Annotated in this window: 216 protein-coding genes, 4 tRNA genes, 1 pseudogene and 3 riboswitches (1 of these 224 only partly in view); of the genes and pseudogenes, 123 read left to right on the forward strand and 98 right to left on the reverse strand. The window is 65.7% G+C overall.

What is annotated here, in order from left to right; all coding sequences use genetic code 11:
- Positions 1-62, forward strand: partial view of a haloacid dehalogenase type II gene (locus WKW77_RS09000; RefSeq protein WP_340356512.1) — the final stretch only. 664 nt of this gene lie to the left of the window's left edge; 62 of the gene's 726 nt are visible here — the last part of the coding sequence; its start codon lies beyond the left edge, outside the window; the stop codon is at positions 60-62.
- A 15-nt stretch (positions 63-77) separates the two neighbouring features.
- On the opposite strand, the gene gloA is transcribed toward WKW77_RS09000, so the two are convergent.
- Positions 78-488, reverse strand: a complete 411-nt coding sequence (gloA, locus tag WKW77_RS09005; protein WP_093161368.1) for a lactoylglutathione lyase — start codon at positions 486-488, stop codon at positions 78-80.
- A 98-nt stretch (positions 489-586) separates the two neighbouring features.
- Positions 587-1,123 (reverse strand): PaaI family thioesterase, encoded by a 537-nt coding sequence (locus tag WKW77_RS09010; protein ID WP_340356712.1) that lies wholly within the window; start codon positions 1,121-1,123, stop codon positions 587-589.
- Between the two features lie 52 nt (positions 1,124-1,175).
- On the opposite strand from WKW77_RS09010, the gene WKW77_RS09015 reads away from it, so the two are divergent.
- The 4 genes from WKW77_RS09015 to WKW77_RS09030 all read left to right on the forward strand — a co-directional run bounded on the left by WKW77_RS09015 (position 1,176) and on the right by WKW77_RS09030 (position 5,090).
- The gene (locus WKW77_RS09015) at positions 1,176-1,640 is read left to right on the forward strand and encodes a MarR family winged helix-turn-helix transcriptional regulator (protein WP_340356513.1); all 465 of its coding nucleotides are present in this window, start codon (positions 1,176-1,178) and stop codon (positions 1,638-1,640) included.
- Entirely contained in the window at positions 1,633-2,880 is a 1,248-nt protein-coding gene (locus tag WKW77_RS09020) for an MFS transporter (protein WP_340356514.1), read from the forward strand. The genes WKW77_RS09015 and WKW77_RS09020 overlap by 8 nt, the downstream gene beginning before the upstream one ends.
- 61 nt (positions 2,881-2,941) lie before the next feature.
- A complete protein-coding gene (locus WKW77_RS09025) occupies positions 2,942-4,345 on the forward strand; it encodes an MATE family efflux transporter (protein WP_340356515.1) in 1,404 nt (467 codons plus the stop codon).
- A gap of 34 nt (positions 4,346-4,379) precedes the next feature.
- Entirely contained in the window at positions 4,380-5,090 is a 711-nt protein-coding gene (locus tag WKW77_RS09030) for an SDR family oxidoreductase (protein WP_340356516.1), read from the forward strand.
- A 23-nt stretch (positions 5,091-5,113) separates the two neighbouring features.
- On the opposite strand, the gene WKW77_RS09035 is transcribed toward WKW77_RS09030, so the two are convergent.
- The 3 genes from WKW77_RS09035 to WKW77_RS09045 form a co-directional block, all read right to left on the reverse strand.
- Entirely contained in the window at positions 5,114-5,755 is a 642-nt protein-coding gene (locus WKW77_RS09035; RefSeq protein ID WP_340356517.1) for a 2-dehydro-3-deoxy-6-phosphogalactonate aldolase, read from the reverse strand.
- The gene (locus WKW77_RS09040; RefSeq protein ID WP_340356518.1) at positions 5,752-6,654 is read right to left on the reverse strand and encodes a 2-dehydro-3-deoxygalactonokinase; all 903 of its coding nucleotides are present in this window, start codon (positions 6,652-6,654) and stop codon (positions 5,752-5,754) included. Before WKW77_RS09040 ends, WKW77_RS09035 begins: the two co-directional genes overlap by 4 nt.
- Before the next feature lie 157 nt (positions 6,655-6,811).
- The gene (locus WKW77_RS09045) at positions 6,812-7,204 is read right to left on the reverse strand and encodes a RidA family protein (RefSeq protein ID WP_340356519.1); all 393 of its coding nucleotides are present in this window, start codon (positions 7,202-7,204) and stop codon (positions 6,812-6,814) included.
- 115 nt (positions 7,205-7,319) lie between these two features.
- On the opposite strand from WKW77_RS09045, the gene WKW77_RS09050 reads away from it, so the two are divergent.
- From WKW77_RS09050 to WKW77_RS09115, 14 genes are all read left to right on the forward strand, one after another.
- Positions 7,320-8,921, forward strand: a complete 1,602-nt coding sequence (locus WKW77_RS09050; RefSeq protein WP_340356520.1) for an ABC transporter substrate-binding protein — start codon at positions 7,320-7,322, stop codon at positions 8,919-8,921.
- Between the two features lie 17 nt (positions 8,922-8,938).
- The gene (locus WKW77_RS09055; RefSeq protein WP_340356521.1) at positions 8,939-9,889 is read left to right on the forward strand and encodes an ABC transporter permease; all 951 of its coding nucleotides are present in this window, start codon (positions 8,939-8,941) and stop codon (positions 9,887-9,889) included.
- Entirely contained in the window at positions 9,886-10,752 is an 867-nt protein-coding gene (locus WKW77_RS09060; protein ID WP_340356522.1) for an ABC transporter permease, read from the forward strand. The genes WKW77_RS09055 and WKW77_RS09060 overlap by 4 nt, the downstream gene beginning before the upstream one ends.
- Positions 10,749-11,801 carry an ABC transporter ATP-binding protein gene (locus WKW77_RS09065; protein ID WP_340356523.1) on the forward strand — a complete coding sequence of 351 codons (1,053 nt, stop codon included), beginning with the start codon at positions 10,749-10,751 and terminating at the stop codon, positions 11,799-11,801. The genes WKW77_RS09060 and WKW77_RS09065 overlap by 4 nt, the downstream gene beginning before the upstream one ends.
- Positions 11,798-12,787, forward strand: a complete 990-nt coding sequence (locus WKW77_RS09070) for an ABC transporter ATP-binding protein (protein ID WP_340356524.1) — start codon at positions 11,798-11,800, stop codon at positions 12,785-12,787. The genes WKW77_RS09065 and WKW77_RS09070 overlap by 4 nt, the downstream gene beginning before the upstream one ends.
- Positions 12,788-12,800: 13 nt before the next feature.
- Positions 12,801-14,072 carry an amino acid deaminase gene (locus WKW77_RS09075; protein ID WP_340356525.1) on the forward strand — a complete coding sequence of 424 codons (1,272 nt, stop codon included), beginning with the start codon at positions 12,801-12,803 and terminating at the stop codon, positions 14,070-14,072.
- Positions 14,073-14,080: 8 nt separating this feature from the next.
- Entirely contained in the window at positions 14,081-14,974 is an 894-nt protein-coding gene (locus WKW77_RS09080; RefSeq protein ID WP_340356526.1) for a MurR/RpiR family transcriptional regulator, read from the forward strand.
- A 2-nt stretch (positions 14,975-14,976) separates the two neighbouring features.
- Complete coding sequence (locus WKW77_RS09085) at positions 14,977-16,470, forward strand: N-acyl-D-amino-acid deacylase family protein (protein ID WP_340356713.1); 1,494 nt, start codon at positions 14,977-14,979, stop codon at positions 16,468-16,470.
- A gap of 133 nt (positions 16,471-16,603) precedes the next feature.
- Entirely contained in the window at positions 16,604-17,572 is a 969-nt protein-coding gene (locus WKW77_RS09090; protein WP_340356527.1) for a 2-hydroxyacid dehydrogenase, read from the forward strand.
- Between the two features lie 9 nt (positions 17,573-17,581).
- Positions 17,582-18,328, forward strand: coding sequence for a FadR/GntR family transcriptional regulator (locus WKW77_RS09095; protein WP_340356528.1), 747 nt, complete (start codon positions 17,582-17,584; stop codon positions 18,326-18,328).
- 57 nt (positions 18,329-18,385) lie between these two features.
- Positions 18,386-19,771, forward strand: coding sequence for an ABC transporter substrate-binding protein (locus WKW77_RS09100; protein WP_340356529.1), 1,386 nt, complete (start codon positions 18,386-18,388; stop codon positions 19,769-19,771).
- Positions 19,772-19,789: 18 nt separating this feature from the next.
- Complete coding sequence (locus tag WKW77_RS09105) at positions 19,790-20,665, forward strand: carbohydrate ABC transporter permease (protein ID WP_340356530.1); 876 nt, start codon at positions 19,790-19,792, stop codon at positions 20,663-20,665.
- Positions 20,662-21,510: a carbohydrate ABC transporter permease gene (locus WKW77_RS09110; protein ID WP_340356531.1), complete on the forward strand. Its 849-nt coding sequence runs from the start codon at positions 20,662-20,664 to the stop codon at positions 21,508-21,510. The genes WKW77_RS09105 and WKW77_RS09110 overlap by 4 nt, the downstream gene beginning before the upstream one ends.
- A gap of 116 nt (positions 21,511-21,626) precedes the next feature.
- Positions 21,627-22,697 carry an ABC transporter ATP-binding protein gene (locus WKW77_RS09115; protein WP_340356532.1) on the forward strand — a complete coding sequence of 357 codons (1,071 nt, stop codon included), beginning with the start codon at positions 21,627-21,629 and terminating at the stop codon, positions 22,695-22,697.
- 65 nt (positions 22,698-22,762) lie between these two features.
- On the opposite strand, the gene WKW77_RS09120 is transcribed toward WKW77_RS09115, so the two are convergent.
- A complete protein-coding gene (locus WKW77_RS09120; RefSeq protein WP_340356533.1) occupies positions 22,763-24,523 on the reverse strand; it encodes a DEAD/DEAH box helicase in 1,761 nt (586 codons plus the stop codon).
- Positions 24,524-24,754: 231 nt separating this feature from the next.
- Positions 24,755-25,987 carry a tetratricopeptide repeat protein gene (locus tag WKW77_RS09125; RefSeq protein WP_340356534.1) on the reverse strand — a complete coding sequence of 411 codons (1,233 nt, stop codon included), beginning with the start codon at positions 25,985-25,987 and terminating at the stop codon, positions 24,755-24,757.
- A 222-nt stretch (positions 25,988-26,209) separates the two neighbouring features.
- Between WKW77_RS09125 and ettA the strand changes: the two genes are divergently transcribed.
- Together ettA and WKW77_RS09135 are read left to right on the forward strand one after the other, a co-directional pair.
- Positions 26,210-27,871: an energy-dependent translational throttle protein EttA gene (gene ettA / locus WKW77_RS09130; protein ID WP_340356535.1), complete on the forward strand. Its 1,662-nt coding sequence runs from the start codon at positions 26,210-26,212 to the stop codon at positions 27,869-27,871.
- A gap of 92 nt (positions 27,872-27,963) precedes the next feature.
- Positions 27,964-29,241: a PQQ-dependent sugar dehydrogenase gene (locus WKW77_RS09135; protein WP_340356536.1), complete on the forward strand. Its 1,278-nt coding sequence runs from the start codon at positions 27,964-27,966 to the stop codon at positions 29,239-29,241.
- Here WKW77_RS09135 and WKW77_RS09140 read toward each other — a convergent pair.
- Entirely contained in the window at positions 29,238-30,575 is a 1,338-nt protein-coding gene (locus WKW77_RS09140; RefSeq protein WP_422823161.1) for a TAXI family TRAP transporter solute-binding subunit, read from the reverse strand. The two genes, WKW77_RS09135 and WKW77_RS09140, sit on opposite strands and share 4 nt — an antisense overlap.
- A 194-nt stretch (positions 30,576-30,769) precedes the next feature.
- Here WKW77_RS09140 and WKW77_RS09145 point away from each other — a divergent pair, with 194 nt between their 5' ends.
- Positions 30,770-31,027 carry a hypothetical protein gene (locus tag WKW77_RS09145; protein ID WP_340356538.1) on the forward strand — a complete coding sequence of 86 codons (258 nt, stop codon included), beginning with the start codon at positions 30,770-30,772 and terminating at the stop codon, positions 31,025-31,027.
- Here WKW77_RS09145 and WKW77_RS09150 read toward each other — a convergent pair.
- The gene (locus WKW77_RS09150; protein WP_340356539.1) at positions 30,997-32,034 is read right to left on the reverse strand and encodes a P1 family peptidase; all 1,038 of its coding nucleotides are present in this window, start codon (positions 32,032-32,034) and stop codon (positions 30,997-30,999) included. The two genes, WKW77_RS09145 and WKW77_RS09150, sit on opposite strands and share 31 nt — an antisense overlap.
- A gap of 166 nt (positions 32,035-32,200) precedes the next feature.
- Between WKW77_RS09150 and WKW77_RS09155 the strand changes: the two genes are divergently transcribed.
- Positions 32,201-32,695 carry a Cd(II)/Pb(II)-responsive transcriptional regulator gene (locus WKW77_RS09155; protein ID WP_340356540.1) on the forward strand — a complete coding sequence of 165 codons (495 nt, stop codon included), beginning with the start codon at positions 32,201-32,203 and terminating at the stop codon, positions 32,693-32,695.
- 4 nt (positions 32,696-32,699) lie between these two features.
- On the opposite strand, the gene WKW77_RS09160 is transcribed toward WKW77_RS09155, so the two are convergent.
- From WKW77_RS09160 to WKW77_RS09190, 7 genes are all read right to left on the reverse strand, one after another.
- Positions 32,700-33,677 (reverse strand): glycerophosphodiester phosphodiesterase, encoded by a 978-nt coding sequence (locus WKW77_RS09160; protein ID WP_340356541.1) that lies wholly within the window; start codon positions 33,675-33,677, stop codon positions 32,700-32,702.
- Complete coding sequence (locus tag WKW77_RS09165) at positions 33,674-34,252, reverse strand: YceB family lipoprotein (RefSeq protein ID WP_340356542.1); 579 nt, start codon at positions 34,250-34,252, stop codon at positions 33,674-33,676. Before WKW77_RS09165 ends, WKW77_RS09160 begins: the two co-directional genes overlap by 4 nt.
- Positions 34,253-34,306: 54 nt before the next feature.
- On the reverse strand, positions 34,307-35,089 hold the full coding sequence (locus tag WKW77_RS09170) for an amino acid ABC transporter ATP-binding protein (RefSeq protein ID WP_340356543.1): 783 nt from the start codon (positions 35,087-35,089) through the stop codon (positions 34,307-34,309).
- Entirely contained in the window at positions 35,073-35,726 is a 654-nt protein-coding gene (locus WKW77_RS09175; protein ID WP_340356544.1) for an amino acid ABC transporter permease, read from the reverse strand. Before WKW77_RS09175 ends, WKW77_RS09170 begins: the two co-directional genes overlap by 17 nt.
- Before the next feature lie 7 nt (positions 35,727-35,733).
- Positions 35,734-36,396 (reverse strand): amino acid ABC transporter permease, encoded by a 663-nt coding sequence (locus tag WKW77_RS09180; protein WP_340356545.1) that lies wholly within the window; start codon positions 36,394-36,396, stop codon positions 35,734-35,736.
- A gap of 12 nt (positions 36,397-36,408) precedes the next feature.
- Complete coding sequence (locus WKW77_RS09185) at positions 36,409-37,200, reverse strand: transporter substrate-binding domain-containing protein (protein ID WP_340356546.1); 792 nt, start codon at positions 37,198-37,200, stop codon at positions 36,409-36,411.
- A gap of 73 nt (positions 37,201-37,273) precedes the next feature.
- Positions 37,274-38,239 (reverse strand): Bug family tripartite tricarboxylate transporter substrate binding protein, encoded by a 966-nt coding sequence (locus WKW77_RS09190; protein ID WP_340356547.1) that lies wholly within the window; start codon positions 38,237-38,239, stop codon positions 37,274-37,276.
- Positions 38,240-38,621: 382 nt separating this feature from the next.
- Here WKW77_RS09190 and WKW77_RS09195 point away from each other — a divergent pair, with 382 nt between their 5' ends.
- From WKW77_RS09195 to WKW77_RS09205, 3 genes are all read left to right on the forward strand, one after another.
- Positions 38,622-39,398: an enoyl-CoA hydratase/isomerase family protein gene (locus tag WKW77_RS09195; RefSeq protein ID WP_340356548.1), complete on the forward strand. Its 777-nt coding sequence runs from the start codon at positions 38,622-38,624 to the stop codon at positions 39,396-39,398.
- Between the two features lie 3 nt (positions 39,399-39,401).
- Positions 39,402-40,421, forward strand: coding sequence for a Bug family tripartite tricarboxylate transporter substrate binding protein (locus tag WKW77_RS09200; RefSeq protein WP_340356549.1), 1,020 nt, complete (start codon positions 39,402-39,404; stop codon positions 40,419-40,421).
- Positions 40,422-40,538: 117 nt separating this feature from the next.
- Positions 40,539-41,765 (forward strand): acyl-CoA dehydrogenase family protein, encoded by a 1,227-nt coding sequence (locus tag WKW77_RS09205; protein WP_340356550.1) that lies wholly within the window; start codon positions 40,539-40,541, stop codon positions 41,763-41,765.
- A gap of 82 nt (positions 41,766-41,847) precedes the next feature.
- Here the strand turns inward: WKW77_RS09205 and WKW77_RS09210 are convergent, their stop codons facing one another.
- Positions 41,848-42,816, reverse strand: coding sequence for a Bug family tripartite tricarboxylate transporter substrate binding protein (locus tag WKW77_RS09210; protein ID WP_340356551.1), 969 nt, complete (start codon positions 42,814-42,816; stop codon positions 41,848-41,850).
- Between the two features lie 202 nt (positions 42,817-43,018).
- Here WKW77_RS09210 and WKW77_RS09215 point away from each other — a divergent pair, with 202 nt between their 5' ends.
- Entirely contained in the window at positions 43,019-44,248 is a 1,230-nt protein-coding gene (locus WKW77_RS09215) for a CaiB/BaiF CoA transferase family protein (RefSeq protein ID WP_340356552.1), read from the forward strand.
- A complete protein-coding gene (locus WKW77_RS09220; RefSeq protein WP_340356553.1) occupies positions 44,248-44,865 on the forward strand; it encodes a glutathione S-transferase family protein in 618 nt (205 codons plus the stop codon). The genes WKW77_RS09215 and WKW77_RS09220 overlap by 1 nt, the downstream gene beginning before the upstream one ends.
- 41 nt (positions 44,866-44,906) lie before the next feature.
- On the opposite strand, the gene WKW77_RS09225 is transcribed toward WKW77_RS09220, so the two are convergent.
- The 4 genes from WKW77_RS09225 to WKW77_RS09240 all read right to left on the reverse strand — a co-directional run bounded on the left by WKW77_RS09225 (position 44,907) and on the right by WKW77_RS09240 (position 47,973).
- Positions 44,907-45,740, reverse strand: a complete 834-nt coding sequence (locus WKW77_RS09225; protein WP_340356554.1) for an amidohydrolase family protein — start codon at positions 45,738-45,740, stop codon at positions 44,907-44,909.
- Positions 45,737-46,372, reverse strand: a complete 636-nt coding sequence (locus WKW77_RS09230) for a carboxymuconolactone decarboxylase family protein (RefSeq protein ID WP_340356555.1) — start codon at positions 46,370-46,372, stop codon at positions 45,737-45,739. Before WKW77_RS09230 ends, WKW77_RS09225 begins: the two co-directional genes overlap by 4 nt.
- A 46-nt stretch (positions 46,373-46,418) precedes the next feature.
- Positions 46,419-47,387 (reverse strand): LysR substrate-binding domain-containing protein, encoded by a 969-nt coding sequence (locus WKW77_RS09235; RefSeq protein WP_340356556.1) that lies wholly within the window; start codon positions 47,385-47,387, stop codon positions 46,419-46,421.
- 145 nt (positions 47,388-47,532) lie between these two features.
- The gene (locus WKW77_RS09240; protein ID WP_340356557.1) at positions 47,533-47,973 is read right to left on the reverse strand and encodes an OsmC family protein; all 441 of its coding nucleotides are present in this window, start codon (positions 47,971-47,973) and stop codon (positions 47,533-47,535) included.
- A gap of 195 nt (positions 47,974-48,168) precedes the next feature.
- Here WKW77_RS09240 and WKW77_RS09245 point away from each other — a divergent pair, with 195 nt between their 5' ends.
- Complete coding sequence (locus WKW77_RS09245; RefSeq protein WP_340356558.1) at positions 48,169-49,863, forward strand: long-chain fatty acid--CoA ligase; 1,695 nt, start codon at positions 48,169-48,171, stop codon at positions 49,861-49,863.
- Here WKW77_RS09245 and WKW77_RS09250 read toward each other — a convergent pair.
- On the reverse strand, positions 49,860-50,057 hold the full coding sequence (locus tag WKW77_RS09250) for a hypothetical protein (protein ID WP_340356559.1): 198 nt from the start codon (positions 50,055-50,057) through the stop codon (positions 49,860-49,862). The two genes, WKW77_RS09245 and WKW77_RS09250, sit on opposite strands and share 4 nt — an antisense overlap.
- Before the next feature lie 137 nt (positions 50,058-50,194).
- On the opposite strand from WKW77_RS09250, the gene WKW77_RS09255 reads away from it, so the two are divergent.
- The 3 genes from WKW77_RS09255 to WKW77_RS09270 all read left to right on the forward strand — a co-directional run bounded on the left by WKW77_RS09255 (position 50,195) and on the right by WKW77_RS09270 (position 51,370).
- Positions 50,195-50,626, forward strand: a complete 432-nt coding sequence (locus tag WKW77_RS09255) for a hypothetical protein (protein WP_340356560.1) — start codon at positions 50,195-50,197, stop codon at positions 50,624-50,626.
- An 88-nt stretch (positions 50,627-50,714) separates the two neighbouring features.
- Complete coding sequence (locus tag WKW77_RS09265) at positions 50,715-50,921, forward strand: hypothetical protein (protein WP_340356726.1); 207 nt, start codon at positions 50,715-50,717, stop codon at positions 50,919-50,921.
- Complete coding sequence (locus WKW77_RS09270) at positions 50,918-51,370, forward strand: hypothetical protein (protein ID WP_340356561.1); 453 nt, start codon at positions 50,918-50,920, stop codon at positions 51,368-51,370. Before WKW77_RS09265 ends, WKW77_RS09270 begins: the two co-directional genes overlap by 4 nt.
- Positions 51,371-51,417: 47 nt before the next feature.
- Here WKW77_RS09270 and WKW77_RS09275 read toward each other — a convergent pair whose 3' ends face one another.
- Positions 51,418-52,284 carry a LysR family transcriptional regulator gene (locus WKW77_RS09275; RefSeq protein ID WP_340356562.1) on the reverse strand — a complete coding sequence of 289 codons (867 nt, stop codon included), beginning with the start codon at positions 52,282-52,284 and terminating at the stop codon, positions 51,418-51,420.
- A gap of 66 nt (positions 52,285-52,350) precedes the next feature.
- Between WKW77_RS09275 and WKW77_RS09280 the strand changes: the two genes are divergently transcribed.
- The 4 genes from WKW77_RS09280 to WKW77_RS09295 all read left to right on the forward strand — a co-directional run bounded on the left by WKW77_RS09280 (position 52,351) and on the right by WKW77_RS09295 (position 57,303).
- Complete coding sequence (locus tag WKW77_RS09280; protein ID WP_340356563.1) at positions 52,351-53,535, forward strand: YbfB/YjiJ family MFS transporter; 1,185 nt, start codon at positions 52,351-52,353, stop codon at positions 53,533-53,535.
- 17 nt (positions 53,536-53,552) lie between these two features.
- Entirely contained in the window at positions 53,553-54,146 is a 594-nt protein-coding gene (locus WKW77_RS09285) for a carboxymuconolactone decarboxylase family protein (protein WP_340356564.1), read from the forward strand.
- Between the two features lie 89 nt (positions 54,147-54,235).
- Positions 54,236-55,957, forward strand: a complete 1,722-nt coding sequence (locus tag WKW77_RS09290; protein WP_340356565.1) for an ABC transporter permease — start codon at positions 54,236-54,238, stop codon at positions 55,955-55,957.
- Between the two features lie 17 nt (positions 55,958-55,974).
- Complete coding sequence (locus tag WKW77_RS09295; protein WP_340356566.1) at positions 55,975-57,303, forward strand: ABC transporter ATP-binding protein; 1,329 nt, start codon at positions 55,975-55,977, stop codon at positions 57,301-57,303.
- Positions 57,304-57,310: 7 nt separating this feature from the next.
- Here the strand turns inward: WKW77_RS09295 and mnmH are convergent, their stop codons facing one another.
- Complete coding sequence (gene mnmH, locus WKW77_RS09300) at positions 57,311-58,378, reverse strand: tRNA 2-selenouridine(34) synthase MnmH (RefSeq protein ID WP_340356567.1); 1,068 nt, start codon at positions 58,376-58,378, stop codon at positions 57,311-57,313.
- Between the two features lie 244 nt (positions 58,379-58,622).
- Between mnmH and WKW77_RS09305 the strand changes: the two genes are divergently transcribed.
- Positions 58,623-59,225, forward strand: coding sequence for an ABC transporter ATP-binding protein (locus WKW77_RS09305; protein ID WP_340356568.1), 603 nt, complete (start codon positions 58,623-58,625; stop codon positions 59,223-59,225).
- A 93-nt stretch (positions 59,226-59,318) separates the two neighbouring features.
- Positions 59,319-59,394: transfer RNA gene (locus WKW77_RS09310), tRNA-Gly, on the forward strand.
- A gap of 44 nt (positions 59,395-59,438) precedes the next feature.
- Here the strand turns inward: WKW77_RS09310 and WKW77_RS09315 are convergent.
- From WKW77_RS09315 to WKW77_RS09325, 3 genes are all read right to left on the reverse strand, one after another.
- Positions 59,439-60,887, reverse strand: coding sequence for a flavin-containing monooxygenase (locus tag WKW77_RS09315; RefSeq protein ID WP_340356569.1), 1,449 nt, complete (start codon positions 60,885-60,887; stop codon positions 59,439-59,441).
- Between the two features lie 8 nt (positions 60,888-60,895).
- The gene (locus WKW77_RS09320) at positions 60,896-61,162 is read right to left on the reverse strand and encodes a hypothetical protein (protein WP_340356570.1); all 267 of its coding nucleotides are present in this window, start codon (positions 61,160-61,162) and stop codon (positions 60,896-60,898) included.
- A gap of 145 nt (positions 61,163-61,307) precedes the next feature.
- A complete protein-coding gene (locus tag WKW77_RS09325) occupies positions 61,308-61,937 on the reverse strand; it encodes a flavin reductase family protein (RefSeq protein WP_340356571.1) in 630 nt (209 codons plus the stop codon).
- A gap of 36 nt (positions 61,938-61,973) precedes the next feature.
- Here WKW77_RS09325 and WKW77_RS09330 point away from each other — a divergent pair, with 36 nt between their 5' ends.
- The 6 genes from WKW77_RS09330 (at position 61,974) to WKW77_RS09355 (ending at position 67,641) form a co-directional block, all read left to right on the forward strand.
- A complete protein-coding gene (locus WKW77_RS09330) occupies positions 61,974-62,867 on the forward strand; it encodes a DUF3014 domain-containing protein (protein WP_340356572.1) in 894 nt (297 codons plus the stop codon).
- A 147-nt stretch (positions 62,868-63,014) separates the two neighbouring features.
- Positions 63,015-63,881, forward strand: a complete 867-nt coding sequence (locus WKW77_RS09335) for a branched-chain amino acid ABC transporter permease (RefSeq protein ID WP_340356573.1) — start codon at positions 63,015-63,017, stop codon at positions 63,879-63,881.
- Positions 63,881-64,882, forward strand: coding sequence for a branched-chain amino acid ABC transporter permease (locus tag WKW77_RS09340; protein WP_340356574.1), 1,002 nt, complete (start codon positions 63,881-63,883; stop codon positions 64,880-64,882). The genes WKW77_RS09335 and WKW77_RS09340 overlap by 1 nt, the downstream gene beginning before the upstream one ends.
- Positions 64,875-65,639: an ABC transporter ATP-binding protein gene (locus WKW77_RS09345; protein ID WP_340356575.1), complete on the forward strand. Its 765-nt coding sequence runs from the start codon at positions 64,875-64,877 to the stop codon at positions 65,637-65,639. The genes WKW77_RS09340 and WKW77_RS09345 overlap by 8 nt, the downstream gene beginning before the upstream one ends.
- Complete coding sequence (locus WKW77_RS09350) at positions 65,626-66,330, forward strand: ABC transporter ATP-binding protein (RefSeq protein WP_340356576.1); 705 nt, start codon at positions 65,626-65,628, stop codon at positions 66,328-66,330. The genes WKW77_RS09345 and WKW77_RS09350 overlap by 14 nt, the downstream gene beginning before the upstream one ends.
- Before the next feature lie 129 nt (positions 66,331-66,459).
- Positions 66,460-67,641, forward strand: a complete 1,182-nt coding sequence (locus WKW77_RS09355) for an ABC transporter substrate-binding protein (protein WP_422823169.1) — start codon at positions 66,460-66,462, stop codon at positions 67,639-67,641.
- A gap of 74 nt (positions 67,642-67,715) precedes the next feature.
- Here WKW77_RS09355 and WKW77_RS09360 read toward each other — a convergent pair whose 3' ends face one another.
- Complete coding sequence (locus WKW77_RS09360; protein ID WP_340356578.1) at positions 67,716-68,276, reverse strand: DUF4124 domain-containing protein; 561 nt, start codon at positions 68,274-68,276, stop codon at positions 67,716-67,718.
- A 125-nt stretch (positions 68,277-68,401) separates the two neighbouring features.
- On the opposite strand from WKW77_RS09360, the gene WKW77_RS09365 reads away from it, so the two are divergent.
- Positions 68,402-68,782 (forward strand): hypothetical protein, encoded by a 381-nt coding sequence (locus WKW77_RS09365; protein ID WP_340356579.1) that lies wholly within the window; start codon positions 68,402-68,404, stop codon positions 68,780-68,782.
- Between the two features lie 14 nt (positions 68,783-68,796).
- Positions 68,797-69,030 carry a glycine zipper domain-containing protein gene (locus tag WKW77_RS09370; protein WP_340356580.1) on the forward strand — a complete coding sequence of 78 codons (234 nt, stop codon included), beginning with the start codon at positions 68,797-68,799 and terminating at the stop codon, positions 69,028-69,030.
- A gap of 27 nt (positions 69,031-69,057) precedes the next feature.
- Here WKW77_RS09370 and gcvP read toward each other — a convergent pair whose 3' ends face one another.
- The 4 genes from gcvP to WKW77_RS09390 form a co-directional block, all read right to left on the reverse strand.
- Positions 69,058-71,979 carry an aminomethyl-transferring glycine dehydrogenase gene (gene gcvP / locus WKW77_RS09375; RefSeq protein WP_340356581.1) on the reverse strand — a complete coding sequence of 974 codons (2,922 nt, stop codon included), beginning with the start codon at positions 71,977-71,979 and terminating at the stop codon, positions 69,058-69,060.
- A gap of 55 nt (positions 71,980-72,034) precedes the next feature.
- Positions 72,035-72,412, reverse strand: coding sequence for a glycine cleavage system protein GcvH (gene gcvH / locus WKW77_RS09380; RefSeq protein WP_093161462.1), 378 nt, complete (start codon positions 72,410-72,412; stop codon positions 72,035-72,037).
- A 42-nt stretch (positions 72,413-72,454) separates the two neighbouring features.
- On the reverse strand, positions 72,455-73,654 hold the full coding sequence (gene gcvT / locus WKW77_RS09385) for a glycine cleavage system aminomethyltransferase GcvT (RefSeq protein ID WP_340356582.1): 1,200 nt from the start codon (positions 73,652-73,654) through the stop codon (positions 72,455-72,457).
- Between the two features lie 14 nt (positions 73,655-73,668).
- A riboswitch (glycine riboswitch) is annotated at positions 73,669-73,788 on the reverse strand.
- A gap of 12 nt (positions 73,789-73,800) precedes the next feature.
- A riboswitch (glycine riboswitch) is annotated at positions 73,801-73,899 on the reverse strand.
- Between the two features lie 21 nt (positions 73,900-73,920).
- On the reverse strand, positions 73,921-75,453 hold the full coding sequence (locus WKW77_RS09390; protein WP_422823162.1) for an ABC transporter permease/substrate-binding protein: 1,533 nt from the start codon (positions 75,451-75,453) through the stop codon (positions 73,921-73,923).
- A 138-nt stretch (positions 75,454-75,591) separates the two neighbouring features.
- Between WKW77_RS09390 and WKW77_RS09395 the strand changes: the two genes are divergently transcribed.
- Positions 75,592-76,380 carry an alpha/beta fold hydrolase gene (locus WKW77_RS09395; protein WP_340356583.1) on the forward strand — a complete coding sequence of 263 codons (789 nt, stop codon included), beginning with the start codon at positions 75,592-75,594 and terminating at the stop codon, positions 76,378-76,380.
- Positions 76,381-76,401: 21 nt separating this feature from the next.
- Entirely contained in the window at positions 76,402-77,487 is a 1,086-nt protein-coding gene (locus tag WKW77_RS09400; protein WP_340356584.1) for an ROK family protein, read from the forward strand.
- A 1-nt stretch (position 77,488) separates the two neighbouring features.
- Here WKW77_RS09400 and WKW77_RS09405 read toward each other — a convergent pair whose 3' ends face one another.
- The 4 genes from WKW77_RS09405 to WKW77_RS09420 all read right to left on the reverse strand — a co-directional run bounded on the left by WKW77_RS09405 (position 77,489) and on the right by WKW77_RS09420 (position 81,471).
- Positions 77,489-78,178 (reverse strand): dienelactone hydrolase family protein, encoded by a 690-nt coding sequence (locus WKW77_RS09405; protein WP_340356585.1) that lies wholly within the window; start codon positions 78,176-78,178, stop codon positions 77,489-77,491.
- Between the two features lie 65 nt (positions 78,179-78,243).
- Positions 78,244-79,623, reverse strand: a complete 1,380-nt coding sequence (locus WKW77_RS09410) for a phospholipase D-like domain-containing protein (RefSeq protein ID WP_340356586.1) — start codon at positions 79,621-79,623, stop codon at positions 78,244-78,246.
- Positions 79,620-80,288: a glutathione S-transferase family protein gene (locus tag WKW77_RS09415; protein WP_340356587.1), complete on the reverse strand. Its 669-nt coding sequence runs from the start codon at positions 80,286-80,288 to the stop codon at positions 79,620-79,622. The genes WKW77_RS09410 and WKW77_RS09415 overlap by 4 nt, the downstream gene beginning before the upstream one ends.
- A 64-nt stretch (positions 80,289-80,352) precedes the next feature.
- Positions 80,353-81,471: a 5-methyltetrahydropteroyltriglutamate--homocysteine S-methyltransferase gene (locus WKW77_RS09420; protein WP_340356588.1), complete on the reverse strand. Its 1,119-nt coding sequence runs from the start codon at positions 81,469-81,471 to the stop codon at positions 80,353-80,355.
- A gap of 147 nt (positions 81,472-81,618) precedes the next feature.
- Here WKW77_RS09420 and WKW77_RS09425 point away from each other — a divergent pair, with 147 nt between their 5' ends.
- The 7 genes from WKW77_RS09425 (at position 81,619) to WKW77_RS09455 (ending at position 87,652) form a co-directional block, all read left to right on the forward strand.
- Complete coding sequence (locus WKW77_RS09425) at positions 81,619-82,383, forward strand: GntR family transcriptional regulator (protein ID WP_340356715.1); 765 nt, start codon at positions 81,619-81,621, stop codon at positions 82,381-82,383.
- Between the two features lie 180 nt (positions 82,384-82,563).
- The gene (locus tag WKW77_RS09430) at positions 82,564-83,733 is read left to right on the forward strand and encodes an ABC transporter substrate-binding protein (RefSeq protein WP_340356589.1); all 1,170 of its coding nucleotides are present in this window, start codon (positions 82,564-82,566) and stop codon (positions 83,731-83,733) included.
- A gap of 135 nt (positions 83,734-83,868) precedes the next feature.
- Entirely contained in the window at positions 83,869-84,741 is an 873-nt protein-coding gene (locus WKW77_RS09435) for a branched-chain amino acid ABC transporter permease (RefSeq protein WP_340356590.1), read from the forward strand.
- On the forward strand, positions 84,741-85,721 hold the full coding sequence (locus tag WKW77_RS09440) for a branched-chain amino acid ABC transporter permease (protein ID WP_340356591.1): 981 nt from the start codon (positions 84,741-84,743) through the stop codon (positions 85,719-85,721). Before WKW77_RS09435 ends, WKW77_RS09440 begins: the two co-directional genes overlap by 1 nt.
- A gap of 14 nt (positions 85,722-85,735) precedes the next feature.
- On the forward strand, positions 85,736-86,494 hold the full coding sequence (locus WKW77_RS09445) for an ABC transporter ATP-binding protein (RefSeq protein WP_340356716.1): 759 nt from the start codon (positions 85,736-85,738) through the stop codon (positions 86,492-86,494).
- The gene (locus WKW77_RS09450) at positions 86,487-87,191 is read left to right on the forward strand and encodes an ABC transporter ATP-binding protein (protein WP_340356592.1); all 705 of its coding nucleotides are present in this window, start codon (positions 86,487-86,489) and stop codon (positions 87,189-87,191) included. The genes WKW77_RS09445 and WKW77_RS09450 overlap by 8 nt, the downstream gene beginning before the upstream one ends.
- A gap of 62 nt (positions 87,192-87,253) precedes the next feature.
- Positions 87,254-87,652, forward strand: coding sequence for an SRPBCC family protein (locus tag WKW77_RS09455; protein ID WP_340356593.1), 399 nt, complete (start codon positions 87,254-87,256; stop codon positions 87,650-87,652).
- 8 nt (positions 87,653-87,660) lie between these two features.
- On the opposite strand, the gene WKW77_RS09460 is transcribed toward WKW77_RS09455, so the two are convergent.
- Positions 87,661-88,275, reverse strand: coding sequence for an NAD(P)-dependent oxidoreductase (locus WKW77_RS09460; RefSeq protein WP_340356594.1), 615 nt, complete (start codon positions 88,273-88,275; stop codon positions 87,661-87,663).
- Positions 88,276-88,320: 45 nt separating this feature from the next.
- The gene (locus WKW77_RS09465) at positions 88,321-88,992 is read right to left on the reverse strand and encodes a DsbA family protein (RefSeq protein WP_340356595.1); all 672 of its coding nucleotides are present in this window, start codon (positions 88,990-88,992) and stop codon (positions 88,321-88,323) included.
- Positions 88,993-89,070: 78 nt separating this feature from the next.
- Between WKW77_RS09465 and WKW77_RS09470 the strand changes: the two genes are divergently transcribed.
- A complete protein-coding gene (locus WKW77_RS09470) occupies positions 89,071-90,021 on the forward strand; it encodes a LysR family transcriptional regulator (RefSeq protein ID WP_340356596.1) in 951 nt (316 codons plus the stop codon).
- On the opposite strand, the gene WKW77_RS09475 is transcribed toward WKW77_RS09470, so the two are convergent.
- The 4 genes from WKW77_RS09475 to dnaG form a co-directional block, all read right to left on the reverse strand.
- Positions 89,966-91,099, reverse strand: a complete 1,134-nt coding sequence (locus WKW77_RS09475) for an HPP family protein (RefSeq protein WP_340356597.1) — start codon at positions 91,097-91,099, stop codon at positions 89,966-89,968. The two genes, WKW77_RS09470 and WKW77_RS09475, sit on opposite strands and share 56 nt — an antisense overlap.
- Positions 91,100-91,108: 9 nt before the next feature.
- Positions 91,109-92,344 carry a multidrug effflux MFS transporter gene (locus WKW77_RS09480; RefSeq protein WP_340356598.1) on the reverse strand — a complete coding sequence of 412 codons (1,236 nt, stop codon included), beginning with the start codon at positions 92,342-92,344 and terminating at the stop codon, positions 91,109-91,111.
- Positions 92,345-92,542: 198 nt separating this feature from the next.
- Positions 92,543-94,858: an RNA polymerase sigma factor RpoD gene (rpoD, locus tag WKW77_RS09485; protein ID WP_340356599.1), complete on the reverse strand. Its 2,316-nt coding sequence runs from the start codon at positions 94,856-94,858 to the stop codon at positions 92,543-92,545.
- A gap of 301 nt (positions 94,859-95,159) precedes the next feature.
- Positions 95,160-97,097, reverse strand: coding sequence for a DNA primase (gene dnaG / locus WKW77_RS09490; RefSeq protein WP_340356600.1), 1,938 nt, complete (start codon positions 97,095-97,097; stop codon positions 95,160-95,162).
- An 81-nt stretch (positions 97,098-97,178) separates the two neighbouring features.
- On the opposite strand from dnaG, the gene WKW77_RS09495 reads away from it, so the two are divergent.
- Positions 97,179-98,141: a YihY/virulence factor BrkB family protein gene (locus tag WKW77_RS09495; RefSeq protein ID WP_340356601.1), complete on the forward strand. Its 963-nt coding sequence runs from the start codon at positions 97,179-97,181 to the stop codon at positions 98,139-98,141.
- Here the strand turns inward: WKW77_RS09495 and WKW77_RS09500 are convergent.
- Both WKW77_RS09500 and WKW77_RS09505 read right to left on the reverse strand, forming a co-directional pair.
- Positions 98,089-98,847, reverse strand: a complete 759-nt coding sequence (locus tag WKW77_RS09500; protein ID WP_340356602.1) for a 3-hydroxyacyl-CoA dehydrogenase — start codon at positions 98,845-98,847, stop codon at positions 98,089-98,091. The genes WKW77_RS09495 and WKW77_RS09500 overlap by 53 nt on opposite strands.
- A gap of 281 nt (positions 98,848-99,128) precedes the next feature.
- Positions 99,129-99,686: a phasin family protein gene (locus WKW77_RS09505; protein ID WP_340356717.1), complete on the reverse strand. Its 558-nt coding sequence runs from the start codon at positions 99,684-99,686 to the stop codon at positions 99,129-99,131.
- Between the two features lie 165 nt (positions 99,687-99,851).
- On the opposite strand from WKW77_RS09505, the gene WKW77_RS09510 reads away from it, so the two are divergent.
- Entirely contained in the window at positions 99,852-100,781 is a 930-nt protein-coding gene (locus tag WKW77_RS09510) for a histone deacetylase family protein (protein ID WP_340356603.1), read from the forward strand.
- On the forward strand, positions 100,778-101,215 hold the full coding sequence (locus tag WKW77_RS09515; RefSeq protein WP_340356604.1) for an acyl-CoA thioesterase: 438 nt from the start codon (positions 100,778-100,780) through the stop codon (positions 101,213-101,215). Before WKW77_RS09510 ends, WKW77_RS09515 begins: the two co-directional genes overlap by 4 nt.
- Before the next feature lie 104 nt (positions 101,216-101,319).
- On the opposite strand, the gene WKW77_RS09520 is transcribed toward WKW77_RS09515, so the two are convergent.
- Both WKW77_RS09520 and WKW77_RS09525 read right to left on the reverse strand, forming a co-directional pair.
- The gene (locus tag WKW77_RS09520) at positions 101,320-101,718 is read right to left on the reverse strand and encodes a hypothetical protein (RefSeq protein ID WP_340356605.1); all 399 of its coding nucleotides are present in this window, start codon (positions 101,716-101,718) and stop codon (positions 101,320-101,322) included.
- Positions 101,719-101,781: 63 nt separating this feature from the next.
- Positions 101,782-102,015 carry a CsbD family protein gene (locus WKW77_RS09525; protein ID WP_340356606.1) on the reverse strand — a complete coding sequence of 78 codons (234 nt, stop codon included), beginning with the start codon at positions 102,013-102,015 and terminating at the stop codon, positions 101,782-101,784.
- 190 nt (positions 102,016-102,205) lie between these two features.
- On the opposite strand from WKW77_RS09525, the gene pncB reads away from it, so the two are divergent.
- From pncB to WKW77_RS09550, 5 genes are read left to right on the forward strand one after another with little or no spacing between them, the layout of a single operon-like run.
- On the forward strand, positions 102,206-103,420 hold the full coding sequence (gene pncB, locus WKW77_RS09530; protein WP_340356607.1) for a nicotinate phosphoribosyltransferase: 1,215 nt from the start codon (positions 102,206-102,208) through the stop codon (positions 103,418-103,420).
- A complete protein-coding gene (locus WKW77_RS09535) occupies positions 103,417-104,841 on the forward strand; it encodes a sodium:proton antiporter (protein WP_340356608.1) in 1,425 nt (474 codons plus the stop codon). Before pncB ends, WKW77_RS09535 begins: the two co-directional genes overlap by 4 nt.
- A 2-nt stretch (positions 104,842-104,843) precedes the next feature.
- A complete protein-coding gene (locus WKW77_RS09540; protein WP_340356609.1) occupies positions 104,844-105,830 on the forward strand; it encodes a 2-hydroxyacid dehydrogenase in 987 nt (328 codons plus the stop codon).
- 18 nt (positions 105,831-105,848) lie between these two features.
- A complete protein-coding gene (locus WKW77_RS09545) occupies positions 105,849-107,192 on the forward strand; it encodes a DNA recombination protein RmuC (RefSeq protein ID WP_340356718.1) in 1,344 nt (447 codons plus the stop codon).
- A complete protein-coding gene (locus WKW77_RS09550; RefSeq protein ID WP_340356610.1) occupies positions 107,189-108,376 on the forward strand; it encodes an MFS transporter in 1,188 nt (395 codons plus the stop codon). Before WKW77_RS09545 ends, WKW77_RS09550 begins: the two co-directional genes overlap by 4 nt.
- A 120-nt stretch (positions 108,377-108,496) precedes the next feature.
- Here WKW77_RS09550 and WKW77_RS09555 read toward each other — a convergent pair whose 3' ends face one another.
- The 3 genes from WKW77_RS09555 to earP all read right to left on the reverse strand — a co-directional run bounded on the left by WKW77_RS09555 (position 108,497) and on the right by earP (position 111,224).
- Positions 108,497-109,363, reverse strand: a complete 867-nt coding sequence (locus tag WKW77_RS09555) for an LOG family protein (protein ID WP_340356611.1) — start codon at positions 109,361-109,363, stop codon at positions 108,497-108,499.
- Between the two features lie 117 nt (positions 109,364-109,480).
- Positions 109,481-110,035, reverse strand: a complete 555-nt coding sequence (efp, locus tag WKW77_RS09560) for an elongation factor P (protein WP_340356612.1) — start codon at positions 110,033-110,035, stop codon at positions 109,481-109,483.
- Positions 110,036-110,153: 118 nt separating this feature from the next.
- A complete protein-coding gene (earP, locus tag WKW77_RS09565) occupies positions 110,154-111,224 on the reverse strand; it encodes an elongation factor P maturation arginine rhamnosyltransferase EarP (protein WP_340356613.1) in 1,071 nt (356 codons plus the stop codon).
- A gap of 47 nt (positions 111,225-111,271) precedes the next feature.
- On the opposite strand from earP, the gene WKW77_RS09570 reads away from it, so the two are divergent.
- From WKW77_RS09570 to WKW77_RS09585, 4 genes are all read left to right on the forward strand, one after another.
- Positions 111,272-111,754, forward strand: coding sequence for an OsmC family protein (locus WKW77_RS09570; RefSeq protein WP_340356614.1), 483 nt, complete (start codon positions 111,272-111,274; stop codon positions 111,752-111,754).
- Between the two features lie 4 nt (positions 111,755-111,758).
- Positions 111,759-113,717 carry an excinuclease ABC subunit UvrC gene (gene uvrC / locus WKW77_RS09575; RefSeq protein WP_340356615.1) on the forward strand — a complete coding sequence of 653 codons (1,959 nt, stop codon included), beginning with the start codon at positions 111,759-111,761 and terminating at the stop codon, positions 113,715-113,717.
- A gap of 147 nt (positions 113,718-113,864) precedes the next feature.
- Positions 113,865-114,431, forward strand: coding sequence for a CDP-diacylglycerol--glycerol-3-phosphate 3-phosphatidyltransferase (gene pgsA, locus WKW77_RS09580; protein WP_340356719.1), 567 nt, complete (start codon positions 113,865-113,867; stop codon positions 114,429-114,431).
- Entirely contained in the window at positions 114,428-115,309 is an 882-nt protein-coding gene (locus WKW77_RS09585) for a DMT family transporter (RefSeq protein WP_340356616.1), read from the forward strand. Before pgsA ends, WKW77_RS09585 begins: the two co-directional genes overlap by 4 nt.
- Positions 115,310-115,315: 6 nt before the next feature.
- Here the strand turns inward: WKW77_RS09585 and WKW77_RS09590 are convergent, their stop codons facing one another.
- Complete coding sequence (locus WKW77_RS09590) at positions 115,316-116,260, reverse strand: LysR family transcriptional regulator (protein WP_340356617.1); 945 nt, start codon at positions 116,258-116,260, stop codon at positions 115,316-115,318.
- A gap of 75 nt (positions 116,261-116,335) precedes the next feature.
- On the opposite strand from WKW77_RS09590, the gene WKW77_RS09595 reads away from it, so the two are divergent.
- The 7 genes from WKW77_RS09595 to WKW77_RS09625 all read left to right on the forward strand — a co-directional run bounded on the left by WKW77_RS09595 (position 116,336) and on the right by WKW77_RS09625 (position 121,452).
- On the forward strand, positions 116,336-117,226 hold the full coding sequence (locus WKW77_RS09595) for an alpha/beta fold hydrolase (protein WP_340356618.1): 891 nt from the start codon (positions 116,336-116,338) through the stop codon (positions 117,224-117,226).
- Between the two features lie 3 nt (positions 117,227-117,229).
- Positions 117,230-118,315 carry a tartrate dehydrogenase gene (locus tag WKW77_RS09600; RefSeq protein ID WP_340356619.1) on the forward strand — a complete coding sequence of 362 codons (1,086 nt, stop codon included), beginning with the start codon at positions 117,230-117,232 and terminating at the stop codon, positions 118,313-118,315.
- A 220-nt stretch (positions 118,316-118,535) separates the two neighbouring features.
- Entirely contained in the window at positions 118,536-118,808 is a 273-nt protein-coding gene (locus WKW77_RS09605) for an HU family DNA-binding protein (protein ID WP_007830705.1), read from the forward strand.
- A 17-nt stretch (positions 118,809-118,825) separates the two neighbouring features.
- Positions 118,826-118,901, forward strand: a tRNA-Val gene (locus tag WKW77_RS09610).
- A gap of 75 nt (positions 118,902-118,976) precedes the next feature.
- Complete coding sequence (locus WKW77_RS09615) at positions 118,977-120,890, forward strand: SurA N-terminal domain-containing protein (RefSeq protein ID WP_340356620.1); 1,914 nt, start codon at positions 118,977-118,979, stop codon at positions 120,888-120,890.
- 29 nt (positions 120,891-120,919) lie between these two features.
- Positions 120,920-120,995, forward strand: a tRNA-His gene (locus tag WKW77_RS09620).
- Positions 120,996-121,113: 118 nt separating this feature from the next.
- A complete protein-coding gene (locus WKW77_RS09625) occupies positions 121,114-121,452 on the forward strand; it encodes an H-NS histone family protein (protein WP_340356621.1) in 339 nt (112 codons plus the stop codon).
- A gap of 63 nt (positions 121,453-121,515) precedes the next feature.
- Here WKW77_RS09625 and WKW77_RS09630 read toward each other — a convergent pair whose 3' ends face one another.
- The gene (locus tag WKW77_RS09630; protein WP_340356622.1) at positions 121,516-122,502 is read right to left on the reverse strand and encodes an NADPH:quinone oxidoreductase family protein; all 987 of its coding nucleotides are present in this window, start codon (positions 122,500-122,502) and stop codon (positions 121,516-121,518) included.
- Positions 122,503-122,631: 129 nt separating this feature from the next.
- Between WKW77_RS09630 and surE the strand changes: the two genes are divergently transcribed.
- Genes surE through rlmD form a run of 5 tightly spaced genes read left to right on the forward strand, consistent with a single transcriptional unit; the run spans position 122,632 to position 127,652 of the window.
- Positions 122,632-123,396 (forward strand): 5'/3'-nucleotidase SurE, encoded by a 765-nt coding sequence (gene surE, locus WKW77_RS09635; RefSeq protein ID WP_340356623.1) that lies wholly within the window; start codon positions 122,632-122,634, stop codon positions 123,394-123,396.
- A 1-nt stretch (position 123,397) separates the two neighbouring features.
- Positions 123,398-124,171: a protein-L-isoaspartate(D-aspartate) O-methyltransferase gene (locus tag WKW77_RS09640; RefSeq protein WP_340356624.1), complete on the forward strand. Its 774-nt coding sequence runs from the start codon at positions 123,398-123,400 to the stop codon at positions 124,169-124,171.
- Between the two features lie 11 nt (positions 124,172-124,182).
- Positions 124,183-125,142, forward strand: a complete 960-nt coding sequence (locus WKW77_RS09645) for a peptidoglycan DD-metalloendopeptidase family protein (RefSeq protein WP_340356625.1) — start codon at positions 124,183-124,185, stop codon at positions 125,140-125,142.
- Between the two features lie 6 nt (positions 125,143-125,148).
- On the forward strand, positions 125,149-126,180 hold the full coding sequence (locus WKW77_RS09650) for a sigma-70 family RNA polymerase sigma factor (protein WP_340356626.1): 1,032 nt from the start codon (positions 125,149-125,151) through the stop codon (positions 126,178-126,180).
- Positions 126,181-126,218: 38 nt separating this feature from the next.
- Positions 126,219-127,652, forward strand: a complete 1,434-nt coding sequence (rlmD, locus tag WKW77_RS09655; protein WP_340356627.1) for a 23S rRNA (uracil(1939)-C(5))-methyltransferase RlmD — start codon at positions 126,219-126,221, stop codon at positions 127,650-127,652.
- A 47-nt stretch (positions 127,653-127,699) separates the two neighbouring features.
- Here the strand turns inward: rlmD and WKW77_RS09660 are convergent, their stop codons facing one another.
- Positions 127,700-128,401 carry a Bax inhibitor-1/YccA family protein gene (locus tag WKW77_RS09660; RefSeq protein WP_340356628.1) on the reverse strand — a complete coding sequence of 234 codons (702 nt, stop codon included), beginning with the start codon at positions 128,399-128,401 and terminating at the stop codon, positions 127,700-127,702.
- 166 nt (positions 128,402-128,567) lie between these two features.
- Between WKW77_RS09660 and WKW77_RS09665 the strand changes: the two genes are divergently transcribed.
- Entirely contained in the window at positions 128,568-128,975 is a 408-nt protein-coding gene (locus WKW77_RS09665; RefSeq protein ID WP_093161537.1) for a GlcG/HbpS family heme-binding protein, read from the forward strand.
- A 175-nt stretch (positions 128,976-129,150) separates the two neighbouring features.
- Here WKW77_RS09665 and hemP read toward each other — a convergent pair whose 3' ends face one another.
- From hemP to bfr, 6 genes are all read right to left on the reverse strand, one after another.
- On the reverse strand, positions 129,151-129,366 hold the full coding sequence (gene hemP, locus WKW77_RS09670) for a hemin uptake protein HemP (protein WP_340356720.1): 216 nt from the start codon (positions 129,364-129,366) through the stop codon (positions 129,151-129,153).
- Between the two features lie 100 nt (positions 129,367-129,466).
- The gene (locus tag WKW77_RS09675) at positions 129,467-129,880 is read right to left on the reverse strand and encodes an ExbD/TolR family protein (protein WP_340356629.1); all 414 of its coding nucleotides are present in this window, start codon (positions 129,878-129,880) and stop codon (positions 129,467-129,469) included.
- Between the two features lie 5 nt (positions 129,881-129,885).
- A complete protein-coding gene (locus tag WKW77_RS09680) occupies positions 129,886-130,599 on the reverse strand; it encodes a MotA/TolQ/ExbB proton channel family protein (protein WP_340356630.1) in 714 nt (237 codons plus the stop codon).
- Between the two features lie 19 nt (positions 130,600-130,618).
- Complete coding sequence (locus WKW77_RS09685) at positions 130,619-131,305, reverse strand: energy transducer TonB (RefSeq protein WP_340356721.1); 687 nt, start codon at positions 131,303-131,305, stop codon at positions 130,619-130,621.
- 98 nt (positions 131,306-131,403) lie between these two features.
- Complete coding sequence (locus WKW77_RS09690; protein ID WP_340356631.1) at positions 131,404-131,676, reverse strand: (2Fe-2S)-binding protein; 273 nt, start codon at positions 131,674-131,676, stop codon at positions 131,404-131,406.
- 217 nt (positions 131,677-131,893) lie between these two features.
- Positions 131,894-132,370, reverse strand: coding sequence for a bacterioferritin (gene bfr / locus WKW77_RS09695; RefSeq protein WP_340356632.1), 477 nt, complete (start codon positions 132,368-132,370; stop codon positions 131,894-131,896).
- A 239-nt stretch (positions 132,371-132,609) separates the two neighbouring features.
- Here bfr and ahpC point away from each other — a divergent pair, with 239 nt between their 5' ends.
- Both ahpC and ahpF read left to right on the forward strand, forming a co-directional pair.
- On the forward strand, positions 132,610-133,182 hold the full coding sequence (gene ahpC, locus WKW77_RS09700) for an alkyl hydroperoxide reductase subunit C (RefSeq protein WP_340356633.1): 573 nt from the start codon (positions 132,610-132,612) through the stop codon (positions 133,180-133,182).
- 80 nt (positions 133,183-133,262) lie between these two features.
- Entirely contained in the window at positions 133,263-134,843 is a 1,581-nt protein-coding gene (gene ahpF / locus WKW77_RS09705) for an alkyl hydroperoxide reductase subunit F (RefSeq protein ID WP_340356634.1), read from the forward strand.
- Positions 134,844-134,859: 16 nt separating this feature from the next.
- Here ahpF and ppsR read toward each other — a convergent pair whose 3' ends face one another.
- Entirely contained in the window at positions 134,860-135,681 is an 822-nt protein-coding gene (ppsR, locus tag WKW77_RS09710; protein WP_340356635.1) for a posphoenolpyruvate synthetase regulatory kinase/phosphorylase PpsR, read from the reverse strand.
- A gap of 191 nt (positions 135,682-135,872) precedes the next feature.
- On the opposite strand from ppsR, the gene ppsA reads away from it, so the two are divergent.
- The 7 genes from ppsA to dnaB all read left to right on the forward strand — a co-directional run bounded on the left by ppsA (position 135,873) and on the right by dnaB (position 142,093).
- On the forward strand, positions 135,873-138,266 hold the full coding sequence (gene ppsA / locus WKW77_RS09715; protein ID WP_340356636.1) for a phosphoenolpyruvate synthase: 2,394 nt from the start codon (positions 135,873-135,875) through the stop codon (positions 138,264-138,266).
- 213 nt (positions 138,267-138,479) lie between these two features.
- Positions 138,480-138,959, forward strand: coding sequence for a hypothetical protein (locus WKW77_RS09720; protein WP_340356637.1), 480 nt, complete (start codon positions 138,480-138,482; stop codon positions 138,957-138,959).
- A gap of 91 nt (positions 138,960-139,050) precedes the next feature.
- Entirely contained in the window at positions 139,051-139,425 is a 375-nt protein-coding gene (gene rpsF / locus WKW77_RS09725; protein WP_340356638.1) for a 30S ribosomal protein S6, read from the forward strand.
- 4 nt (positions 139,426-139,429) lie between these two features.
- Positions 139,430-139,732 carry a primosomal replication protein N gene (gene priB, locus WKW77_RS09730; RefSeq protein WP_340356639.1) on the forward strand — a complete coding sequence of 101 codons (303 nt, stop codon included), beginning with the start codon at positions 139,430-139,432 and terminating at the stop codon, positions 139,730-139,732.
- 20 nt (positions 139,733-139,752) lie between these two features.
- Positions 139,753-140,034 carry a 30S ribosomal protein S18 gene (rpsR, locus tag WKW77_RS09735; RefSeq protein WP_019655919.1) on the forward strand — a complete coding sequence of 94 codons (282 nt, stop codon included), beginning with the start codon at positions 139,753-139,755 and terminating at the stop codon, positions 140,032-140,034.
- A 13-nt stretch (positions 140,035-140,047) separates the two neighbouring features.
- Positions 140,048-140,500: a 50S ribosomal protein L9 gene (rplI, locus tag WKW77_RS09740; RefSeq protein WP_184528074.1), complete on the forward strand. Its 453-nt coding sequence runs from the start codon at positions 140,048-140,050 to the stop codon at positions 140,498-140,500.
- A 189-nt stretch (positions 140,501-140,689) separates the two neighbouring features.
- Complete coding sequence (gene dnaB / locus WKW77_RS09745; protein ID WP_340356640.1) at positions 140,690-142,093, forward strand: replicative DNA helicase; 1,404 nt, start codon at positions 140,690-140,692, stop codon at positions 142,091-142,093.
- Here dnaB and WKW77_RS09750 read toward each other — a convergent pair.
- From WKW77_RS09750 to WKW77_RS09775, 6 genes are all read right to left on the reverse strand, one after another.
- Complete coding sequence (locus tag WKW77_RS09750) at positions 142,090-142,800, reverse strand: helix-turn-helix transcriptional regulator (RefSeq protein ID WP_340356641.1); 711 nt, start codon at positions 142,798-142,800, stop codon at positions 142,090-142,092. The two genes, dnaB and WKW77_RS09750, sit on opposite strands and share 4 nt — an antisense overlap.
- A gap of 77 nt (positions 142,801-142,877) precedes the next feature.
- Positions 142,878-143,333: a GyrI-like domain-containing protein gene (locus WKW77_RS09755; RefSeq protein WP_340356642.1), complete on the reverse strand. Its 456-nt coding sequence runs from the start codon at positions 143,331-143,333 to the stop codon at positions 142,878-142,880.
- An 87-nt stretch (positions 143,334-143,420) separates the two neighbouring features.
- Positions 143,421-143,792, reverse strand: a complete 372-nt coding sequence (locus WKW77_RS09760) for a VOC family protein (protein ID WP_340356643.1) — start codon at positions 143,790-143,792, stop codon at positions 143,421-143,423.
- A gap of 119 nt (positions 143,793-143,911) precedes the next feature.
- Positions 143,912-145,654: a PhoH family protein gene (locus tag WKW77_RS09765; RefSeq protein WP_340356644.1), complete on the reverse strand. Its 1,743-nt coding sequence runs from the start codon at positions 145,652-145,654 to the stop codon at positions 143,912-143,914.
- Positions 145,655-145,843: 189 nt separating this feature from the next.
- Entirely contained in the window at positions 145,844-146,320 is a 477-nt protein-coding gene (locus tag WKW77_RS09770; RefSeq protein ID WP_088957623.1) for a peroxiredoxin, read from the reverse strand.
- A gap of 123 nt (positions 146,321-146,443) precedes the next feature.
- Positions 146,444-146,830: an Mth938-like domain-containing protein gene (locus WKW77_RS09775; protein ID WP_340356645.1), complete on the reverse strand. Its 387-nt coding sequence runs from the start codon at positions 146,828-146,830 to the stop codon at positions 146,444-146,446.
- Positions 146,831-146,896: 66 nt separating this feature from the next.
- On the opposite strand from WKW77_RS09775, the gene WKW77_RS09780 reads away from it, so the two are divergent.
- The 6 genes from WKW77_RS09780 to moaD all read left to right on the forward strand — a co-directional run bounded on the left by WKW77_RS09780 (position 146,897) and on the right by moaD (position 153,234).
- Positions 146,897-148,120, forward strand: a complete 1,224-nt coding sequence (locus tag WKW77_RS09780) for a pyridoxal phosphate-dependent aminotransferase (RefSeq protein WP_340356646.1) — start codon at positions 146,897-146,899, stop codon at positions 148,118-148,120.
- 44 nt (positions 148,121-148,164) lie between these two features.
- Complete coding sequence (locus tag WKW77_RS09785) at positions 148,165-149,487, forward strand: homoserine dehydrogenase (RefSeq protein WP_340356647.1); 1,323 nt, start codon at positions 148,165-148,167, stop codon at positions 149,485-149,487.
- Entirely contained in the window at positions 149,487-150,902 is a 1,416-nt protein-coding gene (gene thrC / locus WKW77_RS09790) for a threonine synthase (protein WP_340356648.1), read from the forward strand. The genes WKW77_RS09785 and thrC overlap by 1 nt, the downstream gene beginning before the upstream one ends.
- A gap of 123 nt (positions 150,903-151,025) precedes the next feature.
- On the forward strand, positions 151,026-151,571 hold the full coding sequence (gene mobB / locus WKW77_RS09795; RefSeq protein WP_340356649.1) for a molybdopterin-guanine dinucleotide biosynthesis protein B: 546 nt from the start codon (positions 151,026-151,028) through the stop codon (positions 151,569-151,571).
- 161 nt (positions 151,572-151,732) lie between these two features.
- Positions 151,733-152,980: a molybdopterin molybdotransferase MoeA gene (locus WKW77_RS09800; RefSeq protein ID WP_340356650.1), complete on the forward strand. Its 1,248-nt coding sequence runs from the start codon at positions 151,733-151,735 to the stop codon at positions 152,978-152,980.
- 2 nt (positions 152,981-152,982) lie between these two features.
- Positions 152,983-153,234, forward strand: a complete 252-nt coding sequence (gene moaD / locus WKW77_RS09805) for a molybdopterin converting factor subunit 1 (protein ID WP_340356651.1) — start codon at positions 152,983-152,985, stop codon at positions 153,232-153,234.
- Here the strand turns inward: moaD and WKW77_RS09810 are convergent.
- Positions 153,221-153,811 (reverse strand): annotated as a pseudogene (locus WKW77_RS09810) (dihydrodipicolinate synthase family protein); the annotation flags it as partial. The gene moaD and the pseudogene WKW77_RS09810 sit on opposite strands and share 14 nt — an antisense overlap.
- 207 nt (positions 153,812-154,018) lie before the next feature.
- Between WKW77_RS09810 and WKW77_RS09815 the strand changes: the two are divergent.
- Positions 154,019-154,495, forward strand: coding sequence for a molybdenum cofactor biosynthesis protein MoaE (locus WKW77_RS09815; RefSeq protein WP_340356722.1), 477 nt, complete (start codon positions 154,019-154,021; stop codon positions 154,493-154,495).
- 137 nt (positions 154,496-154,632) lie between these two features.
- Here WKW77_RS09815 and WKW77_RS09820 read toward each other — a convergent pair whose 3' ends face one another.
- Positions 154,633-155,625, reverse strand: coding sequence for a Bug family tripartite tricarboxylate transporter substrate binding protein (locus WKW77_RS09820; RefSeq protein ID WP_422823163.1), 993 nt, complete (start codon positions 155,623-155,625; stop codon positions 154,633-154,635).
- Between the two features lie 89 nt (positions 155,626-155,714).
- Here WKW77_RS09820 and clpB point away from each other — a divergent pair, with 89 nt between their 5' ends.
- Genes clpB through arfB form a run of 3 tightly spaced genes read left to right on the forward strand, consistent with a single transcriptional unit; the run spans position 155,715 to position 159,091 of the window.
- A complete protein-coding gene (gene clpB / locus WKW77_RS09825) occupies positions 155,715-158,336 on the forward strand; it encodes an ATP-dependent chaperone ClpB (RefSeq protein WP_340356652.1) in 2,622 nt (873 codons plus the stop codon).
- A 5-nt stretch (positions 158,337-158,341) separates the two neighbouring features.
- The gene (locus WKW77_RS09830) at positions 158,342-158,671 is read left to right on the forward strand and encodes a hypothetical protein (RefSeq protein WP_340356653.1); all 330 of its coding nucleotides are present in this window, start codon (positions 158,342-158,344) and stop codon (positions 158,669-158,671) included.
- 12 nt (positions 158,672-158,683) lie between these two features.
- On the forward strand, positions 158,684-159,091 hold the full coding sequence (gene arfB, locus WKW77_RS09835) for an alternative ribosome rescue aminoacyl-tRNA hydrolase ArfB (protein ID WP_340356654.1): 408 nt from the start codon (positions 158,684-158,686) through the stop codon (positions 159,089-159,091).
- Here the strand turns inward: arfB and WKW77_RS09840 are convergent.
- Entirely contained in the window at positions 159,060-160,781 is a 1,722-nt protein-coding gene (locus WKW77_RS09840; RefSeq protein ID WP_340356655.1) for a SulP family inorganic anion transporter, read from the reverse strand. The genes arfB and WKW77_RS09840 overlap by 32 nt on opposite strands.
- A gap of 103 nt (positions 160,782-160,884) precedes the next feature.
- On the opposite strand from WKW77_RS09840, the gene WKW77_RS09845 reads away from it, so the two are divergent.
- Positions 160,885-162,279 carry a coniferyl aldehyde dehydrogenase gene (locus WKW77_RS09845; RefSeq protein ID WP_340356656.1) on the forward strand — a complete coding sequence of 465 codons (1,395 nt, stop codon included), beginning with the start codon at positions 160,885-160,887 and terminating at the stop codon, positions 162,277-162,279.
- On the opposite strand, the gene WKW77_RS09850 is transcribed toward WKW77_RS09845, so the two are convergent.
- Positions 162,254-163,141, reverse strand: coding sequence for an AraC family transcriptional regulator (locus tag WKW77_RS09850; RefSeq protein WP_340356657.1), 888 nt, complete (start codon positions 163,139-163,141; stop codon positions 162,254-162,256). The genes WKW77_RS09845 and WKW77_RS09850 overlap by 26 nt on opposite strands.
- Before the next feature lie 113 nt (positions 163,142-163,254).
- Here WKW77_RS09850 and WKW77_RS09855 point away from each other — a divergent pair, with 113 nt between their 5' ends.
- Complete coding sequence (locus WKW77_RS09855; protein WP_340356658.1) at positions 163,255-164,496, forward strand: MFS transporter; 1,242 nt, start codon at positions 163,255-163,257, stop codon at positions 164,494-164,496.
- Positions 164,497-164,503: 7 nt separating this feature from the next.
- On the forward strand, positions 164,504-165,256 hold the full coding sequence (locus WKW77_RS09860; protein WP_340356659.1) for a sulfite exporter TauE/SafE family protein: 753 nt from the start codon (positions 164,504-164,506) through the stop codon (positions 165,254-165,256).
- Here the strand turns inward: WKW77_RS09860 and arsC are convergent.
- The 4 genes from arsC to WKW77_RS09880 form a co-directional block, all read right to left on the reverse strand.
- Entirely contained in the window at positions 165,148-165,630 is a 483-nt protein-coding gene (gene arsC, locus WKW77_RS09865; RefSeq protein ID WP_340356660.1) for an arsenate reductase (glutaredoxin), read from the reverse strand. The genes WKW77_RS09860 and arsC overlap by 109 nt on opposite strands.
- 20 nt (positions 165,631-165,650) lie before the next feature.
- Positions 165,651-166,328 carry a glutathione S-transferase family protein gene (locus tag WKW77_RS09870; protein ID WP_340356661.1) on the reverse strand — a complete coding sequence of 226 codons (678 nt, stop codon included), beginning with the start codon at positions 166,326-166,328 and terminating at the stop codon, positions 165,651-165,653.
- Positions 166,329-166,369: 41 nt separating this feature from the next.
- Positions 166,370-166,882 (reverse strand): 6,7-dimethyl-8-ribityllumazine synthase, encoded by a 513-nt coding sequence (locus tag WKW77_RS09875; protein ID WP_340356662.1) that lies wholly within the window; start codon positions 166,880-166,882, stop codon positions 166,370-166,372.
- A gap of 84 nt (positions 166,883-166,966) precedes the next feature.
- Positions 166,967-167,124: riboswitch (FMN riboswitch) on the reverse strand.
- 100 nt (positions 167,125-167,224) lie between these two features.
- Positions 167,225-168,316: a DNA glycosylase AlkZ-like family protein gene (locus WKW77_RS09880; protein ID WP_340356663.1), complete on the reverse strand. Its 1,092-nt coding sequence runs from the start codon at positions 168,314-168,316 to the stop codon at positions 167,225-167,227.
- Positions 168,317-168,388: 72 nt separating this feature from the next.
- Here WKW77_RS09880 and WKW77_RS09885 point away from each other — a divergent pair, with 72 nt between their 5' ends.
- Positions 168,389-168,970: a hypothetical protein gene (locus WKW77_RS09885; RefSeq protein WP_340356664.1), complete on the forward strand. Its 582-nt coding sequence runs from the start codon at positions 168,389-168,391 to the stop codon at positions 168,968-168,970.
- A 6-nt stretch (positions 168,971-168,976) separates the two neighbouring features.
- Here WKW77_RS09885 and WKW77_RS09890 read toward each other — a convergent pair whose 3' ends face one another.
- The 9 genes from WKW77_RS09890 to WKW77_RS09930 all read right to left on the reverse strand — a co-directional run bounded on the left by WKW77_RS09890 (position 168,977) and on the right by WKW77_RS09930 (position 178,310).
- The gene (locus WKW77_RS09890) at positions 168,977-169,855 is read right to left on the reverse strand and encodes a sugar phosphate isomerase/epimerase family protein (RefSeq protein ID WP_340356665.1); all 879 of its coding nucleotides are present in this window, start codon (positions 169,853-169,855) and stop codon (positions 168,977-168,979) included.
- Between the two features lie 90 nt (positions 169,856-169,945).
- The gene (locus WKW77_RS09895) at positions 169,946-171,133 is read right to left on the reverse strand and encodes a dihydrodipicolinate synthase family protein (RefSeq protein ID WP_340356666.1); all 1,188 of its coding nucleotides are present in this window, start codon (positions 171,131-171,133) and stop codon (positions 169,946-169,948) included.
- Between the two features lie 11 nt (positions 171,134-171,144).
- Complete coding sequence (locus tag WKW77_RS09900) at positions 171,145-172,308, reverse strand: Gfo/Idh/MocA family protein (RefSeq protein WP_340356667.1); 1,164 nt, start codon at positions 172,306-172,308, stop codon at positions 171,145-171,147.
- A gap of 13 nt (positions 172,309-172,321) precedes the next feature.
- Complete coding sequence (locus WKW77_RS09905; protein ID WP_340356668.1) at positions 172,322-173,296, reverse strand: tripartite tricarboxylate transporter substrate binding protein; 975 nt, start codon at positions 173,294-173,296, stop codon at positions 172,322-172,324.
- A 42-nt stretch (positions 173,297-173,338) separates the two neighbouring features.
- Positions 173,339-174,781, reverse strand: coding sequence for an enolase C-terminal domain-like protein (locus WKW77_RS09910; RefSeq protein ID WP_340356669.1), 1,443 nt, complete (start codon positions 174,779-174,781; stop codon positions 173,339-173,341).
- 10 nt (positions 174,782-174,791) lie between these two features.
- Positions 174,792-175,574 (reverse strand): ABC transporter ATP-binding protein, encoded by a 783-nt coding sequence (locus WKW77_RS09915; protein WP_340356670.1) that lies wholly within the window; start codon positions 175,572-175,574, stop codon positions 174,792-174,794.
- A gap of 126 nt (positions 175,575-175,700) precedes the next feature.
- Positions 175,701-176,702 (reverse strand): ABC transporter substrate-binding protein, encoded by a 1,002-nt coding sequence (locus WKW77_RS09920; RefSeq protein WP_340356671.1) that lies wholly within the window; start codon positions 176,700-176,702, stop codon positions 175,701-175,703.
- 43 nt (positions 176,703-176,745) lie between these two features.
- Positions 176,746-177,519 carry an ABC transporter permease gene (locus WKW77_RS09925; protein WP_340356672.1) on the reverse strand — a complete coding sequence of 258 codons (774 nt, stop codon included), beginning with the start codon at positions 177,517-177,519 and terminating at the stop codon, positions 176,746-176,748.
- A gap of 143 nt (positions 177,520-177,662) precedes the next feature.
- Positions 177,663-178,310, reverse strand: coding sequence for a TetR/AcrR family transcriptional regulator (locus WKW77_RS09930; protein ID WP_340356673.1), 648 nt, complete (start codon positions 178,308-178,310; stop codon positions 177,663-177,665).
- A gap of 102 nt (positions 178,311-178,412) precedes the next feature.
- Here WKW77_RS09930 and WKW77_RS09935 point away from each other — a divergent pair, with 102 nt between their 5' ends.
- Positions 178,413-180,128, forward strand: coding sequence for a thiamine pyrophosphate-binding protein (locus WKW77_RS09935; protein ID WP_340356674.1), 1,716 nt, complete (start codon positions 178,413-178,415; stop codon positions 180,126-180,128).
- Positions 180,129-180,199: 71 nt separating this feature from the next.
- Here the strand turns inward: WKW77_RS09935 and WKW77_RS09940 are convergent, their stop codons facing one another.
- Both WKW77_RS09940 and WKW77_RS09945 read right to left on the reverse strand, forming a co-directional pair.
- Positions 180,200-180,622, reverse strand: a complete 423-nt coding sequence (locus WKW77_RS09940; protein ID WP_309971673.1) for an SWIB/MDM2 domain-containing protein — start codon at positions 180,620-180,622, stop codon at positions 180,200-180,202.
- A gap of 184 nt (positions 180,623-180,806) precedes the next feature.
- Positions 180,807-181,733, reverse strand: coding sequence for a DMT family transporter (locus tag WKW77_RS09945; protein ID WP_340356675.1), 927 nt, complete (start codon positions 181,731-181,733; stop codon positions 180,807-180,809).
- A gap of 34 nt (positions 181,734-181,767) precedes the next feature.
- Between WKW77_RS09945 and WKW77_RS09950 the strand changes: the two genes are divergently transcribed.
- Positions 181,768-182,163 carry a gamma-glutamylcyclotransferase family protein gene (locus tag WKW77_RS09950; protein ID WP_340356724.1) on the forward strand — a complete coding sequence of 132 codons (396 nt, stop codon included), beginning with the start codon at positions 181,768-181,770 and terminating at the stop codon, positions 182,161-182,163.
- A 243-nt stretch (positions 182,164-182,406) separates the two neighbouring features.
- Positions 182,407-183,738 (forward strand): isocitrate lyase, encoded by a 1,332-nt coding sequence (aceA, locus tag WKW77_RS09955; protein ID WP_340356676.1) that lies wholly within the window; start codon positions 182,407-182,409, stop codon positions 183,736-183,738.
- 72 nt (positions 183,739-183,810) lie between these two features.
- On the opposite strand, the gene WKW77_RS09960 is transcribed toward aceA, so the two are convergent.
- A complete protein-coding gene (locus tag WKW77_RS09960) occupies positions 183,811-184,773 on the reverse strand; it encodes a GlxA family transcriptional regulator (RefSeq protein ID WP_340356677.1) in 963 nt (320 codons plus the stop codon).
- Between the two features lie 112 nt (positions 184,774-184,885).
- Here WKW77_RS09960 and WKW77_RS09965 point away from each other — a divergent pair, with 112 nt between their 5' ends.
- From WKW77_RS09965 to WKW77_RS10020, 12 genes are all read left to right on the forward strand, one after another.
- The gene (locus WKW77_RS09965; RefSeq protein WP_340356678.1) at positions 184,886-185,197 is read left to right on the forward strand and encodes a putative quinol monooxygenase; all 312 of its coding nucleotides are present in this window, start codon (positions 184,886-184,888) and stop codon (positions 185,195-185,197) included.
- A gap of 215 nt (positions 185,198-185,412) precedes the next feature.
- Positions 185,413-187,320 carry a threonine--tRNA ligase gene (gene thrS, locus WKW77_RS09970; RefSeq protein WP_340356679.1) on the forward strand — a complete coding sequence of 636 codons (1,908 nt, stop codon included), beginning with the start codon at positions 185,413-185,415 and terminating at the stop codon, positions 187,318-187,320.
- 99 nt (positions 187,321-187,419) lie between these two features.
- The gene (gene infC, locus WKW77_RS09975) at positions 187,420-188,028 is read left to right on the forward strand and encodes a translation initiation factor IF-3 (RefSeq protein ID WP_340356725.1); all 609 of its coding nucleotides are present in this window, start codon (positions 187,420-187,422) and stop codon (positions 188,026-188,028) included.
- A gap of 145 nt (positions 188,029-188,173) precedes the next feature.
- Positions 188,174-188,377 (forward strand): 50S ribosomal protein L35, encoded by a 204-nt coding sequence (rpmI, locus tag WKW77_RS09980; protein WP_028253491.1) that lies wholly within the window; start codon positions 188,174-188,176, stop codon positions 188,375-188,377.
- A gap of 24 nt (positions 188,378-188,401) precedes the next feature.
- Entirely contained in the window at positions 188,402-188,761 is a 360-nt protein-coding gene (gene rplT / locus WKW77_RS09985; RefSeq protein WP_088957598.1) for a 50S ribosomal protein L20, read from the forward strand.
- A 131-nt stretch (positions 188,762-188,892) separates the two neighbouring features.
- On the forward strand, positions 188,893-189,969 hold the full coding sequence (gene pheS, locus WKW77_RS09990; protein WP_340356680.1) for a phenylalanine--tRNA ligase subunit alpha: 1,077 nt from the start codon (positions 188,893-188,895) through the stop codon (positions 189,967-189,969).
- Between the two features lie 158 nt (positions 189,970-190,127).
- Entirely contained in the window at positions 190,128-192,566 is a 2,439-nt protein-coding gene (gene pheT, locus WKW77_RS09995) for a phenylalanine--tRNA ligase subunit beta (protein ID WP_340356681.1), read from the forward strand.
- On the forward strand, positions 192,563-192,934 hold the full coding sequence (locus WKW77_RS10000) for an integration host factor subunit alpha (protein WP_340356682.1): 372 nt from the start codon (positions 192,563-192,565) through the stop codon (positions 192,932-192,934). Before pheT ends, WKW77_RS10000 begins: the two co-directional genes overlap by 4 nt.
- A 66-nt stretch (positions 192,935-193,000) precedes the next feature.
- Entirely contained in the window at positions 193,001-193,468 is a 468-nt protein-coding gene (locus WKW77_RS10005; RefSeq protein WP_340356683.1) for a MerR family transcriptional regulator, read from the forward strand.
- Between the two features lie 26 nt (positions 193,469-193,494).
- Positions 193,495-193,571: transfer RNA gene (locus WKW77_RS10010), tRNA-Pro, on the forward strand.
- 92 nt (positions 193,572-193,663) lie between these two features.
- Positions 193,664-194,116 (forward strand): hypothetical protein, encoded by a 453-nt coding sequence (locus WKW77_RS10015; protein ID WP_340356684.1) that lies wholly within the window; start codon positions 193,664-193,666, stop codon positions 194,114-194,116.
- 2 nt (positions 194,117-194,118) lie between these two features.
- Positions 194,119-194,883, forward strand: a complete 765-nt coding sequence (locus WKW77_RS10020; RefSeq protein ID WP_340356685.1) for a DUF1828 domain-containing protein — start codon at positions 194,119-194,121, stop codon at positions 194,881-194,883.
- On the opposite strand, the gene WKW77_RS10025 is transcribed toward WKW77_RS10020, so the two are convergent.
- On the reverse strand, positions 194,880-195,062 hold the full coding sequence (locus WKW77_RS10025) for a hypothetical protein (protein ID WP_340356686.1): 183 nt from the start codon (positions 195,060-195,062) through the stop codon (positions 194,880-194,882). The two genes, WKW77_RS10020 and WKW77_RS10025, sit on opposite strands and share 4 nt — an antisense overlap.
- A gap of 67 nt (positions 195,063-195,129) precedes the next feature.
- On the opposite strand from WKW77_RS10025, the gene WKW77_RS10030 reads away from it, so the two are divergent.
- A complete protein-coding gene (locus tag WKW77_RS10030; RefSeq protein WP_340356687.1) occupies positions 195,130-195,435 on the forward strand; it encodes a hypothetical protein in 306 nt (101 codons plus the stop codon).
- On the opposite strand, the gene WKW77_RS10035 is transcribed toward WKW77_RS10030, so the two are convergent.
- From WKW77_RS10035 to ligD, 10 genes are all read right to left on the reverse strand, one after another.
- Complete coding sequence (locus tag WKW77_RS10035) at positions 195,413-195,709, reverse strand: HNH endonuclease (protein WP_340356688.1); 297 nt, start codon at positions 195,707-195,709, stop codon at positions 195,413-195,415. The two genes, WKW77_RS10030 and WKW77_RS10035, sit on opposite strands and share 23 nt — an antisense overlap.
- A gap of 190 nt (positions 195,710-195,899) precedes the next feature.
- Positions 195,900-198,953, reverse strand: coding sequence for a tape measure protein (locus WKW77_RS10040; RefSeq protein ID WP_340356689.1), 3,054 nt, complete (start codon positions 198,951-198,953; stop codon positions 195,900-195,902).
- Positions 198,937-199,191, reverse strand: a complete 255-nt coding sequence (locus tag WKW77_RS10045) for a hypothetical protein (RefSeq protein ID WP_340356690.1) — start codon at positions 199,189-199,191, stop codon at positions 198,937-198,939. The genes WKW77_RS10040 and WKW77_RS10045 overlap by 17 nt, the downstream gene beginning before the upstream one ends.
- A gap of 178 nt (positions 199,192-199,369) precedes the next feature.
- Positions 199,370-199,618, reverse strand: coding sequence for a hypothetical protein (locus WKW77_RS10050; protein WP_340356691.1), 249 nt, complete (start codon positions 199,616-199,618; stop codon positions 199,370-199,372).
- Complete coding sequence (locus WKW77_RS10055; RefSeq protein ID WP_340356692.1) at positions 199,615-200,115, reverse strand: hypothetical protein; 501 nt, start codon at positions 200,113-200,115, stop codon at positions 199,615-199,617. The genes WKW77_RS10050 and WKW77_RS10055 overlap by 4 nt, the downstream gene beginning before the upstream one ends.
- The gene (locus WKW77_RS10060) at positions 200,112-200,453 is read right to left on the reverse strand and encodes a hypothetical protein (protein ID WP_340356693.1); all 342 of its coding nucleotides are present in this window, start codon (positions 200,451-200,453) and stop codon (positions 200,112-200,114) included. The genes WKW77_RS10055 and WKW77_RS10060 overlap by 4 nt, the downstream gene beginning before the upstream one ends.
- The gene (locus WKW77_RS10065) at positions 200,454-201,113 is read right to left on the reverse strand and encodes a head maturation protease, ClpP-related (RefSeq protein WP_340356694.1); all 660 of its coding nucleotides are present in this window, start codon (positions 201,111-201,113) and stop codon (positions 200,454-200,456) included.
- A gap of 2 nt (positions 201,114-201,115) precedes the next feature.
- Positions 201,116-201,355 (reverse strand): hypothetical protein, encoded by a 240-nt coding sequence (locus WKW77_RS10070; protein ID WP_340356695.1) that lies wholly within the window; start codon positions 201,353-201,355, stop codon positions 201,116-201,118.
- Between the two features lie 307 nt (positions 201,356-201,662).
- On the reverse strand, positions 201,663-201,968 hold the full coding sequence (locus tag WKW77_RS10075; protein ID WP_340356696.1) for a hypothetical protein: 306 nt from the start codon (positions 201,966-201,968) through the stop codon (positions 201,663-201,665).
- 270 nt (positions 201,969-202,238) lie between these two features.
- Positions 202,239-204,416 (reverse strand): non-homologous end-joining DNA ligase LigD, encoded by a 2,178-nt coding sequence (gene ligD / locus WKW77_RS10080; protein WP_340356697.1) that lies wholly within the window; start codon positions 204,414-204,416, stop codon positions 202,239-202,241.
- A 341-nt stretch (positions 204,417-204,757) separates the two neighbouring features.
- Here ligD and WKW77_RS10085 point away from each other — a divergent pair, with 341 nt between their 5' ends.
- Positions 204,758-205,123, forward strand: coding sequence for a hypothetical protein (locus WKW77_RS10085; RefSeq protein ID WP_340356698.1), 366 nt, complete (start codon positions 204,758-204,760; stop codon positions 205,121-205,123).
- A gap of 429 nt (positions 205,124-205,552) precedes the next feature.
- Here WKW77_RS10085 and WKW77_RS10090 read toward each other — a convergent pair whose 3' ends face one another.
- The gene (locus WKW77_RS10090) at positions 205,553-206,959 is read right to left on the reverse strand and encodes a tyrosine-type recombinase/integrase (RefSeq protein WP_340356699.1); all 1,407 of its coding nucleotides are present in this window, start codon (positions 206,957-206,959) and stop codon (positions 205,553-205,555) included.
- A gap of 316 nt (positions 206,960-207,275) precedes the next feature.
- On the opposite strand from WKW77_RS10090, the gene WKW77_RS10095 reads away from it, so the two are divergent.
- The gene (locus WKW77_RS10095; RefSeq protein ID WP_340356700.1) at positions 207,276-208,037 is read left to right on the forward strand and encodes a bestrophin-like domain; all 762 of its coding nucleotides are present in this window, start codon (positions 207,276-207,278) and stop codon (positions 208,035-208,037) included.
- Positions 208,038-208,074: 37 nt separating this feature from the next.
- Here the strand turns inward: WKW77_RS10095 and WKW77_RS10100 are convergent, their stop codons facing one another.
- A complete protein-coding gene (locus WKW77_RS10100; protein WP_340356701.1) occupies positions 208,075-208,362 on the reverse strand; it encodes a hypothetical protein in 288 nt (95 codons plus the stop codon).
- A gap of 109 nt (positions 208,363-208,471) precedes the next feature.
- Between WKW77_RS10100 and WKW77_RS10105 the strand changes: the two genes are divergently transcribed.
- Positions 208,472-208,909: a DUF1810 domain-containing protein gene (locus tag WKW77_RS10105; protein WP_340356702.1), complete on the forward strand. Its 438-nt coding sequence runs from the start codon at positions 208,472-208,474 to the stop codon at positions 208,907-208,909.
- Positions 208,910-209,018: the final 109 nt, after the last annotated feature.

Raw genomic sequence — 209,018 nt, forward strand, 5'->3', positions numbered from 1 at the left:
AGCTGGACAACAACCTGCACGCGCGCAGCATCGAGCATCTCGCGGATCTGCTCGGCTGCTGAGCGTGTGGCGCGATATCAGCGCAGTCCTGCGCCCTGGGCCCCTTCGGCGCGCTGGATGAGCTCGATCTTGTAGCCGTCCGGATCGGTCACGAAAGCGATGACGGTCGTGCCGCCCTTCACCGGCCCGGCTTCGCGCGTGACGTTGCCGCCCGCGGCCTTGATCTTCTCGCAGGCCGCATACGCATCGGGCACGCCGAGCGCGATGTGGCCGTAGGCGGTGCCCAGCTCGTAGCTTTCGGTGCCCCAGTTGTAGGTCAGCTCGATCTCGGCCTGCGCCGGATTGCCCTCGTAGCCGACGAAGGCAAGGCTGTACTTGTATTCGGGGTTCTCCGAGGTGCGCAGCAGTTGCATGCCGAGGACCTTCGTGTAGAAGTCGATCGAGCGCTGGAGGTTGCCGACGCGCAGCATGGTGTGGAGGAGTCGCATTTCGTGGGTCGCCATCGATGTTGTCGATCGGCGATTGTCGCGTCCCCTCGGCATGCACGCCGGCGCGATGGCTATTCGTGCGTCGGCGCCGCTGCGCGTCAGCGCATCTCGAACACGAGGCAAGTGGTGGTCGCGTGCGCGTAGATCGTGCCGTCCGGGCCGATCAGGCGCGCCTCGGCGGTTGCGAGCTGGCGGCCGCAATGAATCACCTTGCCTTCGGCGCGTACGCGCTCGACCTTGGGCGTCAAGGCCTTGACCAGGTTCACGCCCAGCTCGGCCGTGGTGTAGGCGCGGCCGGCCGGCATCATGGTGTGGACCGCACAGCCGAGCGCCGAATCGAGCAGCGTGGCGAACCAGCCGCCATGGATGGTGCCGAGTGGGTTCAGGTGCTCCGGTAGCGGTTTGCCCTGGAATACCGCGCGACCGGGGCTGACTTCGATGATCTGGAAATTCAGCGTCTTCGCGATCGCGGCGTAGGGGATTTCCGCGCGGAGTATCGCCTGCATCATTTCGAGGCCGGTCTTGCCGACGATCTGGTCCGGGCGGGCAAGCCCGGGACCGGGGCCGGCGTCGAGGCGCTGTGCGACGGATTTTTCTTCCGCGATCCAGGCGGCAAGTTGTTCTGCTGGGGTCATCGGCAATTCCCTTAAAGTTGCATATGCAATGATTGTAGCTACAATCATCCGCATGAATGCAATCGCAAAGCCCCAGGGCTGCACCAACTTCAAGCTGCGTCACCTGATGCGGCAGGTCGGGCGGCTGTATGACGCGGAGGTCGCCAGGAGCGGCCTCAAGACCACGCAGTACTCGCTGCTGTCGCACGTGCTGCATCTGGGCCCGATCCGTCCGGTGGATCTGGCGCATGCCATGGGCGTCGATGCGTCGACGCTCACGCGCAATCTCAAGCCTTTGATGGCCGAAGGGTGGCTTGTGCAGGGGGAGGGCCCCGACGCGCGCAGCCGGCTCATCGAGATCACCGACGAGGGCCGCAAGAAGCGCAGCGAAGCCCAGCGCCACTGGCGCACCGCGCAGGAAAAGCTCAACGAACTGCTCGGCGTGAAGCGCGTGCTCGCGCTTCATGCCTTGATCGACGAAAGCATCGCGGTGCTGCAGGCCGCGGACGAGATCACCGAAGGAGAACGCGATGACTGACCGCGCCGCCGCTGGCACGACATCTTCCACGGGCCATGCCGTCTGGCTGGTGCTTCTTGCCGCTGCCGGCACCTTCGCACTCACGATGGGTGTGCGGCAGACGATGGGCCTTTTCCTTTCGTCGCTCAACACCTCGACCGGGCTGGGCCTCGGCAGCATCAGCCTGGCGTTCGCCTTCGGTCAGCTCTGGTGGGGCCTCACGCAGCCTTTCGCAGGCGCGGTCGCGGATCGGGTCGGCACCGGGCGCGTGATCTTCTTCGGCGTGCTGCTGGTGGCACTCGGCACCTTCATCACGCCGCTGATGACGACGACCGCCGGGCTGATCTTCGCGATCGGCGTGCTGGCGGCGGGTGGTGCGGGCATGGCCGGCCCCTCGGTGCTGATGGCGGCGACCACGCGGCTGGTGCCGGTGCACAAGCGCGGCCTCGCGACCGGCATCGTCAATGCGGGCGGCTCGTTCGGGCAGTTCGCGATGGCGCCGATCGCCATCGGCCTGATGGCGGCCGTCGGCTGGGCCAGCGCGATGCAGTGGCTCGCGGTGCTGATCCTCGTCGCGCTGCCCGCGGTGCTCGTACTGAAGGGCAATTCAAAGGCGCTTGCTGCGCAGACCGCGACCCAGGGTGCGAGCCCGCTCACCGCGCGCCAGGCGATCAGCCAGGCGATCGGTACGCCGAGCTATCGCTACCTGAGCCTCGGCTTTCTCGTCTGCGGCTTCCACGTCGCGTTCCTTGCGACGCACCTTCCCGGCGTGGTCGCGGCATGCGGACTGCCGCCCGAGATCGGTGGCTGGGCGCTGGCGATGATCGGCCTCTTCAACATCGTGGGCAGCCTGTTGATGGGCTGGGCGGTCGGCCGCTGGCGCATGAAGTCGCTGCTGGCACTGGTATATGCCGCGCGCGGGCTCGCGGTGCTGGTGTTCCTCTTCGCTCCGAAGACCCCAGCCGTGATGCTGGTCTTCGCCGCGGTGATGGGCGTGACCTTTCTCTCCACCGTTCCGCCGACCGCGGGCCTGGTGGCGAAGATGTTCGGCCCCGCCAACATGGCGATGCTGTTCGGCATCGTGATGCTGGCGCACCAGATCGGCGGCTTCCTCGGTGCATTCCTGGGCGGCTATGTATTCCAGGCCACGGGCAGCTACGACATCGTCTGGTACATCGACATCGCGCTGGCTGCAGGCGCTGCATTGGTCAACCTGCCGATCCGCGAATCGCGGCCGGCGCTGATGGTGAAGCCGGCATGAGCGCCCGCCCGGCCGCTCCGAAGGGGGCACGCGCCGCAGTGCGAAGCACGGAGGTTTCCCAATGAGCGCCCTCGATCACCGCACGCGGCTGCTGCTCGAAGCGCCGATCGTGCCCACGTTGCTGCGCCTCGCGTTCCCGAACGTGCTGGTGATGGTCGCGCAGGCGGCCGTCGGTCTCATCGAGACCTACTTCGTCGGCAAGCTCGGCACCGACGCGCTCGCAGGGATGGCCCTGGTGTTCCCGGTGGTGATGCTGATGCAGATGACGTCGGCCGGCGCGATGGGCGGCGGCATTGCATCGTCCATCGCACGAGCGCTCGGTGCACGGCGGCGCGATTCGGCCGATGCGCTGGTGGTGCACGCGATCGCCATCGCGATCGGCTTCGGCGTCGTCTTCATGCTGGCGTTGCTGCTCGGCGGGCGCTGGCTCTTCACGCTGATGGGTGGCTCGGGCGCTTCGCTCGAAGCGGCGCTGCTCTATTCCAATGTGGTGTTCGCTGGCGCGGTGCTGGTGTGGATCTTCAATTCGCTTGCCGCGGTGCTGCGCGGGACCGGCAACATGGCGGTGCCGGCGAACGTGACCGTGGTGGGCGTCGTCCTGCTGGTTCCGCTGTCGCCGCTGCTGATCTTCGGCTGGGGCCCGATCCCGGGATTGGGCATCGCGGGCGGGGCGGTCGCGCTGCTCGTCTACTACCTCGGCGGATCGATCGCACTGTGGCTCTACCTGCGTTCCGATCGCAGCCTGCTGAAACCGTCGTGGGCGCATGCGCGCTTCCAGTGGCCGCTGTTCCGCGACATCCTGCGCGTGGGCCTCGTGGGCGCGGTGTCGACGGTCGCGACCAACCTGTCGATCGGTATCGCGACCGCGCTGACCAGTCACTTCGGGCCTGGCGCGATCGCGGGCTACGGCACTGCATCGCGGCTCGAGTACCTGCTGGTGCCGCTGGTCTTCGGACTCGGCGCGCCGCTGCTCGCGATGATCGGCACCTGCATCGGCGCGGGCCAGCGCGAGCGTGCATTGCGCGCGGCTTGGACCGGTGCGGCGATCGCGTTCGTGCTCGCGGGCTCCGTGGGGCTCGCGGCCGCGCTGTTCCCGCGCCAGTGGCTGATGCTGTTCGGGAGTGATCCCGCGATGCTCGACGCGGGCTCGCAATACCTGCGGGCGGTCGGGCCATTCTATGGCTTCTTCGGCGTCGGGCTGGTGCTCTATTTCGCCTCGCAAGGCGCGGGCCGGCTGTTGTGGCCGGTCCTGGGCAACATCGCGCGGCTCGTCGTCGCGGCGCTCGGCGGCTGGCTGGCGCTGCGCTGGGGCGGCGAACTGGTCGATGTGTTCATCGCACAGGGCGTGGCGCTGGTCGTGTACGGCGTGGTCATCGCTTCGGCCATTGCCGGAGGGGCGTGGTTCGGCCGCGTGGGCTGGCCGCGAACCACGGCGGGGCTGCTGCGCCGCATCCAGCCTTCCTGATTCGACAGACCATATTTTTCGAAAGGGCTACACCATGCAGATCAAGGATTCGGTCGTCTTCATCACCGGTGCCAATCGCGGGCTCGGTCTTGCGTTCGCGCGCGCCGCGCTGGCGGCCGGTGCGAAGAAGGTCTATGCAGCCGCGCGCGACCCGAACGGCGTCACGCTGCCCGGCGTCGTTCCGATCGCGCTCGACGTCACGCGGCCCGAGCAGGCGGAGGCGGCCGCGCGCGAATGCGGCGATGTCAACTTGCTGGTCAACAACGCCGGCATCTCGCGCGGCGTGAGCCTGTTCGGCACCGACGATGCGTTCGAGAAGACGCGCGCCGAGTTCGAAACCAACTTCTTCGGCCCGTGGGCGCTGAGCCGGGCCTTCGCCCCCGTGCTGGCGGCCAATGGCGGCGGCGCGATCATCAACGTACTGTCGATCCTGAGCTGGCTGACCTTGCCCGGGGCCGCCGGCTACAGCGCCTCGAAGTCCGCCACATGGTCGCTCAGCAACGCGCTGCGCTCCGCGCTGCGTGCGCAGGGCACCCAGGTGCTGAGCCTGCACGTCGCTTTCATGGACACCGACATGACGAGCGGAATTCCGGGCCCGAAGGCGTCGCCCGACGACGTGGTGAAGAAGACATTCGAAGCGCTCGAAGCCGGGAAGTTCGAGGTACTGGCCGATCCGCTCACGCAGCAGGTCAAGGCGGGGCTTTCGGCCGAGCTGCCGCCCTACGCCGTAGAACGCGGGGGGTGATTCGCGAGCGGCACCGCGCGCCTTCAGGCGCGCAGCGTGCCGGCGAAGGCGGCGACGAAGCGCTGCGCATCCTCACGCACGGACGCCGCGCTCTTGCCCGGCTTGTAGAGCGCCGAGCCGATGCCGAAGCCCGCCGAACCGGCGGCTCGCCAGGCGTCCATGTTGTCGGGCGTTATGCCGCCAACCGGCATCAGCGGCGTGCCTTTGGGCAGCACCGCCAGCAGCGCCTTGACGACCGCCGGCGACGCGAGTTCGGCCGGGAAGAGCTTGAGCCCGGTGGCCCCCGCCGCGAGCGCGCCGAAGGCCTCGGTGGGCGTCATCACGCCCGGCAGGCTCACGAGGCCGAGGCGCTTCGCTTCGGCGACTACTTCGGCATTGAAGTTCGGTGCCACGATCAGCTCGCCCCCTGCGGCGTGCACGTCGCGCACTTCCTGCGCGGTCAGCACCGTTCCAGCGCCGACCAGCGCTTGCGGAAAACGCCGGCTCAGCAGCGCGATGCTGTCGAGCGGACGCGGCGAGTTGAGCGGCACTTCGAGCAGCCGGAAGCCCGATTCGACGATGGCGTCGCCGACCGCGGGTGCCTCATCCGGCGTCAGGCCGCGAAGGATCGCCACCAGGGGGAGCTGCCGCATGGCGGCGTTGAATTTGTCGTGCGGAGCGGTCATTGCTTGCGTTGGGTTGGATTGGGTGCGTGGAGTGCGTGCAGGCCCGCCCAGGTGGCTTCGGAGCCCAGCGTCCGCGCCCTGACGCCCGAGGCCTGCAGCGCAAGCCGGTAGCGCTGCGTGAGCGCGGGGGTGCCGATCAGCACCACCTCGCCCGCCGCGTGCAGCGACTGGGTGCGCAACTCCTCGCCGATGAGGATGCCCGACAGGTAGCTCGTCAGCTCGCGCGCCGGCATGCGGTCGAAGAGCGACAGCGTGCGCGCGCCGAAGGCGTTGTGCAGCAGGCCCTGTCCGTTGTCGGACTGCGTCACGCCTTGGAGGAACGCCGCTTCGTCGAGCCCGGCCGAGGTGTCGAGCGTGCGCGACAGGATCGAGTGCTGGCTCAGCAGCGCGTAGAACTCGCCGGTCATGAAGGTGCGAAAGCCCGTGACCATGCCGTTCTTCACGCGCGCCCACTTGTTGTGCGTGCCGGGGAGCACGAAGAGGCCGTCGCGCAGATTGGTGAGCACCATCGCGCCGAGGATCTGCACCTCTTCGCCACGCATCACGTCGGGCACGCCGTCGTGCGTGTCGCAGAGGCCCGGCACGATGGAGATACGGCCGGGCTCGATCTCCATGATCCTGCTGCGCACTTCGGCAAGGCCCGCAGGGCAGGCGCAGTAGGGCGCCTCGACCCATCCCTGCTTGCTGCCCGCCATGCCCGAGATGAGGCAGCGCGTTCCCTGTGGCCGCATCCAGTCGGCGAAGAGCGTCTCGAACACGTCGGTGAAGCCGCCGTGCTTGACGGTGAGGATGCCGCGCGGATGGCTCTGTTCCTCGACGATGCGCCCGTCGGGTTCGAGCAGCGCGCCCCGGAGGGAACTCGTTCCCCAGTCGACGGCGACAAGGCGGGTGTGGCTCATGTCGGCGGCCCCCGGTGCCCGGCACCTTTCGACGACGCCTCAGACCAACGCAGCCCAGGCCAAAAACCCCGCGGAACCGGCTTTGCCGGGCCGCAGGGGTTGCCCCCTGGAAGGGGGTGTCCGAGCCACACGAAGTGGGCGAGGCTGGGGGTGAGTTTCATGTTCGAGGTTTGTAGGCGGTGACGTCGATTTCGACCTTGGCGTCGATCATCAGCCGCGATTCGACGGTCGAGCGTGCCGGACGGTGGTCGCCGAGGCACTCCATGTAGACGCGGTTGAAGCTGCCGAAATCGCGCGCGTCGTTCAGCCACACGCTGACCTTGGCGATGTCCGACAGCGTGCAGTCCGCGAGCGCGAGCGCCTCCTCGATGCGCTTGAAGACCTGGCGCGTCTGCGCCTCGATGCCGCCGACGATCACCTGGCCCTGGTCGTCCGTGGGCACCTGGCCCGAGACGAAGACGAAATCGCCCGCACGGGTGGCGGGCGAGAGGGGGCGTGCCTGGCGATCGGAGGCGATCGGCGACTGACCGAGCATTTCAACGTGGGACATGATGTGTGTGTAAAGAAATTACATGAATAACTAGGGTAAACCCCGTTTTGACGTCTTCAGGTTCGCAAAATAGGATCACCGATGTAATGTTATTACTCATGAGGCCACGATGCAAATGACCGCCACCACTGTACCGACATCTGGTTTTTCGTCTTCCAGCACGGTGCGCGCGCCGCGTTGGCGGGCATTCGCGGGCGCTGCCGCCGCCGTGCTCGCGCTGGGCCTCGTGCCTTGCGCCGCCTTCGCCGCCGAACCTCCGAAGGGCGGCGCCGCCAACCTGGCGATGGTCGGCGAGCCGCAGGGACTGGATCCGATGATCAGCACCGCCGATCTCGTCGGCACGATCATGCAGCACGTCTACGAGCCACTCTATACCTTCGATGCGAACTGGAACATCGCGCCGATGCTGGCCGAAGGCATGCCAGTGGTATCGAAGGACGGCCTGACCTACACCATCGCGCTGCGTAAGGGCGTGAAGTTCCACAACGGACGCGAATTGACCGCCGACGACGTGGTCGCGTCGCTGCAGCGCTGGATGGAGCTGTCGCCTCGCGGCAAGTCGGTGGGCAAGGAGGTCGCATCGCTCACGGCCAAGGGGCCGCAGGCGCTGGAGATCAAGCTCAATGCCCCGTACGCCCCGCTGCTCGCGCAACTGGCATTGCCGAGCGGCATGGCGGCGATCATGGCCAAGGAAAGCATCGCGCCGCAGTTGAAGGACTTCATCGGCACCGGCCCCTACAAGTTCAAGGAGCGCCGGCCCGACCAGTTCACGGTGCTGGTGCGGTATGACGGCTATTCGCCACGCAAGGAAGCGCCGAGCGGCTATGCCGGCCGCCGCGAAGCCCTGCTGGACGAACTGCGCTTCGTGCCCGTGCCCAATGCCAACACGCGCGTCGAAGGCGCGCTGTCGGGCCAGTTCCAGTACGCGGACCTGCTGCCCGTCGAGTCCGCCGGCCGCATCGAGAAGGGAGCGCCGGCGGTGGTGCCGATCGTGACGAAGAACTTCGGCTTTCCCTACATCGTGTTCAACACCAAGGAAGGGGTGCTGGCCTCGCAGCCGCTGCGCCGCGCGGTGCAGACCGCGGTCGGGCAGGGTGAGCTGATGGCCGCCGGCTTCGGCGACAACCGCTTCTTCGTGGTCGAGCCCAACTTCTTCCCGAAGGGCACGCCCTACTACTCGGCGGCCGGCAGCAATGCCTACAACACGCGCAATCCGCAGTCGGCTAAGGAAGCCGCAGCCAAGGCCGGCTACAACGGCCAGCCCATCCGCATCATGGCGAGCCGCCAGTACGAGTTCCACTACAACATGGCGCTCGTGATGTCCGAGCAGCTCAAGAAGGCAGGATTCAAGACCGACCTGCAGGTGGTGGACTGGGCCACGCTGGTCCAGCGCCGCAACGATGCCAAGCTGTGGGACGTGTACTTCACGCATTCGGGCCTGTTCCCGGAGCCGATGCTTTCGCCGCCGCAACTCGGCGATGGCGCGCCGGGCTGGTGGGAAACGCCGGCCAAGAAGTCGACGCTGGCCGCCTTCAACCAGGAGACCGATGTCGCCAAGCGCGGCGCGCTGTGGGGACAAGTGCAGCAGACGGTGTATGACGAAGTGCCGTTCATCGAGGTCGGCAAGTTCAACAGCCTGTCCGCGCGCTCGGCCAAGCTCGACGGCTACACGCCCGCGATCTGGCCGTTCTTCTGGAACACCGGCCTCGCCAAGTAAGGCCACGGACCCTCGTCATGCTGCGCTTCCTGCTCACCCGCCTGGCCGGGGCTGTGGCGGTGCTCGCGATCGTCGCGGTGCTCGTCTTCGCGCTGACGCGCCTCGCGTCCGGCGATCCCGTCGCGCTGCTGCTCGGCGACCAGGCCACTGCCGCCGACATCGCCGCGGCCCGCGTGCAATACGGGCTCGACAAGCCGCTGCCGACGCAGTTCGTGCTGTGGGTCGGCGAGCTGCTGCAGGGCAACCTGGGCCAGTCGCTGTTCCTGCAGCGCCCGGTGGCGCAGGCGCTGCTGGAGCGCGCCGAGCCGACGCTGTTCCTCGCATTGTTCGCCGTGGCCATCGCGGCCCTCATCGGCATCCCGGCCGGCATGGCGGCAGCGGTCTGGCGCGGCAGCGCGGCCGACCAGGCCGTCAGCAGCGTCGCGATGCTCGGCGCGAGCGTGCCGAGCTTCTGGCTGGGCCTGATCCTGATCCAGTTCTTCGCCGTCAAGCTGGGATGGTTCCCGGCCTCGGGCTACGGCGATCCGACCTCGCCGCTGCACGAGCGGCTGCATCACCTGCTGCTGCCCGCGCTGGTGCTGGGGCTGCTCAACTCGGCGCTGATCATCCGCTTCACGCGTGCCTCGGTGCTCGACATCCTCGGCGAGGACTACGTGCGCACCGCACGTGCCAAGGGGCTGCCCGAGCGCGTGATCATGGTCCACCACGTGCTGCGCAATGCGCTGGTGCCGATCGTCACGGTGCTCGGCCTCACGCTCGCGCTGATGATCGGCGGCACCGTCGTCACCGAGACGGTGTTCAACCTGCCCGGCGTCGGCAACCTCGTGGTGCGCGCGGTGCTGCGGCGCGACTATCCGGTGATCCAGGGCACGCTGCTCGTGATCGCGGCCATCTACGTGTTCATCAACCTCGGCATCGACTTCATCTACACGCTGGTCGATCCGCGCATCCGGCTGGAGTCCAAATGAAGGCGGCCCTGTCATCCTTTGCCGGCAGCCTGCTGCCGATGGCGCGCCGCCTGTTCCTGCGCCGGATCGTGCTGGCGTCGGCGCTGGTGCTGCTGCTGGTGGTGTGCGTGGCGGTGATTCTTCCGCTGGTGTCGGACGCCGACCCCGGCGCGATCGAGATCAGCCAGCGCCTGCATGCACCTTCGCTCGAACACTGGGCAGGCACCGACGAGCTTGGCCGCGACGTGATGCTGCGCATCGTGCACGGCGCGCGCTATTCGCTGCTGATCGGCTTCATCACCGCGGCCGGCGCCGTGCTCTGCGGCACGCTGCTGGGGATGCTGGCCGGCTTCTTCCGGCGCCTGGACGCGCCGCTGATGCGCGTGGTCGACGCGATGATGTCCTTCCCCGACATCCTGCTGGGCATCGCGCTCGTGTCGATCCTCGGCGTGTCGCTGTGGAACGTGATGCTGGCGCTGGTCATCGTCTACACGCCGCGCGTGGCGCGGGTGGTGCGCGCCACCACGCTGGTGTTGCGCGAACTGCTGTTCGTCGATGCGGCGCGGGCGCTCGGCGTGCGCACGCCGCGCATCCTGCGCAAGCACATCCTGCCGAACCTGATGTCGCCGATCCTCGTGCAGGTGACCTTCATCTTTGCCTACGCGATCCTGGCCGAGGCGGGGCTTTCGTTCCTCGGCGTCGGCGTGCCGCCGGACATTCCAACCTGGGGCACCATGATCGCCGGCAGCCTCGAGTACGCCGACAAGGCCTTCTGGACCATCTTCTGCCCGGGCCTTGCGATCGTGCTGACCGCGCTGTCGCTGCAGATCCTGGGCGACGGTGTGCGCGACATGCTCGACCCCAAGCTGAGGAAAGCCGCATGAACCAAGCCAGTGATTCGAATGCATCGCCGCGGCTCGAAGTGCGCGGGCTCTCCACCTCCTTCGCGACCGAGGCCGGGCGCGTGCAGAGCGTGGCCGATGTGTCCTTCACGATCCGCCCCGGCGAGACGCTCGCGCTGGTCGGCGAATCGGGCTCGGGCAAGTCCGTGACCAGCCTCACGCTGATGGGCCTGCACGCCCGCACCTCGCAAGCGCAAGTGCAGGGCGAGGCGTGGTTCGTCCAGCGCGACGGCCGCCGTGTCGACCTGCTCGCCATCCCCGAAGCCGACAAGCGCAGGCTGCGCGGCAACGAGCTGGGGATGATCTTCCAGGAGCCGATGACCAGCCTCAACCCGGTGCTGACCATCGGCGAGCAGATCGCCGAATCGGCGCGGCTGCATCTGGCGCTCGACCGCAAGGCCGCGTTGGCGCATGCGCGCCGCATGCTCGAACTGGTCGAGATCCCCGCGGCCGGACAGCGCGTCAACGAATACCCGCACCAGCTCTCCGGCGGCATGCGCCAGCGCGTGATGATCGCGCTCGCGATGGCATGCAACCCGACGCTGCTGATCGCCGACGAACCGACCACGGCGCTCGACGTGACCATCCAGGCGCAGATCCTCGCGCTCATGGGCCGGCTGCAGAAGGAGACCGGCATGAGCATGCTCTTCGTCACGCACAACCTGGGTGTCGTCGCGCAATACGCCGACGCGGTGGCGGTGATGTATGCGGGGCGGATCGTCGAGTCCGCACCGGTGCACGACTTGTTCGCGCGACCGGCGCATCCCTACACGCGCGGGCTGCTGGCGTGCTTGCCGGGCGTCGCGCGGCGTCGCGGTGCGCACGCGTTATCGGGACGTCGTCCGCAACTCGTCGCGATTCCCGGGCAAGTGTCGAGTCCCTTCGCACCGCCGCCGGGCTGCGCCTTCGCGCCGCGCTGCGTGTACCGCCGCGAGGCCTGCGAGGTGTGCGTGCCGAAGCTGGAACCGGCCGGTGGCGGGCGCATGGTGCGCTGCATCGGCTTCGTCGAGAACGTGGAGAAAGCCGCATGACGACAGCAACTCTCGCTCATGACAACCTGCTCGAAGTCCGCAACCTGCGCAAGTACTTCGGCAAGGGGAGCCACCCCGTGCGTGCGGTGGACGATGTGAGCTTCAGCATCCGCAAAGGCGAGACGCTGGGACTGGTCGGCGAATCGGGCTCGGGCAAGAGCACCATCGGCCGGCTGCTCACGCGCCTGGTCGATCCGACCGACGGCGAGATGCTCTATCAGCCTGCCGCATCGGAGGCGACGCCGCGCGATCTGGCGGACCTGTCGCAGGCGCAGTTCCGGCCGCTGCGCTCGAAGATCCAGATCATCTTCCAGGACCCGTACGCGAGCCTCAACCCGCGCATGCGCATCCGCGACGTGCTGGGTGAGGCCCTCGACACGCACGGTCTCGCCAAGGGCAGCGCGCGCAAGCCGCGCATCGAGCAACTGCTGCAACAGGTGGGCTTGCGCCCCGAGCATGCCGACCGCTACCCGCACGAGTTCTCCGGCGGCCAGCGGCAGCGCATCGGCATCGCGCGTGCGCTCGCGGTGGAGCCGCAGTTCATCGTCGCGGACGAACCGCTATCGGCGCTCGACGTGTCGATCCAGGCGCAGGTGGTCAACCTCTTGGGCGAATTGAAGGAGCAATTGGGCCTCACGCTGCTCTTCATCTCGCACGATCTGGACGTGGTCGAATACCTTTGCGACCGCGTCGTCGTGCTGTACCTGGGTCGCGTGATGGAGATCGCGCCGACCGAGTCGCTCTATGCGAATCCCCGGCACCCGTACACGCGTGCGCTGTTGGCGGCGGCGCCGATCCCCGATCCGGCGCAGCGCCGCGTGGTGCCGCTGTTGCAGGGCGATCTGCCGAGTCCGGCCAACCCGCCGTCGGGCTGCGTCTTCCGCACGCGCTGCCCGATGGCCGAGGAACGCTGCGCGAGCGCCGACATGCAACTGCGCGAGGTGCAGTCCGGGCACTGGCACGCCTGCTGGCGCGATGATCTCTGACAAGGAACGAAAAATGAACGAAGAGTTGATCCTCGACCACCGCAGCAAGAGCTTCCCGCTGGAAGCCGCGCCGTGCCGTGCGGCCGACATCGGCAGCAAGGGATGGAACGTGCTCGCAGATGATCTGGCCTATCCGCTGGCCGTCATTCACCGTTCTGCACTCGCGCACAACATCGCCTGGATGCAGGACTATGCGAAGCGCAAGGGCGTGCTGCTCGCACCGCACGGCAAGACCACCATGTCGCCCGAGCTGTTCGAGCTGCAGCTCGCCGGCGGGGCCTGGGGCATGACGTTTGCCACGATCTACCAGCTCGCGGTGGGCGTCGAGGCCGGTGCGCGCCGCGCCATCATCGCCAACCAGGTGCTGTGCGATGCCGACCTCGATGGGCTGGACATGCTGCTCGCCGGGCACAGCGACCTGCGCGTGTGGTTCCTGGTCGATTCGATCGCGCAACTCTCGCTCATCGAGGACTGGGCCGCCCGCCGGCAGTCCCATCGCACCTTCGACGTGCTGCTGGAGATCGGCATTCCCGGCCAGCGCACAGGTTGTCGCACGCTGGGCGAGGCGCTCGAGCTTGCGCGGGCCATTTCGCAATCGCCCGTGGTGCGTCTCGGCGGCATCGAATGCTATGAAGGCGGACTGGCGCGCTGCGACAGCGAGCATGACGCGCGCGAAGTCACGGCGCTGGTGGAGCGGGTCCTCGAAGTCACGCGGCGCTGCGATGAGGAACGCCTCTTCGGCGAAGACACGCCGATGCTCACCGCCGGGGGCTCCGCAGTGTTCGATCTCGTGATCCCGCTGCTGCGTGCACAGGGGCTGTCGCGGCCCATGCAGGGCGTGCTGCGCTCGGGCTGCTACATCACGCACGACAACGGCAACTACGCCCGCTTCCTCAAGCAGGTCGAGCAGCGTGAAGGCCTGGACAGCTCCCTGCGCGCGGCGCTCGAAGTCTGGTCGATCGTGCAATCGGTGCCCGAGCCGGGGCTCGCGCTGCTGACCTGCGGCCGCCGCGACATCTCGTACGACATCGAAATGCCGATACCGGTGCGGCACGCGCCCCGCGGTGCGCGCGCCCCGGCGGCAACGCCGGCCGACTGGAAGATCAGCGCGCTCAACGACCAGCATGCCTACCTGCGCTTCGATCCGGCGGGCACCGTGCCGAAGGTCGGCGATCGCGTGGCGCTGGGCATCTCGCACCCGTGCACCACCTTCGACAAATGGCGCTGGCTCGCGCTGGTGGACGACGACCTGGCCGTGACCGGCGCCATCGGCACGCGCTTCTGATGACCGCGATGAACAGTTCCCTGCTGCAGCGCCTGCGCGAAAGCATGGCTGCACTGCCCGCGGCGCAGCGCAGCGTGGTGCAGGTCGTGCTGGACGAGCCGCGCGCCGCGGTGGCCGCGACCGTGGAGCAGCTCGCGCAGCAGGCCGGCGTGTCGATGCCCACCATCGTGCGCACCTGCCGCGCCTTCGGCTTCGATTCGGTGCGCGAGTTCATGCTCGCGCTGGCGCAGGACCTCGCGGTGACCGGCTCCTACCTGCACCGCAGCGTGCTGGCGGAGGACAGCGCGAGCGACGTCACCAGCAAGATCATCCATGCGGCCGTGTCCTCTCTGACCGAGCTCGGCCGGCGCATCGACGTCGACCTGCTCGATCGGGTGGCGACGCGGCTCGCGGCAGCGAAGCGCATCGACTGCTACTCGGTGGGCGCCGCTTCCACCTTCATGGCGAGCGAGCTGCAGAGCCGGCTGTTCCGCCTGGGTTGCACGTCCAACGCGATCTTCGATGCGCACCAGCAGCTCGTGTCGGCCAGCACGCTCGGACCCGAGGGCGTGGCCTTCGTGATCTCGCACGTGGGCCGCATGCCCTACACGCTGGAGGCGGCCCGCTTCGCGCGATCCCAGGGCGCCACGGTGATCGCGTTGACGCAACCCGATACGCAGCTGGCCGAGATCGCGGACCTCGTGATCGGCGTCTCCGTGCCGCAGGACGCGGTGATGCGCGTCGGCACCGAGGCCTACCTCGCGCATCTGGTGGTCATCGAGATCCTGATGGTGCGCCTCGCGCAGAAGCTCGGGCCGTCCGTCACGCGCGGGCTCCAGCAGTTCAAGCAGTTGCTGCACAAGCATGGCTTCGACAGCGCCGAATACTCCGGCGCCACCGAGGCCACCGACGAAGAAACATGACCATGAAAGACAAGGCCACTGCCACGCTCCTCAAGAGCGGCCAGATCGTCGACGGCGGCGGCACGCCCGGATGGGCGGGCGACGTGCTGCTCGTGGGCGAGCGCATCGCGTCGGTCGCCCCCCCGGGGCAGACGTCGCCGCAGCTGCTCGCCGACCTGCGTGCCGCCGGCGGAGTGGAGGAGATCGATTGCACCGGCATGGTCGTCGCGCCCGGCTTCATCGATGTGCACACGCACGATGACGCCGCCGCGATCGAGAAGCCCGACATGCTGCCCAAGCTCTCGCAGGGCGTGACCACGGTGATCGTCGGCAACTGCGGCATCTCGCTGGCGCCGGTGGTGACGAATGCACCGCCGGCACCCCTGTCGCTGCTGGGGCGCGGGCAGTTTCTCCATGCCACGATGCGTAGCTATGCCGATGCGGTGAATGCGGCGCGTCCCGGCGTGAATGTCGCTGCGCTGATCGGACACACGGCCCTGCGCATGCGTCACCTCGCATCGATCGACCGTGCGGCCAACGAGCGCGAGCGCGAGGCGATGGCCGCCGACATGCAGGAGGCCATGGATGCGGGCGCGCTGGGGCTCTCGTCGGGCGTGTTCTACGAGGAAGCGTATGCCGCGGATCTCGACGAGCTCGTGGCCGTGGCCAGCGTGGCCGCGCGCAACGGTGGCGTCTATGCCACGCACATCCGCGACGAACTCGCTGGCATTCTTCCGGCGCTGCAGGAGGCGGCGCTGACCGCGCGCCGGTCCGGACTGCCGCTTGTCATCTCGCACCACAAATGCGCCGGGCCCGACAACTGGGGGCGCACGCGCGAGACCCTGCCGCTCATCGAGGAATTGGCCCGCGGGCAGGAGATCGGCATGGACGTCTATCCCTACACCGCGGGCTCCACCGTGCTGCGCGAGGACCTCGTCGACGGGATCATCGATGTCCTCGTCACCGGCAGCGAGCCGCACCCGGAGATGGGCGGCCGCTACCTGGCGGACATCGCGACGACATGGGGCGTGTCGCAGCAGGAAGCCGCCGTGCGCCTGAAGCCCGGCAATGCCTGTTACTTCCAGATGCGCGAGGACGATGTGCAGCGCGTGATCACGCACCCGCTGTCGATGATCGGCTCGGACGGCCTGCCGCATGACGAGCGCCCGCATCCGCGGCTGTGGGGTGCATTCCCGCGCGTGCTGGCCAGCTACTGGCGCGAGAAAGGTCTGCTGCGTCTGGAAGAAGCGATCCACAAGATGACCGGCATGTCGGCCGCGCGCTTCCGCATCGGCGAACGCGGGCTGATCAAGGCGGGTTTCATGGCGGACGTGGTGGTGTTCGATCCGCTGCGCGTGAAGGACGCCGCGACCTTCGAGCAGCCGCGGCAGTTCAGCGAAGGCATCGAGCGCGTCTGGGTCAACGGCGCGTTGAGCTACACGGCCGCCGGCCGTGCGACGGGCGCGCGTGCGGGGCGCTTCGTCGTGCGCGCGCCATCGGCGGGCGCGTCTGGCTGAACTGTTTCTTTGAACCCTGGAGCGCGAGATAGCGCTTCGCGTCGGTCGCCGGCCATCAGGGTTTGTCCTGCCGGGTGTCGAATTCAATCATCATATGATTCGATCGACATCGGAAGGCCGGAGGGACAAACGCATGACAGGGACCAGTGCTTCGAACGCGACCGCTCGCCCCGAGCTGCTGGCCGTCGCGCCCTTGATGCCTTTTCTCATGGAGGCCCTGCGGCGCGAGTACACGGTTCACGACCGCATCCACGTCAACGATCCGGCGGCCTTCGCCGCGGTGGCGCCGCGCATTCGCGGCGTGGTCGCGAACGGCGAAGCCAAGGTCCCGCGCGAACTGATCGCCCAGCTTCCCGCGCTCGAAGTGATCTCCGTGTTCGGCGTCGGCTACGACGGCATCGATGTCGCCGCCGCGCACGAACGCGGGGTGCCGGTTACCAACACGCCTGATGTATTGAACGACGACGTGGCCGATCTCGCGATCGGCCTGATGCTCGCCGTCGCGCGCCGCATTCCGCAGGCAGATCGATTCGTCCGCAGCAACGAATGGGCGAACGGCCCGATCGCGTTGAGCCGCAAGGTCACCGGCAGCCGCGTCGGCATCGTCGGCATGGGTCGTATCGGGCAGGCCATCGCGCAGCGCGCGAGCGCCTTCAAGATGGACATTGCCTACACCGCGCGTTCGCCACGCGCGAGCGTCAACTACACCTACTACCCGGATGCCGCCGCGCTCGCGGCGGCGGTGGATTTCCTCATCGTCATCACGCCGGGCGGCGCCGCCACCCGCGGGATGATCGATGCGCGCGTGCTCAAGGCACTTGGGCCGCAGGGCTACCTGATCAACGTCGCGCGCGGCAGCGTGGTCGACGAGCCGGCCTTGATCGAAGCGCTGCGCGATGGCGTGATCGCAGGTGCCGGGCTCGACGTGTTCGCGAACGAGCCGCACGTGCCCGAAGCATTGCGCTCGATGCCCAACGTTGTGCTCACGCCGCACATCGGCAGTGGCACGAAGCAGACGCGCGAAGCGATGGGCCAGCTCACCTTCGACAACCTGCATGCGCATTTCACCGGTGCGCCGCTGCTGACCCCGGTCGACGCCTGAACAGCGCACATGAGCAAGAGCACCCACGGTCGACGAACGCTGGATCTGCTGGGTGAGGCGATCGTTTCGCGCCGCTATGCGATCGGCGCGCCGATGCCGTCCGAGCCGCTGCTGTGCGAGGAATTCGGCGTGAGCCGCACGGTGGTGCGCGAGGCCGTGAAATCGCTCGTCGCCAAGGGGCTCATCGTGACCGGGCCCAAGGTCGGCACGCACGTGCTGCCGGACGACCAGTGGAACTGGTTCGACCCGGACGTCATCACCTGGCAGGCGCGCGCGGGACTCACGCCGGAGTTTCTGCGCGACCTGCAGGACCTGCGCCGCGCGGTGGAGCCCGCGGCGGTACGCCTTGCGGCGGAGCGTGCGACTGCCGAGGACATCGAGGAGATCGAGGCCGCATTCGCCGGCATGAAGCACGCGGTCGAATTCGGCGGCGACTACGTCACCTTCGACCTGCGCTTTCATCACGGCCTGCTGCGTGCCGCCCAGAACCGGATGCTCGCGCAGATGAGCAAGGCCCTGCACGCGCTGCTGCGCACCAGCTTCGAGATTTCCACCGTCAAGAAGGATGGCCCCGCCATGTCGCTGCCGATGCACCGCGCGGTGCTCGACGCGGTGATCGCGCACAACCCGGCAAAGGCGGAGCGGGCCATCATCAAGCTGATCGACGGCGCTCGCGAGGACATCGAGGAGGTCCTCGGCTCGCGCCGCCGCCTTCCGCGCCTGGGCCGGCCGCCGCCGCGCCTCAAGGCGGCGTGAGGCCGTGAGACGGCCCGATTCGTTTTTCTATCCTATTCATAACCAGGAGACAGCGACATGAAACTGAAGGCATTGATGGTCCCCGTGCTGATGGCGATGGGCCTTACCGTCGCCGGCCAGGCGGCCGCGCAGGAGAAGCTCACCGTCTGGTGGGTGAAGGGCTTCTACAAGGCCGAGGACGACGCGCTCTTCGCCGCCATCAAGAAGTTCGAGGAGAAGCACAAGGGCGTCAAGGTCGAGCTGTCCCAGTACCCGGTGCAGGACATGATCCCGAAGACGGTGTCTGCCCTCGACTCGGGCAGCCCGCCGGACGTGGCCTACGCCGACGTGTACGACTTCCAGGTCACCGGCAAGTGGGCCTTCGACGGCAAGCTGGAGGACATCAGCAACGTGATCGCGCCGATGGTCGGCCGCTTCGCACCCAACACGGTCGAGACCACCTTCCTCTACAACGACCAGACGAAGTCGAAGGCCTACTACGCCTTCCCGATCAAGCAGCAGACGATGCACATCAACTACTGGATCGACATGCTGGCCGATGCGGGCTTGAAGGAGTCGGACATCCCGACGACCTGGAAGGACTACTGGTCGTTCTGGTGCGAGAAGGTGCAGCCCGCCAGCCGCCAGAAGACCGGCAAGCGCACCTTCGGGACCGGCATGCCGATGGGCGTGGACTCGAGCGATTCGTTCTATTCGTTCCTGACCTTCGCCGATGCCTACAACGTGAAGATGGTGAACGACAGCGGCAAGTTGCTGGTCGACGACCCCTCGGTGCGCGCGGGCCTGATCGCCGCGATGACCGACTACGTCGCGCCCTACCAGAAGGGCTGCACGCCGCCGTCTTCCACGAGCTGGAAGGACCCGGACAACAACGTCGCCTTCCACAACAAGACGATCGTGATGACCCACAACGCGACCATCTCGCTGCCGGCCAAGTGGCTCGACGACTCGAACAACGCGTCGCTCACGCCCGAGCAGCGCGAGGAGGCCAAGAAGAACTACTTCGAACGCATCCGTACTGCGGGCTTCCCGTCCAAGCCGGACGGCAGCAAGATGGTCTACCGCACCGCGGTGAAGACCGGCGTCGTGTTCAAGGACGGCAAGAACAAGCAGCGCGCGAAGGAGTTCGTCACCTTCCTGATGCAGGAGGAGAACCTCACGCCGTACGTCGAGGGTTCGCTGGGCCGCTGGTTCCCGGTGACCAAGGCGGGGCAGGCGAGCCCGTTCTGGCAGGCTGATTCGCACCGCAAGTCGGTCTACAACCAGTACGCGGCCGGCACGGTGACCTTCGAATTCACGAAGAACTACCGCTTCACGATCCTCAACAACGAGAACGTGTGGGCCAAGGCGATGAACCGCATCGTGAGCGACAAGGTGCCGGTGGACAAGGCGGTCGACGAGATGATCGAGCGCATCAAGACGGTCGCGCGCTCCGGCGCCTAGTTTCGGAGGCAGCCAGCCATGAGTTCCACCGCAAGCGTCGTCGCGGCGCCCGGCACCGCCGAGGTGCCGGTCTCGAAGACCGGACGCTGGCAGTTCTGGGGGCGGCTGATGGTCGTTCCCTACCTGCTGGTGTTCCTGGTCTTCGTGCTCTACCCGGTGTGCTACGGGCTCTGGCTGGCGCGCCATCCGCAGAGCTACGAGCACCTGGTCGCCGATCCGATCTTCTTCAGGTCGGTGATCAACACGATCATCTTCCTGGTCGTCGCGATCAACGTGAAGATGCTGGTGGCGTTGGTGCTGTCGGGTTTCTTCGTGCAGTCGCGGTGGTGGATCAAGATCCTCTCGGGCATCTTCATCCTGCCGTGGGCGGTGCCGTCGATCCCGACGATCCTGTCGGTGCGCTTCATGCTCAACCCCGAGTGGGGCGTGATCAACAGCACCATCTTCCGGCTGACCGGGCTCGACGGGCCGAACTGGCTGAACGATCCGACGCTGGCGCTCGCCTTCGCGATGCTGATGCACATCTGGAAGTCGCTGCCGTTCTGGACGCTGATCCTGGTGGCGGGGCGTCTGGCAATCCCTACTGAACAGTACGAGGCCGCATCGGTCGACGGCGCGAGTTCGTGGCAGAAGTTCAAGTTCATCAGCTGGCCGGCGCTGCGCACGCTCTATGTCACCTCGCTGATCCTCTCGATGATCTGGACGCTGGGTGATTTCAACAGCGTCTACCTGCTGACCGGCGGCGGCCCCGCCGACCTGACGCACGTGCTGGCGACGCTCGGCATCCGCTACCTGCGGCTCGATCAGGTCGATCTCTCGATGGCCTCCATCGTGGTCGCATTGCCGCTGGTGCTGCCACTCGTCTATCTCATGATGAAGAGGCTATCGAAATGAAATGGACAGCCAAGTCCGTCGGCAACGAGGCCAAGCTGCTGCTGATCGGCATTCCCGTGCTGCTGTGGACCTTGATCCCGGTCTATCACATGGTGCTGTTCGCGATCTCGCCGCGCGGCGAGGCCACGACCGGCAAGCTGTGGCCGGATTCGCCGACCTTCGACAACTTCGCGACCGTCTTCCATCAGAAGCACTTCTACCTCGATCACTTCTGGGTGCAACTCGGGAACTCGGTGCTGATCGCGGTGGCGGTCGGCGTGATCACGCTGTTCGTCGCGACCACCGCGGCCTTCGCGATCAGCCGGCTGCGCGTGCGGGGTGGGCGAACGGTGATGAACATGGCACTCTTCACCTACTTCATTCCCGCGGCATTCCTCGCGGTGCCGATGTACAAGACCATGGGCAACTACGGGCTGCTGAACAGCCAGTGGTCGCTGATCCTTGCAATGGTGACGATTGCGTCGCCGTACTGCATCTGGGTGCTGAAGCAGGCGTCCGACAAGCTGCCCTACGAGCTCGACGAGGCCGCGCGGATGGATGGCGCATCGCCGCTGCAGCTCTTCCGGCTGGTGTACCTGCCCCTGATGGTGCCGTCTCTCGTCGCAGTCGGCACCTATGCGTTGCTGCTCGCGTGGAATGAATACCTCTACGCCTTCCTGCTGCTGTCGAATGACCGCAGCGTCACGCTCGCGGTGGCGCTCGGCAACTTCCTCGCGGCCGATGACTCGCCCTGGGAACTGCTGATGGCGACGGGCCTGATCTACGCGCTGCCGCCGGCGGCCATCTACTACGCATTCAAACGCTACATGGTCGGCGGCATCACCGCCGGAGCGGTAAAGAGCTAACCCCCAGGCTTTGCGCACTTCGTGTCGCTGCGCCAACCCCCTTTCAGGGGGCAACACCAGCGGCCCGGCGAAGCCGGTTCCGCGGTGTTTCCCGCTGAGTCAGAAAGAGAAGCAACATGGCATCAGTCACCTTTCGCGACATCCAGAAGTTCTACGGCAAGACGCGCGTCATCGAGCGCCTCGGCTTCGAGATCGAGGACGGCGAATTCGTCGTGCTGGTCGGCCCCTCGGGCTGCGGCAAGTCCACGCTGCTGCGAATGCTCGCGGGCCTGGAAGACATCACCGGCGGCGAGATCCTGATCGATGGGCGCGTGGTCAACGAGCTTGAATCGAAGGATCGCGACATCGCGATGGTCTTCCAGAGCTATGCGCTCTATCCGCACATGACCGTCGGCGAGAACATGGGCTTCAGCCTGCGCCTTCGCAACGCGGACAAGGGCGTGACCCAGCAGCGCGTGGCGTCGGCCGCGAAGATCCTCAACCTCGATCATCTGCTGGAGCGGTATCCGCGCGAGCTGTCCGGCGGGCAGCGCCAGCGCGTGGCGATGGGGCGCGCGATCGTGCGCGACCCCAAGGTGTTCCTGTTCGACGAGCCCTTGTCCAACCTCGACGCCAAGCTGCGCGTCGCGATGCGCGCCGAGATCAAGGCGCTGCACCAGCGGCTCAAGACCACCACGGTGTACGTCACGCACGACCAGATCGAGGCGATGACCATGGCGGACCGCATCGTGGTGATGCACGACGGCATGGTCGAGCAGATCGGCACGCCGCTCGAGCTCTACGACAGGCCGGACAACCTCTTCGTCGCGCAGTTCATCGGCTCGCCGGCGATGAACGTGATCGAGGGCACCGTGCGGCGCAGCGACGGCATCGGCTATGTGGAGGCGCAAGGGGAGCGTTGGCCAATGCCGGCGGGGTCCGTGGCGGTGGATGGGCAAGCAGTCCATTACGGCATCCGTCCTGGCGACATCACGCTGTCGGCGCCGGAGAACGGCGTGCCGGCCCGCGTGGTGGTGGTCGAGCCGACAGGCGCGGAAACCGAGTTGCTGGTGCAGGTCGGGGAGGTGGGCCTCACGCTGGCGGTCCATGGCCGGGTCGACGCGCAGCCGGACCAGATCGTCGGATTGGTCATCTCCGGCGGGAGCGTGCACCTCTTTGATCGACAGACGGGCAAGCGCCTGGGCTGACCGCACGGGCAGTCAAGACAAAAGGGCGCCCGAAGGCGCCCTTTCTGGTTTGCGGAGTGGTTCGCTCAGCGACCGAACGAGCGGCCACCGCCGAAGCCACCACCCGAACGGTTGCCGCCGCCACCGCCGCTACCACCGTTGCCGCCACGGCGACCCCGGTTGCGATTGCCGCGGCCGCCCAGGCTGTCGACGCTGGTGCGCAGCGGATCGGGCTGGCCAGCAGCGCCGCTCGAAATCGACTCGGCGCGCATGTGCGCCAGCGCGTCGGCTTGCGTGGGGCTGTGGCTGTTGCCGTGATGGCGCGGCTGGCGCTCCTCGTGGTGATCGTGTGCGTGATGGTGATGCACCGGTGCGTGATGGGGGCTGCGCGCCGGACCTTGCGGACCGCGCGGACTCTGTCCGCGTCCGCCCTGGCCCTGGCCACGACCGCCGCCCTGGCCGCCGTTGGCGCTGCGGTTCGCCTGCGCACCCTGGCCCGGCTGCTGCCCATTGCCGCCGCCGTTGCGCCGCTGGCCGTTGCCGCCGCGCTCGCCTTGCGTCGCCTTGTTGTCGCGGATGCGCTGCATCATTTCCTGGCGCGCGGCCTTGGCGGCGGCCTGCATCACTTCGCGGCTCGGCGGACGGCCGGCGCCGCCCCAGATGGTCTGGCGGCCCATGGCGATGGGTTCGGCGCGTTCGCCTTCTTCAGGGCCGAAGCCGTCGATGACCTTCACCGGGATCTGCTGCTTGGTGAAGCGCTCGATCTCCTGCATGAAGCCTTCTTCGTCGAGGCAGACCAGGCTCACCGCCTCGCCGCTTGCGCCGGCGCGGCCGGTGCGGCCGATGCGATGGACGTAGTCCTCGCTGACGTTCGGGATCTCGTAGTTGACGACATGCGGCAGCTCGTCGATGTCGATGCCGCGCGCGGCGATGTCGGTCGCGACCAGCGCGCGGATTTCGCCGCTCTTGAAGCCGGCCAGCGCCTGCGTGCGTGCGCTCTGGCTCTTGTTGCCGTGCAGCGCCATCGCCTCGATGCCGTTCTTGGTGAGGAATTCGGCCACGTTGTTGGCGCCGAACTTGGTGCGGGTGAAGACCAGCACCTGGCTCCAGTTGTGCTCGTTGATGATGTGGGCGAGCAGGGCCTTCTTCTTGGTGCGGCCGACCGGATGAATCACCTGCGTGATGCGCTGCACCGTCGTGTTGCGCGGCGTGACCTGGATGTGCTGTGGATCGCGCAGGAGGCCCGCGGCGAGTTCGCGGATCTCGTCGCTGAATGTGGCGGAGAACAGCAGGCTCTGCTTTTCCTTCGGCACCAGCGCGAGCACCTTGCGCACGTCGTGGATGAAGCCCATGTCGAGCATGCGGTCGGCTTCGTCGAGCACCAGCATCTGCACGGTCGAAAGGTCGAGCATGCCCTGCTGCTGCAGGTCCAGCAGGCGGCCCGGCGTGGCCACGAGGATGTCGACGCCGCGCTTGAGGCGGTCGATCTGCGGGTTCATGCCGACACCGCCGAAGATCACGGTCGAGCTCAGCTGCAGGTATTTGCCGTAGGTGCGCACGGATTCCTCGACCTGCGCCGCGAGTTCGCGCGTGGGCGTGAGGACGAGCGCGCGAACGCCGGTGCCGCCGAACTTGTTGTTGGCGCTGCGGCTCATCGTGAGCTTGTGCAGCAGCGGGAGGGTGAAGGCGGCGGTCTTGCCGGTGCCGGTCTGGGCGCCGCCGAGGAGGTCGTGGCCTTCGAGGACGGCCGGGATGGCCTGGGCCTGGATGGGAGTGGGCGTTTCGTAGCCCTGCTCACGCACGGCTTTCAAGATGGCCGGGGCCAGCTTCAGTTCGTCAAAGTTCATTGAATTCAACAAGCGCTCTACACGGCGCAGTGGTATCCACCCGCAGGGGCGTCTCGTTGACGCCCTGCCAGTAAGGGTGGATGAAGGTCAGGGGTGGGAGCCTGAAGACCTGCTTCTTCGAAAGGAGATGGGTCTTCTTCGTCCCCGGCGGAGAGCCGGCGTTGCGGGCAACTGGACCCGACAACAGCCGCTATTGTCGCATGAGTCGCGCCGGCTCGCCGGAAGCCCCGCTCAGCAGGCGTCTTCCGGACGCCGGAGATAGACGAACATGCCAGCGATCGCTTCGCGCTGGTCATCGCGGATCGGCGCACGCACCAGCCGCGCGACGTCGAGGCCGTGGCGCGCCGCGAGGCCGCGCAGGTAGCGCTCCGAATGGGCATAGCGCAGGCTCGGCAGCAGCTCGAAATCCATGCTTTCGTCCGCCGTCGTCTCGGCGGAAAAGCAGAAGATGCCGCCGGGCACCAGCACCCTGTCCAGCGCGGCGAAGACCGGCGCGAGATCGCCCACGTAGATGAAGACGTCGGCGGCCGTCACGAGGTCGTACCGCTCGTCGGTCTGTGACAGATACGCCGTGATGTCGGCATGCACCAGCCGCTCGTACAGGCCGAGCGCATGCGCCTTCTGCAGCATCTGGCGCGACAGGTCGACGCCGACGAGCTTGTCGGCGAGCGGCTTCAGATACGGCGCGCACAGACCGGTGCCGCAGCCGAGGTCGAGCGCCGAGTGGAAGCCGCGCCCCAGCTCCGCGAGATGCGTCGCGAGGGTCCGGTGCGCCTGGTAGCCGAGCTGGCCGACCAGATGCGCATCGAAGTCACGCGCGTAATCGTCGAACAGCGTTTCGACATAGTGGCCGGGCGCGGTGGGCGGCGCTGCCTGAGTGCCGGAGACCGAGGCGAGGTAGTACCGGTGCAGTTCGGGATCGGCGCCAAGCGCCAGCGCCTGCCTGAACGCGGCGGCGGCCTCGTCGCCACGGTTCATGTCGCGCAGGATGCTGCCGCGGTTGGTCCATGCCTGTGCGATGCCGGGGTCGGCGGCGAGCGCGCGCTCGTATGAATCGAGCGCCTGCTCAGGCCGTCCGAGTGCCTGCAGCGTCTGGCCGTGGCGCAGCCAGGTTTCTCCGGGCGGCAGGGTGTCCAGTTGCAGCACCTTTTCGAAACTCTGGAGCGCTTCGGGATGCCGGTTCAGTTGCGCGAGCGCGTTGGCCTGGTGGAACCACGCCTCCGCGTTGCCGGCCTCGATGGCGAGGACCTGTGCGCTCGCGTCGAGCGCTTGCTGCGGGCGCCCGAGCCCGAGCCGGGCCGCAGCGAGGTTGATCAGCGTGGAGACCCGTCCCGGAACCAGCGCGAGCGAAGCGAGATACGCCTGCTCCGCATCGGCGAATCGTCCGGCCTTGAAGGCTTCGAGGCCCTCGAAAAAGCGCTGTCGGGCTTGTTCGAACGCCTCGGGTGCGGGTGTGGTGCTCATGGATGGGGCAGGAGAATAGCAGTGCCGCCGTGGTGTTCCGGCCCTGGATTCCACGGGGAGAGGGTCCCTGCGGTAGACTTCACCCCCAAATCCCGGTCGGAAATCGCGCTGCAGCAGCAAGCGCCTGCCACGAAGGCAGATCCGCAATCGATCCCCGCGCAAGGCTCGTTGCTGGTTTCCCGATCACCCCGTGCAGTACCCCATCATCGAGCAGAGATAGACATGGCCCAGTACGTCTACACCATGAACAAGGTCAGCAAGACCGTTCCGCCCAAGCGGCAGATCTTGAAGGACATTTCGCTTTCGTTCTTCCCCGGCGCCAAGATCGGCGTGCTGGGCCTCAACGGCTCCGGCAAGTCCTCGCTGCTGAAGATCATGGCGGGCGTCGACAAGGAAATCGAGGGCGAGGCCATCCCGATGCCCGGCCTGTCCATCGGCTATCTGGAACAGGAACCCAAGCTCAATTCCGAGCACACCGTGCGCGAATCCGTCGAGGAAGCCATGGGTGAGGTCAATGCGGCCAAGGCCCGCCTCGAGGAAATCTACGCCGCCTACGCCGAACCCGATGCGGATTTCGACACGCTCGCCGCAGAGCAGGGCCAGCTCGAAGCCGTGATCGCGGCCGCCGGCACCGACTCGGAGCACCAGCTCGAAATCGCTGCCGATGCGCTGCGCCTGCCGCCATGGGACGCCAAGATCGGCCTGCTCTCGGGCGGTGAAAAGCGCCGCGTCGCGCTGTGCAAGCTGCTGCTGTCCAAGCCGGACATGCTGCTGCTCGACGAACCCACCAACCACCTGGACGCCGAATCGGTCGAGTGGCTCGAAGTCTTCCTGAAGCGCTTCTCCGGCACCGTGGTCGCGATCACCCACGATCGCTACTTCCTCGACAACGCCGCCGAGTGGATTCTCGAACTCGACCGCGGCCGCGGCATTCCATGGAAGGGCAACTACAGCACCTGGCTGGAGCAGAAGGAAGCCCGCCTGGAGGCCGAGCAGAAGGGCGAGGAAGCCCATGCCAAGGCCATGAAGAAGGAACTCGAATGGGTGCGCCAGAACGCCAAGGGCCGCCAGGCCAAGAGCAAGGCCCGTATCCAGCGCTTCGAGGAACTGTCCGACTACGAATACCAGAAGCGCAACGAGACGCAGGAAATCTTCATTCCCGTGGCGGACCGTCTCGGCAGTCAGGTCATCGAGTTCAAGAACGTCAGCAAGAGCTTCGGCGACCGCGTGCTCATCGACAACCTGAGCTTCAACATTCCCGCGGGCGCGATCGTGGGCATCATCGGCCCGAACGGCGCCGGCAAGTCGACGCTGTTCAAGCTCATCGCCGGCAAGGAGAAGCCGGACAGCGGCGAAGTGGTGATCGGCCAGACCGTCAAGATGGCTTTCGTCGACCAGACGCGCGATGTCCTTTCCAACGAGAAGACGGTCTGGGAAGACATCTCCGGCGGCCTCGACATCCTCAACGTCGGCAAGTTCCAGATGGCGAGCCGCGCCTACGCGGGCCGCTTCAACTTCAACGGCAGCGACCAGCAGAAGAAGGTCGGCTCGCTGTCGGGCGGTGAACGCGGCCGCCTGCACCTGGCCAAGACGCTGATCGCCGGCGGCAACGTGCTGCTGCTGGACGAACCCTCGAACGACCTCGACGTCGAAACGCTGCGTGCGCTCGAAGACGCGCTGCTCGAATTCGCCGGCAGCGTGCTCGTCATCAGCCACGACCGCTGGTTCCTCGACCGCATCGCGACGCACATCCTCGCGGCCGAAGGCGACAGCCAGTGGACCTTCTTCGACGGCAACTACCAGGAATACGAAGCCGACAAGAAGAAGCGCCTCGGCGAAGAGGGCGCCAAGCCCCATCGCGTGCGCTTCAAGGCCCTGAAGTAAACAGGGCCGGCCCGGCCGAGGCGTCGGGCGCGCCGCATCGGCGCAAACTTTCGCCATTTTCCGGTTCGGCGCACGCCGTCAAAGGAGCCGACATGGTGAACTGGGGTCGATGCTTCGCTGCAACGCTTCTGCTCCTGTCGGCCTGCGGGGGCGGCGGGGGCGGCACCAACGTGGCCCTGTCGACGGGCGGCGTCGGCCTCACGCCGGGCCCGGCGCCGGGGACTCCGTCCATGGGGCCTGCCGCACAGCCCGGGCCGCCGACGGCCGGCGCGTTCAAGGTCGTCGAAGTGGCGACAGGTCTCGACACGCCGTGGGGCCTCGCCTTCCTGCCGGACGGCCGCATGCTCATCACGCAGCGCGGTGGCCAGATGCGATTGCGAAACGCCGATGGCAGCCCGGCCAACGGAGGCGCCGACCAGCTCAGCGGTGTTCCGGCCGTGGCTGTGGTGGGACAGGGCGGGCTGCTCGACGTGGCGCTGGACCCCAACTTTGCCGGCAACCGGCGGATCTATTTCAGCTTCTCCGAAAGCGACGCGGCCAACGCCAACCTCAATGGCACCGCCGTCGCGCGTGCCGAGCTCGATGCGGCCGGCATGAGCCTGCGCAATCTGGCGGTCATCTACCGGCAGTCGCCCAAGGTCGAAAGCACGGCGCACTTCGGCTCGCGCCTCGTGTTCGATCGCAGCGGCTATCTCTTCGTCACGCTGGGCGAGCGGCAGATCGATACGCAGCGCGGCTTCGCGCAGGATCTCTCGCGCGGCAACGGCAAGGTGGTGCGGATCACCACCGACGGCGCCCCGGCGCCGGGCAATCCGTTCGTGGGCACGGCGGGCGCCCAGCCGCACATCTGGAGCTACGGTCATCGCAACCCGCAGGGCGCGGCATTGCATCCCTCGACGGGCGAACTCTGGATCGACGAGCACGGCCCGCAAGGCGGCGACGAGGTCAACCTCGTACTGGCCGGCCGCAACTATGGCTGGCCGGTCATCAGCTATGGGCAGGAATACGGCACGCTGACGCAGGTCGGCGAAGGCACCGCCAAGGCTGGCATGGAACAGCCGGTGACCTACTGGGAGACGATCGACGGCTCGCCGTGGTCGCCAGGGACCGCCAAATCGTCGATCGCCCCGAGCGGCATGGCCTTCTACACCGGTGACGGCCTGCCCGAATGGAGGGGCAATCTCTTCGTCGGAGCCCTCGCCGGCACGGCGCTATGGCGACTCACGCTGAACGGCAACGCCGTGGTGTCGCGCGAGCGCCTGCTGGCAGACCGCAATGAGCGCATCCGCGACGTGCGGCAGGGCCCCGATGGCGCGCTCTACCTGCTGACGGACAGCCCCAACGGCAAGCTGTTGCGCCTGCAGCACTAGGCTTGCGGCGAAGCTGCCAACACCCGCTTGCGGACCGCATAGATGTTGTTGCGCAGCGCGTAGAGCTCATCCGCGTACGACAGCGGCACCGCTACCTTGTTGACCACGCGGTCCAGCTCGTCGAGTTCCTTCAGGAGCGCATCGCGCTCGCCCTTGTGCGCATCGAGCTTGTGCTCGACGTCCCGCAGCCGCGCATACCAGCGGAACACCCGCCGCCGCACGCGGAACTGGTAGAGCGGCGGCACCACGCGTGTCAGCGGAAGCATCAGCACCAGCAACCCGCCGAGCACCAGCCACATCCGTTCCACCAGGTTGCTCGCCCAGAACGGCAGATAGCGCTGCCAGAACGGCGGCGTGCCGTTGATGGCGCGATCGCCCTCGGGGCTCACCGGCAGTTCGCTGGTGCGGGTGTTCGGGAAATCGCGCGCACGATGGAACCAGCCCGCGCCGCCGTGCAGCGTTTGCGCGTTCTGCGCGAAGAGCTGCCGGATCGCCGGATGGGTTTCCTCGCGCGACAGCAGGGATGTCGTCGCGGCGAGCAGCGACAGGTCGTGCGATGGCAGGTCGGCCGCAAGGTCGACCACGCCGCGCGGCAGCGTCACCGGTTGCAGGAAGGAGAAGCGGCGCGAATACGCATCGCTCTGGGCGAAATCCATGAGCTGGATGTCCGGCGCGCGCAGCAGCCGCTGCACCAGCGGCGACTGCGGCGCCGAAGCCAGCACGATCACGTCCAGCAGCCCGGCCTGGAGCGCCTCGGTGGCCGGCGTCTGCTCCAGGTTCGACAGGTTCAGCGTGGCCGGGTCCATGTGGTTGGCGCGAAACATCCGGTCCATGATGTCCGGCACGCCGCTGCCGGGCTTGTCGACGTTGATGCGCAGGCCCTGCAGCTGCGTGAGCGTGGTGAGCTGCGCGGTCTTGCGGTCGACCTTGCGCGCGGCCTCGGTGCGGTAGAAGAACCAGAGCGGCTCGAAGAACAGGCTGCCCAGCGACGTCAGGCCCGCTTCCTCGTCCTTCACCGGATCGGCGCTGCCGCCGCGGACGAAGCCCACGTCCGCCTCCTGCTTGCGCAGCAGCTGCAGGTTGTCGAGCGATCCGTCGGTGGGCTTGAGGATGACCTCGATCCCGTTGGTCTTCAGTGCCGCCGCATAGCGCTTGCCGAATTCCGCATAGGCACTGCCGGCCGGGCCGGTCGCGAGGGTGACCTGCTTGGGCGGTTGCGGCTGGAGCCACCAGTACGCCGCAACGAGCAAGCCGATGACGAGAAAGACGATGGGTCCGGCGGAGGCGATGAGATCGCGGATCGAGAGAAGAAAGAGTCGGATGGCTTGGGGCATGGGCACGGCATTTTCTGTGGGTTTGGCGCTGCCTTCGTTACAAAGCGCTCGGATGTGGCGCACACGGCATAGGGCGTTCAGCCAGAAAGACTAGGCCTTCGACACTGACGCACGGTGTATTGATGCAGTGCAACGTGCAAGGCCCAATAGAGGCACCGGGCAGCAGGCCAGGCGGACCGCGGGGAATCGCCTGGATGCTGTTCGGACTTCCATCTCGCCGCACCATGACGAACCTCACGACCCCTCTGCTCCTCCTGGGCAAGATGCTTGTGGCCTTGCTTGCGATCTCGACGCTGCTGCTGATCGCGGGTCAGGACCTGTTCTCGCTCATGTCGCCGGTCGATCTGCTGCTGAGCGCCGGTTCCGGCGTGATCCTGCTCGTCGCCGTGGTGTACCTGCCCGCTGTGGCGTGCAAGGTCCTTCAGTCGAGATCCGCCGCACAGGGAAAGTAGGCGTCTTCGGTGCGCACGCTGCGCGCCGCGTGCACCGCGCGCAGGGTCGCGCGCGCCACCACTTCGGCGGCCAGTGCGCCCAACACCGTCATCCCCGGCGCGTCGCCCTGGAGCGGCACTCGGCCGGTGGCGAGCGCGAACAGGGTGTCGCCGTCGCTCATCGTGTGCACCGGGTTGATCGCGCGTGCGAGCCCGTCGTGTGCGGCGGTCGCGAGCCGGTTCGCCTGCACCTTGGTGAGCGCCGCGTCGGTCGCGACCACGCCCAGCGTGGTGTTGGTGCCCGCGAGCAGCGGCGTCGGCAGATGCCCGCTCAGAAGCGCACGGCGCGTGTCGAGAAGGGTCTTGCCGTCCTCCGTGCGCGCACCTGCAACGACGCGGCCGGTATCGGGATCGACCACGTCGCCGAGCGCATTGCAGGCGATCAGCGCCCCCACCGTCACGCCGTTGACCGTGACCGACGCGGTGCCGACGCCGCCCTTCATCGCGCGATGCACGCCGAACAGCTTGCCCACCAGCGCGCCGCTGCCGGCACCGACATTGCCTTCGGCGGGCGCCGTCGACGAAGCGGCCTCGCAGGCCGCATAGCCGGCCCCGGCATCGGGCCGGATGCGCGCATCGCCGACGGGCAGATCGAACAGCACGGCCGACGGAACCAGCGGCAGCGTGCCGTAGCGCACGTCGAGCCCGACGCCGCGCTCCTCCAGCCACCGCGTCACGCCGTCGGCGGCGGCCAGTCCCCAGGCGCTGCCGCCGGCCAGCATCACCGCATGAATCTGCTGCACGAAGTTGCCGGGCGCGAGCAGATCGGTCTCGCGGGTCCCGGGTGCGGCGCCGCGAACGTCCACACCGGCCACCGCGCCCTCGCGGGCGAGGATCACGGTGCATCCGGTGGGGCGGCGCGAATCGGTGAAATGGCCGACCTCGATGCCGGCGACGTCGGTGATGGCGCCCCCGTAGGGGGCCGCAGGAGAGGGGTGACGGGACATCCGAAGATTATGGTTGTTCATGTGCCTCATTTGCAGGCAACTCAGCCGCAACCCGCATGGATTGGGCCTGCGGCACCTGCTGTCCTCGCGCAACCCACAACGTTATCCACAGAAGTCCGGTGCAACTCGGGGCAAGCCGGGCGCCGGGTTGCCGAGCGCGCCGCGTGCTGCGACGATCGACGGCACCATGTCAAGCCCCAGATTCACCATGCCGGATGAAAGCCATGCCGCGGCGGCGGCCTACCGCATCGGCGATGCCGCCGCGCGAAGCGGCGTGAGCGCCGCGAATATCCGTTACTACGAAAAAGAAGGGCTTATCACGCCGCAGGGGCGCGCCGACAACAGCTACCGCGTCTACGGCGATGGCGACGTGCACCGCCTGCGCTTCATTCGCCTGTGCCGCGCGATGGACATGTCGCTCGACGAAGTGCGCACGCTGCTCGCGCTCGACCTGCGCAGCAAGGCCGACTGCGACGCGGCCTGCGTGACGCTCGATGCGCATCTCGGCCACGTGCGCGAGCGGCTTCGCGAACTGCGCTCGCTCGAGAAGGACCTGATCGCGCTGCGCGACTGCTGCGACGGCACCGATGCCGAATGCCACATCATCGGAACCCTGCATGCGCGCGCGGATCGCGAATCGCCGCCCGAACCGCCGCGCGCGCGGGCCACGCGCCACGTGTGAGTCTTCAGCGGCCGCGCACCGGCAACGCCATCTTCTTCTCACCCATCACGTCGCGAAGAATCGCCGGATCGTCGGTGATGATGCCGTCCACCCCCCAGTCGATCAGCCGGATCATGTCCGCGCGCTCGTTCACGGTCCACGGCAACACCTGCAGGCCGAGCGCATGCGCTTCCTTGAGCAGCTCGGGCGTGAGTTCCTTGAACGCCGGCGACCAGATGACCTTGCCCGGGCCGTCGCCCGCCGCAGCCTTCACGAGGCGCGGCGCGGAGCCGAAGTCCTCCAGGCGCAGCCCCGCCGTCCAGCGGCTGTCCCCCAGCGTGCGGGCGGTCGTGAGGTAGGCGCGCGCGATCTGCGGCGCCTGGTCGCGCACCATCGCGAGCGTGCGCCAGTCGAAGCTCTGGATGGTCACGCGCTGCGCCATGGCGGCCTTGTCGATCTCTGCCAGCAGCGCACGCACCATCCGCTCGGGCGAGGCGGTTTCATCGGGCTGCAAGGGGTCGACCTTGGTCTCGATGTTGAACCGCACCTGGTCCGCGCCCGCCACGCGGACACGCTCGAACAACGAGGCCAGCGTGGGGATGCGCTCGCCGTCTCGGACCAATTGCTTCGAGAACTGCTTGCCGTAGTTGCTGCCCGGGTCGAGGCGCCCCACGTCATAGGCCTGCAACTGCGCGAGCGTCAGCGCGCGGATCGCCGGTCCCTTCGACGGCAGGAAGTTGCCTTGCGCATTGCGTGTGTGATCGGGGTTCAGCGCCGTGTCGTGCGAAATCACCACCACATCGTCGGCGGTGAGGCCGATGTCCAGCTCGAGGGTGTTCACGCCCATGCCGATGGCATTCGAGAACGCGGCCAGTGTGTTCTCCGGCATCAGCGCGCGGCCGCCGCGATGCGCCTGCAGATCGATGGCTTGCCGCGAAGCGGGCGTCGGCGCCGCGCATCCTGCAACGAGCACCGCGGCTGCGAAGAGTGCGGCGAGCTTCATTTGAGCTCTACGGTAATGGCGTCGTTCTGCACTGTGATCGCTCCGATCTCGTACGTCTTGCGCCCTACGGTCAGTTCCTCGGCCGTGAAGGTGCGCAGCGGCTGGTCGCGAAGGAGTTCCTGCGCGACGACGGCGCCGATCTGCTGGAGCCGCTCCGCATCGCGGCCGGTCACGCCCTGCAATTCCAGTCGTTCCGCCTGCGGCTGATCGAGCCGCAGCGCGCGCGCGGGCGCATCGTACTTGAGCGCGCTGCTGACCGAGACAATGCCCTGCACGGTCGAGGGTCGCAGCAAGGGGCTGCTGATGGTCAGCGCCGCCGTGATCGCGGCGCGGTTCCTTTCGCCGTCCAGCCCGAGCTGCGGATTGCTCAGGCTCACGGTGAAGATGTCCGCATAGCGCTTCTGCACCGGAAAGTGCTTCGCGATCTGCGCTTCGAGCTCCTGGCGGCTCGCGGTGTATTCGCTGGTGAAGAAGTTGAAGCCCGCCATCGCCGCGAACGGCGCGGGCAGAGCCGCGGCGCCCAGCAGCGCGCGCAGCATCAGACGGCGGGACGAGGAGGGTGAGCGGTTGCGCATACCGCTCCGAGCTTGCCACAGACGGCCGGGTTCCCCCGCCCGGCGATCCGGGCCTCAGTCGTGCAGGGACGAAAGGAACTGTTTCAATTCGGCGGTCTGTGGATTGCCGAACAATTCCGCGGGCGGCCCCATCTCGTGCACCCGACCCTGGTGCATGAAGATCACCCGGTCGCTCACCTTGCGGGCGAAGTTCATCTCGTGCGTCACCATCAGCAGTGTCATGCCTTCCTCGGCGAGCGATTCGACCACCCGCAGCACCTCGCCCACCAGCTCGGGGTCGAGCGCCGAGGTGATCTCGTCGCACAGCAGCACCGCCGGTTCCATCGCCAGCGCACGGGCGATGGCCACGCGCTGCTGCTGGCCGCCCGAAAGCTGATCGGGCATCGCATCGAACTTCTCCGCAAGCCCGACGCGCGCGAGGAGCTTGCGCGCCTGCGATGCGGCTTCCATGCTGCTGCGCTTCTTCACCAGCGTCGGCGCGAGCATCACGTTGCGCCCGACCGAAAGGTGAGGGAACAGGTTGAAGCTCTGGAAGATCATGCCCACGTGCTGCCGCAGCTCGCGCATCGCCATCGCGCTTTCATGCAGGAGCGGCTTGCCGTCGACGGTGAGCGAGCCTTCCTGGAACACCTCCAGCCCGTTGATGCAACGCAGGAGCGTGCTCTTGCCCGAACCGCTCTTGCCGATGATCGCGATCACCTCGCCGCGCTTCACGTCGAGGTCGATGCCCTTGAGCACCTCGTTGCTGCCATAGGACTTGCGCAGCGCGGTGATGCGCACGATGGGCGCGGCCGCCGATGCGACGGCCGGCCGGGAAGCTTCAGCGACGAGCGCCATGGAATTTCCTCTCCAGATTCTTGGCGTACAGGCTCACGGGAAAGCACAGCACGAAATAGAGCAGGGCGACGCAGCTGAACACGACGAAGGGCTTGAAGGTCGCGTTCGAGATCATGCTGCCGGCCTTGGTGAGTTCGACGAAGCCGATCACCGATGCGAGCGCCGTTCCCTTGATCACCTGCACCAGAAAGCCCACCGTCGGCGCGACCGCGATGCGCACCGCCTGGGGCAGGATCACATGGCGCATCTGCTCGCCGAAGCCGAGCGCGAGGCTGCTGCCGGCCTCCCACTGGCCCTTCGGGATCGACGCCACGCAGCCGCGCCAGATCTCGGTGAGAAAGGCGCTGGTGTAGAGCGTCAATGCCACCGATGCCGCTGTCCAAGCCGACACATCGACGCCGAACAGCGCGATGCCGAAGTAGGCGAGAAAAAGCTGCATCAGGAGCGGCGTGCCCTGGAAGATCTGCACGTAGAAGCCGATCAGCCGCTCTGCCGCGCGCCCGCCCGAAAGCCGCAAAAAGAGTAGAAGCGCGCCCACCGCACCGCCGCCCACGAACGCGATCAGCGACAGCACGACCGTCCAGCGCAGCGCCATCAGCAGGTTGCGCAGGATGTCCCAGATGGAGAAGTCGCTCATGCGCGCCTCACCGTCCGAAGAACCAGCGCGGGCCGGCCCAGTTGAGCAGCCGGCGCGCGCCCATCGACAGCGCGAGGTAGATCACCGTCGCGATGATGAACGCCTCGAAAGCGCGGAAGTTGCGGCTCTGGATCAGGTTGGCGGCATAGCTCAGTTCCTCGGTCGAGATCTGGCTGCACACCGCCGAGCCGAGCATCACGATGATGATCTGGCTCACCATCGCGGGCCACACCTTCTTCATCGCCGGCGGCAACACCACTCGCGTGAACACCTGCATCCGGTTGAGCGCCAGGCTCACCGCCGCCTCGACCTGCCCGCGGGGCGTGGCCTCGATGCCGGCGCGGATGATCTCGGTCGCATAGGCGCCGAGGTTCATCACCATCGCGATCACCGACGCCACTTCCGGCGAGAGCTTGAAGCCCGCCGCCGGCAGCCCGAAGAAGATGAAGAAGAGCTGCACGATGAACGGCGTGTTTCGGATCAGCTCCACGTAGGCCCCGACGATCCAGCGCAGCCACGCCGCACCGCGCGCGCGCGCCCATGCGCATGCAATGCCGACCACCATGCCGATCACCGTCGCGATGGCGGTCAGGCCCAGCGTCCACAGCACGCCCTTGACCAGCAGGGGCCATTGGCCGAGAACGGCGCCGAAGTCGAATTCGATGCCCATGCGGCAGGCCGATCAGACCGGCAGATCGCCCGCCGGGCGGCCGAGCCACTTCTTCGCCATCGCGTCGAGCGTGCCGTCCTTCTTCGCGTTGGCGATGATCTCGTTCACCTTGGTCTTCAGCGCGTCCTCGCCCTTGGCGATGCCGATGAAACACGGGCTGTCCTTCAGCAGCAGCTTGTATTCGGCGCCGAGCTGCGGGTTCTTCTGCATCATGTCGCCCGCCACCGCCGCGCTCGTGGCGAGGGTCTGCGTCTGCCCGGCGACGAAGGCGGCGATGGTGGCGTTGTTGTCCTCGAAGCGCTTGAAGTCGACGTTCGCGGGCGCGACCTTGGCGAGCTCCTGGTCTTCCATCGCGCCGCGCGTCACGGCCACGCTCTTGCCGCCCATGTCGGCAAAGCTCTTGATGTCGAGCTTCTTCGACGCGTACACCGCCTGGAAGAAGGGCGCGTAAGCGGCCGAGAAATCGATGACCTTCTCGCGCTCCGCGTTCTTGCCGAGCGTGGAGATCACGAGGTCCGCCTTGCGTGTCTGCAGGTAAGGGATGCGATTGGCGCTGGTCACCGGCACCAGATCGACCTTGGTGCCCAGCTTGCTTGCGATGAGCTGCGCCATCTCGATGTCGAGGCCCTGCGGCGTCATGGTCTTGTCGACCGAACCATAGGGCGGGTAGTCGGTCGGCACCGCGATCTTGATGACCTTGGCCTTCAGGATGTGGTCGAGCGCGTTCTGTGCTTGCGCTGCGCCGGTGGCGAACAGCGCGGCGGCGACGAGGATCGCCGCGAACTGGCGCTTGGAATACTTCATGGCATGGCTCCTGAATGGGTCGGTGGAATTCGTCCGCCGACCGCACGCAAGAGCTGTGCCCAAGCGTCGGTACTCAGTCCATCCGTGCGCCCGAGGCCTTCACCGCCTTCTCCCAGCGCGGCGTTTCGGTGACGAGGAACTTCGCGAATTCCTCGCTGCCCATGAACGCCGGGTCGGCGCCCTGGCTCACCATGCGGTCGCGTATCTCGGGGTTGGTCAGCACCTGCCGGAAGGCGTCGCTGAGCTTGGCGACCACGTCCTTGGGCGTGCCGGCCGGTGCGAGGAAGCCGTAGAACCCGACCACTTCGAAGCCCTTCACGCCGGATTCGATGACGGTCGGCACCTCCGGCAGCGCGGGGTTGCGCCTGGCGCTCGTCACGGCGATCGCGCGGACCTTGCCCTGCTTGTGATAGTTGGCCGCCTGCGGAATCGACTCCGCCATGAACTGCACCTGCCCGCCCATCAGGTCGGTGAAGGCCGGCGCGCTGCCGCGATAAGGGATATGGACCATGTAGATGCCGGTCGCGCTCTTGAACATCTCGGGCACGAGATGGCTGATGCCGCCGTTGCCCGCCGAGCCGTAGTTGATCTGCCCCGGCCGCGCGCGGGCGTAGTCGATGAACTGATGCAGGTTGGTCACCGGCAGCGAGGGCGTGACCAGCAGCGCCAGCGGCTGCATCGCGGTGCGCGCGATCGGGGTGAAGTCCTTGAGCGTGTTGTAGGGCAGCTTGCTGTAGAGCGCGCCGTTGATCACCGCGACGCCGGTGTTGGCGAGCATCAGCGTGTAGCCGTCGGCCGGGCTCTTGGCGACGGCCTCGGCGCCGACCGAGCCGCCCGCGCCGGGCTTGTAGTCGATGATGATCGGCTGGCCCAGCACCGTCTGCAGCTTGTCGGCGAGCAGGCGGGCGTGCTGGTCGAGCGGCCCGCCGGCCGGGAAGCCGATGATGACCTTGATGGGCTTTTCCGGATAGGCCGCAAAGGCCGCGGCCGATGCCGCGATGCACAGTGCGGCCGCGATGGCCTGGCGGGCGATGTTCATGCTGCTTGTCTCCTCGTTGTGCGAGAGATCATAAACAGCGTGCGATGCTGCCCTGACGGCGAGCAGCGCAAACTCTGGGAGCCGAAGCCGAAGCCGAAGCCGAAGCCGAAGCCGAAGCCGAAGCCGAAGCCGCACCGCCTCGAGCCGTGGCTCCGCCCATCGATCGCTCCGGGGTGCTGGCTGCAGACGAGTGCCTTCGCTGCAGGCCTCCTTCAGGTGGCTGAGCGAGGTTCGAGCGGTGAGTTCTCTCCGTTTCCACTGACGCGACTTGCCGAAAACCGCATACCAGCTCTGTGGGAGTGATGGCTTCGTCGAGGTGATCCCATCACTAGACTGGGAACACCGAACAAGACGAGCGCGCTTCGCGCCGGAAAAGGAGACCATGGACGACCTGACCCAACTCAACTACGAACTGAACAACTTCGTAGCCACCCTCACGCTCAACAGCCCGCCAGTGAACGCGCTCACGCGCACGCTCAACGACGAACTCACGATGGCCCTCGATCGCATCTCGGAGATGGACGAAGTGCGCGTCGTCGTGCTGACCGGCGCGGGCAAGGTGTTCTGTGCCGGCGCCGACCTCAAGGGCCGCGCCTCGGTCATCAAAGGCCCTGGCGATCTGCCGGCGCATTCGAGGCGAACACGCGAATGCTTCCATGCGATCCGGGAATGCGCCAAGCCGGTGATCTGTGCGATCAACGGCGCTGCGCTCGGTTCCGGTGTCGCGATGGCCGCCTCCAGCGACATCCTGATCGCATCGGAAAAAGCGTCGCTCGGCCTGCCCGAAGTCGACGTGGGGCTGCTCGGCGGCTGCCGCCACGCGATGCGGCTCTTCAGCCACTCCCGCCTGCGTCGGATGATGTTGACAGGCATGCGCGTGCCAGGCGCCGAGCTCTATCGCCTTGGCATCGTCGAAGAGTGCACGACACCGGAGGACCTGATGCCCAAGGCGCTGGAGATCGCAGCCACCATCGCGTCCAAGAGCCCGGTGTCGACGCGCATGGGCAAGCACACGCTGAACGTGATCGAGGACATGAGCCTGCGCGACGGCTATCGCTACGAACAGGACATGACGGCGCTGATCGGAAAGACCGATGACGCGAAGGAAGCGCAGCGCGCGTTCGCGGAAAAGCGCGCGCCGGTCTTCACGGGGCACTGAGCCATGGCGCCTGCCGACTCACGCCCACGTCCGGGCAACCTGCACCTGACCCGCCGCGGAATGCTGCTGGCCTGCGGGTCGCTCGGGCTCTCGGCGCTGGGCAAGACTGTGCATGCGGCCGGGTATCCGGACAAGCCGATACGCCTCGTCGTGCCGTTCCCCGCAGGTGGCGCGACCGACGTGATGGCACGAGCCATGGGTCAGAAGTTGGCAGAACGGCTCGGCCAGGCCGTGATCATCGACAACCGTGCCGGTGCCGGAGGCGGCATCGGCGCCGAAGCGGTGGCGACTGCTGCACCGGATGGCTACACACTGCTGTTCGCCACCATGGGTTCGCTCACCATCAACCCGAGCCTGTACAAGAACCTGCGCTATGACCCGGTCAAGAGCTTCGAGCCCATCACGCTGACGCACAACACGTCGAACCTGCTCGTGGTCAATCCGGACGTGCCCGCCAAGTCGGTGGCCGACCTCATCGAGCTTGCGCGCAAGAAACCCGGAGAGCTGACCTTTGCATCGGCGGGGAACGGCACGACCAGCCACCTGTCCGGCGAACTCTTCAAGAGCCTGGCCAAGGTCGACCTGACGCACGTCCCGTACAAGGGGAGCGCCCCCGCGATGACCGACTTCCTCGGCGGCCGCACTTCGATGATGTTCGACACCGCGTCGAACTTCGTCGAATACGTCAAGACCGGGAGGGTGCGCCCGCTCGGGCTCACCGGACGCAAGCGCCTTCCGACCCTGCCGAACGTGCCAACCATCTCCGAAACACCTGGCATGGCGGGCTACGAAATGTCGCTCTGGCTCGGCGTGCTCGCGCCGGCCGGCACGCCCGCCAACATCGTCGCCAAGTTGCATGACGACATCGGCGCGGCCATGTCGTCGCCTGACATCGTCCGGCAGATGGCCGATGCCGGCATTGAAGTTCGTCTCAGCACGTCGCAGGAATTCGCGGCACTGATTCGCGCGGACGCCGCGAAGTGGTCGGAGGTGGTAAAGCGCACCGGCGTGCACCTCGACTGATTTCCGATCGCCAGCCGTCTCGTCGCACGCGAGACGGCTTCTTTCCATCGGCAGCGTTCTAATCTTGAACAGCAAGCGTCAGGACCGGACGCGGCCCCCAAGACTGAAGGACACACCATGTTTGCCGAACACTCCCCCAAGACACTGGACCTGCTGCAGCGTATGCGGCAGTTCTTCGACCAGCACATCTATCCCAACGAGGGACGCTACTACGAGGAGATGGATGCATTCCGTCGCTCGGGCAATGCCTGGCAGGTGTCGCCGCTGATCGAGGAGCTCAAGCCGCTCGCGCGGGCCGCCGGCCTCTGGAACATGTTCCTGCCGCACGAGCATCGCGGCGTGCCGGGCATTTCGAACCTGGACTACGCACCGCTGTGCGAAGTGATGGGCCGTGTCTCCTGGTCCGGCGAGGTGTTCAACTGCTCGGCGCCCGACACGGGCAACATGGAAACCATCGAGCGCTACGGCAGCGAGGCGCAGAAGGACCAATGGCTCGAGCCGCTTCTCGCTGGCCAGATCCGGTCCGGCTTCCTGATGACGGAACCGGCCGTTGCCTCTTCGGACGCCACCAACATCCAGTGCACCATCACGCGCGAGGGCGACGAGTACGTCATCAACGGTCGCAAGTGGTTCTCGTCCGGCGCGGGCAGTCCGCGCTGCAAGATCTTCATCGTGATGGGGAAGACCGACCCGGACGCGCCGCGCCATGCGCAACAGTCGATGGTGCTGGTGCCGCGCGACACGCCGGGCGTGAGCGTGTTGCGCCACCTGTCCGTGTTCGGCTATGACGATGCACCGCACGGCCACATGGAAGTTCTGCTGGAAAACGTCCGCGTGCCGGTCGGCAACATCCTCCTGGGCGAAGGCCGCGGCTTCGAGATCGCCCAGGGCCGCCTTGGCCCTGGACGCATCCACCACTGCATGCGTTCCATCGGCGCCGCCGAGCGAGCGCTGGAGATGATGTGCGACCGGCTTCGTTCTCGCATCGCCTTCGGCAAGCCGCTGGCCGAGCAATCCGTCTGGCATGAACGCATCGCCGAGTCGCGCTGCCTGATCGACCAGGCGCGATTGCTGACACTGAATGCCGCCTACAAGATGGACACGGTCGGCAACAAGGAAGCGCGTGCGGAGATCGCCATGATCAAGGTGGTCGCGCCGAACATGTCGTGCAAGGTGGTCGACTGGGCGATCCAGGCGCATGGCGCGGCCGGCGTCAGCCAGGACTTCTGGCTGGCCGAGGCCTATGCGCACCAGCGCACTGTGCGCATTGTCGACGGCCCGGATGAAGTGCACCGCAATGCCATCGCCAAGCTGGAGTTGTCCAAGAGGCCGGCTGCAGCGTAAAGAAATAGGACTTCAGCGCCCGAAGGGACGCTGAAGTCCGGGGTTCGACCGGCCTACCCGGCCGATGCATTCGGCCGCCGCGCTATTCCAGCTTGGCGCCCACCGCCTTGGCCAGCGCGCCCCAGCGCTCCGACTCCGCGGAGATGAATGCTCCGAATTCCTCCGGCTTGCTGCCGACGACTTCCACGCCTTGCTGATCGAACTGCTGCTTCAGTTCTGGCGAGCGCAATGCGGCACCGACGGAGCTGTACAGTTTGTTGATGATCTCGGGCGGTGTGCGAGCCGGGGCGAGCATTCCGTACCAGTTGTAGGCCTCGGCCTTGGGCAAGCCCAGCTCGCCGACGGTGGGCACATCCTTGAGCAAGGGAATTCGCGTGGCGTTGGTCACCGCCAGGGCGCGCAGCTTGCCCGACTGGATGAAGGGCAACACCACCGGGATGTCGACCATCATCATGTCCACCTGCCCGCCGATGAGGTCCGTCAGCGCGGGTGCCGCGCCGCGATAGGGGATGTGGTTCATGTTGAGCTTCGCTTCGCGCTTGAGCAGCTCGGCTTGCAGGTGCGGGGTGGTGCCGCTGCCGGCCGAAGCGTAGTTGATCTTGCTGGGCTCGCCCGTGGCAGAGGCCTTCAGGTCGGCAAATGTCTTGAATTTCGAGTTGGCTGCCACGACCAGCACCGCAGGCACCTTGAGTGCCTGGGTGACGGCCACCAGGTCCTTCTTCGGGTCGTAGGGCATCGATGGCACGATGTGCGGAACGATGGCCAGTGCGCCGGCAGAGGAGAACAGCAGCGTGTAGCCATCCGCCGCCGACTTGGCAACGGCATCAGCGCCGAGCAGGCCCCCCGCACCACCCTTGTTGTCGATGATGACGGTCTGGCCCAGGGAGGTGCTCAGCTTGGCGCCGAGCGCACGCGCTGTCTGGTCGACAGGGCCGCCGGCGGGAAAGGGCACGATCACGCGGATCGGCTTGGTCGGGTAGGCCTGCGCCCATCCTGAAGTTGCGGCCAATGCGAAGGCAAGTGTCGCGGCGGATTTGAAAAGTCGATTCATGGTCATTGTCTCCGGTTCGTGATGAATGGACTTTAGGAACATGGCCGTCGCGTGGCACCGGTCTTCCGCGCAAACCTGCTATGCGGACTGGTGCAGTGCAGGCCGCCGGTATGCGCCGCGGCGCATCACAGCGTTGCCGCCGAGGGCGTAGCCCGGAACGCATCGCAATTCCAGAATTGTCTCCATCCAAAGGAGACTTCACATGACCACCGCCAAGGGCCCCCTCTCGCACGTCAAAGTGCTTGACCTGAGCCGCATCCTCGCCGCACCCTGGGCCAGCCAGATCCTCGCCGACCTTGGCGCCGACGTCATCAAGGTCGAACGGCCGGGCGCCGGCGACGACACCCGCACCTGGGGCCCGCCGTTCCTGAAGGACGCCGAGGGCAAGGACACCAAGGAAGCCGGCTACTACCTCGCCGTCAATCGCGGCAAGCGCTCGATCACCGTGAGCCTCGAAAAGCCCGAGGGCCAGAAGATCGTCAAGGCGTTGGCCGCCAAGGCGGACATCGTGCTGGAGAACTACAAGGCTGGCACCCTCAAGCGCTACGGCCTGGATGAGGCTTCGCTGCGCGAGATCAATCCGCGTCTCATCTACTGCTCGGTCACCGGCTTCGGCCAGACGGGGCCGCGGCGCGACCAGCCCGCGTACGACTTCCTCATCCAGGCCATGGGCGGCCTGATGAGCGTGACCGGCGAGAAGGATGGTCGCCCGGGCGGCGGACCGCAGAAGGTCGGCATCCCGATGGTCGACCTGATGACCGGCATGTACACCGCCGTTTCCGTGCTAGCCGCATTGGCACGGCGCAACGAAACGGGCGTCGGCGACAACATCGACATCGCGATGCTCGACGTGCAGGTCGCCACCCTGTCCAATCAGGCCATGAACTATCTCGTCTCAGGAAAGGTGCCGTGCCGCAACGGCAACGCCCATCCCAATATCCAGCCGCAGGACGTGTACGGCTGTGCGGACGGCGATGTGATCCTGGTGGTGGGCAACGACGGCCAGTTCGCGAAGCTGTGCGAGGTGTTGGGGCGGCCCGACTGGATCGTCGACGAACGGTTCGCCACGAACGCACAGCGGGTGCGCAACATCGGCGAACTCTCGGGCATGCTGCGCGACCTCTTCGCCGAGTGGGAACGCGAGCGCCTGATCGCAGCCCTCGACAAGGCGGGCGTGCCTTGCGGCCCCATCAACACCGTGGCGGATGTCTTCAAGGAACCGCAAGTCCAGGCGCGCGAGATGCTGCGCTATGTGCCGCACCCGAGCGGGGTCGACGTGCCACAGGTGGTCAGCCCGATGCGCTTTGCCGAGTCGCCGCTGCAGACGCAGTCCGCACCGCCACTGCTCGGCCAGCACAGCGATGACATCCTGGCCGAACTGGGCTACAGCAGGGGCTGCATCGATTCCTTGCGCGCTGCGGGAGCGATCTGATGACAGGAAAGATGAAGCTGCACTGGTCGCCCAAGTCGCCCTATGTGCGAAAGGTGATGATCTGCGCGCACGAACTCGACGTCGTGCCCGAACTCGAGCTCGTGCGCTCGGTGGCGGCCATGCTCAAGCCCAACGCGGCTCTCATGGTGGACAACCCGTTGTCGAAGATCCCGACGCTGGTGCGCGAAGATGGCTCGACGCTTTTCGATTCGGTCGTAATCTGCGAATACTTGAACGATCGGGCCGGCGGTTCGCTGTTCCCGGTGCGGGGCGAGCCACGATGGCAGGCGTTGCGCTGGCATGCGCTGGGGGATGGCCTGCTCGATGTGCTGATCCTGTGGCGCAACGAGCGCGAACGCGAGCATCCGTTGCAGGCGCTGACGGATGCCTTCGAGCTCAAGACCCGCGCTGCGTTGAAATTGCTTGACGCAGAGGCCGACCCGATCGGCGGCGCGCCGTTCTCGATCGGTCACGTGACCCTTGGCTGCGCCCTCGGGTATCTCGACTACCGCTTCGAAGCCCTGGGCTGGCGTGCGCTGGCGCCCCGTCTCGCGGCCTGGTTTGCAGCTTTGCAGGCTCGCCCGTCCTTTCAAAGCACTGAGCCTGTCGACGGCTGATCAGCAATGGCCCGGAAGATGTTTCGCCACCGCGGGCGTTCTCATCGGTAGAGGCCTTCTGGGTTGATGCGAAGTACCCTGTCCACGAGAACTTCGCTCCCGGCCCACTCCTCGAGCATCGAAAGCAATTGCGCGGTATCGGGAACAGGCGTCACGCGCAGGTGGGGCCAGTCGCTGCCCCACACCAGACGCTCAGGGTTGGCTTCGATCATCCTTTGCTGGAATGGCCGCCCCGCCTGCCAATCGGGTGCACCGAGCAGGTTGCGGTAGGCGCAGAGCTTGACCCAGACCTTGCCGGTTGCCAGCAGGTCGAGCAGTGCGCGAAACCCTGGATCGTCGACGCCAGCGTTCACGTCGAAGCCTCCCATATGGTCGATCACGATCGGGACGGGCAATCCCAGCAACTTCGGTGCAATGGCCGGCAAGGCGTTGCAGTCTGTCCAGAGTTCCGCGTGCAGGCCGGCATCCGCCAACGCAGAGGCCAACTCGCACAGGTCGTCGAATGACGCGCTGCCGGCGAAGTTCGTGCCAGGGCCGCTGCGATGGCTGAAGCGTGCGCCACGCACGCCGCGCTCACGCAAGCCGCCAAGCGCCAGTGGATCACCAGGTTGCACCACGACCACGCCGCGCAGGGCGGGTTGCGCGGCCAGCGCATGCAACAGCAGCGAATGGTCCTTGCCATACGCACTTGGATGCACCAGCACGCCATGGTCAAGGCCGAGTCGTGCGAGCAGGTCCAGATAGGCCGACTCGACGGCTTCAGGTGGCGTATAGCTTCGCTCGGCCGCCAACGGAAAGCGATCGTACGGACCGAACACGTGGGCGTGGCAATCCCACCCTTCGGCAGCACGCCAAGCGCTTGCCGCGTCGCTCATTGCAGCGCTGCTTTCTGAGGCAACGGGAACGCTGGCACCACGCCTTCCGGCAGCGGAATCTCGTGGCAATTGAGCGTCATGGCGACCATCGTGTAGTAGCCGATCAGCGCCGTCAGTTCAACGACGGTCCGCTCGCCGAAACGCGCAAGGGCGACCGCGTAGGTGGCATCGGAAACCGAGTTGTGACGGTTGAGTTCGACCGCGTAGTGGTAGACGGCGGCGTCGTCTGCCGACATGCCCGGCGGTTCGGTCTGCGCGAGAAGCGCTTCGATGATCGGGGGCTCGATGCCGGCCCTTTCTGCCTCGGCGCGGTGGGCGTACCACTCGAAAGGCGAATTGCACGCCCGCCCGGTGACGAGGATCGCGATCTCGGACAGCCGCGGCGGCAGGGTCGTGCCGTAGCGCAGCAGGGCGCCGATCGCCTGCCATTTGTCCGCGAGCTCCGGGTTGTGGAGTGCGGCGCGAAGTGGACCCTGAATGCGCCCGCGCGGGCCGGAAATAATCCTGTCGTAGACGGCGCGCTGCTCGGCATTCATCGTTTCAGGCGCGGGCAGGGAAATTCTTGGCATGCTGTTGTCTCCAGTGATTCGATCGTTGCCGACGAGCTTAGGGGACAGGCGCAGGCTGCGCATCTGCAACCGCCGCAATGCAGCTATGCGCGCGCGTGCAAGGCGGCGACTACGCGGGACCGCCGAAATGCCACATGCCGGTGCGTGCGCTGTCTTCCACGATGCCGACGATCTCCGCGGCAACAGCCGACACGGCCCGGCCGGGCCCCTTCGCGCGCGCCAATGCCATGGATACGATCCGTTGCAGCGGCGGCGAAACGATCCTCGCGGCTTGCAGTCGGCCTTCCTGCACCTCCGTCCATACGGCGTGAATCGGCAAGACGGTGTAGAGCCTGGCTTCGGCAACTGTCGATCGCATGAGCGGAAGCGAATCGGCCTCCAGAACCGGCGCGAGCGTGATGTGCTCCTGGCGCGCCATGGCGTCGAGCGCCGTCCGGAGTCCGTTGGGCGCGCTCGGCAGGATGAACGGCAACTCGTGCAGCGATGAGAAGGGGATTTCGGGCGCCTTCGTGAGCCGGTCGCCTGGCGGACCGATCAGGTAGCTGTCGACAGTAGCCAGCGCTTGCTCCAGCTCGTGCAGCGCGTTGCCGTAACGATAGAGGATGGCGATGTCGACGCGCGCATCGGCCAGCCATTCCTCGACCTGTCCACTGGAGCCCTCGAGGATCTTGAGCTGGATCCCGGGATGACGATCCCGCAACTGCTTGAACAGGCGGCCGACGATTGGATTGGTGATCGAGGGCAGCGATGCGATGGTGACCCGGCCGGAGGGCTCGCGCGCCTCACCGTGGATTTCCAACTCGAGTTGCTCCGCATCCGAAAGCAGTGCCCTCACCAGCGGGAAGATGCGCTGACCCACATCCGACAGCGCCACGCCGCGGCCGGTTCGGTTGAAGAGGCGAGCTTTGCATTCGCGTTCCAGCGCATTCAGATGACGACTCAGTAGCGACTGGTTGCTGTCCAGGAAAAGTGCGGCGCGCGTCAGGCTGCCGAGTTCGGCGATGGCGAGAAACGCTCGCCACTTCTGAAGATCGGATGTGATGTCGAGCTGGATCTGGGTGGCTTTGCCGGGTTGCATGGGACTTTGCTCGCAGCGTGGGATGCGAGCGATTGTCCTGCCCTTGAGCAGGGGGCGAATGCCGGCTTTCCCTCAGCGCGCCGTGATTCGAAGAGACCCCAGAGCGGCTAGCCTTGCCTGGTCAGCCCCGCGGCTCCCCGCTCGCTCAACTCCTGAGCGTTGCCTTCAGCGTGATCTCCGGAACGCTCGCAAGCGCTTTCGACAGCGGGCACCCCGCCTTCGCACCGGCCGCGAGTTCCTGGAACTTCGCCTCGTCGATGCCCGGAATCACGGCTTCCAGTTCGAGCTGGATGCGATCGATCTTGAAGCCGGGGCCATCCTGCGTGAGCCGCACCGCGGCCTTCGTATCGATCGACTTCGCGGTGAAGCCCGCGCCTTCGAGCGCGAACGCAAACGCCATCGTGAGGCAGCCCGCATGGGCGGCGCCGAGGATTTCCTCGGGATTGGTGCCGCGCTTGTCGTCCTCGAAGCGGCTGGCGAATCCGTAGGGGTAGTCCTTGAGTGCGCCGGTCTCGGTGCTGATCTGTCCCTTGCCGGTCTTGCCGGCGCCTTCCCAGTGAACGGTCGCGCGCTTGTCTGCTGGCATGTGAACTCCTTCGAGGTGGGTGGGTGGAACGGAGCCTGCGTTGTACGGCAGATCGGCCGCGCCGTCTGTCAGCCGGCGGCCTTCGATCGACAGAAGATTGCAACTTTCGGAGTCGCCCATGTGACGGATTTCGGGGCTTCCCCCATGCTGCACTGCCGCGCGGCGTCGTAGGCTTCCGGGCTGTCTGGAGACCGTATGGAACGACCGCACTACAAGTTCTGGCCGCAGCGCCTGCCTCGCTCGATCGCCGTCCCCGCCACTTCGCTGTGGCACAACCTGAAGACCAACGCCGAGCGTTTCCCCGACAAGCTCGCGATGGTGTTCTTCGGCAGCGAGATCACCTACCGTGAACTCGCGTCGCAGGTCGAGCGCCTGGCCGGCACGCTGCACGCCCTGGGCGTGAAGCGCGGCGACCGCGTGGTCCTCGACATGCAGAACTGTCCGCAGCTCGTGATCGCGCACTTCGCGATCCTGCGCGCGAACGCCGTCGTGGTGCCGGTCAACCCGATGAACCGGGCGGAAGAGCTCAAGCACTACATCACCGACCCGGACGCCAAGGTCGCGATCACGACCGGCGACCTCGCCGCCGAGCTGGCCAAGGCCAGCAATGCGCTGGCGCCGAAGGACCGGCTCGCGCACATGATCGTCACCCAGTTCACGGACACCTTCGACCCGGCCATGACCGGCGACGAGGCGCCGCCGCCGGCATGGCGCGACTGGCTGCTGACTCGCCACCCGCTGCCCGAGCTACAGGACGGCAAGGCGATGACCTGGACCGATGCGATGAACGCCGGTCACGCGGCGCCCGAGCACGTGGTCGGCGCCAACGACATGGCGCTCCTGCCCTACACCAGCGGGACTACTGGGCTGCCCAAGGGCTGCATCCACAACCATTCGAGCCTGAACCACAACGCCTTCGCGGGGCAGATCTGGGGGCTGGGCTCGTCGGAGGTGGTGGTGCTCGCGGTGGTGCCGATGTTCCACATCACCGGCGTGGTGAGTGTGATGCACACCACCATCCTTATTGCCGGCACTCTGGTCATCATGCCGCGGTGGGACCGGGACATGGCGGGGCGCCTGATCTCTCGCCGCAAGGTCACGAGTTGGACCAACATTCCGACCATGGTGATCGACCTGATGGCGAGTCCCAGCTTCGCGAACTACGACCTGAGCAGCCTGAGCTACATCGGCGGTGGTGGCGCAGCGATGCCGCAGGCGATCGCGCAGCGGCTGCTGGAGCAGTTCGGCCTGAAGTACCAGGAAGGCTACGGGCTGACCGAAACGGCCGCGCCGTCGCACGCGAACCCGTTCGAGAACCCGAAGCAGCAATGCCTGGGGATTCCCTACATGAGCACCGACTCCCGGGTGGTTGATCCCGATACGTTGCAGGAGATGCCCATCGGTGAATCGGGCGAGATCATCACGCACGGGCCCGAGGTGTTCCAGGGCTACTGGAAGCGGCCGGATGCGACCGCGGCCGCCTTCGTCGAGTTCGAAGGCAAGCGCTTCTTCCGCTCGGGCGACATGGGCCGCATGGACGAGGACGGCTACTTCTTCATGACCGACCGCCTCAAGCGCATGATCAACGCGAGCGGCTTCAAGGTCTGGCCGGCCGAGGTCGAGCTGCTGATGTTCAAGCACCCGGCCATTCAAGAGGCCTGCGTGATCGCGATGAAGGACGCCTATCGCGGCGAATCGGTCAAGGCGGTGGTGGTGCTGCGCCCGACGCACAAGGACACCACCGAGCAGCAGATCATCGACTGGTGCCGCGAGAACATGGCGGTCTACAAGATCCCGCGCGCGGTGCAATTTGTCGATGCGCTGCCCAAGAGCGGCAGCGGCAAGGTGATGTGGCGGCTGCTGCAGGAAGCGGAGAGCAAGGGCGCCTAGAACCAGAGTTCGACGTCACGCCCCTTTGCCAGATGATTGCGCTGCGGCCAGCTGGGCACGAGGCGGGTGGCCTCCGCGCGGCTCAGTTCGTTTCGGCGGCCGAGACACAGCAAAACAACCCTTGGAGCGCGCGCGTGTGATTTGGCGATCGTGAAGCGGCCCAGCACCGGCGCGATCCGTGCGCTGTGCGCCAATTCAGAATCTTCTCGTCGCCGACAAACGGTGATGTCCCTATCGTGAGCCTCGGCTGGCCGATCAGGCATGTGCCGACCTCAGTGGGTCTCTTTCCGACTGGGGTTTCGAAATCCGAAACTCGAGGGAGGCCACAACGATGGCGACACATAGCGGAACAAGGCATCGAACTCCGTATGAGTCATGGCAGGAAGGCGTAGACCTCGCCGATTCAAGGTGGCATGCCTACGACGGCATCATTCGATCCACGGTCGATCGATACAACGCGCCTCTGGTGCGCACCAGCGCTGGGTATTTCCGGCTGGACTGGAAGCTGGTCAAGGCGATGGCTTGGACGGAGACCGGTGCTGCTCGTCCCGAATGGGCCACACGACCGCTTCAAATTGGAAACAGTGGTGACCCTGGACTTCGAGTCATGCTGCGTGGCGAAGAAGGCAGCGATCTGATCGTGCCTCCCATGATGAATCTATCTTTCATTTCAGCCTCCAGGAACCCTCGTGCAAACATCGAAGCCGGCGTCGGCTACCTGTTGACAAAAATTGGCGAACACGGCTATTCGCAGCGTCCCTGAGCCTGGCTCGCAGGCCTACCGCGTCACGGTGAAAGCAGGTGACAGCCTCAGCAAGATCGCCGGCGCTGAGGGCAGCACCGAAGAACTGATGAAGCAACTCAACCCGGGTGTGCACCGGCTCACGGTCGGTCAGGTGCTCAAGTGCCAGAAGGCGTCGGTGCGACGGGTCATCACGGGCTGGAAGTTGATCAACACATCGAGCATCGCGCGCTACACCAACGGTGGCGGGGACGCCAGATATGCCGAAAAGCTGGAATACGCACTCCGGGCGATGGAGCGCCGAAGGGGGCCATGATGGGTTTGCGTACATTGCGCCCGGCAGTGTGGGTCGCGGTCATGTTGTTCTTGCGTGCCGCATCCGCGATGACCGTCAAAGATACGCCATTCACCGGGAGCTTTGGCGGCTCTTCCGGGAGGGTTTGCAGCGGGGGCATCCACATCAGGGCGAAAACGCTGGAGTGGATTTCCACATACCGCATCTGCAAGCCGAGTCCTTACGAGGTGCTGGAAAGGGACGCGTCGGGCCGGTTCCCCCGAATCGTGTTCCGCATCAGGAATCGGAGCCGCCAATGCGACCTGGAAGTTTTCGAGCTGGCGCAGGCCGACCCCCGCATCGGTCAATGGGAGGCTTCCGCGTATCCGTCTATGGAGGCTTACGTGAAGCGCGATCAACCCGGGTGGATTGATTCGCAGGCGCCGGAGCGACAAGCCCTTTCCTGCATGATGTTCGATATGAATCGTTGAGCAGGCATTGGCTCTAGGGTGGGCGTTGTGCCGCAGCGTGGATGGAATCAGCGTGGCATTCGCAGCATCTCGACCAACCTTGTCAATGCCACCGAGGGCGTCCCCTTCCACACCAGGTGCGTGCGGTTGTGCCGCATCTTTTCTGGCAAGGGGTGCTGCCGGACATCCGCCGTGGCGCGCAGCGCCTTGAGCACCGACACCGGCACGATCGCGAAGCCGGTGCCGGCGGCCACGCAGGCGATCATCGCCTGGTAGGAAGAGAACTCCAGCGAACGCGAGGGCGACACGCCGCCCTTGCCGAGCCACTGTTCGAGCAGGCGGCGGTACGAGCAGCCTTGCGCGAACGCGATCAGCGTCGAGTTCGCGAGGTCCCCCGGCCGCGTCACCGAGGTGACGCTGTGTGCCGTGACCAGCACCAGTTCTTCCTCGAACACCGGGATTGATTCCAGCCCGGCTGCCGAGAAGGGTTCCGACACGAACGCCGCCTCGATCTCGAAGCCGTTCACGCGCTTGATCAGCGCGCCCGTGGTGCCGCTCACCAGTTCCACCACCACCCCCGGGTAGAGCTTGTGAAAGCGCGACAGCACCGGCGCGAGCCGGCTGCCCGCCGTGCTTTCGAGCGAACCCAGCCGGAACGTGCCGAGCGGCAGGTCGCTGCGCAGCTCGGATTCCGCCTCGTCCGCGAGGCGCAGCAGCCGGTCGGCGTAGGGCAGCAGCTTGTGGCCCGCCGGCGCCAGCGCGAGCGTGCGGCCCTGCCGATGGAAGAGCTTGTGCCCGAGCCGCTCCTCGAGCTGCTGGATGCGCGTGGTGACGTTCGACTGCACGCGGTTGAGCTTGTCCGCCGCGCGGATCACGCCGCCTTCCGCGACGACGGCGCGGAAGATCTCGAGGGAGTCCAGGTCGATGGTTCTCATAAGAAGAATGATCGTTCTGAATAATTCATTTGTGGGCGAGCTGCATTCTGCGTCTAATGACATGCCATGTCGAATCCCACCCTCACCATGTCGCGGCCTTCCTATCTGTCGGTCTGCGTCGCCGGCTTGCTGGCGCTGGCGATCGCGATGGGCATCGGCCGATTCGCCTTCACCCCGATGCTGCCGCTGATGATCCGCACCGGCAGCCTCGACGTGGCCGCCGGGGGCTGGCTGGCGGCGGCCAACTACGCGGGCTATCTGTTGGGTGCGCTGACGACGGTGCGCCTGCCGCTCACGCCGCAGCGCGTGGGACTGGTGTCGCTCGCGATCATCGTGATTTCCACCGCGGCGATGGGCTGGTCGGGTTCGGTCGCCTTCTGGCTGGTGCTGCGCTTCGTCGCGGGCGCGGCGAGTGCGTGGGCCCTGGTGAGCACCAGCGTCTGGTGCCTCGCATGGCTGGCGCGGCTGGACCGGCCCTCGGGCGCCGGCATCCTCTACGCGGGCGTCGGCGTGGGCATCGCGCTCGCGGGGCTCTATTGCTGGCGCGCCGGTGCGGCAGGCGCGGCGCCTGACAACCTCTGGGTGCAGCTCGGCATCCTCGCACTGGTGGGGCTGCTGGTCGTCGCGGTGCTGATGCCGCGCGACGGCGTCGCGACCGCCGCTGCGCCGCGTACGGGCGAGAGCGCGGCTGCTTCGGGCACCGTCTCGTGGGGGCTGGTGCTCAGCTACGGCATTCTCGGCTTCGGCTACATCCTGCCCGCGACCTTCCTGCCGGTGCTGGCGCGCGCGGTGGTCGACGATCCTTCTGTCTTCGGTGCGGCCTGGCCGATCTTCGGCGCGGCGGCGGCGGGTTCGACGCTGCTCGCGGCGGCGGTGCTCGGCCACGTCTCGCGGCGGCGAGTGCTCGCTGGAAGCCACGCGCTGATGGCGCTGGGCTGCCTGCTGCCGGTGGTCCATCTATCCGCGCTCACGGTGCTCGCCGCGGCGCTGCTGGTTGGCGGCACCTTCATGGTCGCGACCATGGCCGGCATGCAGGAGGCGAGGGCGAGCGCCATCGGCGATCCGACACGCGCGCTCGGCAGAATGACCGCCGCGTTCGCCATCGGCCAGATGGCAGGCCCGATCCTGTCGTCCGCCCTGAGCGGCTCGTCGCGGGGCTTCGGCGGGCTTTTCATCGCGCTGACGGTCGGCGCGGTGGCTCTGCTGGGCAGCGCCGTATGGCTCGCGCGCGAACCGCGACCGATTGCTTGAACGAAAGGGACCCCAACGTGCTTCAACAAGGCCACACCCAACCCTGGGCCGAGCGCCTGCCGATGCCTTCGGCCGAATCGATGACGGATGCGCAGCGCGTGGCCGCGCAGGCGCTGATCGACGGACCCCGCAAAGCGGTGTTCGGTCCCTTCGTCCCGCTGCTGCAAAGCCCGGTGCTGATGGAGCGCATCGGCAGCCTCGGCGAATACCTGCGCTTCGACAGCCCGCTCGACGCGCGCGTGCGCGAACTCGTGACCTGCGCGGTGGCGAGGCATGTCGGCAACCAGTTCGAATGGGTCGTGCACGCCACGGCCGCGGTCAAGGCCGGCGTCAGCGCCGACGCGATCGAGGCTTTGCGCCTCGGCCGCCGGGCCGCGCCGCTGGCGGACGACGAGCAGCTCGCACTCGACTTCGCGCAGGAGTTGCTGCGCAACCACGGCGTGAGCGAGCCCACCTACGCCGCGGCGGAATCGCGCTTCGGCAAGCCGGTCGTGGTCGATCTCGCTGCCCTCGTCGGCTACTTCACGATGGTCTGCTGGGTGATGAACATGGCCCACACGCCAGTGAAGCCGGCCGAAGGCCAGCCGGGGCTGGAGGCTTTCCCGCTGTAGGAAATCAGTCACACGTCAGCTTTTCGCCCGCTTCGGCGACACAATCCGCGCTGCGCGGACAGGGTCCGTGACCGACCCTCGATCCGCACATGTTCGAAAAAGGCTTCTTCCCCCGTCAGGCGGTCGCGTCCAGCGGCAACCGCTGGGACTGGGCGCTCCTGCCCCTGGTGCTCGCGACGCTGTTCGCGCTGGCCTACGGCGGCGCGCAGATGGCGCGCCCCTACGAGCTCGGCCAGCCGCTGCCGATCAGCCTCGATCCGTGGATGCTGCCGTACTACCTGCTGCGCACCACGCTGCGGATGTTCCTCGCGCTCGGCGCCTCGCTGGTGTTCGCCTGCGTGTTCGCGGTGCTTGCAACGCGCTATCGGATCGCCGAGAAGATCCTGGTGCCGATGCTGGACATCCTCCAGTCGATTCCGATCCTCGGCTTCCTGTCGATCACCGTCACCGGCTTCATCGCGCTGTTCCCGGGGAACCTGCTCGGCGTGGAGTGCGCGGCGATCTTCGCGATCTTCACTTCGCAGGCGTGGAACATGGCGTTCAGCCTGTACCAATCGCTGCGCACGGTTCCGCCGGAACTGCGCGAGGCGTCGTCGGTGTTCCAGCTTTCGGCGTGGCATCGCTTCTGGCGGCTCGAACTGCCCTTTGCGGCACCGGGGCTGCTGTGGAACATGATGATGTCGATGTCCGGCGGCTGGTTCTTCGTGGTCGCTTCGGAAGCGATCTCGGTGTCGAACCAGAACATCAAGCTGCCGGGCGTCGGCTCCTACATCGCGATGGCGATCGAGGCGCGCGACCTCGGCGCGATCGGCTGGGCCATCGGCGGGATGCTGATCGGCATCACGCTGTACGACCAGCTCTTCTTCCGACCGCTGATCGCATGGGCCGACAAGTTCCGCTTCGAGGAAGGCAGCACGGAGGAGGCGCCGCGCTCGTGGCTTTTGACCTGGCTGCGTCGCACGGACCGCATCAAGCGCATCATCATTGGCGCGATGCAGCCCTTCGAACGCGCGCTGGTGCTGTTCCGGCGCGACTTCGACGGCACCTCGATCAAGGCCCGTCCGCGTCCGCCCGATCCGGCCGTGGCGCGCGTCTGGGACGCCACGATCGCGGCGGCGGTGCTCCTGGCCGTGGTGTGGCTCGTGCGCTTCATTCACACCGAAGTCGGCTGGGCGGAGGTGGTGCATGTCTTCGTGCTCGGCTTGTACACGCTGCTGCGCGTGCTGGTGCTGATCGCACTGGCGGCGCTGGTGTGGGTGCCGATCGGTGTCTGGATCGGCATGAATCCGCGCTGGGCCGGACGGCTGCAGGGTGTCGCGCAGTTCCTGGCGGCCTTTCCGGCCAACCTGATGTTCCCGGTCGCGGTGCTGTTCATCGTGCGCTGGCATCTCAACCCGAACATCTGGCTCGCACCGCTGATGGTGCTGGGCACGCAGTGGTATCTGCTCTTCAACGTGATCGCCGGCGCATCGACCATCCCGACGGAACTGCGCTACGCGGCGGAGAACCTCGGGCTCACCGGCTGGCTCAAGTGGCGGCGCTATCTGCTGCCGGCGGTGTTCCCGAGTTTCGTCACCGGTGCGATCACCGCGAGCGGCGGATCATGGAACGCGAGCATCGTCGCCGAGTACGTGACCTGGGGCGACACCACGCTGCAGGCCGCGGGCCTCGGCAGCTACATCGCGCACATGACCGCGATCGGCGACTTTCCGCGCATCGCGCTCGGCATCGGGGTGATGTGCGTGTTCGTCATGGGCATGAACCATTTCGTCTGGCGCAAGCTCTATGAGCGGGCCGAGACCAGGGTCTGAATTCGAGAGGAAAGCGCATGGCCGAAGCCATCATCGAACTCAAGGGCGTGGGCAAGTCCTTCCGCTCGGCCGACGGCGCGCCGCGCGCGGTGCTCGAAGGCGTGGATTTCCGGCTGGCCGAAGGCGAGATCGTGGCGCTGCTCGGCCAGTCCGGCTCGGGCAAGTCGACGCTGCTGCGTATCCTGGCGGGCTTGATCGGCGCGGACGGGGGCAGCGTGACGTATCGCGGCCAGCCCCTCTATGCACCCGCACGCGGGATCGCGATGGTGTTCCAGTCCTTTGCGTTGTTCCCGTGGCTCACAGTGCAGCAGAACGTCGAACTCGGCCTGGAGGCGCGCGGCATCGCGGCAGACGAGCGCGCACGTCGCGCGAGCGCGGCAATCGACCTCATCGGCCTCGCGGGCTTCGAGGGCGCCTTGCCGCGCGAACTCTCGGGCGGCATGCGGCAGCGCGTGGGCATCGCGCGTGCGCTGGTGATCGAGCCCGAGGTGCTGCTGATGGACGAGGCCTTTTCCGCCCTCGACGTGCTCACCGGCGAGCGTCTGCGCGACGACATCCTGCAGCTCTGGGGCACCGGCGCGATGCCGACCAAGGCGATGCTCATCGTCTCGCACAACATCGAGGAAGCGGTGCTGATGGCCGACCGCATCCTCATCTTCGCGGCCGATCCGGGGCGGGTGCGCGCCGAGTTGCCGATCCATCTGCCGCGGCCGCGGGATCCCGACAGCCTGGAGGTGCGCGCACTGATCGACGAGGCCTATGCGCTCATGACCGAGCGCGCACCTGCCGCCGGCCGTGCCGCCGAGGAGCCGGCGCGCATGCACCTGGGCGACCGGCTGCCCGAAGCGGACATCGGCCGCATGGAGGCGCTCCTGGAAATGCTGATCGACGACGACCGCGATGGACGCGCCGACCTGCCGCAGCTCGCCGAGGAAACCGAACTCACCGACCATGATCTGTTGCCGCTCGCACAGGCGCTCGCGCTGCTCGGCTTCGCGAAGCTGGCGGATGCGGACCTGCACCTCACCGAACTGGGCAGGCGCTACGTCGCGGGCACGCATACGCTCCGGCAGCAGTTGCTGGGGCAGCAACTGCTGGCGCACGTGCCGCTGGCCGCGCATATCCGCCACAGCCTGGAGCAGGCGCCTTCGGGCGAGCTGCCGCAGGAGCCTTTCCTCGAACTGCTGATGGAAAGCCTGGACGAACCCACCGCGGAGCGGGTGCTGCGCACCGCCATCGAATGGGGCCGCTACGGCGAAGTGTTCGAGTACGACCTGCGCACCGGCCTCATCCACTTGCCGGTGGGCGAGGAGGAGGAGTCCGAGCCCACGACAGGCCCGGACTGAAGCTCGCTCAGCCCTTGTTGCCGCCTGTCGCTTCCAACGCCAGGATCGCGTCTGCGAGCCTCTCGATGCCTTGCTCGGAGAGATCGTCGGATTCGATGCGCTGCCGATCGGCCCACGACGCGAAGTGCTGCGCCTGCGAGCGCGCGTAGTGCGGGTCATAGTGCAGGGTCATGAGTTCGGCGAACAGCGGTGAGAGTTCGCGGCCGCGCGCCCAGCCCTGCCAGCGCTGCACGGTGTCCTTGCCTTGCAACTCCTTGAGGAACCCTAGTTGCGTGGCCAGGGCCTCGCCGTCGTCACCGAGGTAGGCGTAGTCGCGCAAGAGGTACGCCAGACGCGCCTCGGGCGTGGCGGCGATCTCGATGCAGGGGCTCGCGCGCATGCGCGCCACCAGCGGGATCGGCACCGCGATGCGGCCGATGCGCGGGCTTTCGCCTTCCACGTAGAGCGGCCGGTCGAGATCGATGCCATCGAGCACCTGCGCGATGTGCGTTTCGAAAGCCTTCTGCGAAGGTTGGGGCGTGCCCGGCAGGGCGCCGAGCAGCGAGCCCTTGTGCCGGGCGAATCCTTCGAGATCGAGAGTCTGCGCCCCGCGTGCGGCGAGCGCCTGCAGGACACGGGTCTTCGCGCTCCCCGTCGCGCCGCACAGCACGCGCAGCGGGAGGCGAGGGGAGAGCGCTTCGATCTGCTCGATCACGTGATGGCGAAAGCGCTTGTAGCCGCCTGAAAGCTGTTGCGCATCCCATCCGACGAGCCGCAGCCACGTGACCATCGAGCCGCTGCGCATGCCGCCGCGCCAGCAGTACACGAGCGGCTTCCAGTTCGAAGGCCGGTCGGCGAACTGCTCGCGCAAATGCTTCGCGAGATTGGCCGCGACCATCGCGCCGCCGACGCGCCGCGCCTCGAACGCGCCCTGCTGTTTGTAGAGCGTGCCGACGATGCGGCGCTCCTCGTCGTCGAGGACCGGGCAGTTGATGGCGCCTGGAATGTGGTCCAGCGCGAATTCGGCCGGCGAGCGTGCGTCGATGAGGGTGTCGAACGCGGGCAGGTCGGCCACGCGGACGGGGGAGCGGTTCATGGTCTGTTCAGGCGGTGGCGGATGGCGCGCAAAACTCACGGACTTGGCACAATGCCGGGCAGTTCCGAAGACCTCTAATAATCATCCAGATGAAACGGATCGTCCTGATGGAGTCTTGTCACGATGGCGGTGGCAGTTGCGCAAGCCTGCACCGGGTCTTGAACGGGGGATTCTGGCACGCGCGCCGAACGCGCGGTCTGGCGCGGCACGGGGCCGGACCGGCACTTCAAGAGAGGGAGCATTCATGATTCATCGTGCCGGTGCAGGCCTTGCGTGCCTGCTGATCGCACTGTCTTCGAACGTCGCGGTGGCGCAGGAAGCGCAGCCGCAGCCAGCCCAGGAGGCCCCGCAGGCCCCACAGGTCCAGCAGGTCCAGCAGGTCCAGCAGCCGCAGGAATCACCCGCAGTGCGCTTCGACAGCAAGCCCTTCTGGGAACTGGTGATCGGCCCGTTCGCCGTGCACTGGAGCAACGAGAGCGAGCACAAGCACGTCTACCTGCTGGGCATCGAGGGCAGCCTGCCCGGAGCGCCCAAGTGGTCGGCCGCCGATGCCACCATCTGGGGTTTCTCGGCATTCAACAACTCGTTCGGCCAAGCCTCGGCCTATGCGTACTACGGCTACCGCTGGGACAACCTGTTCGGCTACCCGTCCCTTTACGCCAAGCTGACCGGCGGCATCCTGTACGGCTACAAGGGCGAGTACGAGAACAAGGTGCCTTTCAATCACGATGGCTTCGGGCTGGCGATCATTCCCGGCATCGGCTATCGGATCACGCAGTTCGACGCAGTGCAGGTCAACATGCTCGGCGCGGCCGGGCTGATCTTCACGTACAACCGCCGCTTCTGACGTGCGCGTGCGGCGGACGAAATTCTTTTCGCGCGGTTCTGAACCCGCGAGATTTCAAGCTATACTGCGAGGCTTCGCAAAACGCGAAACAACGCGGGAATAGCTCAGTTGGTAGAGCGCAACCTTGCCAAGGTTGAGGTCGCGAGTTCGAGTCTCGTTTCCCGCTCCATTCAAAAAGAAGAGGCTTCGGCCTCTTTTTTTCGTCTCCGCGTTTCAGGAAAAGCGCATCACCCCATCGTCCACCGCGCCGAACCTCAGCGTCACGAGGTCGGCGAGGTAGTTCTGGTTCAGCTTCCACGGCTTCCTGGTGCCTTGCTTCGGCAACTGGTTCATCGCGCGCTGGAAGTAGCCCGACGAGAAGTCGACCCACGGCTGCAGCGTCAGGGCCTCGTCGTCCGCGCGAGGCACGCATTGCCGCGCGCCGGTCTGCCGCATGTGATTGAGCAGCCGGCAGACGTAGGTGGCGGCGAGGTCCGCCTTCAGCGTCCACGAGGCGTTCGCGTAGCCGAAAACCGTGGCGAAGTTCGGCACGCCAGCGAACAGCACCCCCTTGTAGTTGACCAGTTCGGCCGGCACGAGCTTGCGTCCATCCACGCGCAGATCGATGCCGCCGACCAGTTTCAGCTTCAGGCCGGTCGCAGTCACGACGAGGTCCGCGGGCAGCTCCGCGCCGCTCGCAAGCCGCAGGCCGGTCTCCGTGAAGGATTCGATCGTGTCGGTCACGACGCTGGCGCGTCCGTTTCGGATGGCCTTGAAGAGATCGCCGTCAGGCACGAAGCACAGGCGCTGTTCCCACGGGTTGTAGTTCGGCGTGAAGTGCTTGTCGACGTCGTAGTCGGGGCCGAGTTGACGGCGCACCAGCTTCAGCAGCGTCGCCTTCGCGAATGCCGGCCTGCGCCTGCACAGCTTGAAGATGCCGACGGAAAGCAGCACGTTCTTCCAGCGGGTCAGCGCATGCGAAGTGCCTTGCCCGACGTGGCGCCGCAGCCATCGGGCGACGGGGTCCACTGTCGGAAGGCTCAGCACATAGGAGGGCGAGCGCTGCAGCATCGTCACGTGTGCAGCGGTCCTGGCGAGTTCCGGCACCAGCGTGACCGCGGTCGCGCCGCTGCCGATCACGACGATGCGCTTGCCGGCATGCTCGATGTCGTCCGTCCAGTGCTGGGGATGCACGACGCGGCCGCCGAAGCGTTCGAGTCCGGGAAAGGCAGGCGTGTAGCCTTCCGCGTAGTCGTAGTAACCGGCGCACACCAGCAGAAAGCCACATCGCAGGGCGATGCGTTCGCCGCAATCGCGCTCGGCCTCCACCGTCCACTCTGCGTCGGCCGATGACCAGCTCGCCGAATGCACGCGGTGGCGATAACGGATGAGGCGATCGACGCCGCTCTCGCGCGCGGTCGCCCGCAGGTAGTCGAGGATGGAGCGACCGTCGGCGATGGCACGCGCATCCGTCCACGGACGGAACGAATAGCCGAGGGTGTGCATGTCGGAGTCCGAGCGCACGCCCGGATAGCGGAAGAGGTCCCAGGTGCCGCCCAGCGCGTCGCGCGCTTCGAGAATGGCAATGCTGCGTTCGGGGCAGTGCCGCTGCAGGTGGGCGGCCGCACCGATGCCGGACAACCCGGCGCCGACGATCAATACGTCGACGAAGTTACCGGCCATGACTCCCGTCAGGCTTTGGACTTGCCGCCCAGCGCATAGACGACCGGCTTGTCGTCCGCAAGCTTCGGTGTGCCTGCACCTTCACCCAGGGGCACGTGCGACGTCCCGTAGACCTCGCGCTCCAGTCGCTTGGCGCGTTCCGCATACATGCGTGCGAGGGCGCCGTGGTGCTCCGCGGCGGCCTGGTGCTCGATGCGGGCCAGGTTGGCCTCTTCGAGCAAGGTCATGATGCGACGAAGATGGCCGTTGCGATGGGGCTGGAAGATGTTGAACATCGGTTCCTCCGAGTACTTGAGCCTGCAAGGAACCGTTTGTAACGTGATTCGGCGATTTCGTGCTTGTCAGCCAAGCTCCACGATGGACGTAGGCCGCCCGGCCAATGACTCAGCCGTGGACAACGCAGTAGAGTGGAAGGATTGCCTATATCTCGTCGATCTGGGTGCTGCGCGCGCCGCCCTGCGCCGCCAGGGAGTAGCGCTCGCGCGTCTTCACATAGAAGCTCGCCCCGAAGCGTCCCACCGGGAAGTAGTGCTGCAGCCGCACGCGCCAGGTCTCGGTGTCGATCAGTTCGTCGCGCGCATGCATCCATCGGACCTGGCCGATGAAGATCTGCCGGCTCGCGGTTTCCAGCGTTTCCCACAGCGTGCATTCGAAGGCCACCGGCGCCTCGGCGATGCGCGGCGGCTTCACGGCGCGGCTCGGCAGCGCGGTGAAGCCGACCACGTCGAGTTCGCTCACATGCGGCGGATGCCGGTCGCCGCAGCGATGCATCTGCTCTGCAATGTCCTCGTCCGCGAGATGGACGACGAACTCGCCGGTACGCACGATGTTGGCCGCCGTATCCTTGAGAGCGTTGTCCTGGAGGCGGTTCACGCTGATCATCACGATGGGCGGCTCTTCGCCGAGCATGTTGAACATGCTGAAGGGCGCCGCGTTGACCACGCCGTCTGCGCCGATCGTCGTGACAAGCGCGATCGGGCGCGGCACGATCAGGCTTGCCATCAACTTGTAGCGCTGGTACTCGGTGAGCTGCGAGAAATCAACGTCCATGATGATTTTTGAAAAGTGAGAGAGGAGCATTCCACCATGCCCCAGTACGACGACCCAGCAGAATTCAGGCCAGCACGCGAATCCTCGATGTGGGTCCCGGTGATCGTCATCGTGGCCGTTCTCGTCGCCGCGTTCGGCTGGTGGCGCTGGTCGCAGCACAGGGAGGCACCGCCCGAGGCCCAGTCCACTGCCACCGCGCCCCAACCGCAGACGCCGCCCGCCGACGTCCCGCCGCAGCCGCCGGTCGCGACGGGCCCGCTGAACCCGATGGACAACCTCGCGGAGCCCGAGAAGTCGCTGCCCGCGCTCAACGACGCCGACTCGCACGTGACCAGTGCGCTCAACGACCTGCTCGGCCGCAAGAACGTCACTTCCTACCTGCAGCTGGACGGCTTCGTGCGCCGCGCTGTCGCGACCGTCGACAACCTGCCGCGCGAGCATGCGACCGCGCGCGTGTGGCCGGTGCTGCCGACGCCGCAGCGCTTCACGGTGCAGGGCAATGGCGATGTGAAGACGATCAGCCCCGACAACGGTGCGCGCTACACGCCCTTCGTGCTCTTCGTCGAATCGATCGACCCTGCGCGCGCCGTGGCGCTTTATGCGCGGCTCTATCCGCTGTTCCAAGAGGCCTTCGAAGAACTCGGCTATCCGAATCGCTACTTCAACGACCGGTTGGTGGCGGTGCTCGATCATCTGCTGAAGACGCCAGAGCCCAGCGGGCCGGTGCAGGTGAAGATCACCGAAGTGAAGGGCGAGAGGCCGCTGGAGAACCCCTGGACGCGCTACGAGTTCGTCGACCCGCAACTCGAGGCGCTCTCTGCAGGACAGAAGCTCCTGATCCGCATGGGGCCGGTGAACGAGCGGCGCATGAAGGCCCGCCTCTCCGAACTGCGGCGGCTTGTCGCGACGGGGACGATGGCGAAGAAGTGACCTACCGGGCGGTAGGAACGCGAGTCTCCTAGGCGACGCGATCTCAGGAGAAACCTTAGTCGGCGTGCCGCAGCACGCTTCCACAATGGGCCGCTTCGATACAGCCCATGCGCCGCCTTGGCGCGCGCGGGGTAGCCGAGGAACCCAGTGGAACTGTTTTTTCAGCAACTTCTCAACGGCCTCACCATCGGCGGCGTCTACAGCCTCGTGGCTCTGGGGCTGACGCTCGTCTACGGCATCCTGCACGTGCCGAACTTCGCACACGGCGCGTTCTACATGTCGGGCGCGTTCGCCGGCTACTACCTGATGGCCAAGCTTGGCCTGAACTACTGGCTCGCAATGGCCGGCGCGGCGGTCGTGGTCGCGGTGATCTCGATGCTCGCGCAGCGGCTGGTGTTCCATCCGCTGCGCAATGCGCCGGAGTTGCACGACATGATTGCGGCGATCGGCATCCTGCTGTTCCTCGAAGCCGGCGCGCAGGCGCTGTTCGGTGCCGACTTCCACCGCATGCCGACGCCCTATGGCCAGGTGGTCGAGATCTTCGGGCTCACCGCGCCATTGCAGCGCCTCTTGATCATCGCGGGCGCGTTCGGGCTGATGGTGCTTCTCCATCTGTTCCTCAACCACACCGTGATCGGCTCGACCATCATCGCGATGGCGCAGAACCGCGATGGCGCAGCGCTGGTCGGCATCGATGCATCGCGCGTCACGCTGCTGGTGTTCGCGATCTCCGGCGCACTCGCGGCGATCGCGGCGGTGCTCTACGCGCCGATCAACCTGGTCTATCCGGCGATGGGCAATCTGGTCATCACCAAGGCCTTCGTGATCATCATCCTCGGCGGCATGGGCAGCTTTCCGGGCGCGATCGTCGGCGGGCTGATCATCGGCATGGCCGAGAGCTTCGGCGGCTTCTACGTGTCGACCGACTACAAGGACATCATCGCGTTCGTGCTGCTGGTGGTGATTCTTTCCTTCCGCCCGCAAGGGCTGTTCACCATGAAGGGGGCTCGCTGATGCGCCTGATCGAAGGAAAGGCCGGCTGGGCATTGCTCGCCGCGCTGGCGCTGGCGTTCCCGCTCGTCGCGCCGAACAACTACCTGATCTCGGTGGCGACGCTGGCCTTCATCATGGCCATCGCGGCGCTGGGGCTGAACCTCATCACCGGCTACACCGGGCAGTTCAACCTCGCGCACGGGGCCTTCATGGCGATCGGCGCGTACACGGTCGGCATCCTGACGGTCGATCACCAGGTGCCGTTCTGGATCGCCTTCGCGCTCGCGGGCGTGGTGACCGGCGTGCTGGGCTACTTCATCGGCCTGCTGTCGCTGCGGCTGCGCGGCCACTACTTCTCGATCTTCACGCTGTGCGTGAGCTACATCCTCTTCCTGCTCATCGAGAAGTGGGAGAGCCTCACGCACGGGCCGGTCGGCATCATGGGCATTCCCGCGCCCAGCGGCATGGGGCCGCTGCGATTCGACACGCCGCTCGCGCAGTACTACCTGGTGCTGGCCTTTCTCGCGCTGGGGATCTGGGTGATGGCGCGCATCGTGCGCTCGCTGCTCGGCCGCAGCTTCATGGCGGTGCGCAACAGCGACGATCTCGCGGAGGCGCTGGGCATCGACCTGATGCGCACCAAGACGCTGTCCTTCGTGCTGTCGGTGATCTACGCGGGCTTCGCCGGCGCGCTCTACGCGGGGCAGGTGCGTTTTCTCGGGCCCGATCTCGCGAGCGAAGCCGTGACCTTCGACCTCATCATGTTCGTGCTCGTCGGGGGCGTCGGCACGCTGCTGGGGCCGCTGGTCGGGACCTTCCTCGTGACGTGGCTCACGCAAAGCCTTCAATTCCTGCAGGACTACCGCATGGTCGTCTTCGGCCCGCTGCTGGTGGCGCTGATCATCTTCCTGCCCGACGGCATCGTCGGCACCTGGCTCAAGCGCCGTGCGCGTCGCGCGGATGCCGTTCAGGCCGACACCCGGTCGCATGTCGCCGTGACGGAGGCGAAGTCCAATGCTTGAAATCGACCAACTGACGAAGCAGTTCTTCGGGCTCACGGCAGTCGATGCCGTCACCACGCGTTTCGAGCGCGGACAGGTCAGCGCCATCATCGGCCCGAACGGCGCGGGCAAGACCACCTTCTTCAATCTCGTGGCCGGCACGCACAAGCCGACCTCGGGCCGCATCACCTTCAAGGGCCAGGACGTCACCGGCATGCGGCCCGACCATGTGGCGCGGCTCGGCATCGCGCGCACTTTCCAGACCACGCACCTGTTCGACAACGCGAGCGTGCTCGACAACCTGATCGTCGGCCACCGTCTGCGCACCCGCTCGGGCCTGTGGGATGTGCTCGCCAACTCGAAGCGGCTGCAGGAGGAAGAACGCCTGTGCCGCGAGAAGGCGCGCGAGGCGCTCGATTTCGTCGGTGCCTCGCACATCGCCAACCGCATCGCGGCCGACATCTCGCAGGAGGAGCGCAAGCGCGTGGCCTTCGCGCTCGCGCTCGCGACCGATCCGGAACTGCTGCTGCTCGACGAACCCGCGGGCGGCGTGAATCCTGAAGAGACAGTCGGCCTCGCGGCGCTGATCCGCAAGCTGGTGGACCACGGCAAGACCGTGTGCCTGATCGAACACAAGATGGACATGATCATGCGACTGGCCGACAAGATCGTCGTGCTCAACAACGGCGCGAAGATCGCCGAAGGCACGCCGGCGGAGATCCGCCGCGATCCGCACGTGATCGAGGCCTACCTGGGGACGGACCATGTTGCGGTTTGAGAACGTCGACCTGCACTACGGCAGCTTTCGCGCGCTGAGCGGCGTGTCGCTGCGCGCGGCGCCCGGCGAGCTGGTGGTGCTGCTCGGGGCGAACGGCGCGGGCAAGACATCGATCTTCATGGCGGCCAGCGGCATCAACAAGCCGAGCGCGGGCAGCATCCGCTTCGGCGACCGGGAACTCATCGGCCAGCGTCCGGCGCAGATCGTCGAATCGGGCCTCGTGCATTGCCCCGAAGGGCGCAAGCTCTTCCCGATGATGTCGGTGCGCAAGAACCTCACGCTCGGGGCGTATGTGCATCGCCGCGACAAGGCGGGCATCCAGCGTTCGATCGACGAGGTCTTCGGCCTCTTTCCGATTCTCGAGAAGAAGCAGGACCATCCGGCCGGTTCGCTCTCCGGCGGCCAGCAGCAGATGGTCGCCATCGGCCGCGCGCTGCTCGGGCGCCCCAAGCTGCTGTTGCTCGACGAGCCTTCGCTCGGCCTTGCGCCGCTGATCGTCAAGCAGGTGTTCGAAGTGATCCAGCGCATCAACCAGGCCGGCACCACGGTGCTGCTGGCCGAACAGAATGCGTACTCGGCACTGGCGATCGCGCATCGCGCCTACGTCATCGAGCGCGGCCACATCACGCTCGAAGGCGATCGCGAATCGCTGCTCAACAACGAGGCCGTGCGCGCCGCCTACATCGGATGAAGTGATGTTCACCCCCATGCGCCTTCGGCGCTCCCCTTCGCCGGGGGTTCACCCGGCGGCCCGGCCAAGCCGGTTCCGCGGGTGCCCTGGCCTTCGGTTACCCAATCAACCACAAGGAGATATCTGATGCTGAGACACTCTTCCGCCCGCCGCCGCTTCGCATTGCTGCCCACTGCGCTGGCGCTGCTGGGTGCGTTCGGAGCCGGTTCGGCCTTCGCGCAGGACACCGTGAAGATCGGCTTCACCGGCCCGCTGAGTGGTGGTGCTGCGCTCTACGGCAAGAACGTGGTCAACGGGATCGAGATGGCGATCAAGGAGATCAACGCTGCCGGCCTGGAAGTCGGCGGCAAGAAGGTCAAGCTCGAACTGGTGGCGCTGGACGACAAGTATTCGCCGGCCGATGCCGCGATCAACGCGCGCCGCCTCGCGCAGCAGCACCAGGCGCCGGTGGTGTTCGTGCCGCACTCGGGCGGCATCTACGCGATGCAGGCCTTCAACGAGCAGGAGAAGTTCATCGTGATGGCGTACTCCAGCACGCCGAAGATCACCGAGACGGGTAACAAGCTCACCATCCGCATTCCGCCCACTTTCAATTCCTACATCGAGCCCTTTACGCGCTACGAGATGAAGAAGTTCGGCAAGAAGGTCGGCATGCTGCCGGGCGACCACGAATACGCGAAGAACTGGACGCAGCTCTTCGGCCCCGCCTGGGAGAAGGCCGGCGGCACGATCGCATCGAACAACCCGATGTCCTACAACCGCTCGGCGGACTTCTACAGCGGGGTGAGCCGTGTGCTCGCCGAGAAGCCCGATGTGCTCTTCGTCGGCGGGCCGTCGGAGCCGACCGCGCTGGTGGTCAAGCAGGCGCGCGAGCTGGGCTTCAAGGGCGGCTTCCTGATCATGGACCAGGCCAAGCTCGACGAGATGGCGAAGGTCACCGACGGATTGGGCCCGCTCGAAGGCTCGATCGGCGTGCTGCCGGTGTCCTATGACGAGCGCGTCGGCCCCAAGACCTTCGCGGCCGCCTATCGCAAGGCCTATGGCGCCGACAAGGACCCGACCACCGAGTCTTCGTACAACTATGCGATGACGCATGCCGTGGCCGCCGCGATGAAGCTGGCCGGCACCACCACGGACGCGTCAGCCATCCGCGCCAAGATGGGCGAGGCGATCGGCAAACTGCCGAAGGAGACGAACGCCGGCGAGTTCAAGGGCGTCGATGCGGTCGGCGGCACGGTGGTCGATCCCCTGGTCGCCACGGTCGAGGGCGGCAAGATCAGGCCGGTGAACCTCAGCGACCTGATGAAGTAGACGCTGCAGGCGCGGGCGTGGCGGGCCGAACAGGCCGGCGCCCGCTGTCGCGAAGTCTCGCGGCGTCGCGGTGCTCAGTTGCAGACCGTCGTGGTGCCGACCGGACGGCAGGTCCTGCCGTCGATGCTGCGATAGCGGTCGAGCTGACCGGTGTTGCGGTCCCAATGGTTGCCCTGCACGTCCTTGCAGGTGCGGTCGCCGCATTTGGTGATCCGCGGGCGCATGTCGCGCGGGCGGTTGGGAGGGCGGTTGACGCCGGGGCTGTAGTAGCCGTCATCGATCCACATCGGGTCCTCGCCGCGATCGCTCCAGCGCGATGCGTCGGACCGGCCGGGTTCGTTGCCGGTGCGGCGGCCGTCGATGATGATCGGGCCCGCGGGTGCCTGCGGCGGTGCCGCGGCGACGCTCGAATCGTGTTCCGGCGAGTTGCTGCGGACGGGGGCGGGCTGCCGATCCCCGCCCACGACCGAGATGGGGTCCGTCGTGGTCACGCTCGCCACCCTGTGCGCGCCGCGCGGGCACGACCCGTCCGTGTAGCTCACGTTGCCGGCCGCATCGGCGCAGCGGATCACCTCGGCGCCGGCGGGGAGGCCGAAGGTCGCAAAAGCAGCCGCAAGGATCAGCGATGGGCGCATGAAGGACATTGTCCTCCTCGATCAAGAGAGCGCGCACTCGCAGTGGTTGTTTGCGACTTCGACGCGCTTGACATGCCTCGACGGCACAGCGCAGGATCGCCCGCGCATCAACAGCGGAGAACGCAATGTCACCCAAACTGCAAATGCGAACGGCGCTGTCGGCGGCCTGCATGGCGCTTGCGCTGGCCTGCGCCCCGGCCAAGGCGGCCGAGGTCCCGATCGTCACCGGCGAGCAGTGGACCAAGTCGAGCGAGGCCGTGAAGAAGGCCTACCTCGTCGGACTCGCGAACATGGTTCAGGTGGAGATGGCCTTCTACGGAAGAAACATGCCGACCGACGCGCAGAGCTTCGTGCCGCGCCTGTCCAAAGGCATGCAGGGCCAGTCGCTGGACAGCGTGCGTCAGGGCGTCGATGGCTGGTACGCTGCGAATCCCAGCGGCCTGAAGCGCCCCGTGCTGGACATCATCTGGTTCGAAATGGCCATGCCCGGCCTGCAGAAGAAGTGAAGGGAAAACAGATCATGATGCGAATGAACTGGCTTCTCGCGGTCGCGGCGCTGGCGTTCGCCGCTGGCTGCACGGACATGACGCCTCAGCAGCAGGGCACGATGAGCGGCGCAGCGATGGGCGCCGCTGCCGGTGCCGGAATTGCCGCCATTGCGGGGGGCGACGCCTGGACCGGTGCGGCGATCGGCGGCGTGGCCGGCGGTGTCGCCGGCAACATCCACGGCGGACGCCAGCAGCAGCGCTGGTAGTTCCGCCGCCGGGTCGCCCGGGGAGACCTATTCGGCCGACGCTGCGCTTGCCGCCAGCTCGGCGACGGGCACGCAGCTGCAGAACAGGTTGCGGTCGCCGTAGACGTTGTCGACCCGGCCGATCGGCGGCCAGTACTTGGCGGTCTTCAGCGTCGCGAGCGGGAAGGCCGCCAGCTCGCGCGAATAGGGCCGCGTCCATTCCGTCCCGAGCAGGCTCGCGGCGGTGTGCGGCGCGTTCTTCAGCGGGTTGTCCTCCTTCGGCCAGACGCCTTCCTCGATGCGGCGGATCTCGCCGCGGATCGCGATCATCGCGTCGATGAAACGGTCGAGCTCGGCGAGCGGCTCGCTCTCGGTCGGCTCGACCATCAGCGTGCCCGGCACCGGGAAGCTGAGCGTTGGCGCGTGGAAGCCGTAGTCGATGAGTCGCTTGGCGACGTCTTCGGCGGTCACGCCGCTGGCATCCTTCAGCGGGCGCAGATCCAGGATGCACTCGTGCGCCACATGGCCGTTGGGGCTCGAATACAGCGTCGGGTAGTGGTCCTTGAGGCGCGCGCTGATGTAGTTGGCGCTGAGGATCGCGGTTTCGGTCGCGGCCTTGAGGCCGGCCGCGCCCATCATGCGGCAGTACATCCAGCTGATCGGCAGCACTGCCGCGTTGCCGAGCGGCGCAGCCGACACCGCGCCGACGCCGTTCGCGGCGATGCCACCGGTCGCGTGCCCCGGCAGATACGGCACGAGATCCTCGACCACGCACACCGGGCCCACGCCCGGCCCGCCGCCACCGTGCGGAATGCAGAAGGTCTTGTGCAGGTTCAGGTGACTCACGTCGCCGCCGAATTCGCCCGGTGCCGCGATGCCGACCAGCGCGTTCATGTTGGCGCCGTCGACGTACACGCGGCCGCCGTGCGCATGGACGATCTCGCAGAGTTCCTTCACGCGGGTTTCGAACACGCCGTGGGTGCTGGGGTAGGTGATCATCACGGCGGCCAGCTTGTCGCTGTGCGCCTCGCAGGCGCGCTTGAGGTCGTCGATGTCCACGTTGCCTTCCGCATCGCAGGCGGTGACCACCACCTTCATGCCGACCATGTGCGCGCTCGCCGGATTGGTGCCGTGCGCGGAGAACGGGATCAGGCACACGTTGCGATGGCCTTGCCCCTTGGCTTCATGGAAGGCCTTGATCGCGAGCAGGCCCGCGTACTCGCCCTGCGAGCCGGCATTGGGCTGCAGGCTGATGCCGGCGTAGCCGGTGGCTTCGCACAGCCACGCGCGCAACTGCTTGTCGAGCTGGTCGTAGCCGAGGCGCTGGCTGGCCGGCGCGAAGGGATGGATGTTCGCGAACTCGGGCCAGGTGATCGGGATCATCTCGCTGGTCGCGTTGAGCTTCATCGTGCAGCTGCCGAGCGGGATCATGCTGCGGTCCAGCGCGAGGTCCTTGTCGCCGAGGCTGCGGATGTAGCGCAGCATCGCGGTTTCGCTCTTGTGCGTGTTGAAGACCGGGTGCGTGAGGAACGCCGAGGTGCGGCGCAGGTCCTCGGGGATGCGCGAGGTCACGCGGGCGGAGAGTTCCTCGAAGCGCGGCATCGGCGTGCCTGTCGGCACGAAGAGCGCCCACAAGGTCTCGATGTCGGCGCGCGTGGTGGTCTCGTCCAGCGAGATGCCGAGGTGGTTCTGCACACGCTGGCCGAGGTTGACGCCGCCCGCTTCGGCACGTTCCACGATCTTCGCGGTGTCTTCGCCGGTCTTGACCGTGAGCGTGTCGAAGGCCGTTGCGTTGACCAGCTCGCGGCCCATCTGTTCGAGGCCTTGCGCAAGCACGGCCGTCAGTGCCGCCACGCGCTGCGCGATGCGCTTGAGGCCTTCGGGGCCGTGGTAGACGGCGTACATGCTGGCGATCACCGCGGGCAGCACCTGCGCCGTGCAGATGTTGGACGTCGCCTTTTCGCGGCGGATGTGCTGCTCGCGCGTCTGCAGCGCGAGCCGGTAGGCCGGCTCGCCATGCGCGTCGACGCTGACACCGACGATTCGCCCCGGCAACGAGCGCTTGAAATCGTCGCGGCAGGCGAGGTAGGCCGCGTGCGGTCCGCCGTTCCCCATCGGCATGCCGAAGCGCTGCGTGGTGCCGCAGACGATGTCGGCGTCCCACTCGCCGGGCGGCGTCAGCATGGTGAGCGCCAGCAGGTCGGCCGCGACGCAGAAGGCGGCGTCGAACTGGTGCGCATGGCCCGCGAGGGGCCGCAGGTCGTGCACATGGCCTGTCGTGGCGGGGTACTGCGCGAGCACGCCGAAGAACTCGCAGCTCGCCATCAGGTGCGGCAGGGTTTCGGAGATGGTGCTCACCCGCACCTCGATGCCGAGCGGCGCGGCGCGGGTCTTGATGACCTCGATGGTCTGCGGGTGGCAGTCGCCCGAGACCAGGAAGACGTTGCTCTTGCTCTTCACGCTGCGGCGCGCGAGCGTCATCGCCTCGGCCGCGGCCGTCGCTTCGTCGAGCATCGACGCGTTGGCGATCGCCATGCCCGTGAGGTCGCACACCATGGTCTGGAAGTTGACCAGCGCTTCCATGCGGCCCTGCGAAATCTCGGCCTGATAGGGCGTGTAGGCGGTGTACCAGGCCGGGTTCTCCAGCACGTTGCGCAGGATCACGCCGGGCGTGTGCGTGCCGTAGTAGCCCTGGCCGATGTAGCTCTTCGCGACCTTGTTCTTGCCGGCGATGGCCTTGAGTTCGGCCAGCGCTTCGGCTTCCGTCACTGCCGGCGGCAGGCGCATGGGCCTGGCGCGGCGGATGGCCGGCGGCACGATGCCGTCGATCAGCTCTGCGCGCGTGGCGGAGCCGATGGCCGGCAGCATGCGCGCTTCGTCCTGGGGTTCGATTCCGACGTGGCGTGCGATGAATTCATCGGCGTTCTCGAGATCGCCGAGCGAGGGGGTGAGGGGCAGGACGGTCGACATGTCAGCGGTTCGCAAAGAGGGCAGGCAGGGCAAGGAGAGGGGCTTCCTCGGTGACTCAGCTTTCAGCCGAGAACTTCTCGTAGGCGGTTTCGTCCAGGAGTGCATCGAGCTGTGCAGGATCGCTCACGCGCACCTTGAAGAACCAGCCCCCTTCCATCGGCGCGCTGTTGGCCAGCGACGGATCGGCGCGCAGCGCTTCGTTGACTTCCGTGATCTCGCCGGAAACGGGCATGAACACATCCGCCGCCGCCTTGACCGACTCGACCACACCGGCCACCTCGCCCTGGGCGAAGGACTTTCCCACCTCCGGCAGGTCGACGAAGACCACATCGCCGAGCGCGTCCTGCGCGTGGACGGTGATGCCGACGGTGACGAGCGCCGCATCCGATTCGGTGCGGACCCACTCGTGATCCTTGGTGAACTTGGTGGTCATGAAAAATGCTCCTTGATGAAAAAACGGTGAAAGCGTGTGACTTCAGCCGCGGTAGTAGCGGGCGGGAACGAAAGGCATGGTGCTGACTTCCATCGGTACCGGCTTGCCGCGCACGATCGCCTGGATGCGCGTGCCGGGCTCGGCATAGGCGAGCGCGACGTAGCCCATGGCGATCGGCCGGTCGACCGTCGGACCGAGCAGCCCGCTGGTGACATGGCCAATGGCCGCGCCTTCGAAGGATTCGAGCGGGGTGCCGTCGCGCACCGGGATACGCTCCAGCGCGACGAGGCCCACGCGCTTGCGCTTGAGGGTGTCGTGGTCGAGATGGCCGGCCGTGCCGGTCGATGCGGTGAACTGCGCCAGGATCTTCGCGGCGCCCGGGAAGCCGCCTTCGCGCGCGCCGCCCGCGCGGCGAACCTTTTGCATCGCCCAGCCGAGCGAAGCCTCGACGGGCGTGGTGGTTTCGTCGATGTCGTTGCCGTAGAGGCACAGCCCCGCTTCGAGCCGCAGCGAATTGCGCGCGCCGAGGCCGATCGGCTTGACTTCGGGTTGCGCCAGCAGCAGCCGGGCGAGCGCTTCGGCATCGGCGGCAGCAACGGAAATCTCGAAGCCGTCCTCGCCGGTATAGCCGCTGCGGGTGACGAAGGCCGGGATATTGCCGATGCGCACTGCACCGCCGGTCATGAAGACGAACTGCTCGATGCCGGGCGAAAGCCGCGCGAGCGTCGATGCGGCCTGCGGACCCTGAAGCGCGAGCAAGGCGTGGTCGGGCATCGGCAGGACCTGGCAGCGGTGGCCGATCTTCGCGTTGATGTGCGCGATGTCGGCGGCCTTGCACGCGCCGTTGACCACGACGAACCACGAATCGTGGCCTTCGTTGAAGAACATGAGGTCGTCGAGGATGCCGCCCTCGTCATTGAGCAGCAGCCCGTATCGCTGCTTGCCCGGCGCGAGCCCGGCAACGTCGACCGGCATGAGAGTCTCGAATGCGGCCGCGGCGTCGGGACCGACCAGTCGAAGCTGGCCCATGTGCGAGATGTCGAACAGGCCGGCGGCCTCGCGTGTGTGTTTGTGCTCGGCCATCAGGCCGGCGGGGTATTGCACGGGCATCGCGTAACCCGCGAAAGGCACCATGCGCGCGCCGAGTTCCACGTGCAGGGCGTGGAGCGGCGTCTTCAGAAGGTCGTCGGTCGATGCGGAAGCCAAGGCATTCTCCAAAGGCAAAGGGGTAGTCCGATCCATGACCGGAGCCATGGGCCACCCCTGCTGTCCGCTTTACCTGAGAGATTCACCCCACGATCGAGGCTTGCTCCTTCGGTGGACGATTCCGCCATCCGTCATTGCGGGGCGGGTCGCCTCTCTCCAGCAAGGAAACGCCCGCTGGGGCGCTTCGTCAGTCCTTTTGCCTGAGCGTTCGGGCCCCTGCAATGCGGGGCCCTGCGCCTTCGGCGGCCCCGTCGCGCGAGGCTCTCTCCTGACTGGGCGAGTGTAAGGGATCGACAGTCTCCTCAGCGCCCGCGACGCATCAGGTACTCGAGGATTTCGAAGACCGCTTCGCTCAGCAGCGCCAACGCCGCGGCCGGAATCGCGCCGGCCGCGAGCAACTGGCGGTCATTGAGCGCGAGGCCGGTCACGATCCGCTCGCCGAAGCCGCCCGCGCCGATGAAGGCGGCGATGGTCGCGGTGCCGATCGCGATGGTGGTCGCCGTCCGCACGCCGGCCAGGATGGTGGGCAGCGCCAGCGGCAACTGCACCAGGCGCAGGCTTTGGCCGTGGGTCATGCCCAGCGCCGTGCCGGCCATCCGCAGCCCGGACGGCACTTCCGTCAGCCCGGTCACCGTGTTGCGCATGATGGGCAGCAGCGAATACAGGGTGAGTGCGATCAACGCAGGCAAGGTGCCGATCACGCCGACGAGCGAGATCAGGATCGCCAGCAGCGCAAGCGATGGGATGGTCTGCAGCAGCCCCGTCAGCCCGAGCACCAGCGCGCGGGCGCGCAGGCGGGGAAACACGAGGATGCCCAGGGGCACCGCGATCAGGATCGCGAGCCCGACGGAGATCGCGACCAGCAGCAGGTGCTGGCGGGCGAGGCGGCCGAAGTCCGGACCGAACAGCTTGGCGGTGAAGCCGCGCGCGGCGGTGTCGCGGGATCCTGCTGCGCCGGCCGGCGCCTGCGCCTTGGCGGGCGCGAGGAAGTCCCGCGCGATGGAGTCGAAGGCCGCGCCGTTGAGCTCGGCGCGCGCATTCATCGCGATCATGGTCCGCTCGTCGATGCGGCCTTCGAGCTTCTGCAAGGCAGCCCATGCGGCCGGCCAGCGCGTGGGCAGGTCGAGGCGGTAGAGCACGACGGCGTCGTAGCGCGGGAAGTACTGCCGGTCGTCCTCCAGCACGCGCAGGCCGAGATGGTCGATCTTCGCGTCGGTGGTGTAGATGTCCATCACGTCGATCTGCTTCGCGGCGATGGCGTCGTAGGCCAGGCCGTGGTCGAGACCGGTCGGCCCCTGCTTGAACCCGTAGCGATCGGCGAGCCCCTGCCAGCCGTCGGCGCGGCCGATGAATTCGTTCGACAGGCCCAGCTTCAGCCCGGTGTGCTTGGCAAGATCGCTCAGGGTGCGGATGCCGAGCCGGTCCGCGTCCGCCGCGCGCATCGCGAGCGCGTAGCCGTCGTTGAAGCCCAGCGGAATCGCGGCGCCCAGGCCGAGGGGGCGCAGCGCGGCGTTCATCTGCTCGAGCGTCATCGATCCGTTGCTCTTGAGGATCTCCAGCGCGATGGTCCCGGTGTATTCGGCATAGAGGTCGATGCCGCCGGAGTTCAGCGCCTCGTAGACGATGGCGGTGTTGCCGAGCCCTTGCCGCACCACGGGCTGGGACGGCAGATGCGAAGCGGCCGTCTGCGCCAGCACCTCGGCGAGGATGTACGACTCCGTGAAGCGCTTGGAACCGACGCGCATCGTTTCTTGCTGAGCGTGCGACGGCATCGCGCCCCAAAGGAGCCCCACGCAGGCAAGGGCGGCGAACCAGATGCGGCGCAGCGGCGTCATCGATCCAGTGTATCGGCCCGACCGCCTTGTGGAACAGGGGAGGGAGCGGCATAGCGTGATCGGCGCCGAGGTGTTGTCCTACAGCGGGCGGTGCGTCGGGCCGATGCTGGGTTGACAAATCTGAACGCAAACTGAAGCGTGCTCATCAATTACGTCCGCCGCGGCGAAGGCAAGCCGTTGCTGCTCGTTCACGGGCTCGGCAGCAATTGGCGATCATGGCGGACGGTGCTGAAGCCGCTGGCCGCCGAGCGCAGCGTGACAGCGATCGACTTGCCGGGTTTCGGCAAGAGTCCGTCCCTGCCCGGCGAGGTCTCGATCCGTACGATGTCCGATGCCGTCTCGCAGTTTCTGCGGGAACACGAACTGCTCGGCACCGATGCGGTGGGCAGTTCGCTCGGCGCCCAGCTGGTGCTCGAACTGGCGCGACGGGGGGGCGTGGTCGGCGCCGTGGTGTCGCTGGGCCCGTTGGGCTTCTGGGCCGGCTGGGAACGGCAGGCCTACTGGGCATCGGCGTGCTTCTGGTGGCGTATGGCGCGGCTGATGCGGCATTCGATGCCGGCGATCGCCACGCACGAATGGTCGCGCGGGCTGCTCCTCGCGCAGCTTTCGGCGCGGCCGGAGCTGCTTTCTGCTTCGCATCTGGTGGAGGAGATGCGCAGTTGCGCTGCTTCGGCATCGTTCGGCGCGATGCTCGGCGGACTTGTGCGAGCCGCGCCCATGGAAGGCATCGCCGCCGGCCGTCCGGGCAAGAGGCTCGTGATCGGGTGGGGCCGTTCCGACCGGATCTGCCTTCCCCGGCAGGCCGAGCGCGCGCAGCGATTGTTCCCGGACGCGCGGCTGCACTGGTTCGAGCGTTGCGGCCACTATCCGCACTGGGATGCGCCGGAGGAAACCGCGCGCCTCATTTTGAAGACGACCGCCGATTGAACGGCGAAGGAGCGGCAAGGCATGGCCAGGCACAAGCACCGCAAGCGCACCGGCGACCACCATCCGCTGCCCGACGTGCATGGCGCGCGCGAGCTGCCCTCGGTGGTGGTCGAGGGCTACAGCCTCCAGTTGCGCGACAAGGACGGTTTCGTCGGCGACCAGGCGAGCCAGACTGCGTTCCGCGAACTGCTCGAACGCTGGCGCCGACGGCGTCGCAAGAAGGGCAACGATCCGCTGGGCGGCCTGCATTCCAGGGAACTGACGAAGAAGGCGCTCGATCAGGCACTCGGCAAGAAGGCGTCGGAGGCCGCGGACGTGGTCCACGGGGTCATCGAGGAATTCGCCGAGGAACTGGCCTGGGTGACCGAGCGCTTCATGCACCATCCGTCATGGAAGGGGGTGGAGCGAATCGTGATCGGCGGTGGCTTTCCGGAGAGCGATGTGGGGGAACGGGCGATCCTGCAGACCTCGGCCCTGCTGGAGGACATGGGGATCTCCGTGCAACTGGGCCGCATCAGCCACGAGACCGACGACGGCGGCCTGCTCGGATGGGTGCATCTGGTGCCGCCGCCGCTGCTCAAGGGGCACGACGCGATCCTCGCGCTCGACATCGGCGGCACCAACGTGCGCTGCGGCATCGTCAAGACGCGCAGGCGGCGTGCACGCGACCTGTCGAAGGCCAAGGTGATCCACCGCGAGAAGTGGCGCCACGCCGACGACGGGCCCAGCCGCAAGGTGCTGGTCGACCGCCTGGTGGAGATGCTCGAAGAGCAGATGCGCTACTGCGGCAGGAAGGGCATCCGCCTCGCCCCTTTCATCGGCATCGGCTGCCCGGGTCTGATCCGCAAGGACGGATCGATCGCGCGCGGCGCGCAGAACCTGCCCGGCGACTGGGAGAGCGAGAACTTCCACCTGCCGAGCCGGCTGTGCAAGCGGATCCCGACGATCGGCGGGGAGCCGACCGTCGTGCTCATGCACAACGACGCGGTCGTGCAGGGCCTGAGCGAGCTGCCCTTCATGCGCGACGTGAAGCGCTGGGCCGTGCTGACCATCGGCACGGGCCTCGGCAACGCGAGCTACTGCAACAAGGCGGCGAAGGCCTCCTGAATCAGCCCGCCAGCTCCTTGCCGAAGAAGCGCAGTGTCCGGTCCCACGCGAGTTGCGCCCAGACCGCGTCGTACTGCGTGATCGGGATGCGTCCCGGCCCTTGCGCGGTTTCGTTGGCGAAGGCGTGATGCGCCAGGTAGCGGTGGCCTTCGTAGCGCACGCCCGCGCCGCGGAGCTTTTCTTCGAGCGCATCGACGCCGGCGATCGCGAAGGCCTCGTCCTGCGTTGCCCAGTGCGCCATCACCGGTGCCTTGATCTTCGAGGCGTCGACGTATTCGAGCGGGGGGTAGCCGTACCAGACCACGCCGGCATCGGCTTCGGGCGCCATGGTCAAGCCCAGCACCGTGAGTGCACCGCCCATGCAGTAGCCGGTGACGCCCACCTTGCCGCCGCGCGCCTTCAGGTATTGGACGGCGCCGCGAACGTCCTGCGATGCGGCGTCGCCGAAGTTCAGGCCCGTCATCAGGTGATGGGCTTCCTCGGCCTCGACGGTGGACTTGCCGCGATAGAGGTCGGGCACCAGCGCCGTGAAGCCCGCATTGGCGAAGCGGTCCGCCACGCCGCGGATCTGGTCGTTGATGCCCCACCATTCCTGGATCACCACCACCGAGCCGACCGCCTTGTCGGCCTCGGCCAGATAGCCGTTGACGCTGCCGCCGTCGGGGCGCTTGAACTGCACGACATTTCCCATGGAGATCTCCTGAGGTTGATTGGTGTTTCGGTCGACGAGGGGCGAGAAGTATCGGCCATGAAGGCTCAGAGCTGGAAGGCGATGGTCAGCAACAACCCTTCGGCCACGTCACGAATCAGGCCCGGCTGGCGCGCCCGGTAGGTGTCGCCGGCCGAAGCCGTGGTTTCGATCCATTGCGCGAGCCAGTCGACCTGCGAGTGGCCGTAGAACACCACCGCCGCCTCGTGATTGATGAGCAGGCTGCGCATGTCGAGGTTGATCGAGCCGCACAGTGCGAGGTCATCGTCCACCACGACCGCCTTGGCGTGGGCCATGAAAGGCAGCATGCGGAAGATGACGCCGGCGCGCGTGAGATCGCGCATGGCTCTTGCGCGAACGAAGTCGGCGAGCCGGTGGTTCGATTGCGCGGGGATGGCGATCGTGACCTGCACGCCGCGCCGGGCGGCGAGGCGCAGTGCATCGCGCAGGCCGTCACCCGGCACGAAGTAGGGCGTGATCGCGAGCACGCGGTGTTCGGCGCGGAAACAGGCATCGATGAGCAGCGCCTGCGCGGTGTCTTCGGTCTGGTCCGGCCCGCTTGGCAGAAGCTGCGCGAATTCGCCTTCCACGTGAACGTCGCCGGCGGCCACTTCGCGCGGCTTGCGGCCGCGCACCGAGGACCAGTCATGGTCGAACTGCCGCGCCGCCGCCGCTGCGACGCTGCCTTGCAGGTCGAATGAAAGATCCCGCCAGGGCACCGGATGGTCGTCGTTGCCGGTGAAGTATTCGCCCGCGAGGTTGCGGCCGCCGGACCACAGCCATTGGTCGTCCGCGATGGTGAACTTGCGATGGTTTCGCAGGTTTCGCGGCCCCGTCCGGCGCAGACTGAAGATGGGGCGGAACACCGCGATCTCGGCGCCCGCGTCGCGCAGCGTGTCGAAGTGCGATCGCGGCAGCGACAGCGCGCCGAAGCCGTCGAGCAGCACGCGGACCTTCACGCCGTCGCGGGCGCGCCGCGCCAGCCGGTTGATGACGTCATGGCCGAGCGCGTCGTCGCCGATGATGAAGGTGCAGATGTCCAGACGAACCCGCGCGCCTTCGACCACCTCGAAGAGCGCATCGCGCGCCGCCGCGCCGTCGGAGTGGAAGCGCACTGCGCACGGCCCCGGCGGGGCGAGGCCGAAGCTCTCGACCAGGTCGGCCGCCCAGTGGCCGGCCGGATTCGCCCGCGGCGGCCGCGGCGAACCGGCCGGGCGCAGCTTGCGCTGGCCGAACAGCAGGTACATCGGGAGGATGACGTACGGCATCAGCGCGAGCCCCATCACCCAGGCGATGGCGGTGGAAGGCGCGCGCTGCTCGCGCTTGGCGCGGCTGGTCAGCACGTAAACCAGCAATGCGAAGGTGACGACCAGCAGATGCTGCGACGGTGAGGGCAGCCAGTCGAGCCAGTCGTCGATGCGGTTCACGTGCGAAGAAGCTTTTGCAGGAAGACCGGCACCGCGTGTTGGTTGTCCACGAGGAACTTCATCATCGTGCCCACGACCTCCTGCACCGGCGCCCGTGCGCCGACGCGGTCGCGCCAGGCGACCAGCCGCGGCGTGGCGTGCGTCATACCTGCGCCCTTGCGGTCGGCAAACACATGGGCCATGTAGAAGGCGATATCGGCGTAGGAGTAGGGGCCCGCGAGGTAGTCACGGTCGGCCAGCAGGGCTTCCATCTCTTCGTGGAAGCGGGCGCAGGCCGCACAGGCCGCGACGGCTGGAGGGCTCTGCATGTCGTGCTGGAGACCGAATAGCTTCACCACGTGCGGGAAGAAGACCTCGTCGGACTTGAGTTCGATCTGGCGGGCCCAGGCGCGGTCGGCGAGGGCAGCGGGCCAGAGCGGCGGGACGGGAAAGCGGTCTTCGAGGTACTCGAAGATCTGGGTCGAATCGAACAGCTCGACGCCGCCGTCGATCAGCACCGGCACCTGCCGCTTGGGGTTGACGCGCAGGACCTCCGGGTGCTTCGGCTCGTAGTTGTCGTCGCGGTCGAAGGGCACCATGACGCAGTCGAACGCGAGGCCCTTTTCGAGCATCGCGATCTGCGCCTTGGCGCCGAACATGCTGAGCGGACCGGTGAAGAGCTGCATATTTCCGAAGCCTACTTCACACCGGCGCCAAAACAAACCAACCCGTCCAGGGGCGGGGCGAGACTTACTCTCCCCAGACCTCGCGTGCGACGTCGACAACCAGCTTGAGCTTCGCGCGCTGCGCCTCGACCGCGATGTTGTTGCCGTGCACCGTGCTGGAGAACCCGCACTGCGGCGACAGCGCGAGCTGGTCGAGCGAGACGTACTTGGCGGCGGCCTCGATGCGGGCCTTGAGCTCGTCCTTGTCTTCCATCTCGCCGAACTTGGTGGTCACCAGGCCGAGCACGACGGTCTTGCCCTTCGGCAGGAAACGCAGGGGGCGGAAGTCGCCCGAACGTGCGTCGTCGTATTCGAGGAAGTAGGCGTCGAGGTCCATTTCCTTGAGCAGCGCCTCGGCCACCGGTTCGTAGTTGCCGGCTGCGGCGTGCGTGCTCTTGAAGTTGCCGCGGCACAGGTGCATCGCGAGCGTCATGCCGGCGGGCTTCTGAGCCACCACCTTGTTGATGAAGTTCGCGTAGCGGTGCGGCAGCTCGTTGGGGTCGTCGCCCCGCTGGCGGGCGGCTTCGCGCATCTTCTCGTCGCAGAGGTAGGCGAGGTTGGTGTCGTCCATCTGCACGTAGGTGCAGCCGGCGGCGGCGAGCGAGCGCAGTTCGTCACCGTAGGCCTTCGCGACGTCGTCGTAGAAGGTGGGGTCGAGCTCGGGGTAGGCTTCCTTGCTGATCCCGGCGCGGCCGCCGCGGAAGTGCAGCATCGTGGGCGAGGGGATCGTCACTTTCGGCGTGTTGCCGGCCGAGACCTGGCTCTTGAGGTACTCGAAGTCGGCAAGCTGGATGTTCTTGGCGTGGCGCACCTTGTCGATCACGCGCATCACCGGCGGGGCCAGTTCCTCGGTGCCGTCGGGCTTGCGGATGGTGACCGGGATGTCGGTCTTCACGCCGCCGAGCTGCTCGAGGAAATCGATGTGGAAGTAGGTGCGGCGGAACTCGCCGTCGGTGATGCTCTTGAGGCCGATGTCTTCCTGGAACTTGACGATCTCGGTGATCGCCTTGTCCTCGACGCGGCGAAGCTGTTCGGGCGTGATCTCGCCCTTGGCCTTTTGTTCACGGGCTTCGAGCAGGTATTGGGGGCGCAGGAAGCTGCCGACGTGGTCGTAGCGTGCGGGCAGGCGGGCGTGTTCTGACATGGTTGGCTCCGTCGAAATCTGGAAAAGAACGGTCGATCGTATCCGCACAGCGACGCGTGCTTGCGGATACATCGACACTGGTGTTTACCCGCATTAGGGTGCAAAAAGAGTCGATTCTTGGTCATTTATGGATACATTCCGTATCCCGTGAATCCGCCCAACCCCTCCGTTTTGTCCCACGCCGAAGCCGGTGGCTCGCAGGTCGTGAAGGCCCAACTGCGGCTGCGGGAGATGGTGCTCGCCGGCGAATTGCCGGGTGGCGCGCGCATCGCGGAAGTGGCGATCTCGGAATTGCTGGGCGTGTCCCGCACGCCGGTGCGCAGTGCGCTCATGCGCCTCGAACAGGAAGGCCTGCTCGAAGCGCTGCCGAGTGGCGGCTACGCGGTCCGAACCTTTTCCGAGCGCGATGTGGGTGACGCCATCGAGTTGCGCGGCACGCTCGAAGGCCTCGCGGCGCGGCTCGCAGCCGAGCGCGGTGCGCCGCAGACGGTGTTGCGCGAGGCGCGCGCCTGCCTCAAGCGCATCGACGAGCTGATGCGCGATCCAGCGCTCGATGACGCCGCCTTCTCGCGCTACGTCGCCTACAACGCGGAATTCCATCGCCTGCTCGCGGAAATGTCGGGCAGTCCGCTGATCGCCCTGCAGACCGAGCGCGTGACGAACCTGCCGTTCGCGTCGCCCTCGGGTTTCGTGGTCGTGGAGGCGAATTCACCGGGCGCGCGCGACAGGCTGCTGGTCGCGCAGGACCAGCACTGGCAGGTGCTCGATGCCATCGAGAACCGCGAAGGCACGCGCGCCGAGGCGCTCATGCGCGAGCACAGCCGCATTGCCCAGCGCAATCTGCGCGAGGCGCTGCACGGCGCACAGAGTGATGCCTTGCCCGCAGTCAAGCTCATCCGCCGCCGCGATTGAGAGCCCCCTCAGAATGAATCCAAGCTTTGCGCGATGATCGCGCGCCGTATTCCTTGATCGCGCAGAAATTCCTTGCCCACTGGGCAAGCTAGGTGTTTGCCGGCGTCCCCGCGAGATTGCATCTGGTCACAATAGCCCCCGATTTTTCCCGTTCCAGCATTACGCAGAAGGAGAGCTTTCATGCTTCGTCGTCAATTCGTCCAGGCCGCCAGCCTGACCGCCGTCGCGCTGGCCATGCCACTGGCCTACGCCGCGGACACTTTCAAGATCGGCCTGATCCTGCCCATGACCGGGCAACAGGCTTCCACGGGTCGCCAGATCGAAGCTGCGGCGCGCCTGTACATGGCGCAGAACGGTGACACCGTCGCGGGCAAGAAGGTCGAACTGATCGTCAAGGACGACACCGGTCTGCCCGACGTTGCCAAGCGCATCGCGCAGGAACTCGTGGTGAACGAGAAGGTCAACGTGCTCGCCGGTTTCGGCCTGACGCCGATCGCGCTGGCGGTCGCGCCGATCGCCACGCAGTCGAAGACGCCTGCCATCACCATGGCCGCGGCGACCTCGGCCATCACCGAAGCCTCGCCCTACATGCTGCGTTCGAGCTTCACCCTGCCGCAGGTGTCGGTCGCGATGGGCGACTGGGCGCCGAAGAACGGCATCAAGTCGGTGGTGACGCTGGTGTCCGACTACGGCCCCGGCAACGACGCCGAGAAGTTCTTCGCCGAGCGCTTCCAACTCAACGGCGGCAAGGTGCTCGACAAGCTGCGCGTGCCGCTGCGCAACCCCGATTTCGCGCCGTTCCTGCAGAAGGTGCGTGACGCCAAGCCCGACGCGCTGTTCGTCTTCGTGCCCTCGGGCGCGGGCGCGGCGGTCATGAAGCAGTTCCTCGAGCGCGGCATGGACAAGGCGGGCATCAAGCTCATCGGCACCGGCGACCTCACGGACGACGACCAGCTCAACGACATGGGCGACGGCGCGCTGGGGGTGGTCACCGCGCACCACTACTCGGCAGCGCATCCGTCGGCGATGAACAAGAAGTTCGTCGAATCTTTCGAGAAGGCCAACAAGAACATGCGCCCGAACTTCATGGCCGTCGGCGGCTATGACGGCATGCGCATGATCTACGAGGCGCTCAAGACCACCAAGGGCCAGGGCGGCGGCGACGCGCTGCTGACGGCGCTCAAGGGCCAGGTCTTCGAAAGCCCGCGCGGCCAGGTCCTGATCGACGCGCAGACGCGCGACGTCACGCAGGACGTGTACCTGCGCAAGGTCGAGAAGAAGGACGGACAGCTCTACAACGTCGAGTTCGACGTGATCAAGAGCGTGAAGGACCCGGGCAAGTCCAAGTGATCCGGTTTTCCAAATCCGGCCTGCGTAGCCAGGCCCGTTCGGGAACTCCCGCGGAACTGGCTTCGCCAGGCCGCTGGGAGTGCCCCCGCCAGGGGGGTGCCCGAGCAAACGAAGTGAACGAGGCTGGGGGGAGGCATGTTAACCATCCTATTTGACGGCATCGCCTACGGCATGCTGCTGTTCGTGCTCGCGGTCGGACTGGCCGTGACGCTCGGGTTGATGAACTTCATCAATCTCGCGCATGGCGCCTTCGCCATGGCGGGCGGCTACATCACGGTCTTCGCCATGCAAAAGCTCGGCGTGCCGTTCCTCGTCTGCCTGCCGCTTGCATTCATCCTGGTGGGTGCGGTGGGCGCGTTGCTCGAACGCACGCTCTATCGCCCGATGTACGGCAAGACGCACCTGGACCAGGTGATGTTCTCGATCGGGCTCGCCTTCATGGCGGTGGCGGGCATCGACTTCTTCGTCGGCTCGTCGCAGCAGAACATCCACCTGCCCGAGTGGCTGCGCGGCCGCACCGAGATCGGCGACGGCGCGCTGATGCTGGGCATGGGCCACTACCGGCTCTTCATCATCGCCGTCTGTGCGCTGCTGACGGTGGTGCTGCAACTCATCCTCACGCGCACCCGCTTCGGCAGCCGGCTGCGTGCGGCGGTGGACGACCCGCGCGTGGCCGCCGGCATGGGCATCAACGTGAACGTGGTGTTCCTGATGACCTTCGCGGTCGGCTCGGGACTGGCGGGCCTCGGCGGCGCGCTGGGCGCCGAGATCCTCGGGCTCGATCCGACCTTCCCGCTCAAGTACATGATCTATTTCCTCATCGTGGTGTCGGTCGGCGGCACCACGTCCATCACCGGGCCATTGCTCGCGGCGCTGCTGCTCGGCGTGGCGGACGTGGCGGGCAAGTACTTCATTCCGAAGATGGGTGCCTTCACCGTCTACCTGCTGATGATCCTGATCCTGATGTGGCGCCCGCAGGGCCTCTTCACCCGGAAGGGAGGCCGCTGATGGACTTCCAATCCCCGCTGCTCGCGAAGGCGCGCTGGCGCCCGCTGGAGTTCGTGGTCTGGGCGGTGGCCTTCGTGCTGCCGCTGGTGCTGCCGCAGCACGCGCTCATGATCAACGAGATCGCGATCGTCGCGCTGTTCGCGATGTCGCTCGACCTGATCCTCGGCTACACCGGCGTCGTGTCGCTGGGCCACGCCGGCTTCTTTGGCCTGGGCGCCTACACGGCCGCGCTCTTCGCCAAGCATGTCATGCCCGATCCGACGCTCGGGCTGGTGGTGGCGATCGTGGTCGCTGGGCTGCTGGGTGTGGTGGCGAGCATCACCATCCTGCGCGGCAGCGACCTCACGCGGCTGATGGTCACGCTCGGCACGGCACTGCTCCTGCTCGAACTCGCGAACAAGCTCGACTGGCTGACCGGCGGCGCCGATGGCCTGCAGGGCGTGGTGATGGGGCCGGTGCTCGGCATGTTCGACTTCGATCTCTACGGCCGCACCGCCGCCTGGTATTCGCTGTCCGTGATGCTGGTGCTCTTCCTGCTGATGCGTCGGCTGGTGCATTCGCCGTTCGGTGCGACGCTCAAGGCGATCCGCGACAACCGCCTGCGCGCGATGGCGATCGGCATCCCGGTGATCCCGCGCCTGGCGGTGATCTACACCGTCGCCGCCGCGGTGGCCGGTGGCGCGGGCGCGCTGCTCGCGCAGACCACAGGCTTCGCATCGCTCGACGTGCTTTCCTTCGATCGCTCGGCCGACGTGCTGCTGATGCTGGTCATCGGCGGCGTGGGCTGGCTCTACGGCGGCGTCGCGGGTGCGATCGTCTTCAAGGTGCTTCAGGACACCCTCTCGGCCGTCACGCCGCAGTACTGGATGTTCTGGATCGGCCTGATCCTGGTGCTGCTGGTGCTCGTGGGCCGTGACCGGCTGCTCAAGCCCTGGACGTGGTTCGGCGCCCGGGGGAGTGCAGGGAGTGCCAAGCCGTGAGCAATGACAACAACGTGAACGACATCGTCCTCTCGGCCACCGGCCTCGTGATGCGCTTCGGCGGCATCACGGCGACCAACAACGTATCGCTGAACCTGCGGCGCGGCGCGCGCCATGCGCTGATCGGCCCGAACGGCGCCGGCAAGACCACGCTGATCAATCTTCTGACCGGGGTGCTCACGCCGACCGAGGGCCGCATCGTGCTCGAAGGCGAGGACATCACGCGCCTCGCGCCCCACAAGCGGGTGGCGCGCGGGATGGTCCGCACCTTCCAGATCAACCAGCTCTTCGATTCGATGTCGCCGCTGGAGACGTTGGCGCTCGTGGTGTCGCAGCACACCGGCGCGGGCGCGGATTGGTGGCGTCCGCTGGGCAGTTCCAAGCAGGTCGCCGAGCGGGCAGGTCAGCTGCTCGAACAGTTCCGGCTCGCCGATGTCGCCAACCAGCAGACCAAGCATCTGGCCTACGGCAAGCGCCGGCTGCTCGAAATCGCGATTGCGCTGGCCTGCGAGCCGCGCGTGCTGCTGCTCGACGAACCCGTGGCCGGCGTGCCGGCCGGCGAGCGCGAGGAACTGCTGGAAACGGTCGCCGCGCTGCCGGCCGATGTGTCGGTGCTGCTCATCGAGCACGACATGGACCTCGTGTTCAGCTTCGCCGACCGCATGACGGTGCTGGTCAACGGCACCCTGCTGACCGAGGGCGACCCCGACACGATCGCCAACGACCCGAAGGTCAAGGAGGTCTACCTGGGCCATGGAGAGGCACATGCCTGAGTTGCTTCGCATCGAGAACCTGAGCGCAGGCTATGGCGAAGCCGTGGTCCTGCACGACATTTCCTTTTCGCTCGGCGAAGGGCAGACGCTGGCGCTGCTGGGGCGCAACGGCACCGGCAAGACCACGCTGATCAACACGCTCGCGGGTGCCACGCGCCAGCACGGCGGCACGATCACGCTGGGCGGCAACGCCTTGCACAAGCTGCCTTCGCACCAGCGCGCCGCGGTCGGCATCGGCTGGGTGCCGCAGGAGCGCAACATCTTCAAGTCGCTGACGGTGCACGAGAACCTCGCCGCCGTCGAGCGAGCGGGAAGGTGGAACGCGCAGCGTGTCTACGAGATGTTCCCGCGCCTGGCCGAGCGCAAGGGCAACCTGGGCACGCAGCTTTCGGGCGGCGAACAGCAGATGCTCGCCGTCGGCCGTGCGCTGGTGGTGAATCCGACGCTGCTGCTGCTCGACGAGCCGCTCGAAGGGCTCGCGCCGATCATCGTGGAAGAGCTGCTGCGCGCCATCCGCCGCATCACGCGGGATGAAGGGCTGGCGGCGATCATCGTCGAGCAGCATCCGCAGGCCATCCTTGCGATCTCGGATGAGGCGGTGGTGCTCGACCACGGCACCGTGGTGCACGCCGATCACGCCGCAACGCTGCGCACGCAGCCCGAAGTGCTCGATCGGCTGCTCGGCGTCTCCCGCTGAGCGGCGCGGGTGCGGCGCGCCAGCCGCGCCTACACTGGTTCGAGCTTCGAAAGGAGACACGCATGGCATCCATTCGACGGGAAATGCAGGTGGCCGCGAGTGCGGCCCACATCTGGGACGCGGTGCGCGACGTCGGCGAGATCCATCGCCGGCTCGTGCCCGGCTTCGTGACCGACTGCCGGCTCGAGGGCGATGCGCGGATCGTCACCTTCGGCAATGGCATCGTCGCGCGCGAGGTGATCGTCGATGTCGACGACGCGACACGCCGCATCGCGTGGTCGGCCTCTGGCGGCCGGCTCACGCATCACAACGCATCGCTGCAGGTGTACCCCGAGGACGCCGCGCACAGCCGTCTCGTCTGGGTCGCCGACCTGCTGCCGAACGCCATGGCCGAGCCGATCGCCGCCATGATCGACGCGGGCATGCAGGCCATGAAGCGCACGCTCGAAACCACCCCGTGAGGGTGGGTTCAATACCCTACGGTGAAGCGCCGTCGCGAGTGCTTCGGGTGCTCGACTTCATCGGCCATCGCGATCGCGAAGTCTTCCATCGAGACCCAGCTTTTCCCCTTTTCGTCGGACAGCACGCCATCGCCGCCGAGGCGGAATTTGCCGGTGCGCTCGCCCGGCATGAACAGCGCGGACGGTGAGAGGAAGGTCCAGTCGAGTTCTTTCTCGGCGCGCAGCGCTTCGAGGAACACGCGACCGGCAAGCGCTTCGGGCTTGTAGGCTTCAGGGAAATCGGGCGTGTCGACCAGCGACTTGCCCGGGGCCACCTCGAGGCTGCCCGCGCCGCCCACGACGAGTGCGCGCTGCACGCCTGCCTTTTTCGCCGCCGCGATGAGCGTCGCTGCGTCGATGCCGCCGACGAAGCGGGTGGCGCTGATCACCGCGTCATGGCCGCGTAGCAGCGGCGCGAGCGCATCGACCGACGTGGCATCGGCGGCCTTCAGGGTGAGGTTGGGGCCCTCGGCCACGCCTTCGGTCTTGCGCGCAACGCCGGTGATGGCGTGGCCGCGCTGGAGCAATTCGTTGGCGATCCGCGAGCCGACGCGGCCCGAGATACCGAGGATGGCGATCTTCATGATGGATTCCCTTTCTGAGCTTGAAGAAGAAATGGCAGGATGGGTTCAGAGGGCCTGCGCGACCAGCTGTTCGAGCTGCGCGGCCCAGGCATCGGGCTGACCGAGAAAGCGCCCGGCATCGATGGGCATGACGCGCGCATCGGGCGTTTCCAGCGCGAAGGTGGGAAAGCCTCGTCCGCCCGCTCTCGCAAGCCATTGGCGGCTGTGCGCGATATGCCGTTGCGTGCTTTCGCCTGTCAGTTCGTCGAAGGCGGTCGCGAAGGTGGACGGCGCGAGGCCGATGTCGGCTGCCAGTCCGTCCAGGACGGGCCGCTCGGCGATACGCCGGCCTTCCACGTAGTGAGCACGCTGCACGCGGCTGAGCATGTCGGCGCCGCGGTCGGCCACGGCCTGCGCTGCAAGCACTGCGGTGAGCGGCGGGACCGAGTCGAGCATCGCGCCCTCATCGTTGAGCAGGCCGTCGAAGTAGGCGGCGCCGAAGGGCTGGCCGCTGAGTTCGGCGATGCGCCGGTCGTGGGGCATCACGTAGCTGCGCCACTCCGGGGTGATGGGGCGACGGTTGGGGCCGGTCATCATGCCTCCGCCGTGGAGCTCGACCTTCAGTCCGGAGATGCGTCGGGTTGCATCGACCAGCGGTGCGGCGGCATAGCACCAGCCGCAGAGCGGATCGAAGATGTAGTGAAGCGTCGGTTGCCGGGGTGATCTTCTTGCGGTCATGGTGCGTGATCGTAGGTTTCTTGATTCGATCGAAAAACCCCTTAGCATGGGCAGGTTTGTTGCTTCATTCGATCGAATATGGACCGCGTCACCGCCGCCGAAGTCTTCGTGTGCATCGCCGAGAAAGGCAGCATGACCGCCGCCGCCGAGGCGCTGGAGATGTCGCGCGCGATGGTCACCCGCTATCTGGCGCAGATGGAAGAATGGGCTGGCGCGCGGCTGCTTCATCGCACCACGCGCCGTCTGAGCCTGACCGAAGCCGGCCGCGAGACGCTCGCGCGCTGCCGCCGCATGCTTGAGCTGGTGGGGGAGATGGCCGTCGCTTCGACGTCGGAGGCCGGCACGCCGCGCGGGCTGCTGCGCGTGGCCTGCTCGCAGTCGTTGGCGCAGGACGTGCTGGCTGCCACGGTCGCGGAGTTCCTGCGCCGCTATCCGCTCGTGGCCATCGATCTGCAGATCGGCGCGCGATCGGTGAACCTCGTCGAGGAGCGGATCGACCTTGCGATCCGCATCACCAACGACCTCGATCCGAACGTGATCGCGCGCCCCTTGGGCCGCTGCGATTCGGTGATCTGCGCCTCGCCGGCCTATCTCGCGGCGCATGGCCGGCCTCATCGGGTGCCGGATCTGGCGACCCACAACTGCCTGACTTATTCGTACTTCGGCAAGAGCCTGTGGGAATTCGAAGTCACCGGCGAACGACTCGCAGTGCCGGTGAGCGGCAACCTGAGCGCCAACGAGTCCCATGTGCTGCTCTCCGCTGCCGTCGAGGGTGCGGGCATCGCGATGCAGCCCATCTATGCGGCGCGGAAGCTCATCGCGCAGGGGCGGCTCGTGGCGCTGCTGCCGGAGGCGGTACCGCAGCCGCTCGGCGTGTACGGCGTGTACGGATCACGGCGCCAGATGCCCGCCGCGCTGCGCCTGCTGCTCGACCTGCTGGCCGAGCGCTTCGCCGACCCGGACTATTGGCCGGTCAGGCCCCCGGACCCACGGCCCGATACAGCGCGCGCACGAAATCGGACTGCGTGATCATTCCGACCAGCCGCTTGTCGGCGTCGATGATCGGGATGTGATGGTGGCCGCCCTCGGAAAAGAGTGGCACCAGTTCCGCGAGTGGCCGGTCCTGGCTCGCCACGCGCACCTGCCGGGTCATGATCTGGCCGACCACCTCGGGCTTGCTGGACATCACGGTGCGCGTGGCGCGGATGAAGTCGCGCAGCCGTCCGCCGATGCCTTCGTGGTGCTGCAGGTCGATGTGCCGGAAAAAATCGGCCTGCGTGATGATCCCGACCACGCGGCGGGTGCGGTCGACCACCGGCAGCGCCTTGATGCGCCGCTCGTGCATCAGCGACCAGGCCTCCTGCAGGGGCGTCCCGAACTCCACGTAGGCCAGGTCGCGCGACATGAGGTCGGCGCAATGCACCGTCCCGAGCCGGCGGTGCCACGACTCGATCTCGGTCTGGCGGATCAGCGATTCGAGATCGTCGCGGCTGATGTCGAGCACCTGGTTGTAGCGCGCGAGGACGGCATCGATGTCGACCGAACTGAGACGGCTGTCGGCCGCGGAGGGTTTCGGTGCGATCTGGACGTGCGGGTAGCGCCGTCCGGTCAGGCTGTTGTAGGCGACGCCGGCCAGCACCAGCAGCATCGAATTCACCAGCGTCGGGAAGAAGGCGAACGAGAACTGCGTGGTGTGCGTCAGCACGATGAGCAGCGCAGCCGCGCCGCCCGGCGGATGCAGGCAGCGCAGCGAGAACATCACGCCGATCGCCAGCGCGGTCGCGAAGGCATCGAGCCACACACCATCCGGCAGCCAGTTCACGCACGCGATGCCGACCAGCGCGGCGATGGTGTTGCCGCCGATCACCGGCCAGGGCTGCGCGAGCGGGCTCGCCGGCAAGGCGAAGACCAGCACCGCGCTCGCCCCCATCGGCGCGATGAGCCAGGGGGCGTTCGAGGGGGTGCCCGTGAGCCAGTGGCAGATCAGGGCAGTGAAGAGAAGACCGACGCCCGCGCCCAGGGTCGCTCGCAGGCGCTCTTGCGCATTGGCGGAGGTGGGGCCCGGGATCCAGGCCCGCGCGAAGGTGGAAAGGGTTTCGAAGCGCATGCGTCAGCGTCAACCTGCTTGGGCCGCCAGTCGACCGATCTCCGGCCAGCGCCGGTGCAGCCAGACCCAGGCGACGAGTCCGATGCCCAGCATCAGGATCGAGGTGCCGGCGAGCGCCAGCGTGGAGTGCATCACCAGGGGCGCGACCATGCCCGCGACGATCCCGTTGGCTGTCGAGCCGATCACCGCCTGCAACGAGGACGCCATGCCGCGGCGTTCGGGGTGCAGGTCGAGCACCAGCAGGGTCACCACCGGCACCATCAGCGCCCAGCCGAAGGCGAACACCGCCAGCGGCCACAGGGCCCAGGCTGCGTGCGGGGTGAAGAGGGCATTGGCGATCACGTTGACGACCGAGGTGGCCAGCATGATCACGAACCCGTCCCGGATCTGCCGCTTCGGCGCGACCTTGCCTGCCATTCGGCCGCTGGCCCAGGCGCCGAGCATGATCCCACCGATGGTGAGCAGGAAGAACCAGAAGAACTGGGTCGGCGCGAGCGCCAGGTGTTCACCCAGGAAAGCCGGCGCGGCCAGCACGTAGAGGAACATGCCGTTGAACGGCACCCCGCTCGCGAGTGCCAGCAGCAGGAAGCGGGGATCCGAGCAGAGATCCCAGTAGCCCCGGAGCAGGTGCCGCACCTCGAAGGGCTGACGGTGGCTCCGGTGCAGCGTCTCGGGCAGCAGCTTGTAGTTGGCGGTCCACAGGATCACGCCCACCGCGACCAGGAACCAGAAGATGCTGTGCCAGCCCAGGTGCACGAACAGGAATCCGCCCACGATCGGGGCGATCGCCGGCGCGATGCCGAAGTAGATCGTGACCTGGCTCATCACCCGCTGCGCCTCGGCCGGCGGGAACATGTCGCGGATCACCGCCCGCGACACCACGATCCCCGCACCAGTCGACAGGCCTTGCAGCGCCCGGAAGAACACCAGCCACCCGATCGTCTGCGACAGCGCGCAGCCCAGCGATGCGACGGTGAACACCACCAGGCCCCAGAGCACCACCGGACGCCGCCCGAAGCTGTCCGACAGCGCACCGTGGAACAGGTTCATGAACGCGAAGCCGAAGAGGTAGGCCGAGAGCGTCTGCTGCATCTCCACGGGCGTCGCGCCGATGGACTTCGCGATGCCGGAGAAGGCGGGGATGTAGGTGTCGATCGAGAACGGCCCCAGCATGCCCAGCACCGCCAGCAGCACTGCCAGCGCCCAGCGGGGCGCGCGCCAGAGTTTGTGCGCGTCGGGGTTCATGCGTCTCCGTTCTGTTCTTGTTGTGCCAAAAAGAAAGGCGCCCAAGGCGCCTTCAGGACTCACTCTCAAGCCGTCGCGCCTGCGCGAAGCGCGCGCCCTTCGCGAAACACCGCGGAACCGGCACTGCCGGGCCGCTGGTGCTGCCCCCGGTAGGGGGTGCCCGAGCTACACGAAGTGAGCGAGGCTGGGGGAGAGCAATTACAGCGTGTCGATGAAGCTGCGCAGCTTGTCCGACCGGCTCGGATGCTTGAGCTTGCGCAGCGCCTTGGCCTCGATCTGGCGGATACGCTCGCGGGTCACGTCGAACTGCTTGCCGACTTCTTCCAGCGTGTGGTCGGTCGACATCTCGATGCCGAAGCGCATGCGCAGCACCTTGGCTTCGCGCGGCGTGAGGCTGTCGAGGATGTCCTTGACCACGTCGCGAAGACCCGCCTGCATCGCGGCCTCGATCGGCGCCGTGTTGCTGCTGTCCTCGATGAAGTCGCCCAGGTGCGAATCGTCGTCGTCGCCGATGGGGGTTTCCATCGAGATCGGCTCCTTCGCGATCTTCATGATCTTGCGGATCTTGTCCTCGGGGATCTCCATCTTCGCGGCCAGGATGCCGGCATCGGGCTCGAAGCCGAACTCCTGCAGATGCTGGCGGCTGATGCGGTTCATCTTGTTGATGGTCTCGATCATGTGCACCGGGATGCGGATGGTGCGCGCCTGGTCGGCGATCGAGCGGGTGATCGCCTGGCGGATCCACCACGTCGCATACGTCGAGAATTTGTAGCCGCGGCGGTATTCGAACTTGTCGACCGCCTTCATCAGGCCGATGTTGCCTTCCTGGATCAGGTCGAGGAACTGCAGGCCGCGGTTGGTGTACTTCTTGGCGATGGAGATCACGAGACGCAGGTTGGCCTCGATCATTTCCTTCTTGGCGTCGCGCGAAGACGACTCGCCTTCGTTCATGCGCTTGTTGATGTCCTTCAACTCGGCGAGCGGCACCACGACGCGGGCCTGGATGTCGGCCAGGCGCTGCTGCAGTTCCTGCACCGGCGGAATGTTGCGCTGGAGCACGGCGCTCCACGGCTTGCCGGCGGCCGCCTGCTTCTCGACCCAGCTCAGGTTGAGCAGGTTCGAAGCCACGCGGTTGCCGTTCTTGTCGTAGCCGCTGAAGTCGCGGATGAAGTCTTCCTGCGGGAAGCCGCACTTGTCCACGATGATGCGGCGCAGCTCGCGCTCCTTCTTGCGCACGTCGTCCACCTGGGTGCGCACGAGGTCGCACAGCTTCTCGATGGTGCGGGCCGTGAAGCGGATGGTCATCAGCTCCTCGGACAGCGAGTGCTGGGCCTTGTGGTAGCCCGGCGTGCCGTAGCCTTCCTTGTCGTAGATCTTGTGGATCTTCTCGAACAGGCCGGCGATGCGGTCGAAGCGGGTGAGGGCTTCGTTCTTGAGTTCCTCGAGCTTCTTGGTGAGCGCCTTGGAACCGCCCTTGCCGTCGTCGTCGTCTTCCTCGTCGAACTCGTCGAAGTCTTCTTCGGCCACGTAGTCGTCGGCCTCGTTCGGGTTCGAGAAGCCGTCCACGATGGTCGAGATGACGACCTTGCCCTCGCGGATGTCCTCGGCCAGGCGCAGGATCTCGGCGATCGTGGCGGGCGAGGCCGAGATCGCTTCCATCATCGACATCAGGCCGCCTTCGATGCGCTTGGCGATTTCGATCTCGCCTTCGCGGGTCAGCAGCTCGACCGTGCCCATTTCGCGCATGTACATGCGCACCGGATCGGTGGTGCGGCCGAATTCGCTGTCCACCGTCGACAGGGCGGCTTCGGCTTCTTCTTCGGCTTCCTCGACCGTGGTGGCCGTCGGCGCGGTGTTGTTCAAGAGCAGGGTTTCGGCATCCGGCGTCTGTTCGTAGACGGCCACGCCCATGTCGTTGAGCATGGTGACCACGACTTCCATGGTCTCGGCATCGACCAACTTGTCGGGCAGGTGGTCGGAGATTTCGCCGTGCGTGAGGTAGCCGCGGGTCTTGCCCAGCGTGATCAGGGTCTTGAGGCGCGAGCGGCGCTTGGCCAGGTCTTCCTCGGAGAGCACGGTCTCGTCGAGGCCGAATTCCTTCATCAAGGCGCGTTCCTTCGCCTTGCTGATCTTCATGCGAAGCGGCTTGACCTTTTCTTCGGTCGCCGCGGCCGCCGGCTCTTCACCGGTCAGATCGTCCTCGATGTCGGACAGGTCGATGTCGCTGGTCTCGGGGGTGGCCGCAGCAGCCTTCGGCTTGCGGCCGCGCTTGGCGCCGGTCGTCGTGCCGGCAGCCTTGGGAGGACGGCCCACCTTCTTGGCGGCGGGCTTCGTCGTGGTTTCGTCGTCGGTGATGGTCGATTTGGTGGGCACGGTTTTCACTTTCGTAGCTGCAGACGCCTTGGACGCGGCGGCGCCGGTCTTGGTTGCCGGCAGCGCGGCTTTCTTCAACGGCTTTTCTGCTGCTGCAGGCTTCTTGGCGGCGGACACGGCAGGCTTCTTCGAACTGGGCATAAAACCTCGTAGAACAAGATGGACCAAGCGGAATCACAGGCGCCACAAACCCGGCGCAGGCAGGAGCACAAACACGAAAGGCCAGGAGGACGGAAGTCCCCGGAAGCCTTCAACAGGCAAGATGTCGGGCGATCATTTGGTGTGCAGTCCTTGCGGTGTATTGACCCGTTTCCCGTCGGGAAGTGCATTGCGCTTGGGGTCGGCCCGGAGGTGCTGCTGTCGCTCTTGCCTTTGCCAGACGCTACTTGGCGCCCGGCGAAGCCTTGGATTATAGCGTGTTACAGCTTTTTCGAGCGGCGATTCACGTGCCCGGTTTCAGGCGCTTGCGCAACTCGAGCCTTCGGATTTCCAGGGCCTTGTAGCGTTCCTTGGCCAGCGGGTCGCTCCCATAGGCCGCGATGGCCTCGTTCTGCTGTGCCTTGAGGAGGTCGTCCAGCATGTAGTCGAGCACGTTGCGCAGCTCGCCCGCCGCGTCGGTGGCCCCTTCTCCCTCGGCGCTCACCAGCGGGCCTCCCTCGGGGCCGGTCATGACACGCAGGGCCAGGGCCTCGAACGATTGCTCCCGCAGCCCTTCGCGCAGCGCCGCCCAGGGCTGGACGCCGTGCTCGTGGAGCTGGCTGTCGAGCCAGGCGAAGATCTGCCCATGGTCGCCCGGCAGGTCGCAGAGCATCGCGTGCAGCTCGTGCGGCAGGCCTTCCCATTCGGCCATGTTCGACAGGATCAGCCGCACCGCGATGTCGGAACGGCTCGTGGGCAGCTTGCGCCCGCCCGGCGGCGGGCGCGGCGGCGACTGCGGACGGGAGAACTTCGAGCGCCGCCGCTCCGGAAAGCTCCTGGGCGCTTCTTCGACCCATTCGCCGCCGCGCTCGGACCAGGCGTTCCAGTCGCCGTCGCCGGCGGCGGACGGCACGGGCGGCGGCGCCTTGGCGGCTGCTGGCGCCCAGAGATCGCCGAGCTCCTGGCCGCTCAATTGCACCAGCGCCGCGATTTCGCCGAGCAGCTGGCGCTTGAGCGCGCCTTCGGGCAGCGCGGTCCACAGCGGGCGGGCGTTGCTGGCCATGTGGGCGCGGCCCTCGGCCGTTCCCAGGTCGCAGCCCTCGCGCGCGGCTTCGATCATGAACCGGCTGAGCGGCGTGGCTTCGTTGACGAAGCGCGCGAAGGCCTCCGCGCCGAATTCCCGGATGAAGCTGTCGGGGTCGTGCTCCGCCGGGAGGAAGAGGAACTTGATGCTGCGCACGTCCGTCGCATAGGCGAGGGCGCCGTCGAGCGCCTTTCGCGCCGCGCGCCGGCCGGCGGCGTCGCCGTCGAAGCTGAAGACCACGGAATCGGTGAAGCGAAACAGCTTCTGCACATGTTCCGGCGTGCAGGCGGTGCCGAGCGTCGCCACCGCGTTCGGAAAACCGAGCTGCGCGAGGGCCACCACGTCCATGTAGCCCTCGGTGACCAGCGCATAGCCTCGGTCGCGGAATGCGGCGCGGGCTTCGAACAGCCCATAGAGTTCGCGCCCCTTGCTGAACACCGGCGTTTCGGGCGAATTCAGGTACTTCGGCTTCTCGTCGCCCAGCACACGGCCGCCGAACCCGATGCACTCGCCCTTGACGTTGCGGATCGGGAACATCACCCGGTCGCGGAACCGGTCGTAGCGCTTGCCTTCGCCGCTGTCGTCCGCCTCGGCGGCAATGACGAGTCCGCTTTCGGTCAGCAGCGGGTCGTCGTAGTCCGGGAACACGCTCGCCAGGGTGCGCCAGCCGGCGGGCGCGTAGCCGATGCCGAAGTGGCGCGCGATCTCGCCCGAGACGCCGCGGCCCTTGAGGTAGTCGATGGCGCCCTTGGACTGCCGCAGGTGCTTGCGGTAGGCGTCGCCCGCCTTGACGAGCACTTCGGTCAGCGTGGCCTGTTTCTGGCGCTGACCGGCTGCGCGCGCCCGCTCCTCCGGAGAGGCGTCGTCCTCGGGCACCTGCATCCCGTACTGCCCCGCGAGGTCGTGCACCGCCTCCACGAAGCCCATGCCCGCGTGCTCCATCAGGAATCCGATCGCGTTGCCGTGCGCGCCACAGCCGAAGCAGTGATAGAACTGCTTGGTCGGGCTGACCGAGAACGAGGGTGACTTCTCCCCATGGAATGGGCAGAGGCCCATGAAATTGGCACCCGCCTTCTTGAGCTGGACGTAGCGTCCCACGATCTCCACGACGTCGGCGCGTGCGATCAGTTCCTGGATGAAAGAGGCGGGGATGGTCATGTAGGCGGAGAGCGGCAAATGATACGCAAGCCATCGAACGGCCGCCGGCCGGCGGCATACTTGTCTTCCCGAAACCGACCGATGATCCGCCGATCCATCCACCACGCTGCGCCGCTCCTGAGACACCCGCTGAGGTTCATGTGGGAGGCGCTCAAGAGCTTCAAGACCAACCAGGGCTTGCTGCTTGCGGGCGCGGTGGCCTACTACGCGCTGCTGTCGATCGTGCCGCTGCTGATTGTCAGCGTGATGGCGCTGTCGCATTTCATCGACCAGTCCGCGCTGCTCGAGGCGGTCGGGCGCTACCTCGAATGGGTGGTGCCGGGGCAGTCTCGCGCACTGGTGGGTGAGCTGTCGAACTTCCTCACCCATGCCGACGTGCTCGGGCCCGTGCTGCTGCTGACGATGGTTTTTTTCAGCTCGCTGGGGTTCACGGTGCTGGAAAGCGCGATGGCGGTGATCTTCCACCACCGCCGGGCGGACTATTCCCGGCATTTCCTGATGTCGGCGGTGATGCCGTACATCTACATCTTCTGCCTGTGCGCGGGGCTGCTGCTGGTCACGCTGGTGTCCGGCGCGCTGCAGGTCATCGGAGAAGAACGCGTCGAGCTGCTGGGGCACAGCTGGTCGCTCTCGGGGGTCTCCGGGGTGCTCTTGTACCTGCTCGGCCTGACGGGTGAGATCTTCATGCTGACCTCGCTCTACTTGGTCATGCCGGTCGGGCGCCTGCGCTTGCGGCATGCGCTGCTCGGCGGGGTGACCGCGGCGCTGCTCTGGGAAGTGACCCGCCGGGTGCTGGTGCTGTACTTCGCGACGCTGTCGCAGGTCAGCGTGGTCTACGGTTCGCTGACGACGGCGATCGTGGTGCTTCTGAGCCTCGAGATTGCCGCGACGCTGGTGCTTTTCGGCGCGCAGGTCATCGCGCAGTACGAGCGCCTGGAGCGCACGGGCAGCATGAAGCCGCCCGACGATTCCGAAGGCGCCCTGGGGAGCTCTAACGCGGCGCCAGCCGGATCGCGCCGTCGAGGCGGATCACCTCGCCGTTGAGCATGTCGTTCTCGATGATGTGGCGCGCGAGCTTCGCGTAGTCCTCCGGCGTGCCCAGGCGAGAAGGGAAGGGCACGCTCGCGGCCAGTGCATCCTGCACTTCCTGGGGCATGCCGAAGAGCATCGGCGTGCCGAAGATGCCCGGAGCGATCGTCATGTTGCGGATGCCGCTGCGCGCCAGATCGCGGGCGATCGGCAGCGTCATGCCGACGACGCCGCCCTTCGACGCGCTATAGGCGGCCTGGCCGATCTGGCCGTCGTAGGCCGCGACCGAGGCGGTGGAGATCAGCACGCCGCGCTCGCCGGTCGATTCGGGCTCGTTCCTGCTCATCGCGTCGGCGGCAAGACGGATCATGTTGAAGCTGCCTACGAGATTGACCATCACCGTCTTGCTGAAGACCGCCAGCCCGTGCGGCCCGTTCTTGCCGACCGTCTTCTCGGCCGGCGCGATCCCGGCGCAGTTGACGAGGCCCATGAGCTTGCCCAGCTTGAGGGCGGCAGCCACCGCGGCCTGGCCGTCCGCTTCCTGGCTCACGTCGCATCTGACGAAGACGCCGCCGATTTCCTTGGCGACCGACTCGCCCTTGTCGGCCTGCATGTCGGCGACGACCACCTTGCCGCCGTTGGCCGCCAGCATGCGCGCCGTGCCCTCGCCGAGCCCCGACGCGCCGCCGGTGACGATGAAAACCTTGCCTGCGATCTGCATGAACTTTTCTCCTGTGTCTCGGTTATGCAACCGGGATTATGTTGCTCGCCCTGGGCTTCGCGGCCGGCGCAGCCCGGCCCCTTCGCGGAACACCGTGGAACCGGCTCTGCCGGGCCACTGGTGTTGCCCCCGGTAGGGGGTGCCCGAGCACACGAAGTGAGCGAGGCTGGGGGCGAGCAAAAAAAAGGCCTCGTCCGAAGACGAGGCCCTGAATTGGATCCCGAAGGACCCAAGGAGACAATCTGCGCCCGCTTCAGGCAGGCGGTTGTTGGTTTGAGTGCTTAGCGCTTGCGCGAAGCCGTTTGAGCGGTGCTCTTGGCTGCGTTCACAGCGGTGGTCGACACGGCCTGGAAGTTGGCCTCGGCGACGTCGGAAGCTTGCTTGACAGCCTTTTGCACCGATTCGAAAGCGTTGTTCGCGGCGGCGACGGCGCTCTTCATCACGGCAACGGCGGTTTCCGAACCGGCGGGCGCGTTCTTGGCAGCGCTGTCGACCAGGCCGACGAAGGCTTGCTGGGCTTCAGCGGCCTTGACTTCGAACGCCTTGGTGAACTCGGCGCCGGTGCCTTGGGCGATGTCGTACAGGTGACGGCTGTAGGCAGCGGTCTTCTCGGCCAGGGGCTGGAACAGGCTGGCTTGCAGGGTGAGCAGTTCCTGAGCGTCCTTGACGTTCAGCAGGGCTTGGCTGGCATCGGCGGCCTCGGTGAGGGCGGCCTTGGAAGCGGTCACGTTCAGTTCGACCAGCTTTTCCACGCCTTCGAAAGCCTTGTTGGTCAGGCCGAAGAGCGTTTCGAGGTTGGCTTTTTGAGCGGCGATCAGTTGGTCAGCGGTGAGGGCCATTTGGGAGCTCCAGTTTGAGTTGAGTTGGATTCGCGTTGAAGCTGCCCCTCCAATGTTGCGGTGCAGCATGGGCCCAAGTATTAGCGAGGCCGTCGTTCCGGACAAGGGTTTTTTGTTGCTATGCAGCAATTTAGAAGGCAATTTCTAAATCGCGAGAATGTTGCAATGCGTGCCTTTTATTCGGGCCACTTCGTTCTACCGTTGCCTCCGGGTCACCGCTTTCCGATGGGGCGGTACGCCTTGCTGCGTGACGGCCTCGAGCAGCAACTGCCGCAGGTCGCCATGTTGGAGGCGCCGCGCGCCACCGACGGCGAGCTTGCGCTCGTCCACACGCCGCGATGGATCGCATCGATCAGCGATGGCAGCGTGAGCGCTACAGACATGCGCGAGATCGGCTTTCCGTGGAGCGAGGCGATGGTCGAGCGCTCGCGCCGCTCCACCGGCGCCACGATCGCGGCCTGCCGGGCGGCCTTCTCCGAAGGCGTCGCGGCCAACATGGCCGGCGGCACCCATCACGCGAGTGCCGAGAAGGGTGGAGGCTTCTGCGTATTCAACGATGCGGCCGTCGCCGCCCGGCTCATGCAGGCGGAGCACGGCCGCCGCGCGCGCACGCGGCTTCAGGTGGCGATCGTGGACCTGGATGTGCACCAGGGCAATGGCACCGCGAGCATCTTTCGCGGCGATCCGAGCGTCTTCACGCTCTCGATCCACGGGCAGAAGAACTTTCCATTCCGCAAGGAGGCCAGCGACCTCGATGTCGAGCTGCCCGACGGCTGCGGCGACGCGGACTACCTGGCCGCCCTGGAACACGCACTCGATGACATGGACCGCCGCTTCGCACCCGGGCTGGTGATCTATCTCGCGGGCGCGGATCCGTTCGAGCGTGACCGGCTCGGGCGGCTGAAGCTGAGCTTCGACGGCCTCGAGGCACGCGACCGACGGGTCTTCGACTTCGCGTGGCAGCGGCGCATTCCGCTGGCGTTCGCGATGGCGGGCGGCTATGCGGCGGACATCGCCGAGACGGTGCAAGTCCAGCTCGGCACCTTCCGGGTGGCTTTCGAATACTGGCGCCGCTGGCAAAATGCCGCGCCATGAGCGACCGGCCGTCTCCCCAACTCCGCAGCAGCTACCGCGTCTTCCGCAAGATCCCGACGCGGTGGATGGACAACGACATGTACGGGCATGTCAACAACGTCGTCTACTACAGCTGGTTCGACACCGCGGTCAACACGCACCTGATCGAGCGCGGCGCGCTGGACATCCACCAGGGCAAGACGATCGGCTTCGTGGTCGAGACGCGCTGCAACTACTTTGCGCCCCTGGCTTATCCGCAGACGGTCGATGCGGGCATCCGGGTGGTGCGGGCGGGGACTTCGAGCGTTCAATACGAGATCGGCCTTTTCGCAGAGGGTGCCGAAACGGCGGCAGCGCAAGGCCATTTCGTGCACGTCTACGTGGACCGCGAGACGCAGCGGCCCGTCATGTTGCCGCCGGCGCTGCAAGCGGTCGTCGACGACTTGCGCACCTGACGCAGTACCAGAACCCCCGCGGAACCGGCTTCGCCGGGCCGCAGGGGTTGCCCCCGGAGAGGGGGTGCAGAGCCACACGAAGTGGGCGAGGCTGGGGGAGAGCCCTACTTCATCGCGCGCATTTCGGCCTTGCCGCGTTCCTCGTCGGCCTTGGCCTGCTTGTCGCAAGCCTTCTTGGAGTCACCCTTCAGGTCGTCGCACTTTTCCTTCGCGACCTCGTAGGCGGCCTTGACCTTTTCTTCCTGCACGTCGCGCGCATGGCGCTCGCTCGGCTTGTATTGCTGCTCCAGCTCAGCCTTGGCAACGGATTCCTTGCCCTTGGCTTCCTTGTGGCACACGTCCTTGGCGTTGTCCTTCAACGTGTCGCATTGCTTCTTGTCGACCTTGTAGTCGGCTTCGATCTTTTCCTTGGCGACCTTGTACTCGTCCTGGGTCATGGCGCTGGCCTGGCCCGCCACGAAGCAGGTGGAAGCGATGGCGATCATGAGCAGATGCTTTTTCATGGCAGTGTCCTCTTAAGTTGCGAAATCGGTTGGGGATGAATGCGGACCTGGCGCCCGGGGGCGTCAGACGCGCTCCATCCAGATGGCGGCAGGTGTACGGCCGTCGCGGTTCTCCCATTCGGAGACCTGCCGTTCGGCCTCATCGCGGCTGACGCCATGGCGTTCCTGGATGCGCCCGAGCAACTGGTCGCGCTTGCCGGCGATGACGTCGAAATCGTCATCGGTCAGCTTGCCCCATTGCTCCTTGACCTTGCCCTTGAACTGTTTCCAGTTGCCTTCGACGGTGTCCTTGTTCATGGCGGAACTCCTTCAGTCAGATGAGGTTTCGTCGCCGGTGCCCGTATGCGGCTCTGCCGGCGTGAAGCCACTGTCGCGTCGCGGCCAGGACACGGTGGTAGGACTCACGGGGAAGGGGTCGTAGGCACATGCCGACGGCGGCCGTGATAATCGAACGCACGTCGATTACCTGGGGAAAAGTGCGCGCATCATGATCATCCAAAGCCTGCTCGATACCGACCTCTACAAGTTCACCATGATGCAGGTCGTGCTGCATCACTTCCCGGGCGCGCGCGTCGAATACCGCTTCAAATGCCGCAACCCGGGTGTCGACCTCGCGCCCTTCGCCGGGCAGATCCGCGAGGAGGTGCGCCACTTGTGCTCGTTGCAGTTCAAGGATGCGGAGCTCGGCTACCTGCGCTCGATGCGCTTCATCAAGAGCGACTTCGTGGACTTCCTCGGGTTGTTCCGCCTGAACGAGAAGTACATCAACATCATCCCGCTGCCGTCCGGCGAACTCGACATCCGCATCCGCGGGCCTTGGCTGCACACGATCCTGTTCGAGATCCCGGTGCTGGCCATCATCAACGAGGTCTACTTCCGCAACACGCAGCCGAAGCCCGACTTCGCGGAAGGGCGCCGTCGGCTCGATGCCAAGATTGCGCAGTTGCAGCAGGATGGCCTGGCCGACCTCAAGATCGCCGACTACGGCACGCGCCGCCGTTTCTCCAACGAATGGCACGAGGAGGTGCTGCGCACGCTCTCCGACAAGTTGGGCGCCGTGACCTCGCCGCCGCCGCGCGGCCTCGCCAAGCTGCCTCAGTTCGCTGGTACGAGCAATGTGCTGTACGCCATGAAGCTCGGGCTGATTCCGCTCGGCACGATGGCGCATGAATACCTGCAGGCCTGCCAGGCGCTCGGACCGCGCCTGCGCGACAGCCAGGTGTACGGCTTCGAAGTCTGGGCGAAGGAATACCGTGGCGACCTCGGGATCGCGCTGTCGGACGTCTATGGCATGAGCGCCTTCCTGCGCGATTTCGACCTGTACTTCTGCAAGCTCTTCGACGGCGCGCGCCACGACAGCGGCGATCCGTTCCAGTGGGGCGAGCGGATGCTGGCGCACTATGTCGCGAACCGCGTCGACCCGCAGACCAAGACGCTGATCTTCAGCGACAGCCTGACGGTGCCCCGAACCATCGAGCTCTACCAGCAGTTCAGGGGACGCTGCCAGCTTGCCTTCGGCATCGGCACGAATCTGACCAACGACCTCGGCTACGAGCCGCTACAGATCGTGATCAAGATGATCGCCTGCAACGACCAGCCGGTCGCCAAGCTATCCGACACGCCGTCCAAGAACATGTGCGAGGACGAGCGGTATCTCGCCTATCTGCGACAGGTCTTCGAGATCGAGCAGCCTGCCGCATGAGGGCGGCGGAGGCACCCAGGAAAGCCCTGCGCGCACTGGCATTCGTTCTGCTGGCATTGCCGGCCGCGGGATGGGCGGCCGACGTCCAGGGTGGGCGCCTGTCGGTCGGGTGGGGCGTCCCGTTCGCCGGAATGCTCCTGTCGATCGCACTGATGCCGCTGATGGTGCCGGTGTTCTGGCACCACCATTACGGCAAGGTCGCCGCAGCCTGGGGGCTGGCCTTCCTGCTCCCGTTTGCCGCGATCCATGGTGCGCCGGTCGCGGGCGCCCAACTCGCGCACGCGCTCGTCGGCGAGTACATCCCTTTCGTCATCCTGCTGGCTGCGCTGTTCACCGTCTCCGGCGGGATCCATATCCGCGGCAACCTGCACGGCTCGCCGAAGCTCAACACCGCCATCCTCGCGGTCGGCGCCGTGCTGGCGAGCCTGATGGGGACCACGGGTGCGTCCATGCTGCTGATCCGCCCGTTGATCCGCGCCAATGACAACCGGCGGCACAAGGTGCACGTGATCGTTTTCTTCATCTTCATCGTCTCGAACGTGGGCGGGGCGCTCACGCCGCTGGGGGATCCACCGCTCTTCCTGGGCTTTCTGAAAGGCGTCGATTTCACCTGGACGCTCCGGAACATCCTGCCCGAGACCCTTTTCATGACCGGCATCCTGCTGGTGCTCTTCCACCTGCTGGATGCCTGGTACTTCCGACACGAGACGCTGCTGCCTTTCGATCCGACCCCCGACACGCGCGGCATCGCCTTCGACGGCGCGATCAACTTCTGGCTGCTCGGCGGTGTCGTGTTCTTCGTGCTCCTGAGCGGCGTGTGGAAGTCGCCAGTGCGCTTCGACGTGTTCGGCACGGAGGTGGGGCTGCCGGGTTTGGTGCGCGACGTGGCGCTGGTCGTGATCATCCTGCTGTCGCTGCGCATCACGGCGCCCGCTGTGCATGAAGCCAATCAGTTCGGCTGGGAGCCGATGATCGAGGTTGCCAAGCTTTTCGCGGGCATCTTCGTGACCATCGTGCCGGTGATCGCCATGCTGAAGGCCGGCGTCGACGGCCCCTTCGGCGCCGTCGTCTCGGCGGTGACACGGCCCGACGGACATCCCGATCCGGCGATGTACTTCTGGGCCACCGGCATCCTCAGTTCCTTCCTGGACAATGCACCGACCTACCTGGTGTTCTTCAATACGGCCGGCGGCGATCCGCAGGCCCTGATGAACACCTATGCGACGACGCTGGCGGCGATTTCCGCCGGCGCCGTATTCATGGGCGCCAACACCTACATCGGCAACGCGCCCAATCTGATGGTCAAGGCCATCGCGGAAAGCCGCGGCGTGCGGATGCCGAGTTTCTTCGGCTTCATGCTGTGGTCGGGTGGCATCCTGGTGCCGCTTTTTGTCGTTCTCACCCTCATCTTCTTCCGTTGATCATGAACAAGCCCAAAGTCCTCGTTGCCCGTTCGATCTTTCCTGAAACCATCGCCCGCCTCTCGGAGCATTTCGAGGTCGAGGCGAACCAGAGCGATGAAAGCTGGACCAAGGCGCAGCTCATCGCCAGGCTGAAGGGCAAGCAGGGCGTCTTCACCACCGGCAGCGAGCGCATCGATGCCGAGGTGCTCGACGCCTGCCCCGACCTGAAGATCTGCGCCAACATGGCGGTGGGCTATAACAACTTCGACATCGACGCGATGACCGCGCACGGCGTGCTCGGCACCAACGCACCCGACGTGCTCACCGAGACCACCGCCGATTTCGGCTTCGCGCTGCTGATGGCGACCGCGCGCCGCATTTCCGAGAGCGAACATTTCCTGCGCGCCGGCAAGTGGGAGAAGTGGAGCTACGACATGTTCGCCGGCTCCGACATCCACGGTTCGACGCTCGGCATCATCGGCATGGGCCGGATCGGACAGGGCATCGCCAAGCGCGGCGCGCTCGGCTTCGGCATGAAGGTCATCTATCACAACCGCTCCCGGCTCGAGGCCAGCCTCGAAGCCGAGTGCAAGGCCGCGTACGTCGGCAAGGAAGAGCTGCTGAAGACCGCGGATCACGTGGTGCTGGTGGTGCCCTACACGCCGGCATCGCATCACACCATCGGCGCCGCCGAGATCGCCCTCATGAAGCCGACCGCCACCCTCATCAACATCGCGCGCGGCGGCATCGTCGACGACGCGGCGCTCGCCGTGGCGCTGCGCGAGAAGCGCATCGCCGCCGCCGGTCTCGACGTGTTCGAGGGCGAGCCGAAGGTGAACCCCGAACTGCTCAAGGTCCCGAACGTGGTGCTCACGCCGCACATTGCCAGCGCGACCGTTCCGACGCGGCGTGCGATGGCCGATCTGGCGGTCGACAACCTGATCGGTTACTTGGTGCACGACAAGCCGGTCACGCCGCTCAACCCCTCCGTTCTTGCAGCCCGATAAGAAAACCCAAGACCCGTGATCGAAACCTGGATCCTGCTGGCCCTCGCGGCCCTGAATTTCATCCTCATCGTGTGGCTGCTGGCGCGCAGGCCGCCGCCGCCGGACCACTCGGCGCTGATCTCCACCCTGGCCGCGAGCAACGAGCGCATCGAGCGCGAGCTGCGCCACGAGATCGGCGAGTCTTCGCGCGGCGCCCGGCAGGAAACGGCCCAGGCTTTCGTCAACTTCCAGCAGGCGCTGGTGCACCAGGGCGCGGAATCCACGCGCACGCAGAACGCGCAGATCGACGCCTTCGCCCAGCAGCTTGCGCTGCTGCAGAAGACGCTCGCCGACACGCTCAACACCCAGCTGCAGGGACTGAGCGAATCGAACGCGCGGCGGCTTGCCGAAGTGCGCGCGACGATGGAGGCCCAGCTCGCCCAGCTCCAGCAGACCAACACCGCCAAGCTCGACGAGATGCGCAAGACGGTCGACGAGAAGCTCCAGAGCACGCTGGAAGCCCGTCTCGGCGAGAGCTTCAAGCAGGTGGCCGACCGGCTCGAGCAGGTGCACAAGGGACTCGGTGAAATGCAGACGCTGGCGGTCGGCGTCGGCAGCCTGCAGCGCGTGCTGACCAACGTGAAGACCCGCGGCGTGTTCGGCGAAGTCCAGCTCGAGGCCCTGCTCGAGCAGGTGCTCACGGCGGACCAGTACGCCAAGCAGGTCGAGACCAAGCCGCGCAGCGGCCAGCGGGTGGATTTCGCGATCCGCTTTCCGGGGCGCGGCGACGACGGGGCGCCGGTGTGGCTGCCGATCGACGCCAAGTTCCCGCGCGACGACTATGAGCGCCTGTTGGACGCTCACGAGCGTGCCGATCCCGCAACGGCCGAAGCCGCGGCCAAGGCGCTCGAAGCGCGCATCCGTACGGAAGCAAAATCGATCGCCGAGAACTACCTCGCCGCACCGCACACCACCGACTTCGCGATTCTTTTCCTGCCGGTCGAGAGCCTCTACGCCGAAGTGCTGCGCCGCCCGGGGTTGATGGACGCGATCCAGCGGCAGCACCGGGTGACGCTCGCGGGCCCGACCACGCTGCTGGCCATGCTCAACAGTCTGCACATGGGCTTTCGCACGCTGGCGCTGGAGCACCAGGCGTCCGAGGTCTGGAAGGTCCTTGGTGCGGTCAAGACCGAGTTCGAGCGCTATGGGGACTGGGTCGCTCGCATCAAGGAACAGGTCTCCAAGGCCTCCGACACCATCGACAAGGCCGATACGCGCGCCAAGCAGATGCGGCTGGCGCTGCGCAAGGTCGAGGCCCTGCCGGAATCCCAGACCCAGGGGTTGCTGCCACTGGTCGACGGCGAGGACGACGGCGCCTCGTGAATGCCGGCCTGCTTCGGCTGATCCTCGCGCAGGTCTGCCTGCATGCGGCGATGACGGGCACACGGCTCGCGGCGCCGCTGCTCGCGCTGCGGGACGGCCACAGCGCCGCCTCGGTCGGCGTGCTGCTTTCGCTGTTCGCGCTGACGCAGGTGTTTCTCGCGCTGCCGGCGGGGCGCTTCGCCGATCGGCATGGACTGCGGCGTCCGCTCTCGATCGCGGTGGTTTCGGCCGCCAGCGGCGCCGCGCTGGCCGGGGCGTTTCCCGTGTTTCCGGTGCTGTGCCTCGCGGCCTTGCTCACCGGCGGCGCGACCGGCATCGCGGTGATCGCACTGCAGCGCCATGTCGGCCGGGCGGCGGGTGGTCCCACCCAGCTCAAGCAGGTGTTCAGCTGGCTGGCGATCGCGCCGGCCGCGGCCAATTTCGTCGGACCGTTCCTCACCGGGCTCCTGATCGACCATGCGGGCCCGGCGCCGGGAGACCTGATCGGCTATCGCGTCGCCTTCGCGCTGCTGACGCTGCTGCCGATCGCCTGCTGGCTCCTGGCGCGCGGCACGCGGGAGCTTCCCACGCTGCGCCCGGCAGAAGGTGCCGCGAAGGCGCGCGCATGGGATCTTCTGGCCGAACCGATGTTCAGACGGCTGCTGTTCGTCAACTGGCTGCAGTCGGCTTCGTGGGACGTGCACACCTTCGTGCTGCCGATCCTGGGGCACGAACGAGGTCTCAGCGCGTCGACGATCGGAGCCCTCCTGGGTGCCTTCGCGGTCGCCGCCGCTGCGATTCGCGTGGTGCTGCCGCTGGTCGCGTCCCGCTTCAGCGAGCGCGCCGTCATCACCGCCTCGAATGTGATCACCGCGCTGGTGTTCGCCGTCTATCCGCTGATGACGTCGGCCCTTGGCATGGGCGCCTGCTCGGTGCTGCTGGGCATTGCACTCGGGGCGGTGCAGCCGATGGTGATGAGCATGCTGCACCAGATCACGCCGCATGCGCGCCACGGCGAGGCGTTGGGCCTGCGCGTGATGACCCTCAACGCGTCGAGTGTGGCGATGCCGATGCTCTTCGGTGCAGCCGGCGCAGTGATCGGCGTGGCGGGCGTGTTCTGGATCGTCGGCAGTGTGGTCGCCCTCGGCACCCGCTCCGTCTGGGGGCTCCAGGCCCCCCCGCCCGAAAACCAGCCGACGCATTGACCGAGCACGGAGAACTCAGAAACACCACGGAACCGGCTCCGCCGGGCCGACGGTGTTGCCCCCGGTAGGGGTGGAGAGCGACACGAAGTGCGCGAGCCTGGGGGCGAGCCACATCTAAAGCTACAGCTTATAGAAGCGCTTGATGTAGCTCCAGGCGTCTTCGGGCGTATCCACGTACTCGATCAGCTTCACATCGCCGGGGGAAATCACGCCTTCCTCGGCGAGGAACTCGAAATTGATGAGTTGCTTCCAGTAGTCCGAGCCGAAAAGCACGATCGGCACCGGTTTTGCCTTGCGCGTCTGAACGAGCGTGATGACCTCGAACAGTTCGTCCAGCGTCCCGAAGCCGCCGGGGAATGCGACCAGCGCCTTCGCACGCATCATGAAGTGCATCTTGCGGATCGCGAAGTAGTGGAACTTGAAGCTCAGCGCCGGGGTGACGTAGGGGTTCGCTTCCTCCTCCATCGGCAGGGCGATCGCCAGCCCGACCGAAATGCCGCCACCTTCGTAGGCGCCGCGGTTGGCCGCCTGCATGATGCCCGGGCCGCCACCGGTGCAGATGAAAAGCTTGTCTTCGGGGTCGCAGTCGTTGCTGTACTGGGCGACCAGTTTGCCGAAGGCGCGCGCCTTCTCGTAATAGTGCGAACTGCGCGCGAGCCTGCGCCAGCGTTCGGCGGTCGCGGCGTCGCCGGCCGCTTCGGCCTGGGCGATCAGCGCGCCGGATTCTTCCTCGCTGCGGAAGCGCGCACTGCCGAACACCACGATCGTGTTCTCGATGCCGTGGGCGCGCATTTCGATGTCGGGCTTCATCAACTCGAGTTGCATGCGCAGGCCGCGCGTTTCGCGGCGAAGGAGGAATTCAGGGTCGGCGAAGGCCAGCCGAGAGGGATCGGTGTTGAGCGGAAGTCCCTTGTCCGCATGGGCCTGGAGCGTGGCCCATGCGTCGGCCAGGCGTTTGTCGTGAAGATCGTGTGTACTGTTGGTCATGTTCTTGCGCGAGAAGCGGATGAGCATTTTGCGCCTTGCAGGTTCCGGGCCCGGTGTTGGTGCACGGACGCAAAAAAGGCTCCCGAAGGAGCCTTTTAGAGTGAACGCTCGAATCGCTCAGACGCGCTTGCGGTATTCGCCGGTGCGGGTGTCGATTTCGATGCGGTCGCCTTGCGAGACGAACAGCGGAACGCCGATTTCGAAGCCGGTGGCGATCTTCGCGGGCTTCATGACCTTGCCCGAGGTGTCGCCCTTGACGGCCGGCTCGGTCCAGGTGATTTCGCGCTCGACGCTGGTCGGCAGTTCGACCGAGATCGCCTTGCCGTCGTAGAACACCACTTCGACCGGCATGCCGTCCTCGAGGTAGTTGAGCGCGTCGCCCATGTTCTCGGCTTCGACTTCGTACTGGTTGAATTCGCTGTCCATGCAGACGTACATCGGGTCGGCGAAGTAGGAGTACGTGCACTCCTTCTTCTCGAGGATGATCTGCTCCATCTTGTCGTCGGCCTTGAAGACCACTTCGGTGTTGAAGTTGGCGATCAGGCTCTTGAGCTTCATGCGCACGGTGGCGGAATTGCGGCCGCCGCGGCTGTATTCGGTCTTGAGGACGACCATGGGGTCCTTGCCGTGCATGATGACGTTGCCGGCGCGAATTTCTTGAGCGATTTTCATAATCAGGATCTCTGGATGTAGGCCGCTCGTTGCATCTGCACCGCGGCGGGTTCGGCGGAAAAGGGGATGCCGGGGCGAGAGGGGCTGCCCAAGCCGGAATTCCGCAAAGCCCGCAATTTTAGCTTTTTTGGGTCACGAATCGGATCAGGCGGGTCAAAAGATCCTCCTGCGCCAAGAGAGATTCGCGTGCGGCGTGGGCCGCGGAAGCCCACTGCGCGAGCGTCAACCGGTCGAGCACGGGCAGGGGACTCGGGGAAATGCCGTTCCAGCGGTGATGGAAATCGCGCAGCGAGCGCGGCGCTTTGGCCCAGTCGAGAAAGGCGTCGAGCTTGTTGTGGTGCGCATCGTCGTCCTGCGGATAGATCTGCCACACGAATGGTGCGCCCGCCCAGAGCGCGCGGACCAGCGAATCCTCGCCCCGCACGAAGTTGAGGTCGCAGGCCCAGAGGAGATGATCGAAATCGATCTGCGACACGTAGGGCAGCCAGGAAATCGACAGCGCGCCGCGCCGGGCCGGCCCGGGCGGGAGGGCGGCGGCGGCGCGGCCGGCCGTCACCAGCAGGCGGGTCGGTTCGCCGGCGTTTTCCAACTGTCCGAGCAGGTTGTCGAGCGCACGCGGTTCGTAGCAGAAGAGCGAAACGATCCGTTCGCCCTGCCAGGGAATGTCGTGCGCTGCCAGCCACGCGGCGCGGTCGAAGCGGTCGCGGCGCGCCATGAGGTCGGGTTCGCGCATCACGCCGCCGGTCGCGGTGGTGAAGCCGGGATAGAAGAAATGCTTGGTCAGGCCTGCGCCGGGATCCCTAAAGACGGGCGAGGGCAGGCGATGCAGCCGCTCGACGTAGGGTTCCGCGGAAAGGTATTCGAGGTTGATCCAGCGATGCCGCGCCTCTTCGCCCGGATGCTGGCGGGCGAAGAGCGAAACGACCTCCGGCACCGGGTCGCAGCCGAATGCCTCGATCAGCACGTCCGGGGTCGGCGCGCCGGCATCATGCCGCGCCGCGTCGCGTTCGGTCCAGTGAACCACCGTCACGCCGGGGCATCCGGCGGGCGCCATCCAGGCCAGCGCCGACGGCTCGTCGATCCAGAGGCGTACCTTTTCGCCCCGGCCGGCGAGCCCGGTCGCAAGCCGCCAGCAGACGCCGACGTCGCCGTGGTTGTCGATCATCTTGCAGAAAATGTCCCAGCGCATCGCGGGATACTCTACAGCCCCCACTCGATTCATCGGAGACAGCATCCATGGCCCAGCACACGGCCGAAATCACCTGGCAACGCGGCGGCCAGGACTTCGTCGGCAATCGCTACAGCCGCCGCCATGCGATCCGCTTCGACGGCGGCGCCGAATGGGCGGGCTCGTCCTCGCCGCATGTGGTGCCTGTCCCGCTGTCCGACCCCGCTGCCGTCGATCCCGAGGAAGCCTTCGTCGCCTCGCTGTCGAGCTGCCACATGCTGTGGTTCCTGTCGATCGCGGCTGCGCGGGGCTTCTGCGTGGATACCTACGTCGATCGCGCCGCCGGCCGGATGGGCGCCAACGCCGCCGGCAAGATCGCGATGACCGTGGTCACGCTGCGGCCGGCGGTGCGGTTCTCCGGCGAGCGCCTCCCTTCCATGGCGCAGATCGAAGAAATGCACCACGCAGCCCACGACGAATGCTTCATCGCCAATTCCGTGAAGACCGAGGTCCGGTGCGAACCGGTGCCCGTGGAATCGGCTCCCCAGTAAACCGATGTCAGAGACACATTCCGAACAACTGCTCAATGAGGTCGCGGCATTGCCGCAACTGCCGGGCGTCTACCGCTATTTCGATTCGGCGGGGGCGGTGCTCTATGTGGGCAAGGCCCGCAACCTGAAGAAGCGCGTCGCCAACTACTTCCAGAAGAACCACGCCGGCACGCGCATCGGCCACATGATCTCGAAGATCGCGCGCATGGAGACCACGGTGGTGCGCTCCGAGGCCGAGGCGCTGCTGCTCGAGAACAACCTGATCAAGACGCTCAAGCCGCGCTACAACATCCTGTTTCGCGACGACAAGAGCTATCCCTACCTGAAGATCGCCTCGCACGAGTTTCCAAGGCTGGCCTACTACCGCGGCTCGGTCGACCGCAAGCACCGCTACTTCGGCCCGTATCCGAGCGCCTGGGCGGTCAAGGAATCGATCCAGCTCCTGCAAAAGGTGTTCAGGCTGCGGACCTGCGAGGACACGGTCTACAGCAACCGCACGCGGCCCTGCCTGCTCTACCAGATCAAGCGCTGCAGCGGGCCGTGCGTCGGCTACATCGCGCCGCCGGACTACGCGCAGGACGTGGCCAATGCCGAGGCCTTCCTGCTGGGCGACACGCAGGCCGTGCTCACGCAACTCGAGGCGCGGATGGTGGCGCACGCCGAAAAGCTCGAGTTCGAGCAGGCGGCCGAGCTGCGCAACCAGATGTCGGCGCTGTCGCGCGTGCTGCACCAGCAGTCGGTCGAGATCGCGTCGGACAAGGACGTGGACATCCTCGCGGTCAAGGTCCAGGGCGGGAAAGCCTGTGTCAATCTCGCGATGGTGCGGGGCGGGCGGCATCTGGGCGACCGGGCGTACTTCCCGGTGCATGTCGAGGACGCGACCCTGATACGGCACGGCGAGGGCGCTGGAGAAGACGACGACGCAACCCCGCCGGCGCCCGTCGAGGTGCAGGTCCTGGAAGCCTTCGTCGCGCAGCACTACATCGACGTGCCCGTGCCGGCCACGCTGGTGCTCAGCGAGTTGGTGAGCCGCGAACTGATCGAGGCCATTTCGCAGCAGGCCGGCACGCGCGTGACGGCGGTGTTCCAGCCGCGTGAGCAGCGCCGGCACTGGCTGGAGATGGCTTGCAAGAACGCCAGCCTGCAGCTCGCGCGGCTGCTCGCCGAGGAAGGCTCGCAGCAGGCGCGTACCCGCGCGCTGGTCGACGCGCTCGAACTCGCGCCGGATGACCTCGAGAACTTCCGCGTCGAATGCTTCGACATCTCGCACACCGCGGGCGAGGCGACGCAGGCGTCCTGCGTAGTCTTCGAGCGTCATGCGATGCAGAACCGCGAGTACCGCCGCTACAACATCGAAGGCATCACGCCCGGGGACGACTACGCCGCGATGCGGCAGGTGCTGCACCGCCGCTACGGCAAGCTCGCCGAGGCGATGGCCGCCGAGACCGACGCGCCGCCGGCCGGCGATGCGGCGGGCGCCGGCTCGGATGCGCCGGCGGGCACGCGAGCGGCACGCATGCCGGACCTGGTGCTGGTCGACGGCGGCAAGGGGCAGGTATCGATGGCGCGCGAAGTGTTCGGGGAACTCGGGTTGCCGCTTTCCCTCATCGTCGGCGTCGAGAAAGGCGAGGGCCGCAAAGTGGGCCTCGAGGAACTGGTGTTTGCGGACGGACGCGAAAAGGTCTACCTCGGTCGCGATTCGGCGGCGCTGATGCTGGTCGCGCAGATCCGCGACGAGGCGCACCGCTTTGCGATCACCGGCATGCGCGCCAAGCGCGCGAAGGTGCGTGTCGGCGGAAGCCAACTCGAAGACATTCCGGGCATCGGCCCGAAGCGCCGCGCGCGCCTGCTGCAGCGCTTCGGCGGCATCCGCGGCGTCGCCGCGGCAAGTGTCGAGGACATCGCCTCCGTCGAAGGCATCGCCTTCGATCTCGCCGAAGAAATCTACAAGGCCCTGCATTAGCCGACCGCGAGGCGCGCACACTCCTTCGCGGGAGCTGCCGCGGAACCGGCTTTGCCGGGCCGCAGGCTGCGCCCCCTGCAAGGGGGTTGGCGGCTACGCGAAGCGAGCAAGCCTGGGGGTGTGCCAATGCCTGCATATACTCCCCTGATGTTCTGGACCCTGCCGACGATCATGACCTGGGCGCGCATCGTCGCGATTCCGCTGATCGTGGGTGTGTTCTACCTGCCGCTGTCGGAGCCGATGCGCAATCTCATCGCCACGGTGATGTTCGTCGTGTTCGCGGCGACCGACTGGCTCGATGGCTTTCTCGCGCGCAAACTCAATCAGACCTCCGCCTTCGGCGCGTTCCTCGATCCCGTCGCCGACAAGTTCCTCGTGTGCGCGTCGCTGCTCGTGCTCGTGCATCTCAATCGCACCGATGTCTTCGTGGCGTTGATCATCATCGGCCGGGAGATCGCCATTTCTGCGCTGCGCGAATGGATGGCGCAGATCGGTGCCGGCAAAAGCGTCGCCGTCCACATGGTCGGCAAGGTGAAGACCACGGTGCAGATGGTTGCGATCCCGTTCCTGCTCTTCAACGGCATGCTCTTCGGCACGATCGACACGGGCGCGTGGGGGCAGTGGTTGATCTGGATCTCCGCGGTGCTCACCGTCTGGTCGATGGTCTATTACCTGCAAAAAGCCATCCCCGAGATCCGGGCACGCGCCAAATGATCGACGCGGCCCGGCCGGCGGGCTGGCTGCGGGCCATGCCGGGGGTCTTCGTTCTGATCTGGAGCACCGGCTTCATCGTGGCGCGCTACGGCATGCCCTACGCGCCGCCGCTCAAGTTCCTGGTCGTGCGCTATGCGCTGTCGGTGATCTGCTTCGTCGCCTGGGTGGTCCTCGCGCGCGTGGCCTGGCCGCGCAACCGGGTGCAGTGGGGGCATCTCGCGGTCACTGGCGTGCTGATGCAGGCCGGATATCTCGGGGGTGTCTGGGCCGCGGTCAGGGCCGGCATGGGCTCGGGGCTCGTTGCGCTGCTCGTGGGTATTCAGCCGGTGCTCACCGCCGTCTGGCTGTCGTTGCGCGGCGGCGTGGTCACCAGCCGGCAATGGCTCGGCCTGCTGCTCGGATTCGCGGGCCTGGTGCTTGTGGTGTGGCGCAAGCTGGAGCAGGGTGGCGAAGTGAGCGTGCTCACGATGTCGCTCGCCATCACCGCGCTGCTCTCGATCACGGCGGGCACGCTCTACCAGAAGCGATTCGTGGCGCCTTGCGACGTGCGAAGCGCCAACGCCATCCAGCTCGGCGCGGCGTTCATCGTCACCTTGCCCTTCGCGCTGATGGAGCCCGAGAGCATCCAGTGGAACCTCTCGTCCGGCGGGGCAATGGCGTGGTCGGTGCTCGCCTTGTCGCTCGGCGGCAGTTCGCTGCTCTACATGCTGATCCAGCGTGGCACGGCGACGGCCGTCACGAGCCTGCTCTACCTGGTGCCGCCGTGCACGGCCGTGATGGCGTGGATCCTGTTCGCCGAGCCGATCACGGCGATGACGCTGGCCGGCATCGCGATGACCGCCGTGGGCGTGAGCCTCGCGGTGCGAGGACCGCGCTGAAGGCCCTCAGGAAGGGCGAGCGCCGGCGCCTTTCCAGGGCTCGTTGCGAAAGCGTTCGACGAGGAAATCGATCAGCAGCCGGACGCGCTTCGGCGTCTTCGGGCGCCACGGCGCGATCCACTGGATGTCGGCGTCCGGCATCGCGAATTGCGGCAGCACCCGCACCAGCTCGCCCGACGCGAGGTGGGGCGCAATGTCCCAGAGGCTGCGCAGCATCAGGCCCCGGCCGGCCAGACACCAATCGCGCACCAGTTCGCCCGAATTGCTCGAAAGCGGGCCGCGCACGCGGACGCGGGCGCTGCTCCCGTCCTTCTGGTGGCGCAGGGTCCAGAGCGCGAACTCGCGTTCATCGCCGCTGCTGTTCTCACGAGCCACCAGGCAATCGTGAGAAGCGAGCGACGCCAAATCGGGCGGATGGCTTCGCCGCGTCAGATAGGCCGGGGCGGCCGCGAGCACGCGCTGGTTGCGAGCGATGCGCCTCGTCACCCAGTCGCCGGCATGGCGGGGTTGCGGGGCCCACAGCCACACCGCGCCGTCGTAGCCCTCGGCGCCGAGGTCGGGGAGCTTCTCCGCGAGCGTGAGCTGGATGTGCAGTCCTGGATGTCGCTCGTTGAACAGAGCCAGAGCGGGGCCAAGCCAGAGCCGGCCAAACCCGAAGGTCGCAACCAGCCGGATCGTGCCGTTCAGTTGGGTCTGGCGCTCGCGGAGCTCGTTCTCGAGTGCTGCGAATCCATCGAGAAGGGCGCGGGCATGGAGGCACACCGCTTCGCCCTCCGCCGTGGCGCTCAGCCTGCGCGTGGTCCGCTCGAACAGCCGCTGCCCCAGCCGGGCTTCGAGCGAGCCGAGCCGCTTGGTCACGACCGAGGGCACCACGTCGAGCGCAAGCGCTGCGGCGGCCAGGCTGCCGCGATCGCGGATGGCCACGACGAGTTCCAGATCGCTGCGTTCCATTGCTGCCATTTCGGAAAGTATCAATTGGCCGATTGTTGCTTGGTGGATGAGCAAGGCGCAACGCACAATTCGGCCATGCTCGATTCGTTTTCCTCCTTCGATCTCTCGCGCGACGGCGTGAGGCTGCACGGAAAAGCGGGAGGGCGCGGCGCGCCGCTGCTGCTGCTGCACGGGCATCCGCAGACGCACGCCATCTGGCATCGCGTCGCGCCGCTGCTGGCGCAGCGGTTCAATGTGGTCATGATGGATCTGCGCGGCTACGGCGATTCAGGCCGGCCCGAAGCGGACGAAGGGCATGTTCGCTACAGCAAACGCGAGATGGCCCTCGACGCGCTCGCAGTCATGCGCGCACACGGCTTCGAGCGCTTCGGCGTGCTCGCGCACGACCGCGGCGCGCGCGTGGCGCACCGGCTGGCGGCGGATCATCCGCAGGCGGTGGAGCGCATGCTGCTACTGGACATCGCCCCGACGCTCGCGATGTACCAGAACACCACGGAAGCCTTCGCGCGCGCCTACTGGCATTGGTTCTTCCTGATCCAGCCGCCGCCGCTTCCGGAGGCGCTCGTCGCTTCCGATCCGGGGCGCTACGTGCGCAGCGTGATGGGCGGCCGCCACGCGGGGCTGGGCCCTTTCGCTCCTGAAGCACTCGCGGAGTACGAGAGGTGCGCGGCCATCGACGGCACGGCGCGTGCGATCTGCGAGGACTATCGCGCGTCGGCCACCATCGACCTCGAACACGATCGCGCCGACATCGCAGCCGGGCGCAAGCTGGACATGCCGCTGCGCGTGTTGTGGGGCGCGCATGGCGTGGTGGGCCGGTGCTTCGATGTGCTCGCGCTCTGGCGCGAACGGGCGCAGTACGTCACCGGCGGCACGCTGCCCTGCGGCCACTACATTCCCGAAGAAGCCCCCGCCGAACTGGTCGCCGAGGCGTTTTCGTTTTTCAACGCAACCCCGAAGGATTGAGACATGAGTATCCAACGCATCGCAGTCATCGCCGGCGACGGCATCGGCAAGGAAACCGTGCCCGAGGGCCTGCGCGTGCTCGACGCGGCGGCTCGCAAGTTCGGCATCGACCTGAAATTCGATCACTTCGACTTCTCGAGCTGGGACTACTACGAGAAGCACGGAAAGATGCTGCCCGACAACTGGAAGGAGCAGATCGGTGGGCACGACGCGATCTTCTTCGGCGCTGTCGGCTGGCCCGAGAAGATCGCGGACCATGTGTCGCTCTGGGGCTCGCTGCTGCTGTTCCGGCGCGAGTTCGACCAGTACATCAACCTGCGTCCGGCGCGGCTCATGCCCGGCATCGTCGCGCCTGTGGTGCGCCGCGACGGGACGCCGAGGCAGCCCGGCGAGATCGACATGTACATCGTCCGTGAGAACACCGAGGGCGAGTATTCGAGCATCGGCGGGCGCATGTACGAAGGCACGGCGCGCGAGATCGTCGTGCAGGAAACGGTGATGTCGCGCCTCGGCGTGGACCGGGTCCTGAGGTTCGCGTTCGACCTCGCGCAATCGCGGCCGAAGAAGCATCTCACCAGCGCGACCAAGTCCAACGGCATCTCGATCACGATGCCCTACTGGGACGAGCGGGTCGCGGCGATGTCGAAGAACTATCCCGGCGTGAATCTCGACAAGTTCCACATCGACATCCTGACCGCGCACTTCGTGCAGCGGCCGGACTTTTTCGACGTGGTGGTGGCGAGCAATCTCTTCGGCGACATCCTGTCGGACCTCGGTCCGGCGTGTACCGGCACGATCGGTATCGCGCCGAGCGCGAACCTGAATCCCGAGCGCACGACCCCTTCGCTCTTCGAGCCCGTGCACGGTTCTGCGCCGGACATCGCGGGCCGGGGCATCGCGAACCCGATCGGCCAGATCTGGTGCGGCGCGATGATGCTGGAGTTCCTCGGCCACAAGGCCGCTCACGATGCGATCCTTGCCGCCATCGAGAAGGTGCTCGACCCTCGAAGCGGCGCGCCGCGCACGCCCGATATCGGCGGAACCGGGCGCACGTTCGATCTCGGAAAGGCCATTGCGGAAGCCCTCTGAGAAGGCATCGCAAAAGGCCACTAGAATCGCGCTCCTCGTTGTGGTCTATGGGGTGAGTGTCTTATTGACACCCCGTAGACCAGTGGTTGTAATCCCTGTCGGCAGTGCGCTGCCGGCGCGTCAGAACTGTCACCCAATTCCAATTCGCTCCTCGCGGCATTCGTCGCGAGTACGTGATCGCTTCTGACCCTGATCAACATTTTTTCTACAAGGGGCCCTTGTGAACAAGACCGAACTGATTGAGCACATCGCAAAGAACGCCGACATTTCCAAAGCAGCCGCCACGCGCGCACTCGAGTCCACCATCGGCGCCATTCGGACCACGCTCAAGAAAGGCGGCTCTGTGTCGCTCGTCGGTTTCGGTACGTTCGCTGTGGGCAAGCGCGCTGCGCGCACCGGTCGCAATCCACGCACCGGCGACGCGATTAAAATCAAGGCCGCCAAGATTCCGAAGTTCCGTCCCGGCAAAGCGCTCAAGGACGCCTTGAACTGAGATCGATGTTTCCGGTGGGGTGCTTAGCTCAGCTGGTAGAGCGGCGCCCTTACAAGGCGTAGGTCGGGGGTTCGAACCCCTCAGCACCCACCACCCGATACAAAAGGCGAACGGAGCGTTCGCCTTTTTTGTTGCCGTTTCGCAATCCGTCAAAGAGAGTGCTCCAGCATGTTTGATTCCTTCCGCAAGTACAACAAGATCATCATGGGGCTCTTGTTCTTGCTGATCATTCCGTCGTTCGTGCTGTTCGGCGTCAATCGCTACGAGGGAAGCGGCAAGGCCGAAAAGGTAGCCCGTGTGGATGGCGCCGAGATCACGCGCCCGGAATGGGAACAGCAGCATCGCAGCGAGGTCGACCGCATCCGCCAGCAGGCGCCGAACATCGAGCCGGCCCTGCTCGACTCGGAGGCCGCGCGCTATGCCACGCTGGAGCGCATGGTTCGCGATCGCGTGCTGGCCGCCGCCGCAGCGAAGTCGAACATGACGGTTTCCGAGGAGCGGCTGGCACGCCTCTTTGCCGAGAACACCGGCCTCGCGGCCTTTCGCACGCCGGACGGCAAGTTCGATCGCGAAGGCTTCATGCGCGCCACCGGCCGCACGCCGGAACAATACGAAGCCGCCATCCGCGCGGAGCTCGCGACGCAGCAGGTGTCGCTCGGCATCTCCGGAACCGCATTCGCGAGCGCCGCACAGGCCGCGGCAACACTGAATGCGTTCTATGACCGTCGCGAGATCCAGGTGGCGCTGTTCAAGCCGGCCGATTTCGCTTCCAAGGTCAACGTCACCGACGCGGACATGCAGGCTTTCTACAAGGATCATTCCGCGCAGTTCCAGGCGCCGGAAGAAGCCAACGTCGAATACCTCGTGCTCGATCTCGAAGCGGCCAAGAAGAACATCGCGATCAGCGAAGCGGATCTGCGCAGCTACTACGACCAGAACAGCGCCCGCTTCGGCAGCAAGGAAGAACGGCGCGCGAGCCATATTCTGATTGCCGCGCCGGCGAGTGCGCCCGCCGCCGACCGCGAGAAGGCCCGCGCAAAGGCAGAAGAGCTGCTGGCCGAGGTCCGCAAGGCGCCCGCTACGTTTGCGGAAGTGGCGCGCAAGAATTCGCAGGATCCCGTTTCCGCGGAGAAGGGCGGTGACCTCGACTTCGTGACGCGCGGCGCGACGGTCAAGCCGTTCGAGGATTCGCTGTTCGCGCTGAAGAAGGGCGAGATCAGCAATGTGGTCGAAACCGAATTCGGCTTTCACATCATCCACCTGAACGACATCAAGCCGGCGGTGGTGCCACCCTTCGAAAAGGTCCGCGCCACTATCGAGAACGAAGTGCGCAGTCAGCAGGCCACACAGGAGTTCGCCAAGGCCGCCGAAACGTTCACGGACATCGTCTACCAGCAGCCCGACAGCCTGAAGCCTGCGGCGGACAAACTGGGCCTCACCATCCAGACCGCAAACAATGTCCGGCGCGTGCCCCTGCCGGGCGGGGCGGGCCCGTTGGCAAACCGTAACTTCCTGAATGCGCTTTTCGCGCCGGATTCGCTGGAGCGCAAGCACAACACCGAAGCGATCGAGATCGGCGCGAACCAACTCGCGGCCGGGCGCGTGACCCAATACTCGCCGGCGCGCGCGCTGCCGTTCGATGAAGTCAAGGACAAGGTCCGCGCCCAGCTCGTTGCGGAGCGTTCGGCGGCCCTCGCGAAGGCGGAGGGCACGGCCAAGCTGACAGCGTGGCAGGCCGATCCGGCCGGCGCGACATTTGGATCGCCCGTCACGGTCTCGAGGCTGGAAACGCAATCCCAAGCGCCGCAGGTGATCGAGGCCGCGCTGCGCGCCGACAGTGCCAAGCTGCCGGTGCTGGTCGGTGCCGATCTGGGGCAACAAGGCTTCGCGGTCGTGCGCGTTGTCAAGGCCGTGCCGCGCACGCCGCCCACGCCGGAAGTGGCCAGGCAGGAAAGCGAGCAGTACGGGCAAGCTGTCGGGGCCGCCGAGACGGCGGCCTACTACGACATGCTGAAGAACCGCTTCAAGGCCGAAATCCTGGTGCCGAAGCCATCGGATTCCGCGATCAGCGCCGAAAGGTAGTTTTTCACGCTACAATTGCGGGCTCTGCGGTGGCTGTAGCTCAGTTGGTAGAGTCCCAGATTGTGATTCTGGTCGTCGTGGGTTCGAGTCCCATCAGCCACCCCAAACTGCATTGATCAAAAGCGCCGACCCCCGGGTCGGCGTTTTTTTTTGTGCGCTTGCGTTTGCTGCAATTGGAATCTCAATTAGAATTTTTTCTTTCCAATTCGGAGGATTAGCACCGATGGCCTCGACCCTTGCCGACATCAATTCCCAGATCAAGAAGCACGACGAGCAGATTGCGCAATTGCGCAGGCAAGCCGAAGAGCTCAGAAACCAAGAGCGGGCGGGCGTGATCGAGGAGGTGCGCAAGAAGATTGCCGAATACGGTTTGACCGCCTCCGATCTGAAACTCGCGATGCGCGGCAGCAGAAGGAGTGTGGTCGCCGCTCCGACAAAGGCGGCAGCAAAGTACCGCAGCCCGACCGGTGAGACCTGGTCGGGTGGTCGCGGGCGCAAGCCGCGCTGGGTGACCGAGGCGTTGGCTGCGGGCAAATCGCTGTCGGACTTCGAAATCAAGTAATCCCTGCCCTCCAGTTAAAAAGCCCGCGATCCGCGGGCTTTTTATTGCGCGCCGCGTGTCGCTTCAGTTCACGAGGACCAGTTTGCCCTTCACGCCACGCGAGCCCATGTGCGCGTAGGCGGCCTTGAGGTCCGCCATGGGCATGGTGCTGTCGATCACCGGCTTGATCTTGCCCTCGCCGTACCATTTGGCCAATTCGGCCATCATCTGTCCATTGGCCTGGGGTTCGCGCTTGGCGAAGTCTCCCCAGAACACGCCGACCAGCGATGCCCCTTTGAGAAGGGCCAAATTCAGCGGGAGCGAGGGTATGGGGCCAGCGGCAAAACCGACGACCAGATAGCGGCCACGCCACGCGATCGACCGGAATGCGGGCTCGGCGAATTCGCCGCCTACCGGGTCGTAAATGACATCCGGTCCTTTGCCATCGGTCGCCGCCTTGACTGCGTCGCGGAATGCATTGGGAAGGCCGTGCGTCGTGTAGTTGATCGTCGCGTCCGCACCAATGGACTTGCACAACTCGCATTTCTCGTCGGTGGAGGCCGCGGCAATCACCTTGGCGCCGGCTGCCTTTGCAATCTGAATTGCGGCCGTCCCGACGCCGCCGGCCGCGCCGAGAACGAGGACGGTTTCACCGGCCTTCAATTGGGCGCGATCCATCAGTGCGTGCCAAGAAGTCGCGTAAATCATGATGAAAGCTGCCGCGTCGACATGGCCAAATCCATCGGGCAGGGGCATGCACAAGGCGGCCGGTGCGAGCGTGTGTGTTCCGAACCCGCCGGTGCCGGAAAGACACGCGACGTTCTGGCCCACGCGCAGGTTCTTGACGCCTTCTCCGACCGCAGCGACCACGCCGGCATATTCGGACCCCGGGACGAAAGGCAGCGGGGGCTTGATCTGGTACTTGTTCTGAACGATCAGAAGATCGGGAAAGTTCAGGCTGGCTGCCTTGATTTCGACCAAGACCTGACCCGGGCCGGGCTGTGGCGTCGGCAATTCTTTCCATGTCAGCGCATCGACGCCGACGGGGTTTTCGCAGAGCCATGCGTGCATGCTCGTGTCTCCTGTAGATAGGGCGGGGTGACGATTGAAAGTGCGGGCCATGATAGGCCTCGGCCGATGACGCCGTTGTCCCAGTCGTGACGCACCTGCCGCCTACAATCTTGCGGACTCCCAGACGCCATGAAGATACTTATTTCGAACGACGACGGCTATCAGGCTCCAGGCATCGTGGCACTGCACGATGCGTTGAAGGATGTAGCCGATGTTGAAGTGGTCGCGCCCGAGCACAACAACAGCGCGAAGTCCAACGCACTGACGCTGGCGGCGCCGCTGTACGTGCATGCGGCGCACAACGGTTTTCGCTACGTGACCGGAACGCCTGCCGACTGCGTGCACATCGCGTTGAAGGGTCTCCTCGACTACAGACCCGACCTCGTGGTCTCGGGCATCAACAACGGCGCCAACATGGGCGACGACACGATCTACTCGGGGACAGTCGGTGCAGCGATGGAGGCTTATCTCTTCGGCATCCCGGCCATCGCCTTCTCCCAGATCGAGAAGGGTTGGGCGCACATCGATGCCGCCGCTCGCGCTGCGAGAAGACTCGTCCAGCAGATCGAGCGCGAGAAGATGATCGGGGGCCCTGCGTTCCTGCTGAACGTCAACATCCCCAACCGGCCGTTCGAAGAACTCAAGCCGGTGAAGGTATGCCGGCTGGGCCGTCGTCATGCGGCCGAGAAGGTGATCACCCAGGACAGCCCGCGCGGCGAGACGATGTACTGGATCGCCGGTGCTGGTGGTGCAAAGGACAGCGGCGAGGGCACTGACTTCCATGCGACGGCAGCAGGTCATGTTGCGCTAACCCCCTTGCAGATCGACCTGACCGACCACGCGCATCTCGGCCAGTGGCGAGAGACGGTGGCTCGACTGGGCGAGTCTTCCTGACATGGCAGGCCAACGTCCCGGTTTCCCGGTGCGGCTGACGACCGGGGCTCCTCCGACGGTTCGCGGACGGACTTCTGCCACGCCCGCAAAACCTGTGGTGCATGCGACACCGTCGATGGCTTCGGATGCTGTGCGCACGCGGATGGTGCAACGCCTCGCAGCGCAAGGCATCACCGATGCACGTGTGCTGCGTGCGATGGGCACAGTCGAGCGGCATATGTTTGTCGATAGCGCGCTGGTCAATCAGGCGTACGAAGACACCAGCCTCCCGATCGGACTGGGCCAGACCATCTCCAAGCCCAATGTGGTGGCGCGCATGATCGAGTTGCTGCTCGGTGCGCCCTCGCTGGCGAACAAGCCGGCTGATCGACTGGGCCGCGTCCTCGAGATCGGCACGGGGTGCGGCTACCAGGCTGCAGTACTCAGTCATGTGGCAACCGAGGTCTACAGCATCGAGCGCCTGCGAGGTCTTCACGAACGCGCGCGCGCGAACCTGCGGCCCTTTCGTTTCGCGACCGTTCACCTCCTGCTGGGGGATGGCATGGTGGGCTATGCCAAGGGCGCACCGTACGCCGGCATCATCGCTGCGGCCGGCGGAGAAGCGGTGCCCGAGGCATGGATCGCGCAGCTTGCCGTGGGCGGCCGCATCGTCGCGCCGACGCAGTCATCGACGGGTGGGCAAGCCCTCGTCGTCATCGACAAAACCGCACGTGGAACGGAGCGCCGCGTTCTTGAGGCGGTTCACTTTGTCCCCCTAAAATCGGGAATTGCTTGAAGGAAGAACACATGCAGGGTATTGGCAATCGGGGCTGGCTTGCCGGCATGACGCTGGCAGTTGCGCTCGTGATTGTGGGATGTTCAACGCCGAGCGGACCGGTGCCTGTCGAGGATCGCGGCGCGATGACGCGCGCGCCGGCCGCAGGCGCGACGAACGTGCAGCCCGGGATCGGCGTGCCGCCGATCACCACCGATCCGTCTGGCAAGCCACTGCCTGGCATCGAAAACTACGGCAAGCCCGGCTACTACGCAGTGCGGCCCGGCGACACGATTCGCCGCATCGGCGCAGAGACGGGGCAGAGCTGGCAGAACATCGCGAAGTGGAACAACCTCGACAATCCTGACCTCATCGAAGTGGGGCAGGTCTTGCGCGTGATTCCACCTGTGGGTGCGGTCGCAGCGTCGACGCCGGCGCCGGCGGTCGCATCGACCGCGGATGCATCGGGTACCGCCAATCGATCGACGACTCAGCCGATCGTCGCGCCCGCCACTGCCGCAGCGGCTGCGTCGTCGGCCAATGCAGCTACCAATGGAACCGCCAAGCCACCCGCGCCCGTGACGGCATCGCCCACGCCGCCTGCGGCGTCGGTATCCGGTGACGAGGACGTGGGCTGGATCTGGCCAGCGCAGGGCAGCTTGATCGCGGGCTTCGACGAGGCCAAGAACAAGGGCCTCGACATCAGCGGCAAGGCGGGTGATTCGGTGCTCGCGGCTGCCGATGGCCGTGTGGTCTATGCGGGCGCGGGCCTGAGGGGCTACGGCAACCTCATCATCCTGAAGCACAACAACACCTATCTGACGGCTTACGCGCACAACCGCACGCTGCTCGTCAAGGAAGACCAGTCCGTGCAGAAGGGACAGAAGATTGCCGAGATGGGCAACAGCGACGCTGATCGCGTCAAGCTGCACTTCGAAATCCGCCGACAGGGCAAGCCGGTCGATCCGGCTCGGTACCTGCCGCCACGCTGACGTGCCATGGCCAGCGCCCGCCCTTATCGCACTCCGGTCGTGCGGCGAGCGGCGGGCAACGGCGGGGCATCGGTGCACGGCGGCCAGGCCGGAGCCACGAACGCCCATGATCGGATCGATGGCATCGCGAACGATGGCCGCGACGAGAACCTGCGCAGCGGCGTCACTGTCAACCTGTCGGGTGAAAGCGGCGATTCGCTGACGCTTTACCTTCGCGAGATTCGCCGGACCGAACTGTTCACCCCCGAGGAAGAGTATCGAACAGCGTGCGCCGCACGGGAGGGGGATTTCGCCGCGCGGCAATCGATGATCGAGCACAACCTGCGCCTCGTTGTGAATATCGCCAAGGGCTATCTCGGTCGGGGCGTGCCCATGGCGGATCTGATCGAGGAGGGCAATCTCGGGCTGATGCATGCGATCAACAAGTTCGAGCCGGAGCGAGGGTTCCGCTTCTCGACCTATGCGACCTGGTGGATCCGGCAATCGATCGAACGCGCCGCGATGATGCAGGCGCGAGCGATTCGCCTGCCGGTCCACGTGGTGCGCGAACTGCAGCAGGTGATGCGCGCACGCCGCACGCTGGAGGGCGACCCCGAGTTCCTTGCCCGTCGGCCTGATGGCATTCGCGTCGAGGATGTCGCCGCGCTGCTCGGCCGCGAGGTCCAGGAAGTGGCCGATCTCCTGGCCCTCGCCGAGGCACCGCGATCGCTGGACGCCGGCAGTGATCGTGGTGAAGACAGCTTCACCCTTGCCGACACCGTGGCGTCGGACGACGAGGGCGGTGATCCCACCGGTGTCACGCAGACGCATGAAGTCGAGCGCCTCCTCGATCAGTGGATCCTCGTTCTGACGGAGCGGGAGCGTGAAGTTCTCGAAGGCCGCTACGGTCTGCATGACCGTGATCCCGAAACCCTCGAGGTGTTGAGCGTTCGTCTTGGTTTGACGCGGGAGCGTGTGCGGCAGATTCAGAACGAAGCGCTCGCCAAGATGCGGCGCCAATTGGCGCGGGCGGGCGTACAGCGCGACGCGCTTCTTTGACCGCCGGGGGTGAAGCCGCTGCCTGAGACAATCGGGGCATGACGGATTCGAAAGTGAAGAACGAGGAGCAGCACCGCTCCAACGATGAATGGCTGCAGGTCGAATCGCTCGACCTCGATGCGCAAGGCGTGGCGCACAAGGCCAACGGCATGGTGGTGTTCATCGAAGGTGCATTGCCTTTCGAGCAGGTGCAACTCAACGTGCACCGCAAGAAGAACAACTGGGAGCAGGGCACGGTCACGAAGATCGGCCGCGAGTCGTCCCAGCGTGTGCGGCCTGGTTGCCCGCATTTCGGTTTGCATGCTGGCGCTTGCGGCGGCTGCAAGATGCAGCACCTCGATGCCGCCGCGCAAGTCGCCGTGAAGCAGCGTGCGCTGGAAGACAACCTCTGGCACCTGGGCAAGGTCCGGCCGGAAAACATCCTGCGTCCACTCGAAGGGCCCGCATGGCATTACCGCTATCGCGCGCGACTTTCGGTCCGGCACGTGATCAAGAAAGGCACGGTCCTCATCGGATTCCATGAGCGCAAGAGCCGCTATCTTGCGGACATGAAGGTGTGCCCGGTGTTGCCGCGGCAGGTCAGCGACATGCTGATGCCGCTGCGCGCGCTCATCGGCTCATTGGATGCGCGTGATACCTGCCCGCAAATCGAGCTCGCCTGCGGCGACGCACCGGACGGCCTTCAACTGGGCGTCATCGCGCTCGTGCTGAGGCATCTGGAGCCACTGTCGGGCGCGGACGTCGACCGGCTGAAGGCTTTCGCGGCGCAGCACGAGGGCGTGCAATGGTGGCTGCAGGCCAAAGGGCCGGACACCGTCAAGCTGCTCGAGGAAGGCGGTCCGGCATTGGCCTACGAGTTGCCCGAGTTCGGCGTCAGGATGCCGTTCAAGCCGACCGATTTCACCCAGGTCAATCCGCACATCAATCGGGTTCTCGTGGGTCGTGCGCTTCGGCTGCTCGACGTTCGTCCGGACGAGCGGGTCATCGACTGGTTCTGCGGCCTGGGCAATTTCACGCTGCCGCTGGCGAGTCGCGCGCGCGAGGTGCTGGGCATCGAAGGCAGCGACACGCTGGTGGGGCGCGCAACCGACAATTTCGAGCGGAACCGTCCCGCCACGGCGGCGCGGCGCGCACTGGCTGCGACCCGCTTCGTCGCCCGCAATCTGTTCGAAATGACGCCCGAGATGCTCGTCGCGGACGGCGCCGCCGAAAAGTGGCTGGTCGATCCGCCGCGCGAAGGTGCGTTTGCATTGGCGAAGGCGGTCGCGGACCTGCATCAGCAGCCGGAACTGAGGGCAGGCTGGGTGCCGCCGAAGCGCATCGTCTATGTGAGCTGCAATCCCTCGACGCTGGCCCGTGACGCCGGCCTGCTCGTCCATCAGGCGGGCTATCGATGCACCTTCGCGGGCGTCGTCAACATGTTCCCGCACACCGCGCACGTCGAGTCGATCGCGGTCTTCGATCTGGCATGAAAAAAGGGTCCGCAAGGACCCTTTTTTCCGAAGGCGAGTGGTCGAAGTCAGTCGCGTTCGCCGCCCAGGATGCCCAGCAGGGCCAGGAGGCTCTGGAAGACGTTGAACAGGTCGAGATAGAGCGCCAGGGTCGCGCTGATGTAGTTGGTCTCGCCGCCGTCGATGATCTGCTTGAGGTCATACAGCATGTACGCGGAGAAGATGCCGATCGCCGCTACCGAGATGGCCAGCATGCCGGCGGTCGATCCGACGAAGACGTTGATGATCGCGCCGATCATCAACACCATCGCACCGACGAACAGCCACTTGGACAGGCCCGACAGGTCGCGCTTGATCACCGTCGCGAGCGAGGCCATGACGAAGAAGACGCCGGCGGTACCGCCGAATGCGGTCATGACGAGCTCAGGCCCGTTCTTGAACCCGAGCACCATCGCGATCAGCCGCGAAAGCATCAGGCCCATGAAGAAGGTGAAACCCAGAAGGACGGGCACGCCAGCGCCGGAATTCTTGGTCTTCTCGATCGCGAAGATGAATCCGTAGGCGCCCGCGAGGAACACGATCAGGCCGACGCCGCCCGTCAGCGAGCGGGTGATGCCGAAAGCCACGCCGAGCCATGCTCCCAGGACCGTCGGCAGGAGACTCAAAGCGAGCAGCCAGTAGGTGTTGCGCAGGACGCGATGACGCTCTGCCTGGGGCAGAGTCTGGCCATAGCCGACGGAAGTAGCGAGTGTGTTGACAGGGTCGTTCATTGCTGAAACTCCACAAATATGCTGCACCGCTGCAGTTTGGGCGCATTCTAGGGCGCGACAAGATGCCGGAAGAACAAATACCTGAACTGAAACGGTCTTAGCGCGTTCGGGGCGCGGCCCCGTGCGGGCGCTATGCTTATAGGTTGCGCAACTTTTCGGACGACCCATGAAAACCAAGTCTTTCCTCGAACTGGCCGATGTCAAGGCGATCGCAGCAGCGGCCGAAGCCGAAGCCGTCAAGAACAACTGGGCGGTGACCATCGCGATCGCCGACGACGGAGGCAACCTGCTATGGCTGCAGCGCCTTGACGGTGCAGCTGCGCTTTCCTCGCACATCGCTCCCGCAAAGGCCCATACCGCTGCGATGGGACGCCGCGAAAGCAAGACCTACGAGGACATGATCAACGGTGGTCGGACGTCCTTCCTTACCGCGCCCGGCGTTCAGGGCCTGCTCGAAGGCGGCGTGCCGATCGTGAAGGACGGGCACGTCATCGGGGCCGTCGGCGTGAGCGGGGTCAAATCCAACGAGGACGCGCAGATTGCGCGGGCCGGGATCGCGGCACTCGGTCTTTGATCGTTCCTTCGATCCAAGCAAAACGCCGACCACAGGGTCGGCGTTTTTCATTGCGGCGTCATGGTGGAAAAAAGTGCATGGCTAGTCGGCGAACCGTTGGCTAGCAAAAAACGACCCTCGGAGATGGGCTCCTTGAGTCGCCCCACGATGAAACTTGTGCGAGGGGCGAGCTGACTTATTTGGTAAGGATCAGCTTGCCGAACTTGGTGGCTTGCAGTCGGTAGAGCGACCCGTTGTGCATGATGCCGACCGTCTTGTTGCCCTTGAGAAGCTCAGCGCTTTCGACGAGGGGCACAGGGTGCGCCGCCGACTCGCCGGAAGCCCGACCGCCGCCTGACTGGTCCAGCGAAGGATGGTTCAGGACGGAAAAGGCATTGGGCGTTGCTTGCATCTTGAAAATCCCGTTGATCGAAGCGATGTGCAAATGATAATGATTCGCAATAATAAGTCAACCATCGCGATCGATTTTTCCGTGCCGCTCTCGGCGTTCCTCACTTCGACTCTGGCTCGGTCACGAAGCCGATCTTGCGCACGCCGGCTTCACGGGCTGCCGACATGACCTGGGCGACACGTTCGTAGCGCACCGCCTTGTCGCCGCGAATGTGCAGTTCGGGCTGGGGATCCTTCACGCCTTCTGCGGCCATGCGCGACTTCAATTCCGCATCGTCGATCTTCTGCTCGTTCCAGTAATAGCTGCCATCCGCGGCCACCGTGAACAGGATGTTCTGCGGCTTGGTTACCTCCGGTTCGCTGCTCGCGCGCGGCAGATCGATGTTCACCGCGTGCTTCATGACCGGCACGGTAATGATGAAGATGATCAGCAGGACCAGCATGACGTCGACCAGCGGCGTCATGTTGATCTCGTTCATGACTTCATCGGGTTCGTCCTGTGTTCCGAAGGCCATGGCGATCAGCCTTTCTTGAGCGCGACGACCGTGGCCTCGCCACCGCTTTGAACCCGCGCACCGGTCACGAAGTAGGCATGCAGGTCGTGGGCGAAGCTGTTGAGCTTGGTCAGCACGAACTTGTTGCCGCGGACGAGGGCGTTGTATCCGAGCACCGCGGGAATGGCGACGGCCAAGCCCAGCGCGGTCATGATCAGTGCCTCTCCAATCGGGCCGGCGACCTTGTCGATCGTGGCCTGACCGGCGGAGCCGATGCTCATGAGCGCGTGATAAATGCCCCATACCGTGCCGAAGAGGCCGATGAACGGCGCCGTCGAGCCCACCGATGCCAGCACGGCCAGCCCGGTCTGCAGGCGAGCGGTGAATTCGTCGATCCCGTTGCGAAGTGCGCGCGTGATCCAGTCGCTCACGTCCAGCGCGTCATGCAGGTGCGCCTTGGTGTTGCGATGGTGCGCTGCGGCCTCGCGGCCTTCGAGCGCCAGCGCGCGGAAAGGATTGCCGTCGTCCCTGCCCAACTTGTTGAGCGCGGTCGCGAAGTCTTCGCTATGCCAGAAGTCCTGTGAGTGTTTGGCAAGACGCTTGTACCTGACGACGTCCAGGGCTTTGATGAGGATGACGATCCAGGATGCGAGCGACATGCCGATCAGCAGCACGGCCACGGCCTTGGTGACGACATCACCCTGATGCCAAACGTTCATCAGGCCAAATTGGGAATCCATACGAAGCTACTCCAGAAAATTAGTTGAGAACCCAGTTGATCGGAACGTTGAATTCCATTTGTTCGACGACGCCATTGCGCTTTCCCGGCACGTAGCGCCAGGTCATGACGGCCTGGCGAGCTGCCTCGTCCAATCGGTCATAGCCGCTGGAGCGGAAGATGGTTGCCTGCTTGGGCAGCCCGTCCACTCCGATCAGGACTCGCACGATCGTCTTGCCCTGTTCGCCGAGGCGCTTGCTCATTGCCGGATACACAGGCTTCGGGTTCTGCAGGTAGTCGGCATTGCTTGACGGCAATTGAACCGAAGGCGGCGCCGGCGGCGCGGGCGCAGGTGCGGGCGGCTCTGGCGGTGCGGGTGCGGCGATGGGAGCCGGGGGCGGAGGTGGCTCGACGCTGCCCGTGGGTGCGTTGGGTGCAGGCTTCGGCTCGCGAATCGCCTGCGGCCGCGGCGGCGGGGGCGTCTTGGTGACCTGCCGTTTGGGCTCTGGCGGAGGAGGCGGCGGCGGTGGCGGTTCCTTGGGCTTGGGAGGTTCGACGAAATCGCTGAGGATCTCGACGGGAATCACGACTTCGGCCGCCCGGCGCAGCAGCCCGCTCTGCAATGCCCAAAGAGCGGCGACGTGGAACAGCACAACGCTGCCCGCAATGACGACGTTTCGCGAGAGCCCGAAGGCGGAAGGGGGGGCTGAAAAGCGGTCAGACACGATGAACCATTGGAGTGCGAGCACCGCCGGAGGTGCCCGTTGCAGCAAAACCGCCACGAATTACTTGCGAAGGATCCACCAGACCGAGCTGGCGACAAAGATCAGACTGCCGCCGAGGGCTGCGAAGAGTTCCATGCTTTGCTTTCCTTGATGGAATTGGCAAGCTGGATCGCTGTCGAGCCGGTGTCGCGGTGGAGCGCGGCAATCGGATGCGAGGCACTGCACTGCGCGACCACTTCGCGTGCGCACCCTTCACATTGGCCGCACTGCGTGGCAACCCCGAGTTCAAACTGGACTTCGTCGAACGTCATGCCGGCTCGCACGTGGCGTGCGATTTCACGGTCGGAGACTCGGCGGCATACGCAAACGATCATGGCCTGTAAGCGACTGGCTGGCTGTACTGAAGAGGCCTCGATTATAAATACGAATTCTTCGCATTTGCAATAACTATCAACCCCGCAGGGTGGTCGGCCTTGATGCCGCCCAGTCTGTCGCGAAGGGGGATCGAAGAAGGGGATTCCGGCTTGCCGCACTTGAACCGGATGGCGCCCGGCCGCCAACGAGCCGGGACGCGTGAGGTGAAGGAAGGCGTTACTCGATCTCACCCATCTGCGATTGCAGATAGTTCTGCAAGCCGACCTTGCCGAGCAGGTCGATCTGCGTTTCGAGGAAGTCGATGTGCTCCTCGGTGTCGTCCAGGATTTCCTGGAGGATGCCGCGCGACACGTAATCACGCACTGCCTCGCAATGCGCGATGCCGGCCTTGATCGTGGCTTGCGCTCCCATTTCCGACTTGAGGTCGCATTCGAGGATCTCGGGTACGTCTTCGCCTACGTTGAGCTTGGCGAGATCCTGAAGATTCGGAAGCCCGTCGAGCATGAAGATGCGATCCATGAGCTTGTCCGCATGCTTCATTTCCCCGATGGATTCCTCGTATTCCTTCTTCGCCAGCTTGTCGAGGCCCCAGTGCTTCAGCATCCGGTAGTGGAGGAAGTACTGGTTGATCGCAGTCAGTTCGTTCTTGAGTTGAGCCTGCAGATGATCGATGACTTGTGGGTCGCCCTTCATGGTCTTTTCCTTGTTCTCGAAAACGGTCGATTGTGAACGTGTTCAGACGCCCCGCAAGCAATCCCATTCGGCTGCGCTATGCATGAGTTGAGCCTGATAGGCGTTCGCATTCGGTTCTCCTGATCGCGACCCGGCATAGGGGCATCCAATAGATTTAATAGAAAGTCGCTATCGATAGGCGAACATTAGTAGTTATACTGATGACTCGCCTTTTTCATTAGCCAACTAGGAACTCATCAATGACCCTGATCAATACTGAAGTCGTCCCGTTCAAGGCCACCGCCTATCACAATGGCAAGTTCGTGCCCGTCTCCGAAGAGAGCTTCAAGGGCAAGTGGTCTGTTGTCGTGTTCTATCCGGCTGACTTCACCTTCGTGTGCCCGACCGAACTCGGCGACCTCGCTGACAACTACGCCGAGTTCCAGAAGCTGGGCGTCGAAATCTACGGCGTGTCGACCGACACTCATTTCACGCACAAGGCGTGGCATGACACCTCGGAAACCATCGGCAAGGTCAAGTACCCGCTGATCGGCGACCCGAGCCAGCAGCTGGCACGCGCCTTCCAGGTCCTGATCGAGGAAGGCGAAGACGCCGGCCTCGCATACCGCGGCACCTTCGTGATCGACCCCGCCGGCAAGATCAAGACGATCGAAGTGCACGACAACGGCATCGGCCGCGACGCTGCCGAACTCCTGCGCCGCGTGAAGGCTGCGCAATACGTCGCCGCTCACCCGGGCGAAGTCTGCCCCGCCAAGTGGACCGAAGGCGCCGAGACGCTCAAGCCTTCGTTCGACCTGGTCGGCAAGATCTAAGCCGCCTTTTTGCGCCGTGGCCCGGGCGCGCAAGCTCCCGGGCCTTTTTGTTCCCGTTTGCATTTAAGAAGTGAGTCCACATGCTCGACGCAGGCACCAAATCGCAACTCAAAAGCTATCTCGATCGCATCACGCAACCGGTCGAGATCGTCGCATCGCTCGACGACAGCAAGGCCTCCGGCGATCTCCAGGCGCTGCTGAAGGACGTGGCGGAGTCGTCTTCTCTCATCAAGGTCGTCGAAAGCCGCGACGACAACCATCGCAAGCCGTCCTTCTCGATCAATCGCCCCAGCCAGAACAACGGCCCCCGCTTTGCCGGGCTGCCGATGGGGCATGAATTCACATCGCTGATCCTGGCGCTGCTCCAGGTCGGCGGCTATCCGCCGAAAGTCGAGCAAGCCGTGCTCGACCAGATCCGCGCGCTCGACGGCGACTTCGAATTCGAGATCTATATCTCCCTGACCTGCCACAACTGCCCGGACGTCGTGCAGGCGCTCAACCTGATGGCGGTTCAGAACCCGCGCATCAAGACGACGATGATCGACGGCTCGCTGTTCCAGGACGAGGTCAAGGAACGGCAGATCATGGCAGTGCCGACCGTGTTCCTCAACGGAACCGAGTTCGGCCAGGGCCGCATGACGCTGGAGGAAATCCTCGCCAAGCTCGACTCGAGCGGCGTGGAACGCGAGGCCAAGAAGATCGCCGCCAAGGACCCCTTCGACGTCCTTATCGTCGGCGGCGGCCCGGCCGGCGCTGCGGCTGCGGTCTACGCGGCGCGCAAGGGCATTCGCACCGGCGTGGCCTCGGAGCGATTCGGCGGCCAGGTGCTCGACACCATGGGCATCGAGAACTTCATTTCGATCAAGGAAACCGAAGGCCCCAAGTTCGCGCTCGCGCTGGAAGAGCACGTGCGCGACTACGACGTGGACATCATGAACCTGCAGCGCGCCTCGGGCCTCGCCCGGTCCGGCGACCTGATCGAGGTCAAGCTCGAAAGCGGCGCGTCGCTCAAGAGCCGTTCGGTCGTGATTTCGACCGGCGCGCGCTGGCGCAACATCAACGTGCCGGGCGAGCAGGAATACAAGAACAAGGGCGTGGCCTATTGCCCGCACTGTGATGGCCCGTTGTTCAAGGACAAGCGCGTCGCAGTGATCGGCGGCGGAAACTCGGGTGTCGAAGCGGCGATCGACCTCGCGGGCCTCGTGGGTCACGTCACGCTGATCGAGTTCGACACGCAACTGCGTGCCGACGCGGTGCTGCAGCGCAAGCTGCACAGCCTCGCGAACGTCACCGTCATCACCCATGCGCAGACGACGGAGATCAATGGCGACCAGCAGAAGGTCAATGGCTTGACCTACAAGGATCGCGCGACGGGCGAAAGCCACCGGGTGAATCTGGAAGGCGTGTTCATCCAGATCGGGCTTGTTCCGAACACCGACTGGCTCAAGGGCACGGTCGAGCTGTCAAAGCACGGCGAGATCATCGTCGACGCGCGCGGCCAGACCTCGGTCCCCGGCGTGTTTGCCGCGGGCGACGCGACGACCGTGCCGTTCAAGCAGATCATCATCGCGGCTGGCGAAGGCGCGAAGGCGGCGCTGAGCGCCTTCGATCACCTGATCCGCACTTCGGCGCCCGCAGAAGCGGAGCCCGTGGCTGCCTGAGGGCTAGACGGGCGCCTCAGTAGCTGAGGCGCTCGGGCCGCAATTCCTGCAGGATCGTCGTTGCGATCTCTTCGATCGACTTCGTGGTGGTCGACAGCCAGCGGATGCCGGCCCGCCGCATCATGGCTTCCGCCTCGCTGACTTCGTGCCGGCAGTTCTCGATGCTGGCGTAGCGGGAATTCGGCCGCCGCTCGTTGCGGATTTCGGCCAGGCGCTCCGGCTGGATCGTCAGGCCGAAGATCTTCTTGCGGTGCGGCAGCAGGGCAGGGGGCAGTTGCCGGCGATCGAAGTCTTCCGGGATCAGCGGGTAGTTGGCCGCCTTGAGTCCGTGCTGCATGGCCAGGTAGAGCGACGTGGGCGTCTTCCCGCTGCGGCTCACGCCGACCAGGATGACGTCGGCGTTCTCGAGGTCGCGGTTGCTTTGCCCGTCATCGTGGGCCAGGCTGAAATCGATCGCCTGGATGCGTTCGTTGTATTCCTTGCTCTTGCTCACGTCGCTGAAGCGGCCGATCCGGTGGTTGGATTTCATTGCCAGTTCGATTTCCAGCGGCCGCACGAATGTCCCGAACATGTCGAGCAGCATGCCCTTGCACTCGGTTTCAATCACTTCGAGCACTTCCATGTTGGCCAGCGTCGTGAAGACGATCGGTCGAACGCCTTCCAGTTCCGCGGTGTGATTGATCCGCCGGACCGCCTGGTGCGCCTTGTCCACCGTGTCGGTGAACGGCAGCCTTACGTGGCGCGGCTTCATCTCGAACTGGGCGAGAACGGCGTTGCCAAATGTCTCGGCGGTAATGCCAGTGCCGTCGGACACGAAGAATACGGTGCGCGTGTGCATGATCTGAAGGCCTTGTCCGGAACCGCGCGCCGGATCGCGGCGCGCCTACAATTCGGCCCATTATCGGGAATGCCGCCGATCGTTCCCCGCCCCAATCCTTCCCATGCATCCGACCCGACGCCCAGAGCAACAAGAATGATCGCGTTGCGCCGCCTGCATGCAGCATCAGTTTCAACTTCTGGAGCTTTCCCATGTCTGCACTCTTCGAAGCGACCGCCCTGGTCGTACCGTTCGAAAACCTGAGGATGACCGACGTCGAGTCGGTCGGTGGCAAGAATGCCAGCCTCGGCGAGATGATTTCCCAGCTGCCGCAGGGCGTGCGGGTCCCGACGGGATTCGCAACCACCGCCCACGCCTTCCGGCAGTTCCTCGCACATGACGGCTTGGCCGACAAGATCAACGCGCGGCTTGCGAGGCTCGACACCGAAGACGTCCGCGCGCTGGCCGCTGCCGGCGCCGAGATCCGTGCGATGGTCGAAGCCCAGCCTTTCCCGGCCGGCTTGCAGAACGCGATCGAATCCGCATTTGCGACCCTTTCCGCCGGCAATCCGCAGGCAAGCTTTGCCGTCCGCTCGTCGGCCACCGCGGAAGACCTGCCGGATGCCTCCTTCGCCGGCCAGCAGGAAACCTTCCTGAACGTGGTCGGGATCGAGGACGTCCTTCACAAGATGAAGGAGGTGTTCGCTTCTCTCTATAACGACCGCGCGATCAGCTACCGGGTGCACAAGGGCTTTGCGCACGACGTCGTGGCGCTGTCGGCCGGCGTCCAGCGCATGGTCCGCAGCGATCTCGGAGCTGCCGGCGTCATGTTCACGATCGACACGGAATCGGGCTTCGAGGACGTCGTGTTCATCACCTCGAGCTACGGCCTCGGTGAAACCGTCGTGCAGGGCGCGGTCAATCCCGACGAGTTCTACGTGCACAAGCCGACCCTGCGCGCCGGCAAGCGCGCAGTGATCCGCCGAAATCTCGGCTCCAAGCTGATCCAGATGGAATTCGCCACGCCCGCCGAAAAGGCGGCCACCGGCAAGCTTGTCAAGACCACCGACGTGCCGACGGAGCAGCGCAACCGCTACTCGCTGACCGACGCCGACGTCGAACAGCTTGCCAGGTACGCCCTGGTGATCGAGGAACACTACGGTCGCCCGATGGACATCGAGTGGGGCAAGGACGGCACCGACGGCCAGCTCTACATCCTCCAGGCGCGTCCCGAAACCGTGAAGAGCCAGCAGGCCGGCAAGGCCGAGCAGCGTTACAAGCTGTTGGGCAAAGGTGCCGTGCTGGCCGAGGGCCGCGCGATCGGTCAGAAGATCGGGACCGGCCCGGTGCGTCTCGTCCACAGCATCAACGAGATGGACAAGGTGCAGCCCGGTGACGTGCTCGTGACCGACATGACGGACCCGAACTGGGAGCCGGTCATGAAGCGTGCGTCGGCCATCGTCACCAATCGAGGCGGGCGCACCTGCCACGCCGCGATCATCGCGCGCGAACTGGGCATCCCCGCGGTGGTGGGATGCGGCGACGCGACCGACCTGCTGAAGGACGGCACGCTCGTGACCGTCAGCTGCGCGGAGGGCGACACCGGCTTCATCTACGACGGGCTGCTCGAAACTGAAGTGACCGAAGTCCAGCGCGGCGAAATGCCCCAGATCGACGTGAAGGTCATGATGAACGTCGGCAATCCTCAGTTGGCGTTCGACTTTGCCCAGCTGCCGAACCAGGGTGTGGGCCTTGCACGCCTGGAGTTCATCATCAACAACAACATCGGGGTGCACCCGAAGGCGATCCTCGACTACCCGAACGTCGACGCCGACCTCAAGAAGGCGGTCGAATCGGTGGCGCGCGGCCATGCTTCGCCGCGTGCGTTCTACGTCGACAAGGTGGCAGAAGGCATAGCGACCATCGCGGCGGCGTTCTGGCCCAAGCCGGTGATCGTGCGGCTCTCCGACTTCAAGTCCAACGAGTACCGCAAGCTGATCGGCGGTAGCCGCTACGAGCCGGAGGAAGAAAACCCGATGCTGGGCTTCCGCGGTGCGGCGCGTTACCTCAGTGCCGATTTCGGCGAGGCATTCGCCATGGAATGCGAGGCGCTCAAGCGCGTGCGCGGCGAGATGGGCCTCACCAACGTCCAGATCATGGTGCCCTTCGTTCGCACGCTCGGCCAGGCCGAGCGCGTGACGGGTCTCCTGGGCGAGCACGGCCTCAAGCGCGGCGAGAACGAGCTCAAGCTCATCATGATGTGCGAGGTGCCGAGCAATGCGGTGCTGCCGGACGAGTTCCTGAAGCATTTCGACGGCTTCTCGATCGGCTCCAACGACCTGACCCAGCTCACGCTCGGACTGGACCGCGATTCGGGGTTGGAGCTGCTCGCGGCGGACTTCGACGAGCGTGACCCGGCGGTGAAGGCATTGCTGGGCCGCGTCATCAGTGCCTGCAAGGCGCAGGGCAAGTACGTCGGCATCTGCGGGCAGGGCCCCAGCGACCACCCCGACTTCGCCGTCTGGTTGGCGGAGCAGGGAATCGAGTCGATCTCGCTCAACCCGGACAGCGTGATCGACACCTGGACGCAACTCGCCGCGCGCTGACCGCGACCCTGACCGTTGCGCGGGCGGGCGACTGTCATCGCCGCGCAACGACTTCTGTCACACGAAACGTTGTAATTCCCGCGTCAGCTTGCCGCATTTGCAACCGGATGCATCTTTGGTGTCAAACTGGTCGCTCCAAAGAGGCGCAACGCACCCGCCCCTTGCAGGTTGGCTGCCGAGCCCAGGTGCTGCCCGTCCGGCGTCGAGGAAAGCATGATTCTTGTCAAGACAGAAACCGGGCACCGGGTGCTCAAGGACCGCTCGGTGCGGCTCACCCCCCGTCAGCGGTCAGCGTTCATTCTTTTTGACGGCCATCGCTCGGTGGACGAGGTGATCGAGTCCGGCATGGGGATCGTGCCGGAGGATATCGACCAACTCGTTGCGCTCGGGTTGCTGGAGCAGACCGCTTCGGGGGCTCCGGCATCCCTTCCGGTGCAGGGCGACTCACCTGTTTCTCGCCCGGCGATTGCCTCGGCGACACCGACCGGGCGTTCCTCGCAGCAGCGTTACAAGGACGCCTATCCCATTGCGACGCAGCTCACGGCAAGTCTCGGTTTGCGGGGCTTCCGGCTGAACTTGGCCGTCGAGGGCACGTCGACGTTCGAACAGCTCCATGAGCTCTTCCCCAAGATCCAGTCCGCCGTAGGCGCCGACAAGGCCGCCGCGCTGGAGCGCGCCCTGACTGGCGACTGAGCCTGCTATAATTTCCGGCTTTGCCTTGCCACACTGCATCTGACGCTGCGGGTGGCTTTAACCCTTCTACGGAAGATCCACAAGGAGTGCCATGCGTCACTACGAAATCATTTTGCTGATCCATCCGGATCAAAGCGAGCAAGTTCCGGCCATGCTGGAGCGCTACAAGGGCATGATCACCGCCGGCGGCGGCAAGATTCATCGCGTCGAAGACTGGGGCCGTCGTCAACTGGCCTACCAGATCAACAAGCTCAACAAGGCGCACTACCTGTGCGTGAACATCGAAGCCGAGCAGACCGTCATGGCCGAGCTCGAGCACGCGTTCAAGTTCAACGACGCCGTTCTGCGCCACCTGACCGTGGTCAAGAAGAAGGCCGACACCGGTCCTTCGTCGATGATGAAGACGGTCGAGCGCGAAGAGGCTCGCAAGGCCCAGCAGGCCGAATACGCCGCCAACAACAACTGATGGTGTGAGAACCGCCGCAGCCAATCAGCTCGTGCTGACTGCCTGCGTCGCCGAAATCGGAGCCCTGCGTTTCACGCCCGCCGGTCTGCCTGCAGTCGACGCCCGACTCGAACATGAGTCGACGATCGTCGAAGCAGGCCAATCAAGAACGGTGAAGGCGGCCGTCAAGGCAGTGGCGTTCGGTGCAGTTGCAGAGCGACTGGCGCGGCAGGCACTGGGAAGTCTCTGGCGATTCCAGGGCTTCCTTGCCACTCCGGGGAACGGCAAGCATCCGGTTCTGCACATCCAGGATTTTCAGCAAGATTAATTTTCGACAAGAGGTCCCAAATGGCCACGTTCAAGAAATTCAACAAGGACAAGCGTCCGAAGCGCAACACCCAGTCGCTGCTGTTCAAGCGCAAGCGCTTCTGCCGCTTCACGGTCGCCGGCGTTGAGGAAATCGACTACAAGGACGTCGATACCCTGCGCGATTTCATCAGCGAAAACGGCAAGATCATTCCCGCGCGCCTCACCGGCACGCGTGCCATCTATCAACGTCAGCTGAACACCGCGATCAAGCGTGCGCGCTTCCTCGCCCTGGTGCCGTACAGCGACCAACACCGCGTCTAAGGAGCTGGACACCATGCAAGTCATTCTTCTGGACAAGGTCGTCAACCTCGGCGTGCTCGGCGAGATCGTCAAGGTCAAGGACGGTTACGCGCGCAACTACCTGATCCCTTCGGGTCGCGCCCGTCGTGCGACGGAAGCCGCCAAGGCCGAATTCGAAGCAAAGCGCGCCGAACTCGAGAAGGCAGCCGCCGCCAAGCTAGCCGAAGCCCAAGCCCAGGGCGAGAAGCTCGCCGGTACGGCCGTCAAGCTGACGCAAAAGGCCGGCGTCGATGGCCGCCTGTTCGGCTCGGTCACGAACCACGACGTTGCCGACGAACTGAACAAGCTCGGCTACAAGGTCGCCAAGTCGCAAGTTCGCATGCCCAGCGGCCCGATCAAGGTTGTTGGCGACAGCACCGTGAGCGTTGCACTGCACACCGACGTGGTCGTCGAAATCAACGTGACGGTCTACGGCGAAAGCGCCTAAGCCTTCAGCAGACAGACAACAAGGTCGCTGTGCGACCTTGTCCGTGTGAGCCGCCTTCGGGCGGCTTTTCTTTTCTCGGGCCGCCGCGTTGTCCCGCGTCGTTCACCGGAAGATCACCGAATATTCACAGCCTTGTCCACGTGACGCCGCGCGCCCTGCGGCTTAGCATGCAGGGTTGCAAGGAGCCTCATGTCCGCCGTCTTTTCCTACGCCGATAACGATCCCTCGAACGACCGGCAGATCGCGCAATTGCGCATTCCGCCGCATTCGATAGAAGCCGAATCGAGCGTTCTGGGGGGACTCCTCCTGGACAACGGCGCGTGGGACCGAATGGGCGATGTGGTGGTGGACGGTGACTTCTACCGTCATGAGCACAAGCTGATCTACGCCGCCATCGGCACGCTGATCAATGCCAGCAAGCCGGCCGACGTGATCACGGTCTACGAGCAGCTGCAGAGCCTCGGCAAAGCCGAGGAGATTGGCGGTCTCGCCTATCTCAATTCGCTCGCTCAATATGTGCCGAGCGCGAGCAACATCCGACGCTATGCCGAGATCGTTCGCGAGCGATCGATCCTGCGCAAGCTCGTCGCCGCCAGTGATGAGATCGCGACGAATGCCTTCAATACACAGGGCAAAGCGGTCGACAAGATCCTCGACGAAGCCGAGCAGAAGATCTTCAACATCGGCGAAGAAGGCACGCGGATGAAGCAGGGCTTCCAGGGCATGGATGCGCTGGTGGTCGAACTGCTCGATCGCGTGACCGAGATGGCCGAGAACCCCAACGACATCACCGGTGTTCGCACCGGCTTCTACGAGTTCGACAGGATGACCTCGGGGCTGCAGCCGGGCGACATGATCGTGCTCGCGGCCCGGCCGTCGATGGGGAAGACCTCGCTGGCCATCAACATCGCGGAGCACGTGGCGCTCAACGAAGGGTTGCCGGTTGCAGTGTTCTCCATGGAAATGGGTGCATCGCAGCTGGCGGTTCGTATCGTGGGCTCGATCGGTCGCATCGACCAAGGACATCTGCGAACCGGCAAGCTCACCGACGACGAGTGGCCGCGACTCACGGAGGCTATCGAAAAGCTGCGCAACGTGTCCCTGCACATCGATGAGACACCGGGCCTGACCACCAGCGAGCTGCGCGCCAATGCACGGCGGCTTGCGCGGCAGTACGGCAAGTTGGGCCTGATCGTGGTCGACTACCTCCAGCTCATGAGCGTGTCGAGCAGCATGAACGACGAGAACCGCGCCACTGCGGTAGGCGAGATCTCGCGCGGGCTGAAGATGCTGGCCAAGGAGCTCAAGTGCCCCGTGATTGCGCTGTCGCAGTTGAGCCGTGGTGTCGAAAGCCGTACCGACAAACGTCCGATGATGAGCGACCTGCGCGAATCGGGCGCGATCGAACAGGATGCCGACCTCATCATGTTCATCTACCGCGACGACTACTACAACAAGGACAGCAAGGAGCCGGGCGTCGCGGAAGTGATCATCAGCAAGCACCGGAACGGGCCCACGGGCACCGTCAAGCTGGCGTTCCTGAAGCCGCTCACCAAGTTCGAGAATCTCGCCATGGGCGGCGACGACTTCTAGTTCCGGCTTGCTGAATCCGCACTTCGCGAGTTCGACTGCAGGCTCCTGAGCATGTCCGCGAGCGTCTTGCCGGCCTCGTCGCGGAAGCGCTCGGGCAGCACCTCGATCTGGTCGATGCGATCGAGCCTGAAAGCGCGAAAGTCTTCCCTCAGTTCGCACCAGGCGGAAAAAGTCCAGACCTTTCCCCAATAGAAGCACCCGAGGGGCCGCACCGTGCGCTGCGTCGGCGCGCTGACGACGTCGTGATAGTCCATGCGGACCTTGTGTCGGGATTGCACGGCTTCCCGCAAAACCTGCAGTCGAGTGCGCGTGCCATCGTCAAGGATGTAGGCGGGCGCATAGAGCGCAAGGCTCTCGGCGGACACGCGCGCCGCGGGCGGCAGCACGGAGAGGATCTTTCCAAGCGCCGATTCGATATCCCGTGCCATCGCGGTGTCGACCCAGCTTTGCGCGAGCCGGGCCGAGGCAACCAGCGCCGCAGCTTCGTCCTGAGTGAACATGAGCGGCGGAAGATCGAACCCTGAACCGATGCGATAGCCGACGCCCGCCTCTCCATCGACCGGTACGCCCTGGCGCTGAAGATCGGCGATGTCTCGATAGACGGTGCGCTCGGAAATCTCCAGGCGTTGCGCGAGGAAGGCCGCGGTCGTAAGCCGCCGCCCGCGAATGATCTGGACGATCTGGAACAAGCGGTCGGCGCGGCGCATGCAGGTGGTCAACTCCCAATCAGCTTCTTGGATCGTGCCGCCCCCACGCGCTTTTGCACTCGGTGGGCGGCTTGATGTCAGTCCAGCTCGACTCCAATATGGATGGCGACCTGTTCCGGGCCGGCGTATGCCTCGAAGTCGCTTCGATAGCGGCGCCTGATTTCAGGATGGTCATCGAAATATTGCCAGATCGCCTCCCACACTGCGAGGACCATCTGGGGCATTGCGCCCTGTCCGCTGAAGACGAGGTAATCGCCGCCTTCGATGCGCACAGCTTCCGGACCATCGGCGACCGCGACGCCGGTCGTGATGTCGAAGGCGCCGTTCGCATCGGTCTCGTAAGCCGAATACACGCCATAGAGGTGCATGTCGGCGATCCGATGGGGCGTCTTTTCGTAGATTCGCTCGTCGAAGAAGCGATTCCACAGCGTGCCGATGCGTGCGGCTCCAGGATTGCTTTCGTCACGGTTGGTCGTTCGCGCGGTCAGCCCCGCGACGTTGAATGCATCCAGTCGTTGAAGTTGAGGTTGCATGTCTTGCTCCGTTTCAGAACGTTTCGCTCCGGACGCGGAGCGAATCGGATTGCGGCGCTGATTTCGAGCGCCGTCGGTTGAGGTGAGTCAGGCCAGCGCGTGCAGGCCGACTTCGTTGCCTTCGGTATCTCGAAGATGGGCGATAAAGCCCATGCCGGCCGGCAGTTCGGATTTGGGCTCCACGATCTGCCCGCCAGCGGCAATGCCCCGGGAAATGGCGTCATCGATGCTCGGCATGCAGTCGAGATAGATGCGCACGCCACTGCCAGCCGACGCGGCGCGGGTCTGGCCCGCCGTGAGGCAGCCGCCGGTGGCAGGCTCTTCGTACGGGAAGACTGCCATTGGGGCGCCGCCGAAGGTCTCCCGCTTCAGCTTGCGGCCAAGCAGGTTTTCGTAAAACGTCTGTGCGCGATCGAGGTCGGCGACGGGGATTTCGAACCAGTTGATGGTGGTGGGCATGATCGGCTTCCTTGGGCGTGAAAGAAGCCTAGATGCTGCGCGACAGCTGCTGACAACGTTCTGTCAGGAGCGTCGCCGACATAGCGGCTCAGCCGAGCCGACCGGCTGAGTTGCCGCAGCTAGAGCACGTCGCTGGCGAAGTCGGCCAGGCGCGAACGTTCGCCGCGCGCGAGCGTGATGTGGCCGCTGTGCGGCCAGCCCTTGAACTTGTCGACCGCGAAGGTCAGGCCGGACGAGCCCTCGGTCAGGTACGGGGTGTCGATCTGCGCCAGGTTGCCCATGCAGATGATCTTCGTGCCCGGGCCTGCCCGGGTGACCAGCGTCTTCATCTGCTTCGGCGTGAGATTCTGGGCCTCGTCGATGATCACGTACTTGTTCAGGAAGGTCCGTCCGCGCATGAAGTTCATGCTCTTGATCTTGATCTTGCTGCGGATGAGTTCGTTGGTCGCGGCGCGGCCCCATTCGCCGGCGCCTCCGCCGTCGCCCTTGGCCAGGAACTCGAGGTTGTCGTCGAGCGCACCCATCCATGGGCCCATCTTTTCTTCCTCGGTGCCGGGGAGGAATCCGATGTCTTCGCCGACGCTGACGGTCGCGCGGGTCATGATGATCTCGGTATAGCGTCGGTCGTCGAGGACTTGCGTCAGACCGGAGGCCAGCGCCATCAGCGTCTTGCCGGTGCCGGCGGTGCCGGTCAGCGTGACGAAGTCGATCTCGGGATCCATCAGCAGGTTCATCGCGAAGTTCTGTTCGCGATTGCGCGTGTTCACACCCCAGACGGCGTTCTTGACGGAGCCGTAGTCCTTGAGGGTCTTGAGCACCGCCGTCTTGTCGCGGATCTCCGTCACGCGGGCATACATGCTCGGCTCGCCGGGCGCTTCGAAATAGACGAACTGGTTGATGTAGAGGTTCGGCACGATCGGCCCGCTCACGCGGTAGAACGTGCTGCTGCCGCTCTGCCAGCTCTCCACGGTCTTGCTCTGGCGGGTCCAGAAGTCCGGCGGCAGCGCGAGCGAGCCGGAGTAGAGGAGGTCGCCGTCCTCCAGCGTCTTGTCGTTCTGGTAGTCGTCGGCATGCAGGCCGAGTGCGCGTGCCTTGACGCGCATGTTGATGTCCTTCGACACCAGCACGACGTCCCGCTTCGGCCTACCCGGCGCGTCTTTCGCGTTCAGGTCGCGCAGAGCTTGGACGACGCCCAGGATCTGGTTGTCGGCCTTGCCTTGCGGCAGGCTGGTCGGCAACGCATATTCGAGCGGCTCGGTCTGGAAGAAGAGTTTGCCGCCGGATTCGCGATGGCCGGTGGTATCCAGCTTCAGACCCTTGCCGATGTCGGCGCCCTGTGCGGCGGCCAGGGCGTCCAGCGTCCGGCTGGCCTGGCGACCGTTTCGCGCGACTTCGGTCGTGCCTTTCTTGTGCCCATCGAGTTCTTCAAGAACGATCATCGGCAGGAAGATGTCGTGCTCTTCGAAGCGGAAGAGGGACATCGGATCGTGCAGCAGCACATTGGTGTCGAGCACGAACAGCTTGGCCGGTCCGTTCGACTTGCTGCGCTTGGCGCGGGGCTGAGCCTGACGCACGGCCGCAGCAGACGTCTCTGCGACTTCCGAAGGGGCTTGAGACGGCGCCTTCGCAAGCGGGGCGGCAGCTTTCGCCTTGGGCGGGGGAAGGGTTTCGACACTTCCACCCGCTTCTGCATCGTGGCGATCGAACAGTTCGAGCGGCCGGGGCCCGGTCGTGCCGCCTTCTTCCGATTTCCGATCAGTGGAGCGGCGACCGCTTCGGCCCTGCGAAGGCCGGGCGGGCGCATCGTGCGCGCTCGGCGAAAGCATGGCGGCACGTTTCGTGGGGGCGGGGGGCAGGGGCATGGGTCGGTTCGCTCGCAAGAATGAAGGGGCCAGAAAGCGAAAAAGCCGCCTGAAGAACCTGGCGGCTTTGTTCGGTGGATGCGGTCGCGGAGCTCAACGGCATGGGGCCATTATGCACATCGCGTGTGTCACTACCTCTGTTCGTTGCGCGCCGCCAACGGGGACGCGCAAAACCTCACACTTGGTAAATCAGGCAGCCTTCTTGAGCGCCTTGACAGCTTTGAGTACTTCGTCGACGTGGCCTGGCACCTTGAGCCCGCGCCACTCGGCCTTGAGAACGCCATCCGCACCGATCAGGAAGGTGCTGCGCTCGATGCCCTTGACCTTCTTGCCGTACATGATCTTGTTCTTGACCACGCCGAACATGTGACACATCTTCTCTTCGGTGTCCGCAATCAGTTCGAAGGGGAGTTCGAGCTTGGCCTTGAATTCGTCATGCGACTTCATGTTGTCGCGAGACACGCCGAAGACCGTGGCGCCAGCCTTTTCGAAATCCTTGTAACGGTCGCGGAACTGCATGGCTTCGGTCGTGCAGCCGGGCGTGTTGTCCTTGGGATAGAAGTACATCACCAGGACTTGGCCGAGATGCGAGGTGTTCGAGACCTTCAGGCCGCCGGTAGCATTGGCGTCGAATTCGGGAATGGGTTTGTTGACAACGATCGCCATGAAACTTGTTTTCTCCGGTTTGATTCCATGCCCGAACGCGTCGAGTCCATGGAGGGGATTGGTCGTTGCTAGATGAGGGCGGGCCGCCGGCTTGCAACCCGCGATTTTACCTCGAAATGCCTCTTACTGCCCGCCCGGGGCCTCCTCAATAAGGAGGGCGGCCACCACGTGCCGGCCTTCGCTGGCGAGGATGTTGTAGGTGCGGCAGGCTGCCGCCGTGTCCATCGTCTCGACGCCGGTCCGCTGAGCCATGAGCGGCTGGAGCCAGACCGGCCTGGGAAAGCGGATGCGTGCGCCGCTGCCGAAAATGATGAGTTCGGCGCCCAGCGACGCCAGTTGCGCGAAGTGATCCGGCCCCAGTTCGTCGAAATGCGTGCACTTCCATAGGAAGCGCTCGCCGCGCGAGCCCACGACGACGCTGGATTCGACGCGTTCGTTGTTGATGGCAACCCAGCCCGGGCCATGCGCAGTGAGTGTCTGGACGTCGGATTTGTCGGGCTGGAGCTTCATCGGGAACGGCGGGGAACTGTGGTCAAATTATAGGTTTTCCCCTGCGCAGACCCCCTTGGAGGGACTTTGAAACCGCTCAAGAAATCGGCCAAGCTGGCCAACGTGCTCTACGACATCCGTGGCCCGATCATGGACGCCGCCAAGCAGATGGAGGAAGAGGGCCAGAAGATCATCAAGCTCAACATCGGCAATCTGGCCGTGTTCGGCTTCGATGCACCCGAAGAGGTCCAGCAGGACATGATCCGCAACCTGCCCGCCTCGGCCGGCTATTCGGACAGCAAGGGCATCTTCGCGGCGCGCAAGGCGGTGATGCACGAGACGCAGAAGCAGGGGATCGCAGGCGTCACGCTCGACGACATCTATCTGGGCAACGGCGCGAGCGAACTGATCGCGATGGCGACCAATGCGTTGCTCAACGACGGTGACGAGCTGTTGCTGCCGGCCCCCGACTATCCGCTGTGGACCGCTGTGGCCAGCCTCTCCGGCGGAAAGCCGGTTCACTACCTCTGCGACGAGGACAACGGCTGGATGCCCAACCTCGACGACATTCGCGCCAAGGTCACGCCGCGCACCAAGGGCATCGTCGTCATCAACCCCAACAACCCCACCGGGGCGCTCTATTCGGATGAGCTGCTCAAGGGCATCGTCGAGATCGCCCGGGAACACGGCCTCGTGATCTTCGCGGACGAGGTCTACGACAAGGTGCTCTACGACGGCGTCAAGCACACCGCCATCGCGAGCCTGTCGAAGGACGTGCTCACGCTCACCTTCAACTCGCTGTCCAAGAGCTATCGCTCGTGCGGATATCGCGCCGGTTGGCTGGTGGTGTCGGGCGACAAGAAGATGGCGCGCGACTACATCGAGGGGCTCAACATGCTCTCGAACATGCGCCTGTGCGCCAATGTGCCGGGCCAGTGGGCGATCCAGACCGCGCTCGGCGGCTACCAGAGCATCAACGAACTCGTGAGCCCCGGTGGCCGCCTTCGCCGCCAGCGAGACCTGGCCTACGAGCTCATCACGGCGATCCCGGGCGTGACCTGCGTCAAGCCGAGCGCCGCGCTCTACATGTTCCCCAAGCTCGATCCGAAGATCTATCCGATCGAGGATGACCGGCAGTTCTTCCTCGACCTGCTCAAGGAGACCAAGGTGATGCTGGTCCAGGGTACCGGCTTCAACTGGAAGACGCCCGACCACTTCCGCATTGTTTTCCTGCCCCACGAGGAGGATCTGCGCGAGGCGATCAGCCGCATTGCCGGCTTCCTCCAGCGCTACCGAAACCGGCTCGCCTGAACCTCCAGCCTTGCCCTCCCGCTTTCCCGCATTGAGACGAAATCATGAAACCCATCCAAGTTGGCCTGCTCGGCATCGGCACGGTCGGTAGCGGCACCTTCAAGGTGCTCCAGCGCAATCAGGAAGAGATCAAGCGCCGCGCCGGCCGCGGCATCGAGATCACCATGGTCGCCGACCTCGACACGGCACGCGCCAAGGCGGTTGTCGGCGACGGCGTGAAGGTCGTCGATGATGCGCGCGCGGTGATTGCCAATCCCGACATCGACATCGTGATCGAACTCATCGGCGGCTACGGCATCGCGAAGCAGCTCGTGCTCGAAGCCATCGCTGCGGGCAAACACGTGGTGACCGCCAACAAGGCGTTGCTCGCGGTCCACGGCACCGAGATCTTCGCGGCCGCGCATGCCAAGGGCGTCATGGTGGCGTTCGAAGCGGCAGTCGCCGGCGGCATCCCGATCATCAAGGCGCTGCGCGAAGGCCTTACCGCCAACAGCATCCAATGGATCGCCGGCATCATCAATGGCACCACCAACTTCATCCTGTCGGAGATGCGGGACAAGGGCCTCGACTTCGACACCGTGCTGAAGGAAGCGCAGCGCCTCGGCTATGCAGAGGCTGATCCGACCTTCGACATCGAAGGCGTCGATGCCGCGCACAAGGTCACGATCATGAGCGCCATCGCGTTCGGCATCCCGGTGCAGTTCGACAGGGCCCACGTCGAAGGCATCACGAAACTCGCCGCGCAGGACATCAAGTACGCCGAGCAGCTCGGCTATCGCATCAAGCTGCTGGGCGTGACCAAGCGCAAGGCCAACGGCATCGAACTGCGCGTGCATCCCTCGCTGGTGCCGTCGAAGCGCCTGCTGGCCAACGTCGAAGGCGCGATGAACGCGGTCGTGGTCAATGGCGATGCCGTCGGCACCACCCTCTATTACGGCAAAGGCGCGGGCAGCGAGCCGACCGCCAGCGCAGTCATCGCCGACCTGGTCGACATCGCGCGCCTGCACACCGCCGACGCTGCCCACCGTGTGCCGCACCTCGCATTCCATCCCGACGCGATGAGCGACCTCAAGGTCCTGCCGATGTCGGAAGTGGTGACGAGCTACTACCTGCGCATGCGCGTGGCCGACGAGGCGGGCGTGCTCGCCAAGGTCACCGGCCTGCTCGCGAGCGCCGGCATCAGCATCGACGCGGTGCTGCAGCGCGAAGCCGACGAAGTGGGCGGCGAAGGCTCGACTCAGACCGATCTCATCATCCTCACGCACGACACGCGCGAAGGCACGCTCGACGAGGTGCTTGCCCAGGTGCAGGCGCTGCCGACCGTGCTCGCCCCGATCGTGCGGATTCGCAAGGAAGAGTTGTCCTGATGCAGTACCTCTCCACGCGCGGCCATCCCGAACGCCGCCGCTTTTGCGAGATCCTGCTGGAAGGCCTCGCGCCCGATGGCGGCCTGTACCTGCCGGAGCACTATCCGAAGATCGACGCGGCCCAGCTCGCCAAGTGGCGTGGGCTGTCGTATGCCGAACTCGCCTTCGAGGTGCTCTCGCTTTACATCGACGACATTCCGGCTGCCGACCTGAAGGCGATCTGCGCGAAGACCTACACCGAGGAGGTGTTCGGCACGCCCGACATCGTGCCGCTGCGCGAGCTCGAAGACGGCGTCTACATCGAAGCCCTGTCCAATGGCCCGACGCTGGCCTTCAAGGACATGGCGATGCAGCTCCTCGGCAACCTGTTCGAGTACGAGCTCGGGCGGCGCGGCGAGCAGCTCAACATCCTCGGTGCGACCAGCGGCGACACCGGCAGTGCGGCCGAGTACGCCATGCGCGGCAAGAAGGGCGTGCGCGTCTTCATGACCTCGCCGGACGGGCGCATGAGCCCCTTCCAGCAGGCGCAGATGTTCAGCCTGCAGGACGAGAACATCCACAACATCGCCGTCGCGGGCGTCTTCGACGACTGCCAGGACATCGTCAAGGCGGTGTCCAACGATCTCGCGTTCAAGCGCAAGTACAAGATCGGCACGGTCAACTCGATCAACTGGGCGCGGCTGCTGGCGCAGGTGGTGTACTACTTCGCCGGCTACTTCCAGGCGACGGCGACCAACGACAAGCCGGTGAGTTTCACCGTGCCCTCGGGCAACTTCGGCAACGTCTGCGCGGGCCATGTGGCGCGCATGATGGGCCTGCCGATCCGCACGCTCGTGGTCGCGACGAACGAGAACGACGTGCTCGACGAGTTCTTCCGCACCGGCGTCTACCGGGTCCGTTCTGCGGCTGATACGCACGAGACCTCGAGCCCGTCGATGGATATCTCGAAGGCCAGCAATTTCGAGCGTTTCATCTTCGACCTGGTCGGGCGCGATGCCGCCAAGAGCCGCGGATTGTTCGAGGGCGAACTGGGTCGCACCGGCCAGTTCGATCTCAGCAGTGATCCCGTGTTTGCGAAGGCCGCGAGCGAATTCGGCTTCGCGAGCAGCCGCAGCACGCATGCCGACCGTCTTGCCACGATCCGCGACACCGACAAGCGCTTCGCGACCTTGATCGATACGCACACGGCCGACGGCCTGAAGGCCGCGCGCGAGCATCTCGTGCCGGGCGTGCCGATGATCGTTCTCGAAACCGCGCTGCCGATCAAGTTCGCCGAAACCATCGTCGAGGCGCTGGGCCATGAGCCGGATCGTCCCGCGCGCTTCCAGGGCATCGAGGAACTGCCCAAGCGGGTCGTCAAGCTCCCGGCCGACGTGGAGGCGGTCAAGGCTTACATCGCCAAGCATTGCGATTGAGATGAAACTGGCGCTGCCCAACTCGGGGCACCCGCGGAACCGGCTCGCCCGGGCTGCTGGGTGCGCCCCCGGAATGGGGGTCGGCGTAGCGGCACGAAGTGGGCGAGGCCTGGGGAAATTGTCATGAAGATCATCGGCTTCGCCGGCTTCTCCGGCGCGGGAAAGACGACGCTCGTCGAGCGCTTGATCCCCGTGCTCAAGCGGAGGGGCCAGCGCGTGTCGGTGGTCAAGCATGCGCACCACAAGTTCGACATCGACCATCCGGGCAAGGACACCTTCCGGCACCGCGAGGCCGGGGCCTTCGAAGTGGTGGTCGGCTCGGACAAGCGCCTGGCGCTCATCCGCGAGTTCGACGCGCCGACCCAGCTCGGCGTGCACGACCTGATCGCGGAACTCGACGCGGGTGTCGATTGGGTGCTGGTGGAAGGCTTCAAGCACAGCGATCTGTTCAAGCTCGAAGTGTGGCGCGCGCCTGCGGAAGCCGAGGATGCCCGGCCGGTGCGCTACACCGAGGACCACTTCATCGTCGGCATCGCCACCAACACCCCGCAGGACCTTCCGCAGGCCACCGAGCTGCCGATCTTTGACCTCGACGACGTCGATGGCATCGCCGAGTGGCTCCTGCTGCATGCCGAACGATTCGAATACAAGGTGAAGCACCATGGCTGAAGTGACACCCACCCCCGACTCTCGCCCACTTCGTGTGGCTCGCATCCCCCCTCAAGGGGGCGCACCCGGCGGCCCGGCGAAGCCGGTTCCGCGGGTGCCCTCGGCTCGGTTGCGCCGGTTTCGTGGGGTGCGGGTGGCGCGCAGCGTCATGGAGCACTGAGATGTCGACTGCTTCCTCACGCCCACCCCTCATGGCGCTCGATGAAGCGCTCTCGCGGCTGCTCGCTGCGGCTTCGCCCCAGCTCGGAACCGAAAGCGTGTCTACTTTCGAGGCCGATGGCCGAGTGCTCGCGCATGACGTGGTCTCGGGACTCACCGTGCCGCCGCGCGACAACAGCTCGATGGACGGCTATGCGGTTCGCGCTGCCGACTGCGCGACGGCCGGGGCGGTGCTGAGGGTGGCCCAGCGCATCCCGGCCGGCACCGTCGGCACGCCGCTCGCGGCCGGCACCGCGGCGCGGATCTTCACCGGCGCGCAGATTCCCGGAGGGGCGGATGCGGTCGTGATGCAGGAAGACACGCAGGCCATGCCCGAGGAAGGCGGCCTGGGCAGCGTGCGCATCGAGATCGCTCCGGCGACGGGGCAATGGATTCGCCGCGCCGGCGAGGACGTCGCCGCCGGCGACATCGTCCTGTCGAAGGGCGATCGGCTCACTCCCGCGGGTCTGGGCCTGGCGGCGAGCGTCGGTTTCGCGCGGCTCGAGGTGTCCAGGCGTCCGCGCGTCGCGCTGCTGTCGACCGGCGACGAACTCGTGATGCCCGGCGAGGTCGCTCCCGACGCGATGAAGCCGGGCTCGATCTACAACTCCAACCGCTTCTTCATGCGCGCGCTGCTCAAGCGCTTCGGCTGCGAGGTCAACGACCTCGGCATCGTTCCGGACCGCCGCGAGGCGACCATCGAGGCGCTGCGCGAAGCGTCGCGAAGCAACGACCTGATCATCACCACAGGCGGTGTCTCGGTCGGCGAGGAAGACCACATCAAGGCCGCCGTGCAGCATCTGGGCCAGCTCGAACTCTGGTCGCTGTCGATGAAGCCCGGCAAGCCGTTCGCGTACGGTCGTATCGGGGACGCGCACCTGACCGGCCTTCCCGGCAATCCGGTGTCGAGCTTCCTGACCTTCCTGCTGCTCGTGAGGCCCTTCCTGCTCACTCTGCAGGGTGCCGAGCGCGTCGCGATCGAGCCGGTGGCGATGCGTGCCGATTTCGATTGGCCGCGCGCCGATCGTCGTCGCGAGTTCCTGCGCGCACGCCGCAATGCGGCAGGCGGTCTGGACCTCTTTGGCAACCAGAGTTCGGGCGTACTGACGTCGACCGTCTGGGGCGACGGCGTGATCGACACGCCTGCCGGCCAGCCCTTCAAGGCCGGCGACATGGTGCAGTTCATCCCCTTCTCATCGTTGCTGGCCTGAGCATGAAGATCAACGTCCGCTATTTCGCCTCCGTGCGCGAAGCGCTCGGCACCGGCGCGGAGGCGATCGACACCTCGGCGCCCGACCTCGGCGCGCTGCGCGACGAACTGATCGCGCGCGGGGAACCGCACGCCAGTGCCCTGGCGCGAGGCCGTGCGGTGCGCATGGCGCTCGACCAGGTCATGAGCAACGAACAGGTCGCACTGCGCGAAGGCAGCGAGGTGGCCTTCTTTCCGCCTGTCACCGGCGGTTGATCGCCCCGTCGATCTCCAGCAGGCGATCCAGCAGGTTCGCCGGCGAGCGGGTCATCGGTGGCCGCAGTTCATTGGCAATCAGCCCATCGTGCGCGAGCAACGCCTTGATCGGGCCCGGGTTCGCATCGGCAAAAAGCGCCTCGATCAGCGGGAGCAGCGGCTGCCATAGGGCTCGTGCCTCCTTGAGCCTTTCTTCGCCCAGCAAGCGAAGCATGCCGACGAATCGCGAGGTCTGTACATGTGCGCTCGCGGCGATCGCGCCGGCGCCGCCTTCCGCGACCGTGCTGAACATCTGGGCATCCTCTCCCGCGAGCACCTGGAGCCGCCCGTCCGCGATGAGTTCGCGCGTCTTGGCCGCCTCGCCGCCGCAGTCCTTGATCGCTCGGATGCGCGGATGTGCGGCCAGTGAGAGCAGGGTCTCCCGCGCGATCGAAATGGCGGTGCGGTAGGGAATGTCGTAGACCACGATCGGAACGGCGCTGGCATCGGTGATCGCCACGAACCAGTCCCGGATCCCGCCCTGAGACGGTCGGATGTAGTTCGGCGCCGGAACGAGCAGCCCGGCGATATCGCGCTCGAATGCGCGCACACAACCGGTTGCAGCCTGAGCCTTGCGGGTCCCGTCGCTCATCCGACGACGGAACCGAAGCTCCGGTCAGATGAGCCTGGTTTTTTTGGATTTGCCTTGCAGACGCGCGCAGGCCGCGGCTTCGAACGAAGACTGGAGGCGTTGCGGAGCTGTGCAGGGCATCGCGCGAGTCTATCGCAGTGCCACAATCCCCGGATGACCGGTGAGCGCGTTTCGATTCAGACCGAAGACTTCGACCTGCAAAAGGAGATCGCTGCGCTGCGTGCCGGCGATCCGCGCGTCGGCGCCGTCTGCAGCTTCATCGGCACGGTGCGCGACCGCAACGACGGCAGCGACGTCGCGTCGATGGAACTCGAGCACTATTCCGGCATGACCGAGAAGGCGATCGAATCCATGATCGACGAGGCGCAACGCCGCTTCGATATCCTCGGCGCGCGCGTGATCCATCGTGTGGGCCTGTTGCAGCCGCAGGACCAGATCATGATGGTGGCCGTGACCTCCGCCCATCGCGGCGAGAGCTTCCAGGCCTGCGAGTTCCTGATGGACTACCTCAAGACCCAGGCCCCGTTCTGGAAAAAAGAGCAAACCCCCGAAGGCGCCCGCTGGGTAGATGCGCGAGTAGACGATGACGACGCCCTAGCCCGCTGGGGCATCCAAGCCAGCAACGCATAAAGAAGGAATGCGCCCGCGCGAGTCGCGCCACCCCTCGTGAAACACCGCGGAACCGGCTCCGCCGGGCCGCAGGTGTTGCCCCCCGGTAGGGGGGTGCCCGAGCCACACGCAGTGGGCGAGGCTGGGGGGCGAGCCAATCATTGCGGCTGGAAGCCGCTGGACTTGATGATCTGCGCCCAGGTTTGCGTGTAGCTGCGAACCGCCCCGGCGAACTGGCCTTGCGGCATGAAGCCGACGGTCAGGCCCATGGCGGTGAGGCGTTCCTTCACATCCGGCATCGCGAGCACCTTGGCGAGCGCGTTGCCGAAGCGGTCGATCGCTGGCTGCGGCGTACCGACCGGCGCGAAGACACCGTAGTAGGGCAGATCCTCCAGCCCCGAAAGACCCAGTTCCTCGAAGGTCGGCACCTGCGGCAGCACGGCCTGCCGCTTCGCGCCGATGACGGCCACGACCCGGATCTTGCCGGCCTTCTGGTTCTCGATGAAGTCGGGAATCGAGCCGATGCCCGCTGAAATCTGGTTGCCCAGCATGTCGGCCATCATCGGCGCGCTGCCCCGGTACGGCGCGGCCTGAAGGTCCAACTTGTACTTGGTGCCGATGAGCTTGACGAGGAATTCGGGGATCGACGCGGGCGCCGGCACGCCGATCGTGTCCTTGCCGCCGCGCTGGGTGCGCACCCAATTCACGTACTCGTTCATCGTCTTGGCCGGCGTGCCGCCCGAGACTGCCAGTGCGTTCGCGAAGGTAGCGAAGCCCGCGACGGGCACGAAGTCATGCTGCGGATCGAAGCCCGGGTTCTTCACCACCTGGGGCAGGATGGAAATCGTGTGGTCGTGCGTCAGGAAGAGCGTGTTGCCGTCCGCCGGCGAGGACTTGAGCACCTGCGCGGCGATCTGGCCGCCGGCGCCCGCCCGGTTGTCGACCAGGACCGGAGCACCCAATTGGTCCTTGAGCTTTTCACCCAACATGCGTGCAATGGCGTCGGTGCCGCCGCCAGCCGGGAATCCGACCAGGAGGCGGATCGGCGTCCCGCCCGGCTGCGCCAGTGCCACGCCTCCGGCGGCCAGCAGGCCGGCCGCGAAAAGGCCTTGCATCAGGCGCCTGGCGCCACCCCATGTTGACTTGAGCATCTATCGACTCCAAAGATTGCGATTGAAAAAATCCGGGCCGCCTTGATATCGACTCGGAACATCCCTATTTTGAATGCAGGAATCAAGCCATGCGTCAAGACAAACTCACCACCAAATTCCAGGAAGCCCTCGCCGATGCGCAATCGCTGGCATTGGGCAATGACAACGCCTACATCGAACCGGTCCATCTGCTGGTCGCCATGCTGCGCCAGGATGACGGCCCGCGCGCGTTGCTCGAGCGCGCCGGCACCAATGTGCCCGGATTGCTCCAGGCCGCCGAAGCAGCGATCAAGAAGCTGCCGCAGGTGCAGGGCCATGACCAGGTTCAGGTGAGTCCTGACCTGGGCAAGCTGCTGCAGGCGACCGAAAAGGAATCCATCAAGCGCAACGACCAGTTCATTGCGAGCGAACTCTTCCTGCTCGCGCTGGCCGACAGCAAAGCCGACATCGGCAATCTCGCGCGCAGCCACGGGGTCACGCGCAAGTCTCTCGAAGCGGCGATCGATGCGGTGCGTGGCGGGCAGGGCGTGAACAGCGCCGATGCCGAAGGTCAGCGCGAGGCGCTCAAGAAGTACTGCCTCGATCTCACCGAGCGCGCGCGCCTCGGCAAGCTCGACCCCGTCATCGGCCGCGACGAGGAAATCCGCCGTGCCATCCAGGTGCTGCAACGCCGCACCAAGAACAACCCGGTGCTCATCGGCGAACCCGGCGTGGGCAAGACCGCGATCGTCGAAGGCCTCGCGCAGCGTATCGTGGCGGGCGAGGTGCCCGACACGCTCAAGGGCAAGCGTGTGCTGTCGCTCGACATGGCGGCGCTGCTCGCCGGGGCGAAGTACCGCGGTGAGTTCGAAGAGCGCCTGAAGAGCGTGCTCAACGAACTCGCGAAGGACGAAGGCCAGACCATCGTCTTCATCGACGAACTGCACACCATGGTCGGCGCCGGCAAGGCCGAAGGCGCGATGGATGCGGGCAACATGCTCAAGCCCGCGCTGGCGCGCGGCGAACTGCACTGCGTCGGCGCGACCACGCTCGACGAATACCGCAAGTACATCGAGAAGGATGCCGCGCTTGAACGCCGCTTCCAGAAGATCCTCGTGGGCGAGCCGAGCGTGGAGGCGACCATCGCCATCCTGCGCGGCCTGAAGGAGAAATACGAGGTGCACCACGGTGTCGACATCACCGACCCGGCCATCGTGGCCGCGGCCGAGTTGTCCGACCGATACGTCACCGACCGCTTCCTGCCGGACAAGGCCATCGACCTCATCGACGAGGCCGCTGCGCGCATCAAGATCGAAATGGACTCGAAGCCCGAAGCCATCGACCGCCTCGACCGTCGCCTGATCCAGTTGCAGATCGAGCGCGAAGCGGTGCGCAAGGAAAAGGACGAGGCCTCGCAGAAGCGGCTCGGACTGATCGAGGACGAGATCAAGCGCCTGCAGAAGGAGATCGCCGACCTCGACGAGGTCTGGCAGGCCGAGAAGGCGCAGGCCCAGGGCAGCGCGCAGATCCGCGAAGAGATCGACAAGATCAAGTTCCAGATCGCCGAGTTCACGAGCAAGGGCGACTTCAACAAGGTCGCCGAGCTTCAATACGGCAAGCTCCCCGGGCTCGAAAAGCGCCTGAAGGAAGCGCAGGAGACCGAAGCGAGCAAGGGCAAGTCCAGCGCGCCCACGCTGCTGCGCACCCAGGTCGGCTCGGAGGAGATCGCCGAAGTGGTGTCGCGCGCAACCGGCATCCCGGTCAGCAAGCTCATGCAGGGCGAGCGCGACAAGCTGCTCATGATGGAAGACAAGCTGCACGAGCGCGTCGTCGGGCAGGATGAAGCGATCAGCGCGGTCGCGAATGCGATCCGCCGCTCGCGCTCGGGCCTCGCGGACCCGAACCGTCCAACCGGCTCGTTCCTGTTCCTCGGCCCGACGGGCGTGGGCAAGACCGAACTGTGCAAGGCGCTCGCGGGCTTCCTGTTCGACAGCGAGGATCACCTGATCCGGGTCGACATGAGCGAGTTCATGGAAAAGCATTCGGTCGCGCGGCTGATCGGTGCGCCGCCCGGCTACGTGGGCTACGAAGAGGGCGGCCACCTGACCGAAGCCGTGCGTCGCAAGCCTTACAGCGTGCTGCTGCTCGATGAAGTCGAGAAGGCGCACCCGGACGTCTTCAACGTGCTGCTGCAGGTGCTCGACGATGGCCGCCTGACGGATGGGCAGGGCCGCACCGTGAACTTCAAGAACACGGTGATCGTCATGACCAGCAACATCGGCTCGCCGATCATCCAGCAGATGGTCGGCCGGCCGACCGAGGAGATCAAGGAAGCGGTGTGGGGCGAGCTGAAGAACTACTTCCGGCCCGAGTTCCTGAACCGCATCGACGAGACGGTGGTGTTCCACGCGCTCGACGCGAAGAACATCGAGGCGATCGCATCGATCCAGCTCAAGGTGCTGCAGCAGCGGCTCGCGAAGATGGATCTGGCGCTCGACGTGTCGCCGGCGGCGCTGGCGGAGATCGCCAAGGTCGGATTCGACCCGGTGTTCGGCGCGCGGCCGCTCAAGCGGGCGATCCAGCAGCGCATCGAGAACCCGCTGTCGAAGCTGTTGCTGGACGGGACCTTCGGTCCGAAGGATACGATCGCGGTCACCACGGACCCGATCCAGGCGCCCGGCCAGTTCAGCTTTGAAAAGGCCGGGGAACCTGTGGCGAAGGCCGTGGCCTAAAGCCGATGGTGAATTTCCTCGTCCGACTGATTCTCTTCATGCTGGGGCTGGTCTTCGCGGCCAGCCTCGCCGTCGCCGTGCTGCTGCTGGCGGCCGTCTGGGGCCTGCGCTATGCATGGGCGCGGCTCACCGGCAAGCCGGTGACGCCGTGGGTCATGCGCTTCGATCCACGCAGCGGATTCGATCGATTCCGCTCGGCGGGACGGCCCGAGGAGCCGACGGCGGCGGACGTCGTCAGCGCCCGCGCGCGGGGACAGGCCACCGACAGCCCGGTGAGGCTCAACGATGCGGGCAGCATCACCGATGTTCCCGTGAAGCCGTCGCGCGGCGAATAAGTCGCTGCGCTCATGCTTCGGCCCGCGGTTCTCGTCGATCCTTCCGAGGTCGAATTCAGCGCCATCCGCGCGCAAGGCGCGGGCGGGCAGAACGTCAACAAGGTATCGAGCGCGGTGCACCTGCGCTTCGACATACCGGCCAGTTCATTGCCCGATGACGTCAAGGCGCGCTTGCTGAACTCGCGCGACAGCCGCATCACGCATGAAGGCGTGCTGGTCATCAAGGCGCAGCGACATCGCAGCCAGGACATGAATCGCGACGACGCGATGGCGCGGCTCCAGGACCTGGTCGATGCTGTGGCAACACCGCCGCGGGTGCGGCGCGCCACAAAGCCGAGCTATGCCGCAAGGCAGCGCCGGCTCGAAGGCAAGAGCCAGCGTGCTGAAATCAAGAACCTGCGGCGACAGGTTCGCGATTGAGTTCCTCGACGGGCGACGCGTCCCGCGCCGGACCGGTCGTCAGGGCCGCGAGCGCCTCGGCGTCGGTGCGATAGCTGAAAAGCATCGGGCCCGGCGACAGCAGGCCGGCCCGCTCCAGCACCTGTTGCGCCGGCAACTTGAGGCCCGAGACGTGCAGGCGCACGCCTTCCGATTCGAGGAGGCGGCGGATGCTGCCGAACACTTCCGCGCCTGTGATGTCGATCCGGTTGATCGGATAGGCGAACAGGCAGACGTCTGTCAGTTTTTGCCGGGCGAGCGCGACGCTGATGGCGCGTTCGAGCGTGCTGGCCGATGCGAAGTCCAACTCGGCATCCATGCGCAGCGCATAGAGGTGGGGGGCGAGCGGGGGCAGGTGCCACAGATGCCGGTCGCGCAGACTGCCATCCGGGTGCAGTCCCACTTCGATGATGCGCGGGTGCAGATGGCGGTACATGTAGTGCGCGAGCGCCGCGAGCAGCCCACCGAGCACGCCCCAGTAGATCGAAGGCGCGGTCGCGATGGTCAGGCCGAAGGTGCCGAGCGCGATGGCCGCTTCGATGCGCGAGATGCGCCACAGCGACACGAAGGCCGACGGCCGCAGGAGGCCGATGGTCGCCGTCGCCACGATCGACGCCAGCACTGCCTGCGGCACGTGATAGAGCAGCGGCATCGCCCACAGTAGCGCCGCCGCGACCACGGCCACGCTGAACAGCGTCGACCATTGCGATTTGGCGCCCGCGTACAGCGTGATCGCCGAGCGAGAGAAGGACGAACTCGTCGGGAACGACCCGGTCAGGCCCGAGGCAATCTTGCCCAGCCCCTGTCCGATGAGGTCCTGGTTCTCGTTCCAGAGCTTGCCGGCGCGTGCGTTGTCCACCTTGGCGCTCGATGCGGTTTCCAGGAAGCTCACCAGCGTGACGAGAAACGCCGGCAGCAGCAGGTTGCCGAATCCGTCGAGCGACAACCAGCCGGGCCAGTAGAACGACGGCAGGCCCGAGGGCAGGGTGCCGATGACCGCCCCGCCGCGCAGTGCATAGCTGATGGCGCCGCTGATCACCGCCGAGGCCGCAACGAGCGCCATCGTCGTGGGAAAGCGCGGCGCCCACTTCTTGCCGAGCCACAGCGCCGCCATGCCGCCGAGGCCGAAAGCAATCGCGATGTAGTCGGGCGGCGGACCCTGCAGCAACTGGACGAAGCTGCGTCCGGTGAAGCCCAACAGCGCCGGCAGCTGCGACAGCGTGATGAGCACCGCCGCCCCCTGCGTGAACCCCATCAGCACCGGCGAATTGACCAGGCGAAGCAGCCAGCCGAAACGCGCCGCCCCGAGCACGACCTGCATGACCCCCGACAGCAGCGTCAGCCAGACGGCCAGCGCCACCCATTCGCTGCTGCCCCGGATCGCCAGCGGCGCGAGCGAGGCGCCCACCAGCAGGCTGGTCAGCGCCGTGGGGCCGACGGACAGGCGGGCCGAAGAACTGAAGAGCACCGCGATCAGCGCCGGGAAGAGCGCCGCGTACACGCCGGTGACCAGTGGCATGCCGGCCAGCGCGGCATAGGCCACGCCTTGGGGAATGACCATCAGCGCGACCGTGACGCCGGCCGAGGCCTCGTTGATGAGCAGCGCGCGATCCGGTCGCGGCCAGGCAAGGAAGGGAAGCCAGCGCGCGAGCTGGTCGCGGTTCAAGGTCATGGCCTCGGGGCGCAGAAGGTTGGGAAAGGCACCCGCCGATGATACGTACGCGGACGACCCGGCACTCAGCCTTTGCGGCTCGGATAGCGGCTAGATTGCGGGCATGACCGACCTGCAATCCCTTTTCGATCGCCAGCGCCGTGCGAGCCGTGAGACGCCCGACGTGCCGATCGCCACGCGCCTCGACCGGGTGCGACGCGTCGAGCGCCTGCTGGATGAGCACGGTGCCGCGATCGCTGCGGCGGTGGAGGCGGACTTCGGTGTCCGCTCGCCGGCGCTCACCGAAGTGGCCGACCTGATCGTGCTGCGCAGCCTGCTCTCGCAGCTGCTGCGGAATGCGAAGCGCTGGAGCCGGCCGGTGCGGGTTCGAACGCCGATCTACCTGCGGCCGGCGCGCGGGTGGGTGCAGCGACAGCCGCTCGGTGTCGTGGGCGTCATTTCGCCGTGGAACTACCCGCTGCAGCTCTCGCTCGGCCCGGCGGCCACGGCGCTGGCGGCGGGCAATCGGGTGCTGCTCAAGCCGAGCGAACTCACGCCGCGCACCTCTGCCCTCTTGGCCGAGCTGGTCGCCAGGACCTTCGGCGAGGACGAGTTCGCGGTCGTGCAGGGCGATGCCGATGTGGCTTCGCGATTCGCGGCCCTGCCGTTCGACCATCTGTTCTTCACCGGATCCACCGCCGTCGGCCGCAAGGTGGCGCAGGCGGCAGCGGCCAATCTCACGCCGACTACGCTGGAGCTGGGCGGCAAGTCGCCGTGCATCGTCGATGCGTCGGCCGACCTCGAGGAAGCGGCGTTGCGCATCGCACACGGCAAGCTGCTCAATGCGGGCCAGACCTGCATCGCGCCCGACTACGTGCTGCTGCCGAGCGGGCGCGAGGACGCCTTTGCGGAGGCCTGGCGACGCGCGGTCGCGCGGCTGTTTCCGCGTATCGACGGCAATCCGGACTACGCGGGAATCATCGGCGAGCGTCATCTCGCTCGGCTGCACCGGCTGCTGGACGAGGCGCGGGCACAGGGCGCGCGCATCGAGCGGTCGGGCGAGGCCGCGCCCGGAAGCCGCCAGTTCGGACCCGCGCTGGTCCTGGGCGCGCAACCGGGACTGAGCTTGCTCGAAGAGGAAATCTTCGGCCCGATCCTGCCGGTTCTGCCGTACGACGACAGCGCGCAGGCCGTCGCGTACATCAACGCGCGCCCGCGCCCGCTCGCCCTCTACTGGTTCGGCACCGACACCGCCGCGCGCGACCGCGTGCTCGCGCAGACGGTGAGCGGCGCGGTCACCGTCAACGACACGCTGATGCACATCGCGCACGAGGGGCTGCCGTTCGGCGGCGTCGGCGAGAGCGGCTGGGGCGCCTATCACGGGGAGACCGGCTTCCTGCGCTTCACGCAGCAGAAGCCGGTGCTGGTGCAGTCGCGCTGGGCGCTGGGCCCGATGCTCTATCCGCCGTACGGCGCGCGCCTGCAGCGCATGCTCAAGCTGCTGCGCTTGCTGGGTTGACGTCGTTCGCCGCGCGCCGCTTGTGCTGGAAGGCGGTCGGCGACTTGCCGGTCGCCGCCTTGAACATCGCGCAGAAGGCGCTGTCGGTGGCGTAGCCGCTGGCCGATGCGACCTGGCTCACCGCCATTCCGCGCGCCAGCAGCGGCAGCGCATGCGCGAGCACGGCCTGCTGCCGCCACTGTTGCCAGCTCATGCCGAGCTGGTCGCGGAACAGCCGTGCCACCGTGCGCTCGCTGGCACCGATCGACTCGGCGCGCTGCGCCAGCGTGGCGCGGCCGGCCGGGTTGCGCAGCAGCGCCTCGCACAACTGGCGCAGGCGCTTGTCGGCGGGCAGCGGCACGTCGATGCGGATCTGGGTCGCGCGCTCCAGCTCGTCGACCAGCAGCGGCGCGATCCAGCGCTCGCGCTGCGCCGCGTGCGGATCGGCGGGCGGCAAGCCGTCGGGCGTGGTGTCGAGCGCGAGCATGAGTGCGCGCAGCAGGGGGCTGATTTCCAGCACCTCGCACTTTTCCCATTGGGGCCCCAGCCAGCTGTGCAGGTAGACGGTCCGCAGCTCGGCGTCCTCGATCAGCGTGATGCTGTGGGACATGTTCGCGGGCACCCAGAGCGCGCGCGAGGGCGGCACGATGTAGCTGCCGTCCTCGGTGCTCAGGCGGATCACGCCGCGCGTCGAAAAAGTGAGCTGCGGCCAGGGATGCGTGTGCAACTCGACCAACGTGTCCGCTTTCAGGAAGTGTTCCTTGGCCCGCAGAGGCCGCAGCGCGTCAGGGGCGTAGAGGTGTGGTGTGAGGGGCCCCACGCTGTTGGTCGGCGCGGGATAGGGCGGCGTGGCGCGCCGGGCGGGCGTGTCGACGGGCGCCATGGATTGGGCGGCTGTGGACGGCATGGTTTCGACAAATGTTGTCTCTGTATCGCCATTCTGCCGCCGCCGCGCGGCTTAGGATCGATGCCCAACCGAGATTCTTGTAGCAATCCATGTCTTCCAACACCGCCACCGCCGGCACGCCCACGCTGGGCGCCGACGCCAAACTGATCGGTCTCGTCGGTTTGGCCCACGCCGTCAGCCATTTCAGCCAGCTCATCCTGCCGCCGCTGTTCCCGTGGCTGAAGGACGCCTTCAACGTGAGCTACACCGAGCTGGGCGCGGTGCTGACGGTGTTCTTCGTGGTCTCGTGCATGGTGCAGGCGGCATCCGGGTTCATCGTCGACAAGCTCGGGCCGCGTCCGGTGCTGTTCGTCGGCCTCTCGATGCTCGGTCTGGCGGGTTTCGGCTACGCGGCGGCGCAGAGCTACTGGATGCTGCTCGTCTGCGCCGTGGCTGCGGGCATCGGCAACGGTGTGTTCCATCCGGTCGACTACACGCTGTTCAACCGCAAGGTCGCGCCGACCCGGCTCGGCCACGCCTACAGCGTGCACGGCATCACCGGCAGTCTGGGCTGGGCGCTGGCGCCGGCTTTCGTGGTGCCCCTGGCCATGGCCTTCTCGTGGCGGGTTGCGCTGGCGGGTGCCGGCGCGGTCGCGGTGGTCGTGCTGCTGATCCTGTGGCTCAACCGCGAGGTGCTGTCGCTCGACAGCGCTGCGGTGCGCAAGGCCACCGGCACCGACGCGGCAGCGGGGAGCGAGTTCGCCTTCCTCAAGATCCCGGCCGTATGGATGTGCTTCGGATTTTTCTTCTTCTATGCGATGGCGCTGAGCGTGGTGCAGACCTTCGCGCCGGCCGCCGCCGGCCGGCTGCATGCGGTTCCCGTGACGCTGATCGCGATCTGCCTGACCGTCTACATGGTGGCGAGCGCCGCCGGGATGGTGGTCGGCGGCTTCCTCGCCTCGGACCCGTCGCGCTGCGAGCGCATCGTCGGTGCCGGCTTCGGCGTCGCGGCAGCCATCGCGCTGATCCTGGCGCTGGCGAACTTCATGCCGGTGCTGGTGCCGGTGATGTTCGGCGCCATGGGCTTCGCGGCCGGCATCGCGGGCCCTTCTCGCGACCTGCTGGTCAAGCGCTCGACGCCGGCCAATGCATCGGGGCGCGTTTACGGCGTGGTCTACGCGGGGCTCGATATCGGCCAGGCGATCGCGCCGCTGATCTTCGGCCGGCTCATGGACCACGGCCAGTACACGAGCGTGCTGGTCGGCCTCGCCGTGGTGCAGGGCGTGTTGATCGTGAGCGCATTCAACGTGCGCCGCGCCCGCCGCGAATCGCTGGTCCCGGCTTCCGCCTGAAGCCGGCTTGACCGTCTCGCTCTACCTGATCGTCGCGCTCGGGGCGATCGTCGCCGGCTTCGTGCAGGGGCTCTCCGGCTTCGCGTTCGGGCTGGTTGCGATGTCTTTCTGGGCCTGGACAGTCGATCCGAAACTGGCGGCGGTGCTGTCCACCTTCGGCGCACTCACCGGACAGGTCATCGCGGCGTTCACCGCACGGCGCCGGTTCGACAAGGCGCTGCTAGCGCCCTTTGTCATCGGTGGGCTGGTCGGCCTGCCGGTCGGCGTCTGGCTGTTGCCGCGCCTTGACGTGCCGATCTTCAAGGCCTGCCTCGGCGGCTTGCTGCTGATCTGGTGCCCGACCATGCTGATGGCGCGCAACCTGCCACGCGTCACGGCGGGCGGACGTGCGGCCGATGCGATCGCCGGATGGCTCGGTGGCATCTGCGGCGGCATCGGCGGCTTCACCGGGCCGATCCCTACGCTCTGGTGCACCTTGCGCGGATTCGAGAAGGACGTGCAGCGCGAAGTGATCCAGAACTTCAACCTCTCGATGCTCGCGGTCGCGTTTTCGCTGTATGTGAGCTCGGGGCTGGTAAGTCTCAGCATGTTGCCGATGCTCGGCCTCGTTGCGCTGGCGGTGCTGGTGCCCGTGCTGGTTGGTGCCCGGCTCTACGTCGGCATCAGCCACGAGGCGTTTCGCAAGATCGTGCTCGGCCTGCTGACGGCTTCCGGCATCGCGCTTCTGGCGTCATCGGTGCCGGTGCTGCTGGCGCGGTGAGATTGCTTTTTCGGCAGGATCTCGAGCACCCGATCCATCGGCCGGCACAAGCGAGTGCCCAGAGGTGTCTCGACGATCGGACGGTTCATCAGAATGGGGTGCTCCTCGATGAAATCGAGCAACTGGTCGTCGGTCCACTTCGGATCGCCAAGGCCGAGTTCGTCGTAGGGCGTGCCCTTCTGGCGCAGCACGTCGCGCACCGGGACGCCCATCGCCTTGACGAGCGATTTCAGTTTGGCCTTGGTCGGCGGCGTCTTGAGGTATTCGACCACTTGCGGCTCGATGCCGTGTTCGCGGATGAGCGCGAGCGTGTTGCGCGACGTGCCGCACGCGGGGTTGTGGAAGATCGTGACGGAGGAGGTTTCGTTTGCCATCCGGCGATTGTCCCCCGTGCTCAGGCAGTCTCGGGGCCTTCCCATCCCGGAGTGAACGGAAACCGCGCCGCCCAGAAGTCGGCCAGGCGCGGCTCGGCATCGACGCGCCGGACCACCTCGGCCATGCGCGGGGCTTCGCGATAGAAGCGGTGACGCCCGGGCGTCCAGCGCGAGACCACTGCTACGTAGAGGTCCAGCACGCCCAGCTTGGCGCCCAGCAGATAGGGCGTGCCGCGCGGCACCTGCGCGTCCATCATCCGCCAGCATTCGGCGATGCGTTCGCGCGTGCGTTCGAGGATCACCTTCTCCGACTCCGCATCGGCCGCGAGCCGCGAAGGTTCGTCGCGCACCCAGTACATCGAATAGATGGAAGAAGGCACATACGCCATCCACCGGAGGTACTGCGCGCGCAAAGGATGATCCGCGGGCGGAGCGAGCGCCGCTTCCGGATGCCGCTCGGCAAGCCACATCAGGATCGCCGCGCTCTCCGTGATGACTTCGCCCGACGGCAGCACCAGCACGGGCGCCTGCCGCATCGGATTGACGTGCGCGAGCTTGTCGCGCTCTGCTTCGCCTTTCCACGGCGCGACGTCCACCGTCTCGATCGGGATGCCGATCAGCGTCAGGGCGGCATGCACCGGCGTCGCGCCCGAACCGGGCGCGCCATAAAGGACGTAGCGCTTGGCGTGGTCGTTCATCGCCACAGCCTACACCCGTGGGCGGGAACGACGAAGACCGCTCAGGCGGTGAGGATCGCGTCCAGCCGCCGCAGGCCTTCGATCGTCTTCACGCAGGCTTCGGCCGCCTCGGTGCCCTTCACCGCGAAGTGGCGGTGGAAGTACTTGCGATGCTCCACATGCTCGTGGAAGTGGTGCGGCGTGAGCACGGCCGACAGCACCGGCACATTGGTTTCGAGCTGCACCGTCATGAGCGCATTGACCACCGTGTTGGCGACGAATTCATGGCGGTAGATCCCGCCGTCGACCACCAGTGCCGCGCCGACGATCGCCGCATAGCGGCCCGACAGGGCGAGCCGCTTGGCGTGCAGCGGAATCTCGAATGCGCCGGGCACGTCGAAGACGTCGATGGTGTCCAGCGGCACGCCTTGCCGCTTCATTTCCGCGAGGAAGGCGTCGCGCGCCTGATGGACGATGTCCGAATGCCATTGCGCCTGGACGAAGGCGACGCGGCGGCCGCGCGGTGCTTCGGATGCTGCGACGGCGGAGAGGGGAAGGTCGTTGATCTGACTCATGGTTTGCCTTTGAAGGGTTTGCCTGAATCAGGGCGCACGAAGCCGGCGCCGGAACGCACGCGAACGCGCCCACCGGCAACGGCATCGCGCTCTCTTTCATCCGGACTGTGACCGTCGGCCCCGGAATCGCACCGGGTCTGCTGACCCCGCAACGCATTGCGCGCTGCGGGCGCTCGCGGGCTCGTGCGGCTTTCGCCGCCATCACCGCCGGTGGGGAATTTCGCCCCGCCCTGAGAACGCTTGCTCCGGCCTGGGCCGGAGCATCGGCGATTCTAGGGAAGTGGCGCGGGCGGCGCTGTCACGCAGGAGGCAAGACCCCGCACTCGCCGCGGACGACCTGGATCAGCGGGGGGCGAGAAACTCGTTCAAGCGATGCAACTCGTCGTCGAGCGCCGCGCGGAAGGCGGCGCCTGCGGGTGCCCGGTCCACGTAGCCCAATACAGGTTGGAGCCGGCCATCTCGCGTCGTGACATTCGCCCAGCCGATCACGCGGTCATGCCACAGCATCGGCAGTGCGTAGTAACCGAACTGCCGCTTCGGCGCGGGCGTGTAGGCCTCGAACTTGTACGTCCAGCCCCACAGCAGCTCGAAGCGGCGGCGGTCCCACACCACCGGGTCGAAAGGCGCGAGCAGGCGCAGCGAATCGTCGGGCGCATGGCGGCGCGATGCCGGGCTTTCGTCCGCCGGCCAGTACCAGGTCGTGCCGTCGATGCGGCAACTCGCGAGTTCTTCACGCGCCATCCGCAACGCGGCCTGCGTCTGCGCGGCGAGGTGCGGTGCGCCGTAGCCGAGCAGGCGGATCAGGTAGGTCAGGCTCGCAGCGGGCAACGGCGCGTACTTGCGCACCACCAGATCGACCAGCGCGGCGGCGCGCCGCGCGCGCTCGGCGGGGCTGTCGTCGACTGGGGGATGCGTCACGGCCTCGTAGATGCGCGTGCCGCTCTCGCGGCGCTTCACGCGCAGCAGGCCCCGGTAGTGCATGCCGTCGAGCAGATGCGTGCTGGCATTGCCCGATCCGCCCCAATAGTTCTTCATGCGGCCGTGCGCAAAATGCGCATCGACCTCGCGCGGATGCACCGATCCGCGCTCGCGCACGAAGGCCAGGACTTCTTCCGCCTTGCGCTGCATTTCGGCGTCCCACGCGCGCACGGCTTCGCGCGGATGCATAAGGGCCAGATGCTCCCTTGGCAGGAAGCCGTAGTTGACGAGGCAGTCCTCCTCGACCGCGAGCCGCGTATAGCGGCTTTCCAGATCGCCGGCGCGATAGTCCTTGACGCGATGGCGCAGCGTCAGGTCCTGCGCCCGCGCAGGGGCGCGGATCGGGTCGGCCTGTACGAAACCCAACCGCCGGATCGCGGCCGGCAAAGTGGTCGGCGTGAAGAGGGTGCGTGCGACCGCGTAGCGGCGCAGGGCATCCAGTGTGGGGTTGGGCATGCGGACAATTGCAGCATAGTGTCGGGCGATCGGGATCGAATGGGGATGTCGGCCCTGCCGGGATGCTGCTCAATGAAGGACGCCGAACCAAAGATGAAATTGATCGATGAATTCCTGCCAGTCTTTCAGTTCCGCGAGCGGCACGAGTTGATCGCCAAGGCGACGCCCGCGGCGTTGCTGAATGCCGTATTTCTTCCGCGGGTGACGGAAGACCCTTGGGCGCGGATCTTCATTCGTCTGCGCGAGGCGCCGGATCGATGGCTCCGTGCGCGCAGCAGCCTGGCCGGGCGCCCCGGCTTCGGCATCGATGACTTCATGATCCTCGGACGCGACGCCGATCGCGAGATCGCCTTCGGACTGGTGGGGCGCTTCTGGCAGCGCGACTATGGTCTGGTTGCGCTGGCCCACCCGAAGCTGGAATTCGCGGGCTTTTCCGAGCCGGGTCTGGCCAAGCTCGTGCTGAACCTCAGCACGGAGCCACTGGCGGATGGACGCACGCGGCTCGTGACTGAAACCCGCGTGCACTGCATCGACGGCAGCGCGATGCGTCGGTTCGCGCCGTACTGGTGGCTGATCCGTCCAGTCAGCGCCTTGATCCGGCGCCGTCTCCTGGCCCGGATCCGCGACGCGGCCGTGCGAACGCATCATCGATGACGCTGCTCAAACGACGGTGCGATGGCGCTCGATGCAAATGTCCAGCGTCTCCTCTCCTGCACGCTTCCACCAGTCGAAGACCGAGAAGATCTCGACTTCGCTGAAGCCGGCGAAGCCCGCGCCCTCGACCCAGCCACGCACCTTCTTCAGCTCGACCACCCCGTCGCCCATCATCCCGCGATCGGAGAGCAGGTCTCGCGTGGGCGTGAGCCAGTCGCAGACGTGATACGCCAAGAGGCGCTCCTTGCCGGCGCGTGCGATCTGCTGTTGCAGCTTCGGGTCCCACCACACGTGGTAGATGTCGAGCGCGACACCGAGCATGCCTGACCGAGATGGATCGAGTTCGTCGCACAGGTCCAGCGCGTGTTCGAGCGTGTTGATGCAGGCGCGGTCGGCCGCCTGCATCGGATGCAGCGGCTCGATGGCCAGCGGCAGGCCGACCTGCCCGGCGTATTCCAACGAGGCCGCGATGCCATCGCGGACCTCGCCGCGCGCACGGCCGATGTCCTTGTAGAGCGCCTTGCCGTCCAGCGCGCCCGGCAGTGCGCCGACGACCAGCACGAGGCACGGGGCGCCCAGCAGCTTCGCCTCGTCGATCGCGCGCCGGTTGTCGTCGAGCGCGGCTTGCAGTCCGGCCGCATCGGGCGCAGGGAAGAAGCCGCCGCGGCAGTAGCCCGACAGCCCGATACCGTGGGCCTTCAGTTGCCTGGCAATCTTGTCGATGCCCACTGCCGCGACCTGATCGCGCCACGGGCTGATCGCGCGGATGCCGCGTTCGGCGCACTGGTCGATGATGCGGTCCAGGGGCACTTCCGCGCCGTGCTGCTTGCGGATCGTGGCGGTGTTGATCGACAGCCACTCGTGGCCTTTCGAGAAGTCGCGCATGATCATTGCCCGCCCGGCCGCCCGAAGGGCACTGAGCGCCCCCTTGGGGGGCAGCGATACACGAAGTGATGAGCGTGGGGGTTCATGGATTCAGCCTTCGACGCCGTGCAGCGCGAGTAGCGTCTTCATGCGCTTGACTGCGAGTTCGGGCTGCTCCAGCAGGTTCGCCGCATCCGCAAGCCGGAAGAGTTCCGCCAGATGCGCCAGCGAGCGCGTGCTCTGCTGGCCGCCCACCATCGTGAAATGGCTCTGGTGGCCGTTGAGCCAGGCCATGAACACCACGCCGGTCTTGTAGAAGCGCGTCGGCGCCACAAAGATGTGGCGCGACAGCGGCACCGTCGGTCCGAGGATCGCGTGGAACTTGTCGAGATGGCCGGCAGCCAGTTCGCCCAGCGCCGCGCTCGCGGCTGGCGCGATCGCGTCGAAGATGCCGAGCAGCGCATCGCTCTTGCCGTGCGTCGGCTCGCTACCGTGGCCGTCGCCCGCGATCAGTTCGGCGTAGTTGAAGTCGTCGCCGGTGTACATGCGCACGCCGGGAGGCAGGCGACGGCGCATCGCGATTTCCTTGTCCTTGTCGAGCAGCGATATCTTGATGCCGTCCACCTTGTGCGGATGCGCGCCGATGATGCCGAGCGCGGTGTTCATCGCGCGGTCGATGTCGGAGGTGCCCCAGTAGCCGGCGAGCGCGGGGTCGAACATGTCGCCGAGCCAATGCAGGATCACCGGCTGCTTCGCCTGGCTCAGGATGCGGTCGTACACGCGCTCGTAGTCTGCGGGGCCCTTGGCGACGCGGGCGAGCGCGCGACTGGCCATCACGATGAGCTTGCCGCCGAGCGCCTCGATCGCGGCCATCTGTTCTTCGTAGCCTCGGATCACGTCATCGACGCTCTTCACCTTGTCGATGTCCAGATGGTCGGTGCCGCAACCGGATGCGACCAGCGCGCCGGGCACATCCCTCGCGGCATCGAGCGAGCGGCGGATGAGTTCGAGCGAGGTCGGCCAGTCCAGGCCCATGCCGCGCTGTGCGGTGTCCATCGCCTCGGCCACGCCGAGGCCGAGCGACCACAGGCGGCGGCGGTAGGCGATGGTGGCGTCCCAGTCGACTGCGCATTGCAGCCATGGATCGATCGGGGCCCGGGGGTCGGAGACCACGTGCGCGGCCGAATAGGCGATGCGGTCGAACTTGACGCCGGCTGGCGGCTTGACCGGCGTGCTGCCCTCGAGCGCGTAAGGCACGAGCGTGCCGGCTGTGGTGGGGAGAGTGAGCGAGAGGGGCATGGCGTGCCTTGTCAGATATTGAGTTCGGGCACGTCGATCCAGCGACGGTCCTGCCAACTTTCGAGCGCGGCCTCGACAAGCTGCACGCCCTTGGCGCCTTCAGGCAGCGTCCACTTGTACGGTGCGTTCTCGACCACGTGGCGGATGAAGTGCTCCCACTGGATCTTGAAGCCGTTGTCGTAGACCTGCGAGTCCGGTATCTCCTGCCACTGGTCGAAGAAGTTCATCGTCTGCTTCTCGTCCGGGTTCCAGACCGGGCGCGGCGTGGCGACCCGCGATTGCGCGCGGCACGAGGACAGGCCGGCGACCGCCGATCCATCGGTGCCGTCCACGTGGAAGGTCACGAGGTCGTCGCGGCGCACGCGCGTGACCCAGCTCATGTTGATCTGCGCGATCACCGGCTCGCCGTTGTGGCCGGTGAGTTCGCAGGTCGCGTAGGCGGCGTCGTCGGCGGTGGCTTCATAGGGCTGGCCGGCCTCGTCCCAGCGGCGCGGGATGTGCGTGGTGCCGAGGCACGAGACCGACTTCACCTCGCCGAACAGGTTGTCCAGCACATAGCGCCAGTGGCACATCATGTCCAGGATCATTCCGCCGCCGTCTTCCTTGCGGTAGTTCCACGAGGGGCGCTGGATGGGCTGCAGGTCGCCCTCGAAGACCCAATAGCCGAACTCGAGCCGCACCGAGAGCATGCGTCCGAAGAAGCCCGCGCGGCGCAGCATGTCGAGTTTGCGCAGGCCGGGCAGGAAGAGTTTGTCCTGCACCGCGCCATGCTTGAGACCCGAGCCTTGCGCGAGCCGGGCGATCTCGACAGCCTCGTTGAGGTTCGTGGCGATCGGCTTTTCGCAGTAGACGTGTTTGCCGGCGCGGATGGCCTTGGCGAGCAGCTGCGGGCGCATCTGCGTGGTGCCGGCGTCGAAGAAGATGGTGTCGTCCCTGTTCTCCAATGCGAGGTCGAGATCGGTGCCCCAGCGCGCGATGCCGTGTGCCTTGGCGAGCGCCTCGATCTTCTCGGCGTTGCGGCCGATCAGGATCGGATCGGGCATGACCTTGTCACCGGTGGAAAGCGTCACGCCGCCTTGCGCGCGGATCGCGCAGATCGAGCGGATCAGGTGCTGATTCATGCCCATGCGTCCGGTGACGCCGTGCATGATGATTCCGAGTCGTTGTTGTGCCATGGTCTTCTCTCCTTCAAGGGGCAGGCGAAAGGCCGGCGGCCTTCACCAGGGTTGCGTTGGTGGCGATCTCGTCTTTGATGTAGGCGTCGAACTGTTCGGGCTTGAGCGTCCAGGCGTCCGCGCCGAGCTTCAGGAAGCGTTCCTTGACCTCGGGCGTCGCGAGCGCCTTGGCCACCTCGTCGTGCAGGCGGTTGACGATCTCGCGCGGCGTTTTCGCCGGGGCCATCATTCCGATCCAGAAGTTGAACTCCGAGCCCGGCACGCCGGCTTCCGCGGTGGTGGGCACATCCGGCAGCGCCGCGGCGCGCTTGGGCGATCCCACTGCGAGTGCGAGCAGCTGGCCTTCCCGGATTTGGCCGATGACCGGTGCGATGGGGGAGAAGTAGTAGTCGACGCGGCCGGCGAGCACTTCGGTCACCGCATCTGCCGAGCCCTTGAACGGGATGTTGGTGGCGTCGATCTTCGCGGCGAGCTTGAACTTCTCCGCGTTCAGGTGCGTGGCGCTGCCCTGACCTGCGGAGGCGAAGTTGATGGTGCCCGGCTTGGCTCTGGCGGCGGCGACAAGCTCCTTGAGCGTCTTCATGTTCTTCGACGGCGAGATCACCAGCGCATTCGGCAGCGTCGAGATGGGCGTGATGCCGGTGAAGTCGTGGACCGTGTCGAAGGGCAGCTTGGCGAAGGTCGATGGGCTGACCGTGTGCGACGACGAGTGGATCATGATCGTGTAGCCGTCGGGTGCGGCCGCTGCCACCGCCTGCTGGCCGATGGTGCCGCTCGCGCCGCCGCGGTTGTCGATGACCACCGGCTGGCCCATGCTGGCGCTCATCTTGTCGGTGATCGCGCGGGCGATGATGTCGGTGGTGCTGCCGGCCGCGAAGGGCACGATCACGCGGATCGGCCTGGTCGGATAAGTCGCTTCGGCGGATGCGCCGAAGGTCGCCGTGAGTGCAATACAGGCCAGGAGGCCGGCGCGGCGGTCGAGTTTCATGAATGTCTCCTTTTTCTCGGTCTTGGAAGAAGCGGGCTGGGTCTAGACCAGTGAGGGCGCTTGCCGCAGCGGCAGCAGGCTCGCGAAGTCAGGATCGGCGCCGTGCGCGAAGCCGGGCCGATCGAGCGATCCGGTCTCGATGCTGCCGTTGCGAATCGCCAGGCGGGGCCGTCCGCCGCTGGTTTCGTAGAGATCGGGATGCGCCTCGGCGAAGGCTTGCTGCTCGCCGCCGGGTGCGTCGCCGAAGCCGTCGACGTAGTGATGGCCATTGCGCTCACAGTGCGTGAGGCCCAGCAGTGCGGCGAGCGCCAGGTCCTGCTGCACGGCGAGGCCGGCCTGGCAAGTCAGGTCTTCGGCCGACATGAAACAGCGATCCGCATGGTGGCTGGGTACGAGGTTCCACTGGTCGCAACGCGCGCGATTGATGACGGCCTTGTAGATGCCCTTGCAGCTCTTGCTCGACACGCCGCGCCAGCCGTGAGCGCGGCCCACCGGAAAGGCGTCCAGCGTGCCGTCGGCCTCGTCGAGCAGAAGCGGGGCGGGCGGTTGGAGCTTCCCCAATGCCGGGTCCATGCTGGCGTCGCGCGGAAGCGGTTGTTCAAGATAGAGCAAGGCGCCCGGTCGCGCGGCAAGCCGCGGCAACGCGCGCAGGCTCTCGCAGAGAGCCTTCAACGCATTCAGATCGGCGTACTGCTCGTTCCCATCGAGGGTGAAGCGGAAGCCCGGCGCGACCGCATCGAGCGTGGCGAGAACTGCGTCGAGCCGCGCGAGATCGGCTGCCGGGTTGCCGCCGAGCTTGATCTTGAAGAAGCGATGGCCGTAGCGGCGTACCACGGCCGACAGACTGACCGGCAGGCCCCCAGCGTCTTCGGTGTCGCCTTCGAGCGCGTCGAGCATGCCGACGGTGTGCCTCGCCTGCAGGTCGGGGGACGGGTTCAATGTCGAGAGCCATGCATCCCAGTCCCAACCCGCGAGATCGGATGCCAGCGGTGTATCGGAAAGACCGACCAGATTCCCGGCAAACGCGGCGTGCATCGGAATATGAAGACTGCGGCATAGCGCATCGATCACTGCGCGATCGACCACGGCTTGGCCGAAGGAGGCTGACAGCGCGGTCGCGCCCGACGCCTTGCCGTGCTTCATCAGCGCGTCGTAGTTCCGCGCGAAGAGTTCGAAGGCCGTCGCCGGAACGCCTTGGGTGTAGGCGGCAGATGCCGACTCGAGTGCGTGCTGAAGGTCGCGCACGTTGTCGGCCGCGCTGCGATCCGCCCGCTTGTCGAACCAGCGCGGCACCATCAACTCGGCGGCCCAGCCTTGCGTGGTGCCCTGCGCTGCGCAGTCCACCACGGCACGAACGAAGACCTGCGGGCATCGCGTCAGTGTGGACGCACCGAACTTGAACGGCAGGCGCAGCGACATCGCGCGTACACCGAATTCGACGGCGAGCACGCGCAGGCGGGGTGCGGAGGACGAGGCAGCACTCACGGCGAACAGCTCAGTGGGCGTCGAGGTGACCTTGGGCGAAGAAGTGCGCGCGCAAGGTGCGGGCGTACTCGGCAAAGCGCTCGGTGCCCATCACGTCGAGCGGGCGCGGGCGCGGCAGGTCGATGTCGTAGATCGCGGCGATCGATCCCGGGCGCTCGCTCATGACGATCACGCGGTCGGACAGGAAGATTGCCTCGGGGATGCTGTGCGTGATCAGCAGCACGGTCTTCTTCGACGCCGACCAGATGCGCTGCAGTTCGAGGTTCATCTTCTCGCGCGTCATCGCATCGAGCGCGCCGAAGGGCTCGTCCATGAGCAGTACCGAAGGGTCGTGCAGCAGGGCGCGGCAGATCGACGCGCGCTGCTGCATGCCGCCGGAAAGCTGCCAGGGGTATTTCTTCTCGAAGCCGGTGAGTCCGGCCATCTTCATCAGCTCATGGGCGCGCTGGCGCGCGGCTTCCCTGGGCAGGTGGCGGATCTCGGCCTGCAGGAGGATGTTGTCTTCCACGCTGCGCCAGGCGAGCAGGACCGCGCTTTGAAAAACGATGCCCACGTCCTTCTGCGGCCCCTTGATTGGATGGCCCGCGAGGCTCAGTGTGCCTCCGCTGATCGGCAGCAGGCCGGCCACCATCTTGAGCAGCGTGCTCTTGCCGCAGCCGGAGGGGCCGACCACGGACACGAACTCGCCCTCGCGAATCGAGAAGTCGAGCGGCTTCAGCGATTCGACCGGACCATCCTTGCTTTGATAGATCTTCGAGACGCCGCGCGCTTCGATCAGGACATCAGTGGACATGCGTGGAGAGGAGGCATTAGGAACGGAGCCAGGGCACCCGCGGAACCGGCTCGACCGGGCCGCCGGGTGCGCCCCGGAGAAGGGGTGGCGCGGCGACACGCAGTGCGCGCAGCCTGGGAGAACTCGTCAGGGCAGGAAGTCCAGCGTCACGTAGTCTTCAGGCTTGCCGCGAGTGGAGGCGTCCATGCCACCGTACTGCACCAGCAGGTCCAGCGAGTCGTTGACGTTCTTCATCGCCACCCGGAACGGCCGCTGGTTGGCCGTTTCCTTGGTGTGATAGAGCGCGATGCTCTGCTTCATGCCGACGATGAGCGTGTCGCGCACGCCGGCCTTGGGATTGGCCTTGAGCATCGCGTCGACGGCGGCTTCCGGCTCCTTCTCGGCCGCTTCGGCAGAGCGGGTGGCCGCGCGCATGAAGCGCTTCACGAGGTCGGGGTTCTCGGTCAGCAGGTTCTTGTTGGCGATGATCCCGGAGCTGATCTGGTTGACGCCCGAGTCTGCGAAGCGGATCGGCGTCACCGGCTTGCCGGTCGCATCCTGCAGCTTGATCGCCTGGTCCATCACGTAGCCCAGCAGCAGGTCGGCCTGGCCGTTGGCCACGGCATTGAGCTTGGTCTGTGCATCGCCCGAGATGACCTTCACCTGGTCGGCAGCGATGTTGTTGGCCTTCAGGAAGACCGGCCACATCTGCGACATCGAGTCGCCCGGCGTGGTCGCGACTGTCTTGCCGATGACGTCCTTCGGCGTCTTGATGCCCTTCTCGGTGAAGCCCATGACCGACATCGGGCTGACCTGGAACAGCACGCCGGTGGACTTCAGCGGGGCACCCTTGGCGGCGGCCTTGATCATGGTCGTGACGTCGATGTAGCCGAAGGTGGCCGACTTGGCCGCCACGGCCTGCGCGGTCACCGCGGAGCCGCGGCCTTCCTGGATGTCGAGGTCGATGCCTTCTTCCGCGAAGTAGCCGCGCTCCTTGCCGAGGAAGAACGGCGCGTGCTCGCTGTAGAGGTACCAGTTGAGCATCAGCGTGACCTTGTCCGTCGGCTTGTTCTGCGCCTGGGCGGGTGTCACCGCGAGTGCTACCGCGGCGGCCGCGCCGGCGAGGAGCGTCGTGAGCATCTTCTTCATGGTTGTCTCCTGGAAGAGTGGTTGGCAACGGAAATCACTGGTGTCATTGGGTATGGCGCTGCGAGGCATGCCACGGGATCATCAGCCGCTCGACGAGATCGACGGCGACGAAGAGCAGCACGCCGATGGTCGAGAGCACGACCAGCGCCGCGAACATCAGCGGAAGATCGAAGTTGCCGTTGGCGACCTGCAGCACGTAGCCGATGCCGGAGTTGGAGCCGACGAATTCGCCGACCACCGCGCCGACCACCGCAAGGGTCACCGAGACCTTCAGGCCGCTGAAGATCGCCGGCAAGGCCTGCGGCAGGCTGATCTTGAAGAAGGTCTGCAGCCGCGTCGCGCCCATGGAGCGTGCGAGGTCGTGCATGTCGGGCTCGACCGACTTGAAGCCCATCACCGTCGAGACCACCACCGGGAAAAAGCCCAGCAGAAAGGCCGAGATCACCTTGGGAAAGATGCCGAAGCCGAACCACACGACGAAGAGCGGCGCGATCGCCACCTTGGGGATGCTCTGCGAGAACACCAGCAGCGGGTAGACGTAGGACTCGACCACCCGCGAGTACGCGATCACCATCGCGATCGGGATGCCGATCACGATCGTGAGGCCGAAGCCGCCAAGCGTGGCGAGCGTCGTCTTCCAGCTTTCGGCGATGAGGCGCGGCCATTCGGCGATCAGCTGGTGCACGACCTGCATCGGCGGCGGAATGAGGTAGGGCGGGATCTTGAAGACGCGGATGACGATGTCCCACAGCACCAGCAGCATCAGGATCAGCAGGAAGGGCCTCAGCGCGGGTGAAAGCAGCAGGTTGCGGAGCATCGACGAGAACAGGTGGGTTGAGCCGTGAAGCCGGTGGCGTTCGCGGTCGAGCCGCGCGCTTCAATTCACCAGAAAGTGAATTAAACGATTCTAGAAACCCGTCCTCGACGCAGTCAACGACCGCCGCCTAGGAGATACCCGTATCAGCGCAGGACGTAGCCGAGCACCAGATCGGTCATGTGCGAGAGACGCTGCGCCATGGCCTTGGGTGTGCGCAGATTGCGGCCGAAGATGGTCGACAACGTGTCGTTGTTCGAGAGGTAGAAGTAGCACAGCGAGGCGATCGAGATGTAGAGCTGCACCGGATCGATCCCGTCGCGAAAGAGGTTGCTGCGCCGGCCGCGCTCGAGTACGTCGTCGAGCAGCTTGATGAGCGGCGAGTTCATCTCCTGGATGCGCTCGGAGCGCTTCAGGTGCACCGCGCGGTGCAGGTTCTCGCTGTTGAGCAGCGTGATGAACTCGGGATGCTCGAGGTAGTAGTGCCAGGTGAAGGAGACCAGCCGGCGGACTGCCTCGACCGGCTCCACGTCCTCCAGGTGCAGGCGCTGCTCGGCCTGGCGGATGTCGGCGTAGGTGCCTTCGAGCACCGCGAGGAAGAGGTCGTCCTTGCTGCCGAAGTAGTAGTAGATCAGCCGCTTGTTGAGGCCGGCGCGCTCGGCGATGCTGTCCATGCGCGCGCCCGCGAGTCCGCGTTGCGAGAACTCGTCGCGTGCCGAGGCGAGGATGGCGAGCTGGGATCGGTCGGCATCGCGCGAACGCGGTTCGGCCGGCGCGGGAGAGCGGGATTTCATGCGGCGAATTTAACCAGATGGTGAATTAAGGCAAGCGGGCAAGCAGGGAGAGGCACGCCGATAATTCGCGCACCCCATTTGAAGCAGAGAGGCGCATCGCACATGAGCTCACCACAACCCGCCGGGCACCTGATTGTCGAGTGCCTGATCGAACAGGGGGTCGAGCTGGCCTTCGGCGTTCCGGGCGAGAGCTTCCTCGCGGTGCTCGACGGCTTTCATCGATACGGCGAGCGCATCCGCTTCATCGTGAATCGTCAGGAGGGCGGCGCCGCGTTCATGGCGGAAGCGCACGGCAAGCTCACCGGCCGGCCGGGGGTGTGCTTCGTCACCCGCGGGCCGGGCGCCACCAATGCATCGATCGGCGTGCACAACGCGTTCCAGGATTCGACGCCGATGGTGCTGTTCGTCGGCGATGTCGGCAGCGACTTCCGCGACCGGGAGGCGTTCCAGGAGGTCGACTACGGCAGCTTCTTCGGCCCCAGCACCAAGGGATTCGCCAAGCGCGTGGAGCGCATCGACGATGCCGACCGGATTCCGGAATACATCGCGCGGGCGTTCGCGACCGCGATGAACGGGCGTCCGGGGCCGGTCGTCCTGGTGCTGCCGGAGGACATGCTCCGCAGCACCACCGCGTCGCGTCCGCTGCGCCGTGTCGAGGCGGTCGAGCCGTGGAGTGACCCCGGCGCATTGCGTACGCTGCGCGAGCTGTTGCTCAAGTCGCAGCGTCCGCTCGTGATCGCGGGTGGCGGTGGATGGACCCAGCAGGCTGCACAGGCACTGCAGCGTTTCGCCGAGAACTGGAAGCTGCCGGTGGCGAATGCGTTCCGTTTCCAGGACACCTTCGACAACCACCATCCTCTGTATGCGGGCGATGTCGGCATCGCGATCAACCCGAAGCTCGCGGAGCGGGTGCGGCAAAGCGATCTCATTCTCGCGATCGGTCCCCGGCTCGGCGAGATGACGACCAGCGGCTACACGCTGCTGGAGGCCCCGAAGCCGAAGCAGACGCTGGTGCACATCCATGCCAGCGCCGAAGAGCTCAACCGCGTCTACCAGGCCGACCTCGCGATCAACGCCGGCATGAGCGCGGCGGCGCGCAGCCTCGAAGTTCTGAGCGCGCCGACAGACCTGCCCTGGGAGGCGTGGACTGCGTCCGCGCATGCCGACTACGTCGCAAATCTCGAGCCGCAGCCTCTTGCCGGCCTGCCGCCCGAGGCGCCGCGCGGCGCAGTGGACATGGTGGCCGTGGTTGCTCTTCTGCAGAAGCATCTCCCGGCGGATGCGGCGATCACCAACGGGGCGGGCAACTTCGCGAGCTGGGTGCATCGCTATTTCCGCTATCACGGCCTCGCGAAGGGGGCCAAGACCCAGCTGGCGCCGACCAGCGGCGCGATGGGCTACGGGGTGCCGGCGGGCATCGCCGCGAACCTGGCGACGGGGCGCGTCGCCTTCACGATCGCCGGCGACGGGGACTTCCTCATGACCGGACAGGAACTCGCCACGGCTTCGCAGCATGGCGGCAAGAGCATCATCGTGCTGCTCAACAACGGCATGTACGGCACCATCCGCATGCACCAGGAGCGCGAATACCCGACGAAGGTGAGCGGGACCGAGTTGCGCAACCCGGACTTCTGCGCGCTCGCGAGGGCTTACGGCTACGCGGCTGAGCGGGTCACCGAGACGGCGCAGTTCGAAGGCGCGCTGCAGCGCGCACTGGCCGCCGATACGGGCACGCTGATCGAGATTCCGCTCGACCCCGAGGTCATCACCACCCGCGGCACCTTGAGTGCCATCAGGAAGGCTGCACAGGCGCGATAACGCCTTTCGAGCGGACGAAAAAAAGCCGGCGGATGCCGGCTTTTTTTATGGAGCGTGCAAGACGCCCGGGCTTACTTGACGTGCTTGCCGATCAGGGAAGCCAGTTCGAACATCGACACTTGCGGCTTGCCGAAGATTTCCTTCAGCTTGGCGTCGGCGTTGATGTTGCGCTTGTTGGCCTTGTCTTGAAGGTTGTTCTTCTTGATGTAGTCCCACAGCTTGCTCACCACTGCGGTGCGCGGCAGAGGCGTCGAGCCGACCACGGCGGCGAGCGCCGGGCTGGGGGTCAGTGCCTTCATGAACGCAGCGTTGGGAGTGCGCTTCTTGGCGGGTGCTGCCTTCTTCGCAGGAGCCTTCTTGGCCGGAGCGGCCTTCTTGGCGGGTGCTGCCTTCTTCGCAGGAGCCGCCTTCTTCGCAGGCGCCGCGGCCTTCTTGGCCGGAGCCGCCTTCTTTGCCGGCGCTTTCTTGGCCGGAGCCTTCTTTGCAGTTGCCATGGTTGATTTCCTTTTTTGGTTGGACGCTTTCACCAATGAGAGTGTGTCTCTTCACCGGCATTGCGGATGCTAAAGGAGAAGAAACGCGTTTCCAAGGGAAAAAGGGGTTTTTTCATTGGGAGTTGTTGTTTTTTCAGAGGGAAGAAGCACAGCGTTTTCCCTTGGAGGCACTCTGAGAGCGCCTTCAGGCGCGTCGAGCAGGCCACGTCGCGAGCACGACGCCGAGCAACGCGAGTGCAAACGCGAGCACTTGCGGCGATGAAAGACGCTCGCCGAGCACCACGACACCGACGAGCGCAGCACTCACCGGCAGCATCACGGTGAACACGCCGGCCTGCGATGCAGGCACGCCCTTGAGGCCGGTCATCCAGAGCCACACGGTCCAGATGCTCGCTGCGAGCGCATACACCAGGAGGAGTGCCCAGAGGCCGATCGGCACCGCGCCGAAGTCGAAGCGCAGCGCAAACCAGATGCCGAAGGGCGTGGACAGAACGAAGCCCCAGAGGTTGATGAGCGACGAGATCCGCTTGGGCCCGAGGCGTCCCGTGAGCGACTTGCCGATCACGGCATACGACGCTTCGCACACCACGGCCGCGAAGACGAGCAGATTGCCCAGCCACGACAGGTGGCCGGGCGACGTGCCGGCGCCGTGCGTCGCGGCCTGTGCGGGCGCGAGCGCAAGCAGCCCGATGCCTGACGCTGCGCATGCGATCGCGAGCCCGACGCGCACGGTGATGCGTTCGCGAAGAAAGAGCCAACTGCCGATCGCCACCACCGCCGGAATCGACGCCATGATCACGCCGGCCGACACCGCGCTCGTCAGGCTGACGCCGAAGAGCATGCAGATCGAGAACATGAAGTTGCCGAGGAAGGACTCGAGGAAGACGAGTCCTCTCGTGTGGCCCGTCATCGGCGGCTCGCCGTCGGGGCGCCGAAGCCAGTGCGGCATCGCGAGCGCCGCAATGCCGAAGCGCAGCCACGCGAGCAGCAGCACCGGAAAGGCGGCGACCAATGGCTTGGAGAGGGCAACGTAGCTGCCGACGAGCGACATGCTCAGCGCGAGGCAGCCATAGGCGACGAGTCGGCGAGGCGCCGGAAGTGCGGTGTTCAATAGAGTGCCAACCGAAGCGAGGAGTACTTGGATGATGCCGCAACCCGACCCCACAGCCCGTCACGTGTTCGTCTACGGAACGTTGCGCAGCGGCGGCAGCAACGACATCTCGCGCTTCTCACCGATTCCGCAGCGCGTGGGGGATGGCGAGATCGCGGGCACGCTCTTCGACCTGGGCGCATACCCTGGCGCGGTGCTCGGTGGAGAAGGGCGCATCAAAGGCGAGGTCTACCGGATCGCGCCCGGGCTCGAAGTTCAGCTCGATGTGCTCGAGGAGGTGAAGCCCGATGGCTCCGGCGAATACGTCCGTCGGGAACTCGTGGTGGAGGTCGCCGGCCGATCGATCGCCTGTCTCGTGTACGAGATCCATCCGTCGCGCATTGCCGGCAGATCCGTCATCGCGAGCGGCGACTGGATGGCTCGGGATTGAGGTCCAGGATCGCTTTTCACGCAGTAAAAGCCGTTGCGTGATGTGAAAAAGACATGTGCTGCGCCGCAATAATTTTTCTCAATACAAGAAAAATAATTTCGTATTGAGAAAAATGATTGTAAGTTGTTGATTTTGTTAGACGAAAAATAACTCTTCTATAAGACATAAGAGTCTCACATCCGACGTACAGTAAGCGCCAAGGACGCGAAGCGACCGACCCTTTCAACAACTCTCGGAGTGACCATGCCTCAGACCCTCACCGAACAACTCAGCCGCGAACAACAGATCGCCGCTCTCGAAAAAGACTGGGCCACCAACCCCCGCTGGAAGGGCGTGAAGCGCGGCTACAGCGCTGCTGATGTGGTGCGTCTGCGCGGCTCGCTGCCGATCGAGCACACTCTGGCCCGCCGCGGTGCCGAGAAGCTGTGGGAGAAGATCAACGGCGACGCCAAGAAGGGCTACGTGAACGCCTTCGGCGCCATCAGCGCCGGTCAGGCGATGCAGCAGGCCAAGGCTGGCCTCGAGGCCGTGTACCTGTCGGGCTGGCAGGTCGCCGCCGACGGCAACACCTCCGAGACCATGTACCCCGACCAGTCGCTCTATGCCTACGACTCGGTGCCGACGATGGTCCGCCGCATCAACAACACCTTCAAGCGCGCCGACGAAATCCAGTGGGGCCGCGGCGTCAATCCGGGCGACAAGGAATTCATCGACTACTTCCTGCCGATCGTGGCGGATGCCGAAGCCGGCTTCGGCGGCGTGCTCAACGCCTTCGAGCTGATGAAGAACATGATCGCCGCAGGCGCTGCGGGCGTGCACTTCGAAGACCAGCTGGCTGCGGTCAAGAAGTGCGGCCACATGGGCGGCAAGGTGCTGGTGCCGACGCAGGAGGCTTGCGAGAAGCTGATCTCCGCGCGCTTCGCGGCCGACGTGATGGGCGTTTCGACCATCGTGCTGGCCCGTACCGATGCCGAAGCCGCGAACCTGATCACGTCCGATCATGACGCGAACGACAAGCCCTTCCTCACCGGCGAGCGCACGCAGGAAGGCTTCTACCGCGTCAAGAACGGCCTCGAACAGGCCATCAGCCGCGGCGTCGCCTACGCTCCCTATGCGGACCTCGTGTGGTGCGAAACCGGCGTGCCGGACATCGGCTTTGCCCGCGAGTTCGCGCAGGCCGTGCACGCAGCCTGCCCGGGCAAGCTGCTCTCCTACAACTGCTCGCCGTCGTTCAACTGGAAGAAGAACCTCGACGACAAGCAGATCGCTTCGTTCCAGGAGGACCTCTCCGCGCTGGGCTACAAGTTCCAGTTCATCACGCTCGCGGGCATCCACATCAACTGGTTCAACACCTTCCAGTTCGCGCATGCCTATGCCAACGGCGAAGGCATGAAGCACTACGTGAACATGGTGCAGGAACCCGAGTTCGCTGCGCGCGACAAGGGCTACACCTTCGTGTCGCACCAGCAGGAAGTCGGCGCGGGCTACTTCGACGACGTGACCACGGTCATCCAGGGCGGCTCGTCCAGCGTCAAGGCGCTGACCGGTTCGACCGAAGAAGAGCAGTTCCACTGATCGCCATCTTCTGTCATTGAAACGAAGTCCCCGCGCGAGCAATCCGCGGGGATTTTTTTCGTGGGCCGGCGGCTATTCGACCTTGCGCAGGTCTCGCACGCCGCGCCCGAGCCGTTGGCGCAGCAGGGTCCTCAGCGTCACGCCCTCGGCGTAGCCGACGAGGCTGGCGATCTGCTCCAGGCTCTTGTCGCTCGTCTTCAGAAGATGCACAGCACGCTCGACGCGCAGATCCTGGAAGTAGGAAAGAGGCGTCTTCCCGAGGACCTGCTGCATGCGGCGCGCGAGGGTGCGCTTGCTGGTTCCGGCTGCCGAGGCTGCTTCGTCGAGCGAAAAGCCATCGGCGAGCCGCCCGCGGGCCCAGTGCTCGAACCGCTCGACGGTCGGATCGGAATGGCTGAGGTGATCGGTGATGACGTAGGCGGACTGAGACGGCCGGGAATCGACGATCAGGTACCGCGCCACCAGCGTCGCGAGTTCGGGGCTCGCCTGGCGCACGAGGAACAGCGCCATGTCGACATGGCTCAGCGCCGCCCCTGCGGTCACGAAGGGGCCGGAACTGACGAGCATGCGCGACTCGTCGAGCCGGACGGCGGGGTAGCGCTGGCGGAACAGCGACGAGAGCCACCATGTCGTCGTCGCCCGCTGCTCATCGAGCAGGCCGGATTCGGCCAGGACGAAGGTGCCGATGCAGGCCGCGGCGATCTTCGTGCCCGACGCTGCCTGCTCGCGCAGGAGGTTTGCCGCATCGGCGATGTCCTTACGGCGCAGTGCCGTCTGCAGGCCATCGGGCATCTTTTCTCCGATCGCCGGAATGACGGTCCAGTCCGGATTGCCGCACTCGACGGCATGTTTCACCGGAACGCGGAGGCCCTGGGCGGTGTGGACCTTCTTTCGGACCCCGGTCGCGCAGACCTCGAAGCGCGCGACGTCCAGGCCCAGCATGGCTGCCAACTCGTTCGCCGTGGTGAAGACGTCGAGCGTCGTGGCAAGCCCGGTATCGAAGACGCAGTCCAGCGCGAGTACATGAATCTTCATGGCAATAACGATAGCAAAGACGTCAAAAATGCCAATAGGCCGATCCCCGGGGCAGGCCTAGAGTGCATTCCGGTCGCCGCAATTCCGCGCCACCGCATCCCAAGGAGAAAGCATGATCAAGTACGCACTGTTCGCCCGCCTCGAAGCCAAGCCCGGCAAGGAAGCCGAAGTCCAGCAGTTCCTCGAAGCGGGCCTTGCCATGGCGCGCGACGAGAAGACCACGCCCATCTGGTTCGCCCTGCGACTCTCTCCGACCACCTTCGGCGTGTTCGACGCCTTCGAGGACGAAGCCGGCCGTCAGGCGCATCTGGATGGCCAGATTGCCAAGGCGCTGATGGCGAAGGCGCCCGATCTGTTTGCCAAGCCGCCGTCGATCGAGCCGATCGAGGTGCTGGGCCTCAAGAACGCCGCGGCGGCATCCTGAGCCGCTCCCGGATAGAATCGCGAGTTCCATCTCAGCAGCAACAAGAGCGAGAAAGGCACCTTGGTTATGACACCGCGAACTAAGCCGCAAGGTTTCAGCGGTCTTTTCCCTGAAGGAGAAGGCCGGTAGGCCGCGCGTGCCGGACTCCGGTACATCAACCCAAGCAAAGCGCGGTCCTGTACCGCGCTTTTTTGTTTTTCCGCCCGAGGTTTTCAATGATCCAGATCACGCTTCCCGACAACTCCCGCCGTGAGTTCCCAGGCCCGGTTTCCGTGGCCGATGTTGCCAAGTCCATCGGCCCCGGCCTGGCGAAGATGACGGTCGCTGGCAAGGTCGACGGCCGGCTGGTCGATGCCAGCGACGTGATCGAGCGCGACGCCAAGCTGCAGATCATCACGCCCAAGGACGAAGAGGGGCTCGAGATCATTCGCCACTCGACGGCCCACCTCGTCGGCCACGCGGTGAAGCAGCTCTATCCGACGGCGAAGATGGTGATCGGCCCGGTGATCGAGGAAGGCTTCTACTACGACATCGCCTTCGAGCGCCCCTTCACGCCCGAGGACATGGAAGCGATCGAGAAGCGCATGCGCGAGCTGATCGCGCAGGACTACGACGTCATCAAGAAGATGACGCCGCGCGACGAAGTCATCTCGGTGTTCAAGTCGCGCGGAGAGGACTACAAGCTGCGCCTCGTCGAGGACATGCCCGACGAAAAGGCGATGGGCCTGTACTACCACCAGGAGTACGTCGACATGTGCCGCGGCCCGCACGTGCCGAACACGCGCTTCCTCAAGGTCTTCAAGCTGACGAAGCTGGCCGGTGCGTACTGGCGCGGCGATGCGAAGAACGAGCAGCTCCAGCGCATCTACGGCACGGCCTGGGCCGACAAGAAGCAGCTCGACGACTACATCAAGCGGATCGAGGAGGCCGAGAAGCGCGACCACCGTCGGCTCGGCAAGGAGCTGGACCTGTTCCACATCGATGAAGTCGCGCCCGGCGTCGTTTTCTGGCATCCGAAGGGCTGGGCCGTCTGGCAGCAGGTCGAGCAGTACATGCGGCAGGTTTACAAGGACACGGGCTACCAGGAAGTCAAGGGCCCGCAGATCCTCGACAAGAGCCTGTGGGAGAAGACGGGCCACTGGCAGAACTACCGCGAGAACATGTTCGTCACGGAATCGGAAAAGCGCGACTACGCGCTCAAGCCGATGAACTGCCCGGGTCATGTGCTGATCTTCAAGTCCGACCTGCGCAGCTACCGGGACCTGCCGCTGCGCTACGGCGAGTTCGGCCAGTGCCATCGCAACGAGCCGAGTGGTGCGCTGCACGGCATCATGCGTGTGCGCGGGTTCACGCAGGACGACGGTCACATCTTCTGCACGGAGGACCAGATCCTCGAGGAATGCGTGGCCTACACGGCGCAGCTCCAGAAGGTCTATGCCGACTTCGGCTTCACGGACATCCTCTACAAGGTGGCGACACGGCCCGACAACCGGGTCGGCTCCGACGAGCTGTGGGACAAGGCGGAGCACGCGGTGATGGAAGCGCTGCGCCGCTCGGGCGTCGAGTTCGTGATCGCGCCCGGAGACGGCGCCTTCTACGGCCCGAAGATCGAGTACACGCTGAAGGACGCGATCGGCCGCCAGTGGCAGTGCGGCACGATGCAGGTCGACTTCAACACGGCCGAACGACTCGGCGGCGAGTTCGTGAACGAGACGAGCGGCCGCTCGCATCCGGTCATGCTGCACCGCGCGATCGTGGGCAGCCTCGAGCGCTTCATCGGCATGTTGATCGAGCATCACGCGGGCGCGATGCCCGCTTGGCTCGCCCCGGTGCAGGTCGCGGTGCTCAATATCAGCGAAGGACAGGCCGACTACGCATCTCAAGTTGCGAAAACGCTGCAAAATCAAGGGCTTAGAGTTTTGCTCGATCTGCACAACGAGAAGATTACGTATAAAATACGGAAGCATTCGTTGCAAAAGCTTCCCTACATCCTCGTCGTGGGCGACAAGGAGAAGGAAGCAGGAGCCGTCGCAGTGCGCGCCCGGGGCAATCTTGATCTCGGTGCCATGTCGGTCGAAGCGTTCTCGCAAAAGGTCGCTCACGACATCCAACACAAGCTTTGAATTTGACCAAATTCAAGGGCCGATTTTTCGATCAACCCGGCTTGTGAGCGCGAACGCTTCGGTACCCGCTACGGTTTTGTAGCAAATTGTTTGAAGGATCTGACCATCGCTACTGCATTTCGCGACCGCCGCCACCGCGAGGAACGCCAACACCGCCTGAACCGGGAAATCATGGCCCCGGAAGTCCGCCTGATCGGGCCGGATAACGAGCAATTGGGAGTTGTGAGCCTTGCCGAGGCGTTGCGCTTGGCCGGCGAGCAGGACGTGGATCTGGTGGAGGTCGTCGCCGCGGCCAATCCGCCCGTCTGCCGACTGATCGAGTACGGCAAGTTCAAGTACCACGAGCAGAAGAAGGCGGCCGAAGCGAAATCGAAGCAGAAGGTCATCGAAGTCAAGGAAGTCAAGTTCCGTCCCGGTACGGACGAAGGCGACTACAACATCAAGATGCGCAACATCCGGCGCTTTCTTGAGGATGGCGACAAGTGCAAGATCACGCTCCGTTTCCGCGGCCGCGAGATCACGCACCAGGAACTCGGCCTGGCGCTGTTGCAGCGTATCCGTGACGAACTCGGCGACTCGATCATCGTGGAGCAGTTCCCGAAGCTCGAAGGCCGGCAGATGATCATGATGATCGCGCCGGGCCGCAGGAAGGCCGGTGGTGCCGCCAAGCCCGCCGCAGAGCCGTCGGCCGCGCCGGCAGCGGCGTAAGGCTTCGGCCGTAGAGGTTATTGAAGGGATTTCGCTACTGCCGGCACTCCGGTGCGGGCAGGGCGGGATGAAGAAGTGTCTCGGGGCCAACAAGTCCGTGGAGTATCCGCGGCGCCTCACGAGCACAAACTAAAGGAGCATTCACATGCCCAAAATGAAGACCAAGAGCAGCGCGAAAAAGCGTTTCCGCGTTCGTCCCGGTGGCACCGTCAAGCGCGGTCAAGCCTTCAAGCGTCACATCCTGACCAAGAAGACCACCAAGAACAAGCGTCACCTGCGTGGTGCAACGGCAGTGCACGAGACCAACATGGTTTCGATGGCCGCCATGTTGCCCGGTAGTGGCATCTAACCCAGACGAACAAGGAGTACACACATGCCTCGCGTCAAACGTGGTGTAACGGCTCGCGCCCGCCACAAGAAGGTTCTCGCACTCGCCAAGGGTTTCCGCGGTCGCCGCGGCAATGTCTTCCGCATCGCCAAGCAGGCGGTGATGAAGGCAGGCCAATACGCCTACCGTGACCGCCGCAACAAGAAGCGCGTGTTCCGCCAACTGTGGATTGCGCGTATCAATGCCGCTTCGCGTGAACTGGGCCTGACCTACAGCCAGTTCGCCAACGGCATCCGCAAGGCCGGTATCGAGATCGACCGCAAGGTCCTCGCCGATATCGCCGTGCACGACAAGGCCGCTTTTGCCGGCATCGTGGAGCAGGTCAAGGCCAAGCTGGCTGCTTGATTCCGCAAGCAGGGTGCCGTTTCGCGACGGTGGCCTGCGCCCACGGCACAAGGGCTGGCGCTTGAAAGGGCACCAGCCCTTTTTTCATCGCGCCCCAGCCCGATTTTTCCTTTGACCTCGAAATATTTCCCATGAACGAGTTGGACTCCCTGGTCGAAACCGCACGTGCAGCCTTTGCCGAGGCGAAGGCGCCCGCCGAACTCGAGAATGCCAAGGCGCAGTTTCTCGGCAAGTCGGGCCGCGTCACCGAGTTGATGAAGGGCATGGCTGCCCTGAGCGTCGACGAGAAGAAGACCCGTGGTGCCGCGATCAACGTCGCCAAGCAGGCCATCGAGGCCGCCCTTACCGAGCGTCGCCAGCAACTCGCCGATGAGGAACTGGCTGTGCAACTGCGCGCCGAGGCGCTCGACGTCACGCTGCCGGGCCGGCGCCGGGTCGCAGGCGGTCTGCATCCGGTGAGCCGCACGATGGAGCGCATCGAGGCGATCTTCTCGAGCATGGGCTTCGACGTTGCCGACGGCCCCGAGATCGAAAGCGACTGGCACAGCTTCACCTCGCTCAACAATCCGCCCAACCACCCGGCGAGGTCGATGCAAGACACCTTCTATGTCGACATCAACGGCGAGGACGGCATTCCCTACAACCTGCGCCCGCACACCAGCCCGATGCAGGTGCGGTATGCGCACCAGCACATCAAGAAGTACGCCGCGCAGTTCGAGGCTGCGGCGGCCGACAGAACCGGCACGGTGAAGGCGCCCGAGATACGCGTGATCGCGCCGGGGCGTACCTACCGCGTCGACAGCGACGCGACGCACTCGCCGATGTTCCATCAGTGCGAAGGCCTGTGGCTCGGCGAGAACGTGAGCTTCAAGGATCTGAAGGTCGTCTTCACCGACTTCTGCCGCACCTTCTTCGAGACCGACGACCTGGTGCTGCGCTTCCGCCCCAGCTTCTTCCCGTTCACCGAGCCGAGCGCCGAGATCGACATCCAGTTCCAGAGCGGTCCGCTGGCCGGTCGCTGGCTCGAAGTGGCCGGTTCGGGCCAGGTGCACCCGAACGTGGTGCGCAACATGGGCCTCGATCCGGAGCGCTACATCGGCTTCGCCTTCGGCATGGGCCCGGACCGGCTCACCATGCTGCGTTATGGCGTGAATGACCTTCGCCTCTTCTTCGACGGCGACCTCCGCTTCCTGAGCCAATTCCAGTGATGAAGCCCACCCCCGTTGCTCGCTCACTTCGTGTAGCCGCCTCCTCTCTCGAGGGGGCGGCACCGGCGGCCCGGCAGAGCCGGTTCCACGGTGCCTTCCGCATCGGCCGCGCCAGTCTCGCGGGCCACGGGCGCTAAGATTTTTTTTGGATCATTGAGATGCAATTCCCCGAGTCCTGGTTGCGCGAGTTCTGCAACCCGCCGCTCAGCAGCGCCGAACTGGCCGAAACGCTCACGATGGGCGGTTTCGAGGTCGAAGAGCGCCGGCCGGTGGCGCCGCCCTTCACGAAAGTCGTGGTCGGCGAGATCAAGGAAGCCGTTCAGCACCCCAATGCCGATCGCCTGCGCGTGTGCCAGGTGGACGCAGGGCAGGGTGCGCTGCTGAACATCGTTTGTGGAGCGCCGAACGCGCGCGCTGGCATCAAGGTGCCGCTGGCACTGGTCGGCGCCGAACTGCCGCCGGGCGAGGATGGCAAGCCGTTTGCGATCACGCTTGGCAAGCTGAGGGGCGTCGAGAGCCAGGGCATGCTGTGCTCCGCGCGCGAACTCAAGCTGAGCGACGACCACGGCGGCCTGCTCGAACTGGCCGCCGATGCACCGATCGGCGCCGATGTGCGCGAAGTGCTGAAGCTCGACGATTCGCTGCTCACGCTCAAGCTCACGCCCAATCTGGCCCACGGCCTCAGCGTCTACGGCATCGCGCGCGAGCTGGCCGCGCTGACGGGCGCGCCGCTCAAGACGCCGGCAGTCACGCCCGTGGCGGCGATCGCATCGGCCAGATTGCCGGTCAAGGTCGAGGCGCCCGAGCTGTGCGGCCGCTTCTCCGGTCGCGTCGTACGGGGTGTCGACACCCGGGTCGCCACGCCGCCATGGATGGTCGACCGGCTGGCCCGCTGCGGGCAGCGCAGTGTCTCGCCGCTGGTGGACATCTCGAACTACGTGATGTTCGAGTACGGCCAGCCGTCGCACATCTTCGATCTGGACAAGATCCACGGCGGCCTCGTCGTGCGCTGGGGCAGGCCCGGCGAGCAGCTCAAGCTCTTGAACGGCAACACGGTCACCGTCGATGAAAAGGTCGGCGTCATTGCCGACGACCGCGAGGTCGAGTCGCTCGCCGGCATCATGGGCGGCGATGCGACGGCGGTTTCCGACCACACGCGCAATATCTACATCGAGGCTGCCTTCTGGTGGCCGGAGAGCGTGCAGGGCCGCTCGCGGCGCTTCAACTTCACGACGGATGCGGGCCATCGCTTCGAACGCGGCGTCGATCCAAGCCGTACCGTGGCGATCATCGAGCGCATCACGCAACTGGTCGTCGAGATCTGCGGCGGCGAAGCGGGGCCGATCGACGACCAGACCCTGCGCCTGCCGGAGGCCAAGCCCGTCACCTTGCGCGTCGAACGCGCCGCGCGCGTCATCGGCATGCCGCTCACGCAGGCGCAGTGCGCCGACGCCCTGCGCCGCCTTGCGCTGCCGGTGGAGGAAGGCAAGGGTACGCTGGCGGTCACGCCGCCGCCGCATCGTTTCGATCTGGTGATCGAAGAGGACCTGATCGAAGAAGTGGCCCGCCTCGTGGGCTACAACAACTTGCCGACGACGCCGCCGCTGGCGCCAATCACGGCGCGCATTCGCCCCGAAGCGCGGCGCAGCCGCTCGGCGGTTCGTCATGGTCTGGCCGCCCAGGGCTTTCAGGAAACGATCAACTTCAGCTTCGTCGACGCGCATTGGGAGCACGATCTCGCCGGCAACGCCGATCCGATCAAGCTGCTGAATCCGATCGCCAGCCAGATGAGCGTGATGCGTTCTTCGCTGATCGGCTCGCTGCTGCAGGTGCTCAAGTTCAACGTCGACCGCCGGGCCGCGCGTGCCCGCGTCTTCGAAATCGGACGGGTCTTCCTGCGCGACGACACCGTCAAGACGACCGACAGCACCGTCCAGGGCATCCATCAGCCGATGCGCGTCGCAGGCCTGGCCTGGGGCGATGCCGAAGAGGCGCGCTGGGAAGGCAAGGGACGCCGCACGGACTTCTTCGACGTGAAAGGCGACGTCGAGGCGTTGCTGGCGCCGCGCATCGCGACTTTCGAGCCGGTGGAGCACCCTGCGTTGCATCCGGGTCGCGCGGCCCGCGTCCTGCTGGACGGTCGTCCGATCGGGGTGGTCGGTGAGCTGCATCCGCGCTGGCGGCAGAAGTGGGACTTTGCCCACGCGCCCGTGGTGTTCGAACTCGACCTCGATGCGGTTGTCGCACGGCCAGTGCCTGTCGCTCAGCCGGTGGCGAAGCACCAGGCGGTGGAACGCGACATCGCGGTCGTCGTCGCGGAATCGGTCACGCACGATGCCCTCATGGGGGCGATCCGTGAAGTCGCGGACCGCAGCCTGTTGCGCGAACTGTCGCTCTTCGACATCTACCGGCCGGCCGTTGCTCGGGATGGCAGCGCCGTCGCGGCGGGGGGTCTGGCGCCGGGTGAAAAGAGCATGGCCGTGCGGCTCAGCTTCAACAGCGATGCGGCGACGCTCACCGACGAACAGGTCGAGGCGGCCGTGCATTCGATCATTGCTCAACTCGGCGCCAGACTCGGCGCGCGTCTGCGGGTATGAACGCCATGGAATTCACGCTTGAAGCCCTAGAAACGCCCGCACTGACCAAGGCGCACCTGGCCGACCTCCTGTTCGAGCAGATCGGCCTGAACAAGCGCGAATCCAAGGACATGGTCGAGGCGTTCTTCGACCTGATTGCCGCAAGCCTGATCGAAGGCACGGACGTCAAGATCTCGGGCTTCGGAAACTTCCAGATTCGGGTGAAGGCGCCTCGTCCGGGGCGCAATCCGCGCACGGGGGAAGCCATCCCGATCGGCGAGCGCCGCGTCGCGACCTTCCATGCGAGCGCCAAGCTCAAGGAACAAATCCATGGGAGCATTGCCGAAGAGGCCCCGCAAGAGGTCGAATGGAGCCTCGGCGCGGAGTAGGTTTCTTGTTTTGGCACGCGGAGGTGGAGTAACCTCTGAGGTTTCGCTCGCACTGTCTTGATTTCAATGGAGAAAGCCCTCCCGCCGATTCCCGTCAAACGCTACTTCACGATCGGTGAGGTCGGGGAACTGTGCGGCGTCAAGCCGCATGTGCTGCGCTACTGGGAGCAGGAGTTCACGCAGCTGCGCCCGATGAAGCGGCGTGGCAATCGGCGCTACTACCAGCACCATGAGGTGCTGATGATCCGTCGTATCCGTGACCTGTTGTATGACCAGGGCTTCACCATCAGTGGTGCGCGGAACAAGTTGCAGGAAATGGTCCAGTCGGAGCGCGAGCGCCGCAAGGCCGGCAACGATGTTCCCTTCGAAGGCATGGAGGCGGTCGAGATCGATCAGGAGGAGTTCGATGCCGCCAAGCAGGAGGACGACAGCGCTGCCTCGCAGCAGCCGGCTCGTACGGTCGACTTGTCGCAGTTGCTCCACCTTCGCCGCGAGCTCAACGAAATTCGTGAGCTGCTGACTCCGAGTCACTGAATTCACACGGCTATAATCTATGGCTTCGGTGTGTGGCGCAGCCTGGTAGCGCACTTGCATGGGGTGCAAGGGGTCGAAGGTTCGAATCCTTTCACACCGACCAGTATTGACGGGGGTTAGCAGGTAAGTATCTGCTAACCCCTTTGTCATTTCGGGGCTCGGCGTCCTAGCGGCGTCCTAAGAATAACTGAGGATATGCACGACATCCCTGAGGCCGAAGCCAGAGCGCTCTTGGCAAACGTGTTGTTTGCCCACGACTGTCCGGACTGGAGCGTGTGGAAGGTTCAGCCAGGAACGTCGCAGATAGACATGGGGCTTGTCGACGCTGCCGGCATCGGCGCCCGCATGCAGGTCAGCCTGAAGTTCCATCGCGGACCCAAGACCAACCTGACTCACTATCTCTTCACGGTCTATCGGCAAGAACCTCAGGGGCTGCAGCGGGTCTACCAGTTGGAAGTCAGGCAGTGGCCGAAACCGGTCAAGAGCGAGCACATGCGGCCGCACGAGCACTGGGGCGACAAGCGCATCCAGGGCGAGCAATCGTGGGCGTCATGGTCCTACGAACAGGTCCTTGCCTATTTTTGCGAGCAGACGAGAATTAAGTTCGAACCGGTTCCGGGGCATCCCGAAGCCTTCTCCCTAAAGTAATCATGACGGTCTGCACCGATCTCACGAGCCTCATTGGCGTGACCTGCTATCCCCTTTCGGACGACGGCAGCGTAGCTATGCTCGACACGTCATTCAAGTTTGCAGACGGCGACGACGCTCCGGTTTTTGTTGAAAAGACCGCTGGTCAGGTCCGGTTCTTTGATGACGGGGGCGTGTTGCTTCACTTTGCTGGTCGGGGGGTGCGGATAGAAAGCCTGCGGAATGTCAGATTCATCCAAAACCTCAGTGCCGCGTACGGCGTGAAGTTGAACGACGACGGCGAGTTAGAACTGTGGGCGAATGAGAGGGACGCCCCCGCCGCCTTTGCAAACTATGTCTCGACCCTGGTCGCGCTGACGGCATGGGAGAGGGATCAGCAAGGCGTCGCGTCTGACCTAACCCTGCTGATCGATGAGGTGGAGATGTGCCTAAGGGCGATCGATCCCGCATGGGCCCCTGTGCCTCGGCCGGAATATGTTGGCGTGTCGGGCCAACGGTATCACCTTGATTTCGATTTCAATGGTAGCGGCGTGATCGCGATCACGCCTCACAAACTAACGGTTAGCTCTGCGATTCGGAAGCTCTTGGACATCAAGAGCAAGCCGGACAACATGGGGTTCGAAGCTCTCATCATTCTTGACGATCGGGCCGACCCTGACGGCGCGAAAAGCGAAGGCCGGGTGCTAGACGCGGTTGGCAGGGTCTGGCCAATGACTAGGCTTGAGCAACAAGCCGGATTTAAGGGCTTGACCTACGGGGTCGTCTAAAACGGCTCCTGCAGCAGCGGCCCAAGCCAAGCGACCGCGGCGGCCTCGGGCGGCATCTCTCGCAAGCGCTCATCCCGCCACAGATCGGCCGCAACCTCGTCGAGTTGCTCCGGGTCAACAGTGCGCCACTGTCGTTGCAGCCGGTGGGCACAAACGGCGATCCAGGTTTCGCGGTCCATGCGGATACTGTAGGTTTATCCAGTGTTGTTGTCCAGCGAAGGGCTGGCGGGTAGGATGCCGGCCACTATGTCCGGACGAAATTGGGGCGCCATCGCCAAAGCAGACGCCGCCGTTTGGAAGTGGCTCTTCCCCCTCGCTGTGGTCTTCACCGTTGTCTTGGCGCTGTACGGCGACTTCACGATGTTGCACTGGTGGGCGTGGATCGGCGGTTGGGCACTTTGTGGCTATCTGATGCAGCGATTTCCAAAAGTGCCGGGGGTGCTGATCCCTGCGCTGCTCTTTGTGCTTTGCGTGCCCTTCGTTGTTATTGCGCAGGTCATAGCGTTGCCGGCGAATCTCTATCGCTTCGTCAAGTCGCGCCTCTTCCCATAGGAATGCGCGGCAGGATGCCGGCGGATTTCTCGATCAGCACCAGCGTGTAGTAGTCCAGAAAGTGCAAAGAGGCGCACACCGGTTCTGCATGTCTGCGATGGTTGCACCGTCGGCATGCTGCTGCGATGTTCTCTCGGCAGTCGGTGCCGCCGTCCTGTCTCGGGTGCAGATGTTCGGCGGTTGCGTGCTGCCCCATGGGTCGCTCGCAGTAAATGCAGCGTCCGTGCTGCTGGCGAATCGCGGATGTTCGGTGTTTCTGAAGCCTGCTCTTCATGCGGGGAACTCCAAAGATTGAACTTGGGAATCCCCGATGGCGTAGCGCTCAGAGCGGGCACCGGTGCGTAGCGCAATAACCGGCGATGTGGGGCGTAGCGCCTCGCACGGTCGGGCGACCTGGCCCGAGCGATGCGAAGTGTAGCGGCATTGCGGTTCTCAGAAAATCCGCGAGGGTTTCCCGACAAACCTTAGCTGACCCGCTTCGCTTGCCCCAACTGCGACAGGAGACCGGCTAGGCGCGACGCGTCGCCAGCGCTCGCTGCGCCGATGGAGTCGCTCTGTCCGTTGGGGAGCGTGATGTTCACGTTGTGGGTGGTGTTGCCCCCGGCGTTCTTTGCTGCCGCGTCCAGGCGCTTGGCCTTGTCGACGGCGTTTGTCGTTGCCGTGACCATCGCGGCAGCGTCGCGGAGCGCGCCGACCGAGACCGAACCCGCGCTTAGCTTTTCCATCGCGTCGAGTTGCTGCTTGGCGTTCTTGGCCTGCTGCAATGCCTCCTGCAAGTAGGCCAGGTCGGAGGCACCGAAGCTCTGCATGCCTCGCTGCAGGACGTCCATCGCCTTGTCGATCGGCAACGTGTTTAGCCCCTTGCTGAGATCAAGCCCCTGATTGATCGTCGAGTGCACGTCTTGATTCGGGCCGATGATCCCTAGGCTGTCGGCGTTATTGCGGTAGCTGCCGTCCAGGTTGCGGCCGTCGGACAGTTGAAAGCGGCCATCGTGGCGCGGCGTGTTGTCGCCGGTGGTGCGGTTGTCCGGTTGCAGCGGCGTGCCGTTCGTGGGGGTGGTGCCGCGCGCGGCGACCTGCCGCGTGCGGAGCATCTCGCGCTGCAGGGAGATTTCCGAGGTCTCTATGCCCCTGTTCGCGGCGGCCGCTGCAGCGGCATATTTTTCGAACGCGACGATCTTGTCATCCAAGCTGGTCGTGACGCTGTCGCGGATGATCTTCCACGAGTCGGCGAAGCGCGACGCGGTCGCCTGCATCTCGTCGGACGATTTGATCCCGAAGTCGTGCAATGCTTCGCGCAGGTTGCTCACGCCAGGCAGCAGGCTTTCGATTTTCTCGCGCGCCTTTTCCAGCCCCGTCGCGACCTGATCGCCCGACAGTCGGCCAGCGGCGCCGAGTGCCTCGAATCGCTCAATGACGGCGCGCAGTGCCTTTTCCGTGCCTGCCGCGTCCGTGGCCTTATCCAGCGCCCGTGCGAGCGCCACGCCGGTCTCGGGGCCCTTGGCCTTGAGCCGGTCCAAAGTTGCCGCCAGTGTGTCGGCGTCGTTAATGGAACTGGCGAACGCGGCGCCGAATCCGGTGCGCAGTTCCTGCGCCGAGAGACCCGCACGCCGCAGCGACTCTTCACCCATGGCGTCGATCGCAGCGGCCAGGCGGCGCGCGCCGATCTCGCTACCGTCGAATGCTGCCGCGGCTTCGGTCCTGAACTTGCCGAGGTCTTCAGTGCGCAGCGCGGCCGAGAGTGCATCGCGCATCTGGTCGCCGGTGATCTTGCCGCGCACTGCCAACGCGTCGAGAGCGGCAATCGCGGCGTTGATGCCTTGCACGTTGGACAGGTCCAGCGCCTTCGCGACCTTGCCGAGCGCGTCGGCTGTGGTCTCGCCGGCCAGGCGCGCTTTGTCGAATGCGCCAACTAGCGCGGTCGCCTCCGCACCGAGCCCAAGCGCCTTATCCGCGGCGATCTGCGCTTTCTGCGCCAACGCTGCATTGGTCTCGGCCAGGGCGCGCGCAGCGGCCTCCTGTGCGCGCATGCGGCCCTCGGCGTCGCGCATGACGTCGCCCCACTTGGACCACTTGCCGAACTGCTCGCCGATCGCCGTGCCGATGTCTTTGATGTTGACCGCGACACCGACCAGCGCGCCGAGCTTGAGCGTACCGAGGATGCCGGCCAGGCGCCCGACGCCGGCCGCGGTGCCGCCGGTGGCCGCGTTGGCCGCGGTCTGTGCGGCGGTGAATGCAGCGGTCTCGGCGGTCGCTACCTTTGCAGCGACGCCGATGCCGGTGAACGTCTGCGCCAGGCGAACCGCTTGAAACGCTACTGCGGCTTTGCCGACGTCATAGAGCACGGTCGCGACCGTGTCCAGGTTCTTTGCCAGGCTGTTGATTGCGCTGGCAATGGTGGCGCTGGCGCCGTGCGCCTTGTCGACTTCGCCGACGTACTGCGTCCAGGCGCTGGACAGGTTCGTGATCGATCGCCCGATGGTCTGCGGCAGTTGGTCAAACTCGGCGCGCAGCGCGGCGCCTTGACCCTGTAGCGCACCGATAACCTGCGTTGACGTGAGGCTGCCGGCTTCGCCGAGCTTGCGAAGTTCGCCGGTCGTGACGCCGAGACCGTCCGCAAGCGCTTTCGCAAGTCGTGGCGTCTGTTCGAGCACCGAATTCAACTCATCGCCCCGCAAGACGCCGGACTGCATGCCCTGCACCAGTTGGACGATCGCGGCGCTTGCACTGTCGGCGCTGACGCCGGACAACTGCACGGCCTGCGTGATGGTCTCCGTGAGCGCGAGCGCCTGCTTGTTGCTGATGCCGATCTGCTTGCCGGCGGCAGCCAGTTTGTTAAACAGGTCGCTGACTATCTCGACTGAGGTGCCGGTGCGCTGCGCGACGTCAAACACACCTTGGAGCGTGGCCTTGAATGCCTCGCCGTCGCCGGTCGTCAACTTGATGCGCGCGGAGAGGTTCGCGTATGCGTCCGCGGTCTTGGCGACGTCGCCGACCATGCCGCCGAGCAGTTGCCCGCCGATCGCTGCGCCGGCCAGTTGCTGAATGGTGCGCAGTTGCTGGCCGATGCCAGCCAGGTCGCCCGTAACAGTGCGAGCAGTCTCGCCCATCTTGGCATGTTCGGCCGTCGTCGCGCGAACCTTGTCTGCGAGTTCCTTTTCGTAGGCCGCGGACTTTTGGACTGCGGCATTCGCGGCCGCCAGTGCGGCATTCTTGTCGCGCAACGCCGTGCGCGCGTCCAGGATGGCAAGCTGCTCCGCCTTGACTGTCGCCCGGTAGGCGTCGGTCGCCTTGTCGGCGTCGCTGGTGGTGAGCCGCATCCGCGCGAGCGCTTCGCGCTTGTCGTCGAGCGCGCGCTTTTCGGTGGCCGCCTCGATCGCCGCAGCGTCGGCCGCCTTGCCGAGTTGCTTCGTCGTCGCGATCGTTTTTTCAAGTTCGGCGGTGAGGGCCGTTAGCTCGCTGGCGTCGGTCTGGACGCCGAGCTTCAACTTGACGTCGCGGTTATTGCTGGATGCCATGCGCTACTTCTTTCGTTGTTCGGTGATTTCGTCCGGCCGGTTCGGGAGCCTCGCCGAACCAAGTGCCGACTGGCACCAGGTCGTCCGGCGCGACGTGGTCGATTGATGCCGCGGTGAGGTGTACGCCGGGGCCCACGATGCGCACGGCGGGGCCAGCGCCCATGTACTCGACGCGCAAGCCCCGCGACTTGATGGCCGCGGCGACGCGTTGCTGCCGTCGCTTTGCGCTGGGTGTCATCTGCTCGGCGTCCTTTGTGAAAGTTGGGCCATCGCGGGGTGTCTCGGGTCCACTCCGAACACGAACAAGTGCATCGGTCGGCCGGGTGTGCACCAGGCGACCGCAGCGGCCAAGCTGGCGGCGTTTGGCGAGAGCGCTAGCAGTGCGGCGGCAGTGCGGCGGCAGGTGATCTCGCCGCTCATTTGGCGACCCTCTCGGCGACGCCGCGCTGGTATGCGATGCCGGCGTCACGCTCTGCGATCAGGCGCCGCAGTCGTTCGCGGTCGTCGGCATCCATCGTCAGGCTGTGACGCGTGCGCAAGGCTGCCTGCGTGCGCAGCATTCGTTCTAGGCGCTGCCAAGGCGTTTCGAGGTGCTGTGCCGGCGCCGGTGCGACCGGCGGCAGATACTCGTCCGGCTCGTCGTGTTCGAGGTCCAGGCTGCTCATTTGCCGTAACCAATCAGAACGGCAGGCTCGGCGCGCTGGCCGGGGCGAGGGAGCCAGGCAATCCCTTGTGCATCAGCCTCGCGCAGCAACTCGTCCTCGCGAAGTTCGAGCTTGACGAGTTCGGCCTTGATGCCGGCCAGGTGCTGCGCGCGGCGTGCGGCATCGATGCCTTCCGGCATATCGGCGAGCAGCGGCTCGAAACGATTCAACATCGCGTCTTTGCCGATCGCGAACGTCATGAACGCCCTTACATCCTCTTCATAGCCGCGGTCCTCCGTCGGCGTCACCAGCAGGTTTGCGAAATCACCCGCAGCGAGGGCCGCGAGGTCGTCCGCAATGCGAGCCGTGGCGCGGTCGTGCCATTCGTCGATCTGCGAGACGAGCACGTCGCGGAGTTCCGCGCGCGACATGTGCACGTGCGCCGGGTCGGCAAGCTGCGATTCGAGCGCGGCGATTTGCTCGCGCACGGTTTCGATCTTTTTCGCGATGTTGGTCATAGTTGAACCCCGTGTTTTTGGGCAAAGTCGCGAAGCGTCGTCTGATAGCCGGCCCACGCGGACGCGCTGCGTTCAAGTGCGGGCAGCGCGGCGCGCCTGCGCTCGACGCGAGCCTCAAGTGCGCTTCGGGTGACTTCGTCGGCTTCAATCTGTGCCTGCGCCGTCGGAAACGCGTGCCCACGGTTGACGCGCGCTTGTGTTGCTGCCGCTTGCTCGTTGTGGTCGCGCAGTTCGGCCTGTGCGTCCTGCAGGTGCCTGCGCGCTTGTTCGGCTGCCGTGCGCGCGTCGTCGGCGCGTTCCAGAAGGACGCTTAGCCGGTCAACATCGATCGTCGTCATTTACTTGGCTCCTTGGCGGTTCCGGCGCTTGGCCCAAACGTCGTACACACTGGCGCCGACCGGCGTCGCGGCTTTGAACATCGCAGCGACGTTCGCCGGCAGGTCGGCGCGCTTCATGCTGAAAGAGGCTTGCGCATTGATGGCCGGGGTGACCTTGGTTGCAAAGCCCTTGGTCAGCGCTTCGCCGGCCGTCAGCCAGGTGTCGTGCGCAAGTAGCGCTTTCATCTCGGCTTCAGGCATGCCGGTCTTGCCGACGTAGGCGGCAAGCAGGCTCTCGCCGATCTTGTCGAGCACGTCGGCGGCTTCCCGAAGGTCTTCGGCGTTGCCGTAGATGCCCGTGAGCGGGTTGTGCACCATCATGAAGGTGTTCTCAGGCATCTCGATCGTGTCACCGGCCATCGCAATCAGCGAGGCGGCGCTTGCGGCCACGCCCATGACCTTGACGGCGATCGTCTTGCCCGACGCCTTCAGCATGTTGTAGATCGCGACGCCTGCGAACACGTCGCCGCCAGGCGAGTTGATTTCGAGGGCGAGGGTAGGGGACTGGACTGCGTCGAGTTGCTGCCGGAAGTCGCTCGCCTGAACGCCCAAAACGCCGATCTCGTCGTAAATCGACAGCGTCGAGCCGCTCGCCGAATTCTTGAACTTGAAAAACGGCATGCTCATTCCGCCGCAAACAGGTCAGTGCCTTCGGCGGCGGGCAGGTCGGTGCGGCCAGTGGCGAAAGCTTCGACGCGGTCCGCATGCACGAACGGTTCGCCGCAGAGGTCGAGGACGCAAACGTCGCCAACCTGCCCGGCTTCGATGCTCGCGCGGAGCCGGCGAATGGGAACCCCGAGACGGTCCGCCGCGGCGCGCAGGGTCATCAGCGCCGGGGGTTTGTTGATGTTTGAGGATGTCATTCAGGCAGTGTCTTGAAGACGCCTGAAAACGGGCTGCGGCACTTTTTCGCCTTTAAGGCAGGCGAAGTAACCCGAAGAGATGGGAAGGGGCGCGAAGGGGCCTAACCCCATGCCGTCCCAATGTGTCGCGCTATCAAATTGATAGCAAATCAAGATTTGCGAGCCTAAAAACTCGCGAGCACCGGGCCTCTTTGTCCCCGCACGGTCGCTGGCGCCCACTAGGGGCCCCCTATGCGGCCGCTAGCGCTGCAGGTGCCACCTGCCGACGTGGCGCACGGCAGGGCTCAGCGGGCCGCAGGCGCGTCGATCACAGTGCGGTTGAGGGCGAGGGCGCGTGCAGTGCCGCAAGCGTCTCTACAGCGCCGAGCCACAGGCGCATGTCCCATGCGTCGCCGACACGCGACGCAGGTGTCCAGCGGCCAGGCTTGCCGACCTCCACCACAAGTGCATCGAAGTCGGGCCGCGGCGTGTCACCTGCGCGTGCATCCAGGTCGCGTACTAGCGCGCTGGCCCATAGGTCGGGCATGGTGATCGTGGTTAGGTAGACGCGGCACTTAGCTGCGGTCGCGCGGCTGAGGCGTTGCACGTCATCGCGCAGGATGGCGAGTGCCATGCGGGATTGGTAGGTTGGCGTGGGTGCTGACATGAGGATCGTTACATTGGTTTGCGGCGGGTGGGCCGCCGGGGTGTTCCCACTGTTCTCTCTGTTCCCACCCATTTCCCTTTAATTACCTAGGCACCTGTACTGCACTGAATGGACACTTAATCTGGCACTCAACGGTCTACTTCAGATGCCTTTAAGGGATGAGGTAGGAACAGTAGGAACACAACATGTTTTCATTGGGAAAGCCGGTGTTCCTACCTGCTCTGCGTGAGGTAGGAATCAGGTAGGGACAGTAGGAACGCGCGAGTACAAATACGTGAGCACGCCGCCGCGACGCACACGCCGGCGCGTAAACCCCATGGTCCGCAGCGCTTTACCTATCCGCGTTTCCTTGGCCCGGTCAAAGTTGCGGCGCTCTATGGAGAGCGCGCCGCAAGCCACCTCCCAAATCGTGAGGCCGGCTGCCGCGTCCGCGCACGGCGACGCAAGCCACGTCTCGATGGTCTCGCACCAGGCGTCGACCTCGACAAAGTCGGAGTGCTCATGCTGGCCCAATCGCTCAGCCTCTTGGTAACGGACACCACCTGCGCGGAACAGCGCCGCGGCCTCGGCCCACAACTGCAGGCGGTCGCGCGCGACGGCGTCGGGGTCGCACATCGTCTCAACACGCACGGGCAGCCAGCGCCGGTTGCCTGTTTCGTCGGACAGGAACTGGTCCTTGTTCGTAGTGCCAACGAACACGAGACGCCGCGGGAATAGGGTTTGGAACTCCTTGAACTTCGGCACCCAGTTCTCATAGCAGCGCGTGATGAAAGCTTTTACGCTCTCAACCTCGCGCGACCCCATGCCCTGCAGTTCGCCGAGTTCGGCAACGAGCCGGCCGCGCATCCTGCGCGACAAGTCGTCATCCTTGGCGCGCAGGTCAATCTCGGTGTAGTGCTCGATGCTAGGCACCATGGCTTTCACCAGCGACGACTTGCGAACACCCTGCGCACCGACAAGCACGGGCGACATGTCGGCCTGGCAGCCGGGGGACAGCACGCGACCCGCCAGAGCGGTCCAGAGGTAGCTGCTAACCGCGCGTGTGTACGGCGTGTCCAGCGCACCAGCATAGGCTGACAGGAACGTGCCTACCCGCTTGACGCCGTCCCACTGCAGCGATTCAAGCCAGAGGATCGCCGAGTCGAACGAGTGCTCATCTGCGATCGCGTGCACAGCATCGCGAATAGATTCCTTCGCGATCTCGGCAAACCCGATGCGTGCGAGATGGTCGCGCAGCCAGGTGTAGTCCGCGTCGGTGAACGGGCGCCACTCGTCGGTGTTCGGCAGGGCAAGCATCACTTCATCCTTGAACCGATCGCGCCCAAGGCGGAAACCGCACACATCGGCGCGACGGCATGCCGCGAGCAGGTTGGTGATTGTTGGTTTGATCACGCCTGACGGCGTCCTGCGGGCGAACGCTGGCAGGGGGTTCTGTTCGACCGGGAGGTCGTCGAACCCCTCGGCGCTGTTGGGCACGTTGCGCCAGTCGGTCGAATGCCGGTCGGCCTCTTCGTAGAGTGACGCGCGCGTGCGCGTCACTGCGCCATCGCGCGGCCCGAGGTACGGCCATACGCGCTGTTCGAAAAAGTCGCGCTTGAAGACGGGGTTGCGTTCGCTGAACTCGACGGCAACGGCGAAGGCGTCGGCGCTCCCGCCGAGCGCCTCGTGGATCGCGCAGACTTGCCTGAACCACCAGTCGTAGTCCATCTCCGTGTGCGACCCGTCGTTCGGGATCGCGAGCGCGGCGCGGCGCACCTTGTCGATTGGGTCCGGATTGCCGTAGGTGGTGAAAGAAAGCGGCGGCCTGTCGAGCTTCGCAACAGGCGCACTGGTGGGCCACGACATGCCGATGATCGCCTCGCGCGGCAGCGGCATCATGTCGGTGTCGAGCGGCACGCTCTTTCCGGCCAGCGGCAGTATGAACTGGTTGCCGAACCCGCCTGCGCTGATCTCGTTCTGTTTCGGGAAAACCTCGATTTGTCGCGAGGCGACTCCGCCAGCGCCTTCGGCGAAGCCAATGGCTGCAAGGTGACCCGCCATGGCCTCGCGCACGCTGTAGGCGTCCTGCGGTTCGTTCCAGAGCACGAACAAGTGCATGCCGCGGCCACCACTCGACCGGAACGCGATGACTTCGATGTCCCAGGTTTCCAGGTGATCGCGAAGCTTGCGGCCGACGTCGCGCATCTCGTCCCATGGCGTCGCCCCCTTGTGGCTGTCCAGGTCGAACAGGGCAAGCCGGGTCGTCGTCTCGCCGCGTTTCATAGGGCACACGCCGCGCGCGAGACCGCCGCCGACGTGCTCCAGAAGACGCGCGTGCGTCAAAGGCTCATCGGTCCACCGGCTACCGTCGGGCAGCTTGATCGCGGTGTTCTCGGTGCGCACGCGCGAGACGATCGGTTGCAGACCGTCGGCCAAGGCTTGATCATTTCGCTTATGCGCAATAGAATTGTGTGCAAGCCTGCTTTGGTCAGTGGGCTGATTTTCCGAAGCGCCGGCCCCTGCCAGGGCCGGCCTTTTTATTTGTGCTGTCATACGGTAATAATGCTCATGTGTCTTGATTGAGTAGCGAGGCACACTTTCAAAAGCCCCGATCGGTTCGCCCCTTCGGGGCTTTCTTTTTGCTGAACAATTGCTAAATATTTGCTAACCATTTGCGTATCCGATTTAGCTACGGGGTTATTGAATTGACCTGTGACACATTGTTTCATTACAGTTTAGCCACCGCAGAATTACTGCGGCAATTAACTAAGAACGAAATGATCACTACTCTCAACGTCGGCCAAAAGGCCATCTTCGATCGCATGCTCCCGCACACCCTGCGGGGCGAGGGATGCCCGACCAGTGAACAATTGAAGGAACTCGCAGGGCTTGCGCCGGCCGACAGGCACGCGCTGCTCTCCGTGTTCGCCGATGAGGTCGAATTCAACATGTCGGCGGCCGAGCGCCTGGCGCTGAGGATTGCGCTTGATTCATACCAGCGCGGCCACGGCGCCGCCGTTCAAATACCGGCGCAATTCGCCAACATTCCAAACGGTGAGTTGGGGGCCGAGTTTCCGGGGCTTCGGAAATGCGGGGTCGAGGCGAGCGCGGCGCCAAGTGGTGGCCACGCTTTGTGCGCATAGGCCGCTGACGACGTCAACGCGCACATTTGCGGCAGAGGGCAGGGAGTCGAAGTTCTGAAGCGCGACGGGAATTGCCGGCTTAGCTTTTGCTGGTCGAGACATGAGGTAATTTCCAGGCACGGTTTTCCAATTCCGATCAACCTGCCCGATTGATCGCCGCGCCGGATTTACGACTCCGACTGATTTACACCTCGCGGTGCGCTCCATCTCGACCCGAGTACGGGTGTAGCCTGTCTATGCATCGGCCCCATTGGCGCTAAGCCCGGTCGACCACCTCGATATCTCTGGTTGGAAGCCCGCGAGACTGCGGGTTATCTCACGCCACGAATAGGCAGGGCGTGAAATCAGTTGATACACAGTATATATGGAAAAACTATGGGGGCCAAATGTGCGCAATAGATTGGCTATTACGCATTCTTGGTGCGCATTTCAGACCGCGGCCAGAGCGGCCTCTATTTCGCGGCCGAGCACGTCCCATGCCGAGGCTTTCTCGGGGGCGTAGTCATGCTGCAGGTAGGACGGCCGCGCCTTGCTACCGCCGGGTAGAACGTGATTCAGGCAGCGGTCGACGACGTCGGGGTTGACGCCGGCCGCCTGCATCATCGTGGCGCCCGTGCGGCGCAGGTCGTGCGGCGTCCATTCGCCGGTCGATCCCTTGGACAGCACCAGCGAGTTGTCGTTGCGCCGATTCTTGAGGGCCTTGCGCTCCTTGAACATCATCTGGCGGTCGCCGATCTGCTTCGAAACGGTCTTGAGGTCGATGTGCCTGTCGCCGGCCTCGGCCGATCGGGCAGGGAAGCACCACTTCGAATCCTTCTTTCGAATCCTGAGCAGGGATTCGAATTGACGCACAGCGAAGGGGCTCAGGAACACGATGTGATCATCCTGTGCGGCGTTCGTCTGCTTCGTGTTCGCCTCGGGGATGGTCCAGACGCCGTTAGCGAGGTCGACGTGCTCCCATCGGGCCTGCAGTAGCTCGCCGATGCGACACATGGTCGACAGGCACAGCCACAGCGCGATCTGGCTCGCCTCGGTCAACCCGTGCGCCACCGCTCGCTTGTTCTCGGCGGCCGCGCGGTCGGCCCCCATGCGCGCCAAGATGTCGCGCAGTTCGCGCAGTTCGGCCGGCGACAGGCGGCGCTTGCGCGTGTCGTCAAGGTTGTAGTGCGCGGCCACAATGGTCTCGATGTTCACCAGGGCGGCGGGGTTCTGCTCGATCAGCAGCGCGCGCCACGGCTGCCTCTTCTCGGCCCACGCGAATAGCTGCACCAGGTCGCGATAGACGCGCACGGCCATGCGGTTGCGGCCGCGAGCCACGATCGCCAGAAGCAAGGCGCGCAGGTCGCTTTCGGTGATGTGCTTCACCGGCTTGCTGCCGATGGCGGGCAGCACGTCCTTGTTGAACGCGCGGCGCAGTTCGTCATTGCCGTCCTTGCGCTTTACGCCAGCGTCAAGCCACGCGTCGAACAGGTCAGCGAAGGGGAGCAGGGCGGCACGCTCGCGCTCGGCCGCTGCGCGACGCTCTGCGGCCTCTGCACGTTCTTTCTCGATTGCCTCGATCGCCTGCTCTTGGAAGTCGACACCTGCGCGCGCGAGCGACTGAATGCGCTGGTTCTCTCCCAGTGCGTCGGCGAGGGACATGCAGCCGGGGCCCATCCCGTAGGGCTTCGGCAGCCGCGCCTGCCTCTGCCTGCCGTCTACCACGTAGCGAACCAACCATGTGCGCACGCCGTCCGGCGCGACCCTCACATAGAGGTTCTTTTCAACGGTGAACTTCCATTCCTCGGCTCGCGGCTTCGTCGCAGCCTCCAGGGCCTTAATTGTGATCGTTGCCATCTCCGCGTCCTACGGCGTCCTAAATCGCCGGCGCTGAGATGCTATCAGTTGTGCGTGTCTTGAGACAAAGAATTCCGGAAAATGTGTTGTAAATCAACGAGTTATCGCGCTGTTCTTTGTCTCGCTTCGGATCAACTCAGATCACCCAAAAGCACGATTTAAGTGCATGGGGTGCAAGGGGTCGAAGGTTCGAATCCTTTCACACCGACCAACAACGGCAAAGGCCGGTCAGTTCAACTGACCGGCCTTTTGTTTTGGCGCCTTGCCCCTTGCTCGGCAAGAATACGCGCCACACTCAAGGTCACCCTTTGCCCGGATGATTTCCTACGCCATCGCAGCGACCGTCCTCCTGCTCACGCTGGCAGCCCTCGGACTGGGCATCCGGCTGTCGGCTGTTCTTCCCAGCCACCATCTGGTCAGCGACGCCCGCGACTCGGCCAAGATCGGCATCGGAATGCTTGCGACGCTTCTGGCGCTGGTGCTGGGCCTGATGATCACGTCGGCGAAGCGTTCGTTCGATGAGCGCGAGGCGGAGCTGGTGCAGACCGCCACGTCAATCGTGCTGCTCGACCGGACACTGCTGGCGCTGGGCCAAGAGGCTCAGCCGGCGCGATTGCGGCTCAAGGAAGTGCTGGAGGACATCACGCGGCTGGCTGGTCGGGAAGGGCGTCGTGATCTCGCCGACAGGGACTGGTTCGGGAACCTGCGTGCGGTTTCGGAACTTCAGCAGACCATCCTGTCGCTCACGCCGCGCACCGATGCGCAGAAGTGGCACCAGACGCGGGCGATGCAGCTCTCGACCACCATCGCGCACGACCGCGTGCTCGTCGCGGAACACGGGACGAGCACGGTACCCACCGCGCTGCTCGTGATCGTCATTGGCTGGGTCACGGCCATCTACTTCGGGCTGGGTGTGTTTCTCGTGGGCAACCGCACCGTCTATCTTGCGCTGGGCATCTGCGCTCTGGCCTTCGCTTGCTCGATCTTCATCATCCTCGAACTCGACACGCCCTTCTCGGGAGTGGTGGGTGTGTCGGATCGATCATTGATACGCGCCCAGGCCGAACTGGCACAGTAAGTAGACCCCCCCCTTGGGCGCACCAGGCTCGGCGCTCTCAGGCGACGCTCAATTCAGCCTCGGACTCCGCGCAGAAGTCGGCGGTCTCGAGCAGCACGGCGGTCTGCGGCGCGGCGTGATGGCGTTCCAGCGCCTTGGCCTCGATCCGGCCGAAGTGCGCCTGGCAGGCGGCGGCGAGGCTCGCATCGTCCCGCGGCGCCTCGAAGATGTCGTGCAGCGCGCTGTCGGAAATGCGGGCGATGATGCGCGGACCATCGAAGCCATCCGGGTAGATCGCGAATCTGACGGTCTCCGTATCGCGGCAATGGATCGCTTCGCTGAACATGGTGATCTCCTTTTCTCAAGCTCATGGATTTCACGCCTACTTGAAGCAGAATGGACGCGGCATACTTCGTCAACCGCAGACAGATGCCGCCTACAGGAGGTGCTCGTCCATGAACGACCCCTTCGACTTGCAACGCTTCGTCGATGCCCAGGCCGACGTGATCGACACGGCGATGGATGAGTTGCGCGCCGGCAAGAAGCGCAGCCACTGGATGTGGTTCGTCTTTCCGCAGTTGGCGGGCCTGGGCCGCAGCATGATGGCGCAGCGATACGCCATTGCCTCGCTCGAGGAGTCACGCGCCTATCTCGAGCATGCGGTGCTCGGCAAGCGCCTCCGGCAGTGCAGCGAGATCGTGCTGGCCCTCGAAGACCGCAGCGTCGGCGAGATCTTCGGCGCGCCGGACGATCAGAAGTTCTGGTCGTCGATGACGCTGTTCTCGATCACTGCCGATTCGTCCACGACGGTCTTCCGCTCATGCCTGCAGAAGTACTTCGGAGGGAGTTCGGACCGCGGCACCCTGCTGCTCCTGCAGGGCACCGTGCCTTAGTAGGCAGTTTCGTAAATACGGCCACGTATATTCTTGATAAGTTTGGCCGTGTATGGCATCTTGATGCATTCCTTCGACTGGGGGTTGCGTATGCCAAGAAAGAGTCCGT

This window comes from Variovorax ureilyticus, assembly GCF_037889935.1.
In the GTDB taxonomy this organism is placed as follows: domain Bacteria; phylum Pseudomonadota; class Gammaproteobacteria; order Burkholderiales; family Burkholderiaceae_C; genus Variovorax; species Variovorax ureilyticus.

Excerpts from the sequence above, each read along its gene's own strand:
- efp (WP_340356612.1), bottom strand. The coding sequence starts at position 110,035 with ATGAAAATCGCTCAAGAAATTCGCGCCGGCAACGTCATCATGCACGGC.
- WKW77_RS09085 (WP_340356713.1), top strand. The coding sequence starts at position 14,977 with ATGAAAGACAAGGCCACTGCCACGCTCCTCAAGAGCGGCCAGATCGTC.
- WKW77_RS09680 (WP_340356630.1), bottom strand. The coding sequence starts at position 130,599 with ATGGATTCCCAATTTGGCCTGATGAACGTTTGGCATCAGGGTGATGTC.
- WKW77_RS09330 (WP_340356572.1), top strand. The coding sequence starts at position 61,974 with ATGCCCCAGTACGACGACCCAGCAGAATTCAGGCCAGCACGCGAATCC.
- ahpF (WP_340356634.1), top strand. The coding sequence starts at position 133,263 with ATGCTCGACGCAGGCACCAAATCGCAACTCAAAAGCTATCTCGATCGC.
- WKW77_RS09020 (WP_340356514.1), top strand. The coding sequence starts at position 1,633 with ATGACTGACCGCGCCGCCGCTGGCACGACATCTTCCACGGGCCATGCC.
- WKW77_RS10105 (WP_340356702.1), top strand. The coding sequence starts at position 208,472 with ATGAACGACCCCTTCGACTTGCAACGCTTCGTCGATGCCCAGGCCGAC.
- dnaG (WP_340356600.1), bottom strand. The coding sequence starts at position 97,097 with ATGACCATCCCCGCCTCTTTCATCCAGGAACTGATCGCACGCGCCGAC.
- WKW77_RS09010 (WP_340356712.1), bottom strand. The coding sequence starts at position 1,123 with ATGACCCCAGCAGAACAACTTGCCGCCTGGATCGCGGAAGAAAAATCC.
- rplT (WP_088957598.1), top strand. The coding sequence starts at position 188,402 with ATGCCTCGCGTCAAACGTGGTGTAACGGCTCGCGCCCGCCACAAGAAG.
- WKW77_RS09345 (WP_340356575.1), top strand. The coding sequence starts at position 64,875 with ATGCTTGAAATCGACCAACTGACGAAGCAGTTCTTCGGGCTCACGGCA.
- WKW77_RS10045 (WP_340356690.1), bottom strand. The coding sequence starts at position 199,191 with ATGACACCCAGCGCAAAGCGACGGCAGCAACGCGTCGCCGCGGCCATC.
- WKW77_RS09065 (WP_340356523.1), top strand. The coding sequence starts at position 10,749 with ATGAACCAAGCCAGTGATTCGAATGCATCGCCGCGGCTCGAAGTGCGC.
- WKW77_RS09295 (WP_340356566.1), top strand. The coding sequence starts at position 55,975 with ATGGCCGAAGCCATCATCGAACTCAAGGGCGTGGGCAAGTCCTTCCGC.
- WKW77_RS09465 (WP_340356595.1), bottom strand. The coding sequence starts at position 88,992 with ATGACCGCAAGAAGATCACCCCGGCAACCGACGCTTCACTACATCTTC.
- WKW77_RS09430 (WP_340356589.1), top strand. The coding sequence starts at position 82,564 with ATGCTTCGTCGTCAATTCGTCCAGGCCGCCAGCCTGACCGCCGTCGCG.
- WKW77_RS09265 (WP_340356726.1), top strand. The coding sequence starts at position 50,715 with ATGAAGCAACTCAACCCGGGTGTGCACCGGCTCACGGTCGGTCAGGTG.
- WKW77_RS09515 (WP_340356604.1), top strand. The coding sequence starts at position 100,778 with ATGAGCGACCGGCCGTCTCCCCAACTCCGCAGCAGCTACCGCGTCTTC.
- WKW77_RS09230 (WP_340356555.1), bottom strand. The coding sequence starts at position 46,372 with ATGCGCAGCCTGCGCCTGTCCCCTAAGCTCGTCGGCAACGATCGAATC.
- WKW77_RS09450 (WP_340356592.1), top strand. The coding sequence starts at position 86,487 with ATGCCTGAGTTGCTTCGCATCGAGAACCTGAGCGCAGGCTATGGCGAA.
- WKW77_RS09290 (WP_340356565.1), top strand. The coding sequence starts at position 54,236 with ATGTTCGAAAAAGGCTTCTTCCCCCGTCAGGCGGTCGCGTCCAGCGGC.
- WKW77_RS09880 (WP_340356663.1), bottom strand. The coding sequence starts at position 168,316 with ATGCCCAACCCCACACTGGATGCCCTGCGCCGCTACGCGGTCGCACGC.
- WKW77_RS09675 (WP_340356629.1), bottom strand. The coding sequence starts at position 129,880 with ATGGCCTTCGGAACACAGGACGAACCCGATGAAGTCATGAACGAGATC.
- WKW77_RS10055 (WP_340356692.1), bottom strand. The coding sequence starts at position 200,115 with ATGACCAACATCGCGAAAAAGATCGAAACCGTGCGCGAGCAAATCGCC.
- WKW77_RS09195 (WP_340356548.1), top strand. The coding sequence starts at position 38,622 with ATGGACGACCTGACCCAACTCAACTACGAACTGAACAACTTCGTAGCC.
- WKW77_RS09270 (WP_340356561.1), top strand. The coding sequence starts at position 50,918 with ATGATGGGTTTGCGTACATTGCGCCCGGCAGTGTGGGTCGCGGTCATG.
- WKW77_RS09960 (WP_340356677.1), bottom strand. The coding sequence starts at position 184,773 with ATGAAGATTCATGTACTCGCGCTGGACTGCGTCTTCGATACCGGGCTT.
- gcvH (WP_093161462.1), bottom strand. The coding sequence starts at position 72,412 with ATGACCACCAAGTTCACCAAGGATCACGAGTGGGTCCGCACCGAATCG.
- WKW77_RS09915 (WP_340356670.1), bottom strand. The coding sequence starts at position 175,574 with ATGTCCACTGATGTCCTGATCGAAGCGCGCGGCGTCTCGAAGATCTAT.
- WKW77_RS09365 (WP_340356579.1), top strand. The coding sequence starts at position 68,402 with ATGTCACCCAAACTGCAAATGCGAACGGCGCTGTCGGCGGCCTGCATG.
- WKW77_RS09770 (WP_088957623.1), bottom strand. The coding sequence starts at position 146,320 with ATGGCGATCGTTGTCAACAAACCCATTCCCGAATTCGACGCCAATGCT.
- WKW77_RS09405 (WP_340356585.1), bottom strand. The coding sequence starts at position 78,178 with ATGGGAAATGTCGTGCAGTTCAAGCGCCCCGACGGCGGCAGCGTCAAC.
- WKW77_RS09340 (WP_340356574.1), top strand. The coding sequence starts at position 63,881 with ATGCGCCTGATCGAAGGAAAGGCCGGCTGGGCATTGCTCGCCGCGCTG.
- WKW77_RS09390 (WP_422823162.1), bottom strand. The coding sequence starts at position 75,453 with ATGACGCCGCTGCGCCGCATCTGGTTCGCCGCCCTTGCCTGCGTGGGG.
- WKW77_RS10065 (WP_340356694.1), bottom strand. The coding sequence starts at position 201,113 with ATGCCGTTTTTCAAGTTCAAGAATTCGGCGAGCGGCTCGACGCTGTCG.
- WKW77_RS09600 (WP_340356619.1), top strand. The coding sequence starts at position 117,230 with ATGAGTATCCAACGCATCGCAGTCATCGCCGGCGACGGCATCGGCAAG.
- WKW77_RS09325 (WP_340356571.1), bottom strand. The coding sequence starts at position 61,937 with ATGGACGTTGATTTCTCGCAGCTCACCGAGTACCAGCGCTACAAGTTG.
- pncB (WP_340356607.1), top strand. The coding sequence starts at position 102,206 with ATGATCATCCAAAGCCTGCTCGATACCGACCTCTACAAGTTCACCATG.
- rpmI (WP_028253491.1), top strand. The coding sequence starts at position 188,174 with ATGCCCAAAATGAAGACCAAGAGCAGCGCGAAAAAGCGTTTCCGCGTT.
- WKW77_RS09070 (WP_340356524.1), top strand. The coding sequence starts at position 11,798 with ATGACGACAGCAACTCTCGCTCATGACAACCTGCTCGAAGTCCGCAAC.
- WKW77_RS09920 (WP_340356671.1), bottom strand. The coding sequence starts at position 176,702 with ATGAAGAAGATGCTCACGACGCTCCTCGCCGGCGCGGCCGCCGCGGTA.
- WKW77_RS09570 (WP_340356614.1), top strand. The coding sequence starts at position 111,272 with ATGGCCCAGCACACGGCCGAAATCACCTGGCAACGCGGCGGCCAGGAC.
- WKW77_RS10000 (WP_340356682.1), top strand. The coding sequence starts at position 192,563 with ATGAACGCCATGGAATTCACGCTTGAAGCCCTAGAAACGCCCGCACTG.
- WKW77_RS10005 (WP_340356683.1), top strand. The coding sequence starts at position 193,001 with ATGGAGAAAGCCCTCCCGCCGATTCCCGTCAAACGCTACTTCACGATC.
- WKW77_RS09135 (WP_340356536.1), top strand. The coding sequence starts at position 27,964 with ATGGTGAACTGGGGTCGATGCTTCGCTGCAACGCTTCTGCTCCTGTCG.
- gcvP (WP_340356581.1), bottom strand. The coding sequence starts at position 71,979 with ATGTCGACCGTCCTGCCCCTCACCCCCTCGCTCGGCGATCTCGAGAAC.
- WKW77_RS09080 (WP_340356526.1), top strand. The coding sequence starts at position 14,081 with ATGAACAGTTCCCTGCTGCAGCGCCTGCGCGAAAGCATGGCTGCACTG.
- WKW77_RS09940 (WP_309971673.1), bottom strand. The coding sequence starts at position 180,622 with ATGGCAACTGCAAAGAAGGCTCCGGCCAAGAAAGCGCCGGCAAAGAAG.
- WKW77_RS09095 (WP_340356528.1), top strand. The coding sequence starts at position 17,582 with ATGAGCAAGAGCACCCACGGTCGACGAACGCTGGATCTGCTGGGTGAG.
- WKW77_RS09220 (WP_340356553.1), top strand. The coding sequence starts at position 44,248 with ATGACAGGAAAGATGAAGCTGCACTGGTCGCCCAAGTCGCCCTATGTG.
- WKW77_RS09090 (WP_340356527.1), top strand. The coding sequence starts at position 16,604 with ATGACAGGGACCAGTGCTTCGAACGCGACCGCTCGCCCCGAGCTGCTG.
- WKW77_RS09950 (WP_340356724.1), top strand. The coding sequence starts at position 181,768 with ATGCCGCAACCCGACCCCACAGCCCGTCACGTGTTCGTCTACGGAACG.
- WKW77_RS09930 (WP_340356673.1), bottom strand. The coding sequence starts at position 178,310 with ATGAAATCCCGCTCTCCCGCGCCGGCCGAACCGCGTTCGCGCGATGCC.
- WKW77_RS09100 (WP_340356529.1), top strand. The coding sequence starts at position 18,386 with ATGAAACTGAAGGCATTGATGGTCCCCGTGCTGATGGCGATGGGCCTT.
- clpB (WP_340356652.1), top strand. The coding sequence starts at position 155,715 with ATGCGTCAAGACAAACTCACCACCAAATTCCAGGAAGCCCTCGCCGAT.
- pheS (WP_340356680.1), top strand. The coding sequence starts at position 188,893 with ATGAACGAGTTGGACTCCCTGGTCGAAACCGCACGTGCAGCCTTTGCC.
- WKW77_RS09870 (WP_340356661.1), bottom strand. The coding sequence starts at position 166,328 with ATGAACGACCACGCCAAGCGCTACGTCCTTTATGGCGCGCCCGGTTCG.
- WKW77_RS09765 (WP_340356644.1), bottom strand. The coding sequence starts at position 145,654 with ATGCCCCTGCCCCCCGCCCCCACGAAACGTGCCGCCATGCTTTCGCCG.
- WKW77_RS09965 (WP_340356678.1), top strand. The coding sequence starts at position 184,886 with ATGATCAAGTACGCACTGTTCGCCCGCCTCGAAGCCAAGCCCGGCAAG.
- WKW77_RS09720 (WP_340356637.1), top strand. The coding sequence starts at position 138,480 with ATGATTCTTGTCAAGACAGAAACCGGGCACCGGGTGCTCAAGGACCGC.
- WKW77_RS09435 (WP_340356590.1), top strand. The coding sequence starts at position 83,869 with ATGTTAACCATCCTATTTGACGGCATCGCCTACGGCATGCTGCTGTTC.
- WKW77_RS09215 (WP_340356552.1), top strand. The coding sequence starts at position 43,019 with ATGACCACCGCCAAGGGCCCCCTCTCGCACGTCAAAGTGCTTGACCTG.
- gloA (WP_093161368.1), bottom strand. The coding sequence starts at position 488 with ATGCGACTCCTCCACACCATGCTGCGCGTCGGCAACCTCCAGCGCTCG.
- WKW77_RS09235 (WP_340356556.1), bottom strand. The coding sequence starts at position 47,387 with ATGCAACCCGGCAAAGCCACCCAGATCCAGCTCGACATCACATCCGAT.
- WKW77_RS09520 (WP_340356605.1), bottom strand. The coding sequence starts at position 101,718 with ATGAAAAAGCATCTGCTCATGATCGCCATCGCTTCCACCTGCTTCGTG.
- WKW77_RS09415 (WP_340356587.1), bottom strand. The coding sequence starts at position 80,288 with ATGCAGCTCTTCACCGGTCCGCTCAGCATGTTCGGCGCCAAGGCGCAG.
- WKW77_RS09190 (WP_340356547.1), bottom strand. The coding sequence starts at position 38,239 with ATGAACATCGCCCGCCAGGCCATCGCGGCCGCACTGTGCATCGCGGCA.
- WKW77_RS09165 (WP_340356542.1), bottom strand. The coding sequence starts at position 34,252 with ATGCGCAACCGCTCACCCTCCTCGTCCCGCCGTCTGATGCTGCGCGCG.
- WKW77_RS09350 (WP_340356576.1), top strand. The coding sequence starts at position 65,626 with ATGTTGCGGTTTGAGAACGTCGACCTGCACTACGGCAGCTTTCGCGCG.
- WKW77_RS09035 (WP_340356517.1), bottom strand. The coding sequence starts at position 5,755 with ATGACCGCTCCGCACGACAAATTCAACGCCGCCATGCGGCAGCTCCCC.
- WKW77_RS09145 (WP_340356538.1), top strand. The coding sequence starts at position 30,770 with ATGCTGTTCGGACTTCCATCTCGCCGCACCATGACGAACCTCACGACC.
- WKW77_RS09645 (WP_340356625.1), top strand. The coding sequence starts at position 124,183 with ATGCAGGGTATTGGCAATCGGGGCTGGCTTGCCGGCATGACGCTGGCA.
- rlmD (WP_340356627.1), top strand. The coding sequence starts at position 126,219 with ATGACGGATTCGAAAGTGAAGAACGAGGAGCAGCACCGCTCCAACGAT.
- WKW77_RS09615 (WP_340356620.1), top strand. The coding sequence starts at position 118,977 with ATGTTTGATTCCTTCCGCAAGTACAACAAGATCATCATGGGGCTCTTG.
- WKW77_RS09875 (WP_340356662.1), bottom strand. The coding sequence starts at position 166,882 with ATGAGTCAGATCAACGACCTTCCCCTCTCCGCCGTCGCAGCATCCGAA.
- WKW77_RS10015 (WP_340356684.1), top strand. The coding sequence starts at position 193,664 with ATGCACGACATCCCTGAGGCCGAAGCCAGAGCGCTCTTGGCAAACGTG.
- WKW77_RS10035 (WP_340356688.1), bottom strand. The coding sequence starts at position 195,709 with ATGAAGAGCAGGCTTCAGAAACACCGAACATCCGCGATTCGCCAGCAG.
- WKW77_RS09115 (WP_340356532.1), top strand. The coding sequence starts at position 21,627 with ATGGCATCAGTCACCTTTCGCGACATCCAGAAGTTCTACGGCAAGACG.
- WKW77_RS09320 (WP_340356570.1), bottom strand. The coding sequence starts at position 61,162 with ATGTTCAACATCTTCCAGCCCCATCGCAACGGCCATCTTCGTCGCATC.
- ettA (WP_340356535.1), top strand. The coding sequence starts at position 26,210 with ATGGCCCAGTACGTCTACACCATGAACAAGGTCAGCAAGACCGTTCCG.
- WKW77_RS09125 (WP_340356534.1), bottom strand. The coding sequence starts at position 25,987 with ATGAGCACCACACCCGCACCCGAGGCGTTCGAACAAGCCCGACAGCGC.
- WKW77_RS09650 (WP_340356626.1), top strand. The coding sequence starts at position 125,149 with ATGGCCAGCGCCCGCCCTTATCGCACTCCGGTCGTGCGGCGAGCGGCG.
- pgsA (WP_340356719.1), top strand. The coding sequence starts at position 113,865 with ATGTTCTGGACCCTGCCGACGATCATGACCTGGGCGCGCATCGTCGCG.
- WKW77_RS09900 (WP_340356667.1), bottom strand. The coding sequence starts at position 172,308 with ATGGCACAACAACGACTCGGAATCATCATGCACGGCGTCACCGGACGC.
- WKW77_RS09175 (WP_340356544.1), bottom strand. The coding sequence starts at position 35,726 with ATGAGCGACTTCTCCATCTGGGACATCCTGCGCAACCTGCTGATGGCG.
- WKW77_RS09420 (WP_340356588.1), bottom strand. The coding sequence starts at position 81,471 with ATGTCAGAACACGCCCGCCTGCCCGCACGCTACGACCACGTCGGCAGC.
- WKW77_RS09150 (WP_340356539.1), bottom strand. The coding sequence starts at position 32,034 with ATGAACAACCATAATCTTCGGATGTCCCGTCACCCCTCTCCTGCGGCC.
- WKW77_RS09240 (WP_340356557.1), bottom strand. The coding sequence starts at position 47,973 with ATGCCAGCAGACAAGCGCGCGACCGTTCACTGGGAAGGCGCCGGCAAG.
- WKW77_RS09040 (WP_340356518.1), bottom strand. The coding sequence starts at position 6,654 with ATGAGCCACACCCGCCTTGTCGCCGTCGACTGGGGAACGAGTTCCCTC.
- WKW77_RS10090 (WP_340356699.1), bottom strand. The coding sequence starts at position 206,959 with ATGGCAACGATCACAATTAAGGCCCTGGAGGCTGCGACGAAGCCGCGA.
- WKW77_RS09800 (WP_340356650.1), top strand. The coding sequence starts at position 151,733 with ATGTCGACTGCTTCCTCACGCCCACCCCTCATGGCGCTCGATGAAGCG.
- uvrC (WP_340356615.1), top strand. The coding sequence starts at position 111,759 with ATGTCAGAGACACATTCCGAACAACTGCTCAATGAGGTCGCGGCATTG.
- WKW77_RS09820 (WP_422823163.1), bottom strand. The coding sequence starts at position 155,625 with ATGCTCAAGTCAACATGGGGTGGCGCCAGGCGCCTGATGCAAGGCCTT.
- WKW77_RS09760 (WP_340356643.1), bottom strand. The coding sequence starts at position 143,792 with ATGCCCACCACCATCAACTGGTTCGAAATCCCCGTCGCCGACCTCGAT.
- WKW77_RS10085 (WP_340356698.1), top strand. The coding sequence starts at position 204,758 with ATGATCACTACTCTCAACGTCGGCCAAAAGGCCATCTTCGATCGCATG.
- WKW77_RS09555 (WP_340356611.1), bottom strand. The coding sequence starts at position 109,363 with ATGACCAACAGTACACACGATCTTCACGACAAACGCCTGGCCGACGCA.
- WKW77_RS09855 (WP_340356658.1), top strand. The coding sequence starts at position 163,255 with ATGTCTTCCAACACCGCCACCGCCGGCACGCCCACGCTGGGCGCCGAC.
- WKW77_RS09885 (WP_340356664.1), top strand. The coding sequence starts at position 168,389 with ATGAAGGACGCCGAACCAAAGATGAAATTGATCGATGAATTCCTGCCA.
- surE (WP_340356623.1), top strand. The coding sequence starts at position 122,632 with ATGAAGATACTTATTTCGAACGACGACGGCTATCAGGCTCCAGGCATC.
- WKW77_RS10070 (WP_340356695.1), bottom strand. The coding sequence starts at position 201,355 with ATGACATCCTCAAACATCAACAAACCCCCGGCGCTGATGACCCTGCGC.
- arfB (WP_340356654.1), top strand. The coding sequence starts at position 158,684 with ATGCTTCGGCCCGCGGTTCTCGTCGATCCTTCCGAGGTCGAATTCAGC.
- WKW77_RS09660 (WP_340356628.1), bottom strand. The coding sequence starts at position 128,401 with ATGAACGACCCTGTCAACACACTCGCTACTTCCGTCGGCTATGGCCAG.
- ppsA (WP_340356636.1), top strand. The coding sequence starts at position 135,873 with ATGTCTGCACTCTTCGAAGCGACCGCCCTGGTCGTACCGTTCGAAAAC.
- WKW77_RS09370 (WP_340356580.1), top strand. The coding sequence starts at position 68,797 with ATGATGCGAATGAACTGGCTTCTCGCGGTCGCGGCGCTGGCGTTCGCC.
- WKW77_RS09440 (WP_340356591.1), top strand. The coding sequence starts at position 84,741 with ATGGACTTCCAATCCCCGCTGCTCGCGAAGGCGCGCTGGCGCCCGCTG.
- thrC (WP_340356648.1), top strand. The coding sequence starts at position 149,487 with ATGCAGTACCTCTCCACGCGCGGCCATCCCGAACGCCGCCGCTTTTGC.
- WKW77_RS10075 (WP_340356696.1), bottom strand. The coding sequence starts at position 201,968 with ATGGCACTCGCCATCCTGCGCGATGACGTGCAACGCCTCAGCCGCGCG.
- WKW77_RS09830 (WP_340356653.1), top strand. The coding sequence starts at position 158,342 with ATGGTGAATTTCCTCGTCCGACTGATTCTCTTCATGCTGGGGCTGGTC.
- WKW77_RS09185 (WP_340356546.1), bottom strand. The coding sequence starts at position 37,200 with ATGAAGTATTCCAAGCGCCAGTTCGCGGCGATCCTCGTCGCCGCCGCG.
- ppsR (WP_340356635.1), bottom strand. The coding sequence starts at position 135,681 with ATGCACACGCGCACCGTATTCTTCGTGTCCGACGGCACTGGCATTACC.
- WKW77_RS09775 (WP_340356645.1), bottom strand. The coding sequence starts at position 146,830 with ATGAAGCTCCAGCCCGACAAATCCGACGTCCAGACACTCACTGCGCAT.
- WKW77_RS09110 (WP_340356531.1), top strand. The coding sequence starts at position 20,662 with ATGAAATGGACAGCCAAGTCCGTCGGCAACGAGGCCAAGCTGCTGCTG.
- WKW77_RS09630 (WP_340356622.1), bottom strand. The coding sequence starts at position 122,502 with ATGCACGCATGGCTCTGCGAAAACCCCGTCGGCGTCGATGCGCTGACA.
- gcvT (WP_340356582.1), bottom strand. The coding sequence starts at position 73,654 with ATGGATCGGACTACCCCTTTGCCTTTGGAGAATGCCTTGGCTTCCGCA.
- WKW77_RS09540 (WP_340356609.1), top strand. The coding sequence starts at position 104,844 with ATGAACAAGCCCAAAGTCCTCGTTGCCCGTTCGATCTTTCCTGAAACC.
- WKW77_RS09025 (WP_340356515.1), top strand. The coding sequence starts at position 2,942 with ATGAGCGCCCTCGATCACCGCACGCGGCTGCTGCTCGAAGCGCCGATC.
- WKW77_RS09585 (WP_340356616.1), top strand. The coding sequence starts at position 114,428 with ATGATCGACGCGGCCCGGCCGGCGGGCTGGCTGCGGGCCATGCCGGGG.
- WKW77_RS10030 (WP_340356687.1), top strand. The coding sequence starts at position 195,130 with ATGTCCGGACGAAATTGGGGCGCCATCGCCAAAGCAGACGCCGCCGTT.
- WKW77_RS09785 (WP_340356647.1), top strand. The coding sequence starts at position 148,165 with ATGAAACCCATCCAAGTTGGCCTGCTCGGCATCGGCACGGTCGGTAGC.
- arsC (WP_340356660.1), bottom strand. The coding sequence starts at position 165,630 with ATGGCAAACGAAACCTCCTCCGTCACGATCTTCCACAACCCCGCGTGC.
- WKW77_RS09075 (WP_340356525.1), top strand. The coding sequence starts at position 12,801 with ATGAACGAAGAGTTGATCCTCGACCACCGCAGCAAGAGCTTCCCGCTG.
- WKW77_RS09155 (WP_340356540.1), top strand. The coding sequence starts at position 32,201 with ATGTCAAGCCCCAGATTCACCATGCCGGATGAAAGCCATGCCGCGGCG.
- WKW77_RS10020 (WP_340356685.1), top strand. The coding sequence starts at position 194,119 with ATGACGGTCTGCACCGATCTCACGAGCCTCATTGGCGTGACCTGCTAT.
- WKW77_RS09275 (WP_340356562.1), bottom strand. The coding sequence starts at position 52,284 with ATGAGAACCATCGACCTGGACTCCCTCGAGATCTTCCGCGCCGTCGTC.
- WKW77_RS09475 (WP_340356597.1), bottom strand. The coding sequence starts at position 91,099 with ATGCGCTTCGAAACCCTTTCCACCTTCGCGCGGGCCTGGATCCCGGGC.
- WKW77_RS09050 (WP_340356520.1), top strand. The coding sequence starts at position 7,320 with ATGACCGCCACCACTGTACCGACATCTGGTTTTTCGTCTTCCAGCACG.
- WKW77_RS09210 (WP_340356551.1), bottom strand. The coding sequence starts at position 42,816 with ATGAATCGACTTTTCAAATCCGCCGCGACACTTGCCTTCGCATTGGCC.
- WKW77_RS09015 (WP_340356513.1), top strand. The coding sequence starts at position 1,176 with ATGAATGCAATCGCAAAGCCCCAGGGCTGCACCAACTTCAAGCTGCGT.
- WKW77_RS09060 (WP_340356522.1), top strand. The coding sequence starts at position 9,886 with ATGAAGGCGGCCCTGTCATCCTTTGCCGGCAGCCTGCTGCCGATGGCG.
- WKW77_RS09255 (WP_340356560.1), top strand. The coding sequence starts at position 50,195 with ATGGCGACACATAGCGGAACAAGGCATCGAACTCCGTATGAGTCATGG.
- WKW77_RS09245 (WP_340356558.1), top strand. The coding sequence starts at position 48,169 with ATGGAACGACCGCACTACAAGTTCTGGCCGCAGCGCCTGCCTCGCTCG.
- WKW77_RS09925 (WP_340356672.1), bottom strand. The coding sequence starts at position 177,519 with ATGCTCCGCAACCTGCTGCTTTCACCCGCGCTGAGGCCCTTCCTGCTG.
- pheT (WP_340356681.1), top strand. The coding sequence starts at position 190,128 with ATGCAATTCCCCGAGTCCTGGTTGCGCGAGTTCTGCAACCCGCCGCTC.
- rpsF (WP_340356638.1), top strand. The coding sequence starts at position 139,051 with ATGCGTCACTACGAAATCATTTTGCTGATCCATCCGGATCAAAGCGAG.
- WKW77_RS09690 (WP_340356631.1), bottom strand. The coding sequence starts at position 131,676 with ATGATCGTTTGCGTATGCCGCCGAGTCTCCGACCGTGAAATCGCACGC.
- WKW77_RS09480 (WP_340356598.1), bottom strand. The coding sequence starts at position 92,344 with ATGAACCCCGACGCGCACAAACTCTGGCGCGCGCCCCGCTGGGCGCTG.
- WKW77_RS09510 (WP_340356603.1), top strand. The coding sequence starts at position 99,852 with ATGCGTGCCTTTTATTCGGGCCACTTCGTTCTACCGTTGCCTCCGGGT.
- rpsR (WP_019655919.1), top strand. The coding sequence starts at position 139,753 with ATGGCCACGTTCAAGAAATTCAACAAGGACAAGCGTCCGAAGCGCAAC.
- WKW77_RS09905 (WP_340356668.1), bottom strand. The coding sequence starts at position 173,296 with ATGAAACTCGACCGCCGCGCCGGCCTCCTGGCCTGTATTGCACTCACG.
- thrS (WP_340356679.1), top strand. The coding sequence starts at position 185,413 with ATGATCCAGATCACGCTTCCCGACAACTCCCGCCGTGAGTTCCCAGGC.
- WKW77_RS09455 (WP_340356593.1), top strand. The coding sequence starts at position 87,254 with ATGGCATCCATTCGACGGGAAATGCAGGTGGCCGCGAGTGCGGCCCAC.
- WKW77_RS09525 (WP_340356606.1), bottom strand. The coding sequence starts at position 102,015 with ATGAACAAGGACACCGTCGAAGGCAACTGGAAACAGTTCAAGGGCAAG.
- rplI (WP_184528074.1), top strand. The coding sequence starts at position 140,048 with ATGCAAGTCATTCTTCTGGACAAGGTCGTCAACCTCGGCGTGCTCGGC.
- mnmH (WP_340356567.1), bottom strand. The coding sequence starts at position 58,378 with ATGAACCGCTCCCCCGTCCGCGTGGCCGACCTGCCCGCGTTCGACACC.
- WKW77_RS09120 (WP_340356533.1), bottom strand. The coding sequence starts at position 24,523 with ATGAACTTTGACGAACTGAAGCTGGCCCCGGCCATCTTGAAAGCCGTG.
- WKW77_RS09205 (WP_340356550.1), top strand. The coding sequence starts at position 40,539 with ATGTTTGCCGAACACTCCCCCAAGACACTGGACCTGCTGCAGCGTATG.
- moaD (WP_340356651.1), top strand. The coding sequence starts at position 152,983 with ATGAAGATCAACGTCCGCTATTTCGCCTCCGTGCGCGAAGCGCTCGGC.
- bfr (WP_340356632.1), bottom strand. The coding sequence starts at position 132,370 with ATGAAGGGCGACCCACAAGTCATCGATCATCTGCAGGCTCAACTCAAG.
- WKW77_RS09315 (WP_340356569.1), bottom strand. The coding sequence starts at position 60,887 with ATGGCCGGTAACTTCGTCGACGTATTGATCGTCGGCGCCGGGTTGTCC.
- WKW77_RS09895 (WP_340356666.1), bottom strand. The coding sequence starts at position 171,133 with ATGCCCCTCTCGCTCACTCTCCCCACCACAGCCGGCACGCTCGTGCCT.
- WKW77_RS09850 (WP_340356657.1), bottom strand. The coding sequence starts at position 163,141 with ATGGCGCCCGTCGACACGCCCGCCCGGCGCGCCACGCCGCCCTATCCC.
- WKW77_RS09640 (WP_340356624.1), top strand. The coding sequence starts at position 123,398 with ATGGCAGGCCAACGTCCCGGTTTCCCGGTGCGGCTGACGACCGGGGCT.
- WKW77_RS09755 (WP_340356642.1), bottom strand. The coding sequence starts at position 143,333 with ATGCAACCTCAACTTCAACGACTGGATGCATTCAACGTCGCGGGGCTG.
- WKW77_RS09505 (WP_340356717.1), bottom strand. The coding sequence starts at position 99,686 with ATGGCCCTCACCGCTGACCAACTGATCGCCGCTCAAAAAGCCAACCTC.
- WKW77_RS09140 (WP_422823161.1), bottom strand. The coding sequence starts at position 30,575 with ATGCCCCAAGCCATCCGACTCTTTCTTCTCTCGATCCGCGATCTCATC.
- WKW77_RS09750 (WP_340356641.1), bottom strand. The coding sequence starts at position 142,800 with ATGCGCCGCGCCGACCGCTTGTTCCAGATCGTCCAGATCATTCGCGGG.
- WKW77_RS09890 (WP_340356665.1), bottom strand. The coding sequence starts at position 169,855 with ATGCGCGACTTCTCGAAAGGCCACGAGTGGCTGTCGATCAACACCGCC.
- WKW77_RS09500 (WP_340356602.1), bottom strand. The coding sequence starts at position 98,847 with ATGCAGATCGCAGGCAAGGTTTTCATCGTCACCGGCGGCGCGTCGGGG.
- WKW77_RS09180 (WP_340356545.1), bottom strand. The coding sequence starts at position 36,396 with ATGGGCATCGAATTCGACTTCGGCGCCGTTCTCGGCCAATGGCCCCTG.
- WKW77_RS09030 (WP_340356516.1), top strand. The coding sequence starts at position 4,380 with ATGCAGATCAAGGATTCGGTCGTCTTCATCACCGGTGCCAATCGCGGG.
- WKW77_RS09935 (WP_340356674.1), top strand. The coding sequence starts at position 178,413 with ATGAGCTCACCACAACCCGCCGGGCACCTGATTGTCGAGTGCCTGATC.
- WKW77_RS10025 (WP_340356686.1), bottom strand. The coding sequence starts at position 195,062 with ATGGACCGCGAAACCTGGATCGCCGTTTGTGCCCACCGGCTGCAACGA.
- WKW77_RS09280 (WP_340356563.1), top strand. The coding sequence starts at position 52,351 with ATGTCGAATCCCACCCTCACCATGTCGCGGCCTTCCTATCTGTCGGTC.
- hemP (WP_340356720.1), bottom strand. The coding sequence starts at position 129,366 with ATGCAAGCAACGCCCAATGCCTTTTCCGTCCTGAACCATCCTTCGCTG.
- WKW77_RS09840 (WP_340356655.1), bottom strand. The coding sequence starts at position 160,781 with ATGACCTTGAACCGCGACCAGCTCGCGCGCTGGCTTCCCTTCCTTGCC.
- WKW77_RS10060 (WP_340356693.1), bottom strand. The coding sequence starts at position 200,453 with ATGACGACGATCGATGTTGACCGGCTAAGCGTCCTTCTGGAACGCGCC.
- WKW77_RS09470 (WP_340356596.1), top strand. The coding sequence starts at position 89,071 with ATGGACCGCGTCACCGCCGCCGAAGTCTTCGTGTGCATCGCCGAGAAA.
- rpoD (WP_340356599.1), bottom strand. The coding sequence starts at position 94,858 with ATGCCCAGTTCGAAGAAGCCTGCCGTGTCCGCCGCCAAGAAGCCTGCA.
- WKW77_RS09360 (WP_340356578.1), bottom strand. The coding sequence starts at position 68,276 with ATGCGCCCATCGCTGATCCTTGCGGCTGCTTTTGCGACCTTCGGCCTC.
- WKW77_RS09590 (WP_340356617.1), bottom strand. The coding sequence starts at position 116,260 with ATGGAACGCAGCGATCTGGAACTCGTCGTGGCCATCCGCGATCGCGGC.
- WKW77_RS09625 (WP_340356621.1), top strand. The coding sequence starts at position 121,114 with ATGGCCTCGACCCTTGCCGACATCAATTCCCAGATCAAGAAGCACGAC.
- mobB (WP_340356649.1), top strand. The coding sequence starts at position 151,026 with ATGAAGATCATCGGCTTCGCCGGCTTCTCCGGCGCGGGAAAGACGACG.
- earP (WP_340356613.1), bottom strand. The coding sequence starts at position 111,224 with ATGCGCTGGGACATTTTCTGCAAGATGATCGACAACCACGGCGACGTC.
- WKW77_RS09815 (WP_340356722.1), top strand. The coding sequence starts at position 154,019 with ATGACCGGTGAGCGCGTTTCGATTCAGACCGAAGACTTCGACCTGCAA.
- WKW77_RS09400 (WP_340356584.1), top strand. The coding sequence starts at position 76,402 with ATGGCCAGGCACAAGCACCGCAAGCGCACCGGCGACCACCATCCGCTG.
- WKW77_RS10100 (WP_340356701.1), bottom strand. The coding sequence starts at position 208,362 with ATGTTCAGCGAAGCGATCCATTGCCGCGATACGGAGACCGTCAGATTC.
- WKW77_RS09305 (WP_340356568.1), top strand. The coding sequence starts at position 58,623 with ATGATTCATCGTGCCGGTGCAGGCCTTGCGTGCCTGCTGATCGCACTG.
- WKW77_RS10040 (WP_340356689.1), bottom strand. The coding sequence starts at position 198,953 with ATGGCATCCAGCAATAACCGCGACGTCAAGTTGAAGCTCGGCGTCCAG.
- WKW77_RS09845 (WP_340356656.1), top strand. The coding sequence starts at position 160,885 with ATGACCGACCTGCAATCCCTTTTCGATCGCCAGCGCCGTGCGAGCCGT.
- WKW77_RS09460 (WP_340356594.1), bottom strand. The coding sequence starts at position 88,275 with ATGAAGATCGCCATCCTCGGTATCTCGGGCCGCGTCGGCTCGCGGATC.
- WKW77_RS09170 (WP_340356543.1), bottom strand. The coding sequence starts at position 35,089 with ATGGCGCTCGTCGCTGAAGCTTCCCGGCCGGCCGTCGCATCGGCGGCC.
- WKW77_RS10095 (WP_340356700.1), top strand. The coding sequence starts at position 207,276 with ATGATTTCCTACGCCATCGCAGCGACCGTCCTCCTGCTCACGCTGGCA.
- WKW77_RS09055 (WP_340356521.1), top strand. The coding sequence starts at position 8,939 with ATGCTGCGCTTCCTGCTCACCCGCCTGGCCGGGGCTGTGGCGGTGCTC.
- dnaB (WP_340356640.1), top strand. The coding sequence starts at position 140,690 with ATGTCCGCCGTCTTTTCCTACGCCGATAACGATCCCTCGAACGACCGG.
- WKW77_RS09535 (WP_340356608.1), top strand. The coding sequence starts at position 103,417 with ATGAGGGCGGCGGAGGCACCCAGGAAAGCCCTGCGCGCACTGGCATTC.
- WKW77_RS09495 (WP_340356601.1), top strand. The coding sequence starts at position 97,179 with ATGATCCGCCGATCCATCCACCACGCTGCGCCGCTCCTGAGACACCCG.
- aceA (WP_340356676.1), top strand. The coding sequence starts at position 182,407 with ATGCCTCAGACCCTCACCGAACAACTCAGCCGCGAACAACAGATCGCC.
- WKW77_RS09595 (WP_340356618.1), top strand. The coding sequence starts at position 116,336 with ATGCTCGATTCGTTTTCCTCCTTCGATCTCTCGCGCGACGGCGTGAGG.
- WKW77_RS09160 (WP_340356541.1), bottom strand. The coding sequence starts at position 33,677 with ATGAAGCTCGCCGCACTCTTCGCAGCCGCGGTGCTCGTTGCAGGATGC.
- WKW77_RS10050 (WP_340356691.1), bottom strand. The coding sequence starts at position 199,618 with ATGAGCAGCCTGGACCTCGAACACGACGAGCCGGACGAGTATCTGCCG.
- WKW77_RS09665 (WP_093161537.1), top strand. The coding sequence starts at position 128,568 with ATGAAAACCAAGTCTTTCCTCGAACTGGCCGATGTCAAGGCGATCGCA.
- WKW77_RS09225 (WP_340356554.1), bottom strand. The coding sequence starts at position 45,740 with ATGAGCGACGCGGCAAGCGCTTGGCGTGCTGCCGAAGGGTGGGATTGC.
- WKW77_RS09200 (WP_340356549.1), top strand. The coding sequence starts at position 39,402 with ATGGCGCCTGCCGACTCACGCCCACGTCCGGGCAACCTGCACCTGACC.
- ahpC (WP_340356633.1), top strand. The coding sequence starts at position 132,610 with ATGACCCTGATCAATACTGAAGTCGTCCCGTTCAAGGCCACCGCCTAT.
- WKW77_RS09045 (WP_340356519.1), bottom strand. The coding sequence starts at position 7,204 with ATGTCCCACGTTGAAATGCTCGGTCAGTCGCCGATCGCCTCCGATCGC.
- WKW77_RS09105 (WP_340356530.1), top strand. The coding sequence starts at position 19,790 with ATGAGTTCCACCGCAAGCGTCGTCGCGGCGCCCGGCACCGCCGAGGTG.